183 protein-coding genes (2 of these 183 cut by a window edge) are annotated in these 230,686 nt (G+C 37.1%); 107 read left to right on the forward strand and 76 right to left on the reverse strand.

Annotated elements, in window-relative coordinates; all coding sequences use genetic code 11:
• Nucleotides 1-883 carry the end of a primosomal protein N' gene (priA, locus tag OLM61_RS16090; protein WP_264523631.1) on the forward strand. 1,568 nt of this gene lie to the left of the window's left edge, so only the last 883 of its 2,451 coding nucleotides appear in the window; the start codon falls outside the window, past its left edge; its stop codon occupies nucleotides 881-883.
• Here the strand turns inward: priA and OLM61_RS16095 are convergent, their stop codons facing one another.
• On the reverse strand, nucleotides 884-1,582 hold the full coding sequence (locus OLM61_RS16095) for a LytR/AlgR family response regulator transcription factor (RefSeq protein ID WP_173966876.1): 699 nt from the start codon (nucleotides 1,580-1,582) through the stop codon (nucleotides 884-886).
• A gap of 177 nt (nucleotides 1,583-1,759) precedes the next feature.
• Between OLM61_RS16095 and rpsF the strand changes: the two genes are divergently transcribed.
• From rpsF to OLM61_RS16145, 10 genes are all read left to right on the forward strand, one after another.
• On the forward strand, nucleotides 1,760-2,101 hold the full coding sequence (rpsF, locus tag OLM61_RS16100; RefSeq protein ID WP_041518692.1) for a 30S ribosomal protein S6: 342 nt from the start codon (nucleotides 1,760-1,762) through the stop codon (nucleotides 2,099-2,101).
• A 5-nt stretch (nucleotides 2,102-2,106) separates the two neighbouring features.
• The gene (gene rpsR / locus OLM61_RS16105) at nucleotides 2,107-2,403 is read left to right on the forward strand and encodes a 30S ribosomal protein S18 (protein WP_002987043.1); all 297 of its coding nucleotides are present in this window, start codon (nucleotides 2,107-2,109) and stop codon (nucleotides 2,401-2,403) included.
• 66 nt (nucleotides 2,404-2,469) lie between these two features.
• Nucleotides 2,470-2,910 carry a 50S ribosomal protein L9 gene (gene rplI / locus OLM61_RS16110; protein ID WP_173966877.1) on the forward strand — a complete coding sequence of 147 codons (441 nt, stop codon included), beginning with the start codon at nucleotides 2,470-2,472 and terminating at the stop codon, nucleotides 2,908-2,910.
• Between the two features lie 100 nt (nucleotides 2,911-3,010).
• A complete protein-coding gene (locus tag OLM61_RS16115; RefSeq protein ID WP_264523632.1) occupies nucleotides 3,011-6,181 on the forward strand; it encodes a TonB-dependent receptor in 3,171 nt (1,056 codons plus the stop codon).
• Between the two features lie 118 nt (nucleotides 6,182-6,299).
• Entirely contained in the window at nucleotides 6,300-6,773 is a 474-nt protein-coding gene (locus OLM61_RS16120) for a DUF6495 family protein (RefSeq protein WP_264523633.1), read from the forward strand.
• Nucleotides 6,774-8,011: 1,238 nt separating this feature from the next.
• Entirely contained in the window at nucleotides 8,012-20,581 is a 12,570-nt protein-coding gene (locus OLM61_RS16125; RefSeq protein WP_264523634.1) for a gliding motility-associated C-terminal domain-containing protein, read from the forward strand.
• 46 nt (nucleotides 20,582-20,627) lie between these two features.
• Nucleotides 20,628-21,560, forward strand: coding sequence for a type IX secretion system membrane protein PorP/SprF (locus OLM61_RS16130; protein WP_264523635.1), 933 nt, complete (start codon nucleotides 20,628-20,630; stop codon nucleotides 21,558-21,560).
• 12 nt (nucleotides 21,561-21,572) lie between these two features.
• Nucleotides 21,573-23,510, forward strand: coding sequence for an OmpA family protein (locus OLM61_RS16135; protein WP_264523636.1), 1,938 nt, complete (start codon nucleotides 21,573-21,575; stop codon nucleotides 23,508-23,510).
• Nucleotides 23,511-23,755: 245 nt separating this feature from the next.
• Nucleotides 23,756-25,762 carry an NAD-dependent DNA ligase LigA gene (gene ligA / locus OLM61_RS16140; RefSeq protein ID WP_264523637.1) on the forward strand — a complete coding sequence of 669 codons (2,007 nt, stop codon included), beginning with the start codon at nucleotides 23,756-23,758 and terminating at the stop codon, nucleotides 25,760-25,762.
• Nucleotides 25,749-26,441: a lysoplasmalogenase family protein gene (locus OLM61_RS16145; RefSeq protein WP_264523638.1), complete on the forward strand. Its 693-nt coding sequence runs from the start codon at nucleotides 25,749-25,751 to the stop codon at nucleotides 26,439-26,441. The genes ligA and OLM61_RS16145 overlap by 14 nt, the downstream gene beginning before the upstream one ends.
• Here OLM61_RS16145 and OLM61_RS16150 read toward each other — a convergent pair.
• Both OLM61_RS16150 and OLM61_RS16155 read right to left on the reverse strand, forming a co-directional pair.
• Nucleotides 26,431-27,342, reverse strand: coding sequence for a bifunctional metallophosphatase/5'-nucleotidase (locus OLM61_RS16150; protein ID WP_264523639.1), 912 nt, complete (start codon nucleotides 27,340-27,342; stop codon nucleotides 26,431-26,433). The genes OLM61_RS16145 and OLM61_RS16150 overlap by 11 nt on opposite strands.
• Before the next feature lie 107 nt (nucleotides 27,343-27,449).
• The gene (locus tag OLM61_RS16155; RefSeq protein ID WP_264523640.1) at nucleotides 27,450-28,229 is read right to left on the reverse strand and encodes a 5'-nucleotidase C-terminal domain-containing protein; all 780 of its coding nucleotides are present in this window, start codon (nucleotides 28,227-28,229) and stop codon (nucleotides 27,450-27,452) included.
• Between the two features lie 47 nt (nucleotides 28,230-28,276).
• On the opposite strand from OLM61_RS16155, the gene OLM61_RS16160 reads away from it, so the two are divergent.
• The 17 genes from OLM61_RS16160 to OLM61_RS16240 all read left to right on the forward strand — a co-directional run bounded on the left by OLM61_RS16160 (nucleotide 28,277) and on the right by OLM61_RS16240 (nucleotide 45,036).
• Entirely contained in the window at nucleotides 28,277-28,789 is a 513-nt protein-coding gene (locus OLM61_RS16160) for a DUF6913 domain-containing protein (RefSeq protein WP_264523641.1), read from the forward strand.
• 16 nt (nucleotides 28,790-28,805) lie between these two features.
• Nucleotides 28,806-29,687, forward strand: a complete 882-nt coding sequence (dapA, locus tag OLM61_RS16165) for a 4-hydroxy-tetrahydrodipicolinate synthase (RefSeq protein ID WP_264523642.1) — start codon at nucleotides 28,806-28,808, stop codon at nucleotides 29,685-29,687.
• Nucleotides 29,688-29,823: 136 nt separating this feature from the next.
• The gene (locus tag OLM61_RS16170) at nucleotides 29,824-30,618 is read left to right on the forward strand and encodes an outer membrane protein assembly factor BamD (RefSeq protein WP_264523643.1); all 795 of its coding nucleotides are present in this window, start codon (nucleotides 29,824-29,826) and stop codon (nucleotides 30,616-30,618) included.
• Between the two features lie 9 nt (nucleotides 30,619-30,627).
• Nucleotides 30,628-30,945 carry a DNA-directed RNA polymerase subunit omega gene (locus OLM61_RS16175; RefSeq protein WP_209562297.1) on the forward strand — a complete coding sequence of 106 codons (318 nt, stop codon included), beginning with the start codon at nucleotides 30,628-30,630 and terminating at the stop codon, nucleotides 30,943-30,945.
• Nucleotides 30,946-30,954: 9 nt separating this feature from the next.
• Nucleotides 30,955-32,169 (forward strand): bifunctional phosphopantothenoylcysteine decarboxylase/phosphopantothenate--cysteine ligase CoaBC, encoded by a 1,215-nt coding sequence (gene coaBC, locus OLM61_RS16180; protein ID WP_264523644.1) that lies wholly within the window; start codon nucleotides 30,955-30,957, stop codon nucleotides 32,167-32,169.
• Nucleotides 32,170-32,242: 73 nt separating this feature from the next.
• Complete coding sequence (locus OLM61_RS16185; protein ID WP_264523645.1) at nucleotides 32,243-33,127, forward strand: DUF4835 family protein; 885 nt, start codon at nucleotides 32,243-32,245, stop codon at nucleotides 33,125-33,127.
• Nucleotides 33,128-33,176: 49 nt separating this feature from the next.
• Nucleotides 33,177-34,829: a DNA repair protein RecN gene (gene recN, locus OLM61_RS16190; protein ID WP_264523646.1), complete on the forward strand. Its 1,653-nt coding sequence runs from the start codon at nucleotides 33,177-33,179 to the stop codon at nucleotides 34,827-34,829.
• Nucleotides 34,830-34,936: 107 nt separating this feature from the next.
• Nucleotides 34,937-36,127: an enoyl-ACP reductase FabV gene (gene fabV, locus OLM61_RS16195; RefSeq protein ID WP_264523647.1), complete on the forward strand. Its 1,191-nt coding sequence runs from the start codon at nucleotides 34,937-34,939 to the stop codon at nucleotides 36,125-36,127.
• 128 nt (nucleotides 36,128-36,255) lie between these two features.
• Nucleotides 36,256-37,254 carry a glycosyltransferase gene (locus OLM61_RS16200; protein ID WP_264523648.1) on the forward strand — a complete coding sequence of 333 codons (999 nt, stop codon included), beginning with the start codon at nucleotides 36,256-36,258 and terminating at the stop codon, nucleotides 37,252-37,254.
• Nucleotides 37,255-37,256: 2 nt separating this feature from the next.
• Nucleotides 37,257-37,853, forward strand: a complete 597-nt coding sequence (coaE, locus tag OLM61_RS16205) for a dephospho-CoA kinase (RefSeq protein ID WP_264523649.1) — start codon at nucleotides 37,257-37,259, stop codon at nucleotides 37,851-37,853.
• Nucleotides 37,854-37,912: 59 nt separating this feature from the next.
• Nucleotides 37,913-39,499 carry a sensor histidine kinase gene (locus OLM61_RS16210; RefSeq protein ID WP_264523650.1) on the forward strand — a complete coding sequence of 529 codons (1,587 nt, stop codon included), beginning with the start codon at nucleotides 37,913-37,915 and terminating at the stop codon, nucleotides 39,497-39,499.
• Nucleotides 39,500-39,502: 3 nt separating this feature from the next.
• Nucleotides 39,503-40,219, forward strand: coding sequence for a response regulator transcription factor (locus OLM61_RS16215; protein ID WP_264523651.1), 717 nt, complete (start codon nucleotides 39,503-39,505; stop codon nucleotides 40,217-40,219).
• A gap of 758 nt (nucleotides 40,220-40,977) precedes the next feature.
• Nucleotides 40,978-41,724, forward strand: coding sequence for a hypothetical protein (locus OLM61_RS16220; RefSeq protein ID WP_264523652.1), 747 nt, complete (start codon nucleotides 40,978-40,980; stop codon nucleotides 41,722-41,724).
• Between the two features lie 3 nt (nucleotides 41,725-41,727).
• On the forward strand, nucleotides 41,728-43,119 hold the full coding sequence (locus tag OLM61_RS16225; protein WP_264523653.1) for an RtcB family protein: 1,392 nt from the start codon (nucleotides 41,728-41,730) through the stop codon (nucleotides 43,117-43,119).
• A 13-nt stretch (nucleotides 43,120-43,132) separates the two neighbouring features.
• Nucleotides 43,133-43,744, forward strand: coding sequence for a hypothetical protein (locus tag OLM61_RS16230; protein ID WP_264523654.1), 612 nt, complete (start codon nucleotides 43,133-43,135; stop codon nucleotides 43,742-43,744).
• The gene (gene prfH / locus OLM61_RS16235; RefSeq protein WP_264523655.1) at nucleotides 43,732-44,421 is read left to right on the forward strand and encodes a peptide chain release factor H; all 690 of its coding nucleotides are present in this window, start codon (nucleotides 43,732-43,734) and stop codon (nucleotides 44,419-44,421) included. Before OLM61_RS16230 ends, prfH begins: the two co-directional genes overlap by 13 nt.
• A gap of 78 nt (nucleotides 44,422-44,499) precedes the next feature.
• Nucleotides 44,500-45,036, forward strand: a complete 537-nt coding sequence (locus OLM61_RS16240) for a tetratricopeptide repeat protein (RefSeq protein ID WP_264523656.1) — start codon at nucleotides 44,500-44,502, stop codon at nucleotides 45,034-45,036.
• Between the two features lie 104 nt (nucleotides 45,037-45,140).
• Here OLM61_RS16240 and OLM61_RS16245 read toward each other — a convergent pair whose 3' ends face one another.
• The 10 genes from OLM61_RS16245 to OLM61_RS16290 form a co-directional block, all read right to left on the reverse strand.
• Nucleotides 45,141-45,887: an acyl-[acyl-carrier-protein] thioesterase gene (locus OLM61_RS16245; protein ID WP_263360574.1), complete on the reverse strand. Its 747-nt coding sequence runs from the start codon at nucleotides 45,885-45,887 to the stop codon at nucleotides 45,141-45,143.
• A gap of 63 nt (nucleotides 45,888-45,950) precedes the next feature.
• A complete protein-coding gene (gene miaA / locus OLM61_RS16250; protein WP_264523657.1) occupies nucleotides 45,951-46,871 on the reverse strand; it encodes a tRNA (adenosine(37)-N6)-dimethylallyltransferase MiaA in 921 nt (306 codons plus the stop codon).
• A 75-nt stretch (nucleotides 46,872-46,946) separates the two neighbouring features.
• Nucleotides 46,947-47,786, reverse strand: a complete 840-nt coding sequence (locus OLM61_RS16255) for an ion transporter (RefSeq protein WP_264523658.1) — start codon at nucleotides 47,784-47,786, stop codon at nucleotides 46,947-46,949.
• Between the two features lie 30 nt (nucleotides 47,787-47,816).
• Nucleotides 47,817-49,178, reverse strand: a complete 1,362-nt coding sequence (locus OLM61_RS16260) for an exonuclease domain-containing protein (protein ID WP_264523659.1) — start codon at nucleotides 49,176-49,178, stop codon at nucleotides 47,817-47,819.
• Between the two features lie 73 nt (nucleotides 49,179-49,251).
• On the reverse strand, nucleotides 49,252-49,911 hold the full coding sequence (locus OLM61_RS16265) for a YggS family pyridoxal phosphate-dependent enzyme (protein WP_264523660.1): 660 nt from the start codon (nucleotides 49,909-49,911) through the stop codon (nucleotides 49,252-49,254).
• A gap of 12 nt (nucleotides 49,912-49,923) precedes the next feature.
• On the reverse strand, nucleotides 49,924-50,817 hold the full coding sequence (locus OLM61_RS16270) for a 3-hydroxyacyl-CoA dehydrogenase family protein (protein WP_017497120.1): 894 nt from the start codon (nucleotides 50,815-50,817) through the stop codon (nucleotides 49,924-49,926).
• 91 nt (nucleotides 50,818-50,908) lie between these two features.
• Complete coding sequence (locus OLM61_RS16275; RefSeq protein WP_264523661.1) at nucleotides 50,909-51,874, reverse strand: Gfo/Idh/MocA family protein; 966 nt, start codon at nucleotides 51,872-51,874, stop codon at nucleotides 50,909-50,911.
• A 94-nt stretch (nucleotides 51,875-51,968) separates the two neighbouring features.
• The gene (locus OLM61_RS16280; protein WP_264523662.1) at nucleotides 51,969-52,691 is read right to left on the reverse strand and encodes a LytR/AlgR family response regulator transcription factor; all 723 of its coding nucleotides are present in this window, start codon (nucleotides 52,689-52,691) and stop codon (nucleotides 51,969-51,971) included.
• A 2-nt stretch (nucleotides 52,692-52,693) separates the two neighbouring features.
• Nucleotides 52,694-53,767: a sensor histidine kinase gene (locus OLM61_RS16285; RefSeq protein ID WP_264523663.1), complete on the reverse strand. Its 1,074-nt coding sequence runs from the start codon at nucleotides 53,765-53,767 to the stop codon at nucleotides 52,694-52,696.
• 250 nt (nucleotides 53,768-54,017) lie between these two features.
• Nucleotides 54,018-56,201 (reverse strand): prolyl oligopeptidase family serine peptidase, encoded by a 2,184-nt coding sequence (locus OLM61_RS16290; RefSeq protein WP_264523664.1) that lies wholly within the window; start codon nucleotides 56,199-56,201, stop codon nucleotides 54,018-54,020.
• A gap of 542 nt (nucleotides 56,202-56,743) precedes the next feature.
• Between OLM61_RS16290 and OLM61_RS16295 the strand changes: the two genes are divergently transcribed.
• Nucleotides 56,744-57,385 (forward strand): protein-L-isoaspartate(D-aspartate) O-methyltransferase, encoded by a 642-nt coding sequence (locus OLM61_RS16295; RefSeq protein ID WP_017497113.1) that lies wholly within the window; start codon nucleotides 56,744-56,746, stop codon nucleotides 57,383-57,385.
• A 32-nt stretch (nucleotides 57,386-57,417) separates the two neighbouring features.
• Here OLM61_RS16295 and OLM61_RS16300 read toward each other — a convergent pair whose 3' ends face one another.
• The gene (locus tag OLM61_RS16300; protein WP_264523665.1) at nucleotides 57,418-58,467 is read right to left on the reverse strand and encodes a Fic family protein; all 1,050 of its coding nucleotides are present in this window, start codon (nucleotides 58,465-58,467) and stop codon (nucleotides 57,418-57,420) included.
• 275 nt (nucleotides 58,468-58,742) lie between these two features.
• Nucleotides 58,743-59,198: an SsrA-binding protein SmpB gene (gene smpB, locus OLM61_RS16305; RefSeq protein WP_264523666.1), complete on the reverse strand. Its 456-nt coding sequence runs from the start codon at nucleotides 59,196-59,198 to the stop codon at nucleotides 58,743-58,745.
• Nucleotides 59,199-59,339: 141 nt separating this feature from the next.
• Between smpB and OLM61_RS16310 the strand changes: the two genes are divergently transcribed.
• The gene (locus OLM61_RS16310; RefSeq protein WP_264523667.1) at nucleotides 59,340-59,978 is read left to right on the forward strand and encodes a porin family protein; all 639 of its coding nucleotides are present in this window, start codon (nucleotides 59,340-59,342) and stop codon (nucleotides 59,976-59,978) included.
• A 192-nt stretch (nucleotides 59,979-60,170) separates the two neighbouring features.
• Nucleotides 60,171-60,398, forward strand: coding sequence for a VF530 family protein (locus OLM61_RS16315; protein ID WP_264523668.1), 228 nt, complete (start codon nucleotides 60,171-60,173; stop codon nucleotides 60,396-60,398).
• Between the two features lies 1 nt (nucleotide 60,399).
• Here the strand turns inward: OLM61_RS16315 and OLM61_RS16320 are convergent, their stop codons facing one another.
• The 3 genes from OLM61_RS16320 to OLM61_RS16330 all read right to left on the reverse strand — a co-directional run bounded on the left by OLM61_RS16320 (nucleotide 60,400) and on the right by OLM61_RS16330 (nucleotide 62,502).
• On the reverse strand, nucleotides 60,400-60,954 hold the full coding sequence (locus OLM61_RS16320) for a DUF3575 domain-containing protein (RefSeq protein ID WP_264523669.1): 555 nt from the start codon (nucleotides 60,952-60,954) through the stop codon (nucleotides 60,400-60,402).
• Between the two features lie 127 nt (nucleotides 60,955-61,081).
• On the reverse strand, nucleotides 61,082-61,639 hold the full coding sequence (locus tag OLM61_RS16325; RefSeq protein ID WP_264523670.1) for a GNAT family N-acetyltransferase: 558 nt from the start codon (nucleotides 61,637-61,639) through the stop codon (nucleotides 61,082-61,084).
• Between the two features lie 11 nt (nucleotides 61,640-61,650).
• Complete coding sequence (locus OLM61_RS16330) at nucleotides 61,651-62,502, reverse strand: aldose 1-epimerase family protein (protein ID WP_264523671.1); 852 nt, start codon at nucleotides 62,500-62,502, stop codon at nucleotides 61,651-61,653.
• 175 nt (nucleotides 62,503-62,677) lie between these two features.
• Between OLM61_RS16330 and OLM61_RS16335 the strand changes: the two genes are divergently transcribed.
• The 14 genes from OLM61_RS16335 to OLM61_RS16400 all read left to right on the forward strand — a co-directional run bounded on the left by OLM61_RS16335 (nucleotide 62,678) and on the right by OLM61_RS16400 (nucleotide 79,423).
• Entirely contained in the window at nucleotides 62,678-64,948 is a 2,271-nt protein-coding gene (locus tag OLM61_RS16335; RefSeq protein WP_264523672.1) for a M1 family metallopeptidase, read from the forward strand.
• Nucleotides 64,949-65,416: 468 nt separating this feature from the next.
• On the forward strand, nucleotides 65,417-66,058 hold the full coding sequence (locus tag OLM61_RS16340) for a GNAT family N-acetyltransferase (protein ID WP_264523673.1): 642 nt from the start codon (nucleotides 65,417-65,419) through the stop codon (nucleotides 66,056-66,058).
• A gap of 66 nt (nucleotides 66,059-66,124) precedes the next feature.
• On the forward strand, nucleotides 66,125-67,318 hold the full coding sequence (locus OLM61_RS16345) for an argininosuccinate synthase (protein WP_264523674.1): 1,194 nt from the start codon (nucleotides 66,125-66,127) through the stop codon (nucleotides 67,316-67,318).
• Entirely contained in the window at nucleotides 67,311-68,288 is a 978-nt protein-coding gene (gene argC, locus OLM61_RS16350; protein WP_264523675.1) for an N-acetyl-gamma-glutamyl-phosphate reductase, read from the forward strand. The genes OLM61_RS16345 and argC overlap by 8 nt, the downstream gene beginning before the upstream one ends.
• Nucleotides 68,289-68,433: 145 nt before the next feature.
• Nucleotides 68,434-69,573: an aspartate aminotransferase family protein gene (locus OLM61_RS16355; protein ID WP_264523676.1), complete on the forward strand. Its 1,140-nt coding sequence runs from the start codon at nucleotides 68,434-68,436 to the stop codon at nucleotides 69,571-69,573.
• Nucleotides 69,574-69,701: 128 nt separating this feature from the next.
• Nucleotides 69,702-70,895, forward strand: coding sequence for a glutamate-5-semialdehyde dehydrogenase (locus tag OLM61_RS16360; protein ID WP_264523677.1), 1,194 nt, complete (start codon nucleotides 69,702-69,704; stop codon nucleotides 70,893-70,895).
• Between the two features lie 160 nt (nucleotides 70,896-71,055).
• Nucleotides 71,056-71,817 (forward strand): glutamate 5-kinase, encoded by a 762-nt coding sequence (proB, locus tag OLM61_RS16365; protein ID WP_264523678.1) that lies wholly within the window; start codon nucleotides 71,056-71,058, stop codon nucleotides 71,815-71,817.
• Between the two features lie 104 nt (nucleotides 71,818-71,921).
• Nucleotides 71,922-72,311, forward strand: coding sequence for a GxxExxY protein (locus OLM61_RS16370; RefSeq protein WP_264523679.1), 390 nt, complete (start codon nucleotides 71,922-71,924; stop codon nucleotides 72,309-72,311).
• Between the two features lie 83 nt (nucleotides 72,312-72,394).
• Nucleotides 72,395-73,342 carry an N-acetylornithine carbamoyltransferase gene (locus OLM61_RS16375; protein WP_264523680.1) on the forward strand — a complete coding sequence of 316 codons (948 nt, stop codon included), beginning with the start codon at nucleotides 72,395-72,397 and terminating at the stop codon, nucleotides 73,340-73,342.
• A 94-nt stretch (nucleotides 73,343-73,436) separates the two neighbouring features.
• Nucleotides 73,437-74,213, forward strand: coding sequence for an acetylglutamate kinase (argB, locus tag OLM61_RS16380; protein WP_264523681.1), 777 nt, complete (start codon nucleotides 73,437-73,439; stop codon nucleotides 74,211-74,213).
• Nucleotides 74,214-74,402: 189 nt separating this feature from the next.
• Nucleotides 74,403-75,473, forward strand: a complete 1,071-nt coding sequence (locus tag OLM61_RS16385; protein ID WP_264523682.1) for a M20 family metallo-hydrolase — start codon at nucleotides 74,403-74,405, stop codon at nucleotides 75,471-75,473.
• Between the two features lie 159 nt (nucleotides 75,474-75,632).
• Complete coding sequence (gene argH / locus OLM61_RS16390) at nucleotides 75,633-76,913, forward strand: argininosuccinate lyase (protein ID WP_264523683.1); 1,281 nt, start codon at nucleotides 75,633-75,635, stop codon at nucleotides 76,911-76,913.
• A gap of 345 nt (nucleotides 76,914-77,258) precedes the next feature.
• The gene (locus tag OLM61_RS16395; RefSeq protein WP_264523684.1) at nucleotides 77,259-78,260 is read left to right on the forward strand and encodes a DUF2157 domain-containing protein; all 1,002 of its coding nucleotides are present in this window, start codon (nucleotides 77,259-77,261) and stop codon (nucleotides 78,258-78,260) included.
• Nucleotides 78,257-79,423 (forward strand): hypothetical protein, encoded by a 1,167-nt coding sequence (locus OLM61_RS16400; RefSeq protein ID WP_264523685.1) that lies wholly within the window; start codon nucleotides 78,257-78,259, stop codon nucleotides 79,421-79,423. Before OLM61_RS16395 ends, OLM61_RS16400 begins: the two co-directional genes overlap by 4 nt.
• Nucleotides 79,424-79,520: 97 nt before the next feature.
• On the opposite strand, the gene ytxJ is transcribed toward OLM61_RS16400, so the two are convergent.
• Nucleotides 79,521-79,910 carry a bacillithiol system redox-active protein YtxJ gene (gene ytxJ / locus OLM61_RS16405; protein ID WP_264523686.1) on the reverse strand — a complete coding sequence of 130 codons (390 nt, stop codon included), beginning with the start codon at nucleotides 79,908-79,910 and terminating at the stop codon, nucleotides 79,521-79,523.
• A gap of 207 nt (nucleotides 79,911-80,117) precedes the next feature.
• Between ytxJ and clpB the strand changes: the two genes are divergently transcribed.
• From clpB to OLM61_RS16460, 11 genes are all read left to right on the forward strand, one after another.
• A complete protein-coding gene (gene clpB / locus OLM61_RS16410; RefSeq protein ID WP_264523687.1) occupies nucleotides 80,118-82,721 on the forward strand; it encodes an ATP-dependent chaperone ClpB in 2,604 nt (867 codons plus the stop codon).
• Nucleotides 82,722-82,871: 150 nt separating this feature from the next.
• Entirely contained in the window at nucleotides 82,872-83,366 is a 495-nt protein-coding gene (locus OLM61_RS16415; RefSeq protein WP_264523688.1) for a T9SS type A sorting domain-containing protein, read from the forward strand.
• A 22-nt stretch (nucleotides 83,367-83,388) separates the two neighbouring features.
• Nucleotides 83,389-84,426 (forward strand): hypothetical protein, encoded by a 1,038-nt coding sequence (locus tag OLM61_RS16420; protein ID WP_264523689.1) that lies wholly within the window; start codon nucleotides 83,389-83,391, stop codon nucleotides 84,424-84,426.
• Nucleotides 84,427-84,521: 95 nt separating this feature from the next.
• On the forward strand, nucleotides 84,522-85,565 hold the full coding sequence (locus tag OLM61_RS16425) for a hypothetical protein (protein WP_264523690.1): 1,044 nt from the start codon (nucleotides 84,522-84,524) through the stop codon (nucleotides 85,563-85,565).
• Between the two features lie 440 nt (nucleotides 85,566-86,005).
• Nucleotides 86,006-86,896 carry a DUF808 domain-containing protein gene (locus OLM61_RS16430; protein ID WP_264523691.1) on the forward strand — a complete coding sequence of 297 codons (891 nt, stop codon included), beginning with the start codon at nucleotides 86,006-86,008 and terminating at the stop codon, nucleotides 86,894-86,896.
• Between the two features lie 436 nt (nucleotides 86,897-87,332).
• On the forward strand, nucleotides 87,333-87,968 hold the full coding sequence (locus OLM61_RS16435) for an Ig-like domain-containing protein (protein ID WP_264523692.1): 636 nt from the start codon (nucleotides 87,333-87,335) through the stop codon (nucleotides 87,966-87,968).
• A gap of 16 nt (nucleotides 87,969-87,984) precedes the next feature.
• Nucleotides 87,985-89,322 carry a hypothetical protein gene (locus tag OLM61_RS16440; protein WP_264523693.1) on the forward strand — a complete coding sequence of 446 codons (1,338 nt, stop codon included), beginning with the start codon at nucleotides 87,985-87,987 and terminating at the stop codon, nucleotides 89,320-89,322.
• Nucleotides 89,323-89,354: 32 nt separating this feature from the next.
• A complete protein-coding gene (locus OLM61_RS16445; RefSeq protein ID WP_264523694.1) occupies nucleotides 89,355-90,455 on the forward strand; it encodes a T9SS type B sorting domain-containing protein in 1,101 nt (366 codons plus the stop codon).
• Nucleotides 90,456-90,788: 333 nt separating this feature from the next.
• On the forward strand, nucleotides 90,789-91,202 hold the full coding sequence (locus OLM61_RS16450; protein WP_264523695.1) for a hypothetical protein: 414 nt from the start codon (nucleotides 90,789-90,791) through the stop codon (nucleotides 91,200-91,202).
• Nucleotides 91,203-91,355: 153 nt separating this feature from the next.
• Entirely contained in the window at nucleotides 91,356-91,601 is a 246-nt protein-coding gene (locus OLM61_RS16455; RefSeq protein WP_264523696.1) for a hypothetical protein, read from the forward strand.
• A 163-nt stretch (nucleotides 91,602-91,764) separates the two neighbouring features.
• A complete protein-coding gene (locus tag OLM61_RS16460; protein ID WP_264523697.1) occupies nucleotides 91,765-92,652 on the forward strand; it encodes a carbon-nitrogen hydrolase in 888 nt (295 codons plus the stop codon).
• A 367-nt stretch (nucleotides 92,653-93,019) separates the two neighbouring features.
• On the opposite strand, the gene OLM61_RS16465 is transcribed toward OLM61_RS16460, so the two are convergent.
• Both OLM61_RS16465 and OLM61_RS16470 read right to left on the reverse strand, forming a co-directional pair.
• Complete coding sequence (locus OLM61_RS16465; RefSeq protein ID WP_264523698.1) at nucleotides 93,020-94,291, reverse strand: OmpA family protein; 1,272 nt, start codon at nucleotides 94,289-94,291, stop codon at nucleotides 93,020-93,022.
• A 217-nt stretch (nucleotides 94,292-94,508) separates the two neighbouring features.
• Complete coding sequence (locus tag OLM61_RS16470) at nucleotides 94,509-96,029, reverse strand: choice-of-anchor I family protein (RefSeq protein WP_264523699.1); 1,521 nt, start codon at nucleotides 96,027-96,029, stop codon at nucleotides 94,509-94,511.
• 180 nt (nucleotides 96,030-96,209) lie between these two features.
• On the opposite strand from OLM61_RS16470, the gene OLM61_RS16475 reads away from it, so the two are divergent.
• Entirely contained in the window at nucleotides 96,210-97,250 is a 1,041-nt protein-coding gene (locus OLM61_RS16475; protein ID WP_264523700.1) for an agmatine/peptidylarginine deiminase, read from the forward strand.
• Between the two features lie 148 nt (nucleotides 97,251-97,398).
• Here the strand turns inward: OLM61_RS16475 and fahA are convergent, their stop codons facing one another.
• Entirely contained in the window at nucleotides 97,399-98,682 is a 1,284-nt protein-coding gene (gene fahA, locus OLM61_RS16480; RefSeq protein WP_264523701.1) for a fumarylacetoacetase, read from the reverse strand.
• Nucleotides 98,683-98,790: 108 nt separating this feature from the next.
• Between fahA and glyA the strand changes: the two genes are divergently transcribed.
• The 4 genes from glyA to OLM61_RS16500 all read left to right on the forward strand — a co-directional run bounded on the left by glyA (nucleotide 98,791) and on the right by OLM61_RS16500 (nucleotide 102,797).
• Nucleotides 98,791-100,065: a serine hydroxymethyltransferase gene (gene glyA / locus OLM61_RS16485; RefSeq protein WP_264523702.1), complete on the forward strand. Its 1,275-nt coding sequence runs from the start codon at nucleotides 98,791-98,793 to the stop codon at nucleotides 100,063-100,065.
• A gap of 327 nt (nucleotides 100,066-100,392) precedes the next feature.
• Nucleotides 100,393-100,986, forward strand: coding sequence for a tRNA-(ms[2]io[6]A)-hydroxylase (locus OLM61_RS16490; protein WP_017497075.1), 594 nt, complete (start codon nucleotides 100,393-100,395; stop codon nucleotides 100,984-100,986).
• Nucleotides 100,987-101,236: 250 nt separating this feature from the next.
• Nucleotides 101,237-102,277 (forward strand): GMP reductase, encoded by a 1,041-nt coding sequence (locus OLM61_RS16495; RefSeq protein WP_264523703.1) that lies wholly within the window; start codon nucleotides 101,237-101,239, stop codon nucleotides 102,275-102,277.
• A 22-nt stretch (nucleotides 102,278-102,299) separates the two neighbouring features.
• Nucleotides 102,300-102,797 carry a GNAT family N-acetyltransferase gene (locus tag OLM61_RS16500; protein WP_264523704.1) on the forward strand — a complete coding sequence of 166 codons (498 nt, stop codon included), beginning with the start codon at nucleotides 102,300-102,302 and terminating at the stop codon, nucleotides 102,795-102,797.
• A 66-nt stretch (nucleotides 102,798-102,863) separates the two neighbouring features.
• Here OLM61_RS16500 and OLM61_RS16505 read toward each other — a convergent pair whose 3' ends face one another.
• Complete coding sequence (locus OLM61_RS16505; RefSeq protein WP_264523705.1) at nucleotides 102,864-103,442, reverse strand: pentapeptide repeat-containing protein; 579 nt, start codon at nucleotides 103,440-103,442, stop codon at nucleotides 102,864-102,866.
• 334 nt (nucleotides 103,443-103,776) lie between these two features.
• Between OLM61_RS16505 and aspA the strand changes: the two genes are divergently transcribed.
• The 5 genes from aspA to OLM61_RS16530 all read left to right on the forward strand — a co-directional run bounded on the left by aspA (nucleotide 103,777) and on the right by OLM61_RS16530 (nucleotide 109,355).
• The gene (aspA, locus tag OLM61_RS16510; protein ID WP_264523706.1) at nucleotides 103,777-105,186 is read left to right on the forward strand and encodes an aspartate ammonia-lyase; all 1,410 of its coding nucleotides are present in this window, start codon (nucleotides 103,777-103,779) and stop codon (nucleotides 105,184-105,186) included.
• Between the two features lie 292 nt (nucleotides 105,187-105,478).
• Nucleotides 105,479-106,153, forward strand: coding sequence for a response regulator transcription factor (locus tag OLM61_RS16515; RefSeq protein ID WP_017497070.1), 675 nt, complete (start codon nucleotides 105,479-105,481; stop codon nucleotides 106,151-106,153).
• 1 nt (nucleotide 106,154) lies between these two features.
• Entirely contained in the window at nucleotides 106,155-107,552 is a 1,398-nt protein-coding gene (locus tag OLM61_RS16520) for a sensor histidine kinase (protein ID WP_264523707.1), read from the forward strand.
• An 83-nt stretch (nucleotides 107,553-107,635) separates the two neighbouring features.
• Nucleotides 107,636-108,358 (forward strand): hypothetical protein, encoded by a 723-nt coding sequence (locus OLM61_RS16525; protein ID WP_264523708.1) that lies wholly within the window; start codon nucleotides 107,636-107,638, stop codon nucleotides 108,356-108,358.
• Between the two features lie 49 nt (nucleotides 108,359-108,407).
• The gene (locus tag OLM61_RS16530; RefSeq protein ID WP_264523709.1) at nucleotides 108,408-109,355 is read left to right on the forward strand and encodes a bestrophin family protein; all 948 of its coding nucleotides are present in this window, start codon (nucleotides 108,408-108,410) and stop codon (nucleotides 109,353-109,355) included.
• Nucleotides 109,356-109,548: 193 nt separating this feature from the next.
• Here OLM61_RS16530 and OLM61_RS20915 read toward each other — a convergent pair whose 3' ends face one another.
• Both OLM61_RS20915 and OLM61_RS16535 read right to left on the reverse strand, forming a co-directional pair.
• Complete coding sequence (locus OLM61_RS20915; protein ID WP_319800529.1) at nucleotides 109,549-109,902, reverse strand: aminotransferase class I/II-fold pyridoxal phosphate-dependent enzyme; 354 nt, start codon at nucleotides 109,900-109,902, stop codon at nucleotides 109,549-109,551.
• A complete protein-coding gene (locus OLM61_RS16535) occupies nucleotides 109,884-110,966 on the reverse strand; it encodes a PLP-dependent aminotransferase family protein (protein ID WP_319800530.1) in 1,083 nt (360 codons plus the stop codon). The genes OLM61_RS20915 and OLM61_RS16535 overlap by 19 nt, the downstream gene beginning before the upstream one ends.
• Before the next feature lie 100 nt (nucleotides 110,967-111,066).
• Between OLM61_RS16535 and OLM61_RS16540 the strand changes: the two genes are divergently transcribed.
• From OLM61_RS16540 to OLM61_RS16550, 3 genes are all read left to right on the forward strand, one after another.
• A complete protein-coding gene (locus OLM61_RS16540) occupies nucleotides 111,067-111,759 on the forward strand; it encodes an EamA family transporter (RefSeq protein ID WP_264523710.1) in 693 nt (230 codons plus the stop codon).
• Nucleotides 111,660-111,983 (forward strand): EamA family transporter, encoded by a 324-nt coding sequence (locus OLM61_RS16545; protein WP_264526394.1) that lies wholly within the window; start codon nucleotides 111,660-111,662, stop codon nucleotides 111,981-111,983. The genes OLM61_RS16540 and OLM61_RS16545 overlap by 100 nt, the downstream gene beginning before the upstream one ends.
• A gap of 356 nt (nucleotides 111,984-112,339) precedes the next feature.
• On the forward strand, nucleotides 112,340-114,598 hold the full coding sequence (locus tag OLM61_RS16550) for an acyl-CoA dehydrogenase (protein ID WP_264523711.1): 2,259 nt from the start codon (nucleotides 112,340-112,342) through the stop codon (nucleotides 114,596-114,598).
• A 247-nt stretch (nucleotides 114,599-114,845) separates the two neighbouring features.
• Here the strand turns inward: OLM61_RS16550 and OLM61_RS16555 are convergent, their stop codons facing one another.
• Nucleotides 114,846-115,190: a 5-carboxymethyl-2-hydroxymuconate Delta-isomerase gene (locus OLM61_RS16555; protein WP_264526395.1), complete on the reverse strand. Its 345-nt coding sequence runs from the start codon at nucleotides 115,188-115,190 to the stop codon at nucleotides 114,846-114,848.
• 191 nt (nucleotides 115,191-115,381) lie between these two features.
• Here OLM61_RS16555 and OLM61_RS16560 point away from each other — a divergent pair, with 191 nt between their 5' ends.
• The 4 genes from OLM61_RS16560 to OLM61_RS16575 all read left to right on the forward strand — a co-directional run bounded on the left by OLM61_RS16560 (nucleotide 115,382) and on the right by OLM61_RS16575 (nucleotide 121,614).
• Entirely contained in the window at nucleotides 115,382-117,025 is a 1,644-nt protein-coding gene (locus OLM61_RS16560) for a DUF6377 domain-containing protein (RefSeq protein ID WP_264523712.1), read from the forward strand.
• Nucleotides 117,026-117,235: 210 nt separating this feature from the next.
• Nucleotides 117,236-119,452 carry a glycoside hydrolase family 3 C-terminal domain-containing protein gene (locus OLM61_RS16565; protein ID WP_264523713.1) on the forward strand — a complete coding sequence of 739 codons (2,217 nt, stop codon included), beginning with the start codon at nucleotides 117,236-117,238 and terminating at the stop codon, nucleotides 119,450-119,452.
• Nucleotides 119,453-119,601: 149 nt separating this feature from the next.
• Nucleotides 119,602-120,252: a DUF1349 domain-containing protein gene (locus tag OLM61_RS16570; RefSeq protein WP_264523714.1), complete on the forward strand. Its 651-nt coding sequence runs from the start codon at nucleotides 119,602-119,604 to the stop codon at nucleotides 120,250-120,252.
• 225 nt (nucleotides 120,253-120,477) lie between these two features.
• Nucleotides 120,478-121,614, forward strand: a complete 1,137-nt coding sequence (locus OLM61_RS16575) for an acyltransferase family protein (protein ID WP_264523715.1) — start codon at nucleotides 120,478-120,480, stop codon at nucleotides 121,612-121,614.
• A gap of 179 nt (nucleotides 121,615-121,793) precedes the next feature.
• Here the strand turns inward: OLM61_RS16575 and OLM61_RS16580 are convergent, their stop codons facing one another.
• Together OLM61_RS16580 and OLM61_RS16585 are read right to left on the reverse strand one after the other, a co-directional pair.
• Nucleotides 121,794-122,900, reverse strand: coding sequence for an NADH:flavin oxidoreductase (locus OLM61_RS16580; RefSeq protein ID WP_264523716.1), 1,107 nt, complete (start codon nucleotides 122,898-122,900; stop codon nucleotides 121,794-121,796).
• A gap of 6 nt (nucleotides 122,901-122,906) precedes the next feature.
• Complete coding sequence (locus OLM61_RS16585; RefSeq protein WP_264523717.1) at nucleotides 122,907-123,209, reverse strand: ArsR/SmtB family transcription factor; 303 nt, start codon at nucleotides 123,207-123,209, stop codon at nucleotides 122,907-122,909.
• A 229-nt stretch (nucleotides 123,210-123,438) separates the two neighbouring features.
• Between OLM61_RS16585 and OLM61_RS16590 the strand changes: the two genes are divergently transcribed.
• Nucleotides 123,439-123,933: a TlpA family protein disulfide reductase gene (locus OLM61_RS16590; RefSeq protein ID WP_264523718.1), complete on the forward strand. Its 495-nt coding sequence runs from the start codon at nucleotides 123,439-123,441 to the stop codon at nucleotides 123,931-123,933.
• A 67-nt stretch (nucleotides 123,934-124,000) separates the two neighbouring features.
• Nucleotides 124,001-124,480, forward strand: a complete 480-nt coding sequence (locus tag OLM61_RS16595; RefSeq protein ID WP_264523719.1) for a hypothetical protein — start codon at nucleotides 124,001-124,003, stop codon at nucleotides 124,478-124,480.
• Nucleotides 124,481-124,574: 94 nt separating this feature from the next.
• On the opposite strand, the gene OLM61_RS16600 is transcribed toward OLM61_RS16595, so the two are convergent.
• From OLM61_RS16600 to OLM61_RS16610, 3 genes are all read right to left on the reverse strand, one after another.
• Nucleotides 124,575-124,958: a hypothetical protein gene (locus tag OLM61_RS16600; protein ID WP_264523720.1), complete on the reverse strand. Its 384-nt coding sequence runs from the start codon at nucleotides 124,956-124,958 to the stop codon at nucleotides 124,575-124,577.
• Between the two features lie 146 nt (nucleotides 124,959-125,104).
• Nucleotides 125,105-126,655, reverse strand: coding sequence for a DHA2 family efflux MFS transporter permease subunit (locus OLM61_RS16605; RefSeq protein WP_264523721.1), 1,551 nt, complete (start codon nucleotides 126,653-126,655; stop codon nucleotides 125,105-125,107).
• 65 nt (nucleotides 126,656-126,720) lie between these two features.
• Nucleotides 126,721-127,311, reverse strand: a complete 591-nt coding sequence (locus OLM61_RS16610) for a TetR/AcrR family transcriptional regulator (protein ID WP_264523722.1) — start codon at nucleotides 127,309-127,311, stop codon at nucleotides 126,721-126,723.
• 269 nt (nucleotides 127,312-127,580) lie between these two features.
• Here OLM61_RS16610 and OLM61_RS16615 point away from each other — a divergent pair, with 269 nt between their 5' ends.
• The 8 genes from OLM61_RS16615 (at nucleotide 127,581) to OLM61_RS16650 (ending at nucleotide 140,737) form a co-directional block, all read left to right on the forward strand.
• Nucleotides 127,581-128,453 (forward strand): helix-turn-helix domain-containing protein, encoded by an 873-nt coding sequence (locus OLM61_RS16615; protein ID WP_264523723.1) that lies wholly within the window; start codon nucleotides 127,581-127,583, stop codon nucleotides 128,451-128,453.
• Between the two features lie 363 nt (nucleotides 128,454-128,816).
• Nucleotides 128,817-129,221, forward strand: coding sequence for a cupin domain-containing protein (locus tag OLM61_RS16620; RefSeq protein ID WP_264523724.1), 405 nt, complete (start codon nucleotides 128,817-128,819; stop codon nucleotides 129,219-129,221).
• A 137-nt stretch (nucleotides 129,222-129,358) separates the two neighbouring features.
• Nucleotides 129,359-130,408 carry an NAD(P)-dependent alcohol dehydrogenase gene (locus tag OLM61_RS16625; RefSeq protein ID WP_264523725.1) on the forward strand — a complete coding sequence of 350 codons (1,050 nt, stop codon included), beginning with the start codon at nucleotides 129,359-129,361 and terminating at the stop codon, nucleotides 130,406-130,408.
• Nucleotides 130,409-132,321: 1,913 nt separating this feature from the next.
• On the forward strand, nucleotides 132,322-132,645 hold the full coding sequence (locus OLM61_RS16630; RefSeq protein ID WP_264523726.1) for a DUF6660 family protein: 324 nt from the start codon (nucleotides 132,322-132,324) through the stop codon (nucleotides 132,643-132,645).
• Between the two features lie 108 nt (nucleotides 132,646-132,753).
• On the forward strand, nucleotides 132,754-135,897 hold the full coding sequence (locus tag OLM61_RS16635; protein ID WP_264523727.1) for an efflux RND transporter permease subunit: 3,144 nt from the start codon (nucleotides 132,754-132,756) through the stop codon (nucleotides 135,895-135,897).
• 18 nt (nucleotides 135,898-135,915) lie between these two features.
• Nucleotides 135,916-137,172, forward strand: coding sequence for a TolC family protein (locus tag OLM61_RS16640; RefSeq protein WP_264523728.1), 1,257 nt, complete (start codon nucleotides 135,916-135,918; stop codon nucleotides 137,170-137,172).
• Between the two features lies 1 nt (nucleotide 137,173).
• Nucleotides 137,174-138,406: an efflux RND transporter periplasmic adaptor subunit gene (locus OLM61_RS16645; protein ID WP_264523729.1), complete on the forward strand. Its 1,233-nt coding sequence runs from the start codon at nucleotides 137,174-137,176 to the stop codon at nucleotides 138,404-138,406.
• 342 nt (nucleotides 138,407-138,748) lie between these two features.
• Complete coding sequence (locus tag OLM61_RS16650; RefSeq protein WP_264523730.1) at nucleotides 138,749-140,737, forward strand: heavy metal translocating P-type ATPase; 1,989 nt, start codon at nucleotides 138,749-138,751, stop codon at nucleotides 140,735-140,737.
• A gap of 103 nt (nucleotides 140,738-140,840) precedes the next feature.
• Here the strand turns inward: OLM61_RS16650 and OLM61_RS16655 are convergent, their stop codons facing one another.
• The 10 genes from OLM61_RS16655 to OLM61_RS16700 form a co-directional block, all read right to left on the reverse strand.
• Entirely contained in the window at nucleotides 140,841-141,239 is a 399-nt protein-coding gene (locus OLM61_RS16655) for a tautomerase family protein (protein WP_264523731.1), read from the reverse strand.
• 59 nt (nucleotides 141,240-141,298) lie between these two features.
• Nucleotides 141,299-141,952, reverse strand: a complete 654-nt coding sequence (locus OLM61_RS16660) for a VOC family protein (protein ID WP_264523732.1) — start codon at nucleotides 141,950-141,952, stop codon at nucleotides 141,299-141,301.
• 345 nt (nucleotides 141,953-142,297) lie between these two features.
• A complete protein-coding gene (locus OLM61_RS16665) occupies nucleotides 142,298-142,723 on the reverse strand; it encodes an arsenate reductase ArsC (protein WP_264523733.1) in 426 nt (141 codons plus the stop codon).
• Between the two features lie 133 nt (nucleotides 142,724-142,856).
• Complete coding sequence (locus tag OLM61_RS16670) at nucleotides 142,857-143,321, reverse strand: DUF6428 family protein (protein WP_264523734.1); 465 nt, start codon at nucleotides 143,319-143,321, stop codon at nucleotides 142,857-142,859.
• A gap of 58 nt (nucleotides 143,322-143,379) precedes the next feature.
• Nucleotides 143,380-143,706 carry an ArsR/SmtB family transcription factor gene (locus OLM61_RS16675; RefSeq protein WP_264523735.1) on the reverse strand — a complete coding sequence of 109 codons (327 nt, stop codon included), beginning with the start codon at nucleotides 143,704-143,706 and terminating at the stop codon, nucleotides 143,380-143,382.
• A gap of 461 nt (nucleotides 143,707-144,167) precedes the next feature.
• Nucleotides 144,168-145,523: a DUF3526 domain-containing protein gene (locus OLM61_RS16680; RefSeq protein ID WP_264523736.1), complete on the reverse strand. Its 1,356-nt coding sequence runs from the start codon at nucleotides 145,521-145,523 to the stop codon at nucleotides 144,168-144,170.
• A 1-nt stretch (nucleotide 145,524) separates the two neighbouring features.
• On the reverse strand, nucleotides 145,525-146,973 hold the full coding sequence (locus OLM61_RS16685; protein WP_264523737.1) for an ABC transporter permease: 1,449 nt from the start codon (nucleotides 146,971-146,973) through the stop codon (nucleotides 145,525-145,527).
• Between the two features lie 8 nt (nucleotides 146,974-146,981).
• Nucleotides 146,982-149,282, reverse strand: a complete 2,301-nt coding sequence (locus tag OLM61_RS16690) for a TonB-dependent siderophore receptor (RefSeq protein ID WP_264523738.1) — start codon at nucleotides 149,280-149,282, stop codon at nucleotides 146,982-146,984.
• Nucleotides 149,283-149,321: 39 nt separating this feature from the next.
• Complete coding sequence (locus OLM61_RS16695) at nucleotides 149,322-150,017, reverse strand: ABC transporter ATP-binding protein (protein ID WP_264523739.1); 696 nt, start codon at nucleotides 150,015-150,017, stop codon at nucleotides 149,322-149,324.
• A 299-nt stretch (nucleotides 150,018-150,316) separates the two neighbouring features.
• The gene (locus OLM61_RS16700; protein WP_264523740.1) at nucleotides 150,317-150,667 is read right to left on the reverse strand and encodes a hypothetical protein; all 351 of its coding nucleotides are present in this window, start codon (nucleotides 150,665-150,667) and stop codon (nucleotides 150,317-150,319) included.
• Between the two features lie 429 nt (nucleotides 150,668-151,096).
• On the opposite strand from OLM61_RS16700, the gene OLM61_RS16705 reads away from it, so the two are divergent.
• The gene (locus OLM61_RS16705; protein WP_264523741.1) at nucleotides 151,097-151,846 is read left to right on the forward strand and encodes a 4-hydroxy-tetrahydrodipicolinate reductase; all 750 of its coding nucleotides are present in this window, start codon (nucleotides 151,097-151,099) and stop codon (nucleotides 151,844-151,846) included.
• A 216-nt stretch (nucleotides 151,847-152,062) separates the two neighbouring features.
• On the opposite strand, the gene OLM61_RS16710 is transcribed toward OLM61_RS16705, so the two are convergent.
• From OLM61_RS16710 to OLM61_RS16725, 4 genes are all read right to left on the reverse strand, one after another.
• Nucleotides 152,063-152,809, reverse strand: coding sequence for a succinate dehydrogenase/fumarate reductase iron-sulfur subunit (locus tag OLM61_RS16710; protein ID WP_264523742.1), 747 nt, complete (start codon nucleotides 152,807-152,809; stop codon nucleotides 152,063-152,065).
• Nucleotides 152,810-152,826: 17 nt separating this feature from the next.
• Complete coding sequence (locus tag OLM61_RS16715) at nucleotides 152,827-154,737, reverse strand: fumarate reductase/succinate dehydrogenase flavoprotein subunit (RefSeq protein ID WP_264523743.1); 1,911 nt, start codon at nucleotides 154,735-154,737, stop codon at nucleotides 152,827-152,829.
• 383 nt (nucleotides 154,738-155,120) lie between these two features.
• Nucleotides 155,121-156,221 carry a hypothetical protein gene (locus tag OLM61_RS16720; protein ID WP_264523744.1) on the reverse strand — a complete coding sequence of 367 codons (1,101 nt, stop codon included), beginning with the start codon at nucleotides 156,219-156,221 and terminating at the stop codon, nucleotides 155,121-155,123.
• Between the two features lie 141 nt (nucleotides 156,222-156,362).
• Nucleotides 156,363-156,758, reverse strand: coding sequence for a winged helix-turn-helix transcriptional regulator (locus OLM61_RS16725; RefSeq protein WP_264523745.1), 396 nt, complete (start codon nucleotides 156,756-156,758; stop codon nucleotides 156,363-156,365).
• Nucleotides 156,759-156,866: 108 nt separating this feature from the next.
• Here OLM61_RS16725 and OLM61_RS16730 point away from each other — a divergent pair, with 108 nt between their 5' ends.
• Nucleotides 156,867-157,478: an FMN-dependent NADH-azoreductase gene (locus OLM61_RS16730; RefSeq protein WP_264523746.1), complete on the forward strand. Its 612-nt coding sequence runs from the start codon at nucleotides 156,867-156,869 to the stop codon at nucleotides 157,476-157,478.
• An 83-nt stretch (nucleotides 157,479-157,561) separates the two neighbouring features.
• Here OLM61_RS16730 and OLM61_RS16735 read toward each other — a convergent pair whose 3' ends face one another.
• Complete coding sequence (locus OLM61_RS16735; RefSeq protein ID WP_264523747.1) at nucleotides 157,562-158,842, reverse strand: acetyl-CoA C-acetyltransferase; 1,281 nt, start codon at nucleotides 158,840-158,842, stop codon at nucleotides 157,562-157,564.
• A 222-nt stretch (nucleotides 158,843-159,064) separates the two neighbouring features.
• Here OLM61_RS16735 and OLM61_RS16740 point away from each other — a divergent pair, with 222 nt between their 5' ends.
• On the forward strand, nucleotides 159,065-161,446 hold the full coding sequence (locus tag OLM61_RS16740) for a TonB-dependent receptor (RefSeq protein ID WP_264523748.1): 2,382 nt from the start codon (nucleotides 159,065-159,067) through the stop codon (nucleotides 161,444-161,446).
• Nucleotides 161,447-161,868: 422 nt separating this feature from the next.
• Here OLM61_RS16740 and OLM61_RS16745 read toward each other — a convergent pair whose 3' ends face one another.
• The 6 genes from OLM61_RS16745 to OLM61_RS16770 form a co-directional block, all read right to left on the reverse strand.
• Nucleotides 161,869-162,891, reverse strand: a complete 1,023-nt coding sequence (locus tag OLM61_RS16745; protein ID WP_264523749.1) for an LLM class flavin-dependent oxidoreductase — start codon at nucleotides 162,889-162,891, stop codon at nucleotides 161,869-161,871.
• A gap of 204 nt (nucleotides 162,892-163,095) precedes the next feature.
• Nucleotides 163,096-163,485: a DUF1634 domain-containing protein gene (locus OLM61_RS16750; protein ID WP_264523750.1), complete on the reverse strand. Its 390-nt coding sequence runs from the start codon at nucleotides 163,483-163,485 to the stop codon at nucleotides 163,096-163,098.
• 4 nt (nucleotides 163,486-163,489) lie between these two features.
• Nucleotides 163,490-164,326, reverse strand: a complete 837-nt coding sequence (locus OLM61_RS16755) for a sulfite exporter TauE/SafE family protein (protein ID WP_173964218.1) — start codon at nucleotides 164,324-164,326, stop codon at nucleotides 163,490-163,492.
• Between the two features lie 189 nt (nucleotides 164,327-164,515).
• Nucleotides 164,516-164,758: a hypothetical protein gene (locus OLM61_RS16760; RefSeq protein WP_173964217.1), complete on the reverse strand. Its 243-nt coding sequence runs from the start codon at nucleotides 164,756-164,758 to the stop codon at nucleotides 164,516-164,518.
• A 304-nt stretch (nucleotides 164,759-165,062) separates the two neighbouring features.
• Nucleotides 165,063-165,500: a DoxX family protein gene (locus tag OLM61_RS16765; protein WP_264523751.1), complete on the reverse strand. Its 438-nt coding sequence runs from the start codon at nucleotides 165,498-165,500 to the stop codon at nucleotides 165,063-165,065.
• Between the two features lie 71 nt (nucleotides 165,501-165,571).
• Nucleotides 165,572-165,940, reverse strand: coding sequence for a winged helix-turn-helix transcriptional regulator (locus OLM61_RS16770; protein WP_264523752.1), 369 nt, complete (start codon nucleotides 165,938-165,940; stop codon nucleotides 165,572-165,574).
• 81 nt (nucleotides 165,941-166,021) lie between these two features.
• Here OLM61_RS16770 and OLM61_RS16775 point away from each other — a divergent pair, with 81 nt between their 5' ends.
• Entirely contained in the window at nucleotides 166,022-166,900 is an 879-nt protein-coding gene (locus tag OLM61_RS16775) for an NAD(P)H-binding protein (RefSeq protein ID WP_264523753.1), read from the forward strand.
• A gap of 170 nt (nucleotides 166,901-167,070) precedes the next feature.
• Complete coding sequence (locus OLM61_RS16780; RefSeq protein ID WP_264523754.1) at nucleotides 167,071-168,084, forward strand: zinc-binding alcohol dehydrogenase family protein; 1,014 nt, start codon at nucleotides 167,071-167,073, stop codon at nucleotides 168,082-168,084.
• 21 nt (nucleotides 168,085-168,105) lie between these two features.
• Here the strand turns inward: OLM61_RS16780 and OLM61_RS16785 are convergent, their stop codons facing one another.
• Together OLM61_RS16785 and OLM61_RS16790 are read right to left on the reverse strand one after the other, a co-directional pair.
• Nucleotides 168,106-168,810 (reverse strand): LytR/AlgR family response regulator transcription factor, encoded by a 705-nt coding sequence (locus OLM61_RS16785; RefSeq protein ID WP_173964212.1) that lies wholly within the window; start codon nucleotides 168,808-168,810, stop codon nucleotides 168,106-168,108.
• Between the two features lie 10 nt (nucleotides 168,811-168,820).
• Nucleotides 168,821-169,906 (reverse strand): sensor histidine kinase, encoded by a 1,086-nt coding sequence (locus OLM61_RS16790; RefSeq protein ID WP_264523755.1) that lies wholly within the window; start codon nucleotides 169,904-169,906, stop codon nucleotides 168,821-168,823.
• Between the two features lie 210 nt (nucleotides 169,907-170,116).
• Between OLM61_RS16790 and OLM61_RS16795 the strand changes: the two genes are divergently transcribed.
• Nucleotides 170,117-172,468, forward strand: coding sequence for an outer membrane beta-barrel family protein (locus OLM61_RS16795; RefSeq protein WP_264523756.1), 2,352 nt, complete (start codon nucleotides 170,117-170,119; stop codon nucleotides 172,466-172,468).
• A 39-nt stretch (nucleotides 172,469-172,507) separates the two neighbouring features.
• Here OLM61_RS16795 and OLM61_RS16800 read toward each other — a convergent pair whose 3' ends face one another.
• Both OLM61_RS16800 and OLM61_RS16805 read right to left on the reverse strand, forming a co-directional pair.
• Nucleotides 172,508-173,266 (reverse strand): LytR/AlgR family response regulator transcription factor, encoded by a 759-nt coding sequence (locus OLM61_RS16800; protein ID WP_264523757.1) that lies wholly within the window; start codon nucleotides 173,264-173,266, stop codon nucleotides 172,508-172,510.
• A 291-nt stretch (nucleotides 173,267-173,557) separates the two neighbouring features.
• Nucleotides 173,558-174,586, reverse strand: a complete 1,029-nt coding sequence (locus OLM61_RS16805) for an alpha/beta hydrolase (RefSeq protein WP_264523758.1) — start codon at nucleotides 174,584-174,586, stop codon at nucleotides 173,558-173,560.
• A 343-nt stretch (nucleotides 174,587-174,929) separates the two neighbouring features.
• Here OLM61_RS16805 and OLM61_RS16810 point away from each other — a divergent pair, with 343 nt between their 5' ends.
• The 5 genes from OLM61_RS16810 to OLM61_RS16830 all read left to right on the forward strand — a co-directional run bounded on the left by OLM61_RS16810 (nucleotide 174,930) and on the right by OLM61_RS16830 (nucleotide 180,128).
• On the forward strand, nucleotides 174,930-175,775 hold the full coding sequence (locus OLM61_RS16810) for a LytR/AlgR family response regulator transcription factor (RefSeq protein ID WP_264523759.1): 846 nt from the start codon (nucleotides 174,930-174,932) through the stop codon (nucleotides 175,773-175,775).
• A 70-nt stretch (nucleotides 175,776-175,845) separates the two neighbouring features.
• Entirely contained in the window at nucleotides 175,846-177,045 is a 1,200-nt protein-coding gene (locus OLM61_RS16815) for an intradiol ring-cleavage dioxygenase (RefSeq protein ID WP_264523760.1), read from the forward strand.
• A 478-nt stretch (nucleotides 177,046-177,523) separates the two neighbouring features.
• Nucleotides 177,524-178,810, forward strand: a complete 1,287-nt coding sequence (locus tag OLM61_RS16820) for a sensor histidine kinase (protein WP_264523761.1) — start codon at nucleotides 177,524-177,526, stop codon at nucleotides 178,808-178,810.
• A 12-nt stretch (nucleotides 178,811-178,822) separates the two neighbouring features.
• Nucleotides 178,823-179,254 (forward strand): response regulator, encoded by a 432-nt coding sequence (locus OLM61_RS16825; protein ID WP_264523762.1) that lies wholly within the window; start codon nucleotides 178,823-178,825, stop codon nucleotides 179,252-179,254.
• 115 nt (nucleotides 179,255-179,369) lie between these two features.
• Nucleotides 179,370-180,128 carry a HEAT repeat domain-containing protein gene (locus OLM61_RS16830; RefSeq protein WP_264523763.1) on the forward strand — a complete coding sequence of 253 codons (759 nt, stop codon included), beginning with the start codon at nucleotides 179,370-179,372 and terminating at the stop codon, nucleotides 180,126-180,128.
• A gap of 136 nt (nucleotides 180,129-180,264) precedes the next feature.
• Here the strand turns inward: OLM61_RS16830 and OLM61_RS16835 are convergent, their stop codons facing one another.
• The 5 genes from OLM61_RS16835 to OLM61_RS16855 form a co-directional block, all read right to left on the reverse strand.
• Nucleotides 180,265-181,584, reverse strand: a complete 1,320-nt coding sequence (locus OLM61_RS16835; RefSeq protein ID WP_264523764.1) for a RagB/SusD family nutrient uptake outer membrane protein — start codon at nucleotides 181,582-181,584, stop codon at nucleotides 180,265-180,267.
• Nucleotides 181,585-181,595: 11 nt separating this feature from the next.
• On the reverse strand, nucleotides 181,596-184,940 hold the full coding sequence (locus OLM61_RS16840; RefSeq protein ID WP_264523765.1) for a SusC/RagA family TonB-linked outer membrane protein: 3,345 nt from the start codon (nucleotides 184,938-184,940) through the stop codon (nucleotides 181,596-181,598).
• A gap of 22 nt (nucleotides 184,941-184,962) precedes the next feature.
• The gene (locus OLM61_RS16845; protein WP_264523766.1) at nucleotides 184,963-187,563 is read right to left on the reverse strand and encodes a zinc-dependent metalloprotease; all 2,601 of its coding nucleotides are present in this window, start codon (nucleotides 187,561-187,563) and stop codon (nucleotides 184,963-184,965) included.
• A 105-nt stretch (nucleotides 187,564-187,668) separates the two neighbouring features.
• Complete coding sequence (locus OLM61_RS16850; protein ID WP_264523767.1) at nucleotides 187,669-189,231, reverse strand: histidine kinase; 1,563 nt, start codon at nucleotides 189,229-189,231, stop codon at nucleotides 187,669-187,671.
• Between the two features lie 346 nt (nucleotides 189,232-189,577).
• Nucleotides 189,578-190,132, reverse strand: coding sequence for a GNAT family N-acetyltransferase (locus OLM61_RS16855; protein ID WP_264523768.1), 555 nt, complete (start codon nucleotides 190,130-190,132; stop codon nucleotides 189,578-189,580).
• A 602-nt stretch (nucleotides 190,133-190,734) separates the two neighbouring features.
• Between OLM61_RS16855 and OLM61_RS16860 the strand changes: the two genes are divergently transcribed.
• Both OLM61_RS16860 and OLM61_RS16865 read left to right on the forward strand, forming a co-directional pair.
• Complete coding sequence (locus OLM61_RS16860) at nucleotides 190,735-191,709, forward strand: ribonucleotide-diphosphate reductase subunit beta (RefSeq protein WP_264523769.1); 975 nt, start codon at nucleotides 190,735-190,737, stop codon at nucleotides 191,707-191,709.
• A gap of 16 nt (nucleotides 191,710-191,725) precedes the next feature.
• Nucleotides 191,726-193,423: a ribonucleoside-diphosphate reductase subunit alpha gene (locus tag OLM61_RS16865; protein WP_264523770.1), complete on the forward strand. Its 1,698-nt coding sequence runs from the start codon at nucleotides 191,726-191,728 to the stop codon at nucleotides 193,421-193,423.
• A gap of 80 nt (nucleotides 193,424-193,503) precedes the next feature.
• On the opposite strand, the gene OLM61_RS16870 is transcribed toward OLM61_RS16865, so the two are convergent.
• The 11 genes from OLM61_RS16870 to ribB form a co-directional block, all read right to left on the reverse strand.
• Nucleotides 193,504-194,340: a hypothetical protein gene (locus OLM61_RS16870; RefSeq protein WP_264523771.1), complete on the reverse strand. Its 837-nt coding sequence runs from the start codon at nucleotides 194,338-194,340 to the stop codon at nucleotides 193,504-193,506.
• A gap of 4 nt (nucleotides 194,341-194,344) precedes the next feature.
• Nucleotides 194,345-194,929 carry a hypothetical protein gene (locus OLM61_RS16875; RefSeq protein ID WP_264523772.1) on the reverse strand — a complete coding sequence of 195 codons (585 nt, stop codon included), beginning with the start codon at nucleotides 194,927-194,929 and terminating at the stop codon, nucleotides 194,345-194,347.
• Nucleotides 194,930-195,916: 987 nt separating this feature from the next.
• Nucleotides 195,917-197,131, reverse strand: coding sequence for a hypothetical protein (locus tag OLM61_RS16880; protein ID WP_264523773.1), 1,215 nt, complete (start codon nucleotides 197,129-197,131; stop codon nucleotides 195,917-195,919).
• A gap of 25 nt (nucleotides 197,132-197,156) precedes the next feature.
• Nucleotides 197,157-198,059: a DUF4625 domain-containing protein gene (locus OLM61_RS16885; RefSeq protein WP_264523774.1), complete on the reverse strand. Its 903-nt coding sequence runs from the start codon at nucleotides 198,057-198,059 to the stop codon at nucleotides 197,157-197,159.
• A gap of 37 nt (nucleotides 198,060-198,096) precedes the next feature.
• A complete protein-coding gene (locus tag OLM61_RS16890; protein WP_264523775.1) occupies nucleotides 198,097-200,529 on the reverse strand; it encodes a TonB-dependent receptor in 2,433 nt (810 codons plus the stop codon).
• Between the two features lie 10 nt (nucleotides 200,530-200,539).
• Nucleotides 200,540-201,013 (reverse strand): DUF4625 domain-containing protein, encoded by a 474-nt coding sequence (locus OLM61_RS16895; protein WP_264523776.1) that lies wholly within the window; start codon nucleotides 201,011-201,013, stop codon nucleotides 200,540-200,542.
• A gap of 449 nt (nucleotides 201,014-201,462) precedes the next feature.
• A complete protein-coding gene (locus OLM61_RS16900) occupies nucleotides 201,463-201,810 on the reverse strand; it encodes a hypothetical protein (protein WP_264523777.1) in 348 nt (115 codons plus the stop codon).
• Nucleotides 201,811-202,075: 265 nt separating this feature from the next.
• Nucleotides 202,076-202,402, reverse strand: coding sequence for a DMT family transporter (locus tag OLM61_RS16905; RefSeq protein ID WP_264523778.1), 327 nt, complete (start codon nucleotides 202,400-202,402; stop codon nucleotides 202,076-202,078).
• A 74-nt stretch (nucleotides 202,403-202,476) separates the two neighbouring features.
• The gene (locus tag OLM61_RS16910; RefSeq protein ID WP_264523779.1) at nucleotides 202,477-203,040 is read right to left on the reverse strand and encodes a Crp/Fnr family transcriptional regulator; all 564 of its coding nucleotides are present in this window, start codon (nucleotides 203,038-203,040) and stop codon (nucleotides 202,477-202,479) included.
• Nucleotides 203,041-203,081: 41 nt separating this feature from the next.
• On the reverse strand, nucleotides 203,082-203,660 hold the full coding sequence (locus OLM61_RS16915) for a Crp/Fnr family transcriptional regulator (protein ID WP_264523780.1): 579 nt from the start codon (nucleotides 203,658-203,660) through the stop codon (nucleotides 203,082-203,084).
• Between the two features lie 96 nt (nucleotides 203,661-203,756).
• On the reverse strand, nucleotides 203,757-204,419 hold the full coding sequence (gene ribB / locus OLM61_RS16920) for a 3,4-dihydroxy-2-butanone-4-phosphate synthase (protein WP_264523781.1): 663 nt from the start codon (nucleotides 204,417-204,419) through the stop codon (nucleotides 203,757-203,759).
• 472 nt (nucleotides 204,420-204,891) lie between these two features.
• On the opposite strand from ribB, the gene OLM61_RS16925 reads away from it, so the two are divergent.
• A complete protein-coding gene (locus OLM61_RS16925; RefSeq protein WP_264523782.1) occupies nucleotides 204,892-205,659 on the forward strand; it encodes a methyltransferase domain-containing protein in 768 nt (255 codons plus the stop codon).
• 12 nt (nucleotides 205,660-205,671) lie between these two features.
• On the opposite strand, the gene OLM61_RS16930 is transcribed toward OLM61_RS16925, so the two are convergent.
• On the reverse strand, nucleotides 205,672-206,265 hold the full coding sequence (locus tag OLM61_RS16930; RefSeq protein WP_264523783.1) for a hypothetical protein: 594 nt from the start codon (nucleotides 206,263-206,265) through the stop codon (nucleotides 205,672-205,674).
• 464 nt (nucleotides 206,266-206,729) lie between these two features.
• Here OLM61_RS16930 and OLM61_RS16935 point away from each other — a divergent pair, with 464 nt between their 5' ends.
• Nucleotides 206,730-207,149, forward strand: coding sequence for an OsmC family peroxiredoxin (locus OLM61_RS16935; protein WP_264523784.1), 420 nt, complete (start codon nucleotides 206,730-206,732; stop codon nucleotides 207,147-207,149).
• A 236-nt stretch (nucleotides 207,150-207,385) separates the two neighbouring features.
• Nucleotides 207,386-208,183: an alpha/beta hydrolase gene (locus OLM61_RS16940; RefSeq protein WP_264523785.1), complete on the forward strand. Its 798-nt coding sequence runs from the start codon at nucleotides 207,386-207,388 to the stop codon at nucleotides 208,181-208,183.
• 82 nt (nucleotides 208,184-208,265) lie between these two features.
• On the opposite strand, the gene OLM61_RS16945 is transcribed toward OLM61_RS16940, so the two are convergent.
• The gene (locus tag OLM61_RS16945; protein ID WP_264523786.1) at nucleotides 208,266-209,231 is read right to left on the reverse strand and encodes a hydrogen peroxide-inducible genes activator; all 966 of its coding nucleotides are present in this window, start codon (nucleotides 209,229-209,231) and stop codon (nucleotides 208,266-208,268) included.
• A 207-nt stretch (nucleotides 209,232-209,438) separates the two neighbouring features.
• Between OLM61_RS16945 and OLM61_RS16950 the strand changes: the two genes are divergently transcribed.
• From OLM61_RS16950 to OLM61_RS16960, 3 genes are all read left to right on the forward strand, one after another.
• Nucleotides 209,439-209,867: a DM13 domain-containing protein gene (locus OLM61_RS16950; RefSeq protein ID WP_264523787.1), complete on the forward strand. Its 429-nt coding sequence runs from the start codon at nucleotides 209,439-209,441 to the stop codon at nucleotides 209,865-209,867.
• Complete coding sequence (locus OLM61_RS16955; RefSeq protein WP_264523788.1) at nucleotides 209,864-210,766, forward strand: hypothetical protein; 903 nt, start codon at nucleotides 209,864-209,866, stop codon at nucleotides 210,764-210,766. Before OLM61_RS16950 ends, OLM61_RS16955 begins: the two co-directional genes overlap by 4 nt.
• 257 nt (nucleotides 210,767-211,023) lie before the next feature.
• Nucleotides 211,024-213,846: a M16 family metallopeptidase gene (locus OLM61_RS16960; protein ID WP_264523789.1), complete on the forward strand. Its 2,823-nt coding sequence runs from the start codon at nucleotides 211,024-211,026 to the stop codon at nucleotides 213,844-213,846.
• 251 nt (nucleotides 213,847-214,097) lie between these two features.
• Here the strand turns inward: OLM61_RS16960 and OLM61_RS16965 are convergent, their stop codons facing one another.
• Both OLM61_RS16965 and OLM61_RS16970 read right to left on the reverse strand, forming a co-directional pair.
• A complete protein-coding gene (locus OLM61_RS16965) occupies nucleotides 214,098-214,898 on the reverse strand; it encodes a helix-turn-helix domain-containing protein (protein WP_264523790.1) in 801 nt (266 codons plus the stop codon).
• A gap of 183 nt (nucleotides 214,899-215,081) precedes the next feature.
• On the reverse strand, nucleotides 215,082-216,080 hold the full coding sequence (locus OLM61_RS16970; RefSeq protein ID WP_264523791.1) for an SDR family NAD(P)-dependent oxidoreductase: 999 nt from the start codon (nucleotides 216,078-216,080) through the stop codon (nucleotides 215,082-215,084).
• Nucleotides 216,081-216,640: 560 nt separating this feature from the next.
• On the opposite strand from OLM61_RS16970, the gene OLM61_RS16975 reads away from it, so the two are divergent.
• The 5 genes from OLM61_RS16975 to OLM61_RS16995 form a co-directional block, all read left to right on the forward strand.
• A complete protein-coding gene (locus OLM61_RS16975) occupies nucleotides 216,641-218,377 on the forward strand; it encodes a sensor histidine kinase (RefSeq protein WP_264523792.1) in 1,737 nt (578 codons plus the stop codon).
• Between the two features lie 47 nt (nucleotides 218,378-218,424).
• On the forward strand, nucleotides 218,425-219,045 hold the full coding sequence (locus OLM61_RS16980; RefSeq protein WP_264523793.1) for a response regulator: 621 nt from the start codon (nucleotides 218,425-218,427) through the stop codon (nucleotides 219,043-219,045).
• A gap of 363 nt (nucleotides 219,046-219,408) precedes the next feature.
• The gene (locus tag OLM61_RS16985) at nucleotides 219,409-229,581 is read left to right on the forward strand and encodes a gliding motility-associated C-terminal domain-containing protein (protein WP_264523794.1); all 10,173 of its coding nucleotides are present in this window, start codon (nucleotides 219,409-219,411) and stop codon (nucleotides 229,579-229,581) included.
• Between the two features lie 61 nt (nucleotides 229,582-229,642).
• Nucleotides 229,643-230,551: a type IX secretion system membrane protein PorP/SprF gene (locus tag OLM61_RS16990; protein WP_264523795.1), complete on the forward strand. Its 909-nt coding sequence runs from the start codon at nucleotides 229,643-229,645 to the stop codon at nucleotides 230,549-230,551.
• A gap of 10 nt (nucleotides 230,552-230,561) precedes the next feature.
• Nucleotides 230,562-230,686 carry the start of an OmpA family protein gene (locus OLM61_RS16995; protein WP_264523796.1) on the forward strand. Its footprint extends 1,825 nt past the window's final position, so only the first 125 of its 1,950 coding nucleotides appear in the window; it begins with the start codon at nucleotides 230,562-230,564; its stop codon lies beyond the right edge, outside the window.

Genomic DNA, 230,686 nt, shown 5'->3' on the forward strand with positions numbered 1-230,686 from the left:
TATGACTTGTGGTCATGTGCCGCATTGCCAGCAGTGCGATGTGAGTCTGACCTTTCACAAACATAAAAATCAGCTGCGTTGTCATTACTGCGGGTATTCGATTGCTAAACCAACGCATTGTCACAGCTGTTCAAGTATTGATCTGACCACTAAAGGATTCGGAACGGAGCAAATCGAGCAGGAACTGCTCACTCTTTTTCCTAAAGCCAAAACGGGTCGAATGGATCAGGATACCACCCGCGGCAAGTATGGTTTTGAAAAAATAATAGACTCGTTTAAAAATCGTGAAATCGATATTTTGGTTGGAACACAAATGCTGGCCAAAGGACTGGATTTTGATAATGTGAGCCTGGTGGGGATCATGAATGCTGATAATATGCTGCATCATCCTGATTTTAGAGCTTTTGAACGCAGTTATCAAATGATGACACAGGTTGCGGGAAGAGCCGGAAGATCAGAAAAACAGGGGAAAGTTGTCATTCAAACCTACAACCCAAATCACAATACGATTCAGCAGGTTACCAACCATAATTATATAGGTATGTATAAGGAGCAATTGTATGATCGCCAGATTTACAAATACCCGCCTTATTTCAGAATTATAAAACTGACTTTAAAGCATCGCGATTTTGATAAATTAAAGGAAGGATCGATGTGGCTGTATCAGGTTTTGAGTCAGAATTTAAATATGCCAGTATTGGGGCCTGAAGAACCCGCTATCAGCAGAATCAGGAACGAGTATATCAGAACCATTCTGATTAAGATTCCGCAGAACCTGCATTTGGTCAATACGAAAAAAACTATTCAGAAAATGCTGAATAGTTTTGAAGCTGTGGCTCAGTACAGAGCTATAAAGGTTGTTGCAAACGTTGACTTTTATTAATTAAGACGACGTTGATAATGCTTTTACTAAATCTTCTTTTTTGTTTCGGCTAAGCGGAATTTTGGTAATACCTATCTCGGCAAATTTACTGTTAAAGCGTTCTACTTTATCAATGTTAATAATATAGGACTTGTGTACGCGAATGAATTTTTCTTTTGAAAGATCATTCTCAAAAGATTTCATGGTCGAAAGTACCAAGTTGCTATCGTCTTCGGTAACCACTCTTACATAATCACCAAAAGCTTCTATCCATTTGATTTTTGCTGTAAATATTTTGAGTTTTTTAAGATTGCTTTTAATGAATATATGTTCGCCCTCTTCTTCTTTGATATCTTTTTTTAGCAAATGCATATCAATGGCTCTTTTTACAGAAGCATTAAAACGATCTACGGCAATAGGTTTCTGAAGGTAATCCGTAGCATCATAGTCAAATGCTTTTAAAGCATATTCTGCTTTAGAAGTAATGAATATAATTTGTGGCTTAGATTTTAGCCCGTCAAGAAAATCAAACCCATTAATAACGGGCATTTCTATATCAAGAAATATTAAATCGATATTATTTAGAGAGATACAGCTTTTTGCCTCTATTGCATTAGAAAAATCCCCGATTAAATGCAAACCTGGGTGATTATTAACTAATTTTGCAATAATGGTCCTTTGTATAGAACTATCATCTACAACAACACAGTTTAGTTTCATAACATTAAAATTTAGAATAAATTCAGGATAGCAATAGTAAATGTATTATTTTTTTAAGAAAAAAACTAAAATCGGCATGTATTTTTTGTTGTACAACGAATAAAAGTAAAAAAGTGTTGTATATTTAAATTTTATGGTTACTTTTGCACCCAATTTTAACAAATAAATATTGTATTTATGAATCATTATGAAACTGTTTTCATTTTAAATCCCGTTTTATCTGAGGTTCAGGTGAAGGAAACAGTAACGAAATTTGAAGAATTTCTTACTAGTAGAGGAGCTGAAATGGTATCGAAAGAGGATTGGGGTCTTAAAAAAATGGCTTACGAAATCCAAAACAAAAAAAGTGGTTTTTACCATTTATTCGAATTCAAAGTATCTGGAGAAGTTCTAATTGCTTTTGAAACTGAATTTAGACGTGACGAAAGAGTTATGCGTTTCTTAACTGTAAGTTTAGACAAACATGCTATTTCATGGGCGGAAAGAAGAAGAGCTAAATTAAAATCTACTAAAGCGTAATTATTATGTCTACAATCGAGCAATCTGCAAAAGGAAAAAAAGACGGAGATATCAGATATTTAACGCCTTTAAACATTGAAACTAACAAAACTAAAAAGTATTGTCGTTTCAAAAAATCAGGAATCAAATACATCGACTATAAAGATGCTGATTTCTTATTGAAATTCGTAAATGAGCAAGGAAAAATTCTTCCTCGTCGTTTAACTGGAACTTCATTAAAATACCAAAGAAAAGTTTCTGTAGCTGTAAAAAGAGCTCGTCACTTAGCTTTAATGCCATACGTGGCCGATTTATTAAAATAATTAAAAACTCTAGTCGCTGGTTTCTGTTCAGTCAGAACCTAACTTCTAAAATATAAGGACAACAACATGGAACTTATTTTAAAACAAGACGTACAAAACTTAGGATTTAAAGATGATGTAGTATCTGTAAAACCTGGTTACGGTCGTAACTTTTTAATTCCTCAAGGTTTTGCTACTTTAGCAACTCCTTCTGCTAAAAAAGTTTTAGCTGAAAATCTAAAACAAAGAGCACACAAAGAAGCTAAAGTGGTTGCTGATGCAAAAGCATTAGCTGAAACTTTAAAAGCTCTTGAAATTAAACTTACTGCAAAAGCTGGTGGAGAGAAACTTTTTGGTTCTATCACAAACATCGACATTGCTGAAGCTTTAGAGAAATCAGGTAACGCTATTGATAGAAAATTCATCACTAGTGGTATCGTAAAACGTACTGGAAAATATACAGCTAGCATCCGTTTACACAGAGATGTTATTGTTGAATTAGCATACGAGATTATCGCTGAAAAATAACATTTTGTTAACTTCTTGTTAATAAAATATAAAAACCACTCCTAGGAGTGGTTTTTTTTTGCCTAATTTTGAGAGGAATAACATTCTCAAAACCAGGAAAATGAAAAAAATCTTTGCATTATTACTAGGTGTGTTTGCCATAACCACTGCTATCGGGCAAACCACAACGTCGAGTATTAAGGGGATTATCAAGAGTTCTACCAACGAACTTTTGCCCGGTGCTACTATCCTAGCAATCCATACCCCTACAGGAAGTAAATATTCAGCCGTTTCCAACGAAGACGGAAGGTTTAATATTTTGAACATGAGAATTGGAGGTCCCTACAAAATTGTAGTGACTTTTGTAGGCTTTCGAAATCACGAATATACAGACTTGAATCTCGATCTGGGGAAACCTTTTAATTTGGACGTTGTTTTGGAAGATGAAAGCCAGACATTGGAAGAGGTGCAAATCGTTTCTAAGGATAAAGTTTTTAAAAGCGGAAAAACGGGAGCCGAAACTACCATTGGAAAAAGGGAGTTAACAGCTCTACCCACCATTTCCAGATCGGCAGAAGATTTCACGCGTTTGGAGCCCACTGCAAGCGGGGGATCTTTTGGAGGAAGAAACGATCAGTATAACAACTACTCTTTAAACGGCGCGGTATTTAATAATCCGTTTGGACTGGATGCTGCAACACCCGGAGGGCAGACAGGATCACAGCCTATTTCGCTTGATGCTATCGAGCAGATTCAGGTAGCGACAGCTCCTTATGATGTTACTTTATCGGGTTTTACCGGAGCTTCGGTCAATGCGGTAACCAAATCGGGAACAAACGAGTTTCATGGTACGGCCTATGGTTTTTACCGAAATCAGGATTTGACGGGAAGTAAGATAAAAGGAGAAAAAATATTCGTGCCCACGTTAGAGCAAACTCAGGCGGGTTTTAGCTTAGGCGCTCCTATTATTAAAGACAAGCTATTTATTTTTGGGAACTTTGAAATTGACAAACGAAGTGATTTAGGGTCAAATTTCGTGGCGAATAATAATGACGGCGTAACCGGAATTAATGAATCAAGGGTTATGGAGTCTGATTTAATTGCGGTTTCGAGTGCTTTGGCCAAGTTAGGGTACGATACAGGACCTTATCAGGGTTTCAAACACGAATCTAATTCGAATAAAGGGATTATAAAGGTAGACTGGAATATAAACGACAATCATAAACTGGCGGTTATTTACAATTTTCTGGATGCTTCCAAAGACAAACCGGCACACCCAACAGCTTTGGGTTTCAGAGGGCCGAATGCTTCCATTTTACAGTTTAGAAATGCGGGGTATCAAATTAACAATAACCTGAGTTCTTTCCTTGTCGAATTAAATTCAAAATTCAGTGAATCGGTTTCCAATAAACTGCAGGCCGGATATTCACATTTTAACGATTACAGAGTGCCATTTTCAGTTCCGGCCCCTGTCATTAATATTCAGGATGGAGCGGGCTCCAACTATATTATTGCCGGACATGAGCCTTTTTCTATTAACAATACTTTGGATCAGAAAGTAATTCAGATCACCAACAATCTGAGTTATAATGTGGGCAAACATGCCTTTACTTTTGGGGCTTCTTTTGAGAAGTTTAAGTTTGCGAACTCCTTTAATCTGGCAGGTTATGACAATTTTGGAAATCCAAACGGATATGCCGGAACCTTTTTCACACCTTATTTTACAACGCAGGACTTTTTAAATGATGCAGCCAAACCTTTTGCAACCAGTATTATCGCGCAGAATTTGAAGTATGCTCAGGATGTTTTTGCTACTAAAAGTAATTTTGAAGTAGGAAGTAATGGAGGATGGAAACTGGCTGAATTGAATGTGGGACAATTGGCATTTTACGCCCAGGACGACATCAGTATCGGGGATGATTTCAAGTTGTCGTTGGGGTTAAGAATCGATAAACCCTTGTATTTTAATACTGCCGATCTGATTCAGAAATACATAGATACGGATAATGGCGGGGGTAAAAGAAATAACAATACCGATTATTTTAATCCGCAAACGGGTCAGGCTGTTAAGTTAATTTCTACCGATTTACCAAGTGACCGGATTTTATGGTCGCCTAGAATTGGTTTCAACTGGGATGTTAATGGCGATGCTACTTCACAGCTTCGTGGAGGCTCGGGAGTTTTTACCGGAAGAATTCCTTTTGTGTGGTTAGGCAATCAGGTTAGTGGTGCCGATGACAGCTTTTTCCAGATTATGGACCCGGATTATAAATGGCCGCAGGTTTGGAGAACGAGCCTCGGATTTGATCACCGATTTGAGAACAATTATATCGTAACAGCAGATTTGTCTTATAATAGAGATATCAATGCGGTACACGTTCAGAATTGGGGATTAAAAGCACCAACCGGTACATTGGCGGGTGTAGACAACAGAGCTATTTACCTAGCAGCAGATAAGGGAGCAAACAATGCTTATGTAATGACAAATTCAGATAAGGGGAGCGCATTTAATGCAACGCTAAAAGTGCAGAAAAACTTCGAAAATGGTCTTTATGCCAGTGTGGCTTATAATTATCTGAAATCGAAGGATGTGAACTCTATCGAAGCTGAAATTACAGGAGATGCTTTTGCTTTTAATCCGGCCTTAGGAAATGTAAACAATGATGTACTTTCGAATTCTAAATACGGAGACAATCACCGATTTATAGCGGTAGGTTCTAAAAAATGGAAGTATGGAAAAGACAAATGGGCAACAACGGTTTCTGCTGTTTTTGAATACGCACAGGGAGGACGCTTTAATTATACGTATGGAGGAGATATTAACGGAGACGGGTCTACAGTAAACGATTTAATTTATATTCCTACAACAGCTGAAATAGCGCTAATGAATTTTAGTGCAGCGGGAGAAGGAGCTGCTTTTGACCAATTTATTGCCCAGGATAAATATATGAAAAACCGAAGAGGGCAGTATGCAGAGCGTTACGGTGCCCTGTCTCCGTGGAGAGGAAGATGTGATTTGAAGATATTGCAGGATTATAACTTCAAGATTTCGTCGGCTTCTGATAAAAAGAATACCATTCAGTTTAGTATCGATGTTTTGAATTTTGGAAATCTGCTAAATTCAGACTGGGGAGTGGTTCAGGTGCCTACAAGCGTTCAGCCTATCGGGGTGAAAGTTGTTGGAAATACACCGACCTATACTTTTAACGGAACACAGACCAAAACGTTTAATTATGATGCCAGTTTAATGTCGAGATGGCAGGCGCAATTTGGTATACGATACATTTTTTAGTAAAGCAAAAAAAGTCATAAATTTGCCCTCGCATTTGCGGGGGCTTTTTTTATGGATACAAAAAAAGTTCCGGAATTTTATACAAGCTCTTTTTAGAGTGTTTAACACAAGAAAAATAATGAAATACGCAAGATTAACAAAAGAGCAATTTGATGAATTGCACGCAGAATTTGCCAGCTTTTTGGCAACGCAGGCTATTGATAAAGCAGAGTGGGATGCTCTTAAAGTAAATAAACCGGAAGTTGCAGAGCAGGAACTGGATGTTTTTTCAGATTTAATCTGGGAAGGTGTTTTGTCGAGAGCAGAATTCTTGGAGCATTTTTCTAAAAATCATATCTTTTTATTTCAGTGTTTTGAAACCCATGTGCAGTCTATAGTGTTAAAAGCGTTGGTTGCTGAAACTGATTTTCTGACCAAAGAGGGTTTGCAATGGCTGTCGGATAATATGTTTACCGAAAATATAGAAATGAAAGTGGGCAAAAAAGTATTTACAGAAGATCGAAATGCTTCTATTTTTGAATTAATTCAGCAAGGAGCATTCTTAAGTTACGGACAATTGTTTAAGCAAATTAATTCGATTATTGAATCGTAATTGCTCTTTTTGAAGATTTAAAGGTTTGAAATAGGTAAACGTTTGATATTTAAATGTTTACCTATTTTTTAATTTTTTAACTTTTGTTTAATTTTTAATGTTTTTTTTTACCCGTATTTCTACGCATTTTTTCTGAATAATTTAAAAAAAGCAGCTCTTTCTTGTCAATTTTATGGTTTGCTTTCCATTTATGCTGTTTTTGCATAATTTCAATCGATTACCTTGTTATTTTGTAGTCTTTTTCATTCTTTTCTAAAGAGCAAAGAAAAATAAAAATATTTTTTAACATTTTATTTTAGCTTCATTTTACGTTATAAAGGCAGGTTTTTCCGATGATTTGCATATTTTTTAAATTTGATATTTGTGCTAAATTTGAAAAACAGTAAAATTATACTTGTTTCGTATGCTCCTTTTTTCTAATTTTAGTATTGAAAAAGTTAAACAAAACTTTTTGATCCTTTTTTCCAAAAACATCGATTTAATATATTTTTAATAAAGCAAGTGGTGTTTTTGTACCGTTATCTAGAGTTGAAGTTTTTTATAATAACTTAATTAGTTTGCGTATGGAATTGATCACTACTTTCTTTATCAAGTTTGCATTAGGTTTTCGTATTATTTTAGCTTTGTCTTATAAGAGTTTGAATAAAATTGAATTTATCATCAAATTGAATTTTTGTTCCACTTCAAACTTATTTCATCAATTTTCCAATTCTGTTATTTTTTCATTTTCAAATCCCAATCGGGGGTTTGTTGATGAGGCGTATTGTCGTGTTTAAAAATTTTTAAATACGGACTGCGTTTTTTAAAATGAACTGATTCAATTTTTAGAGTTCTGTTCTAAAAGAAACAAAGTTTATAAAAAGAATTAATCAGCTTTTTATAGATATTGAATCATACTATATATGCTGTAGAACTCCCCGGTTCTTCCAAACGTATATTTTCTTTTATGAAAATTGGTTACAACAAATCATTCTTTACGGAATGCTGATTTAGAATCAGTATTTCTCAAATTTATTGGTATGTCTTTTATTCGAAAAAGAATAGGAGCGGTTCTTTAGTATGCTTCTGTATACTCGGTGCAACATGATTTTTTACTGAAATGTTGTTTACATTCTTAGTATTCTGGGAGTCTAAATTTTATTTCAACAAGTTGATTATTAGTGTTTTTTTGAAATTGCCTAAGCATAGCTGCTTATCGCAAGAGGTATTTTATTGTCCATTTTCTAATCTTCCAAATTATGAAAAAAAATTTTACTTTTTATGATCTCCTTGTGAAGAGGAGATTATTGGGGTTATTGTTTTTACTGCTGTTTTGCAATCAAAACTTTGCCCAGACTTTTTGTAGACCCATCTCCCATACGAGTAGTAGAGCAGGAGTATGTTTGGGAACTACAGAGGTCCTAAACCCAACCTTAGCCTATGATGCGAGTACGACTACGTTTGCATCATTGACGAATGCATTGGGAGTACTCTGCTCTGTTCAGGAAACGGTGAAATTTGGTCAGATGGCAAAAGCCGGTGACCAGATTGTGATCGTTTACGGATCAAATGCAGATTTATTGGATGTTGGTTTGGTAGCCAACACCACTATCCAGCCCAGTAACTCTGTGGCGGGTACAAGCAGTACGGCATTGGCTTTAAACAGTCCATTGCTGAATGTAAACGCCATAAGCGGCGCTACTACAGCTACTGTAAAATACACCCTGACAGCTGATGCAGATCAGGTTAAAGTAGAAATAGGCGGACTGCTTAGTGTTCTGACTAATGTGCGAATTTACGATGTGCGATTACAGTTTGCACAACCTACCATTGCCGGAGGAGCAACACAATCTGTTTGTGTAGGACAGTCGATTGCACTTTCTGCAACACCAGCTGTGGGTACGACATTGGCTTGGTACAGTTCTCCAACCTCTACCACAGCACTTTCAAATGTAAATACTTTTACAACACCGGCTTTAACAACAAGTACTACTTATTATATAGGTGTATCACGAAGCGCCGGTTGTGAAGGAGATCAAAGATTTCCGGTTACAGTTAACGTTCTGGATCCGGTATTGCCAACCATTAGTTCGGTTGGTACCTCAATTTGTTCTTCGGGAGCAACACAAGCAACAACACTATCCGTTATAAATCCGGTACCTGGAACAACTTATTCCTGGTTTAGTGCCGCAACGGGTGGTTCGGCATTAAGTACCGGGAGTACTTATACACCAACTGTTCCAACGGGAACTACGAATTTTTATGTCGAGGCATCCATAGGTGTCTGTAAAACAGCAACACGAACTCCGGTTACGGTTACTTCAACTCCTGTTCCGGGAGTTGCCACTATTTTAACACAAAGCGTAACTATAGTTTCGGGTCAGAATGCAACACTTAGTGCTTCTACTTCAGAACCTGGTGTAACTTTAGATTGGTATGATGTAGCTACAGGAGGCGTTCGATTATTAGGAGACTCCAATACTTTTACAACTCCGGTATTAGTAGCTTCTAAAACGTATTATGTGGAGTCCCGAAACAGTGCGGGAGGCTGCGTTAGTGCAACCAGAGTACCGGTGACGGTAACGGTTATACCTGCTGCTTTAGGAGGTTGTTTAGAAGCCAATAGCCAGCAAACCACTCAGAATGGTTTGTGTTTGCTTTGTTCGTCAAGCGCTCAGAACAATTCTGTTGACGGAAACAGTGCTACTTTTTCTTCTCTAACACTACCGATAGGTTTAGTGAACGGCTGGATTCAGCAAACATTACAATTTAATAATCCGGGAAAAGCGGGAGATATTATTGATGTTGATCTTGCATTGCCAGGAGGAATTGCAGATCTTAATTTGTTAGGAGTAGTTAGTCTTGCAACTTATAATGGAGCAACTTTTAACAACGACAGAAACTTCATTAATAACGCATTGGTTTCTTTGCAGTTATTATCCGGAAATAAGTTCAGAGCCACTTTTACTGCTGCAGCCAATTTTGATCGTATCGAAATTAGATTAGGCGGCTTGGTAAGTGCGCTAACGACTTTGGATATTTATCAGGCTACACATCGTTATAAAGCGCCATCCTTTACCGGAAGCACTACAATTTGTGGCGGACAGACCACTACTTTAACAGCAGACATCGTAGTTGGTGAAAGTGTTAAATGGTATGATGCTTTAACAGGAGGAACTTTATTGGCTAGCACCGCGGCTTATACTACGCCGGCTTTAACGGTAAACACTACGTACTATGTAGAAGTGACCCGCAATGGCTGTGTCAATAGTGAAAGAAACCCGGTTGTGGTTACGGTAAATAATCCGATCGCTCCGACACCGGTATCGGCCAGTCCTGCCAATTTATGCGGGGGAGCTACAACTTCAATAAGTGTTGATTCACCGGTTGTGGGAACTGTGTACAAATGGTACGACGCGAGTACGGGTGGAAATTTAGTGTTTACGGGTACCGTTTTTGCGACACCAAATTTAACCACTACGACTACCTATTATGTCGAAGCTTCAATCGGAACTTGTATAAGTTCAGGCCGTACACCGGTTACCGTTACGGTTAATCCACGACCTTCGGCACCAGTTGCAGTATCTTCACATGTGATTGTTCAATCAGGTCAGGATGCAACATTGGCAGTCGTGAGTAGCCCGGGTATCAATCACAATTGGTATGATGCACCAACAGGGGGAACTCTCTTGGCAACTAATGTAAATAGTTATACCCCTAGTCCGGCTTTAACGCTAAGTAAAACATTTTATGTAGAGTCAGTAGATCTGGCTACCGATTGTACAAGCAGTACAAGAACCGCGATCCTTGTTACGGTAATTAGCGGAGTAAATAGCTGTTTGTTGGCTAATTCGCAAGTAACTACTAAAGGAGGAACCACAAATTGTTTGACCTGTAGCTCTAGTGGAGACGGAAATTCTGTAGATGGAAATTCTGCTACAGCAGCGACTCTTACAATCCCTCTTGGTTTAGTAACCGATCATATTCAACAAGATTTAACCTTTCCAACAACAGGTCAGACTGGTGATATTATCGATGTGGAATTGGGAATTCCTGTTGGACTTCTTGATATTAGTGCTCTTTCTAATGTTAGCCTGCAAAGTTTTAATTCAGGAGTACCTAACGGTGATTTTAGTACCATTAATAATCTTTTGAATGTTCAGATCTTATCCGGAAATCGTTTCAAAGCAAGTTTTGCAGCAGCGGGTACTTTTACCAGTGTGCGTGTTCGATTAAGCGGATTGGCAACTCTTTTATCAAGTCTGGAGATTTACGAAGCTTCTTATAGATTTGCAAATGCTGTAGTAACAGGAGCAGCCGCACCAATTTGTGCCGGACAAACTGCTTCCTTATCAGCAACTGCAGCTGGTGGAGATACATTTGAATGGTACGATGCTCCAACCGGAGGAAATATAGTAGCGGTTAATCCAACTGCTGCATTGACCACTACAACAACCTTTTATCTGGAAGCAACGCGTGGAGGAACTTGTATTAATACCGTTCGTCAGCCCGTTACGGTGACTGTATTGCCTTTACCGACAGCTACAGATATTAACATCACAACTCCTTTGACCGCTTCTTGTTCAGGAGGTATTGTTTTGACTCCGACATCAGCTTTAGCGGGAGCAACTTTTAAATATTATTTAGATGGAAATAAAACACAGGAGGCAACCGGAACGATATCCGGAGTTACCTATGTTAAAGATTCCGGAACTGGTGCTCTAACGATTACCGGACTTACTGCGTTAAATTCTCCTCATACCTATTATGTATCTGTGTTTAATAATGGTATCTGTGAGAATGCAAACGGAAACTTAAAAGCAGTGGTCGTAAACTTCCCAACAGGTTCGGCTTTGACAGTAACACCAACTTTGGCAGGTTGTGCTAAAGTGAATTTAAAAGATGCTATTGTTGGTTTTGATGCAACCACGACTTATACTTTTTATGATTCGTTAAACAATCCAATAACAGATCAGGCCGCTTCAAATATTACAGCAAACGGTAATTATTTTATTCAGGCTCAGGCGAATGGTAGTGATTGTCCATCTGCTAAAGAACCGGTAGCAGTTACCATTAATCCGTTGCCAACCTTAACAGGAGTAACGAGTTCAGTAGTGGTTCCTAAAGGTACTTCTGTAGCTTTAGCAGCAACTTCAAACGGAACAATTACCTGGTACGATCAGCAAGGAAATGTAGTACCTTCAAATAATACAGGACCTTTAAACACAGTAGGTGTTTTTAGTTATACAGTAGTTGCCAGTAACGGAACCTGTACCACAAGTCAGACGATTACGATTAGTGTAATTGATCCTGCTACCTGCGATCCTTTATTAGAAAGAGTTTATGCTACTACACAATCGTCAGATTCCATTATTACAGGAAACGTGAGCAATGGACCATTAGCTGTTGACGGTGATCCAAGTACACACTCTACCATTACAACCGGTTTAGGACTTTTGGGTATTGGAACAACCTGGCAAAATCTGCAATGGCCAACAACCATTGTCAAAGGAACACCAGTAACGGTAAAAATTGGTTTAGAAAACAGTTTAATTGCTGTGGCCCAAAACATCTCAGTAGTGGGTACTAAACGTGACGGATCTAATAATCCGATCGATATTGGAACTTTACAACCCATAACTGGATCTTTATTAAACTTATTACCTGGAGAAAATTCATTCGAATTTACTTTTGTTCCGTCTAATACTGCCGGACTTCAGGATTATGATGGTATCCGTGTACAATTGGGATCCATTTTAAGCGTAGCACAAAACATTAGTGTATATGACGCTTATTACAAAAAACAAGTAACTCAGATCACTTGCGGACAGGGAGATATCGAAGATGTTTTCTCTGGTGTAAGAGATTTGGGAATAGGAGCATTAACCGCTACAGTGGGAGTTTCAAACCCATGGAATATAGCCGACAAAGATATTGCCACCTATGCCACTATGTTTAATGCAGTAGGATTATTGGCTGCTGCCGAACTTACTACAACGTTTAGAACTCCTTCTATGGTTGGGGATAGTTTAAGAATTGTAATCTCAAAACCCGGAGTAGTTTTAAATCTTAATTTACTTACCGGATTTTCAATTCAGCTTTATTCCGGAAACATTCCGGTTGGTGCTCCAATTGAAAATACAAGCAGTTTGTTGACTTTAAAACTGCTTTCAGGAGATACAATGGCGATGACTATTGTGGCACCTCAAACACAACCTTATGATAAAGTGGTGATCACACTTGGCGGTGTTGCCAGTGTTTTAGATCAGCTTAGAGTACATTCTATTGATCGTGTAACCAATACAAAAGTGATAGGAAGTGACCCTGATAATAAAGTCACGGTCTGCCCCGGCACCGCTATTACACTCGTCGTCCCGCCCAAACCTTGTGCGGATTATGAATGGTACGATTCGCCTACAGGAGGAAATCTTGTAGCCAGTGGTCAGACTTATACGCTTCCGGCTACATTGGCAGCAGGAACCTATAAATATTACATTCAGCCTATTCGTTACGGTTGTCCTGCTTTAGAAAGAGGAGAAGTAACTGTGGTTGTAAGAGCTACTGTTCCTGCAGCAACGATAACAAACGTAACTATAAACGGAGGATCAGCTACTATTATTTGTTCAGAAACTGGTACGGTAACCTTAGATGCGGTTTTAAGTGCTACACCAGTACTTACAAATCCGGTATACCACTGGTATAGCTTTGATGGTACAACAAGCCAGTTAATCCCTGGACAAGTAACCTCAAAATTGATCGTGACCGGTTTAGTTCCGGGAACCTATACCTATTATGTTGGGGTAAGTTCAGATGAATTGTGTGAAACTGCTCCTGCAGACAGAAAACAAGTAACCTTTACGATTTTACCAAGTTCTCTGGTAAGCGATATTTCAATAAATAATGCCTCTATTTGTCATGATACGCCAGTTACTTTAACACCATCAAGTATGCTGACGAACCCTGTTTTTGCCTGGTATTTAGATGCTAATAAAACGCAACCTATTTTTACCGGAACAATTGGAGGAGTGGATTATACGCTTAGTAGTACGGGAGCTTTAACAGCTACAGGTTTGACACCGGCGATGAGCCCAATGTCTTATTATGTTGCCGTTTCAAGTGATTTTACCTGTCAGAATAAAAATGGAGAGTTGAGATTGGTGACGGTTCTTATTAATGATCCGGCGACACCAACGTCTACACCGGCTAATCAAAGTTTCTGTTTGGTTGATGCACCTACAGTTGCCAATCTTCAGGCCGATCAGGCCAACGTGGTTTGGTACCTTGCAGCAACAGGAGGAACTGCATTAGATCCAACAACAGCTCTGACTACTAGGTCTTATTATGGTGCCATCAGAGACCTGAATGGCTGTGAAAGCTCAGTGCGATCAGTAACAGCCGTAACCGTTAGCGATCCGGGTACACCAACCTTGGTAACAGCCGGAACACAAAACTTCTGTTTGGTAAACGCGCCAACTTTTGCAAGTGTTCAGTTTAACGAAGCTAATATCGTTTGGTATAACGCTTTAACTGGTGGAACAGTTATTCCATCAACCACAGCTTTAACCAATGGAACTTATTATGCAGTAATCAAAGATCCAACTACGACTTGTGAGAGCGCAGTGAGATTGGCGGTAACCATCAGCGTAACCGATCCGGGTACACCAACCTTGGTAACAGCGGGCACACAAAATTTCTGTTTGGTCGATGCGCCAACTTTTGCAAGTGTTCAGTTTAACGAAGCCAATATTGTTTGGTATACTGCTTTAACTGGTGGAACCGTTATTCCATCTACTACAGCTTTAACCAGCGGTACATACTACGCAGTAATCAAAGATCCAACTACGACTTGTGAAAGCGCAGTAAGATTGGCTGTAACCATCAGCGTAACCGATCCGGGTACACCAACCTTGGTAACAGCGGGCACGCAAAACTTCTGTTTGGTTAATGCACCAACTTTTGCTAGTGTTCAGTTCAACGAAGCTAATATCGTTTGGTATACCGCTTTAACTGGTGGAACCGTTATTCCATCTACTACAGCTTTAACCAGCGGAACCTATTATGCGGTAATCAAAGATCCAACTACAACTTGTGAAAGCGCGGTAAGATTGGCGGTAACCATCAGCGTAACCGACCCTGGTACACCAACCTTGGTAACAGCCGGAACACAAAACTTCTGTTTGGTAAATGCACCAACATTTGCAAGTGTTCAGTTCAACGAAGCCAATATTGTTTGGTACACTGCTTTAACTGGTGGAACCGTTATTCCATCTACTACAGCTTTAACCAGCGGTACATACTACGCAGTAATCAAAGATCCAACTACGACTTGTGAGAGCGCAGTAAGATTGGCTGTAACCATCAGCGTAACCGATCCGGGTACACCAACCTTGGTAACAGCGGGCACGCAAAACTTCTGTTTGGTTAATGCACCAACTTTTGCTAGTGTTCAGTTCAACGAAGCTAATATCGTTTGGTACACTGCTTTAACTGGAGGAACCGTTATTCCATCTACTACAGCTTTAACCAGCGGTACATACTATGCGGTAATCAAAGATCCAACTACGACTTGTGAGAGCGCAGTGAGATTGGCGGTAACCATCAGCGTAACCGATCCGGGTACACCAACCTTGGTAACAGCGGGTACACAAAACTTCTGTTTGGTAAATGCACCAACTTTTGCAAGTGTTCAGTTTAATGAAGCTAATATTGTTTGGTACACCGCTTTAACTGGAGGAACAGTTATTCCATCTACTACAGCTTTAACCAGCGGTACATACTACGCGGTGATCAAAGATCCAACTACGACTTGCGAGAGCGCAGTTAGATTGGCGGTAACCATCAGCGTAACCGACCCAGGTACACCAACCTTGGTAACAGCAGGAACGCAAAACTTCTGTTTGGTCAATGCACCAACCTTTGCAAGTGTTCAATTTAATGAAGCCAATATCGTTTGGTACACAGCTTTAACTGGTGGAACAGTGATTCCATCTACTACAGCTTTAACCAGCGGTACTTATTATGCTGTAATCAAAGATCCAACTACGACTTGTGAGAGCGCAGTAAGATTGGCGGTAACCATCAGCGTAACCGATCCGGGTACACCAACTTTGGTAACAGCGGGAACACAAAACTTCTGTTTGGTCAATGCACCAACATTTGCAAGTGTTCAGTTTAATGAAGCCAATATCGTTTGGTACACTGCTTTAACTGGAGGAACAGTTATTCCATCAACTACGGCTTTAACCAGTGGTACATACTATGCTGTAATCAAAGATCCAACTACGACTTGTGAAAGTGCAGTTAGATTGGCGGTAACCATCAGCGTAACCGACCCAGGTACACCAACCTTGGTAACAGCAGGAACGCAAAACTTCTGTTTGGTCAATGCACCAACCTTTGCAAGTGTTCAATTTAATGAAGCCAATATCGTTTGGTACACAGCTTTAACTGGTGGAACAGTGATTCCATCTACTACAGCTTTAACCAGCGGTACTTATTATGCTGTAATCAAAGATCCAACTACGACTTGTGAGAGCGCAGTAAGATTGGCGGTAACCATCAGCGTAACCGATCCGGGTACACCAACTTTGGTAACAGCGGGAACACAAAACTTCTGTTTGGTCAATGCACCAACATTTGCAAGTGTTCAGTTTAATGAAGCCAATATCGTTTGGTACACTGCTTTAACTGGTGGAACTGTGATTCCATCTACTACAGCTTTAACCAGCGGTACATATTACGCGGTAATCAAAGATCCGACTACAACTTGTGAGAGCGCAGTAAGATTGGCGGTAACCATTAGCGTAACCGATCCGGGTACACCAACTTTGGTAACAGCCGGAACACAAAACTTCTGTTTGGTAAACGCGCCAACTTTTGCAAGTGTTCAGTTCAACGAAGCCAATATCGTCTGGTACACCGCTTTAACTGGTGGAACCGTTATTCCATCTACTACAGCTTTAACCAGCGGAACTTATTATGCTGTAATCAAAGATCCAACTACGACTTGTGAAAGCGCAGTAAGATTGGCGGTGACTATCAGCGTAACCGATCCGGGTACACCAACCTTGGTAACAGCCGGAACACAAAACTTCTGTTTGGTCAATGCACCAACTTTTGCAAGTGTTCAGTTTAACGAAGCCAATATTGTTTGGTACACTGCTTTAACTGGTGGAACCGTTATTCCATCTACTACAGCTTTAACCAGCGGAACTTATTATGCAGTAATCAAAGATCCAACTACGACTTGTGAAAGTGCAGTAAGATTGGCGGTAACTATCAGTGTAACCGATCCGGGTACACCTGTAATTACGAATACGACTCAGAGCTTCTGTCTGATCAATGCACCAACTTTTGCGTCGATCGATGTTAGTCCTGCTGTGGCTGCGAATATTGTTTGGTACACTGCTTTGACAGGAGGAATTTTAATTCCATCTACAACAGCTTTGTCCACCGGAACATATTATGCTGCAATTAAAGATCCAATTACGAATTGTGAGAGTGCGGTAAGACTAGCAGTGAACATCACTGTGACCGATCCGGAAGCACCAATAATTACGAATACGACTCAGAACTTCTGTTTGGTAAACGCACCAACTTTTGCGTCGATCGACGTTAGTCCGTCCGTTGCCGCTAACATTGTTTGGTACACTGCTTTGACAGGAGGAACAGTGATTCCTTCTACAACAGCTTTAACAACCGGAACCTACTATGCTGCAGAAAAAGATCCTGTGTCAGGATGTGAAAGTACAGCGAGATTGGCGATCAATATCAGTGTAACCGATCCGGGTACACCAACTTTAGTAACAGCGGGTACACAAAACTTCTGTTTGGTAAATGCGCCAACTTTTGCAAGTGTTCAGTTCAACCAGGCTAATATTGTTTGGTACACTGCATTGACAGGAGGAACCGTGATTCCATCTACTACGGCTTTAACCAGCGGTACATATTATGCAGTAATCAAAGATCCAACTACGACTTGTGAGAGCGCAGTAAGATTAGCAGTAACCATCAATGTTGCTGATCCGGGTACACCAACCCTAGTAACAGCAGGTACACAAAATTTCTGTTTGGTCAATGCGCCAACTTTTGCAAGTGTTCAGTTCAACGAAGCTAATATCGTTTGGTACACTGCTTTAACAGGAGGAACCGTGATTCCATCAACTACAGCTTTAACTAGTGGTACTTATTATGCTGTGATAAAAGATCCTGTATCAGGATGTGAGAGTGCAGTAAGATTAGCGGTAACCATCAGTGTAACCGATCCGGGTACACCAACTTTGGTAACAGAAGATACACAAAACTTCTGTGCGGTAGATGCACCAACTTTTGCAAGTGTTCAGTTCAATCAAGCGAATATCGTTTGGTACACTGCTTTAACAGGAGGAACCGTGATTCCTTCGACTACAGCTTTAACCAGTGGTACTTACTATGCAGTCATCAAAGATCCTGTAACAGGATGTGAAAGTGCTACCAGATTAGCGGTAACCATTAATGTTATTGATCCGGGTACACCAACTTTGGTAACAACAGGAACACAAAATTTCTGCGCGGTAAATGCACCAACTTTTGCAAGCATTCAAACGAATCAAAGCAATATTGTTTGGTACACTGCATTGACAGGAGGAACGCTTATTCCATCCACTACAGTTTTAACCAGTGGCACTTATTATGCAGCTATAAAAGATCCTGTATCAGGATGCGAAAGCAAAGTGAGATTGGCAGTAACCATCAATGTTAGTGATCCGGGTACACCGACCTTAGTAACAGCAGGAACACAAAACTTCTGTGCGGTAAATGCACCAACTTTTGCAAGCATTCAAACGAATCAAAGCAATATTGTTTGGTACACTGCTTTAACTGGAGGAACCGTTATTCCATCAACTACAGCTTTAACCAGCGGTACGTATTATGCAGTAATAAAAGATCCTGTAGCAGGATGTGAAAGTGCAACCAGATTAGCGGTAACCATCAATGTTACTGATCCGGCTACACCAACAACAACAGCTGCTACTCAGGTATTCTGTTCAGGAAATAACCCAACAGTGGCCGATATTCAGGTAAACGGAAGCAACATCGTGTGGTATACATCCGCAACAGGAGGTACTGCCGTTGCAGCAACTACAGCATTGGTAAATGGAGATTATTATGCAGTGATAAAAGATCCGGCATCCGGTTGTGAAAGCAGTATCCGACTAAAAGTTACGGTGACTGTAGGAACTTCAAATAATCCTACCACAACGGCTTCTTCTCAGAACTTTTGTTCAACGAGTGCTCCAACCTTTGCGAGTATTCAGGTAAACGAAAGCAATGTAGCATGGTTTAGCAGTGCAACTGGCGGAACAGCAATTCCGTTAACTACAGCTTTAACCAGCGGTACTTATTATGGAGAAATTACAGATCCGGCAACCGGTTGTAAAAGTGCTACTCGTTTGCAGGTTTCGGTTACTATTGTGAATCCGATGCCTACGCCAACTACCACTTCAGCAGTTCAGAATTTCTGTTCTGTAAGTGCAGCAAAAGTTTCAGACATTCAGGTAAACGAACCAAATGTAATCTGGTACAGTACTGCAACAGGAGGAACACCAATTCCATCTACAACAGCTTTAGTGAGCGGTAATTATTATGGAGTTATTGCAAGCGGTTCAGGTTGTGAGAATCCGGTAAGATTACTGGTTACTGTGAATGTAAATACACCGGGAACTGTTACTACGCCAAGAACGACGCAAGTATTCTGTTTGTCATCAAATCCAACCATTCAGAATATCGTAGTTAATGAGCCAAATGTAGTATGGTATGCTTCAGCAACAGGAGGAACACCTCTGCCAGCAAATACACCTTTAACAGCTACAACCTATTATGCAGGAACACTTAATAATGTTACAAATGGTTGCGATAAAGCGGCCAGATTAGGTGTAACCGTTGCTTTTGATAATGATGCTCTGGTGCCTATTACCAGTACAGATGATACACCATGTGTATTCCAGGGAGTAACCTATTCAATTGCCAATGGAAAATCAAACTATGTATGGTCGGTTACTAACGGAACAATTACTTCCGGAGGAGGAGTTAATGATGGCTCAGTAACGATTTCATGGTCTGATATCGGACCTGGAAGAGTGGTGGTCGAGTACATTAATACTTGTGACGAGAGAACTACGAAATCATTAAATGTAGTTGTAGCAACTTGTTCTGACTTAACGATAACCAATACAGTAAGTAATTCGACACCTAATTTTGGTGACCAGATTACCTTTACAGTAACCGTTAATAATGTGGGTCAGGGTAATTTTATAAATACAATCGTAAGTGATTTATTGCCTAGTGGATACGATTTAGTAAGCGCATCTACAACTGCAGGAACCTTCAATTTGACGACACAACTTTGGACAATTCCAACATTGAATGCAGGTCAAAGTGTAGTACTTACCATTGTAGCAGAAGTGTTACCGAGTGGTAAATACTTAAGTGTTGCAACTGTTGAGACATCGACTCCGTTAGATGTAGATGCATCGAACAATTCGGCTTCAGTTTCTGTCGATCCAATTTGTTTGACCGTTTACAATGAGTTTACGCCAAATAATGATGGAGCTAATGATCTTTTCAGAATAGATTGTATCGAAACTTATCCAAACAATGAGTTGAAAGTGTATAACAGATACGGTTCATTAGTATATAGTAAACAACATTATGAAAATGATTGGGACGGAACCGCCAATGTTTCCGGAGTTATTAATAGAGGAGATATGTTGCCAACAGGTACTTATTTCTACGTAATAGCGATTGGAGACGGAACGGTTAAAAAAGGTTGGTTGTCTATAATGAGATAAGCAGCTGTATTAATCATCTAATAAATTAAACTTAATAAGTATCGTTATGAAACTATATATAAAATCATTAGAAACGTATTTTATTTTAATATGTTCTTTTATCACAGTTTGCGTCAGTGCCCAACAGGACCCGGAGTACACGCAATACATGTACAATACGATGTCAGTAAACCCGGCTTATGCCGGGTCTACAGGAACCTTAGAAGCAACACTTTTGCACCGTTCGCAATGGGTTGGAATAGATGGAGCACCAGAAACACAATCGTTTTCTGCCCATTCACCGCTTCTAAACGAAATGATTGGTTTAGGATTAAGTGTCGTTAACGACAAAATTGGTCCCTCAAACGAATTGTATATTGACGGAAACTTCTCTTATTCAATTCCTTTAGGATATGAAAAAAGACTGGCTTTTGGTTTAAAAGCAGGGATGAGAATGTTAGACGTAGATTGGTCTAAAGGAAGATTCTACAACAGCAATGATGTATTGCTGAATCAGAATATTAACAATCAGATGAAACTGGCTGTAGGAGCAGGGGTTTACTATTATACCGACAAATGGTATGTGGGTCTTTCCGTTCCAAGTTTTATTCAAAGTGATTATTACGATGATATTCAGGAATCAATATCTTACGATCGTCTGCATTATTACTTAATGGGAGGTTATGTTTTTGATCTGAATCCAAACTTAAAATTTAAACCGGCATTTTTAGTAAAGGCAGTGAGTGGAGCACCACTTACTGCCGATATTTCGGCGAACTTTATGATTGCAGAAAAATTTGTAATCGGTGCATCTTATCGAACAGATGATTCGTTAAGCGCCTTGGCAGGTTTTCAGATCTCCAGAAGTTTTTACATCGGATATGCTTTTGATTATACCGTAAGTGACCTGAACAAATACAACGATGGATCTCATGAGATCATTCTGCGTTATCAGTTTACTAAAAAACAAAGTAAAATCAAATCACCTCGATTCTTCTAAAACAGAAACCCTATGAAAAAACTATATATCCTCAGTTTGCTCTTGAGCATTACGTTTAGTTTTGCACAAAAGACCAATTTAAAAAAGGCCGATGCATTGTTTAGGAATTATTCCTATTTGGATGCATCAAAGGCCTATGAAGAATGTTTGCAGAATATTGAGAATCCATCAGCGCAGACCATTAAAAATGCTGCCGATTCGTATTACTTTATTTCCGATGCAAGAAATGCCCTCAGATGGTATAGAAGATTGTATCAGGTACAGGGTAATAACTTAACCGACATTTATTACCTGCGCTACATTCAGTCTATGAAAGCCGTTATGGATTATGAGGAAGCCGATAAAATCACCAAAGAATATCTCAATAAAAAAGGAGATCAAAAAGAGATCAATCGGTATGTTGCTCAGAAAAAATACATAGACAGCCTTGCCAAAACAAAGTCACTTTATGAAGTTAGAAATTTAGACATCAACACCAGTAAGTCTGATTTTGGCGCTACTTTTTTTCAGGACCGAATTGTATTTTCATCGGCAAGAGACACCACAAAATTTGCGGATAAACTCTACAATTGGAACAATCAGCCTTTTTTGAATTTGTATGTCGCCGAGAGAAACCCTGCCGACGGGAGCCTGTTCAATGACAAATTGTTTATGCCAAACGTCATGACTAAATATCATGAAGCCACGGCCTCTTTTGATGCCAGCGGAAAAACAATTTACTATTCTACCAATATTGTTAAGAAAAACAGATTGGTAGTAGACCAGGACAGAATCAATAACTTTCAGATTCTAAAAGGATCTATAATCAATGAAAAAGTTGAAAACCCGCAGAAAATTTTCTTTGACAGTGACGATTATTCCGTTGGGCATCCTAGTTTAAGCGATGACGGCAGCATGCTTTTCTTTGCTTCAGATATGCCGGGAGGTTATGGTGAAACCGATTTGTATGTGGTACAAATCGCTAAAGACGGAACCATGAATTCTCCAAAGAATTTAGGACCAAAAATCAATACCATAGGAAATGATCTTTTTCCATTTTTTCGAAACGGAGTATTGTATTTCTCTTCTGACGGACATTATGGTTTAGGCGATTTGGATGTATACGAAAGCAAACTTTTGTCGGATGGAAGTTTTTCAACCCCACAAAATTTGGGAACTCCGGTAAACAGTAACAAAGACGATTTTACTTTTATAATTGATAAGGCCGGAAGTTATGGGTATGTGTCTTCAAACAGAGCCGGAGGAAAAGGCGACGATGACATTTATTCGTTTACAAAAGGACAACCGGTTTGCAATCAGAACATTTCGGGTAAAGCAATCGATCATAAAACAAAAGCATTGCTGTCAGATGTTACTATAGTGGCTTACGACCCTTACAATGCGGTTCTGGCGGAAACAAAAACTAATTTCGATGGAAAGTATGCAATCACAGTTCCTTGCAACAAAACAGTACGTTTGCAGGCTTCAAAATTTAATTACAGTGACGACGAAAAAACAGTCGCAACCACCAAAGTAAACGAAGCCGAAATTACCAATGTTGACTTTGAATTGAGTAATTACGATGATCTCGTAGTAAAGAAAGCAGGAGTTGAAAAGGTAGATGTCAATCCGATCTATTTTGACTATGACAAATACGACATTACACCTCTGGCAGCCGCCGAACTGGAGAAAGTAGTTTTCATCATGCGAAAATTTCCTAAAATCCGAATCAAAATTGAGTCACACACAGACTCCAGAGGTAAAGATGCGTATAATTTGAAACTCTCTGACAACAGAGCCAAATCAACTCGGGATTACATTCTTTCTCAGGGAATTGATGCTTCAAGAATTGAAAGTGCTATCGGTTACGGAGAGACCCGTTTAGTCAACAAATGTAAAAATGGTGTAAAATGTACCGAAGCAGAACATTTGTTAAACAGACGCTCAGACTTTATTATAATCCAGAAATAACGCTCCATTTCTATTTTGATACCATGCTTATTAAGATACAAATGGAACAGAAAGAGACCATTTGGAAGTTGGTTTTTATTAATTCTTTTTACGAAGAATGGGCAGGAAGAAAATCAAGTTGCATTCTTTTGCAACTTGATTTTTGATTTTGTAAAACTTTTGTTTTTTACTGTTTTTGAACAAAAATAATCCTAATTTTGAGACACAGTTATTCAAAATCACAACCTCCAGTATATTAAAATTTTATGAGTATTCAAGAAACAATTCAGACTTTACGAAACGAACTTAATCAGCACAATTATAATTATTATGTGTTAGACAACGCCACAATTTCTGATTATGATTTTGATATTAAGCTAAAAGAACTTCAGGATTTAGAAAATAAACATCCTGAGTTTTTTGATGAAAATTCTCCAACGCAGCGAGTGGGAGGTACCGTGACCAAAAATTTTAAAACAATTGCACATCAGTACCGCATGTATTCCTTAGACAACTCGTATTCGAAAGAGGATTTGCTGGATTGGGAGACCCGAATTCAGAAAGTTTTAGGAAATGTTGCCTTGCAATATACCTGCGAATTAAAATACGACGGTGCCTCTATCAGCATTACTTACGAAAACGGAAAACTGGTACAAGCCTTAACCCGAGGTGACGGTTTTCAGGGTGATGAGGTAACAAACAACATCAAAACGATCAAATCAATTCCTTTACAGTTAAAAGGAAACTACCCGGAAAAATTTGACATCAGGGGAGAAATTATTTTACCTTTTGCCGGGTTCGAAAAAATGAATCAGGATTTAATTGAAATTGGCGAAACCCCTTATTCAAATCCAAGAAATACAGCCTCAGGAAGTTTGAAATTACAGGACAGTGCTGAGGTGGCCAAACGCCCTCTCGAATGTTTACTGTACTTTGTTACCGGAAACAATTTACCCTTTACGTCTCAGTACGAAGGACTGGAATCTGCCCGAAAATGGGGATTCAAAGTGCCTAACGAAGCAAAACTGGTACAAAACATGCAGGAAGTTTTTGACTTCATTGATTATTGGGATGTACACCGTCATGATTTACCTTATGAAACCGATGGTGTAGTGGTCAAGGTAAACAGCATTCAGCATCAGGAAGAATTAGGATATACGGCAAAGTCACCACGTTGGGCAATCGCCTATAAATTCAAATCAGAACAGGTTTCAACCAAACTCCAATCCATTTCTTACCAGGTAGGCCGTACGGGTGCGATAACCCCGGTCGCCAATTTAGAACCGGTACAACTGGCCGGAACCATAGTAAAAAGAGCCTCTTTGCACAATGCCGATCAGATTGAAAAACTGGACATCCGAATAAACGATACCGTTTTTGTAGAAAAAGGAGGAGAAATCATTCCAAAAATAATCGCAGTAGATTTATCAAAACGTCCTGAAAATTCAGAAGCTACCCAATACATCACACACTGTCCCGAATGTCAGACCGAATTGGTACGAAATGAAGGAGAAGCCAATCATTATTGTCCTAACTTTTATGGATGCCCTCCGCAGATTATTGGAAGGATTCAACACTATATTTCGAGAAAAGCAATGGACATTGAAGGCCTTGGTGGTGAAACTGTTGCGTTACTGTTTAACAACGGATTGGTGCACAATTATGCCGATTTATATGAATTAAAAGTAGAAAATATCTTACCTTTAGAGAGGATGGCACAAAAATCTGCCGAGAATCTGGTTAAAGGAGTTGAAAAATCGAAAGAAATTCCATTTGAGAGCGTATTGTTTGCTTTGGGAATTCGTTTTGTAGGGGAAACTGTTGCTAAAAAACTGGCAAAACACTATAAAAACATCGATGCATTGAGTCAGGCTACCCTGATGGATCTGATTCTGGTAGATGAAATTGGAGAAAGAATTGCCAAAAGCGTCATTGAATTCTTCGAAAATGAAGAAAATCAAAGGATTATTGAGCGCCTTAAGAGTTACGGAATTCAGTTTGAAATTGTTGAAAAGATAAATCCAAACGCCACCGAAAAATTCGTTGGAAAAACATTTGTAGTTTCGGGAGTTTTTGCTCAATTCTCAAGAGATGAATTGAAGAAAACTATTGAAGACAATGGTGGGAAAGTGGGAAGTTCTATTTCGGCAAAAACAGATTTTGTTGTTGCAGGCGATAATATGGGACCGGCTAAATTAGAAAAAGCCAGTAAATTAAACATCCCTATTTTATCAGAAGAAGATTTTATAAATAAATTAAATGAAAGCGAATAAGCCGTCGTTAATTTTATTCTTTTTAGCATTACTGTGCACAATCATTTTTGAATGGGCACAGTTAGATTTATTTGCAATCTATTCTAAAGCCATTGTAGTTCCGGCTATTTTTATTTACTTTTTAATCAGCAATGAATTCAGCATAGGAAAAACAGAAGGCGTCATTTTTTTGTTTTGCTTTGTCGGACAGGTGTTTAATCTGATGGATGTCGAAAGTTCAGAACTTGGCGGAGTCTTATGTTTTTTAGTAGTATACCTTTTAATTGTCCGGCTTTATTTTAGAGAACATGAAAAAATAAAGCTGGCCAAAAAAGATATACTGCCCGTATCTATAGTAGTCATTTTTATCGTCTACCTGTTGATATCGGTTTTGGGGATGAAGTTTGACAATATGAAGCAGTTCAGCATAATTTATACTATCTACGGAATTGTTTTAAGTGTGCTGAGTTATTTTTCCTTTGTAAGTTACATCACAAAAGGCACTCATTTAGCTTTACTCATGTCATTAATGGCGATTAGTTACATCTTTTCAGATATCTTCTACATCTTCAATGAGTATTTTTCTTATTCCGTCGTTCTCGTATTGATTCGTGATACTACTCAAATTTTGGCCTACTTTTTTATGGTCGAATATTTTCTCCAGAAAGCCAAAAGCAAAAAAAAGAAAATTACACTATAATCGATCTTCCTTGATTCGTGTGTGCCTTGTCTTTATCGAAGTAAAAATCGATTCTTCCTAAATTAATTCCGTAACAACCTACCTGATTTACCAAAACCTCTTGTCCTGCTTTGTTTTTAACAACAGTTGGTTTGTCTAAGAAAGTATGCGTGTGACCTCCAATAATCAAATCAATGTCCTGCGTTTGTGCTGCTAATTTCAGGTCACAAATTTTAGATTCATCGTCTTTGTACTTGTATCCAAGGTGCGAAAGGCAAACCACTAAATCACATTTTTCTTCTTTCTTTAATAACTGCGTCATATCCTGCGCAATTTCTACCGGATTGTTGTAAATCGTTTCTTTGTACATCTGTTTGTCAACTAAACCGGCAAGCTCAATTCCCAAACCAAAAACACCTACTTTAATTCCGTTTTTATGAAAGATCTTATACGGTTTAACAAGACCGTTCATCACGGTGTTTTTAAAATCGTAGTTCGAACAGATAAAATCAAAACTGGCGTGAGGCATTTGCGCATGTAATCCGTCAAGACCATTGTCGAAATCGTGATTTCCAATAGTCGATGCATCATACTTCATCATACTCATCAGTTTAAATTCCAATTCCCCTCCGTAATAATTAAAATAAGGAGTTCCCTGAAAAATATCACCTGCATCCAGTAAAAGTACATTTGGATTTTCTTTACGGATCGTTTCTATAAGCGCTGCTCTGCGTGACACACCGCCTTTATTTGGATTACGCGGATCATCAGCCGGAAATGGATCAATGTGGCTGTGAACGTCGTTAGTATGTAGAATGGTTAAGTGTTTAATATCGTTGGTTTCAAAACTGCTTAACGACAAACCTAAGCTTAATAAGGCAGTACTTGCAGCTGTTTTTTCGATAAATTCTCTTCTTTTCATTTTGTATTTTTTTTACGAAAACTGTAATGTAATTGTTTGACTTTTTTGTCACGAATGGAGACGAATTGGAATTCGTACAGATTCATGAAATTCGCGGCTATCTTTATTTACTCTTCTGTAATTCGGATGTCTTTTGCCACCGGAATCGTATCTACTTGCTTGAAATAATCGATTAGCACGTCTCTAAGTTTGTAATTCAGATCGTATTTCTGAACGCTTTTTGCGAAAAAAGCCATGCTGTCTCCGCCGTTCGCTAAATAGTCATTTGTAGCTACGTAATAAATTTTATTAAGATCAAGAGGTTTTCCCTGAATCATAATGTTTTTTGCGGTTTTGTCTTTTGCAATTGTAAAAGTCATACCCGATAAAGGCTGCGCTTTTTGTGCTTTGATAATATAAGCAGTCATGTCTAAAATCTGTTCTCCTTTTAAAGCCATCACCACCATACTGTTTTCAAAAGGCATAATTTCAAATGCTGTTCTGTTGGTTACATTTCCTTTAGGCAATATGGCTCTGATACCACCATGATTTAACAAACACAAATCGATGTTTTTGTTCTCGCGGGCTTTAAAAACCAGGTTTCCTCTTTCCACACAAACATCAGCCATTAAGTTTCCAATGCTGGTTTGCCATTTTCCGGTGCTTTTGTCAAGAGTTTCCGGGCAATACGCCAAAACATTGTCCAAATCCTTGTTAATGTGATCGCGGTAAGGCTTAATAAAGTTTTCAATTGCAGGGGTTTCAGTTCCTTTTTCGGTGATCGGAAGCTGCTTTCCTTCGATTTTTGTTAGATTATAATTTTTCTGACTGCAGGAAAATATAAAAAAAAGTGTTAAGAATATAACAAAAAGTTTCAAAACTCCGTTATACTTTTTTAGTTTTACCATCTTAAATGCGACTTAAATAATTAATTTTGTAATCTGGTAAAAGTACTATGTTTTTAAATTATATAAAGGAATTTTTTGTAAAAAAATCATTAAAAAATAACTTGAATAATGTCAAAAACGAAGTGTTTACAAGTAATGTGCAAACAATTGGTTTACTGATTGATGAAAGTGAATTTCAGCATTCAGAAGACCTGGTAAAGGAGTTGATTTCGAAAGGAATCAAGGCCGAGAACATAAAAATTGTAGCGTACAACAGTAAATTTAGCGAGAAAAAAACGTATTCAAGACCTACTTTTGGTAGAAAACACATCAATTGGAACGGGGAGATTACAGCAGCTTTCTTAAATGAATTTACAACAACAGAATTTGATCTTCTGATCAGTTATTATGATATCGAAACAGCCATTTTGATGATGATAACGGCCAGATCAAAAGCAAAATTTAAAGTAGGATTCGCATCAGTAGATAAAAATTTAAATCGATGGATGATTGATACTGCTATAGAGAATCACAAACTTTTCGTGCACGAATTGTTTCGATATTTAAAGAGTATAAAATAAAATTATAAAGTAGAATATGCAATCATTAATAGGAACTGGTGTTGCGCTTGTAACCCCATTTAAAAAAGACTTATCAGTAGACATCGAAGCTTTACAGCGTATTGTTAATTTTTCGATTGACGGCGGGGTTGAATATCTTGTGGTCATGGGAACAACAGCTGAAAACGCTACTCTGACAGAGGACGAGAAAGAACTGGTAATACAAACCGTAATCGATACTAATAAAGGTAGATTGCCTTTGGTACTTGGAGTGGGCGGAAACAATACCATGCAGATCGTAGCTGAATTGAAGACAAGAGACTTCTCGGCTTTTGAAGCGATACTTTCTGTTTCTCCTTATTATAACAAACCTACGCAGGAAGGAATTTACCAGCACTTTAAAGCGATTGCAGAAGCATCTCCGATTCCAGTAATCTTATATAACGTTCCGGGAAGAACTTCCAGCAACATGTTGCCGGCAACGGTAATTCGTCTGGCGAATGATTTTGACAATGTAGTAGCGATTAAAGAAGCTGCCGGAGATTTGGTACAGGCGATGCAGATCATAAAAAATGCACCAAAAGATTTCCTTGTGATTTCCGGTGATGATATGATTGCTTTGCCAATTGTTTTGGCAGGTGGAGCAGGAGTAATTTCGGTTATTGGACAAGGTTTTCCAAAAGAATTTACAGAAATGATTCGTTTAGGACTCAATAAAAAGGTAACTGAAGCGTTTAAAACACAATACCTTTTATCAGATTGTATCGATATGCTTTTTGAACAAGGGAATCCTGCGGGAATCAAACAAGTCTTTCAAGCCCTTGGTATTGCTGAAAATATCGTACGTTTGCCTTTAGTGGCCGTTGATGATTCGTTAGCAGGCAGATTGAATGAATTTGTAAAAAATAGCATAAAATAAGCATGAGATTGTCGGTATTTTATTATACCAAAAAATATTTTGTAATAGCTAAATTAATAACTAAATTTGCCACCGGAACTTCGGTGTGATTTTGCTTTGGCATAATTGTCTAAGAAATCATAATAAAAGTAAGAAAATGAAAAAAATAGTATCTCTATTAATTGTTGTTGTCCTTTTTTGTTCTTGTAGTGATTACCAAAAAGCATTAAAAAACGAGGATGTTGCTGCAAAATTCGAAGTTGCAACAAAAATGTATGATGCCGGTAAATATTCAAAAGCCATACGTCTTTTTGAACAATTAGCTTCTTCGTACAGAGGGAAACCTCAGGCAGAGAAATTATTTTACATGTTTTCGCAATCTTATTATAAAACGAAACAGTATTACTTAGCGGGTTATCAGTTTGAAAGCTTCGTTTCGGGATACCCTCGAAGTGAAAAAGTTCAGGAAGCTGCTTTTTTAGGCGCTTACAGCTATTCAAAACTAGCACCTGTGTATAGCTTAGATCAAACAGATACTGTAAAAGCTTTAGAAAAATTACAGACTTTTATCGAGAACTATCCAAATTCTGAATACATCGTACAGGCAAACGAAGCGGTGAAAATTTTAAATGGTAAGTTAGAGAAAAAAGCATATGAAAATGCTAAGGGATACAATACGATTTCAGATTACAAATCGGCATTAGTCGCTTTTGATAACTTTATCGCTGATTTTCCAGGAACACCATTAAAAGAAGATGCGCTGTTTTACAAATACGATTCAGCATATAAATTGGCAATAAACAGTATTCCGTCAAAAATGGAAGAGCGTTTAAATGTAGCGAAAGTAGCTTACGGTAACTTAATTAAGTTTAATGGTGCTACCAAGTATAAAAAAGAGGCAGATGAAATGAATGCCAGAGTGGAAACAGATTTACAAAAATTTACTAAATAAAATAAAGTCATGGATTTAAAAAAGACGAATGCTCCTGTAAATACAGTAACTTACAATAAAACAGTTATTGAAGAGCCAACAGGAAATGTGTATGAGGCAATTACCATTATGGCTAAAAGAGCAAATCAAATTAATTCTGAAATTAAAAAAGAATTAACTGAGAAATTAGAAGAGTTTGCTACTTATAATGACAGTCTTGAAGAAGTTTTTGAAAATAAAGAACAAATTGAAGTTTCTAAATTTTACGAAAAATTACCAAAACCACATGCTTTAGCAGTTCAGGAGTGGTTAGACGGTAAAACATACCACAGAGGTTCAAACAAATAATATAGTATAATGTCAGTTTTAAACGGGAAGAAAATTTTACTGGGAGTTTCTGGTGGAATTGCAGCCTATAAAACAGCTTCATTAGTACGACTCTTTATAAAAGCAGGTGCACATGTCCAAGTGATAATGACACCTGCTTCTAAGGATTTTGTAACTCCACTTACCTTATCTACACTATCTAAAAATCCGGTACATTCCAGTTTCTTCAATCAGGACGATGAAGATGCGGTTTGGAACAATCACGTTGATTTGGCCTTATGGGCCGATTTGATGCTGATTGCGCCTGCAACATCAAATACCCTGTCTAAAATGACAACCGGAAACAGTGATAACCTTTTAATTGCAACCTATTTATCGGCCAAATGTCCGGTTTATTTTGCTCCGGCAATGGATTTGGACATGTACAAACACCCTTCGGTTTTGTCTAGTTTTAATGCTTTAAAAAGCTTTGGAAACATTATGATTCCGGCTGAAAGTGGCGAACTGGCCAGTGGACTGTCCGGAGAGGGCAGAATGGCTGAACCGGAAAATATTATTGCTTTTTTGGAAGCCGATTTAGAAAGTAAATTGCCCTTAAAAGGAAAAAAAATACTAATTACTGCCGGACCCACATACGAAGCAATAGACCCTGTACGTTTTATAGGGAATCATTCTTCGGGAAAAATGGGCTTTGATCTGGCAAATGAAGCAGCAAACTTAGGAGCTCAGGTTATCTTAGTAGCTGGCCCTACACATTACAAAGCTAAAAATAGTTTAGTAGAAGTAATTAGCGTAGTTTCGGCACAGGACATGTATGATGCCTGTCATCAATATTTTAATGATGTTGATGTAGCAATCGCTGCTGCGGCAGTAGCAGATTACCGACCTAAAGTAGTGGCGACGCAAAAGATTAAAAAAGCTGCAGATGAATTTTCAATAGAGCTTGAAAAAACAAAAGATATTCTGGCCTCCCTGGGAGCGATCAAGAAAAATCAGTTTTTAATTGGATTTGCATTGGAAACTGAAAATGAAATTGAAAATGCAAAGCTGAAAATTCAGAAAAAAAACTTAGATTTGATTGTTTTAAATTCCTTACAGGATGAAGGAGCAGGTTTTAAAAAAGAAACCAATAAAGTGACCTTTATTGATCAGGATTTTAAAATTGAACCAATGGAATTAAAATCAAAAGAATCTGTTGCAGTTGATATTTTAAACAAAGTGGTTTCGCATTTTACGAAATCATAGTGATTTAAAGTAAAAGGCAAAGACAGGAATAGTAAAAACTATTACGTGCTTTAACCAAAATAATATCTTTCGTATGAATAAACTAGTTACTTTTTTAGCATTTTTATTTTTTGGCTTTACACAAGCACAGCAGCTAAATTGTACTGTAACTATTAATACAGAACGATTACCCAATCCCAATCAGCAGGTATTTAAAACACTTCAGACCTCATTGTCTGAATTTGTAAACAAAACAGACTGGACCGGTACAGTTTTAAAACAAAACGAACGAATCAATTGCTCGATGTATATCACCTTGTCATCGAATAGTTCCGATCAGTTTTCAGGGACCATTCAGGTACAATCTTCGCGATTGATCTATAATTCGACCTATTCTTCCCCAATATTAAATTACAACGATAAAGACTTTAGTTTCAGGTATATCGAGTATGAGCCTTTATTGTTTAATCCGACCACTTTTGAATCAAATTTAGTTTCTGTAGTTTCTTTTTACAGCTATTTGATTTTGGCAATGGATGCGGATAGTTTTCAAATGGGAGCAGGAAGTCAATATCTTGAAACAGCTCAAAACATAGCAAATGTGGCGCAACAAGGCGGATCTAAAGGTTGGACTCAGTCTGATGGGGTTCAGAATCGCTATTATCTGATCACCGATTTGATTTCGCCAATGTATAGCGATTTGCGTCAAACCATGTTCTTGTACCATACAGGTTTAGATGGTATGAGTCAGGATTTGAAAGCATCAAAAGAAAAAATCAAATCAGCCTTGATGCTTACCGGAAAATTGAATTCGGTAAAACCCAATGCTTTTCTGACCAGAGTATTTTTTGATGCCAAATCAGATGAAATTGTTTCGATATTTTCAGGAGGGCCAAACATCCCGGTCACCGATCTGACGGATGTTTTGAATAAAGTTTCTCCTTTGAATTCTGTCAAATGGTCACAGATTAAATTTTAATCTTTTTAAATTACTTTCTTTATTAACTTTTATATTTCCCAAATTCCTTATGATAACGTCCTTGTCGATTAAAAACTATGCTCTTATTGAAAAATTAACGATAGATTTTTCAAGAGGTTTCTCTATAATTACAGGTGAAACAGGTGCAGGTAAATCTATTATATTAGGAGCGATAGGATTGGTTTTAGGAAAAAGAGCCGATTTAACTTCATTAAAAAATAAAGAAGAAAAATGTGTGATTGAAGCACAGTTTGAAATTTCTAAATACAACTTAAAAGATTTTTTTACAGCAAATGATCTCGACTATGAGGATGAAACCATCATCAGGAGAGAAATTTTGCCGTCAGGAAAATCACGTGCCTTTATTAATGATAGTCCCGTAAACTTGCAGGAATTGCAGGATCTGAGCTTGTTTTTGATTGATATTCATTCACAGCAGCAAACTCAGGAATTATCAGACGAAGGAGTTCAGTTTAAAATTATTGATGCCATTGCCAATAACGGCGATACCATTCAATCCTATCAGAATGTTTTAAAAGAATACAAATCTGATAAATCCAAACTAAATGCTTTGTTGAAAAAACAAAGCGATTCCGGAAAAGAGCAGGAGTACAATACCTACTTGTTAAATGAGTTGGTTACGGCGAAACTAAAATCGGGTGAGCAGGAAGAACTTGAGGCTGATTTTGAAAAGCTGAACAATGTCGAGATTATAAAAGAATCAATCGATAAATCATTGGCGATTGCTAACGAAGAGCAGTTTGGTGTTTTTCATAATCTAAATGAAATTAAAACGGCATTGCATAAAATAGCGCCTTTTTCAGCTGATTATCAAAGCATTTTTGAAAGAATCACCAGTTTAACGATTGAATTTGATGATGTCTCAAAAGAACTTCAAAATGTTTCCGAGAAACTTTTGAACGATCCTGCACAATTAGAACTAATAAGTCAGAAACTACAGTTGATTTACAATTTGCAAAAAAAGCACCAGGTAACTACTGTTGATGAATTGCTTGCAATCCAGGCTACATTGGAGAATACGTTGCTTGAATTGGATAATATAGAAGAAGAAATCGCGGTTGTATCCAAATCGATCGAAGAAAAAGTTACAACATTAGATGCTTTTGCGGCAGCCATTCATCAAAACAGAACCGATGCAATTCCGGTTTTATCGCAAAAGTTAGTGACGATCTTAGAAACGCTGGGAATGCCAAATGTTCGTTTCAATATGGAGTTATTGCCTTCTGAAACCTATTTTCAAAACGGAAAAGACGAATTACAATTTTTATTCTCTGCCAATAAAGGAACTGATTTTGGATTGCTTAAAAAAGTGGCATCGGGAGGAGAAATGTCCCGTATTATGTTGGCGGTAAAAGCAATTTTGGCCCAATATTCAAAACTGCCTACTTTAATTTTTGATGAGATTGATACCGGAGTTTCCGGAGAAATTGCCATTAGAATGGGGGAGATCATGAAAGAAATGAGCACTACCATGCAAATTTTTGCCATAACCCACTTGCCTCAAATTGCAGCCAAAGGAGATTCGCACTTTAAAGTTTCTAAAGCTACTGTAGATGAGGACACACAATCAGAACTTAAGCTATTGTCTCAGGAAGAAAGAGTTATAGAAATTGCCCAAATGTTATCCGGTGCAGTGGTTTCTGATTCGGCTTTAAATCATGCTAAAGCCTTGTTGAACTAAAGAAATAATTTATATTTGTCATCTTAAAAGCGAATTAAACAAACGTAGATAAAATACAATCTTTATATTTTTAAAAGATTGATCAAAATACGAAAAAAACAAAAAGTATGATTATAGAACCTAGAATGAGAGGATTTATTTGCTTGACTGCCCACCCAAAAGGAAGCGAGCAAAATGTTAAAAATCAAATAGAATATATCAAATCAAAAGGACCAATTGCAGGTGCAAAAAAAGTATTAGTTATTGGTGCTTCAACAGGTTTTGGATTGGCTTCAAGAATTACAAGTGCTTTTGGATCTGATGCTGCAACAATTGGAGTGTTTTTTGAAAAACCACCGGTTGAAGGTAAAACAGCTTCGCCAGGATGGTATAATTCTGCTGCATTTGAAACAGAAGCCCACAAAGCAGGTTTATATGCAAAAAGTATCAATGGAGATGCTTTTTCAAACGAAATAAAAAGACAAACTTTAGATTTAATCAAAGCCGATTTAGGTCAGGTTGATCTTGTGATTTACAGTTTAGCTTCTCCGGTTCGTCAACATCCGGTTACAGGAGTTTTACACCGTTCGGTTTTAAAGCCTATCGGACAAACTTTTACCAATAAAACAGTTGATTTTCACACTGGAAACGTTTCGGAAGTTTCTATCGCTCCGGCAAATGAAGAAGACATTGCCAATACAGTTGCTGTAATGGGTGGTGAAGACTGGACGATGTGGATAGACGCTTTAAAAGCGGAGAATTTATTAGCGGATGGCGCTACTACAGTAGCTTATTCTTATATCGGACCATCATTGACAGAGGCAGTTTACCGTAAAGGTACAATTGGTCGTGCAAAAGATGATTTAGAAGCTACAGCATTTTCGATTACAGATAGTTTAAAATCTATTGGAGGAAAAGCATATGTTTCTGTAAATAAAGCTTTGGTAACACAGGCAAGTTCTGCAATTCCGGTTATTCCGTTGTATATTTCTCTTTTATATAAAATTATGAAAGAAGAAGGAATACACGAAGGTTGTATCGAGCAGATCCAGCGTTTGTTTCAGGACAGATTGTACAACGGATCTGAAGTTCCTGTAGATGAAAAAGGAAGAATCAGAATCGACGATTGGGAAATGCGTGAAGATGTACAGGCTAAAGTGGCTAAACTTTGGTTGGAAGCTACAACTGAAACATTGCCAGCAATTGGAGATTTGGCCGGATATAGAAATGATTTCTTAAACCTGTTTGGGTTTGAATTTGCCGGAGTAGACTATGCTGCTGAAGCAAATGAAGTTGTTGAAATTGAAAGTATCAAATAAACAGAAAAAAAATAGTACTATATATCAAAACCATTCGTCGCTACGAATGGTTTTTTTATGAATATAACATATCTTTGTTAAAATTTTGAAATTTAAAATATTGCCACTTTAATACCGCATAATCTGCTATGATTTTTTCTTTAATTATACCCGTGTATAATCGTCCGGATGAAGTAGATGAACTTTTAGAAAGTTTGTCAAAATCCGATTATAATGAAGCTTTTGAAATTGTTCTTGTCGAAGACGGATCGTCGATACCTTGTAAGGATGTTGTGATGAACTATCAGGGGAAACTGAATATATCTTATTATTTTAAGGAAAATTCAGGTCCGGGAGACTCAAGGAACTTTGGAATGCAGAAAGCCAGAGGGGATTATTTTATCATTTTTGATTCAGATTGTATCATTCCTTCTAATTATTTGACAGAAGTTCGAAAAGCACTTAACGAAAATTATGTGGATTGTTTTGGAGGACCGGATAAAGCATTGGATAGTTTTTCGGATATTCAAAAGGCAATTAACTTTGCAATGACATCCTTTTTAACTACAGGAGGAATTCGCGGAGGCTCTGAAAAAATCAATAAATTTCAGCCGAGAAGTTTTAACATGGGAATTTCAAAGAAAGCTTTTATTGCCTCAAATGGTTTTGGAAACATTCACCCGGGAGAAGATCCGGATCTTTCCATTCGTTTGTGGAATTTAGGATTTGAAACCAGATTGTTCACTGAAGCCTATGTGTATCACAAACGCAGAATTGACTGGGAGAAATTCTCGATTCAAGTGAATAAATTCGGAATAGCCCGACCGATCTTAAACAGTTGGTATCCGGAACATAACAAGCTAACCTTCTTTTTTCCTACGGTTTTTATCCTGGGACTATTATTAGCTTTTTTATTGTTAATTTTCAACATTGATATCTTGTTACAATTATATTTTGTATATTTCGTTGTAATTTTTCTTACAGCCAGTGTTCAGAATAAGAGCATTAAAATTGGATACTTAGCTGTGATTGCAGTTTGGAAACAGTTTTATGGTTATGGAACGGGATTTTTGAAATCGTTCGTAAAAGTTATTATTTTAAAACAAAAACCCCAAGAGGCTTTTCCTCGTATGTTTTTTAAAATATAGATATGGCTAAAGTTATTGGCCTGACCGGCGGAATAGGGAGCGGAAAAACCACCATAGCAAACTACTTTGCCGAAATGGGAGTTCCGTTATACATTGCCGACGATGAAGCCAGAAAAGTAATGCAGTCTGAAAACATTGTGCAACAAATTAGAACCACCTTTGGAGATTCACTTTTTGAAAATAATGTTTTAAACAGAGCTAAATTGGCAGAAATCGTTTTTAATGATGCTGAAAAACTGGCCGCATTAAATGCAATTGTACACCCTGCAGTCAAAGCGGATTTTGAGCTTTGGTTACTAAAAAACAAAAAATATCAATATGTAATTTATGAGGCCGCAATTTTGTTTGAAAGTGGTCGTTATAAAGATTGTGATGTTATTGTAACCGTTACCGCACCGGAGGAGCTCAGAATAGAAAGAGTCATCAAGCGCGATAAAACCACACGGGAACAAGTTTTAAGCCGAATGCAAATGCAATGGAATGATGAAAAACGAATTTCTTTAAGCAATTTTGTTATTAATAACAGTAATCTTAAAATTGCTAAAGAAGAAGTTGTTAAAATTCTTAAAATTTTAAATATAAAACAAAATCAGTCTTAAATGTTAATATTTGGTTAATGTATTATTTAGTATATTGTTAAAATATTAATTTTGTTTCGATGAATAAATTATTTTTTAGATTACTTGTTTTATTGATGAGTTTGTCCTTAATAGGGATAATTCTGGTTCAGGTATATTGGTTTAATTCTTCGTTCAAGAATAACGATGAGCAGTTTAAATACCATGTTACTCAGGTAATTGGCAATGTGGCAGACAAGCTCGAACAGCAGGAAGAGTATAGTTTTTACGATAAATACAACCGCATCAAAGACAGTACCGGTAAAACACCTAAAAAAGAAGATTTACTTCAGGTTTTTTACATTCAGAGAAACGCAAAAACAAACAAGACAATAGTTTATTCCAATACGCTTACATCTGAAGATTATGATATCAGCGGCTCGATTTTTAATAAAAAATTCAGCAGCGAAAGATTTAAAAACTTCAGTTCAAAAAGAGTTACAGAAGTATACAATAACAACAACAATATCGATAATAATACTTTAGGACAAAGTATTATCCCTGATTTAAAAATCGAAAAATCAGGAAGTCTGGATATCTTAAACAAAGTGCAGCAGCAAATTCAATACAAAGATATTGCTTCACTGACACCGATAGAAGGGCGAATAACAAAGGATAAACTTCAAAAACTCTTAAAAAAGGAACTGGAAGAATATGGTGTAAAAACCAAATTTGAATATGGTGTTCTTAACAATGGTCTTGCGACAAAAGTAAGATCTGATGGATTTCATTACGATAAAGATGCAAGTTACCACGTGCCAATTTATACGGATAATGAGGGAAATAGTAAATACGAATTGTTTCTTACGTTCCCACATAAAAAGAAATTCTTACTGTCTGAATTATTAAGTATTACAATACTGTCAATAATTTTCACATTAATCATTATAGTTGCGTACACCAGTGCATTAAACCAATTGTTGCGTCAGAAGCATATTTCTGAAATCAAAACCGATTTTATAAATAATATGACGCATGAGTTTAAAACTCCCATAGCGACAATTAATCTGGCACTTGATGCCATTAAGAATCCTAAGATAATCGAAGACAAAGAGAAAGTATATCGCTATCTTCAGATGATTCGGGATGAAAATAAAAGAATGCATGCTCAGGTAGAAAACGTTCTTCGTATCTCTAAATTAGAAAAAAGAGAATTAGATATTACAAAAGAACCTACTGCGATTCATGATATCATTGATGATGCAATCGAACATGTAAATTTAATTTTGGAGGACAGACAAGGAACTGTAGTGAAGCATTTTAATGCGGCAAGAACAACGAGTCTGATCAACGAGGTGCATTTTACAAATGTATTAGTGAATATTTTAGAAAATGCCATAAAATATTCTCCGGGTAACCCTGAAATAGAAATTTTTACAGAAAATGTCAAAGACATGATTCTGATAAAAGTAAAAGATAATGGTCTTGGTATGAGTAAAGTAGCTCAAAAGAGAGTTTTTGAGAAGTTTTACAGAGAACATACAGGAGATTTACATAATGTGAAAGGACACGGTTTAGGTCTGGCTTATGTAAAAAGAATAGTAGAAGATCATAATGGTCAAGTATATGTTGAAAGCGAGAAAGGAAAAGGTAGCACCTTTATAATAAAAATACCATTAATAAATTAAAATATGGAAAATAATAACAAAAGAATACTTTTAGTAGAAGATGACCTTAATTTTGGGGCAGTTCTTAAAGATTATCTAATGTTAAATGACTTTGAAGTTACTTTAGCTAAAAACGGTATGGAAGGTTTCGAAAAATTCAAGAAAGATGTATACGATTTGTGTATTCTTGATGTAATGATGCCTTATAAAGATGGTTATACTTTAGCCAAAGAAATTAGAGAGAAGAACAGCGAAGTGCCAATTATCTTCTTAACGGCTAAGTCTATGAAAGAGGATGTATTGAAAGGGTACAAAGCCGGTGCTGATGATTATTTGAATAAACCTTTTGATTCAGAAGTTTTATTGATGAAAATTAAAGCGATCATTCAGAGAAAATCTGCTGATACAAAAGCAGAACAAGTACAGTTTGAATTTAACATTGGTAAATTCCATTTAAACTCAAAACTAAGATTCTTGACTTTCCAGGATGAAGAGCCAATTAAATTGTCTCCAAAAGAGAATGAATTGCTTAAAATGTTGATTCTTCATGAAAATGACTTAATGCCAAGAGAATTAGCTTTAACTAAAATCTGGAGAGACGATAACTATTTTACATCAAGAAGTATGGACGTTTACATCGCCAAACTTAGAAAATACCTAAAAGCTGATGAAGATGTTGAAATCTTAAACATTCACGGAGAAGGTTTCAGACTAGTTGTTAAAAGTAAAGTTGCAGAATAACAAAAAATATAACCAAACAAAAAAATATTAGAGCCCTGAGAAATCAGGGCTTTTTTTATGGAGTAATTTGTCTTGCAACGCTACAGAAAGATTTGATATGGTTCGGATGCGAATTATGAATTAAATTAGGATTCGAAAATGAAACGCTGATGATACGGATTCGCCAAACGAAAACGCGGATTAACGCAGATTTTTAAGTTTTATGTGATGCAGAGTAATTTATTGTCATAACTTTTTACCCATTAAAAATCCGTTTTAATCAGCGTTTTCGCGAAGCGAATCTGTATCATCCGCGTATTATTTCTTTGCGATTGACTAAATATTCAAAAAAAATAATAGTAAAGTGTTGTTTTTTATCTTTTTGATTTTGAGCTTTCTATCTTCTTTTTTGGTTCTTGAAAGAATAAGAATAAAATTTTTGTAATGATTTTTCTTAAAATAAATTTGGAAAATCAAAAAAGTATTCTGAATATTTGCAGACGAAAAAAATAATAACCCTTTAAAAACGAAGAAAAAATGTTTGTATTTACATCTACATCACAGAGCTTCACATCAAATGAATTTGATGCAGCACTTCTTCGTGGCTTATTTCGATCCTAGAAATATACTTTTAGATATATAAAGCCCGAAGACATTTTGTTTCGGGCTTTTTTTTATTCTAGACACTTCAAATTTTCCCGAAAATCGATTTTACTTATCCTTCATGGATAAAATGTTAAGCCTGTTTTGGCTGTTAATTTAATGCACTATAATTTTTAATGCAAAATTATACGGTAGAGGAGTATGCTTTGTGCGCTCGTCTTAAAAGTAAAAGAAAGAAAAAAAGATTAGTAAAGGAAGATTTTGAAAAACACCTGATTCAGTTAAGAAAACTTGAAAAAAAGCTTTGGGAAAAACGGAGAGATTTACCTCTTGTTCCACTAGAGATCCCTTACCAAAAGGGATGGCAGCGTAATTTTATACTGAGAGAGGATGTGGCAAGATCGAGTGAAGCTTCATTTTACAAAAACTTATTGGAAAAAATAAATACCTGGCAGTTCTCTTCTGAAAAATCTTTTAAAAGAAAGAAAAAGAGAAAAAGAAGAAATGTTTATACCGAGAAGTTACAAACTGTAAAAGAATTTTCAGAGTGGGAGTGGAGAAGTCCAAAATTAGAATTAACCGAGAAAGAAAAAGCACATTTTTATAAACGCGAACGCTGGTGCAGCAATTTTAAGCGATATAAAATTCATTACGTTTTTAATGAGCCGTGGCGCTATGTACTTCGTGTTAGCCCGTATATGATAACACATACGAAGCTGGTTGATTCAGATTTGGAAAGCGAAATTCAGCTACTCGACAATCGCATTACTAATCTTAATTTGAGACATAAGATAAACAAATTAGTAGATGGTTTTTCGCATCGTTGGAGTTACTATGAAAGTGAAAATCCAAAAGAGAAAAACCCAATTAAAAATAAAAGTCTGGAAGTATTGTATAAGCAATATCTGGACGAAATGATATAAATCATGGGAAATAAATTATCTGGAAAAGACCTGATTAAATTAGGGTTTCCAAAAAACAATTCAATAAATATCGCCTTAGGGCAGATCAACAGATATAGAAAAAGGGAGAAAAAAGAATCTATCCTGACAGAAGCTAAAGATGTATTGTTACATCCGGAAAAGTATGAAGGCAACGGAACCTGGGGTAAAGTAGCTGAAGGTTTGATCAAACCGGTTCAGGTAAGAATGCATCAGTTGAAGACAACAAGAGTTCCTTTTAAAATTTTTGGAGAAAATGAGATTGACCAACAGGCAAAATTTCAATTGTATGATTCGTTAAAACTGCCTATTTCGGTAGCCGGAGCATTGATGCCGGATGCACATTCGGGTTACGGATTGCCAATTGGAGGGGTTTTAGCGACCGATAATGCTGTAATTCCGTACGGAGTTGGAGTGGATATCGGATGCAGAATGAGCCTTTCTATTTTTGATTTGCCGGCTTCGTATTTTAAAGGCAAGGAACACCAGTTGGAAGCAATTTTGAAAGACAATACCAAGTTTGGAATGTATGAAACTCATGCTTCAAGAGTCGATCATGATGTTTTTTATAAAAGCGAATTTCAGGATATTCCATTGTTAAAGAATCTTTTGCCGAAGGCCTACAAGCAATTGGGAAGTTCTGGCGGAGGAAACCATTTTGTAGAATTCGGAATTGCTAAAATTGAAAATCCGGAGAACGAATGGAAGCTCGAAAAAGGAGAATATTTCGCCGTTCTTTCGCACAGCGGTTCCAGAGGATTAGGCGCAAACATTGCAAAACATTATACCTATCTGGCCACAAAACAATGTCCGTTACCAAAAAATGTTCAGCATTTGGCCTGGTTGGATTTAAATACGCATGACGGTCAGGAATACTGGCTGGCTATGAATTTAGCAGGAGAGTATGCAAAAGCCTGTCATGATGATATTCATCGACGAATTGCCAAAGCAATTGGAAAAAGAGTAGTGGTAACCATCGAAAATCATCACAATTTTGCCTGGAAAGAAATGGTAAACGGTCAGGAATGTATTGTACATAGAAAAGGTGCAACGCCTGCCGCAGCAGGCCAATTGGGAATTATTCCCGGTTCGATGACGGCGCCCGGCTACATTGTAAAAGGCAAGGGAAATACGGAAAGCTTAAACTCTGCTTCGCATGGCGCAGGGCGTTTGTTTTCAAGAGCGAAGTGTAAAAGTACCTTCACTCAAAGTGAGATTAAAAAGGTGTTAAAAGCCAATGATGTGACCTTAATTGGAGGAAATATTGACGAAGCGCCTATGGCGTATAAAGACATTACAAAAGTGATGGCAAATCAAAGTGATCTGGTGGAAGTGCTTGGAACTTTCACGCCAAAGATCGTTAGAATGGACCGATAAAAAGATAAAGAGTATGAAAAGATTTCAGGATGAGAATAAGTTTTTAGAAAGTTTTTTACATGAGGTTTTAGTGCAGTGTCCGAAATGTGATGCTCAAGCTAAAGTTAAAAATAAACTTTCAGAAGAATGCAAATGCGGGCATTGTTATACTAAAGTTTTGGAGTGTAAACATTGCTTTTATAAGCTTGACAAGCCCATTTACCAATACATTGCTTATGGTAAGGCCTATTGCAATCAGTGTTATGAAAAATATGAATTTAAATCGCAGTTATTAAAAGAAAAGCCGGAAAAGTATAAAGCGAAATGTCCGCATTGTAATTTTCAGGAAGAGTGGAAACCAAAAGTTGAAGAGGTTTTGCAAAATTCAAATCGTAACGACGGTTTAGTGAAAGAACAATGGTATAATTTGCCGCTTTGGTTTCAAATAGAAGTAGATAAACATATCTTCTGGGCCTATAATAAGCAGCATATGGAGTATTTAGAACGGTATATCGGAGCAACGCTAAGGGAACGAAATCCAGGAATGAATTTCGGATCGAGTTTGGTGGCCCGTTTACCAAAATTTGTAAAAGAAGCGAAGAACAGAGAAAAGCTTCTTAAAATATTAGAGAAATGGAAAAAATAATTCAGATAACAGCGGGTCGCGGACCGGCAGAATGCACCTGGGTAGTGGCTCAGGTGCTTAAAAAAGTTTTGGACGAAGCAGAGGAACAACAATTAGAAACAACTTTGCTGCAGCGAGAAGTTGGGCAGGAAAACGGAACAGTAGAAACCGCTACCATCGCTGTAAAAGGGAAAGATGCTGCCCGATTTGCTGATTCCTGGATAGGAACGATTCAATGGATTGGTCAAAGCCAGTTTAGGAAAATGCACAAGCGAAAAAACTGGTTTATTGGTGTTTTTGAGATTGAACCACAAAAAAATGTATCAATTTCTGAAAGCGATATTCAGTATCAGGCCATGCGCAGTTCCGGAGCAGGCGGGCAACACGTAAACAAAGTGAGTTCGGCAATCCGCGCGACACATTTGCCAACAGGAATTACGGTTGTTGCTATGGACAGCCGTTCGCAGCACCAAAACAAAAAACTGGCAACAGAACGATTATTAAAAAAGCTAGAAGACGAAACCTTACAGCAACTTAAAAACCATGTTGGAAAACAATGGGAAAATCAGCTCAACATTCAGCGGGGCAATCCGATTAGAGTTTTTTCAGGAACTGACTTTAAAAAGAACAAGGCAGAGAAAAGTTACAAAGGAACACGTCAGAAACTTAAAACCGATTTACGAAATGAGCATAATTAAAAAGTTGGTCGCAAAAAAAAAATGATTATATGCGAATTATAGGTGACCAAAAAAAAACAATAAATATCGACACATAACATGAAAGCAATAGATAAATACCTTTTTCAGGCGTTGGACAGTTATCCGTATTCATTAGAAGAAACTATTGAATCTTTGGATTATGCCTTTTCCTATGATGCTAAAAACACAATGGTTTTGTGCTTGTACGGAAGAATTCAGTCAGAACAATTATGGAATTACGAAGAGGCAAAAATCTATTTTCAGGAAGCCCTGACGATTAACATTCATGCACTCGAAGTATATCCGCACTATATTCAGACTTTAATTTTAAATGAAGATTTTGAAGAAGCGCAAAAATTAATCGATTTTGCTTTAACTATAAAAGGAATAAACAAATCTGAAATTTTTGTGAAGAAAGGAATTCTTTATGAAGCGCAGCAAGAATTTCAATTGGCACTAAAAGAAATTAAAAAGGCGAAACTTTGTACGTTACAATTTGTTTTTGAATCCGATATTGTTGAAGTGGAGAAAAGAATTAAAGGCAAGATTGAGTTGACGCAAAAGAAAAAGAAAGCTGAAAAAACGAAAAAAGATTCGAAGAAGAAAGCAAAGTAATCTTCCTATAAAGAAAAACGAGGCGATTATGCCTCGTTTCTTTTATCAGGAATTCACAGAATTACCACGAATTTTAAACTTTTATTTTTTTTTTTTGGAGTATCTTATTTCCAGTGTAACTCTAAAGCAAAACAAGTTTTCTCCTGTTTTGTAATGCTGAACGTTGCCTTAGTGTGATTGTCATCTTCGCTCTCATGGATGATGACTTTATCTTTTAGCGACAGTTCCTTCATAAAATTCATTTCAAAGCTTTTAACCTCTTGTTTAAGAATTCTTTTCTCTTCTACATGATCAAGGCACCATTCTAAATATTTGACATTATTAACGTGATTTACAATGTCCAGATCCGAGAGGTAAACTGTTTTTTCAAAAACCGCTTCTTTTTCGTGGTTGATGTTTATTTTTGAAAAACCTTCAGTAGTGGCACGTTTTTCGGGGTACAATTCAAAATGTTGGTAAGGTAAAGCCAAAGCTTCGGGACGTCGTAATTGTGTATTAAAAACAGCCCAGTACGTTTCGCAGCCTACTATTTTTTTTCCGTTTACATGCATTTCTAAAGCACGAACAGAACGAGAGTTTTCTAAACTGTTGATCCAGGTTTTTACCGTTACAACATCTTGCCATTTCGGTAAAGCAGTAATTTCAACACGCATGCGGCTTAATACCCAGGCCTGATGAAACTCCTGCATATCAAAAAAGCTAATGCCTCCGGCTTCAGAATGCGCAGCAGCCGTCAATTGCAGAATATTACATAAGTCAGTATACTTTAGAAAACCATTTGGTGTACATTGTGTAAAATTGATTTCCCAGTCTTTGCTTAAGACAGAAGTAAAATTTGGAGATATTGGCATTGCTGAATTTTAAATTTTAGATTGTTGATTTTAGATTTTTCTATCAGAGAAAAGAAACCGATTTTACTTTAGAAGATTTTCTATGTAACTTATGATTTCGTTTCGATCTGTCGCATAATCAAACCATTTTGTGTCTTCATTTCGTTTGAACCAGGTCAGTTGTCTTTTAGAGAAACGTCTGGTGTTTTTTTTGATTTCTTCGATGGCAAAAGGCAGCGAAAATTCTCCGTCAAAATAACTAAATAATTCTCTATAACCGACCGTTTGTAACGCATTTAACGCTTTGTTGGGATATAGCGCTTTGGCTTCTTCCAATAATCCCTCCTTCAGCATCAGATCTACACGTTGATTGATGCGGTTATAGATTACGGGTCTGTCGGCTTCTAAACCAATTAGAACAGGAGTAAAATTTCGGTTGTTTTTCTTCTGATTTAAAAAAGAAGAGTAGGGCTTTTGAGTTCCGATACACACTTCTGTAAAACGCATCATTCTTTGCGGATTTTGAAGCGTTTGCGGGTTTTCTATGGTCAACCTCTGATAATAATCGGGATCAAGATTTTTTAACTGATCCTGCAAATAAGTAATACCAAGCTTTTCGTAGTTAGCGTTTATTTCAGAACGTACTTCAGGATCAATTTCCGGAAATTCATCGAATCCTTTTAGAATGGCATCAACATATAGTCCTGAACCGCCAATGAGAATAGCGAAGTCATTCTTTGCAAACAATTCTTCTAATTTTAAAAGTGCTTCTTTTTCGTAATCCCCAACGGTGTAATTTTCGAAAATAGATTTGTTCTGTATAAAATGATGTGTGGCAGATTGCAGTTCTTCGGGAGTAGGGACTGCCGTACCAATTGTCATTTCTTTAAAAAACTGACGACTGTCGCAAGAGATTATCTCACAATTAAAATGTTGTGCCAAAGCAATGCTCAAAGCTGTTTTGCCTATTGCTGTTGGTCCGACGATGGTAATTAGATATTTCATATTTGGGAGTCTTTACGGTTGCAAAAACCTTAGACTTGTATGGATTAAAGTAAGGATTATGAAGCCCTTTCTGAATTAATTGTTAGGTAATTTTGTTCCGCATTCAAAACAATATTGAGCATGATCAAAATGCACCTGAGAGCGGCACTTTGTGCACGTTTTTTTGCTGCTTACGACACTGTTTTTCAGGCTGCTTTTTGCAAACTCGGCAGTTACGATTCCGGTTGGAACAGCTATGATTCCGTAACCCAAAATCATAACAAAAGCGGCAATAAATTGTCCGAGAGGGGTCTGAGGAGAAATATCGCCATAACCCACCGTGGTCAAAGTAACAATTGTCCAGTAAATACTCATCGGAATACTTGTAAAGCCGGATTCTTTACCTTCGACCAAATACATGACCGAACCAATTATTATGGTGCTGATCAGTACAAAATAAATAAAAACGAGAATTTTCTCTTTACTGGCTTCAATGGCTTCCCGTAGCTGAACAGACTGATGGGAGATTTGCGGAATATGCAGGATTTTGAATAATCTGAAAAAACGCAGAGCTCTTATGATCGACAGCACACTTGCCCCCGGGAAAAAAATGGATAAGTACATCGGTAATACCGCCATCAGATCGATAATTCCGTAAAAACTAAAAATATATCTGACTGGTTTTTGAATCGAAATGATTCGCAGTACATACTCAATGGTAAAAAATACGGTGATAACCCATTCGCAAGCAATAAGCTGAGAGTGGTATTTTTGATTGATTCCCTGAACGGTTTCCATCATAATCAAAACAACACTAAGCAGAATCAATCCAAGGAGTACCAGATCAAACATTCTTCCCAAAAACGTATCCGTTCCATAAAGGATGATTTTGATTCTTTCCCGGAAGATTTCGTATTTGGATTTTGTTTTTTTCATCTCCACGAAGATAATGAAAGTTTAGCAGTGTTAAAAATGTAGTATCTTCAGCGATTTGCTTTTTCGGATGTAGTTTTGAATGATATTCTTGACATCGCGATTGTGCTGCATTGGAATCAGAATGTTTTTCAGAATCTCGATATTGGTAATCTGGTAGTTCAAATCGTAGAAGGCATACCCTTTGTAAAGACCATTTTCGATTAAAATAGCGCTTCTTTCATTGACATTTCGGCCTCTGTCGAGTAAAATCATGCTTTTATTTTCGAAACTATTTTCAGAAATAAACTGCTGTACGCGGGCATTGTAAATCTCAGGAGTTACTTCTTCAATACAGGCACCGTCACACTCTTTGATTTTGTATTGAAAACATTCTTTTTTGGTTTGATACAGTCCTGTTAGTTTTTGGCACAAATGGTATTTTGCGGTAAACCTGAAAAGAGCGTTTTTACCTTCCTGCAAAGTAGCAAAGGAGGTGATCTCTTTTTTACGGCCATCGGCTTTTTCGAGCTTTAAATTCAGGTAGCCATTGGCATCTTTCTCTGCATACAAAGCATATTGAAAGATGGTTTTTCGTTGTGAACGATTGTATCTCGGGCGGTTTATTTTTATTTCTTCGCTTTCTTTTAAAAGAGCAATTAATTCGCTTCCGGTTTCATCATAAGTTATGGTGAAAACTTCGGCCTGTATTTTTTTACTTTTGGTGGTAATTCCGGTAAAGTGCTGATTGACTCTTTTCTTTATATTTTGGCTTTTTCCAATGTAAATAAGAGTCCCACCTTCATTGTAAATATAATAAACACCCGTTTTTGCAGGCATTTGAGCTAATATGTCCAGAAATTTTGGAGCAATTCCTTTTTCTACCTCCAGTTTTATAAAATCTTTTACAATGGTTTTTTCCAGATCTTTTTCTAAAAGCATCTTGAAGAGCTTGGTTGTCGCCATTGCATCACCGCTGGCGCGATGTCTGTCTGCCATTGGAATCCCAAGTGCTCTTACCAGTTTTCCTAAACTATAGGAAGGCTGATCCGGAATTAATTTCTTGGCAAGTTCAACTGTACATAGTGTTTTGGCTTCAAAATTGTAACCTAAACGTCTGAATTCCGTGCGTAAAATTCGGTAATCAAAAGAGGCGTTATGCGCTACAATAATGCAATCAGTGGTGATTTCGATAATTCGTTTCGCAACTTCAAAAAACTTAGGAGCAGAGCGCAACATAGCATTATTGATTCCGGTTAACTTCACCACAAAGGGCTGAATCGGAATTTCAGGATTCACCAGACTAATGAATTGGTCAATTACTTCATGGCCATCAAATTTATAAATGGCGATTTCGGTAATTCCTTCCTCATTAAACTGGCCTCCGGTGGTTTCTATGTCTAGTATTGCGTACAAATTTAGTATTCAGTCTCAGTTTTTAGTAATCGGTTTATAATCTACAATCGTTAATCTACAATCTAAAATCAAGTTATCTTCCTCCGAAGATACTGCTTCCAATGCGAACCATTGTGCTTCCGCATGTTATGGCAAGCTGATAATCGCCCGACATTCCCATGGAAATAGTATTCAGATTACCGTTTTCAATTTTTAGCTTTTCTATCGAATCAAAAATAGATTTTAAATGTGTAAATTCCTTCTTAATCTGGTTCTGATCTTCTGTAAAAGTTGCCATCCCCATTAAGCCCAAGATACGTATGTTTTTCATTTCTTTGAACTCTGATGAAGATAATAATTCATTTAATTCGTTTTCATCCAGTCCAAACTTGGTTTCTTCTTCAGCGATATGTATTTGAAGCAGGCAATCAATAACCCGATTGTTTTTTACGGCTTGTTTATTGATTTCCTGCAAGAGTTTCAAACTATCAACACCATGAATCAGGCTTACAAAAGGCGCCATAAATTTGACTTTATTCGACTGTACATGACCAATCATGTGCCATTGAATGTCTTTCGGCATTTGCTCGTATTTGTCAACCATTTCCTGGATTTTATTTTCTCCAAAAATACGCTGACCGGCATCATAAGCCTGTATTAAATCAGAGACAGGTTTGGTTTTAGAAACGGCAACTAACGTTACATTTTCAGGCAAACTCGCTTTGATTGTATTTAAATTCGATGCTATCGACATGGTGTTTTTTTTTTAGGAAAGAATAAATTGCTTAGAGATTTTCTCTGCTTTTTTACTTTCGCTGTAGTCGTAAAAACCTTCACCAGATTTCACGCCTAATTTTCCTGCTCTCACCATATTGACTAATAAAGGGCAAGGTGCATATTTTGGGTTTTTGAAGCCGTCGTACATTACATTTAAAATGGCAAGACAAACATCAAGACCAATAAAATCAGCCAATTGAAGAGGTCCCATAGGGTGTCCCATTCCTAACTTCATTACCGTATCAATTTCGTAAACTCCCGCAACTTTGTTGTACAAGGTTTCGATCGCTTCGTTAAGCATAGGCATTAAAATTCGGTTTGCCACAAAACCAGGATAGTCGTTTACTTCAACAGGAACTTTACCTAGTTTTACTGATAAATCCATGATAGTTTTGGTTACTTCATCGCTGGTATTGTATCCACGAATGATTTCGACCAATTTCATGATAGGCACCGGATTCATAAAGTGCATCCCAATAACTCTTTCAGGATGTGCTACAACAGCTCCAATTTGGGTAATAGAAATGGAAGAAGTATTGGTTGCCAGAATCGTATTGTGAGAGCAAGCCTCGTTTAGTTGCTTGAAAATATTAAGTTTTAGCTCTACATTTTCAGTAGCAGCTTCAACTACTAAATCTACCCCAACAACACCATCTTTAATATCGGTATATGTGATAATATTTGTGATTGTTTTGGTAACTTCTTCCTGAGTAATAGTTCCTTTAGAAAGCATTCGGTCCAGATTGGCAGCAATAGTTGCCATTCCTTTGTCTAATGATTTTTCTGAAACGTCAATTAGTTTTACAACAAAACCACTTTGTGCAAATGTATGAGCAATTCCGTTACCCATTGTTCCTGCACCAATTACAGCTATAGTCTTCATTTAAATTTGATATTATATTTATGATTTTAGCCACGAGTTCACAAATTAATTCATGAACTCGTGGCTAATTTATTTTTTAAAAGCGTTCAATTTATTTATCGAAACAATCAATAATCTGATAGGCTACTCTCAAAGCATCTGTTGCCTGTTCCAGGGTTACAACTGGTGTTGTATCTGTGTTTATAGCATTGGCAAATGATTCCAGCTCATCCAGGATTGCATTATTTTGCTCGACATCAGGATTTGTAAAATAGATTTGTTTTTTTACACCTTCTGCATTTTGTAAAATCATATCAAAGTCACCCGGAATTTCCGGAGCGTCTTTCATACGAACGACTTCGCATTTTTTCTCCAGAAAATCTACAGAAATGTAGGCGTCTTTTTGAAAAAATCTCGTTTTACGCATGTTTTTCATCGAAATTCTGCTGGCCGTTAAATTGGCTACACATCCATTTTCGAATTCAATTCTGGCATTGGCAATGTCCGGAGTTTCACTAATTACAGAAACACCACTTGCATTGATATTTTTTACTTTTGAATTGACAACGCTTAGAATGGCATCAATATCGTGAATCATTAAATCGAGAACTACAGGAACATCTGTACCACGCGGATTAAATTCAGCCAAACGATGTGTTTCTATAAACATTGGATTTTCGATCATGTTTTTTGTAGCAATAAACGCAGGGTTAAAGCGCTCAACATGACCTACCTGACCTTTTACGTTGTGTTCTGCGGCCAAAGCAATAATTTCTTCGGCTTCTTCAACAGTATTCGCAATTGGTTTTTCTATAAAGATATGTTTTCCGGATTTGATGGCTACCTTAGCACATTTATAGTGTGAAAGAGTTGGGGTTACAATATCGATAACATCCACGGCGTGGATTAATTTTGCAATTGTGTTGAAGTTTTTGTAGCCAAACTCTTTTGAGATTCTTTCGGCATTTTCCTGATTTTCGTCGTAAAATCCAACTAATTCGTATTGGTCAGATTGTTGTAATAAGCGTAAATGTATTTTACCAAGATGACCAGCACCTAAAACTCCTACTTTTAACATGAGAATGTATTTTAAACAAAAATATAATTTATTTGTTGAAAGTAAAAGTTTAGCTGGGACAAAGTCGAAATTATTTAAACAAATTTAAATGTATTTACAGACTTAACTTTTCTTTGAAGTTATTGGTTTGTCTTCTTGATATTTCTACTTTCACCTCTTTCGGGAGCTGTACAAGCAGATTACCACTAAACCAAGGGTCTATTTTAAGTATATATTCTATATTAATAATTTGGTTTCGATTGGCCCGGAAGAAAAAATCATCGGGAAGTTTTTCTTCAATGTTGTTTAATGATTTATTAAGTATGGCCTTTTCATCCTGAAAAAAGATTCGGGTGTAATTGCCTTCAACTTCAAATAGAAAGATATCGGCAATTTTTACGAGCCAGCATTTTTCGCCATCGCGAATAAAAATCTGGTTGTTTAGCGTCAGTTTCTTATTGTTTTTTTCTTCTTTTTCAATTAGATTTTGACTTACTTTTTCGATGGAATGCGCAAATCTTTTTGGGTTTATAGGTTTTAGTAAATAGTCTAATGCGTTGTATTCAAAAGATTTAATCGCATATTCATCAAATGCGGTTGTAAAAATTGTAATAGGAACTTTGTCAAGCATTTCTAACAGTTCGAAACCATCTTTTTCCGGCATATTGATGTCTAAAAAAAGCAAATCGGGTTGGGTTTCCTGTATTAATTTAAAGCCCGAATCTACATTTTCTGCTTCTCCTATAATTTCAATTTCACGATGATTTTTAATTAATTCTTTAAGCTCATTTCTGGCCAGTCGAGAATCTTCAACAATGACAGCTTTTATTTTTTTCATACCTAAAGTATTGGAATAATTATTTTTGCAACTACTTTATTTTTTATTTCCTCCAATTTAAAATTGGCTTTTTCGCCATAGATTAAATGAAGTCTTTTCTCAATATTTTTGATACCCAGTTGTGTAGAATCTTTTTCAATGGTAAGTACTCCCGTATTCGAAACCAGAATGGTTAAATTGTTGTTTTCCAGATTGGTTTCTAATGCAATTTGACCTCCGTCTTTTAATTTTGCAATTCCATGTTTAACCGCATTTTCGATCAGCATTTGGATGATCATAGGGGGAATTTGCAGCTGTAAAGTATTTGGGTCTATTTGAGAAGTAAAATTCAAACGTTCTTCCATTTGAATTTTTGAAATTTCAATGAAGTTTTCTACCATTTCAATTTCTTCTTCCAAAGCAATTGTTGTAATCTCGTTTTTGGTCAGGGAATATCGAAGCATTTCGGACAATCGGGTGATCATTTCTCTCGATTTTTCAGGATTTTCCAGAATTAATCCACGAATATTATTTAAGCTGTTAAACATAAAATGCGGATTGATTTGCCCCTTTAAAGCATTCAGTTGAGAATCTTTTAAGTTGTTTTCAATTTCCATTCGATCCATTTTATTGTTCTTGATTTGCGAGGTTGTTTTGTAAATGGTGTACACAACTATCCAAAGAAAGAAAAGAAATCCCATCACAAAAATAAATAAAACCTGTTTTTTTGCAGATTGAGAAGGATGATCAAAAACTTCAGGGTTTTCATAAAGATAGGTGATCATTAGATAATTGTATGCCGTTAACGCTCCATAATAAAAAAGGGCAGATGCGAAAATTAAAAAAAGCATTTTAATAATTTCCCAAAGCTTAAAATCGTCCAGCTTTATATGGCGGTCATAAAAATATTTTAAAACTATCGAAAGGAAAGTAAGCAGGCAAACACTAAAAAAGTAGTCTAACAGAAGCTGCCAATTTTTATATCCCAATAAATTTAATTCAGGAATGATAATTTGGGGAATAAAAAGTATTCCTGAATAGATAGTCCATATAATGATCTGAACTAAAATGAAAACTTGATTCTTTTTTTGAAACATTTTTATAAGTTATTTTGTCTTCAGTGGTGTGTGATACCCATAATACATTCCTGCGATAAAAGCGCCTATAAAGAGCAGACAGAATATAACGACTAAAGTCACTAGAATTTTTGCGGTTAATTTCATTAAGATAAAATTTTAAATAACAAATTGCTTATTTCTATTGTCAAAGCTATAATTATTTTGATCATAATTTTAAGTTTTAAAAACTTTGGCAATGCCAGCATTGCCAAAGTTACATTTTAAATTACTAATTTTTTGGTTGAAAGTCCGGGTGACCCACTTGCCATAGTGCAAAGCTTAAAACATCAGCAACTTCTTCATACGATTTTGCTTTTGAAGCTCCTCCAAAATGACCAGCTTCATAATCTACTTTTAACAAAGTTGGTTTTTTAGACGCATTTACCTCAAGCAATCGAGCTGCAAATTTAGCAGGAGACCAAACAATGATTCTAGGGTCATTGAATCCTGCTGTTGTTAAGGTTGCAGGATATTTAACACCTTCTTTTAGTTGTAAGTAAGAGTCCATTTCTATAAGAGCTTTGGCTTCATCTTCGATTTTCATGGTTCCAAATTCAGGTGTATTTGCAGGTCCGTTTGGTGCATTTTCGCCTCTAACGGTATTCATGCTTCCTACTCCCGGAATAGCTACGGCATATAAATCAGGTCTTTCAGTAATCGCTCTTCCTACCAGAATTCCACCCGCGCTTCTGCTGTAGATGGCAGTTTTTGTCGGATTTGTATATCCTTCCTTAATCATATATTCGGTGCAGGCAATTACATCTTTCCAGGTATTTTGTTTTTTAATTTTTTGACCTTCCAAATGCCATTTTTCACCTAATTCTCCACCACCTCTTACGTGAGCAACAGCAAGTATTCCGCCTCTTTCTACCCATAAAAGTAAACTAGGGTTAAAACCAGGAGACATAGACATTCCGTAGGCACCGTAACCATAGAATAAAACAGGATTGTTTGAATCTTTTTTAATTCCTTTTTTATAAATAATGGATAGTGGAACTTCGACACCATCATACGATTTTACCATTAATTCTTCAATTTCAAAATTTTCAAATTCTGGATATTCAGTAATAGTAGAGAGCTCTTCTCTGATAAAGCTGTTTCTTTTTACATCGTATTTATAACGTTCTCCTTTGGTTGTCCAGCCTGTTGTTCTAACCCATAAGTCTGAAAACTTACTTCCTCTTGAACTTAAAACAATAGTAGCAGATTTTTTAGGTGTTTTGATTTCGTTGTGTTTTTTTCCTTCAAAATCAGTGAAGAATAGGGTGCTTTCGATTCCGTTTTTTGTTTTGGTGTAAAAAATCCCATCTTTGGTAATCGTAATAGGGTTCAAATTAGCTTCTTTGTCTTCAGGGATTACAAGTGTTGCAGTTGCTAAATTTGGGTTGGCAATACTGGTTTTTGTTACTTTAAATTTTGGAGCATTCAGACTTGTGAAAAAATAAATGTCTTTATCACTGAAAGCAAAATTTTTAATTTCATCTTTTCTGTCTGTCAATAATTTCCAGTTAATTTTGCCACTATTCAACTCAGAACCTTTGGCAATAAACATTTTTAAGTTCGGATTTACAGAATAAGGCATCAGAAAAAGCATCTTACTGTCTACGTCATAACCCATAATAGGGATTTCTTCCTCAGCAATTTTTAATTCAGGATACATTGCCTTCGAAAAAATTACTTTATCCTTTGTAATATCATTTCCTATAACGTGCAATTTTGTTATAATATTCAATTGCGCTTTTGCATCATGAATATCGGCTGTTGGTGATTGTGAGTACAAAAAAGATTTGTCATCGTCTAACCAGTTGGCATTTCCAAATCTTAGCTTGTCGATTTTATCCGCTAAAATTTTATTGTCGGCTGTATTTATTAAAAACATTTCGCTCATTTCACCACCATTTTTCGAAATATTTACAGCAATTAGTTTTCCACTCTTATTGGGAGAGAAAGAACTAATAGTAAAGATGTCTTTTGCTTCACCTTTTAGCGTTTGTGGGTCAAAGATTAATGTCTCTTTTCCTTTTAAACCAGCTCTTTTATACAGTTTTGCAACCTGATCTTTTGGAGTTGTTTTTTGATAAAAATAAGTGCCATCTTCCATGATTTGAGTTCCGCTGATCGCTTCAGTAACTCTGTCGTTTATAGAAGTCAGCTCATTAATAAGAGTTTGTTTCCCCGGAATTGAGTTTAAAATATTGTTTGTGTAATCAGCCTGAGCCTTTAACCAGCTTAGTGTCTGTTCATTTTTTAAATCCTCAAGGTTTCTGTATTTGTCCTCCACTATAATTCCAAAATAAGTATCTTTAACGGGAACAGAGGGTGCTTTTTCGGGTTTGTTTTGTGCAAATAAATTTCCTGTCGAAATAACTCCCAGAGATAGAAAAGCGATCTTTTTAAGTGTATTGGTTTTCATGATTGATATCTTTTGATTGAGGATTAGATTAATTGAGTACAACTACAGTGATAAATTTATAAAGCGCAACTCCGATTATAAATCCTACGATTAATGATTTAACAATTTTGTAAACATTTACTTCTTTTTGGGTTTCCATAATTTTTAGTTTTAATGATTGGTTAATTTTACTGATTGATTGATTGATTGATTGATTGATTGATTGATTTTTTACAAGTGAATTAAAAAACTGATGGTATTGGTAATAAGTCCGATAGCGAAACCAACAGCTAATGGTTTTAGAGCTTCAGTCGGAGTTTTAAAATTTAATGTGCTCATAATTTTGGTTTTTAAATGATTATTTCCTGATTGATGTTTCAAAAGTAGCAACACATCAGCTGAAAATTTTTAAAAAAATGACGAACGGTTGATACAAGCATTTGAATGGTAAATGGTTCGGATTATATTAAATTGAAAGAAGTTTCTGAGTTGAAAACATTCTCTATGAAAGCATTTAAAATTGATTTACTTTCTTATTTTTGCCAAAATAAAACCTACCCATTTTGAAAGATACTGCCAAACATCAAGGACTTCGTAATCAATTAGTAAGCACTTTAGAACAAAAAGGAATTACTGATAAAGCGGTTTTGGATGCGATAAAAAAAATCCCGAGACACCTTTTTTTAAATTCAAGTTTTGAAGATTATGCGTATCAGGATAAGGCATTTCCTATAGGAGCGGGGCAAACGATTTCTCAGCCTTACACAGTTGCATTTCAATCACAATTATTAGAGGTTAAAAAAGATCATAAGATTTTAGAAATTGGTACAGGATCAGGTTACCAAACTGCGGTTTTGTTTATGTTAGGAGCAAAAGTGTATAGTGTGGAAAGGCAAAGTGAATTGTTTAGAACCACTTCTAATTTGTTTCCAAAATTAAACATTCGCCCAAAACACCTGTCTTTTGGAGACGGTTATAAAGGGTTACCAAGTTATGCACCCTTTGATAGTATTATTGTTACGGCAGGAGCTCCGTTTATTCCGCAGCCTTTAATGGCGCAGCTTAAAATAGGAGGAAGGCTGGTTATTCCTTTAGGAGAAGATGTTCAGATTATGACGCTGTTGATTCGAAAGAACGAAACACAATTCGAAAAACATGAGTTTGGAGAATTTCGATTTGTTCCTTTGTTAGAAGATAAAAACTAAATAAAAACCCACTAGCGATAGTGGGTTTTGTTTTATTGGCCGATAATACTAATATAACGTTCCAGGCTTTCTTTTTCGATTTTGGCGATAAAGAATAAGAAATCTTCTTTGTCTTTTTTGGTCTGGGCAGTTTCTAAGGATTGGTAATATTGCATCCTATTCTCGTAATCTCCTTTTATATTGGCGATCAGATATCCTTTTTGCATTAGAATTAAATTCATTACTAATCTGGCTGTTCTGCCGTTTCCATCAATAAATGGATGTACGGTGACCAATCTTTCATGCATTTCGGCTGCAAGAATAACAGGGTGTAACTTATTTTTATTGATTTCGTACCAAATAAAATAGTCTTCCATTTCCTTGGCAACAATAAACGGCTGTGGCGGCATATGGCTGCTTCCTTTAATCATAACCTGTACTTTTCGATAACGGCCTGCATCTTCAGGAATGATACCGCGCAGGATTAAATTATGAATAGACAAAAGATCACGTTCATTTAGACTGTTATTTTTTTGCATCAAATCTTTGATAAAGCCAATTGCTTCCTGATGATTTATAGTTTCAAGATGCTCTCGCATGCTTTTTCCGGAGATAGTCAAGCCTTCGTTGATGACCATGTCGGTCTCTCGGAGAGTCATTGTATTTCCTTCAATTCTATTACTTTCAAAAGTATACTCAAGCTCAAGGGCCTGACTAATTTTATAGCTATCAAATTGTCTGTAACTGTCTAACTTTTCTTTTAGAATATCAATTTCACTTAAGATTTTTTCTAAAGTGGTAGATAGCTTTAATTTTGAAACAGTTTTGTTGTATCGAATCTCTTGTTCGGCAACTTCAAGAGCTTTTAATGCAAAATCATCATCACCAATTTCATATAGAATTTTCTCTTTAAGCCAGGCAATCATTAGAGTTTCGTAGTCGATCTCTAAGAGTTTTGCTAACTTCACAATTTGATCTTTGGTTGGTTTTCTTGCCCCACTTTCAAATTTGCTTATTAGAGCCTGATCGATACCAAGCAGTTGTGCTACTTCTCGGGTCTTTAAACCTTTTTGTTCTCTTGCATTTTTAAGAAGTGATTTCATTTTAAAAAGTTTTTATTTGTCTTGACAAAAATAGTCATATTTTTCGATAAAAATAACAAAATCAAATATTCTTTTTTAAAACATTGATTTAGAGTAAGTAAGCCGTCTTTTTTTTTATTTCTTTTACGGCAGTTCTCCTTGAAGCTTCATCTTTTATAAAACTTTTTTAAATGCTCCTGGGGTGCAGTTATCTGAGGATCTCTCCAGCTGCTTACAATAGAAGTATTACTACCATAACTTGAAAGCGGTATAATAGTGATTTGAAAAGATGTTTTTTAGTTGTATGCTTTTTTAATTCGATCTAAATCGCGTTTGGTATCCTGTTCTTTTAAGGATTCGCGTTTGTCGTAGTTTTTCTTTCCTTTACAAAGACCTATTTGCAGTTTTGCAAGCCCTTTTTCGTTGGTAAATAATTTCAACGGGACAATAGTAAGTCCTTTGGCCTGAACATTTTTGTGCAACGTTTTAAGCTCCTTTTTGTTCAAAAGTAATTTTCTTTCACTTCTGGATTTATGATTGAATTGATTCCCAAAAGAATACTCCTCGATATAGGTATTAATGGCAAAGAGTTCCAGATTGTTAAATTCACAAAAGCTTTCGGTAATATTTGCTTTACCTAGTCGTATAGATTTAATCTCAGTTCCCGACAAAACAATTCCGGCAGTATAAGTATCGATGATCTCATAATCAAACCGGGCTCTTTTATTAAGTATATTGACTGTTTTTAACATAGCGTACAAATGTAAAACAAAAATGAAAAACTTTAATAAAATATGAAAGAATTAAAGTTTTTTTTTAACCTATGATTTTGATCATGCCTAAAGAAAATGCTTACGTATAAGTTTGTTGAATAATTTAAAATAAACTAAAACATGAGAAAAATTTTAACACTAGTAAGTATTGCATTTATTGGTTTAACTGCAAAAGCTCAGGATACAAATCAGGGTTTAAAAGGTACTTGGTTTGCAACATCGCAATTTGGTTATCAACAAACCAAAACAGGAGATGTTAAGAGTACAAACCTATCGGTATTACCAATTGTAGGAACATTTGTAACGCCTTCTGTTGCAGTAGGTGCAGGATTTGGTATTATTAATATAAAGGCGGATGCAAAAACCGGAACCGTAGCAAAAACAGATCTGCTTGTTATTCAGCCATTGGCCAGAAAATATTGGAATGTAGCAGGTTCGCTATACTTTTTCGGACAATTAGCGGCCCCTATTATTACAGGAAAAGAGAAGGAAAGTGATTTGAAAATTAGCCAATATGGTTTGTCGGTTTCAGGAGGATTTGACTATTTTATTAGTAAAAACTTCTCAGTTGAGTTTTCTTATGATTTGGCAAACTTTACGTCTACAACATTAGATCCAAAAAATGGTGAGAAAACTACAGTAACCAACTTTGGATTGGCACATGTTGCAAATGTTGACCCTTTTTACAATACAGCTTTAGCGGGCAGCAGGCCAAATTTGACTTCACCACTTTCTTTCGGATTTAAATTTTTCTTTTAAAAATTATTGAGAAGACTTTTGATGGTGCAAAGTTGGTCGAATTAAACAATTAATAACTTTATGAACTTTGTGCTTTTTTAATTGTGTTCTCTGTGGTTAGAATAGTTGTGGTTTAATTTACTAATTTTGTAAAAAAGAAAGACCGTGCTTCAAAAGCACGGTCTTTTAGTATCATTATTTTAAAAATATAAAATGCAAAATCAATCGAAAGATCCTTTACATGGTATAACACTTCAGAAAATAGTAGAAGCATTAGTAGAATACTATGGTTTTGATACTTTGGCAGAATTAATTCCGGTAAAGTGTTTTATTTCAAATCCAAGTATAAAATCAAGCTTGACTTTTTTAAGAAAGACCGATTGGGCCCGTAAAAAAGTGGAAGATTTGTATGTAAAATCACTGCCTAAATTGGCGAAGTAATCTATAATTTATAAGAAATCATAACACCTCCACGGTATGGAAGCCATTCACCGCTTTTGTTCCAGTTTTTTGCTTTCTCGTATCTTCCGGGAGTTCCGTCATTGTAATAACCGTGGTAAAAACCTTGGTGCCAGCCACCTCCTGCAAAAATATCCAATAAAAATTTATCGTTTAATTTAATATTGTATCCAACCGTAACCCCTAAACGATAGCCAAAACCGTGTTCGTACATGTTAGTGTCCCAATAATTCCATTTTTGAATTTTGTAAATATCCGGTCCTGCATGGCCACCTACGTAAAAACCTTTGTAATTTTCTTTAAAATGGTAACGAAGTTCAGGAGTTAGTGTATATAATTTCATCGGACTCTTTCCATTGAAAGACTCCCAAAATGACGCCATTACATCAACACTAAAAGTTAAATTTTTTCCAATACTGGTTTCAATTCCAACATTTGGCACTGCTAATAAAGCGGTTGCAGCATTAAACTTAATAAAAGTCTGACTTTGAGACTGAACGGAAAAGAAAAGAACGAGGGCAATAAAAATTTTTTTCATAAAATAGGCTTTTGTGATGTCGAAATAAGCTCTTTTTTCTTATTTCGACTGCAAATATAACGTAAACCAATAGTCACTATTATCTGAGACCATTAATTTAACAGGAATATTTTTTTGCCAAAATGTGCTAGGCTTTCTTATTGTTTAATAATGAGTAGATTACGCTATCGATAAACTTGCCATCATAAAATTCACATTCTTTAAAGTGTCCTTCTTTTACAAAGCCGCACTTCTGTAATACTTTTTCAGAAGCATAATTTTCAGGATCAATAACTGCTTCGATCGAATGCAATTTTAATTCGTCAAAACCATAAGTGATTAGTCGGTTTACCGATTCTGGGACAATTCCTTTTCCGTGGAATTCTGGCAGTAAGATATAGCCAATTTCGGCACGGTGATGTTCGGGCTGCATTCTGTAATATCCAATGATGCCTAGCAGTTTAGGATTGCCTTTTAAGGTAATTCCCCAATTGATTCCTTCATTTGCCACAATTTTGTTTTCAATCATCGCAATATGCTCTAAAGCATCTTCAGAATTTTTGACTAAAGGACGCGGGATGAACTTCATCGTTTCAGGATTCGAACGCAATTCGAAAACTTCATTTACATCGTCATTTGTTATTCTTCGTAAAAGCAAACGTTCTGTTTCAATTACAGGGAATGGAGTAAAATTAAATTCCAGCATTTTTTTGTAGATTATAATATTGATATACTAAACTTTGAATTAAAGGTTTGATTGGCTTCTAAAACTAAAATTCCTTCTTTTTTAAATAAATCTCCTGAATTTTCAGCCGTATCCGAGTATCCCAGCCAGGGTTCGATACAAATAAAAGGGGCTTGCACTTTTGTCCAGATACCTAAACTTGGGAAATCTTCAAAATCAACCTTAACATATGGTTTAGAGTTTTGAAGAAGGGTTAATGAGTTTGATTCTAGTGTTTTAAAAATCAATGCGTCGTTTTCGAACAATTCATATTGCAACGGAATCAGATTGCTTTCACTTTCCAGTACTTTTGTTTGATTGGAAATTAGATCATTTTCCAGAAGGTAATAGTTGAGAACTTCCTGTTTTTCAAATTGAAACGCATAATTTTCAAAATGCTCTGGTAATGCAATTGCCGGGTGAGCTCCTATAGAAAAAGGCATTTTATTCAACCCTTTGTTGATTACTTTGTACTCAATATTTAAAGTGGTGTTTTCAACACTGTAAATAAGTTGCAGTTCAAAATCAAAAGGATATTTTTGGAGTGTTTCGGTATTTGATTCTAGAGCAAAGATTGCACTGTTTTCAGTCTTGTCGATCAATTGAAAGTCCATGTCACGGGCAAAACCGTGCCTCGGCAATTGGTGTTCTTTTCCATCAATCGTGTAAGTGTTGTTTTTCAGGGTGCCCACAATCGGGAAAAGTACAGGAGAATGTTTGCCCCAGAAGTCCGGATTACCTTCCCATATGTATTCTTTATTTTGATTGTCTTTTAATGAAAATAATTCTGCTCCGAGATGTTTTATTGAGACGCTTAGTGCTGAATTGGAAATGGTTGTATTCAAAGTGCTAAAAATTGAAAAGGATTAGTTTTATGTTGATGTAAATATATTTTATAAATTTTAGTTTTTTAGGAAAATAGCTTAAAATATTTTTTGATTAAAATTTGATTTTCGTTTCAGAATTTTTATTTAAATAGCTTTTTTTTTCATTAATTTGCTATATAAACAGCTAAAAAATATGAAAATAGAATCCTCGAAAGCCTTATTAACCATGGCTTTGTTTGTTGGAATTTCTTCTGTTTGGGCACAGCAAACGCCTGCAACAACAGCAGTAAATCCCGTTAATAACTACAATTATCACGATGCGTTTGGACCGAATTTTTACACCAAAAATGGTACACCAACACGCGCTGCAAATGGTCAGCCAGGAGTTGAATATTGGCAAAACAGAGCCGATTATCAGATTACGGCAAAATTAAACGGAACTACAAATGAGATTACCGGTACAGATGAAATCACCTATACCAATAATAGTCCCGAAAAAATGTCATTTGTATGGTTGAATTTAGATCAGAATTTATTCAAAGGTGATTCAAGAGGGAACGCAGTGGTGCCGCTTTCAGGAAGCCGTAACGGTGCTCAGGGACAGGTTTTTGATGGAGGAAACAAAATTAAATCGGTTAAAGTAATTTCAGGAGGAAAGAAAAAGACTGAAATTGAAGCTAAATATATAGTTACAGACACCAGAATGCAAATATTTCTTCCGGAAACATTGGCATCAAAAGGAGGGGCTGTAAAAATTAAAATTGAATTTTCATTCATTGCACCTTTTGAAGGGTCAGACAGAATGGGGGTTTTAGAAACTAAAAACGGTAAAATTTTTACGATTGCACAGTGGTATCCGCGTATGTGTGTGTACGATGATGTAAAAGGATGGAATACTGCACCCTATTTAGGAGCGTCGGAATTTTATTTAGAGTATGGAAATTTTGATGTAAAACTAACAGTGCCTGCAAACCATTATGTTGTGGGATCGGGAGAATTGGTAAACGGAGCAGAAGTATTGCCTGCAGAACAGCTTAAACGTTATAAAGAAGCGGGGCAAAGCGATAAAACCGTTACGATTCGTTCTGCCGAAGAAGTTGCTGTAACAGCAAATTCTAAAGCAACAGGAGAGAAAACCTGGCATTATCAAATAAAAAATGCTCGTGATTTTTCATGGGCTTCTTCGGCAGCTTTTGTTTTAGACGGTGCCAAAATTAATTTGCCTAGCGGTAAAAAGGCATTGGCTTTATCGGCTTATCCGGTCGAAAGTGGAGGAGAAGCTGCTTACGGGCGTTCCACTGAATATGTAAAAGCATCGATTGAAAACTATTCTAAAAGATGGTTTGAATATCCTTATCCGGTAGCTACAAACGTTGCAGGAAATGAAGGCGGAATGGAATATCCGGGAATTGTTTTTTGTAGCTGGGAGTCAAAAGGACAAGATTTATGGGGAGTAACCGATCATGAATTTGGACATATCTGGTTTCCTATGATTGTAGGTTCAAACGAAAGATTATTCGCTTGGATGGATGAAGGTTTTAATACTTTTATTAACTCTTTAAGTACTGAGGAATTTAATAAAGGCGAATATAAAGAAGCACCATCCAATTTGCACAAATTGGCAGAGCCATTCACAAGACCAGATCTGGAAACCATAATGAGTTCTCCTGATAATATGAAAGAGGCTAATATTGGGATGCTGTGTTATTTTAAACCAAGCTCTGGTTTGGTAATTTTAAGAGAGCAGATTTTAGGAAAAGAGCGTTTTGATCTTGCTTTCCGTACTTATATCGAGCGTTGGGCTTTTAAACACCCACAGCCGGATGACTTTTTCAGATCAATGGAAAACGTTGCGGGCGAAGATTTAAGCTGGTTCTGGAGAAGCTGGTTCGTGAACAACTGGCGCTTTAATCAAGGGATTAATTCAATTAAGTACATCAAAAATGATCCGTCAAAAGGAGTTGCAATCACGGTTGAAAATTTCGATAAAATGCCTATGCCGGTTATTTTAGATGTGAAAACAAAAAGCGGGAAAGTAACAAGAGTTAAATTGCCTGTAGAAGTTTGGCAACGTAACAATGTTTGGACATTTAAGCACAATTCTACCGAAGAAATAGAAAGCATCACGCTTGACCCTGACCATGTTTTTCCGGACAATAATGAAGCAAATAATGTTTGGACAGCCAGTAACGGTAAAATAGAAAAAGATGTAGTTTTAGATGGTTATTTAGGAACCTACTCAACTGCAAAAGCACCTTTGAAAATTGATTTTACAGAAAAGAATAATACATTGAATGTTCTGATAACAAACTATCCGAAGTTTACTGTAAAGGCTGTAGAAAATGAAAAAGATGTCTTTCAATCAGCTGAAGCCGGATTAAAATTCAAATTTAACGAGGCAAAAACAGGTTTTGATATGATTATTTTAAGTAGCGGTGACGCAATACCGTTTACTAAAAATTAGTAGATAAAAAAATAAATATTTAAAAACCCGATAGTTAGGAATAGTTATCGGGTTTTTTGTTGCCTGATAATAACATTTAATTAAAAAAATGTTAGAATTTTATTTTTTTGTTTCATAAATAAAAAAATAGTGTACTTTTGCAGTCGATGAATAAAATAAGTTTACATATAACTTCTTTGTCACGGACAAACTCAACTGTAACTTCTCCCGAAGTACGGACACTATCTCTATAGTATCCACAGAGTTTTTCGCCGCGTATTTATTTATATTCATTTTTCATTTTGAAATCACATCATTTGTCCATTGGACAAACATATCCTAAAAGTATATCTTATTTTTTAAATTTTCTTAGTCAAGTTTTTGATTTTGAGAATGTTACTTCTATTTTGTTTATTTTTATTGGATTGAATTCAGGATTTCAAACTAAACAATACGTTTTAATTTTTAACTCTAACTTCAACTATTGAAATGAAAATCTCTATTGTTGTTACTCAGGAAGAACACTTCAAATTCGCACAGGAAATTTGCGATACAATAGAATCATCTGCCCTATTAAGAGGTACCGGGATTGCTAAAAGAACGCCCGAATACATTCAGAAAAAAATGTCAAACGGTGATGCAATGATTGCCTTGGCAGATGGAAAATTTGCAGGTTTTTGTTATATCGAAAGTTGGCAGCATGGAAAATTTGTTGCCCATTCCGGTCTAATTGTGCATCCGGATTACAGAAGTTTAGGTTTAGCCAAAAAAATCAAGTCAAAAGTTTTCGATTATTCTCTAGAAAGATATCCGGATGCCAAGATATTTGGTATTACAACTGGTTTGGCTGTAATGAAAATAAACTCTGATTTGGGTTACAAACCAGTTCCTTTTTCTGAACTCACTACCGATCCAAGTTTTTGGGCGGGTTGTAAAACCTGTACGAATTATGAAATTCTAAAAAGCAAGGAAAACAAAATGTGTCTTTGTACGGGGATGTTATACGACCCAAAAGACAAACAAAAAGAACCGCCGAGACACCCTTTTAACGTGGCTGTTTTAAGCAGGTTAAAAAAAATCAAACAAGCTTTGTTCCTGAATAAAACGTTGTTTTTCGGGTTCTTGTCTTAAAAATTAAACTAAAAGAGAAATCTCAAACTTGCTACATACGAAAGTATTAGCCTAAATTATAAAAAAATGAAAAAAGTTGTATTAGCTTATAGTGGAGGATTAGATACCTCGTATTGTTTGAAATATTTAAAAAATGAAAAAGGATACGAAGTTCACACTGTTCTTGTAGATACAGGAGGATTTGATGAAGAAGAATTATCAGCTATCGAAAAAAGAGCTTATGAGTTAGGGAGCGCGCAACACGCCAACCTGACAATCGTTGATAAATATTATGATAAAGCTATAAAATATTTGATTTTCGGAAACGTATTAAAAAATAATACCTATCCGTTATCAGTAAGTGCTGAGCGTGTTTTTCAGGCAATTGAAGCCATAAAATATGCTAAAAAAGTTGGGGCAAGCGCCATCGCACACGGAAGCACAGGTGCCGGGAATGATCAGATTCGTTTTGATTTGATTTTTCAAACGATTGCTCCTGAAATTGAAATCATTACACCAATTAGAGATTTAAAACTGTCCAGACAGGAAGAAGTAGATTATTTGTCAAAAAATGGTGTTCATTATTCTTGGGAAAAAGCACAATATTCAATCAATAAAGGGCTTTGGGGTACCAGTGTTGGAGGTAAAGAAACCTTAACATCAAGCGAGCCGTTGCCGGGTGAAGCTTATCCTTCTCAATTGCAAAAAGAAGGAGAAGAAAAAGTGACCTTGCATTTTGAACAGGGAGAATTGGTGGCATTAAACGGAAAGAAAGATGTTCCTGAGAAAAATATTGTCAAACTTGAAAAACTGGCAAATGCTTACGCTATTGGAAGAGACATTCACGTAGGAGACACTATTATCGGAATCAAAGGAAGAGTTGGTTTTGAAGCTGCTGCGCCTTTAATTATCATCAAAGCACATCATTTATTAGAGAAACATACACTTGGTAAATGGCAGCAATACTGGAAAGAACAACTAGGAAATTGGTACGGAATGTTGTTTCACGAAGGTCAGTTTTTAGATCCGGTAATGCGTAACATTGAAACCTTTTTGCAGGATACTCAGAAAACAGTTAACGGAACAGTAACGGTTTCATTAAAACCGTATCATTTTTCACTTGACGGAATCGAATCTAAAAACGATTTGATGAATACGGGCTTTGGTCAATATGGAGAAATGAACAATGCCTGGACGTCTGACGATGCAAAAGGATTTATTAAGATTTTAGGAAATGCTCAAAACATATTTTCATCTGTAAACCATTTAGATCATGATTAATGTCGGAATAATTGGTGGTTCAGGCTATACAGCCGGAGAACTCATTAGAATTTTAATGTATCACCCCAAAGTAAACATCGATTTTGTTTACAGTACAACCAATTCGGGAAAACCACTTTCTGTGGCGCATCACGACTTGATGGGTGATATTGAAATGAATTTTACGGATGTTGTAAATCCAAATGTAAATGTGGTGTTTTTATGTCTAGGACACGGAAAATCGATTTCTTTTTTAAAAGAAAATCAGTTTGCGAGCCATACAAAAATCATCGATTTAGGAAATGATTTCAGATTAAACAAAGATGCTCATTTTGAAGGGAAAGATTTTATTTACGGTTTACCGGAATTGAATAAGGCAGACATCAAAAAAGCAAATTATATCGCAAATCCAGGCTGTTTTGCTACAGCAATTCAGTTGGCTTTACTGCCTTTAGCGAAAAGCAATCTGTTGATTAATGACGTTCATATTAATGCAACAACCGGAAGTACCGGAGCCGGAGTGGGACTTTCGGAAACCTCGCATTTTAGTTGGAGAAACAATAACATGTCGCATTACAAGGCTTTTGAACACCAGCATTTAGGTGAAATAGGAGAAAGTTTGGTTCAGTTGCAGGATGATTTTGAAAGTGAATTGCTTTTTATTCCAAACAGAGGAGATTTTCCAAGAGGAATTTTCGCCACCTTATATACAATTTCTGACGAGAGTCTGGAACAAACAGTGGCCAGATACGAAGAATTCTATAAAAATGAACCCTTTGTTACCGTAACAACGACAAATATCAATATGAAACAAGTCGTTCAAACCAACAAATGTATCATCAGTTTATTGAAAAAAGGAAACCGGATTTTGATCACTTCAATTATTGATAATTTAACCAAAGGTGCTTCAGGACAAGCCATTCAAAACATGAATTTAATGTTTGGATTAGAAGAAACCACCGGTTTACATTTGAAACCAAGCGGATTTTAGGAAAAATTTGTTTCAAGTTTCAGGTTTCACGTTCTATACGTAACTTGGGATTTGAAACTCAAATCAAGTTCAGGTTTAAGTTCCAGGTTTAACGTTTAGCGAGCAACTTGAAACATGAAACTTGAAACAAAATAAACAAAAAAAGATGAACTTATTCAACGTATACCCACTTTACGATATAACCCCTGTAAAAGCGCTAGATTGCACTATTACAGACAATAACGGAGTAGAATATTTAGATTTATATAGCGGCCATGGTGTAATCTCGATTGGACATACACAACCGGATTATGTAGCCAAATTAAAAGATCAGTTAGATCATTTAGGATTTTATTCCAATGCCATTCAGAACCCGTTACAGGTAGAATTGGCGCAGAAATTAGGAAAGCTTTCCGGATTAGAAGATTATGAATTGTTTTTATGCAGTTCTGGTGCTGAAGCCAATGAAAATGCTTTGAAATTAGCTTCTTTCCATAACGGAAAATCAAGAGTTGTAGCTTTTGACAATTCTTTTCACGGAAGAACCTCTGCTGCTGTTGCAGTTACCGATAATAAGAAGATCGTAGCACCAATTAATGCACAGCAGGAAGTTACTTTTTTACCATTAAACCAAATTGAATTAGTTGAAGCAGAACTGGCTAAAGGTGATGTTACAGCTGTAATTATTGAAGGAATTCAGGGAGTTGGAGGTTTAGACGAAGGAACAACCGAATTTTTTCAGGCTTTAGAAAAAGCATGTAAAAAACATGATGTAGTCTTGATTTTAGACGAAGTACAATCAGGATACGGAAGAAGCGGAAAATTCTTCGCGTTCCAGCATCACGGAATCAACGTTGATATTGTTTCTGTTGCCAAAGGAATGGGGAACGGATTTCCGGTAGGAGCTATTTTAATTTCGCCAAAATTTGAAGCAAGTTTTGGATTATTAGGAACTACTTTCGGAGGAAGCCATTTGTCTTGTGCAGCAGGTATTGCGGTTTTGGATGTAATTGAAAAACTGGATTTACAGAAAAATGTAAACGAAGTTTATGAATATTTTTTAGAGAAAATAAAAGAAGTTGAAGGAATCAAACAAGTAAAAGGAAAAGGATTAATGCTGGGGGTTGAGTTTGATTTTGATGTTGCGGCTTTAAGAAAAAAACTAATTATCGAAAAACGCATTTTTACAGGAAGCGCCAACAACAAAAATTTACTTAGAATTTTGCCGCCGCTTACCGTAAAAAAAGTAGATATAGATACGTTTGTAAAAGCTTTGAAAGAGAGTTTGGAAGAACTAAAAAATTAACTCTCATCAAATTAAACCCGACAGGTTTTTAAAACCTGTCGGGTTTAAATAAGGGAAACAACCAAAAAACAACCAACTTTCGTTTAATCGTTTAACTGATTAATAGATTAACCAATTAACCAAAAAAAATGAATCCATTATCAATTGAAAAACGCAATCTGGTTTTGCGGTCTATGGCAAAGCTGGTCGAGCAGGAGCGGAGTCAGATTATCTTAACCAATCAGGAAGATCTTGCCGATTACGATGGCTCAGATTTAGCGATGGAAGAGCGCCTGAAAGTAGATGATAAAAAAGTCGACGAGATGATTTTGTCTCTCAATCAGCTGGCTTCGCAAGAAGATCCTGTCGGAGTAGAGCGTTTTCATTTTGTTCATGATAATGGAATAAAAGTGATTAATAAAACTGCCGCTTTTGGAACGATCTTAATCATTTACGAATCCCGCCCGGATGTTACAATTGAAGCGGGAGGAATTGCTTTTAAATCCGGAAATAAGATTTTATTAAAAGGAGGAAAAGAAGCCTTAAAATCGAATTTGAAAATTGTGGATTTGTGGCATCAGGCTTTAGAAGAAAATGGAGTTTCGAAGGACTGGGTGGAGTATTTGAATTATAATCGTACAGAAACTCAGGCTTTTTTAGAAAAACCAACTCAAAAAGTAGATTTAATCGTTCCCAGAGGAGGAGAAAAACTAATAGCCTTTGTAAAAGCTCATGCCACTTGCCCTGTTATTGTAAGCGGACGAGGAAATAACTTTGTTTTCGTTCATGAAAAAGCAGATACAGATTTGGCTTTGAAAATAATTTTAAATGCTAAAACCTCTAAAATTTCAGCCTGTAACGCAGTCGATAAGGTTTTAATAGATTCTAAATTACCCAATTTTGAAGGATTTACAGCTATACTGATAGAAGAATTAAAGCAGTTTAATGTGGAAGTAATTGTAGATGAATCTCTAAAAAGTTTTGAGGATACAACAACACTTCAAAATGAAGACATTTGGTACGAAGAATTCCTGGATTATAAAATAGTAATCGGAAGTATTGATTCTGAAGAAAATGCAATTGATAAAATAAATAAATATTGTGGAGGACATTCGGCAGTAATTATTACGAAGGATGACAAAGCAGCGCAGGAATTTATGGATGCTGTTGATACCGCCGCCGTTTATCAAAATGCTTCAACCCGTTTTACGGACGGAGGACAATTTGGTTTAGGTGGAGAATTAGCCATAAGTACAGATAAATTACACCAGCGTGGCCCAATAGGACTTCAGCACCTCGTAACAAATAAGTGGTACGTGTATGGAGAAGGACAAATTAGGTAATTGAGATAATTAGTCAATTAGATAATTGGACTCTCTTAGATTGATGATTTTTATTTTAAATAATTGGAATTTGGAATTTAAAAATTGGAATTTATCAAAAACATTTGCAATATAAAAACTTAGAATCTTAGCAACTTAGAACCTTAGCAGCTTAAAAAAAATGGCAAAAAAAAGGATTTTATTAAAAATAGGAAGTAATACTTTAACCAAAGAAACCAATCATATTTCGCGGGGAAAGATCGAAGACCTTGGGATGCAGATTGCTGCTTTAAACAAAGATTATGAATTTGTAATTGTGAGTTCCGGAGCAATCGCAGCAGCAAAGCAGTTTGTAAAACTCGAAAGTAAAGGAAAAGAAATAGTAGTTAAACAAGCATTGGCTTCAATTGGTCAGCCCCATTTAATGCGGATTTTCCATGAAAATTTCAGCGATTTAGGTTTATTGACTTCGCAGTGTTTATTGTCTTATTCTGATTTTGAAAAAGAACAGTCGAAAGTCAATATAGTCAATACCATAAACGTACTGGTTGAGAATAATTACATTCCGATTATTAATGAAAATGATACGGTTGCCACAGATGAGATTCAGTTTGGAGACAACGATAAACTGGCGGCATTAACAGCAGTTCTTTTAGATGTTGATATTCTGATTATTGCCACTAATACAAACGGAATCTATACGAAAGATTCTATTCATGATGAAAATCCGGAGACGATTAAATTGGTACATGATTTAAAAGTATTAGAAAAAGAAATTGGCGAATCAAAATCATCTCATGGGACAGGAGGGATGCAGTCTAAAATAGAGGCAGCCGCAATTGCAAAAGCTGCTAATATCGAGACCTGGATCGTTAATGGCTTGAATGATAATTTTATTTTGAAAGCCTTAAGCGATGAAATTCCTTTTACAAAGATTGTGTAAATTAGAACGCGGATGAGGCAGATTCGCTAAAGCGAAGACGCGGATAAAAACGGGTTTTTATATTTTATTTTTATGTAGTATATTTCGTTCAAAATATTAAAATTATGAAATTGCTACATCAAGAGTTAACGGATGTCATTATTAAAACTTTTTACGAAGTATATAATGAATTAGGATATGGATTTTTAGAAAGAGTTTATCAAAATTCTCTGTATCTGGAATTAAAAAGTAAAGGCTTAAATGTTGAAGTTCAAAGAAAAATAGAAGTTTATTATAAAGGAGTAGAAGTTGGGGAATATTATGCCGATTTAATTGTTGAAAATTTAGTTATTCTTGAATTAAAAGCTGCTGACAGTATCGCTCCAGCCTTTGAAAATCAAATATTAAATTATTTAAGAGGTACAAATTGCGAAGTAGGTTTGTTGTTGAATTTTGGAAAGAAACCAGAATTTAGACGGAAAGTTTTCGAAAATAGTAGAAAAATAAGAAAGTAAAAAAGAAAAATCAGTTTTTATCCGCGTCTTCGCGATAGCGAATCAGTTTAATCCGCGTTTAAATACACAATACAATAAAAACAATGAATTATATTTCAATACAAGATATCGACTCCTTATCAAAATGGGTGAAAGGTGCGTTAAAAATTAAAAAGAACCCACTTAAAAATCAGGCCTTAGGGAAGAATAAAACCTTAGGAATGTTATTTTTTAATCCGAGTTTAAGAACGCGTTTGAGTACTCAAAAAGCAGCGCTAAACTTAGGAATGAACGTTATGGTGATGAATTTTACTAACGAGGGATGGACATTAGAGTTCGAAGACGGAGCTGTTATGAATTCCGGTGCTTCAGAACACATTAAAGAAGCTGCCGAAGTAGTTTCTCAATATTGTGATATTATCGCCATTCGTGCTTTTGCCGGTTTAGAAGACAAAGAGAAAGATTATGCCGAAACCGTAATCTCAGGCTTTTTAAAACATGCAACAGTGCCAATTGTAAACATGGAAAGCGCTGTTCGTCACCCGATGCAATCTTTGGCGGATGCCATTACGATGGAAGAATACAAAACAAAGCATAAACCAAAAGTAGTTTTGTCATGGGCGCCACATCCGAAAGCGTTGCCTCAGGCGGTTGCCAATTCCTTCGTTGAAATGATGCAAATGCAAAAAGATATGGATTTTGTAATCACGCATCCGGAAGGTTATGAATTAAGCCCTGAAATCACAAAAGACTGCAAAATCGAATACGATCAAAACAAAGCGTTTGAAAATGCCGATTTCGTTTATGTAAAAAACTGGAGTAATTTTAACGACTACGGAAAAGTAACCAATACAGATCCAAACTGGACGGTTACAGCCGAAAAAATGGCGTTGACTAATAACGGAAAATTCATGCACTGTCTTCCGGTTCGTCGTAACGTAATTGTAAGTGATGAAGTTCTGGACAGCAAAAACTCGATCGTGATTCAGCAAGCCAATAACAGAACCTATTCGGCACAATTGGTTTTACAGAAGATATTGAAGAAATTATAATTTTTGGAGGTACTAAGGTTCTAAGTTTCTAAGATGCTGAGAAACTGTTGAATAAAAACCTTAGTCCCTTACAACCTTAGCAACTTAGAACCTCATGAAAAAAGTATCAGTAATAAAAATTGGTGGAAACATCATCGATAATCCAACAGAATTAGAGCAATTCTTAGCTGATTTTTCTAAGATTGAAGGACATAAAGTTTTAGTTCACGGTGGCGGAAAATCGGCTACAAAAATGGCGCAGAGTATTGGTTTGGTGCCACAAATGATTGATGGACGCCGAATTACAGATGCTGCGATGCTTGATGTCGTGGTAATGATTTACGCAGGACAAATCAACAAACATATAGTAGCACAATTACAGGCAAAAGACAATAATGCAATTGGTTTTTCAGGTGCCGATGGGAATCTGATACAATCGGTGAAACGAAATCACCCCACAATCGATTATGGTTTTGTAGGCGATGTAAAACAAGTGAACACCAAATTATTGGCTACTTTGTTAGAAACCGGAATTGTTCCTGTTTTTTGCGCGATAACACACGACAAAAACGGACAATTGTTAAACACTAATGCCGATACCATTGCAAGTGAATTATCCATTGCCTTGTCTGAAGTTTTTGATGTTACACTGACTTATTGTTTTGAAAAGCAGGGAGTTTTACAGGATTCAGAAGACGATTCCTCTGTAATAACCGAAATCAACGAAACATTATATAATAAACTAAAAGAAGAAAAAGTAATCCATTCCGGAATGATTCCAAAACTGGATAACTGCTTCAACAGTTTAGCAAGAGGCGTACAGAAAATCAAAATTGGGCATCATAAAATGCTTCAGAATCCTGATGTTCTGCACACCACCATTACGCTGTAAAAGTTATAGCCACAGATTAACGAATTAAAAGGATTAAAATCTGTGAAAATTCTGTTAATCTGTGGCAAAAAAAGCACGTCACGCAAAGCATTTTAAATATTAATTTAAGAAATTTGCGCAAACTAAAAATGTCACAGATTTAATAAAAACGATGTGACTTCGAGCCTTCACGGCAATGAAACCATAACTATGAAAAATATTGCAACGCTTACCCAGGAAGCAATTAATTTATTAAAAAGCCTTATCGAAACTCCTTCCTTTTCAAGTGAAGAAGACCAAACAGCCCTTTTAATCGAAAATTGGTTCAATCAAAATGAGATTCCATTTCAAAGAGAAAACAACAATGTGTGGGCTTTCAACAAGTATTTTGACGAAAAGAAACCTACGCTTTTATTAAACTCGCACCACGATACTGTAAAACCCAATCAGGCTTATACAAATGATCCGTTTAAAGCCATCGAAAAAGACGGGAAATTATTTGGTTTAGGAAGTAATGATGCCGGAGGATGTTTGGTTTCATTACTGGCCACATTTGTGCATTTTTACGAAAATCAGAACTTATCACATAATATTGTAATTGTGGCCTCTGCCGAAGAAGAAAGCAGCGGAAAAAATGGTTTAAACAGCGTTTTAAAGCATTTACCGGAACTAGATTGCGCTATAGTTGGTGAGCCTACTTTAATGCAACTGGCTGTTGCCGAAAAAGGGTTGTTGGTTTTAGACGTAAAAGTCAAAGGAACCGCAAGTCATGCTGCGCATCAAAACGACGATAATTCTATTTATAAATCAATTCCCGTAATGGAATGGTTTAAAAACTATAAATTCGATAAAATCTCAGAAGTGTTAGGTCCCGTAAAAATGACCGTAACACAAATCAGCGCAGGAAAACAGCACAATGTTGTACCATCAGAATGCGATTTAGTGGTGGATATTCGTGTAACCGACTGTTATTCGAATACGGAGATTCTGGAAGTGGTGAAAGCCAACGTAAATGCTGAAGTAACACCAAGATCCATGCATCTTAATGCTTCATCAATTCCGGTTGCACATGGTTTGGTACAGGCCGGAATCGCTTTGGGAAGAACAACTTACGGTTCGCCAACACTTTCAGATCAATCTGTTTTAAGCTGTCAGTCCTTAAAACTAGGGCCAGGAGAAACATTACGTTCCCATTCGGCAGACGAATTTATTTTTATAAATGAAATCGAAGAAGGAGTCGATTTGTATATCAAAATACTAACCGATTTCTTTAAATTATAATTGAAACGAAATTAAACCCGACAGGTTTCAAAAACCTGTCGGGTTTGTAATATAAACAGGCATATTAGTGTGATTAGAAAATAAAGACAAAGCATAGAAATCTAAGAAGTCTAAGCAGTCTAACAATCTAAAAATCTAAGCAGTCTAAAAATCTAAGTTATGAAACTTTGGGAAAAAGGAATACCAACAGACAAACAAATCGAACATTTTACGGTTGGAAATGACCGTGAACTGGATTTAGTTTTAGCAAAATATGATGCTTTAGGTTCAATCGCCCATGCCAAAATGCTAGGTCAAATTGGCTTGTTAACTCAGGAAGAAACTACTTCTTTGGTTGAGGCATTAAACGAAATTATCGCTGATATTGCAAAGGGAAATTTCGAGATAGAAGATAGTTTTGAAGACGTACATTCCAAAATAGAGTATTTACTCACCATAAAACTGGGCGATGCCGGAAAAAAAATTCATACCGCACGTTCGCGAAACGATCAGGTTTTAGTGGATGTACATTTGTATTTAAAAGACGAAGTAAAAGCAATAAAAGAACAGGTAAAAACGCTTTTTGATTTGTTGATGCAATCGGCAGAAAAACATCAAAATGTTTTATTACCGGGATATACTCATTTGCAGATCGCAATGCCATCGTCATTCGGAATGTGGTTTTCGGCCTATGCTGAAAGTTTAATTGACGATATTACCCTGTTAAATGCGGCCTCAAAAGTGGTAGATCAAAATCCGTTGGGATCAGCTGCAGGGTATGGAAGTTCGTTTCCTATCAACAGAACCTTTACTACTCAGGAATTAGGATTTGAGACTCTAAAATACAATGCTGTAGCAGCGCAAATGAGTCGCGGAAAAGCAGAAAAAACAGTAGCATTTGCCATGAGCAGTGTTGCGGCCACTCTGTCGAAATTGGCCATGGATGTTTGTTTGTACATGAGTCAGAACTTTGATTTTATAAGTCTGCCATCCCATCTTACAACGGGGTCCAGCATCATGCCTCACAAGAAAAACCCGGATGTTTTTGAATTAATCAGAGGAAAATGCAACAAGATTCAGGCACTTCCGTATGAGATCACTTTGATTACCAATAACCTGCCAAGTGGCTACCACAGAGATTTGCAGCTTTTAAAAGAAGGCCTGTTTCCTGCGATTCAGAACTTAAAAGCATGTTTGGATATTGCCATATTCTCTGTAAAAGACATTACCGTAAAAGACAATATACTTAAAGACAAAAAATACGATTATTTGTTCACAGTAGACACTTTAAACGAAATGGTAGTGGCGGGGATGCCATTCAGAGACGCTTACAAAGCTGTTGCCGAACAACTGGAAGCAGGAACCTACCAATCTCCTAAAGAAACAAAACATACGCATGAAGGCAGTATCAATAATTTGTGCCTGGATGCGATAAAAGATAAAATGAAAGCAGCTTATTAATTATTAATTGTTAATTGTGAGAATGTAAAATGTTTATTGTGAAATGTGAAAAGTAAAATATTTCAATTACTATAATCAAAAACGAAATCCCGAATTTTTTAAATTCGGGATTTCGTTTTTTAGCTCACAGCTCACAGCTCACAGCTCACAGCTCACAGCTCACAGCTCACAGCTCACAGCTCACAGCTCACAGCTCACAGCTCACAGCTCACAGCTCACAGCTCACAGCTCACAGCTCACAGCTCACAGCTCACAGCTCACAGCTCACAGCTCACATTTTACAATAATCATCTTACAAATAAAAGAAAAACACTATTTTTGATTTACAGTTTTATAAAAGTAACTATGAATAAGTTTGACGATCAGGCCACTAAAGCACTTTTGGACAGAAACCTACTAACAGAAAACCAGTATCAGGAAATAACTTCCTATCGCAGTTTGGGTATTTTTTCGCTAAATGCGGAACTAAAGCTATTTCTATACTTGTCTGTACTATCGTTTACTTCAGGAATCGGAATTTTAATTTACAACAATATAGATACAATAGGACATATTGCGATTCTGTCCTTACTATTAATTGTTATAGGGGTTTGTTTCTATTTTTGCTTTAAAAACGCAAAAGGATTCCAAAAAACAGAAACCGTTTTTGAGCATCCGGTTTTAGAATATCTGGTACTGGCAGCCAATATATTGACCTGTATTTTTATCGGTTATCTACAATTTCAATACAAGCCATTCGGAACACATTACGGACTGGCCACCTTGATTCCAACCCTGGTCAGTTTCTTTTGTGCCTATTACTTCGATAATAAAAGTGTTTTAACAATTGGAATTACCGGTTTGGCGGCTTACGTGGGGCTTTCGGTTACGCCACAGGATCTACTCAACAATAGTAATTTTTATGCCGATCAAAATTTGAGTTATTCGGCAATTCTACTGGGTATACTGCTTGTTTTGTGGACGGTTTATAGTTCGAGAATTCAGTTAAAAACACACTTCAGCATCATCTATCTTACCTTTGCTTTGCATATCACCAGTATCGCACTAATTCATAATCTGACAGGTTATTTTGAGGATGGCATCTGGTTGCTTTTTGCAGTATTATTGGCTGGTTCTTGCTACTATTTTTACAAGGTCAGTTACCAGTTTAAAGCAATTTCACTGTATGTTTTTGCAATCGTCTACGCCTATATTGGACTTAATATAATTTTGTTTCGAATTTTTGATCATATTGATTTTTCAGACGTTTGGGAATTACTTATTTTACTTCTCCCATTGTATTTTATAGGTTCAATCATAATGTTTATTAAACTGATTAAGAAATTCAATAAAGAAATTACAGCATGATAGTATACGATAAAAGCGCATTAGATAATTTAGCTTTAATTGAGGAAGCTGCTTCTCTGCATTCAGCCGGTTTTATAAGCAAGGAACAAAAGGACCAGATTAAAAAAGAGCTGACTGTTTTTAAAAGACAAAAAAACATATTGGTCCGATTGGGATTTTTCTTGCTGGGCTCATTTTTATACCTCTCCATTTGTGGTGCGATCTCGTTATTGGGACTTAGTGGAGAGGACACCTTTTTTAAAATCTGTTGCTATATTTTTGCTTTGGTAGGTTTGGGTGGCGCAGAATTTTTAGCCAATCAAAAATACTATGGACATGGACTGGACGATGCTTTTATTTTGGGAGCTATTTTAAATATAGGATTCGCTATTGCCATTACAACAGAAGGTTACGAGCTGATGATTGCTATTTTTGTTGCCGTTATGTCGTTTCTGCTTTATAGCAGATATTTGAATTTGCTGTCGTTGTTAGTGTTTTGTTTAGCATCAACTGCCGTTTTGTTTTTTGGCCTGTTTGAATTTGGAGAAACCGGAAAAACAATTTTACCATTTGTGACCATGGGGTTTGCTTTGGGACTTTACTTTGTTACCAAAAAAGCACTTCAAAATCTAACCAAAACTTATCACTATAAAGGCCTTTTGTTAGCGAATAGTTTTTGTTTAATTTTATTTTACCTTTCGTGTAATTATCTGGTGGTAAGAGAGCTTTCTGCGGAACTTTTAGGCGTAGCTGTGCTTCCGGGACAGGATATTCCGTTTGCGTACTTCTTTTATGCTTTTACCTTTATAGTGCCGGCTGTCTATTTGGTTCAGGCCGTAAAAAACAAAGATAGAATCCTGTTATGGATCAGTTTTTTAGCTATTGGTTTTACGATTTACACCATTAGGTTTTATTACTCCGTTTTGCCAATAGAAGTTGCACTGACGCTGGGTGGAGTAGTTTTATTTGCCATAGCTTATTTCTCCATCAGAAAACTGAAAGACAAAGAAAGCGGTTTGACATTTAAACCGGACAGAATTAATACCTCAAATGCCGTTTTAAATGCAGAAACCTTACTTGTGGCCTCAGCATTTGGACTAAAACCGGAGGCTAAACCTGAAAATTCTCCTATGGATTTCGGAGGTGGTGGTTTTAGCGGAGGCGGATCTGAAGGAAATTTCTAAATTGAGTGTGAGATGTAAACTGTAAAATGTGAGATGTGAATAAGATAGTTTCATATCCAACATCCAACATTTCACATCTAACATTTCACAAAAAAAACTAAACTTTACTTTTTAACGCTTCTGCATCAATATCGCTGTGCGAAACATCATAAACGGCTTTTCCGTTTCGGATTAAAATTAACTGTGGAGATTCATGATACACATTGAATCTGCTCGCGATTTCATTTGAAATGTCACGATGTGCAATTAAATCCAGGAAATAAGCGTCTACTGTATCTTCTAAATCGAATTCACGCTCAAATTGCTTCAAAGCCATACGGCTGATACTGCATCTGGTGCTGTGTTTAAAAATAACAACCGGCTTTGCATTGGATAGTGTTTCGATCTCCATTAATTGGGCAATATCGGTTAATTCTGTCCAATTTACATTGTTTTTTGGAGTGTCTGCTGACTCCGAATTTCCGAAGATTGAATTAAAAAAACTCATATTTGACTTGTTTTGTGACTTTTTGGCGTTAAAAATGGACTAAAAATCAATTTTAAGCGACATTTTGTCGGTATTTTTAGTGTGGAATATAATTTGAATGTTCTGAAGCAAAGTTAGAGTATTTAAAGTTAAAAAATTAATTCAATAAATTGTAATTTTAAAGACATAGGACTATCAAACGAGTAATCAATCCTAAATCGTATACATATGAACATAAATAAATTTACAATTAAAGCGCAGGAAGCCATTCAGCTGTCACAGCAATTGGCCCAACGCAACGGACAGCAGCAGATAGAAAACGAACACATTTTTAAAGCTATTTTTGAAGTAGATGAAAACGTCGCTCCGTTTATTTTGAAGAAACTAAATGTAAATGTTCCGTTGTTTTTACAAATATTAGACAGTACAATTCAAAGCTTTCCAAAAGTTTCAGGAGGCGATATATTGCTTTCCAGAGACGCAAACAAAACACTAAATGAAGCGGAAATCATTGCTCAAAAAATGAACGATGAATATGTTTCTATCGAACATTTAATTTTAGCAATTTTCGATTCAAAAAGCAAAGTTTCTCAGATTTTAAAAGATCAGGGTGTTACAGGAAAAGGCCTTAAAGCGGCCATTGAAGAACTTCGTAAAGGCGAAAGAGTAACATCGGCTTCAGCTGAGGAAACGTATAATTCATTAAACAAATACGCTAAAAATCTAAACGAACTGGCCCGTACCGGAAAATTAGATCCTGTTATTGGCCGTGATGAAGAAATTCGTCGTGTATTGCAGATTTTAACGCGAAGAACAAAAAACAACCCTATGTTAATCGGTGAACCCGGAGTTGGTAAAACGGCTATTGCAGAGGGATTGGCACACAGAATTGTGGATGGTGATGTACCGGAAAACTTAAAAGATAAGATCGTTTTTTCATTGGATATGGGAGCATTGATTGCCGGTGCTAAATTTAAAGGAGAATTCGAAGAGCGTTTAAAAGCGGTGGTAAAAGAAGTTACCGCTGCAGAAGGTGATATCGTTTTATTTATTGACGAAATTCACACACTTGTAGGTGCAGGTGGAGGAGAAGGTGCAATGGATGCAGCCAATATTTTAAAACCGGCTTTAGCCCGTGGAGAGCTTAGAGCAATTGGTGCAACGACTTTGGATGAATATCAAAAGTATTTTGAAAAAGACAAAGCGCTGGAACGCCGTTTCCAAAAGATCTTAATTGATGAACCTGATACCGAAAGTGCTATTTCGATCTTACGTGGTATTAAAGAAAAGTACGAAACGCATCATAAAGTTCAAATTAAAGACGAGGCAATTATTGCTGCGGTTGAACTGTCGCAACGCTACATAACCAATCGTTTTTTACCGGACAAAGCCATTGATTTGATGGATGAAGCAGCTTCGAAATTGCGTATGGAAATCAATTCAAAACCGGAAGAGTTGGACGTTTTAGATCGTAAGATCATGCAGTTGGAAATTGAGATTGAAGCGATTAAACGTGAAAAAGAAGAAAGCAAACTGAAAATCCTGCGCATGGATTTGGCGAACTTAAAAGAAGAACGCAACGAAATTTATGCAAAATGGAAATCAGAAAAAGATGTTGTGGACGGAATCCAGGCTGTAAAATTGGAATTAGAAGACTTTAAGTACGAAGCAGAACGTGCAGAACGTGATGGTGACTACGGAAAAGTAGCTGAAATTCGTTACGGAAAAGTAAAAGAAGCGCAAGGACGTCTGGAGGTTTTACAAAAACAATTGCAGGAATATCAGTCTGGTAATTCTTTGATTAAAGAAGAGGTAACCCGTGAAGATATTGCCGAAGTAGTAGCCAAATGGACTGGAATTCCAGTCATGAAAATGCTTCAGACAGAAAGAGAAAAGTTATTGCATCTGGAAGACGAATTACACAGACGTGTAGTGGGGCAGGAAGAAGCGATTGAAGCGGTAAGTGATGCCGTACGCAGAAGCCGTGCCGGTTTACAGGACATGAAGAAACCCGTTGGAACGTTCTTATTTTTAGGAACTACAGGTGTTGGTAAAACAGAGTTGGCAAAGGCTTTGGCGGAGTATCTTTTTGACGATGAAAATGCCATGACACGTATTGATATGAGTGAGTACCAGGAACGTCACAGTGTGAGCCGTTTAGTGGGTGCGCCTCCGGGATATGTGGGTTATGACGAAGGTGGTCAGTTGACCGAAGCGGTTCGTAGAAAACCTTATTCTGTAATCTTGTTAGACGAGATTGAAAAAGCACATCCCGATACGTTTAACATCCTGCTTCAGGTTTTAGACGAAGGTCGTTTAACAGATAACAAAGGCCGTTTGGCCGATTTTAAAAACACCATTATCATCATGACTTCTAATATGGGAAGTCAGATTATACAAGATAAGTTCGAAAATTTAAAAGGAAGTATCGAATCAGCGACGGAGGCTGCAAAAGTGGAAGTGTTAGGCTTGCTGAAACAAACCGTTCGTCCTGAATTTATCAACCGTATTGATGAGATTGTGATGTTTACGCCTCTAACAGTAGATAATATTTCTAAAATTGTAAGTCTACAGTTGAAGAGCGTTACAAAGATGTTGGCCCTGCAAGGCATTACAATGGATGCAACGCCGGAAGCTATCGCTTATTTATCAGACAAAGGTTATGACCCTCAGTTTGGCGCAAGGCCGGTAAAACGTGTGGTTCAAAGAGAAGTATTGAATCAGCTGTCAAAAGAGATTTTGGCCGGAAACATAACCACCGACAGTATCATTTTATTAGATGCTTTTGACGGGCAATTGGTTTTCAGGAACCAAACCCATAAGGAAGAATAATGAATAACAGCGAGATGTCGTACATCTTTACTATTTCAAAAAGACACCAGCCGAAACGCTGGTGTTTTTTTTTATGCAATCTCTTCTTAGTACTAATATTCTGTATAAGAATTGTTATATATTTGGATAACTAATCAGAAAATCAATGATATGAAAGAAAATCTACGCACTTTTTTAATTTTATTTATTACAGGCATTTCATTTGTAACCAATGGCTATTCGCAACAGAGTGTAGTCGTTTCGGGTGGAAATGCGACCGGGAGCGGAGGCAGCTCGAGTTACTCCGTAGGACAGATCGCCTACACAAGTTTACCCGGAGGAGCTAACGGCTTTGTTTTGCAAGGTGTTCAGCAGGCTTATGAAATAATCAGCCTGGGGAATGACGAATTTAAAGATATTACTCTTGCAATGACCGCTTATCCCAACCCAACTGTTGATGTACTTAGTTTGGCTGTTGCTACAAACGAATGGAATGATTTATCGTGCCAATTGTTTGACAGCACCGGAAAAATGGTATCCAAGAACTTAGAAGTTACCAACCCTGAGACGAGCGTATCCTTGCAAGGGTTAAATAGCGGCATTTATTTTCTGACTGTAAGCAATAGCGGTAAAACGATAAAAACGTTTAAAATCATAAAAAAATAACTCTCTAACAGCAGAAAAATATATGAAAAAAATTACTCTGGTATTACTTTTATTGAGCTCTTTTACCATTTTATTTGCGCAGGCTCCGCAAAAAATGAGCTACCAATCCGTTATTCGCAAAGCTGACGGTACATTGGTTGCCGGTACTTTAGTGAGTATCAAAACAAGTATTTTGGCAGGCTCCGCAAGTGGTACAGCTTCTTATGTCGAGACACAAACTACAACGACAAACAGTAATGGATTAGCAACTATAGAAATAGGAGGCGGAGCAGCTGTTACCGGAACTTTTGCAGGAATAAATTGGGGTGCGGGATTCCATTTTATCAAGACCGAAATCGATCCAACAGGAGGAAGTAATTACACCATTAGCGGTACAAGTCAGCTGTTAAGCGTGCCTTATGCCTTGTATGCGGGAAGCAGTCAAAGCAAAGGAAAGACAAGTTTAATAATAGCAGGTGACATTACAGATGCACAGGCGGCAGCGCAAATAGCGGCGGAGTTCGGACCTGAAACAGAAAATATTTACGTTATGAATACCACAAATTTGACAACTTTGGACTTAAGTGCTGTAAAAAGGCTGGTAGACTTAAGTATAAAAAGTAACTCAAGTTTAGTTAATGTAACTTTGGGCAACCTTGCGGAAGTTTATAATGAATTATATGTAGAAGGCAATGCAAAATTAGCCTCTATTTCGTTTCCCGTTTTAAAAACAGTACTTGCTTCTGAAATTTATTTTTCCGGAAATACCTCATTACAATCTGTTTCTTTTCCTTTATTGACTAAAACTAAAACGATTTACATCAGTGGCAATCCGTTTCTTTCTTACGTTGATTTACCGGTTTTTTCTTCATTTTATAGTAATCAGTACAGTTTTCAAGTGAGTAGAAATGCACTTCCAAGTTATCATATTAATTCGCTTTTAAGTAAACTGCTAAATGTTACCCCTGCAAGTGGAAAGTTTATTGATTTGTCAGGTCAGACCCCACCAGCTCCACCTACCGGACAAGGGATTATCGATAAAGCAACTATAAAATTGAACAATAGCATTTCAACCGATTAAATTTAGCATTAATCCTTTTTTGCCAGCAATTACATGGCAAGACAATAAAAAAGGTTTGAAATCATAAAGAAAACCCTCTAACAACAGAAAAACAGATGAAAAAAATTACTCTGGCCTTACTATTATTGAGCTCGTTTACCATTTTATTTGCGCAGGCTCCGCAAAAAATGAGCTACCAATCGGTTATTCGTAAAACTGATGGTACATTGGTTGCCGGTACTTTAGTGAGTATCAAAACCAGTATTTTGGCAGGTTCAGCAAGCGGTACGGCTTCTTATGTAGAAACACAAAGTACAGCGACAAACAGTAATGGATTGGCAACTATAGAAATAGGAGCAGGGACAGCTGTTACCGGAACTTTTGCGGGAATAAATTGGGGTACAGGATCACACTTTATCAAGACCGAGATCGATCCAACAGGAGGAAGCAACTACACCATTAGCGGTACAAGTCAGCTGTTGAGTGTACCTTATGCCTTGTATGCGGGGAGCAGTCAGAACAAAGGGAAACCAAGTATTGTTATAACCGGCGATGTCACAGATGCGCAGGCAGCAGCACAAATAACCGCTGAGTTAGGAGCTTACACAGAAAATATTTATGTAACCAGTACAACGAACTTAACGACTTTGGATCTAAGTGTAATAAAGAATTTAATAAATTTGAAAATCCAGAATAATTTAAAGCTAGTGAATGTGAATTTAAGTAACCTTGCTGAAGTATATAATGATTTGGATGTGGCGAATAACGAAAAGCTTACTTCAATTGCGTTTCCTCTTTTGAAAACATTACAAGCCTACGACACCGGTATTTTGAATAATCCTTCTTTAACCTCAATTTCATTTCCTTTGTTGACTTCATGTAAAGGACTGTATTTTAGCAACAATGCGATTCTTACTTCGATTCAGTTGCCTGTATTGTCTTCGATTATGGACAAAGGCGGATTGTCTCTTGATTTTTCTAAAAATGCACTTCCCAGTTCTGAAGTTAATTTGTTGTTAAGCAGATTTTTAAATATTTCTCCTCTTTCGAAAAACTCCTTCCTATTGCACGACCAAAATCCGCCGGCTCCACCTACCGGACAAGGAATCATAGATAAAGCAACTTTAATAAGCAGAGGCAACAATGTTGCGACCGATTAATGAACTTATTCTTAAAAAAATAGTTAAAAGACACCAGCAGAAATGTTGGTGTTTTTTGTTTAGACACAGACTTGTAATGCCATAAATGATATAAATTTTTCTGAAAGTAATATAAAATAGTTTGAAATAAAGTTATGACCTTTAGAGTAGTGATTTGAAAATCAATTCAAAAGACAAACAACTTTAAATAAAATACCATGAACAATATTTTTAGAGGATTAATAGCAGGTTACGGTGCGAAAAAATTAGGAGGAGGCTGTTTTGGAACTATTTTCGTTTTTATCATTATTTGGGTGCTTTTAGGGCAATGCAGTTAATTTTTAGATAGAAAAATTAGCAAAAAAGTCTTAGATTCGCGGCAGTAAACAACCAGAACCGCCAATTGAACCGGATCTTTAAAACCAGTTAATTAAGCGATTCTTAAAAACAAAATAAGTATAATGGCATCAGGTTTTTTCGTACTATTAGATGATATCGCAGCAATTATGGATGATGTTGCAGTAATGAGTAAAGTTGCAGCAAAAAAAACAGCAGGTATTTTAGGTGATGATTTGGCTGTAAATGCTGAGAAAGCTTCGGGATTTGCATCCTCAAGAGAGCTTCCGGTATTATGGGCAATCAGCAAAGGTTCTTTATTGAATAAAGTAATTATTTTACCCATTGCTTTTTTATTGAGTGCTTTTCTTCCAGTCGCGATCATTGTAATTCTGGTACTTGGAGGACTCTTTTTAGCTTATGAAGGAGCAGAGAAAATCTACGAATTTATATTCCCGCATCAACACGAAGAATCGGCAGGAATTACGGAAGAAACGTTTACAGAAGAAGAAATTTTAGAAGCTGAAAAAGGAAAAATAAAATCGGCGATTGTTACTGATTTTATTTTATCTGTAGAAATTGTGATTATTGCTTTGGGTACTGTAATCGGTCAGCCGCTTGGTCAGCAAATCATTGTAACTTCAATAATTGCTTTGATTGCAACCGTTGGTGTTTATGGTATTGTTGCGCTGATTGTCAGAATGGATGAAGCGGGTTACAAGCTAATTAAATTTAGTAAAAAAGAAAAAAGTATATCAAAATTTATTGGAAACATATTGGTGAAAGCATTACCTATGGTCATCAAAAGTCTGACGGTAATAGGTACAATCGCTTTAATTTTAGTAGCGGGTGGTATCTTTGTACATTATATTCCGTTTTTTCACCATTTAACGCCTAAGATTAATTTACCTTCAATCGTAAAGGAATTTGTTATTGGTCTTGCTTTAGGATTTGTGGTTTTAGCAATTGTAAATCTGATCAAAAAGATACTTCCGAAAAAGTCTGCTCAAGCATAAATTCATAATAATAGAATCAAAGAGAACACCGGCCTTAGTGCCGGTGTTTTTTTTTGGATCATTTTCAGGTGGTTGTTCGGTGTTTTATTACTTCATATTTACAGGTTGATAGCACGAAATAAGACTCGGTTTTGGTAGTAAAATAAGGACTATGAAGTAGAATCGTTTTGTATGTTAAATTAAATTTGAAAGAAAATAAATGTTAATTTTAACATTTGCAAGATAAGAGTTAAGGTTTTTTTTATATTTTAGCAAAATTGAAGAAAGTAGGAATCGTTTTTTCGGAATAAACGGAATGTTATAAAGTGAAGTAAAAAAATGGTAGTTGGAAGATTTTTTAATGGAGGATATGAACTTTAGTCGCTTTTTTGTTTGTTTTTCTTTTTTTCGTGAAAAGAGAAGTATTTTATTTTTTTTTACTGTTTTTTTTGAAATTATGCATGCACAATGTGTGCCTACATTTACAGATCCCAATTTGTACAATCCGGTTTGTTCTTTTCAATGGCTTACCTACCCATCAGGAGGACAGGTTAGAATTAATTTATCTCCTTTAACTTTCAATAATACCTATACATTTACAACTGTTGGGGAATCGTCAGAAGATACTTTTCTGGCTTTGTATGATAGTTCCGGTGCATTGTTAGCCTCTAATGATGATGCATCTGATTGCATAAATTGTAAGCAATCAACAATTCAGTTTAATTCACAGTCTTTTTATTCAGGAACTTATATAATCTTATCAAAAAGTGGATGTCGCGATTTAAATAATCCAAATATCAGATTTAATGTAATAAACAATTATGATCCTCCACCTAGAATAATAGAGCCTGTAGTTCCATTCTATCCCTGTATAGGTCAAAGCGTTCAGCTAAAAGCATCTGCTATTGTTTTACCACCAAAACCCTGGTCCAGCTCTGATCCGGATATTGCAACAGTTGATCCCGAAACCGGAGAGGTGAAATTTTTAAAAGAAGGTATAGTGAAGATTAAATTGCTGGGAAATTTAACCTGTGAAACCATAAGAACTTATAACATAATAAATACGCAGACTTCTGCAATTACTCATGATTAAAATTTTGACGCATAAAATGGTACAAAAAATAGGGGTGGTAGCGGCGATATTTTTTTGCTCGTCCATACAAGCTCAATTGACAACGCCTACTCAAAAGGTCTGTTTTGGAGCAAGTAAAAACTATTCAGTTGATTTAGCTGATGGTTTATCGGGAACTCCTGGTTCTACTTATAACTGGCGTGTTATTGAAGTAGAATTCTCTGGAGTTATCAGCAATCAGGGCACTAATTCAATTACTGTAGATTGGGGAACTACTCCGGTAGGTGAGTATCATTTAGGGGTAACCGAAACGAATACTTCGTGTCCGGGAACGGAAATTATTTTGACTGTAACCATAATGAGTCTGCCAACAGTTGTGGTTAACGATGCTGTGATTTGTGAAGGTTCGACGGCGTCTTTAAAAGCGACGGTAACCCCTGCAGATACAGGGAATGATTATGTGTATGAATGGACTACACCCTCTGGAGTAAATCCCGGTAATGTTTCAAGTATTAGTACTGCTGCAGCGGGCGATTATAGTGTAAAAGTGAAAAATTCTCTTGGATGTGTTAGTGCTGCTGCCAAAGGAACTGTTGTTGTAAACCCACTGCCATTGGCAGTAATTACTCCCGCAGGACCTACTACTTTCTGTTTTGGTGAAAATGTGGTATTAAATGCAAATGTTGGATCTGATCTAAAATATCAATGGAAAAAGAAAGGCGTAGCTATTATTGGTGCAATAAACAGCTCTTATATCGCAACAGAAAGCTCCGATTATAGTGTACAAATTACAAATGGAAATAATTGTGTAAAAACGTCAGCAGCAGTTACTGTTAAGGTTAATCCTCTTCCTATAGCCGAGATAACAACTTTATTGGGAGAATTTTTAGAGTTTTGTGAAGGAGGCAGCGTGACCTTACATTCAAAGATAAAAGGAAACTTATCCTATGAATGGAAAAACAGTAATAATGTTATCGTTGGGACTTCCTCTTCTTATAAAGCAACCGAGAGTTCCGATTATACACTTAAGGTTACAGATCTAAATAGTTGTTCAAACACTTCAAAACCTATCTCAGTTTTGGTACACCCATTGCCCGATGCCTCCATAACAGTTGTTGGGGCGACCACATTTTGTGATGGTGACACTGTAATTTTAAAAACAATTAGAAAACCCGGACTGTCCTATCAATGGCGACAAAATAATATTGATATAGCTGGTGCAAACGGTAGTTCTTATACGGCAACTGAAAGTGCTGATTATACGGTAACGGTTACCGATAATAATTTTAGGACAAATTGTTCAAAAACATCACCATCTCCGGTTAAGGTTGTTAAAAAGTTATTACCCGTTACCGGTACTATTTCTCACGATTAGCTATTATTTAAAAAAGCTGCAAAAAAATATAAATGATGCGAAGAGTATTCAAATCGAGACCAAACGATTCCTTTTGTCCTAAGATCGTATTTGTCTTGTTCCTGGTTTTTGTTTCTTTTTCTTCTTGGGGGCAACAGATAATTTGTTTTGGCAGTGTTAACCATTATGGAGTCGACAGATCTGAGAATTTAGGTTTAGGAACGGTAGGTTCTGTGTATAATTGGATCGTTAAGGATTCACGTTTTGTTGGAAAAATACTAAAGCCTTATAAGGACAGAACGAATGAGATTACGATAGAATGGGGAGATACCCCACCCGGAGATTACCTTTTAGAGGTAAGTGAGGAGAATAATTATTGTACGAGTTTGAGCCAGATACTTTTAATCAAAGTTCTTCCTTTGCCATTTACCAATTTGGGAGATCAATATCTTTGCGTTGATCCTATTACAAATCAGGTACTGAAGCCGACTTTGATTGATACAAAATTATCAAAGGCATTGTATCAATTTAAATGGAAATGTGATGGAGTAACATTACCGGATATTGGTTCCAGAATTATGGCTGGTAAAACCGGAACGTATACGGTTGAAGTAACAGATCAGTTAACCGGTTGTGTGGCCAATGATAAGTCAGTTGTTGGTAAATCTTCCTCAGCTATTGCATCGGTAAAAGTGAAGAATATTTTTTTTGACATTCAGGAGATTATTATTTCAGTTACAAATGGTATCGGAAATTATGAATTTTCTATAGATGGAACTACTTTTCAGGATAACCCTTCTTTTTCGGTGTCTAAATCCGGGGTTTATCAGGTTACTATTCGCGATAAAAATGGTTGCAATCAGGTCTATTTAACGGCGCATGTCATTAAATATCCTAAATTTTTTACGCCTAACAATGATGGTTTTAATGATGTATGGATGATAGAAGATCTATTACCTTCAATGAAACCTAAAATTAGTATTTTCGATCGATATGGAAAATTATTAAGAAGTATAGATACCATTGGAGAAGGTTGGGATGGAGAATATAATGGCATTGCAGTACCAGCTGATGATTACTGGTTTTTGATAGAGTATACCAATAGCGATGGAAATTCAGATTTATTTCGAGCACATTTTGCTTTAAAAAGATAATCGTTTTAGAAGTATTTGTACGGAACATCGGCCTTAGTGCGGGTGTTTTTTTTGAGGGAAATAAGAGTCATTTTCGGGTAGATAGTGAGCGTTTTTGCCGCTGTATTTTTTTGTTTCCTTCAGTAGAAAATTGAATGTTGTTTCTGGCCGATATTACGAAATAAGATTGCGTTTTGATATAAAATAAGGGGAGTTGCTCTGTTTTTTTTGATGTGATAAGTTTGTGGTTTATAGTTGTTTAATGTTTTTGAGTAAACATTTAACATTTTAATAAAGCAACCAAAGCAAGTCTTCGACATCTTCATAGTAATTAACAATTAATTATTATTTTATATGAAAAGTTTTAAATTTAAATCAGTTTTTGTAGTATTATTTTTAGCAATAGCATTAATCTCTTGCAGCAATGATGATGATGCACCAAGTATACCAGAATCAATTACGAAGGTTGCTTTGGTAACAGAAGTAAAAGGTCCTGCGACGGGAAAGGTGAACGAAGAATTAAGTTATGATGTAACTTTTGTTGTAGATAACGCTTGTGGGGAATTTAGTAAAATTAGCGACGTAACGATTGGCGGAGTAAAAGGATTACAAGTCGAAGCCAAATATCCAACAGGACCATGCACGACACAGGTTCCGGATCCTAAAAAGACGGTTTTCAAGTATAAAGCGACAACCAAAGGAACTTTCGAAATCAAATTCAAAAAATCGGAAACGGAATTCATAACGACAAAAGTGGTTATTGAGTAAATGGACTTTTGATAAACAAGAGTTAGCTTATTAAACCATTTTGCAGATATGTTAAACCATTTGCAAAATGGTTTTTTACGAAAGTTGAAAATAAGTAACTAATTAAAAAACGGCTCAAAATAACTATCTTTAGGTCAGTAAAAGATTGTAAGTATGGAAGCTTTAGAGTTAAGAAATAGTGTTTTAGAATATATAAATGTTGCAGATGAACGTCTTCTAAAAGTTATTAAAGCAGTTATTGAAAGTTATCAGGAGGAAGAAATAGTTGCTTTCTCAATTGAAGGAAAACCAATTACAAGAAGTACTTATAAGGCTGAATTAGCTAATGCAAAATTAGAAATTCAAAAAGGAGAATTTATTTCTCAGGATGATTTAGAAAGAGAATCTGAGAATTGGTAGATAAAGAAGTTGTTTACATTGCCGACTATTTTCAACAAAACGGAATGCTGTAAAACAGATATAAAAGAGCGGAATAGGCTCTTTTTTTTATAGTATTAAGTAAACAACACACACTTTGCCATTCCTCTAAAAATTACTATTTTTGCACTCTAAATTTTATGTCATGCCGAAAAGAAAGTATAAAATCGCCGTAATTCAGTTAAATCTGAATGATGTTGCCGAGAATAATCTTAAAAAATGTATCAGCTGGGTAAAAGATGCTGCCAATAAGGGAGCTGAAGTAATCCTGCTGCCTGAATTGTATAGCAGTCATTATTTTTGCCAAAGCGAAGATGTAGATAATTTTGCTTTAGCCGAACCACTTTACAGTACTTCGTTTATTGCTTTTAGTGCTCTGGCAAAAGAATTAGGAGTGGTAATTATTGTTCCTTTCTTCGAAAAAAGAATGGCAGGAATTTACCATAACAGTGCTTATATCATTGATACTGATGGAACAGAAGCTGGTTTATACCGTAAAATGCACATTCCGGACGATCCGCATTTCTATGAAAAATTCTATTTCACTCCGGGTGATTTAGGTTTTCAGGCGATCGAAACTAAAAAAGGAAAAGTTGGTACTTTAATCTGCTGGGATCAATGGTATCCGGAAGCAGCACGTATTACTGCCTTAAAAGGAGCTGAGGTTTTATTTTACCCAACAGCAATTGGATGGCATCCAAAAGAAAAAGAAGAATACGGAGACAATCAATATGGAGCATGGATGAACGTAATGAAAGGTCATGCCGTTGCTAACGGAGTTTTTGTTGCCGCTGCCAACCGTATCGGATTAGAAAAATATATTGAAGGAACTGAAGGAATTCAGTTTTGGGGAGCCTCGTTTATTGCAGGACCTCAGGGTGAGATTTTAGCTCAGGCTTCTCACGATCAGGAAGAAATTTTAATTGCAGAAGTTGATTTGGATCTACAGGAAAATGTACGTCAGAACTGGCCATTTTTCAGAGACAGAAGAATTGATGCTTTTGGAGATATTAACAAAAGAGCGATTGATTAATAAGTAAAAAATACCTTTATATAAAGGCAAAGAAGTAGAGGCTGTTTAATTTTAAACAGCCTCTTTTGTTTTTTTAGCAGAGACAAGATTGGTTTAAATTTTAGCTTCAATTCGACGCAGATAAAACGGATTTACTTCGTAAAAACACGGATAGACACAGATTTTTTTCTCTTTTAATGAGTTTACAATTTTTAAGATCTGTTTTTATCCGCGTTTTCGTGATAGCGAATCCGTTTTATCTGCGTTGAAGTAAGATGTAGAATGTTAAAACCGCTTTCTGGACTTTAATTCAAATCTTAGGTATTTATATGCAAAAGAGACTGTTTAAATTTTTAAACAGTCTCTTTTTATACTAGCTTAGAATTGTTTATTTCACCTGGAAAGTAACTCTTCTTACGATTTGACGTGCTTCTTTAGATTTTTTGTTCACAGAAGTATCTTCACCGTTAGCAACTACATTTAATCTTGAAGCATCAATTCCTGCATTAGTTGCGATTTTTTTCACAGCTTCAGCTCTTTTTCTTGATAATTCAGTATTGTAACTAGAGTTTCCAATTTCATCTGCATATCCAATAATATCTGCTGATTTACCAGGATTGTTTTTCAGGTATTTCACTAAGAAATCAACACCAGATAGAGAAGTATTGGTTGGTTTTGAAGAGTTGAAATCAAAGTATACGTTTACATATCCTCCGTTAATTAATTCTTCAACCGTTTTGTTTGTTGGAGCTGCTGCCTCGCTACCTTTTTTAGCATACGTTTTGTCTAAATAGCTTTCTAATTCATCCGGAACACCATTTTGATTGGTATCTATAGATTGACCTTTTGTATTTACGGCAACTCCAGAGATTGTATTAGGTTCTAAATCATACAAATCGGCAACACCATCTTTATCAGTATCAATAAGATTAGTCTCAATAGTAGTAACTCGGTCTTCTAACTTGTTTAATCTTTCATTGTCTTCAGAATACCAGTCAGCATGTTTTTGGTTTTTACCTAAGTAAAAAGTCAAACCAACAGAAGCGTTTAACATTACACCATCTAATGAACCGGTAGCTGGGACTCCTTTTCCATCAAAATTGTGATTTTGTCTTCCGTTAACAATACCTGTAAGGTCTCCCGTTAAAGCAATTCTGTTGCTTAATTTAACTTGACCTGTTAAACCCATAATTCCATGAGCCATGTAATCTTTACCGTCAAAACCTTTATCGCTGCTTAATTGCGAAACACCAAAACCTCCATGTGCCAATAAGCCGAAAGTGTTAGTCCAGGTTTCAAAGTTTAAAGCTCTTCCAAGGTTAATAACCCCTTGTAAACTTGCTCTGTAATATTTGCTGTCAAATTCTGGGGTGTCTTTGCGTTCCTTAAATTGATCGTATCCAACATCCAGTTTCAAACCAAACTTAGGATTAAACATGTATCTTACCCCTAAATCTGCGTGAAACGGACTAACTGATTCTGTTGAATAACCCGGTGTCATTGCTCTCATAGGCTTATTTAAACCACCATTCAATTCTATAGACCATTTATTGTAAGCAGGTTTGTCAATTGAAGACTGTGTCGATGTCGTTGCTGCGTTTTGTGCGCTGGCAGCGATTGATAGTAGTAAAAGTGATACTGAAGCTAATTTCTTTTTCATGATATCCAAATTTTAATTTAATATAATTAGTGAGTCTTAATCTTTAAACTCATGACAAAATTATACTACCAGATTTAGATAGTGTTCTATTTGCTCTTACATAATTCCCATCTTTTGGGTTTTAATTATGTAAATACGTTAACAGAATCAAAATATTTGGGCAAAAAAGAGGGCAAAATTTAAATTTTGCCCTCTTTTGAATTTGTATATGTGAAAGTTATTTTAAATCTGGCTGGTATATTTTTACCGTTCCATCTCCCTCACTACTAACGACTAACAAACTTCTTTTTGTCGGACTTTTAGAAGCCGGAATAAAAAGTACCCCCTCAGGAGCATCGCCCGTTTTTACGGTTTGCAAATATTGCGGAGAAGTTGGGTTTGTTACATCATAAGTCATAAAAGCATCTGATCTTTCTAAACCTACAAACAGAATATTTTGAGAACCCATTTTGGCAACCACCACAGCTTCTGGCTCAGAACCCTTGTCGTCACTGCGTTTGTCATCGTAAGTTCCAAGTTCGTTTGTTTTTTTATCTACATCATTTTTACTGTCATAAACAATTTTTCCTGTGTTTCCGTTCCAGATCGAGAAAGAACGGGCTCCAAATGCTACCATTTCGTCAAGGTCACCGTCACCATCTGCATCGCCCATATCTGCGATAAGGTTTAGTCTTCCTAAATTAGTTTCCAGTTTTAAGGCAGCAGCATCGGGAAAGGCAGTTGCGTCCAGCTTCATGTCTTTCATTCTTTTTATATCGGTGTAAGCAGTATATTCACGGGCATCACCTTCGTTGGCAGTCACAAAATAAGGGACATTATTGGCTGAAAAGTGACTAATCGCATCTGGCATAAACATTCCTTTTACCTTCCATGGATTAAAAGCAATTTTATCGTCTTTATCACTTACATCGATAGCATTCTCAGCGGTATTGAAGTTTTTAAAACCTAAAGGATAGATCGCTGTGATGGTTTTTGAAGTTATATCTACTTTGGCAACACCATTATTTTCCTGCAAAGTAACCCAGGCCGTTTTAGAATCATCGGATATCGTGATGTATTCAGGTTCAATATCTTGAGCAAAACTCTTCGCAAATTTTGAAATTCTAAAGCCATCCTTTTTTAAAGTTTCAGCCTGACCGCTAAAAGAACTGAAATCTAAAGTCGTAACAGCATAAGTAGCGGTTTCAATAATAGAAATTGTTCCGTTTGGATCCTGCGAATAATCGGTATTAGGTTCTCCTTCATTGGCTGTCATAATGTATTTTCCGTCTGGCGAGAAAGTAATCATATCCGGTAATGCACCAACAGTAACTTGTTTGATAAGGCTGTAATCGCTGGTATTAAAAACCACAACCTTTCCATTTCCTTGCTTGTTTACTGTCGATTCTAAAGCAACGGCCAGTTTACCATCATAAACCGCAACACTATTAGAAGCGCCTTCGTATGGTGTTAAATCAATTTTACCAATTTTGGTTGGTTTTGTAGGATCGGAAATATCAATTACGTCAATTTGATTGGTTCCACTATTGTTTACTGTAAAAAGTCTTTTTGTTTTTTCGTCGTAGGCCGAAATTTCTGCAGCAGCTTCCCCGCCAATGGTTATAGAACCAATTTCTTTGAATGATCCCGGATTTTCATTTACTACGACTTCAGGTTCCTGATTGTTTGAAGTTTCATCATTATTACAGCTCGCCATTATAAATAAAGCAGCTAATAATGAAAGGCTTAAATTTTTCATTGTTGTGTTTTTTAGTTTTGCCAAATGTAATTAGCAGATGCTGGTCGTATATTAAGGCTCTATTATTTTATCTTTAACTTAAGCTGTCAATTGGATAATTATCTAATTATCCAATTATCACATTGTATAATTTTCACATTATCTCATTATCTTTGTGCACTTTCAAATTAGAACCTTTTTATGTCAACAAATAATAGAAGATTTCCAGCGGAATGGGAGAAACAACAAGGAATTGTATTGTGTTTTCCGCATAACGGAAACGACTGGCCGGGAAAATACGAAGCTGTTCAATGGGCTTTTGTAGAATTTATTAAAAAAGTAGCCACTTTTGAAACCGTTTTTTTGGTGGTAGCCGATGAAAAACTAAAAGAAAAAGTAGGCGAAATGCTGGAAAGAGCGCGCGTAAACGTAGCGAATGTTTCTTTCATTATTCATAAAACCAATAGAAGTTGGATGCGCGATTCCGGACCAATCATCGTTCAAAATGGTTCGAAAAGAGAAGCGTTGAATTTTAATTTTAACGGTTGGGCTAAATATAAAAATTACCAACTGGACAAATTTGTTCCTTCTAAAATAGCTGATTTTATTGATGTTCCGCTTACACAGGTAATGTACAAAGGAAAACCTGTAATTGTAGAAGGTGGTGCAATTGATGTAAACGGAAAAGGAACCTTACTGACTTCTGAAGAATGTTTGATGCATCCTACGATTCAGGTTCGAAATGAAAACTTCACCAAAGAAGATTACGAAGCTGTATTTAAGGAGTACCTGGGAGTTACCAATGTAATATGGTTAGGGGATGGAATAGAAGGAGATGATACACACGGACATATTGATGATTTATGCCGATTTGTGAACGAAGATACTATTGTAACCATTGTAGAAACAGATAAAAACGATTCCAATTATAAACCTTTACAGGACAATTTGAAACGTTTGCAAAATGCGAAATTGGAGGATGGGAAATCACCAACGATTGTAGCTTTGCCAATGCCGAAGCGTGTAGACTTCGAAACCTTAAGATTGCCGGCCAGTTATGCTAATTTCTTAATTCTGAATAACTGTGTTTTAGTTCCTACTTTTAACGACAGCAATGACCGTGTGGCTTTAAATATACTTTCAGAATGTTTTCCTGACAGAGAAGTGATCGGAATAAGTTGTATTGATTTTATCTGGGGATTCGGAACATTACACTGTTTGAGCCAGCAGATCCCGGCTTAATAGGGAGCACAGATGGAATGGATTTTCACAGAGTGTAAAAAATCATTTTTAATACTTTTCATCTGTGGCGGAAATAAACATAAAAAAACCTTGTTAGTTTTCTAACAAGGTTTTTTATTTATATATCTTTCGATATGACAGTATCTCTTCATTGTCTCACAAAAGGAGGTAACAATTGGCTTGAAACTTCTCCAAAACCAATACGTACTTCGTTGCTTTCGCAGAAACCTTTGATGATTACCGTATCTCCGTCTTCAATAAATTTACGTTCGCTTCCGTCCTTTAATGTTATTGGGTTTTTACCTCCCCAGGTTAGTTCTAACATCGAACCAAAACTGTCCGGAGTTGGACCAGAAATAGTTCCGGAACCCATCATGTCACCAGAATTTACACGACATCCGTTTGAAGTATGATGTGTTAGCTGCTGGGCCATAGACCAATACATATATTTGAAGTTAGATTTTGAAATTACAGTTTCTTCCTGGTTTTCAGGCTTTAAAGAAACTTCTAAGTGAATGTCAAAAGCTTTTTTTCCTTTAGTTTGTAAATAAGGAAGCGGGGTAGGATCTTGTTTAGGTCCTTTAGTTCTAAAAGGCTCTAAAGCATCCATAGTAATAATCCATGGAGAGATTGAAGAAGCAAAGTTTTTAGCTAAAAATGGCCCTAGTGGCACATACTCCCATTTTTGAATATCACGTGCACTCCAGTCGTTTAATAAAACCATTCCGAAAATATAGTCCTCGGCTTCAAAAGTAGAAATGTTTTCGCCCATTACATTTACATCTGTAGTGATGAAAGCGGTTTCTAATTCAAAGTCTACTAAACGCGAAGCACCAAATACCGGGGTATCATGTCCTGCAGGCAAAGTTTGTCCCATTGGACGGTGTACCGGAATTCCTGACGGAACAATGGTAGAACTTCTTCCGTGGTATCCTACCGGAATGTGTAACCAGTTTGGTAATAAAGCGTTTTCAGGATCACGGAACATTTTTCCAACGTTCGTGGCGTGCTCTTTACTCGAATAAAAGTCGGTATAATCACCAATTAGTACAGGCAATTGCATTTCGACATCATCGATTTTGAAAATAACGATATCGCGGTCTTTTGCTGAATCTCTAAGTTGTGGATTGGTTTCGTCGAAAATATCAGCGATACGATTTCGAACAAGTCGCCATGTTTTTTTTCCATCAGAAATAAAATCATTTAGCGTGTCCTGCATGAACATATCATCTGTAAGATCTATTCCTGCAAAATAATTTAATTGTTGTAAAGCCCCTAAGTCTATAGCGTAATCGCCAATTCTTGTTCCTACAGTAACGACATTTTCTTTGGTAAGAAATACACCGAAAGGGATGTTTTGAATGGGGAAGTCACTATTTTGTGGTACTTCTAACCATGATTTTCTTTTAGTATCGTTGGCGGTTATCGGCATGTGGATGTTAATTATTTGTTGAAAAATTCTATGTCAAATATATCATAATCTAACAGTTTGACAAACGTTTTTTTGTATTTTTGCAGGAAATTAACGAAAATCAAAAAAATGCAACGCGACGAACAAATTTTTGACCTTATACTAGAGGAACAAGACAGACAAATTCACGGATTAGAACTTATCGCTTCAGAGAATTTTGTAAGTGATGAGGTAATGGAAGCAGCTGGTTCTGTTTTAACTAACAAATATGCTGAGGGATATCCTGGCAAAAGATACTACGGAGGATGCGAAGTAGTAGACGTAATTGAGCAAATCGCAATTGACAGAGCCAAAGAATTATTTGGAGCTGAATATGCAAACGTTCAGCCACACTCAGGATCTCAGGCTAATACATCAGTTTACCATGCATGTTTAAATCCTGGAGATACTATTTTAGGTTTCGACTTATCACACGGAGGTCACTTAACTCACGGTTCGCCGGTAAACTTCTCAGGTCGTTTGTACCGTCCTGTTTTTTATGGTGTAGATGCTGAAACAGGTCGTTTAAACTATGACAAAATTCAGGAAATCGCAACTAAAGAACAACCAAAATTAATCATCGCTGGAGCTTCGGCTTATTCACGTGATATGGACTTTGCACGTTTCAGAGAAATCGCTGACAGCGTAGGAGCTATCTTGTTTGCTGATATTTCTCACCCTGCAGGTCTTATTGCTAAAGGATTAATGAATGACCCGATTCCACATTGTCATATTGTTTCGACAACTACTCATAAAACATTACGCGGACCACGTGGAGGTTTGATCTTAATGGGGAAAGATTTCGAAAACCCACAAGGATTAAAAACTCCAAAAGGAGAAATCAGAATGATGTCTTCTTTATTAGATCTTGCTGTTTTCCCTGGAAACCAAGGTGGACCTTTAATGCACATCATTGCAGCTAAAGCAGTAGCTTTTGGTGAAGCATTAAAAGATGAATTCTTTACTTACGCTATGCAATTGCAGAAAAATGCAAATGCTATGGCTGATGCTTTCGTAAAAAGAGGATACAACATTATTTCAGGAGGAACAGATAACCACATGATGCTTATTGACTTAAGAAATAAAGGAATCTCTGGTAAAGAAGCTGAAAACGCATTAGTAAAAGCTGAAATTACAGTAAATAAAAATATGGTTCCATTTGATGATAAATCACCATTTGTAACCTCAGGTATCCGTGTTGGAACAGCTGCAATCACTACTCGTGGTTTAGTTGAAGAAGATATGGAAACGATTGTTGCTTTAATCGACAGAGTACTTGCAGATCATACCAATGAAGCTGTTATTGAAGAAGTAGCAAACGAAGTAAACGAAATGATGAGCGAAAGACCGATTTTCTCATACTAATAAAGTTTCAAGCTTAAAAAATTCAAGTTTAAAGTTTTGTACTGTAAAAAGTATAGAACTTTAAACTTTTTTTAATTCTGGGGAGTAAGTTGAAATGGGAAAAAAAGTTTCAAGTTTCAAGTTTCAAGTTTCAGGTTTCAGGTTTCAGGTTTCAGGTTTCAGGTTTTGTACCGTAAAAGACATAGAACGTTAAACTTTTCGGTTCTGAAAAGCAACCTGAAACCTGAAACAAAAAAAAACTTGAAACAAAGAAAACTTGAAACAAAGAAAACTTGAAACAAAGAAAACCTGAAAAAAAAGCAACCTGAAACAAATAAAACAAAAAAAATGGGCGTACTAAGATTACAACTGCCAACCGACCCGCGATGGGTAAATATCGTAGAGAAAAATATTGAAGAAATCCTGACGGATCATGCCTGGTGCGAGCAAAAAGCAGCAACAAATGCCATTACGATTATCACGAATAATTCTGAACACCAGGATTTGGTGCAGGACTTATTGGCTTTAGCCAAAGAAGAAATCGATCATTTTGAGCAGGTGCACAACATTATCATTAAAAGAGGATTGAAGTTAGGGCGTGAGCGTAAAGACGACTATGTAAACGAACTGTACCAGTACATGAAGAAAAGCGGAGACGGAAGTCGTGTGTCAGGACTGGTGGAAAGACTATTGTTTTCGGCGATGATTGAGGCCAGAAGCTGTGAGCGTTTTAAAGTTCTGTCTGAAAACATTCAGGACGAAGAGTTGGCTGTTTTTTACAGAGAGTTAATGGAAAGCGAAGCGGGGCACTACACCACTTTTATTACCTATGCCCGAAAGTACGGCGTTGGAATTGACGTTGAAAAGCGTTGGAGAGAATGGCTTGCCTTCGAAGAATCTATTATTACCAACTACGGAAAAGGGGAGACTATTCACGGGTAAAGTTTGTAGTTTATAGTCGCAGTCTCAGTTACAGTTTTCAGTCACGGTTTGCAGTTTACAGTTTACATTTCACATTTTACAGCTTTAGTATTTCAGTTTGACTTTTAGACGATTGTCACGTTGAGCGAAGTCGAAACGTGCTCTAAGTTCACGTAACCCGTGTTCAAATATTAGCAAAGTTTTATGAACTATAACTTAAAATCAGCAATCTAAAATTCCTTACATTTGAGAGTAACGAAAATTGAAAGCTATGAGAATAGAAAGTGATTTGAAATTAGGATTTAAAGATGTAATGATTCGTCCAAAAAGATCGACGCTAAAAAGCAGATCTGAAGTCTCTTTAGAGCAGAATTTTAAGTTTTTGCACAGTTCCGCATCCTGGTTTGGGATTCCGATTATGGCGGCCAATATGGATACTGTCGGAACTTTTGAAATGGCTAAAGTTTTAGCAAAAGAAAAACTCTTTACCGCAATTCACAAACACTATTCTCCGCAGGAATGGAAAGAATTTTTAAAAGACACCACTCAGGATTTCTACGATTATATCGCCATTAGTACCGGAACAGGAAAGGAAGATTTTGAAAAAATACGCCAAATTATTACCGAAAACCCTTTACTGAAATTCATTTGTATTGATGTTGCTAATGGCTATTCAGAACATTTTGTGCAGTTTTTAAAACAAACCCGCAAACAATATCCCGACAAAGTGATTATTGCCGGAAATGTAGTCACCGGAGAAATGGTTGAAGAACTATTGTTAGCCGGGGCCGACATTGTAAAGGTTGGTATTGGACCGGGTTCTGTTTGTACTACTCGTGTGAAAACGGGAGTAGGTTATCCGCAGCTTTCTGCCATTATTGAATGTGCCGATGCTGCTCACGGTTTAGGTGGACACATCATTAGTGATGGCGGTTGCAGTACACCGGGAGATGTGGCAAAAGCGTTTGGTGCCGGATCTGATTTTGTAATGTTGGGCGGAATGCTCGCCGGACACACAGAAAGCGGAGGAGAGATGATTGAAATAAACGGGAATAAATTCAAACAATTTTACGGAATGAGCTCTACAACCGCCATGGACAAGCATGTTGGAGGTGTGGCAGAATATAGAGCAAGCGAAGGTAAAACCGTGCAGGTACCTTTCAAAGGGCAGGTTATAAATACCATATTGGATATTTTGGGTGGTTTGCGAAGTACATGTACCTATGTAGGCGCTTCACGTCTAAAGGAACTTACCAAACGAACGACCTTTATAAGAGTAAGTGAACAGGAAAATCAGGTTTTTACAAATTAATAAAAGCATTTTAAAATAGAATATGATTACAATTTCAGAAGCTACAGTAAGCGATATTAAACTAATTCAGAAAATAGTACATATAACATGGCCGATTACATACGGTGAAATCTTAACAAAAGAACAATTGGTTTATATGTTAGATCTTTTTTACTCTGACGAAGCCTTAACCGATCAGTTAATTAAAAAAGAGCAATTGTTTTATAGAATTGATGAGAATCAAACCAATATCGGATTTATCGGAATCGAACACAATTATAAAGGAAAAGCAGTAACTAAAATTCATAAAATCTACCTTTTGCCGGAAACTCAGGGGAAAGGGATAGGTAAAAAAGTTATTGAAGAAATTGAAAAACTAGGGGCAGAGAACAATTCGCAGGCATTATCCCTAAATGTTAACCGATTTAATACCGCTCTGGGTTTTTATAAAAAGATAGGTTTTGAGATCATCGGAGAGTCAGATCTTGATATTGGAAATGGCTATTTGATGGAAGATTATGTAATGGAGAAAAAATTCTAAAACAAAACCAGACATGCATTTTAGAAGGTGAACTGCGACTGTAAACTGCGACTGCAAACTACAACATCAACTCACAATCACATCATGTTTAAACAACAAGCCTTTCACTTCTTTCAAAGCAAAAACAGCTTTTTTCAGTTTGGTTTTTGAGGGATCGATGGTATAATTGTAGCTGGTTTTAAAGTCGGCCTTATTGGCAATGGCTTTGTCGAATTCAGAGCGATACAGGTCGCAATTGTCAAACAGCACGCTTGTGAGGTCGGTAGCCATAAAATCGACGGCAATTAAACTGCAATTGGTAAAGGTTGTTCCTTTAATCTTTAAGGTGTAAAATTTTGAAAAATCTAAAACGCAATCGTAAAAATGAATTTCAAAGATCAGTTTGTCGCACATGGCAAAATTAACTTCTTTGATTTCACAACGGTTAAAAGTAGCGGTACGAAAGGCTACATAATTGATTTTTGCTTCGCTAAAAGTACAGTCGTTAAAAATACAATCAATAAAAGTAACGGCTAAAAAAGTACAGGCTGAAAAATTACAATTATTGAAAACACAACATTCGAAATCCTTAAAATTGACATCATCTCTACCGTAAATGATGGTATTGTATTCTTTATCAAGGAAATATTGAGATTCTTTTTTCAAGGTAATTTTCTGGGATAGTTTTCAGGGTGAAAAGATACTAATTATACAAGTATTAGCAGACGATAAATAAAGATAATTTTTGATCCCGAAGGGGACTTTCGGATTGAATAGAAAAGAAGGTTAAGACCTTTTGCCTGATGCAGTTAAGGAGCTCTATTTAGAGGTGTTTTTTGTGAATTTGATATTTTTTGATTCTTAAAATGATAAGTGTTTAATTTTAGGGTTAAATTTTAAGAAAATCTTAGCAGTATTTGATTTGAAATATTTTCTTATGAGGGTAATTTGATGTAGTTTTACACTGTTTTTTAAAGTTAAACGTAACAATTAATATTATATGGGATCAACGAGAAAAGAGCATGATTTTTTAGGGGAATTAGACATTCCAAATCATCTATATTATGGTATCCAGACCTTCAGAGCAGTAGAGAATTTTAATATCACAGGAATTCCTATTTCAAAAGAACCTTTATTCATTAAAGCATTAGGTTATGTAAAAAAAGCAGCAGCTTTGGCAAACAAAGACTGTGGCGCATTAGACGCAAAGATTGCAGAAGCTATTTGTTATGGAAGTGACCAGGTAATTGCAGGTAAATTTGATCAGGAATTTGTGAGCGATTTAATTCAGGGTGGAGCCGGTACTTCGGTAAACATGAATGCTAACGAAGTAATTGCTAATATTGGTTTAGAATATTTAGGACATAAAAAAGGAGATTATAACTTTTTACACCCAAACAATCACGTAAACTGTTCTCAATCTACAAATGATGCATATCCGTCAGCTTTTAGAATTGCACTTTACCTTAAAATAGAGAGTTTTATTAAAACTTTAGAAGGCCTTGAAGTAGCTTTTGCTACAAAAGGAGAAGAATTTAAAAGTGTTCTGAAAATGGGAAGAACACAATTGCAGGATGCTGTTCCAATGACTTTAGGACAGGAGTTTAACTCTTATGCTACTACTATTGGAGAAGATGTTAGAAGATTAAGAGATGCTCAGAGTTTGGTTTTAGAAATCAATATGGGAGCGACTGCTATTGGAACAAGAGTAAACGCACCGGAAGGATACCCTGAAATTTGCGTGAATTACTTAGCGAAAGAAGTAGGTATTCCATTAACACTTTCTCCGGATTTAATTGAAGCTACAGTAGATACAGGTGCTTATGTTCAGATTATGGGAACATTGAAAAGAACCGCAGTTAAAATTTCAAAAATTTGTAACGATTTACGTTTGTTGAGCTCGGGACCAAGAACAGGTTTCAACGAAATCAACTTACCGGCACGTCAGCCAGGATCGTCTATCATGCCTGGAAAAGTAAATCCGGTAATCCCGGAAGTAGTAAACCAGACTTGTTTTTATGTAATCGGGCAGGATTTAACCGTAACTATGGCTGCTGAGGCTGGACAATTACAGTTAAATGTGATGGAGCCGGTAATTGCGTTTGCTATGTTTACTTCACTGGATTATCTTTCAAATGCAATTCAGACTTTAATCGATAAATGTATTACTGGAATTACTGCAAATGAGGCCCACTGCTACAATATGGTAATGAATAGTATTGGTATTGTAACACAGCTGAACCCAATTTTAGGGTATGAAGAAAGTGCAAGTATCGCAGGTGAAGCTTTGAAACTGAATAAAAGTGTACATCAGATCGCGGTGATTGAAAGAAAATTAATCACACAGGAAAAATGGGACGAAATTTATTCATTGGATAATTTAATCAACCCAAAATTCATTACGAAATAAGAGATTCTCTATATTGATACAAGGCCGGCATTGTTTTAATGCCGGCTTTTTTTATGAAGTAAAAATGGATTTTCTTTTGCTCTGTAAAGGAGACTGGCAGCAACATTACACTTTAATTTTAAGAAGCAACACCGCAACGCTCAGGAAACATTTAGATCGAAAAGCAATTCTTTGGAGTTGTTTTTTTGTGGAAAATATAACCTATTGTTCATAATTAAATCATAATTTATAACTATTGTGATTTATATTTTTAAAGTCAATCCTTATTTTTGCTGTTCATACCTGAACTAAGATGAAATTACTGATAGTAGAAGACGAACCAAATCTTTTGTCCATTTTAAGGAAAGGATTTGCCGAAAACAATAATGAAGTAAGTGTGGCTCTGGATGGCAGAACTGCTCTGGAAATGATTCACAATTATAATTTTGATGTTGTTGTTTTAGATGTAATGCTTCCCGATATTAACGGAATAGAGATTTGCAGAAGACTTCGCGCCAGTAAGAATTTTGTTCCGGTATTGCTATTAACCGCTCTTGGAACTTCAGAAAATATTGTGACCGGACTTAATGCAGGTGCCGACGATTATTTGGTAAAACCCTTTAAATTTGGAGAACTTGATGCCAGAGTAAACGCACTACACCGCAGAGCTCATCAGGACACCGAAAAGGTAGATACCATAACCATTGGCGATTTAGAAATAAACGGTCGTGCAAAAACGGTCAAAAGGGAAGGAGAATCAATCATTCTGACAGCCAAAGAGTTTAAATTGTTATACTACCTGGCTAAAAATAGCGGACGTATCGTTTCCCGGGACCAAATCTTAGACAATGTCTGGGATATTAATTTTGATATGAACACCAATGTTGTTGATGTTTACATCACCTATTTAAGAAAAAAAATCGATAAACCTTTTGAAACCAAACTCATCCACACCATGAAAGGTCTGGGCTACGTGATACAACCATAATATGGATATAAGAAAAAAAATAACATACACTTATGTAGCCTTGTCGAGCTTTAGTACATTACTTCTATGTATTGTTGTTTTTGTTCTGTTCAGAGAAAATAATCGCTACCATTTCTTAAAAAGACTGGAAGACAGAGCTAAAATTGTAGCCTCTATTCATTTTCAGAACGATCCCGAAAAAATAAAATACTACAGTAATCTTAAAAAAAATGGACTGGAGGAGTTGATTGAAGAAGAAGAATTTGTTCTAAAAATAAACAGTGCCAATAGTTTTGATTACAACACCAAGCTGAATTTACCAAACGAGTTTTACACCAATATTTTAAATACCGGGAGAGACTATTTTGAGAAAGAGAACAAGTATTATTTGGGACAGGTTTTTACAGAGAACAACCAAAAATACATCGTAATTGTAGGTGCTCGTGACCGAAAAGGTCCGACAACGACAATTTATATCGTAAAAATCATGTTGTTCGGAGGGATTGGATTCATATTTCTTGCCTTCTTTTTGGGACGTTTTTTAGCCAAAAGAGTGATCAATCCGGTGGCGCGAATTACCAAAGAAGTAAATAGAATCAGTGCGTCTAATCTTCACAACCGCTTGCCGGAAGTCAAAAACTCCGATGAGATCTCAGACCTTACGGAAACCTTCAACGACATGCTGGACCGTTTGGAAACGTCATTTGAGATACAGGCCAATTTTATCAACAATGCGTCACACGAATTAAAAACGCCAATTACAACAATTATAGCGGAGTCGGAAATTATGCTTTTTAAAGAAAGAGAAATTCCGGAATACATTCAGTCTTTAGAAAACATTTACAGTCAGGCCTCGCGATTAGGAAATCTGACCGAAAGTTTGTTAAAGCTTACTCAGACAGGCTACGACGGTAAAAAGCAGGTTTTGGATATTGCCAGAATCGACGAAGTTCTGATGGATGTAAAATCTGATCTGGATAAAATTTATCCGGACAACCGCGTCAGCATCAAGTTGAACTTTGCTCCTAAAGACTCTAATTTGCTTTTAATTCCGTGCAACAAACCGCTTTTAGAACTTGCCATTAACAACATTATTACCAATGGTGTAAAGTATTCGGATAACAATGAGGTTTTTGTAACGCTTTCTGCCAATCAGGACTGGATTAAAGTAGCTATCAATGATATAGGGATTGGTATCCCGCCGGAAGACATTCCGCATTTGTACGAGCCTTTCTTTAGAGGTAAAATTGCAACCAAATATATCGGTTATGGTTTGGGGCTTCCATTGGCTTCAAAAATCATTCGCATGCACGATGGTGAGATTCAGGTACAGTCTGAACAAAACAAGGGGACTATTGTAACCATCGTCTTCAATAAAACAAACACGAAGAAAACCAACATTAAAAATTCTAATCTTTAATCTTAGAAAATTCTAATTAAGGGTTAAGACCCTTCTAATTTGCCGGGAGTTATTTTGTATGTATAAACTAAACGATTATACTTATGAAAAATTTCCTTATACCTACGACTTTAAAAGACGATACAATTTGTGCTGTAAAATCAGCCATTGGTCAGGCAAAAGATTCAGATTGTGAAATTATTCTGATGTTGGTTTCAGACACTCCTGATGCCTTTTCGTCCTCTAACTTTTTACGTGAAATGCGTACCGGACTTACAGTAAGTCAGGAAGAAGTATTAGAAACGTGCCGATACATTATTGAGCACACACCCAATTGTAAAATAAAAGTACACAATCAATACGGACTTTCTTCTCCAATTTTTAAACGCATTATCGATGTTTTTGCGATAAAGCTGGTCGTGCTTACCAATTCTTACAAGCAAGAAACAAAACGTATCCATCAATACCTTGTACAGTTAGCCGGAAACCAAAAATGTCCTATTTTACATTTAGGTTCAGAGCAATACAAAGAGGACTTCAATAAAGCACTTTATATTGAAAACGGCCGTGCCAATATGCATGTTAAAGATGTTCAGCAATTTTTGAACAACAATTTTTCGTTCGAGATTGTAAGCCAGACCTCCAAATTTGAGGACGACTACGAAAATTTTGCTCCTTATTTATCAGAAGCGATTTCCAAATACGATATCGATTTGCTGGTAGAAACCCGCAAAGGAGAGAAAATTCAATTCAAAAAAAATAAAAAAGAAACTATAAACGATAAACTGGGACTTCCGGTACTGTCGCTCTATGAAGAACTGGTATAAAACCAGGTTTCTTCCCATAAAAATAGAAGTTTAATTTAAACTGAAAAATATGTTATTAAAGAAAAGAATTCCAATGAGGTACGTTCTCGGGAAAATTAAAGTGGAATTGTGCCTTGTAATGACTTACACCATTTTATTCGAGATATTTCACCATTATTTCATCAATGTTGCGATCGAAATACCTATCGCGATTCCAACAATGGTAGGTACCATTATATCCTTATTATTAGCTTTTAAATCTAATCAGGCCTACGACAGATGGTGGGAAGCACGTATCATCTGGGGGTCGATTGTAAACGAGTCCAGAACGCTGGTACGACAGATGCTGACTTTTTATAAAGATCCGGGTTTTTCGGTAGAGGCAAACGAGTTCAAAGAAAACTTTACCAAAAGACAAATAGCGTGGTGTTACAGCTTAGGACAGGCCTTGCGTAACAAAGATGCCATAAAGCCTATTAAAGATTTAATTAGTGAAGAAGAACTGAATTTTGTCAAAAATCATCAGAACATTCCAAATGCGATCTTGTTACTTCATGGTAGAGATCTTAGAATTGCGAAGAAAGAAAAACGTCTAAACGCTTACCAGCAGGTAGAAATTGACAATACCTTATCAAGGTTATGTGATGCGATGGGGAAATGTGAGCGTATCAAGAATACGATTTTTCCAACCACTTACAGCATGTACATCAGAATGACTTTGTGTTTGTTCATACTGTTATTACCATTTGGATTAATCAGTTTGTTGAGCTGGTTTGCTGTTCCGTTAATTACCATTATTGGAGGAACGTTCTTTTTGATTGAAAAAATGGCGATCCATTTACAGGATCCGTTCGAAAACAGACCAACAGATACACCTGTTACAGCGATTTCGAATACAATTGAAAAGAATCTGATGCAAATGTTAAACGAGTATCAAAGTGAATTTGATATTATCAAAGAGTTTGATCTTAAACCCGATTTAAAGAAAGCGGAAAACAACGCTTATTTTGTTTTATAATTATGTGAATTGATTTTGGTTTCTCAATTTGTGAACTGGACAACGCTTTGTTAATGCGGCTGTCCAGTTTTTTTATGTATTTAACCCGTTGGGTGTGAGATGTGAATTGTGAAATGTGAGTTGTGAAATGTGAGTTGTGAAATGCGACTGCACCCTGCGACAGCAAACCGCGACTGCAAACTGTGACTATAAACTACTGATCAATCAACTTGCCTAAGGTTTGTATAGAAGTTCTCAATTCATTACTCCACGGCAGACCAAAGCTCAATCGCATGCAATTTGAAAATTGATTCTGAAAAGTAAAAATCCGTCCGGGTGCAAAACTAATCTTGTGCTGCATGGCCAAATGATAAAATGCAGCCGTATCGACATTTTTATCGAGCTCAATCCAAAGAAAAAAACCTCCTTGTGGCTGACTTACCTTTGTTCCCTTAGGAAAGGACTCTAAAACCGTATTGATATAATTGTTGCAATTGTGATTCAGTATCTGGCGTATTTTTCGAAGATGATTCTCGTATCTGCCATTTTTTAAAAAGTCACCAACCACCTGATGTGTAATGGTAGGAGTGGAGAGCGTATGATAAATTTTATTGCGCAGAATTTCTTTTTTGAATTTACCGGTGAAACCCAGCCCACGCGATAGCCCGGTGCCAGTGTTTTTGAAACCGAACTGCAGCACAGTACAATTCCGCTCTCGTCATAGGTTTTACAGTTTGTTGGACGGCTCGAGCCAAAGTACAAATCGCCATGAATATCGTCCTCAATCAGCGGAATGTTGTAAAACTCCATTAATCGAACCACTTCCTTCTTATGTTCAGTGGGCATCATGCTTCCCGAAGGATTGCTGAAGTTACTCATCAGCAAACAGAGTTTTACCTTTTTAGAAGAAAGCGCTTTTTTTAAAGCTTCCAGTTCTATTCCCGTGGTCATATTAGTGGGTAGTTCCATAATGTACAATCCCAGAGATTTTGCGAGCTGCAGGATACCAAAATAAGCAGGACTCTCTGTAATAATGGTATCTCCCGGTTTGGTAAGTGTCATCAAACAATGCGAGATCGCACTCGTGCAGCCTGGCATCGTAATAATATCCCTTTCGGTCAAAGAACCGCCCCAGGTAAAAGACCAGCGTGCAATTTCTTTTCTCAAATTCAGATTGCCCTGTACCTGTTCGTAGCTGGTGCCACTATTGGGAAGCTGTCGCATAGCCTGCAGCATTCCTTTATTTAATTTAGCGATGGGAAGCAGTTCGTTTGAAGGAAACCCCAAAGAAAGCATCGTTATGTTGGGATCGGTCATGTTACCATACACCTGATCGATTAAATCTTCCCGGTCTATGTTGGCACATTTTAAAATAGGACTGCTCGGCGTGGGTTCAGGAATGGTTCGGGCCGAAATATTACTTACATAATAACCGGATTGAGGCCTCGATTCGATAAGAGACCGACTTTCAATTTCATAATAAGCTTTGCTTACCGTGCTCATGCTGTAGCCCGTTTCGGCACAGACTTCGCGTATAGAAGGCAGTTTATCACCAACGCTTAAAACGCCCGATTTTATTTGCTTTTCAATTCGGTCTGCAAACTGCAGATACAAGTAATTTGAATTTTTCATAAAAATAACTGTTATGGTGCAATTTACAAAAACTGTATCTGTATTGCTGTTTTATTTTTTAGAAATTTGCTTTAATAGAAAACTAATCCAAAAATAATTCGTGAAAACAACAAAATATTATATAGCGGCCATTACCTGTTTTGTAATCTGGGGATTTTTTAGTTTGGCATTAAAGCCAATTCACGACTATGCTTCTTTGGATATTTTATTCTACCGCGTTTTTAGCTGTAGCATTCTGATGTTGCTGATTGCCTTTACTTTTAAAAGAAAAAGAATCAAAGAAACAATCAGTACTTTCAAATCATTACCGGCTTTGGAGAGACGCAGATCACTTTTGCTGAATATTGGAGGAAGTGTTTTTTTAATGGCAAATTGGTTTACATTCATTTATGTAATGAACCATGTTAGCGTAAAAGCGACCTCGTTAGCCTATTTGGTTTGCCCGATTTTAACCACCTTACTGGCGTACTTTATTTTGAATGAAAAATTGAGTAAAACACAATGGATGGCTGTAGGTTTAAGTGTTTCCGGCTGTTTGCTTTTATCTTATGCCAATATTATGGACATGGTTTTTAGTATCATCATTGGTTCTACTTATGCTTCTTATTTAGTAAGTCAGCGTATCAACAAAGGATTTGATAAATTCATTGTTCTTACCTTTCATATTACGTTGGCAGCCTTGTTTTTATTGCCATTTTACCCTGTTTACAGCGGGCGGTTCCAACAGAATTTAAGTTTTATTTCTGTATCGAAACCATTGCCATTTTGTTTACCATATTTCCGTTGTTCTTAAATTTATATGCACTTTCGGGAATCAATTCATCAACCGTGGGAATGCTTTTAAACATCAACCCTATGATTGCATTTTTGTTGGCTATTTTCGTGTATCACGAGCCAATCGGATCCGTGCAAATTGTAGCGTATAGTATTGTTTTTCTTGCTGTATTGGTTTTTAATTCACATCATCTTTTTGCGATCAGGCAAAAAATACTGCAATATCCAAAGGTTCTGAAATAACAACAGCTACTTTATGTTTTTTATTGGTTTAAAATCTGAAGTATGCGAATCTTTATAGGATGTGTAAACAGGAATGAATATTTTTCATTCCTGTTTTTTTTATATAATACTTCGGTTGATTCCTGACAGGCAATTTTTCATTTTTTGGGAGCTAAGTTAAAATTACCACAATCTTAACAACATATGTAAACAGGAATGAGTATTTTCATTTCTGCTTTTTTATACAAAATACGGTATGAAAAAGAGAGGACACATTTTGCACCGATTGTTGAAGTCGAAATCGCTAAAAAGAGATTTGAAGCGACGCAATTTGTGCTGAAAAAATCTGCTTAACAGCACCTAAATCCCATATTCTTATGAAAAATACCAAACTGCAAGCCTTTATCCCGTTGTTTTATTTAGTATGGTCTGATGATTTACTGACTCAAAATGAGTTTGTTACCATTCAGAAATTTATCAATAACCTCATATGGCTTTCGCCGGAAGAGAAACAGCAATTACTTTCAAGAGTTGACATTTCAAATCCACCCGGACGGAACGAACTCGCACAATGGAAATTGGATATCGAGAAAGGTATTCAGAACAAAGAAGATATCAGATCTATTTTTGATATTGCCGTAGCCCTTTCCGAAAAGGATTTAGACATTTCCAGCTTAAAAACAAGTTTTGTTCAGTTAGAAAATGACCTCGGAATTTTAGGCGAAGAAGCGCTGCAGAACTTTAAAATAAAAGCAAATTCCTTTACCGCAAACTCGCAGACCAACAGTGATTTTGATATTCAGAAGATCACAACGCTTTTAAATGGTAAAGAAGCGGCTATCATCAATCGGGTAAAATTGGTCATTTCAAGACCTGAATTTGCTTACGAAACTTCGACCGATATTCAGGTGTACCGCCAGACGGTGTACAACTGGTGCAAGATACTGGCAGGAGAGAACCTGGGCAATATGGCCTACCCAAAGCAATATGGCGGCGGAGAAAACATAGCCGATTATTTTGCGATTATGGAAACCTTAAGTTACCATGATTTGAGTTTAGTCATCAAATTTGGGGTTCAGTTTGGACTTTGGGGCATGAGTGTTCAGTCATTAGGTACCGAAAAACATTATGCCAAATATTTAAAAGACATTGGAACCTTAAAAATTCCGGGTTGTTTTGCCATGACCGAAACACATCACGGTTCTAACGTAAAAGGATTAGAAACAACTGCAACTTATACCCACAGCGATCAGACTTTTACCATTCATACCCCAAACAAAAATGCGCAGAAGGAGTATATTGGGAATGTGGCTGTTCACGGTCAGATGGCAACTGTTTTCGCAAAATTGATCATCGACGGTCACGATTATGGCGTAAATGCCTTTATCGTTCCATTGAGAGATACCAACGGTACCACTTTAAAAGGAGTTACGATAGGGGATTGCGGACATAAAATGGGACTAAATGGAGTGGATAACGGAACGATTAGTTTTGATCAGGTAGTGATTCCAAAAGAAAATATGCTGGATCGATTTGCTTCTGTAAATGATAAAGGGGAATTTGAAAGCCCTATTCCAAGTGACAACAGACGATTTTTTACCATGCTGGGGACTTTGGTGGGTGGCCGAATTGGAATCCCTCGTTCTGCTTTGGCTGCGGCCAAATCCGGGCTGACAATTGCCATTCGCTACAGCGATCAACGTCGACAGTTTGGTCCCGAAGGCGGATCGGAAGTTCCGATTCTAAATTACAGAATGCACCAGCGTCGATTGATTCCACCCTTGGCAAAAACATATGCGGTACATTTTGCCTTGCAATATCTTACCAATCGTTTTTTAAACAGAACCGAGGCTGAAATGCAGGAAATCGAAGCGTTGGCAGCGGGAATGAAATCGTACTCTACCTGGAGCACAAGAGACATACTGCAGGAATGTCGTGAAGCCTGTGGTGGAAAAGGATATCTATCAGAGAATCGAATTGATGCTTTGAAAAATGATACCGAAATTTATACCACTTTTGAAGGGGATAACACCGTTCTAATGCAGCTGGTTGCCAAAAACCGACTCTCTGAATTCAGAAAAGCATTTGGAGAAATGGGTTCGCTGGGCATAATCAATTATGTGTACGAGAATGCCAAAACGGCTCTTACTGAGAAAAATCCAATTGCTACCAGAAAAACGGATGAGGAACATTTGCTGGACGCAGAGTTTCATTTGCAGGCCTTTATCCACAGAGAAAAAACAATTCTAGCCTCAGCTGCACGTCGTATCAAAAAATTGGTTGACGGTGGTTTAGAACCTTATGACGCTTTTAATGTAGTACAGCACCAAATGATCGATGTCGCTCAGGCTTATCTGGAGCGAGTAGTGCTGGAACAATTTCAATTGGCAATTCAATCCATAGAAGACACTAAGACCAAAGGAATCCTGACAAAACTCAACCAATTGTACGCACTGGCACAATTAGAAAAAAACAGAGCCTGGTATCTTGAAGACGGGTACATGGAAGCTGTCAAAACCAAAGCAATCCGTAAACTGGTCAATCAGCTTTGTTGGGACATCCGACCAGATGCGGTGGCGCTGGTTAATGCCTTTGATATTCCGGAGAGTTGTTTGGGGGCACCAATTGCGGTTTAATAGAGTTTTTAGAGTGAGATGTGGAATGTGAGATGTAAAAAGTATATAATAAATAGCCACGAATTCACGAATTTTTTTAAGGAAACTGATTAGAAAAATTCGTGAATTCGTGGCTACTTTTTTTTAAAGTTATAGTTTTTAAAAGTGTTAAAAGATTGGTTTATTGAGTGTTAGGTATTTGTTTTTACAATAGCAAGAAGTGTTTGTTATTACTTCGGTTATATCACAAAGTACCTGAAAGTGTTTTTTAAACCATAGCTTTATTGACATAACTGGCTTTCTCAAAATCCATAATATTGATGGAGATGATAGGAACTTCAGGAAGTATTTCGTTTAGTTTAGTGACAATTGCTTTTGATAAGGCTGCTTTTTGATCGGTATTTCGGCCTTCCAGTATGTAGGCGAAGACGTGGATAAAATCGTCTGAAGAATTTCCATTGTTGTAATAGGTGAAAGGATTGATACGAACCTTAATATCAGTAGGAACAAAAAGATTAGTGGCTAAGGCTGTATGGTAAACCTCCTGCATAATATCGTCTGCAGATTTTAGTCGGATTACGTTTTGAGAACAATCAATAACAAAGTGTGGCATGAGTATAATGTTTAAATTAGAAAAATGAAGTACAAACAAATTTACGAAAATCCAATCGGGAATTGGTACCGTTATTTTTTTCATAAGGTTCTTTTTTTAACACAAAAGCTAAAATTTCGGAGGTACTAAATAATTCCTTTTTCTATCTGCACTTTCTTATATTTGCAAGTCTCATTATATTCCAAACTGGTTTGAAAAATTATCTGTTGCTTTTTCTGTTTGCTCTTTTAGCAAGTCCCGTTTATGCATTGGACAGCACAGATGGTATTATCGAAAAGCTGAATGAAGCTTTAAAAAACAAAGGGCATTATGTTCGTCTCAGAGAAGAACGCATTCTAAATTTCAAAAAAATCAAATCCGATGATTTAACGAAAGAGCAGGAATACAATTACAACAAAAGTTTGTACACTCAATACTTAAAATTCAATTCCGATTCGGCTATTTTATATGTCAAAAAGAACCTGAAAATTGCCAAAGAACTTCAAAATACCGATTTACTAAACCTAGCCAATCTACAATTGGTTACCTTGTATTCTTCATCGGGAAAATACCGCGAATCTGAAGCCATTTTGAAAAGCATTCCTAAAAAGGAACTGCCTAAAAAACTGCTTCCTAATTATTATACCGCCTATCGCGAGTTTTTGGAACATTATGCTGCCAATAGCTATGATATAAAATACATTGAGCAAATTATAAAATACCGTGATTCGCTGCTTACCGTTTTGGATCCTTCGACATTCAACTATCAGATCACCAGAATTCAGCAGAACATGTCGGAGAAAAAGTATGTTGTAGCTGAAAAACAGTTGTTGGATTTACTCAAAAATGCAAAGGAAGATCATCCGCAATATGCTATGATGACGTATCTTTTGGCAACGATCTATAAAAAAACGCAGCGGCTGGAGCTCCGAAAAAAATACTATGCCCTTTCGGCCACTTCTGATTTAAAAACGGCAAACAAGGACAATGCTTCACTTCAGGAGCTGGCTTTAATTTTTTATGAAGCCGACGATGTCGATATGGCCTACAAACTAACCCAATCGGCTATTGAAGACACTTTGTATTGCAACGTTCAGTTTCGCACACTGCTGATGTCCGAACTCTATTCGATTATCAACACCGTTTACCTGGAGAAAGAGGCCAAAAGAAAAACAGAACTTCAACTGTATCTTTTATGCATCAGCCTGTTGTCGGTATTTTTGATTGTGGCGGTGATTTACGTTTACAAACAAATGAAAAAAGTATCTCGAATCAGGGGAGAACTGTACATTACAAGTCAAAAATTGGCCGAATTAAATAAAGACATTACAGAAACGAACAATCAGTTGCAGGAACGTAATGCACAATTATCGGAGTCCAACCATGTCAAAGAAGAATACATCGCACATTTTTTCAGTCTTTGTTCGACTTACATCAATAAATTAGAAAATTACCGCATTACGTTAAATAAAAAAGCGACAGCCAAGCAGTTCGATGAAATCTATAAAATATTAAAATCAACCACTCTGGTCGACAACGAACTGGAAGAACTGTACAAGAACTTCGATATCATCTTTCTGAATTTGTATCCTACTTTCGTAAAAGATTTCAACGCGCTCTTAATTCAGGAAGAACAAATCGTTTTAAAGCAGGGCGAACTCATGAATACAGAGCTTCGAATTTTTGCTTTGATTCGTTTGGGAATTACCGACAGTGTGAAAATTGCAGCATTTTTGCGTTACTCTTTGAGCACGATTTACAATTACCGAACCAGAGCACGAAATAAAGCCGCAGTTTCCCGAAATGATTTTGAAGAAATGGTCATGAAAATTGGCCTAATATCAGTGAAACTTTAGAAAATACATTTAAAACTACTACTTTTTTTTGCTTTTTATTTTTGTTAAGTAATTGTTTTTGAATTACTTAGTTTTTTATTTTGCTACTTTTTTTCATTTAAAAATCCAACACGAACTATAACGTTTTAGCTTTACAGTATTCTTAAAAAGAGAGAGACTACTTCTACTTTCTTTAGATGGTCAATTAAATGCTTTAATAAATTTATAGTTATGTTTAAAAACGTTAAAACAATTGTTGTTTTACTATTGTTGGGTGCTGTCGGTGCACATGCACAGCATAAAATTCCGGTTTATTTAGATGATAAAAAATCGATTAATGAGCGTGTGGAGGATGCGCTTGCGAGAATGACAACCGATGAGAAAATTGCCATGATCCATGCACAGTCAAAATTCAGCTCACCGGGTGTGCCTCGTTTGGGAATTCCGGAAAACTGGATGACTGACGGACCACACGGAATTCGTACCGAAGTGTTATGGGACGAGTGGGATCAGGCAGGATGGACCAATGATTCCTGTATTGCTTTCCCGGCTTTAACTGCGCTTTCTGCCACCTGGAACAAAGAGTTGTCTTCACTGTATGGAAAATCGATAGGAGAAGAAGCACGTTACCGTAACAAAAATGTACTATTAGGGCCAGGCGTTAACATCTACAGATCACCATTAAACGGCCGAAATTTCGAATACATGGGAGAAGATCCTTTTCTGACCTCAAAAATGGTGGTTCCTTATATTAAAGGAGTACAAGCAAACGGAGTGGCTGCCTGCGTAAAACATTTTGCCTTAAACAATCAGGAAACAGGGCGTAATTCGGTTAATGTAATTGTTGACGATCGCGCTTTGTACGAGATTTACCTACCGGCTTTTAAAGCTGCGGTTCAGGAAGGAGATGCTTGGGCAATTATGGGTTCCTACAATAAATATAAAGGACAACACTGCTGCCATAACGAATTTTTATTAAACGATATTCTTCGAAAAGAATGGGGTTTCAAAGGAGTTGTAGTGTCTGATTGGGGTGGAGTGCATGATACCAAACAAGCGATTTATAATGGTTTGGATATGGAATTTGGTTCCTGGACAAACGGACTTTCATGGGGAACCAGCAATGCCTACGATAATTACTTTTTGGCAAAACCCTATTCAAATATGATTGCAAAAGGCGAAGTGGGAACAAAAGAATTAGACGAAAAGGTACGTCGTATTTTGCGTTTGTCATTTTTAACTACAATGAATAAAAACAGACCTTTTGGTTCTTTTGGAACAGAAGAACACGCCAAAGCAGGTTTGAAAATTGCCGAGGAAGGTATTGTATTGCTTCAAAACAACAATAACATCCTGCCAATCAATCTCTCTAAAACAAAGAAAATTGCGGTGATTGGAGAGAATGCTATCAAAATGATGACCGTTGGAGGAGGAAGTTCTTCATTGAAAGCCAGATACGAAATTACGCCGTTGGAAGGATTAAAGAAAAGAATCGGGAATCAGGCCGAAATTGTTTATGCCCGTGGATATGTTGGTGATCCAACAAGTAACTACAATGGCGTAGTGGCAAAAGTAAGTCTTGAAGACAAACGCTCTGCTGCCGAGTTAACCGCTGAGGCTTTAAAAGTAGCGAAGGATGCCGATGTAGTTCTTTTTATAGGAGGTACCAATAAAAGTGACAAACAGGATGCTGAAGGTTACGATCGTCTGGATTTAGGCCTTTCTTATGGTCAGGATCAGCTGATAACAGAGTTGGTTAAAGTAAATAAAAACATCGTTTTTGTAAATATTTCAGGAAATGCAGTGGCAATGCCATGGGTAAAAGAAGTTCCGGGAATTGTACAGGGCTGGTTTTTAGGTACAGAAGCCGGAAATGCTTTAGCCGCTGTTTTGGTAGGAGATGTAAATCCTTCAGGGAAATTATCGTTTACTTTTCCTGTAAAATTATCCGATAACGGAGCTCATGCATTAGGTGAATTTCCGGGTGGTGAGGATGTAACCTACAAAGAAAGCATTTTTGTTGGCTACCGTTGGGCCGACAAACAAAAAGCAAAACCATTATTCTCTTTTGGTCATGGTTTGAGTTATACTACTTTTCAGTACGGAAAAGTAACCGCCGATAAAAAACAAATGGGAGCCGGAGATCAGATCACTTTTTCGGTAAAAGTTAAAAATACCGGAACAAGAGAAGGTTCAGAAGTAGTTCAACTATACATCAGCGATTTAAAATCTTCATTACCGCGTCCGATTAAGGAATTAAAAGGCTTCGAGAAAATTTCGCTTCAGGCGGGAGAAGAAAAAACAGTGACTTTTACCATCGATAAAACAGCACTTAGCTTTTTTGACGATAAAAAACACGACTGGGTGGCTGAACCGGGAGCTTTTGAAGCAATCATTGGAGCATCTTCTACGGCTATAAAATCTAAAGTGAATTTCTCACTTCAATAATTTCATGTTTCTAAAAATGGTTGGTTGTAAAGCTGCAAGTGTAAAAATTTGCAGCTTTACTTTTAGGAATACTGCCAATGTTTTTTTATGTCTTAATATGAATTTTACCCAATAAGTCAAATAAAAAGTCTATTACTTAAAATACTACTATGAAAAAAATTATACTAGGTGCCATCACTTTGTTTTTAGCGCAAAATCTTTCGGCACAAAGCCTGAACAAAATGCAATGGTTTAACGAACCTGAAAAATGGGAAATTAAAAACAATGCTTTGATCATGAATGTCACAGCAAATAGTGATTATTGGCGCATTTCGCATTATGGTTTTACCGTTGACGATGCACCGTTTTATTATGCGACCTACGGAGGAGAATTTGAAGCCAAAGTAAAGTTAACCGGCAATTACATTGCCCGTTTTGACCAAATGGGACTCATGCTTCGTATAGATGAAAAAAATTACATCAAAACCGGAGTTGAATTTGTAGATGGGAAGTTTAATATCAGCACCGTTGTCACACACGATAAAAGTGATTGGAGCGTGACCACTTTAGAGAAAGCACCACCATTTGTATGGATAAAAGTGGTGAGAAGACTGGACGCCGTTGAAGTCTTCTTTTCGTATGATGATAAAAACTATATTTTGACCAGAAATGCACCTTTGCAGGACAATACTCCGGTTATGGTAGGTCTGATGGCAGCATCACCTGACGGAAAAGGTTTTGAAGCCAAATTCGAAAATTTTAAAGTAACCCATTTACCGGACCAACGCAGACTGGAATGGCTTAAAAACCACCAGGAATAGTAGCGTTAAAAACCAATTTTCTAAGAGTTCAAATTCCAAATTTCAGCTGGAAATGAAGGAATAAAGGATTTTTCTTACCCTCTTAAGATTTACTGTAATTATTGTAACAAATAACCAGTCTTTCTTTAGGATTACAAGGTCCAATCCGCCAGCCTGTTAGGGAAATATCGTTATTTTAGCTTCCACCAAAAAATTATCTAACCTTTTAACAACCAAAACTATTTTATGAATTCAAGTTCAATGGAAATTAAACCCAAAAAACATTATGAAATTTTAGACGGCTTACGTGGGGTAGCCGCAATTTTAGTCGTTATTTTTCACGCCTTCGAAGCTTTTAATGAAGGAAGCCGATTCAAACAGCTTATGAATCATGGTTATCTGGCTGTCGATTTCTTTTTTCTTTTATCAGGATTCGTGGTGGCCTATGCCTACGACGATCGCTGGGAGAAAATGTCACAATGGGAATTTTACAAACGACGTTTAATCCGCTTGCAGCCCATGGTTATTATGGGAATGGTCATTGGAGCACTGCTTTATTACCTTCAGGCTTCGAATGTCGCTTTTCCTCAAATTGCCACAATGCCAGTCTGGAAACTAATTTTGGTGATGCTGGCCGGTTTTGTACTGATACCGCTTCCGCCATCAATGGAAATTAGAGGCTGGGGTGAAACGTTTCCGCTTAACGGGCCGGCATGGTCCCTTTTCTTCGAATATATTGCCAATATCCTGTATGCGTTATTCTTCCGCAAATTTTCAAATAAAGTACTGGGCTTTCTAGTGTTGGTTTTTGCCGGAATGCTCGTTCAATATACCGTATTTGGCCCCAAAGGAGATGTTATTGGCGGTTGGTCATTGACGATGCAGGAATTGTATGTTGGATTTACCCGCTTGTTGTATCCTTTCTTTGCAGGAGTTTTACTTTCCCGTTTGGGAAAACTGATTCATATCAAAGGTGCCTTTTGGGTTTGCAGCGTTTTGATTATCCTTATTTTTAGCATTCCAAGACTTGGTGATGAAAACAGTTTGTGGATGAATGGTTTGTATGAGTCGGTTTGTATCATACTTTTGTTCCCGTTAATCGTGGCTATAGGAGCGGGAGGAGAGATCAAAAATCCGTTATCGCTTAAAATTTGCAAGGCTTTGGGAGACATTTCGTATCCAATTTATATTATACATTATCCCTTAATTTATTGCTACATGGCTTGGGTATTCGAAAACAAAATTCCGTTAAAGGATGGTTATGTGGTCGGAATTGGTGTTTTAATTTCGAGTATTGCAATAGCTTACCTGTGTCTTAAATTTTATGACGAACCTGTTCGCAACTGGCTTCAGAACAAATTTCAAAAAAGAAAAGTTTCTTAAAAAGAGGTTCAAAGTTACAAAGGTTCAAAGGGACAGAGGCCGAACCTTTGAACCTAAATAAAAAAGGGATGAAAACAATATTGTTTTCATCCCTTTTTTGATTTGTAAGAGTTCTTGGAAAAATGCTCAAAGAGGAAAAATCTTTGCAACTTTGTCCCTTTGAATCTTTGTCCCTAATATTATTCTAAAACCAATTGCCCTAAAGCTTCTTTGCTAAAACCTTTTAATTGATCCGTATGTCCTGCTTTGATTTTTGCCACCCAGTTTGGGTCAGATAAAAGAGGTCTTCCTACGGCAACCAAATCAAAATCGCCTCTGTCGAAACGTCTGTTTAATTCTTCTAGAGAAGTTGGTTCTGAACTTTCTCCTGCAAAAGCGCCAAAGAAATCGCTTGAAAGTCCAACAGAACCTACTGTAATAGTTGGTGCTCCGGTAACTTTTTTAGCCCAGCCTGCAAAATTCAAATCAGACTCTTCAAATTCAGGTTCCCAAAAACGACGTTGAGAACAGTGTAAAATATCTACTCCGGCATCCACGATAGGGTTAAGCCAGGCCTCTAATTCCTGTGGGTTTTTAGCCAGTTTATAATTGTAATCAGAAGGTTTAAACTGAGAAAATCTCATAATCACAGCAAAATCGTTACCAACTTGTCTTCTGATTTCTTTTACCACTTCAATAGCAAATCGGCTGCGTTCCGGTAGTGTTTTTCCACCATAAAGATCAGTACGTAAATTGGTTTCGGCTCTGAAAAACTGGTCAATTAAATAACCGTGTGCCCCATGAATTTCGATGGTATCAAAACCAAGTCTTTTAGCGTCGGCAGCTGCTTTTCCGAAAGCAATAATAGTATCTTCAATGTCTTTTTCTGACATGGTGTTTCCGTTGCTAAAATCTGGTCGGTTTAAACCTGACGGACCTTCAAAAGGTGTAGGAGGAATCCAGCCTGAATGATGATTGTCCATAATTCCCATATGCCAGATTTGCGGTCCCATCTGACCACCGGCTGTATGTACTTCTTCGATTACTTTTTTCCATCCGTTTAAGGCTTTATCGCCATAAAAATGAGGAACATTTGCGTCGTTTGAAGACGAAGGTCTGTCAATAACAGTTCCTTCGGATAATATTAATCCAACTTCACCTTCAGCTCTTTTTTGGTAGTAAGAAGCTACTTCGTCAGTTGGAACTCCGTTTGGAGAAAAGGAGCGCGTCATAGGCGCCATTACGATTCGGTTTTTAAGATTTAACGTTTTTAAGTTAAATGGCGAAAACAGGTTGTTTGTACTCATAGTAATTTACAAATTAGATTGAATTAATTTACTGAGTGCTTCAAAGGCACCTTCGTTGCGTTTATAATAAGTCCATTGCCCAACACGTTTGGCCTCGATAAAACCAGCGCGCTGTAAAATAGACAGGTATTCGGATACTGTGGATTGGGTTAGTCCGGCTTTGGCCTGTATTTGGCCCACACAAACTCCATGTTCAAATCCGGAGTGCTGGAGCTGATCCGGAAAGTTAATTTCGGGCTCTTTTAGCCATTCCAGCATTTGTAATCTGGACTTGTTTGACAATGCTTTAAAAATTTCTATCGCTTCCATGCAGCAAATATATCGACTTTTCCCGATATACCAATTTAAAGAAAGTTATTTAGCATAATTTTAAGAACAGGGGAGGTAATTTGCAGCAGAAGTATTTATATTTGTTTTGACTTATGATCGTATTTTCTTAGCCCGGGATTACAGAATTTATAATAGAAGATGTTCAGTGATTCTTGGGTTTTGGAGAGACTTTTTAAAGAGAATAACCCCAAATTTATCCATAATGATTATGAAAAAAACACTACTTATTCTAGGTTTCCTATGCTGTGTTGCCACGAGTTCTAAAGCTCAGGTTGTAGGAACTGATGTTGGAGACATTGCTCCGGAAATTGACCTACCGGATGCAAAAGGAAATAATGTTGCACTTTCTTCTTTAAGAGGAGAATTTGTTTTAGTTGACTTTTGGGCATCGTGGTGTGGCCCTTGTATCAAAGAGCAGCCTGAATTGCTAAAATTGTACAACACCTATTCCGGCAAGTTTTCGATTTACAGCGTTTCTATGGACACGAAAAAAGCACTTTGGCTGGGAGCCATTGCCAAACAAAAATTGACATGGACACAGGTGAGTGACTTAAAATACTGGAGTTCTCCTGCCGCGAGCGATTATATGCTTCAAGCGGTGCCTTTAAACTTTCTGATTGATAAAAACGGAATCATACTGGCAAAAAACATTCATGGAAATGCGTTGAATGAAATGTTGAAAAGCTTACTTACTGCTCAGTAAAAATAGAAGCTTTGAGAATAGTATTGTTTGGAGAAAGAATATGCGGAAAGAATATAAAATGGATTGAATGGAATCAAAGTTAAGTATAGCTGAATTTAGAGCAAGATTAAAAAACAATACTGAAATTGGTTCTTTGAAAGTAAAATTCAGTCCCTTGAGAATATTTCCGAGATTTGGCGAATTAAAGCCTTTTTATGGTCTTTTTGATGATAAAAGTTTTCGTTTGACCATAAATTCGGCAACATCTCCTACCTGTTTTGTTGTAAAAGGAAGCTACAAAAATGTTGATAACAGACTTAAAGTAGCTTATACGATTGAGCCAAATAGTAAAATTCAATTGTTCTGGGTGAAATATTCACCTCTAGTTGCTATAATTGCAATTAACTTGTTTTTTGTTCTATTTGCAAAAGGGCTTAGGAGAGCTTCTACTATTGTGAATTTGTTTTTACTTTTTACCATTTTCTATTCCAGATGGAAAGAAGAAAGAAAGCGGAAGAAATTAGAGAAAAAGTTTCTCAGGATTTTTGAAATTAAAAGAGACTGGTAGTACAGTTCTGAAAACAAAACCTTTGTCAAAACATAGCATTGACAAAGGTTTTATAACTTAGATGCTAACTTGAAGCTGAAATGAATTTATGTACTTAATTCAATCTGTCCTCGTGATTACGGACTCCGCCAAAATTATTCTTTAACAATTCTCTGACTTGAAATTGTGTTTTGTTTTGGGTGATTTTTTTCCATTCAGTGAAATCAAAAATATGAATTTCAGTAGCATTTGGATTGGTCACAAAGGAAAGCCTCGCGATAGAGTATTTGTAATACTTTAATTCGTGAGAAATATGGCGGTCCGGGACAACGATAAGAATTGTTTCCCATTCCAGGAAATTTTTAGGCACATCTGCTCTTTCAGTCAGCCCAAGAGCTTCAAAAAAGGCAATAATCTTTTGGTCATTAAGTTTGTCGATTTTCTGATCAACGCGTTTAATGGTGCTAATAAGCTTATTTTCATCTTTAATAACACTCATATTATTAGCTGTGTTTTACTTTAAGGTTAATTTCAATATAAAATTACACCAAAACAAAATGATTTGATAAAAGAGAGGCAATAGAATGATTCTAAATTTTAGGAAAAGGCCGTACAAGCTTGTTTGTCAGAAAGAAAGCGCTCTTTTTAGTGATCGGAGAGCATGAGATCGGTTTTTCTTTTTTTCGATTTATTCATTACAAATAAAAGAAGAGGTAAGGTTACTACAAAGAACAATCCAACAAGGAAAAAAGCATCGCGATAACTCAATAAAGAAGATTGTCTTAAAACAACATTCTCCATAAGTCGGAGCGCTTTAAATTTAGCCTCATTATAAGCAAAACCTCTGCTTTGAAAATACCTGATGTAAGCATTTATACGGTCCATTGCTATGGTGTTGTCGGGGGTAACTGTCGAAATTAGTTCGTTTCGGTGTGCTGCAAATCGATGTGCAACATATGTATTGATGATCGAAACACCAAAAGAACCGCCCAGCTGTCGCATCATATTATTCAAAGCGGCACCCTGACCAACATCTTTGTCGTCTAAAGAGGAGACGGCTAACATGGTAAGCGGAACAGTAAGTAAAGCCATGCCCAACGCACGAAAAATCAAGGAAGTTGCCACTTCGGCGGCACTAGTGTTTAAAGTCATTCCGGACATTCTCCAGTTGAAATAAATAAACAAAAGAAATCCGGTTGCGATAATAAGTACCGGCGAAACGCCTTTTTGCAGCAAGGTTCCGCACATTTTTAAGGCCAGTAAGGCAAATAGCGCCCCCGGCAATAGAAGTAATCCGGTTTGGTAAGGGGAGAAACTCAATAAACGTTGCGCGACAACCGGACTGATATAGATAGAAATAAACATACCAAATCCGGTTACAAAAGTCAGGATCGCGGCAATACTTAAAGATTTACTTTTAAGGACCCGAAGGTTTACGACGGGTTTTTCGACCGTAAGTTCCCAGTAAATAAAAAATAGGAGGCTTGTGACGGCAATAACAGTGAGAACGACGATATAGCGGGTTTCAAACCAGTCTTCAACTTCGCCTCGTTCGAGAACTGTTTGTAAAGCCCCAACTCCTATGGCAAGTAAAGCAATGCCAGTCCAGTCGACCTTAGTGATTTCCGGTTTTACAGGCGGTTCCTGCAGCAAAAAGTAACAGGAGATCATTACGAGAATTCCAATCGGAACATTGATGAGAAAGATCCAGGGCCAATCGTAATTTTCGGTTATGTAACCGCCCAGTGTAGGGCCAATAGTGGGACCGATGAAAATTCCGGCTCCAAATAAAGCTCCGGCTGTCGATTGTTTGTCTTTGGGGAAAAGTTCGAAAACCACAACTTGTGAGATGGATAACAAAGCACCACCACCAATTCCCTGAAAGAACCTGAAAAAAACGAGCATCCAGATGTTAGAGGAATGTCCGCACATAAAAGAACAGAACGTAAACAAAACAACAGAACCGATATAATAGTTGCGTCGCCCGAGATTGGCGCTTAGAAAGCTTGTAATGGGTATGATAATCACATTGGCAATGGCATAAGCAGTTATCACCCATGAGGTGTCTTCGAGCGTAGCGCCCAGATTTCCGCTCATGTGCGAAAGCGCAACATTTACAATCGATATGTCAATTAATTCCATAATGGCAGCTAGTATGACGGTCAGAATGAGCAGTTTTCGGTTTAAAGGTGTCATAGAACAATATTTTATACCGATCGGTATATTTTTGGTTAAAAAAAAGGACTGTTGTTTTATTGACTTTATTCTAAGTCATCGATTATCTTTTTGAGTGAAAGCATAATAGTAGATAAATTCGACAGGTCGCCTGTTATTTTAGAAATCATGACGGCACCCTCGATAATAGCAATGATGGTTAGGGCGGTTTTTTCCGGATCTATGGATTCCCCTTTAAATTCTCCCGCAGCGATGCCTTGCTCAATAAAATAGACCAGCTTATCTTTCCATGCCAGAATTATACTTTCGACCTTTTTTCGAAGCACTGGATGCGTATCGTCAGCTTCGGTGGCAGTATTGATGATAGGGCATCCACCCTGAGTGATTCTTAACTTATAATAATCGGAGTAGAGCCTTGGATAAACGAGTAATTTGTCTTTAAAAGTCGTTTGCTTTTCGATTTCCTGTGTAAAAGCATCCTGAAGTTTTTTTACATTGAATTTAAAAGCGGCCAGAGCTACTTCGTCTTTGTTCTCAAAGTTACCGTAAATGCTTCCTTTTGTAAGTCCCGTAGCTTCGGTAATATCGCTCATAGAAGTGCCGCTGTACCCTTTCATATTGAAAATAGGAGCAGTTTTTTCTATAATAAATTGTTTGGTTTTTTCGGCTTTACTCATGAGAATTCAAAATAAGAACACAAATATATACCGATTGGTATAAAATAACAAACTTTTTTCATGAAAAATAAATGCCTGATGGTTGAGATTTGATTGTGAAATAAGAAACAGCCGTTTTTTTAAACAGCGGGCTAACAAAATTGAACTTTAGCAATTTCACCACAAAACTGGTTTCAACCTGAAACCTGAAACCTGAAACCTGAAACTTGAAACTTGAAACAAAAAAAACAACTTCAACATTGTTTGTTTGATTTTCATAACTTTGCAGCATGAAAGAACAACTAGAGGAACAGGGTTCAGAACTTGGGATTAGTGATTTAAAGCTAAAAGGTTTTAAAGTATATGAAGTAAACGGCGATGTGAGCAAGATTCCGACTTACAATCGCAGGGATTTTTACAAGATTTGCATTAATACCAGCAAGAGTTTTATTCACTATGCAGACAGGGGAATTGAGACGGACGGAACGATTTTGTTTTTCGGAAATCCGCATATTCCGTACTCCTGGGAAATCATTTCGCCTTCTTATGAAGGGTATGCCTGTGTTTTTACCGAAGATTTTCTGAAGGTAAAAGACCGTTCGGAAAGCCTTCATGAATCGCCTCTGTTTAAAATTGGTGGTACGCCTATTTTTTCATTATCGGCTGATCAAAAGGTGTTTATAGATTCTTTGTTTCAGAAAATGATTGAAGAACAGGAGACAGATTATATATTCAAAGACGATTTGATTCGCAATTATATCAATTTGATTTTGCATGAATCGATGAAAATGCAGCCTTCTGAGAATTTCTTTAAACCCAGAAATGCTTCTTCCAGAATTACTTCGTTATTTTTAGAGTTGTTGGAAAGACAGTTTCCAATAGAAACCAAAAATGAGCCATTGGCATTAAAGACACCACAGGACTACGCACAAAGCCTCGCTGTTCATGTGAATCATTTGAATCGTTCGGTGAAAGAAGTTACCGGAAAGCCTACCACAGCTCATATTTCAGAGCGAATTGTGGGTGAAGCCAAAGCTTTGCTGCAACATACCGACTGGAGTATTTCGGATATCGGATATTCGCTGGGATTTGAATATCCAAGTTATTTTAATAATTACTTTAAAAGAATCACAGGAACAATTCCAAAATCACTCAGAGTGTAAATTGTTTCATATTCTTAATTTTTTGTTTGATTATTGTTATCGCACTGCCTCTTTACCGCTGTAGATTTGCATTGAAATAAGTAGTATTAATCATTAATCAGTTTTCAATAAGCTAAATAATACTTCACAAAGCACATTCCCGCTTTCATGATTTAGTTTAAACTGGTGGTAAAAAAGCAAATAATTATGAATACTTCAGAGAATCAATTTGTTACAACCGTTTTGCCTAAAGAAGATTTAGCTTCTGCGGATTGCTTTAGTCTTAAATGGCTTAAGGCAGGTATTGTGGTATCCGACACTTAAAGGCAGTAGCTTTTGCCGGATCATTTTAAATAAGAAATCAATCTCAAAAAAATCAATTTTATGTCAACACTTTATACTTCTGTTATTGAAGAGGGGAAAATCCCTAATACTTATATGACTGGCGATGTTTCGTATAAAAAACAAACCAGCAACATTCATCCTGATAATACGGTTATTAAAGAGGTTTCTTTTGAACCCGGATCGAGATGTAATTGGCATGTTAATCCAACGTTACAGTTGTTTATTGCTACAAACGGAATTGGTTATTTTCAGGAAAAAGGCAAGGCAGTTCAATTGCTTCATAAAGACGAAGTGGTTACCATTCTGCCGGGAATCGAGCACTGGTACGGGGCGACACCCTTTAGTTCGTTTTCGCACATTGCTATTATTACTGAAATCGATAAAGGAACCGGAATCTGGCTCGATAGCGTAACCGATGAGGAATATTACAGTTATGGGAAGTGATTTAATTAGATAATTGGGTAATTAGATAATTAGAAAATTCTGAATGGGAAGAGCTGTGTTTTGATTATGTGAAACCTGAAACTTGAAACCTGAAACTTGAAACCTAAAACAAATAAAACTAAAAAAAACAATAAAAAATGGAAGTAAAAAACATAAAAGCCTTTGGTACAGAGGCGGCAGACGCGCTGTTGCAAACCTTAGACATTCAACGCAGAGCGGTATTGGCTCATGATGTTGAAATAGAAATTTTATACTGCGGAATTTGTCATTCCGATCTGCATTCGGCCAGAAACGAATGGCATGGTACAGTATACCCGATCGTTCCGGGGCATGAGATTGTGGGAAGGGTTACAAAAGTAGGAGATCATGTAAAAAACTTCAAGGTTGGTGACCTGGCTGGAGTAGGCTGTATGGTTGACTCTTGCAGAGAATGTGAGCATTGCAAAGGCGATTTAGAGCAATTTTGTGATGCCGGAAGTACTTTAACGTTTAACTCTCCGGATACTCATTTAGGCGGGCAAACGTTTGGCGGGTACTCTCAAAGTATAGTGGTAGATGAAAATTATGTACTTCATATTTCGGATAAATTGGATCTTGCGGGAGTGGCTCCTTTGCTTTGTGCGGGTATCACAACCTATTCGCCATTAAAGCACTGGAATGTTGGTCCCGGACAGAAAATAGGGATTGTTGGTATTGGTGGTTTGGGGCATATGGGAATCAAATTAGCGAAAGCTATGGGGGCTCATGTGGTGGTTTTTACTACTTCATTGTCTAAAACCGAAGATGCAAAACGCCTGGGAGCCGATGAGGTGGTGTTGTCTACAGATCCGGAACAAATGGCGCAACATGCTAAAAGCCTGAATTTTATTCTGGATTGCGTATCGGCAGAACATAATATCGATGCATATCTGAATTTGCTAAAAGTTGACGGAACTTTGACTCTGGTTGGTGCGCCAATGGAGCCTCTTCCGGTGACTTCGTTCAGTCTTATTTTAGGGAGAAGAAGTTTTGCGGGTTCTGCTATTGGCGGAATCAAAGAAACTCAGGAAATGCTTGATTTTTGCGCTGAACATAACATTACTGCTGATGTTGAACTGATCGGTGTGAACGAAGTAAATGATGCCTATGAAAGACTGCTAAAAGGGGATATTAAGTACCGTTTTGTAATTGATATGGCTTCTTTATAGAGGGGCAAAGGGGCAAAGTTACAGAGTTGCAAAGGTTTTTGTTTTTGTGGTTTGTATCTCTGGATCTTTATGGTAAAAAAACTCTTAAGGGAATTAATTTCCTTAAGAGTTTTTTTTGTTACCGATATCTTACTCCTGGCGGAGTATCCCGCTAAAGTTTCGTCTCTGAGTGCGTTGGTATTTTATTCACAATAAAAATATTCGGAGGGATCCCGTCTTGTAGGCATTGCTTATGTTGGGTTTGTTGGTTTTAGGTATAGTTGTTTAGCCCCTACAGGGCAAAGGAAGTGGATGGGCGTGAGTGTTACCGATATTTTACTCCTGGCGGAGTATCCTGCTAAAATTTCATCTCTGTGCGTCGGCATTTTATTCACTGCAAAGGAAGTGGATAGCGAGAGTGTTGCTGATATTTTACTCCTAGCGGAGTATTCCGCTAAAATTTCGTCTCTAAATGCGTCAGCATTTTACTCACAGCAAAAATATCTCGGAGAGATTATATATTTATAGATGTTGATTAATGCAAGATAAAATATCCCGTAGGGATTACATATCGGTGGCATTGTAAAAAGATGTCAATGAAGAATAAAATATCTCAGGGTGAATTATATCTCAGAGAAAAAAAATGTTGAAAAATATTGCGCAAAAAGGCTAATTTAAAGCCTGACACATTGTCTTGTTGTTTGTTGTTTTGTTTTTATTTCCAGTGGTTTAGCTGTTGTTATCTAAAACAAAACTTCTGTAGGTTTTAGAAGACGATATTATTTTGAAAAGATATAGGAAATCGGGGTTGAATTTTAAATTTCAGAGAAAAGTGTCCCTCAAAAAGTGTGTTTGTCAAAAAAAGCATGTCAAAGGCTAATTTTTGATTTTATCGTTGCGTTTAGGTTAAAAATGTACTTTCGAATTATTTGGTTTTTCAGAGGGAAATTGTGGTGGTTTTAACGTTAGAAGTTGACTTCAAATTACCAGTTGATTTATTTGAAAAGCAGCTTTTTTTGTTTGAATTATATTTTAAATTATTACTTTATATAAAGCTTATAATTAATTTAAAATAAGATAATTGTGTTTTATTTTTTAGTGTTATTCAAATTGGAAATATTGAGCAAAATTAGATTCGGATTTTCTACAATTATACTTTATCCTAGTTCATGTTACAGGTTCAAATTTAGAGCAATTGGGTTCATTGTGAGATTTCTGTTTTGTGGGTAAAGCAAGAGTTAAAATGAGTGAACTAATGCTCTAAAAATTAGTAGAGTAAAGGTTGGTGGTATTCGTTTTTCGTGGAGTACGCTTTAAAAACCGTAAAAAGGCTTAAATTATGAAGTGAGAGGATTATTTTTTGAGTTTTGGTTCTTCATCTTCGGGAAGAATAATTTTATTCAATTCTGCTTCTTTTGGGGCTCTCTTTTGTGCTGCTTTTCCTTTTTCAATAGATAGTTTGGCTGTTGGGTATAGCGATCTGTTGGATATATTGGGACTGTTTTTTAACGGTTGATTTTTTACTCCTGCAGCTTTATTAGTCTAAACATGTCTGAAAAATCCTTCTTTAAGGAATAAAAAAAAGACCGACAGTAGTAATTTATTCCTGCTTGATTTTTGTATTTATTATTGTTAATGAATAAAACAGCATCAAATAAATTAAGAACTAGCGTGTTTTTACGGAAATTAAGTGTTTTATGTCTTTGTTTTACAGGTTGATCGGTGTTTTTTGCTTTGAAATAGCGAACCTGAAAAAAATGTTAATTATTGTTAAGGTTAATTAAAATTTCTATTCACTGACACTATTTTTTTAAGAAAGTATGTTTTGAAGGAAGAGGGATTTTTACCGTTTTTTCTGACTCATTTGTCTTTTTTAGAAACATCAAATTCAATTATTTAGATTTTGGAATCGAAATAAATACTATTTTTGCAATGTGAAATGGATAACAATCATATTATCGATTTATTTACTGGCACTTTCCAATATGCCCTGTGCGGATATGGAAATAAACAGTGCTGCTCACAAAACTGCTCAGTTTTCTTCTGAAGCAAATCACTCTCACGATAAAGACAATGATTTGTGCTCGCCCTTTTGTGCGTGCAATTGTTGTGGTGCACAGGTTTTAAGTTATCAGACTTTTACAAGTTATGATTTTCCTGTCACGCATTCTATTATCACAAGTCCGTTACCCAATTACATTTCTGTTTTTGCTTCCAATTTCTACGGAAGTATCTGGCAGCCCCCTCAAATAGTATAATGATGCCCGCCCCGACAAATCGGGATTCGGGTAAGAGCGTTGCGGCTAATCCGCAGCAGTAAAATAGGCAATACTTTGCCTCATTTCTCACGTCATTATACCATTAAAATGTTAGATAAAATCATACAGTTTAGTATAAAGAACAAATTCGTTATACTACTATTTACCCTTGTATTAATAGCCTGGGGAAGCTATTCACTCAAACAATTGCCTCTCGATGCCCTGCCGGATGTGACCAATAACCAGGTGCAAATTATTACTACAGCACCTACTTTGGCAAGTCAGGAAGTCGAACAATTAATTACATATCCTTTGGAGCAGGCCGTAAAGACCGTTCCGGATATCATAGAACTCCGCAGTATTTCGCGTTTCGGATTATCGGTGGTTACCGTAGTTTTTGAGGACGATGTTGATATCTACTGGGCCAGAGAACAAATATTTCAACGACTCAAACAAGCCGAGGAAAATATTCCTGCCTATGCGGGTTCGCCCGAGCTGGCGCCGATCAGCACCGGTTTAGGAGAAATTTACCAATATGACGTTTATGCCAAAAAAGGCTATGAAGATAAATACGACGCTATAAAGCTGCGTACCATTCAGGATTGGATCATCATTCCGCAATTGCAGGGTATCAAAGGCGTAGCCGATGTAAGTACCTGGGGTGGAAAACTGAAACAATATGAAATTGCTGTAAATCCAAATACGCTAAATAGCCTTGGCGTTACGATTACAGAAATTTTTGATGCACTCGAAAAAAACAATCAAAATACGGGTGGGGCTTATATTGAAAAAGACCAGTTTGCGTACTTCATTCGTGGTGTTGGTATGGCAAAGGGAACGAAAGACTTAGGAAACGTAGTGGTTAAAAACCGAAATGGTTCGCCCGTTTTGGTTCGTGATGTGGCCGAAGTTCGGGAAGGTGTTGCCTTGCGTTACGGAGCTTCAACCAAAGACGGAAAAGGGGAGATTGTTTCCGGAATGGTTTTGATGCTAAAAGGAGAAAATTCCAGTGCAGTGGTCAACAGAATACACGAGAGAATGATTCAGATCAATAAAAGTCTGCCGGAAGGTGTAGTTGCCGAAGCTTTTATCGACAGAGGAAAATTAGTCGATAACGCTATTGGAACCGTTACAAAAAACTTACTGGAAGGGGCCTTGATCGTTATTTTTGTACTGATCTTGTTTTTGGGGAATCTCCGTGCGGGCTTAATTGTAGCTTCTGTGATCCCACTGGCCATGCTTTTTGCCATTATTTTAATGAATGCCTTTGGCGTAAGCGGGAATTTAATGAGCCTTGGTGCGATCGATTTTGGAATCATCGTGGACGGAGCTGTAATTATTGTTGAAGCCACGATGCATCACCTGCAGAAACTCAAACGCAAAAAGGAACTATCGCAAAACGAAATGGATGCTGAAGTTTACAATTCGGCTTCCAAAATCAGGAACAGTGCGGCTTTTGGAGAAATTATCATCCTGATCGTATACCTGCCTATTTTGGCTTTAGTAGGAACAGAGGGTAAGATGTTCAAACCTATGGCAATGACAGTAGGGTTTGCCGTTGCCGGAGCCTTTATACTTTCTTTGACGTATGTGCCGATGATGAGTGCTTTATTTTTATCTAAAAGTACAGAGCACAAAGAAAATTTCAGCGACAGAATGATGGCGTGGCTGGAATCGATTTACACACCATTTTTAAAGAAAGCATTACAGTTTAAAAAGATAGTTTTAGGAGTATCACTGGGTTTATTTGCATTAGGATTGGTCATTTTTAATTCAATGGGAGGAGAGTTTATCCCTACCATCGAAGAAGGTGATTTGGCTATAAATGCGACCATCATGACCGGAAGTTCGCTTACGCAGATGGTGGAAACAACCACTAAATACGAGCAGATCTTAAAAGCCAAGTTCCCGGAGATCAAAACCATCGTAACCAAAATTGGAAGCGGGGAAATTCCAACCGATCCGATGCCTATCGAAAGTGGTGATTTGATTATTGTTTTGAAGGATAAGAAAGAATGGAAAGGAAAGTATGATAACTGGGAAGATTTAGCGAATGCCATGAAGGCAGAAATGGAAGTTATCCCGGGAGCCAACATCGAGATCTCTCAGCCTATTCAGATGCGATTTAACGAACTAATGACAGGAAGCCGTAGTGATATCGCCATTAAAATTTTTGGAGACGATTTGGAGATCCTGGATGCTAAAGCAACAGAGTTAATCTCAAAAATTAAGAGTATTGAAGGAATTGGCGACTTAAAAGCCGATAAAGTAACGGGTTTACCGCAAATTACGGTGAAATACGACTACAATAAAATCGCTTTATACGGATTGAATATTTCAGACATCAATCAGATTATACGTTCGTCTTTTGCCGGTGAAAGTGCCGGAAAGATTTACGACGAAAGCAAAAGGTTTGATGTAGTTGTGCGAATGAACGAAGACAATCGCGCAGATATTACAGACGTGAGCAATTTGTTTATACCACTTCCTAACGGACAGCAGGTACCGCTTTCGCAAGTTGCCACAGTGGAGTACGAACAAGGCCCGGTGCAGGTAATTCGTGAAAACGGAAAACGTAGAATTACCGTTGGATTAAACGTTCGCGGTCGAGACATAAAAAGTGTGGTGGAGGAAATTCAGCAAAAATTGGATAAGAATTATAAACTTCCGGCAGGATACTACGTAACCTATGGCGGTCAGTTTGAAAATTTAATTGAAGCCACTAAACGACTTTCAGTAGCGCTTCCAATCGCATTGGGATTAATACTGGTGCTGCTTTATTTTACTTTTAAAAGTTTCAAACAGGCCGGATTGATTTTTACAGCCATTCCGTTATCGGCAATTGGTGGAGTCTTTGCACTGTGGATGCGCGGAATGCCATTTAGTATTTCAGCAGGTATTGGTTTTATTGCTTTGTTTGGAATTGCAGTTTTAAACGGAATTGTATTGATTTCGTATTTCAATCAGCTCAAAACAGAAGGAGTTCTTGATCCGTTGCAAAGAGTTTTAATTGGTACCAAAACCCGATTACGTCCGGTTTTAATGACCGCAGCTGTTGCTTCACTAGGATTTTTACCAATGGCATTGTCAACAAGTGGTGGAGCAGAGGTACAAAAGCCTTTGGCAACCGTTGTAATTGGAGGATTAGTTTCAGCAACATTACTGACGTTAATCGTTTTACCAATTCTGTATTTGTTGTTGGAGAAGAAATTTGACCGCAAAGAGCAGGAAGATTTACAGGGAGAACAGTAAGAATTAAAAAAGAAAAAAATGAATACCACATATAATAACAAAACCCCCTTTGTGCAGCTTGCGAAAGAAGCATTGCGTGCTTTGAAGGCAAACAAGCTGGTGCTTGCACTCTTGTTCGCAACCACATTCGCAACGGCGCAGGAAAAAATAAGTCTCGTGAAAGCAATCGAACTGGCAAAATCAAACAATATTGATTTAAAGATTGCCGATAAGGAAATTGAGAAACAAACGATTTTAAAAAAGACGGCATTTCAGCCAGATCCGCTTCAGGTGCAATACCAGGGCGGACAGTTCAATAGTGCCGATTACGATCATAATGTTTCGATTCAGCAGTTTTTTCCGTTGGGAAATATCACAAAAGCCAATCGACAGCTACAGGAAGAACTGGCGAAGCTGGCAGAAAAACGAAAAGCCTTATCTTCTTATGAAGTAGAAAAGGCAGTAACACTGGCCTATTATCAATATCTGTATGGTGTTTCGATTCAGAAACTGAACTCGGAACTTAATGAGATTTATACCAAGTTTTTGAAGAATGCAGAACTGCGTTTTAAAACCGGAGAAAGCGGAAACATTGAAGTCATTAGCGCCAAAGCCAAAGTGAAAGAGATCGAAACTCAAAAGGCACAATTGGAATATGATTTGGCGATTTACCAAAAGCAGCTGCAATTTTTTATTCAGACGGATGAGAGTATCATTCCCGACGATCAAACCACATTGCAATATGTTATGGTGAAAGAAGAAGGAAACTCTAAAGCAGAGGCTTTAATGACGGACTTTTACCAGCAGCAAATTTCGGTGTACCAGAAAGAGGCCAATACGCACAAAGCGATGCGAACGCCAAAAGTAGGATTCGGGTATTTTGCACAAACCATCAATACCGAATCCTTGTTTCAGGGCTTTACGGCGGGCTTGCAAATTCCGTTGTTTGGAGGGGTGAATACTGCAAAAGCAAAAGCTTCGGCAGTTAGCATTTCTCAGTCGCAACTGGCTTTGGATAAGAACAGGCTAACGTTGAATCTGCAAAAAGCGGAGTTACAAAACAACTTTGAGAAACAACAGAAAGCAATGGACTATTATCAGAAAGAAGGATTGCAATATGCCGATCAGATCATCAGTACCGCCCAGAAAAGTTATGCCAATGGTGATATGAGTTACTGGTCGTACATCAGTTTCTTAAATCAGGCGATTGATATTAAAAAACAATACACAGAGGCTACACATAACTTTAATCAAAGTGCAATCGAATTGCAATTTCCAACCATCAAAAACAATTAAAATGAAACAGACATATAAGCATTTAACAGTAAAATTTGCAAAGGTTTTATCGCCAAGGAAGACCGCTAGTTGGGTAGTACTCCTGGCTTCTATCGCCGTTTTTACTTCTTGTGGACAAAAGAAAGCTGAAGAAACAAAAGAAGAAGAAAAATCGCAAACTGAAGTTGCTTTAAACGAATCTCAGTATAAAACAGTGGGAATCGAAACAGGTTTAGTAGAAGACAGAAACCTCAACAAAGTGATAAAAGCCAACGGTTATACGACAGTTCCGCCTCAAAATTCAGCAGAAGTTTCGACTTTAATAGGAGGAACGGTTAAGGATATTTTTGTATTGGAAGGAACCTATGTCAACAAAGGCAAAGTACTGGCGACCATTCAAAATCTGGAAGTAATTGAAATGCAGGAAGAATTCCATTCGGCTACAGCCAATATTGAATACCTGCAATTGGAATACAACCGCCAGAAAACCCTGAGTGATGAAAATGTAAATCCAAGGAAAACATTTCAGGAAGTAAAATCCAAATTGGCCGCAGAAAGAGCCCGTGCACAGGCTGCCAGAAACAAACTGGAAGCGTTGCATGTAAGCACCAAGGGTAGTACTTCACTGGTTCCGGTGGTAGCGCCAATAAACGGTTATGTAGGGAAAATAAGTATTGCAAAAGGAGCTTATGCCCAAACGGGTGTAGTTTTGTTTGAAGTGGTCGATAACAGTCAGATGCACCTGGATTTGAATGTGTATGAAAAAGACCTGGGCTCTATTTCGATTGGTCAGGTCATTGATTTTGTTTTAACCAATCAGTCGAACAAATCAATTAAAGGGAAGATTTTCGGAATCAATAAGTCTTTTTCTAACGAAAGTAAAACCGTTGCAGTACACGCTAAAATCGAATCGGCCGATGCCAAAGGGCTGATTCCGGGGATGTACGTTTCGGCAAACATCAACATCACAAACACCACTGTTCCTGCATTACCAAAGGATGCTGTGGTTCGAAATGCCGATAAATACTTTGTATATGTGGAAGAAGAAGCACATGAAGAAAAGAAAACATTAGCAGAAGGAAATCATGAAAAAGAGATTCATTTTAGAGCAGTTGAGGTCATTCCGGGTACTACAGATCTGGGCTTTACAGAAGTGAAATTTGTAGAGAAAGTGGCTCCGAATGCAAAAATTGTAACCAAAGGAGCTTTTTATTTGCTTTCGGCGATGAAAGGTGGAGGAGAGCATGATCACTAGGTTTTTGTAAAGGTTCATAGGCTCAGAGGGGCAAAGGGACAGAGGTTTTTGTAGGGACGCATAGTCTTGTGCTTTGACCCAATGTCATTAAGCTAAGAGGTTTTGGATTTTAGATTGAAGATTTCAGATGTTGAAACCGTATAAAGTCGACAGTTACGCTTTTGGGTAACAGCAAATCAGAAATCAAAAAGCGTTAATCAAAAATCTTAAATCTCTTTTCTCGGCCTTTGTGAGATTAATTTGTGGTACCTAAAAACTATTAAGACAAAATCCGTAAATTTAGAACATTATTGAAACAAAGTTTAAACTTGAAACTTTGAAACCTAAAACTTTAAATTTCTCATGGAACATCTACATAAAGAAGAAAAGATTAAAAAGAAAAAAACAAACCAACCGTCCTGCAGCTGTGCACATGACGAACCGGTTCATTCTGATGATGACGGACACGATCACGGTAATAGTGGTGACAGCAGTTTGTTTAAAATGTTTTTGCCGGCCCTTATTTCCTTTGGTTTACTGCTGATTGGAATTGGATTTGATAATTATTTTGAACAAAATTGGTTCTCAGGTTATGTTAGAATTGCCTGGTACATTATCGCCTACTTGCCGGTTGGGTTTCCTGTTTTAAAAGAAGCCTTTGAAAGCATTAGAAAAGGGGATGTTTTTTCGGAGTTTTTCCTGATGAGTATTGCAACTCTGGGAGCGTTTGCCATCGGAGAATATCCTGAAGGCGTTGCTGTAATGCTGTTTTATACCATTGGAGAGAACTTTCAGGGATTGGCAGTCAGTCGTGCCAAATCAAATATTAAGAGCCTGCTCGACCAGCGTCCGGATGAGGTGAATGTGTTGGAAAACAACATTTCTACCAAAGTCAAAGCTGCTGATGTTGCCATTGGAGCGATAATTCAACTGAAAGCGGGGGAAAAACTGGGTCTGGATGGCGAATTGCTTTCAGATTCGGCTTCCTTTAACACCGCAGCGCTTACGGGCGAAAGCAAACCCGATACAAAAGTAAAAGGAGAAGCTGTTTTGGCCGGAATGATTAACGGAAGCACTATTGCACTGGTAAAAGTTACAGCAGCGTACAACGACAGTAAATTGTCTAAGATTTTAGAAATGGTACAAAATGCCGTTACTAAAAAAGCTCCGGCTGAGTTGTTTATTCGCAAATTTGCCAAAATATACACGCCAATTGTAGTCTATCTGGCGATTGCCATTTGTTTGCTACCCATGCTTTTTGTCTCCAACTATGTGTTTAGCGAATGGTTGTACAGAGCCTTGGTTTTTCTGGTAATTTCATGTCCTTGTGCCTTAGTGATCAGTATTCCGTTGGGGTATTTTGGCGGAATCGGAGCTGCGAGTAAAAACGGAATCCTGTTTAAAGGAAGTAACTTTTTAGACAGTATTTCAACCATTCAGAATGTGGTGATGGACAAAACGGGGACCATGACCGAGGGTGTCTTTAAAGTTCAGGAAGTGATTATTCAGGAAGGTTTTGATAAAGACGAGATTTTAAAACTCGTAAATGTACTGGAAAGTCAGAGTACGCACCCTGTTGCTACTGCGATCCACAATCATGTGGGGCAAATTGACGCTTCAATAGTATTGAAAAATGTGGAAGAGATTTCCGGACACGGTTTAAAAGCAGAGATAAACGGAAAGGAACTGCACGTAGGGAATTTCAAATTGATGGATAAATTCAGCATCAACTACAATGTCGATCCCAATGCGGTTGTTTACACGACGATTGCCATTGCTTACGATAAAAAGTTTGCCGGTTATTTAACGATTGCCGATGAAATCAAAGCAGATGCACAAGAGGCTGTAACGAAGCTAAAAGACTTAGGCGTTAAAGTAACCATGCTGAGTGGTGACAAAACCAATGTAGTGCAGTTTGTTGCGAATACGCTGGGAATTACAAATGCTTTTGGCGATTTGCTACCCGAAGACAAAGTGAATAAACTAAATGAAATTAAAGCTAAAAATGAAACTGTGGCTTTTGTGGGCGATGGTGTAAATGATGCTCCGGTAATTGCTTTAAGCACCGTTGGGATTGCGATGGGAGGTTTAGGAAGTGATGCCACGATCGAAACCGCCGATGTTGTCATTCAGGACGATAAACCGAGTAAGATTCCTATGGCGATAAACATTGGGAAACAAACCAAGAAAATTGTCTGGCAGAATATTACTTTGGCCTTTGTTGTAAAAGCTTTTGTGCTCATTTTAGGCGCTGGCGGACTGGCAACGATGTGGGAAGCCGTTTTTGCGGATGTTGGCGTAGCTTTGCTGGCCATATTGAATGCCGTGAGGATTCAGAAGATGAAATTTTAAGATAAAGAAACCGTTTCAGTACCAAGCTGAAACGGTTTTGTTTTTTTATGCTTTATTCACATCCGGAATGACCAGAGTGGCATAAAGACTGTGTTATAAAAGCTTATTTTTTTAAATGTGTTGGCTCCTGAATTTCTCCGTTACCAAAGGACCAGTTTTCCAGACCGTTATTTTCTACTAAAACAATAATCACATTATTAATTAGAATCTCTGTTGTTGCAGCAATTCTCGTAGCAATTTGGTGGTACAATTTCCTTTTTTGTTCTACTGTCCGACCTTGTCCTGCGGTGATCTGAACATATACAATTTCTTCAGAATGTGAAACACCAAGATAACTTTCGGGATATTTTATCTGATGCTGTTCTAATTCTTCAATTACATGAAAATAATCAGCAGTTGGAATATGAAATTCTGCTATTAAAGATTGGTGAATCGCTTCTGAAATATTGTTTTTGGTTGCTAATGAAAGCTTCTTAGGCAAACTGATTCGTACAAATGGCATTTTTTAGATTTTGAGTTTTGTATAAAAATAAAAAAAATAGAGGAGGAGCCGGCAAATCTTTAGGAAAACTTCAAGTCAACCAGAGCTTCATTATTTTCTATGCTAACTTCGGTTGGATTGCTTTCAGAAGGTGTTTGAGTGGGATACCAGTTTCGGCCCGGGCGTACGATAATGAGCAGTCCTTCATCGTTTCCAACGGCAGCAAAATGCTCGCTATTGTCATTTTTACTGAAGAGTTCCAAATTGTGTTCGGTTGCTAACTGGTTTACTAAATCTAAAGGATGTTCGTTGACGATTCCAATTTCACTGATGTTTAGTATCGATTTAGAACTAAAGGATTCCGTTTGGGCATTGTCGAGATCGTATCGGGCAATGAATTCCAGTATATTGCCATTGTTGTCATAAAAATAAACAGCGTTGGCATTCCAGCTCTCAAAATTGGCAATTACATTCGCGTTTTCGATAACAATTAAATCCAGTTGGTTTGTGGCCCATTGAATGGCCTCTTGCAGTTTGTTTTTGGGAATATTAAAAGCAAAATGATAGATAGAATCAAATTGCGGATTTTCGATAAACTTTAAGACCGATTCACCTGCCTGAATGCTAATCGAGTTAGAATCTTTTTTCAGGATGGGGAGATGGAGAATATTTTGGTAGAATGCTGCTGTTTGGTGAATATCGTTTGTTTGAATTTGAAGGTGTTGTAATTTCATGATGATAGTCTTTTATAAAGAGGCAGGAGCTTCTTTTCGTTTCAAACAAATTTAAAAAAGGGTAACTGTATTCTCATCGTCGCATCATTTTATACTTCGATGAAGGAATAACAAATTATGATGAGAAGTAGTGTAGTGGTAATTTTTTTTAAACACATAGAAACATAGATTTGGATTACTAAAAGAGGGTACAAAAGAGAAACACATTTCTTTCACATAGCGGTATGTGCTTTATTTGAAGTGAAGCGTCTTTTTCAGCATTTAGAACTATGTTCCTATGTGTTAGAATAGAGGTTAGTATGTTGGAACGCTAAAATTTAAACACATAGAGACATAGGTTTGTCTTTAATAATCGGTGTTGATCGTTTTTGCAAATGCACTGCAATACTCTTTGATCATTTGTCTCACGGTGCGAAACTCCTGCATAATTTCTTCTTCTGTTCCTGTTGCTTTGGCGGGGTCCGGAAAATTGTGATGCAATTTTAATGCGTTGGAAGGAAAGAAAGGACATTGCTCTTTGGCATTATCACAAACCGTAAGTACGATATCAAAAGCAATGTTTTGATACTCATCAATATGATTAGAGGTATGTTTTGCAATATCGATACCGTCCTCTTTCATAGTAGTGATGGCTCTGGGATTTACACCGTGAGTTTCGATACCTGCACTGTAAACATGCGCTTTGTTGCCCAGAAAATAACGCAAATAGCCTTCAGCAATCTGGCTTCGGCAGCTATTTCCTGTGCAAAGCACGAGAATATTTTTTGTCATAATTTTAAACGAGTAACCAAATGATATTGATAATGCAAAATTTAGGCTCAAAGCCATAAAACAGTTGCAGTACAATAACAGCTGTAGTGATTATAATTGGTTTTTTGTATTTAAGAAAGAAAGTGCTCATAGCTTAACAGCAACCTGAATTTGGAGAACAGGAATTTGCTTTGTCTCTGTTTAATTCGATAAAGCCGGACGGTGATGGAATCCCGCATGCATCCTGTGCCAGACAAGCGGTAACCTTATTTTTCAATACAAAATGACTGCCATTAAACTCTAAATCGTATCGGCCTATAGTTTCATTTTGATATTCCACTTCGACATTCAGGTCTTCGATATTTAGTTGCTCTTCTGAAAGCTTAATGATGTGTAATAACTTGCCGGGTTTCAAGCGATGTTCAAAATCATCTGCATTCCAAAGTTGGAAGTTTACACTTTTTTCCTGACGAATTACACCGCCGCAATCAATAAAATTCTTGGTAATCATTCCTACTTCGGTAACGTGAAAGTGCTCCGGAACAAAAGTTCCGTTTTCCAGTTGAAATGCTACATTTTCAAGAGTAGGCAAAACGTTTTTAATGTCTGATAGTTTCATCTTTTCTTGTTTTATAGTTATAATGCAATATTACGATATAGATAGCTAAAAAAAGCCTTTAACAGCATTTTTGATTTTTTGTAACCGCAATAATAGCGGAAAAATAGGTATTTAGAAGATCAAAAGTTTCTTCGTTGATACAGTAACAGATTGCATTTCCTTCAATGTTTCCCTTGATAAGTCCAGCGTTTTTTAGTTCTTTCAGGTGTTGTGAAACGGTGGGCTGTGCGAGTGGCAATTCGTTTACAATATCTCCGCAAATACATTCATTCACTTTAAGCAAATATTCAATAATAGCAATTCGCGCTGGGTGTCCCAGTGCTTTGGCTATAGTAGCGATCTGATTTTGTTTGTCGGTAAAATGTTCCGTTTTAGAAGCTCCCATGTGATTTAAAATATAATATTGCAATATTACGATATTAATTCTAAAATCAAAGCATCTTTTTAGAATTTTTAAATAGGGTAAATTAAAATATTGATTCCCAAGTTGGAACGCTAAAATTATGAAACACATAGAAACATAGATTTATATGCTTAAAAGAGCATACAAAAGAGAAATACATTTCTTTCGCATAGTTATGCGTTTTATTTAAAGTGAAACTTCTTGTTCTGCTTCATAAAACTATGTTCCTATGTGTTAAAATAGAGGTCCCGATGTTGGAACGCTAAAATTATGAAACACATAGAAACATAGATTTATATGCTTAAAAGAGCATACAAAAGAGAAATACATTTCTTTCGTCCCGATGCATCGGGACATTTTATTTGAAGTGAAACGCCTTTTTCCGTATTTAGAACTATGTTTCTATGTGTTAAAATAATACTTTTAAGTTGAGAAAATCCCCTTTAAAAGGTTTCTTTTCTGTTGTTTTTGAAATTCATCCAGCCCAAACCGACTAATAACAGATTGAAAAGCAGTAAAGGCAAAAAAGCTCTCGTATAATGAATCGGAGAAGGGTCTGTAAAAGTTTCTACTTTAAACTTCGACCAGTTTTCCTTAACCACCGGGGCATTATCAAATATTTTTGGATAAAAATACAACCTCATTTTTTCATGGAAATGGTTGGTTTCCTTCAAAAATAAAAGCTGGTTTCCTAAATCAGATTTTGCAATTTCATTCAGTTGAAGTTGTGCATGCAAAGTAGGAAGGAACTGTGCGATAAACTGACTCGCTTTGTTGCGCTGTTCTAATTTGGATTGCAGTTCCTGAGATTGCTGTACCGAATCGTCGTCACCCGCCTGTTGCATGGCGTAATACCAAAGCCAGTTAAACTCCGTATTTGGCAACGGATAACGTTTGAATTGCGGATAATGCTGGTAGAATTTATCCATTGTAATTTTCTTATCCATATCCCATTTTTCATGATAGGCATTGCGTTGTTTTACCGTTAACTCCAAAGCTTCGGGAATCGGATATTTATTTACGATATATGTATTGATTACTGCCGGCAGAACGATAATGAGAAACAGCCAGATCGTGAGTAAAATAACGGCATTGAAATTTGAATTCTTTTGAAGAGAAACAATAAAAAAGCAGGCTGCAAACCAAAACAAGAGGTATAAAACACCCAGTACGTAAAAGGTGAGGAGCGCCGCATCAAATGGAATCCCTAAGATCAAAACTGCTAAAAGAAGTAAAAAAGTCAGTAATGCGATCAGACTTAAAATTCGGATGTAAAACAGCTTCAGAATGTATAAAAAGGTATTTTCACTTTGCGTAGACACAATTTTCCAGGTTCCGCTTTCCTTTTCTTCCGAAACCAGATTGTAAGAGAATGCGATAATCAAAAGAGGAAAAAGGTAAATCAGCACAAAACTAAAATCGATGTTCCCGGATAACAGGTTGTTCGGATTATGAAGCTCTGCGTCGTATTTTTGAGCTTCCAAACCCCGAATCGTGACGCTTTGAATCGACGGATTTACATCACGCTGACCAATCGCGAGGCTGTTAACGGGTAATGTTTTATTAATCAGTGAAAATTTGATGTAATAGAGCAGCAGTCCCATTTCGTCTTTGTGAAAAGCAGCATTTCGCGCAATGTGCTCTTTTTGGTACAGTGCAGCTTCGGCAATATTATTTTGCTGTTTTTGTTGGAATTGCTGTCCAATTAAAAGACTTATGAATCCGATGAGCAACAGGAAAACCAATCCAATTTTGGTACCTTTTGAGCGTATGAAATTTTTAAAAAGTAATGCTAACATATTAGAGGGCTTTAAGGTTTTTAGCAGCCATTCGCAGGAGAGCAAAAAGCAGGATAATCCAGAGAAAAATAGAGACTACAGAGAGGATTTCAGACTTTAAAATGGCCGGGACTTCTTTTGGCTCATAATGAAATTCTTCCAGATCAGCCCAGTGTTCTTTGCTGATGGATAAAGGTTTGTCGTTTGGTCCCGGCTTTTTATTACTGATGTATTTAACCTGCAAAGCATTCATTTTTTGCGCCATGGTATAGCGATAACTCTCGGCTTGTTTCTGAAAATCGACATACGAACCATAATCGGTATTGGATAAGCCCATCGACAGGTTTCGGATCGCGATGTACGGATTCAGAAAAGAAACGGTTTTAGAGAAACTATTTTGCTGATCGTAGATTTTTAAGAGGTTTTCCAAGTGTTTGTTGTAAATGCGCGAACTGATTTTCTCTCCTTCGGTCATGATAAATCCCGAATAATTAAAAGGCAGTTTTTGTACCGAATCGACTTTGTAAACGCTCAGTAAGGAATCTTTGATGGCTTTGTAATGCAAATCGTTTGGATTATGGCTATCGCCTTGCTTGAGAATGTCCTTTTCGATCGCACTGTTGAATTCTATTTTCGAGGGTGCTTCGTAAAGGTATGCCCCAATGGCCTGAGTAGTTCGGGGTAAAATAATGGTAAGCACCAGCCAGATTCCGATTAAGGAGATTAATGCTTTCTTTGACGTTTTGCTCGAAGCAGAAATCAGCACAGCAATCACACAAAAGAAGATCAGGTAAATAAAATGAAAGAGAACAAACAACAGCATTTTGATGGCTTCATCTGTTGAAATGGTAAAATCCTGTAGCAGCAGCCATACCAATACAAGCACCAGTATGGTGGGAACAAAAAGCAGCAGGATCACATTTACAATTCCTACTATCTTTCCGGTTAAGAGCTGTTTCCAGCTGATTCCCTGACTTAAAAGCAATTTTAGAGTTCCGTTTTCTCTTTCGGCTGCGACCGCATTAAATCCTAAGAAAAAAATCAGTAAAGGCAGTAAAATTTGCAGAACCATGGCAATGCTGATTTCTCCAAAACGAAGCATACTGTTAGAGAATCCTGCTTCAGAGAAATTGGCACTATTTTGTTTGTGCGCTTCAAGAAATATAGCATTTCCGAAAAAAGGTTCCATTCCAAATTCAAAAACACTCAAAGGAGTACTTTTTCGAAAGGCAAAATTTCCGTAATGCGCCATTCGGTGCGGGTTTTTGTCCGGATTGTTGAGCCAGTCTTCGCGTGATTCATGCTGGTATTTTTCGCTGGTCTGATTTTGGTTGTTGTAATTTTCCCAACCCGAAAAAGCAGCATAAAGCAATAGGATACCAATAAAGAGTGTGATGATATAAACTGCTGTATTTTTAAAAACAGCATTTTTTAGATGTCTGGCAATTAAAATTTCGATGTGTAATGACATGATACCGTTTAAAATTTGTAAGTTACAGTAAGCGTAAAGTTTCGCGGAGCTCCGGGAAATAGTCTTAGATAATTCTGGGCACCCAGCCAGTAGGTTTTATTGAATAAATTACCTGCATTCAAGGCAATCTGCATATTGCTTTTGTTGGGTTTATAGTACAAAGCCGCATCAAAAACAGTAAAATCAGGCAGTGTAAAAGCTCTTGTAAACCAAGGCACTTTACTGCTTTGATATTGCATTCCGAAACCAACACCCAGATCTTTTAGGGCCGAATCAGAATTGAAATTGTAGCGTGTCCATAAATTGGCGCTGTTTTTTGGTGTATTTTGTTTTCGGGCCCCAATTAATAAAGGATCACGATCATTGGTGATTTCGGCATCGATATAACTGTACGAAGCGTTTATTTGCCAGTCTTCTGTAATAAAACCCGCTACATCACATTCAAAACCGCGACTTCTCTCAGCACCTCGGGTCACTAGTAAATCGGGATTTGCAGAATCGTTGGCATTCATTAGAATATTGCGTTGGTTGATTTCGTAAAGTGCCGCGTTGAAACTCACTGAATTGTTAAAAAAAGTAGCTTTTAGTCCAACTTCTTTCAGGTTGCTTTTCAACGGGTCAAACAAACTTCCTGCAGGCAGACTTCCGGTTTGAGGCATCAAAGACACTGTATTCGACTGTGGCTGGTAACCTTCAAGATAAGTCGTATAAACATTAATCTGATTGTTTACAGCATAAGTCACTCCAACACGAGGAAGCAAAGCTGATTTCTTTACAGTCAGTTCATTGTTGGATTTGTAATTGGTAATGTCTTTAAACCATTCTTGTCGCAAACCCAGTAAAACGGTAAACTTTTCCCATTGCAGCTGATCCTGAATGTAAATCGCGTTAGTAGTAGTTAATGCCGGTGGTAATGCCGTACGGACATTGAGTGTATAATCGTCAGGACTTGTTAAGGTGTAAGTAGGGTTGTTCAGATTGAAATAATTGACATTTGGTTTGGGTACAACTATCCCGTCGACTGTCATGGTTTGGTAATTGGCGGCATTGGCAGCCACAAATGAAGGGGCTACAGTTCCGTCTTTCAATACATAACCTCTGGCAGCATTTTGTCCGCCACCTTTAGTTTTGTTCCAACTGTTTAAATCGTAACCCGTCAATAGTTTATGTTTGACCTTTCCGGTATTTACATCAAAGTTCAAATAAGCACTCAGATTATCAACGTCCCAATATTGCTGACGTTGCACAAATTGCATCATGGCCAGACTGCTCACAGGTTTATTGTTCATGTCGACCGCAAAAGCATTTGTACTTCTGTGCTCCTGAAGATCTTCTGTCCAGGTTTGCTTCATATAAGAAGCATTAAAACCTATTTTAGAGTTGAATTTATGAGCGAAATTCGTCATCAAAATCATTTCTTTTGATTTGTAGTAATCACTCGGAGCGCCTAAATTTAAACTAATCGGAGTTTTGTTCAGACTGGTAACTCCCGCAACGGCACCAAAAATGGGTTGTCCGCGATCCAGAACTCCGGTCATATTGCTCAGAATCAATTCGGTATTGATCGCTGTTTTTTCATTCGGAATGTAGCTGAAGGAAGGCGAAATCAAAAAGGATTTGTTACGAACCAGATCCCGAAACGATTTGGCTTCCTGATACGCACCGTTTACGCGGTACAAAAGAGTTTTTGATTCGTTCAACGGGCCGGTAAAATCTAAAGTTCCGCGCAATGTGCTAAAACTTCCTGCACTCAGACTTATCTCTTTTCGGTCGACAGCCAAAGGTTTTTTAGTAACCAGATTGATGCTTCCACCCGGATCGACAGAAGAGAATGTAGCACTCGAAGGCCCTTTAATCACTTCAACCCGTTCAATATTGGTCGTTAAAGGCTGTAAAAAGTAATGCTGATGCGTTCGCATACCGTTTATAATTTGACCTTCTTCGTTTTGACTGATTCCGCGAATGGTATATTGATTGTAATAACTTGCCGGAATAACGCCACTGGCCATCTTGACAGCATCAGCCAGGTAAATGGCGCCTTTATCTGCAATGAGTTCTTTGGTGATCGTTGCTATAGATTGTGGAATATCTTTGTTGAGGGCAGCCGTCTTTGTTGCTGCAAAAGAATAATCACTATTGTATTTTTTGGTCGAACGACCTATGATTTCAACCGTTTGCAATTCGGTGTGCCCGGCTTTGATTCGTACGGAATCTTTAGAAATAGTATCGGATATTTTTTTATTAACAGTTTGCGATTGTGCCAACTGAGTAAAGATTACTAAAAACAGTGAGAGAATAAAATGTTTCATTTTTTGGATTGGATTGGATTGGAAAAAAGTAATTTCCTTTTATACAGTTTGTAAATACAAATCTTCCAGTTCATTTGCCGAGATTTTATCGGCTTCGATAACTGTAACGAGATTTCCCTGTCTCATAATGCCAATATGAGAGGCAACTTCTCTTGCTCTGAAAATGTCGTGTGTCGCCATCAGTATGGCTGTTCCATCTGCAGAAAGTTCTTTTAATATTTGAGAAAACTCATTAGAAGCTTTAGGGTCTAAACCACTAGTAGGTTCGTCCAGTAAAAGAACCTTGGCTTTTTTGGCGATCGCAATGGCAATTCCAACTTTCTGACGCATTCCTTTCGAATAACCGCCCAGGTGTTGATGGTGCGCCTTAAGCTGCAATCCTGCTTTTGAAAGAAAATAAGTCAGTTCGCCAGCTGAATATTTGAATCCTGCCAGAGACGAGAAGAACTTTAAGTTCTCTAAACCGGTAAGATTTGGATACAACATCACTGTTTCCGGGATGTAAGCGACATACTTTTTGGTTTCCTGCGCATTCGAGATCACCGAGATGTCGTTGATTTTAAGTTCGCCGTCAGTTGGAGCGATAAAACCTAAAAACAAATTGATGGTGGTTGTTTTTCCGGCACCGTTTTGTCCGAGTAAAGCAAAGATTTCACCTTCTTTAATGGTTAAATTCAGTTTGTTTAAAGCAATATGATCGCCATATTTCTTTGTCAGATTTTCAGCTATAAGCATAGTTTTTATGTATTTGGATGATTTTTATTAGGAATCCTTACTGTCAATCATAGCCAAAGTCCAGCCTGCTGGTTTACAGCTGAGGCATCTTTAACGATGAAGGAAGTAAGGGGAGTGGTGTTTACTACGATTGAAACCGAAAAAATAGTTGTATTGGATAAGCGGGAATGGCCGTTCGGGTTTTATCGGGCGCCATTTTATAGAAAAAGGCAGCAGATAAAACTACAAATGCGTTTTGCCTGACTTTAAAAAAGACAAGCAAGTGGTATTGTTATTTTTTCGGGTAAAAACGCAGTAAACTAACGAATTACTGGTGGAGCTCTGAGCGCAAAAAGACTGCCTTTGAAAAATACAGCAGCAGTTTTTACATAAAAGAATGCGCAGAACGTTTCAATACTTACTTTAAATAGGGAGTAAGATTGAAAGCTGTCCGGAATAAAGGTGCTAAACGCAAAGTGGCAAATTTGGCAATTGGTATCAGCAGTATGGCTGTGCGTAATTTGCTTTTGCCCGTCAACATAAGTATGGTCGCAATGTTTGTTGGTAAGCTGTTTGTAAACATGCTCGTAAGAATGCAGCGTCTGAAACAGCATTGCAAACAATACTGTTACAGACATAAAGAAATTAATTAATACAATTTTCTTTTTCATTCTTGATGGATAAAGTCCTGTTTTTAGCGGACTTTATAGCTTTTAAACTAACGCAACGTTGTTGCAAATATAGATATCTTATTTAAAAATGCATTAAAATTGTCGGTTATTTTATTGAGGAACAAATTCTGTGATTTTTTTTAAGTCTAATCATATAAAAACACGGTTAAAGTAATCTTCTTCAAATAATCGTTCAAAAAACGCATTTGCATCTTCAAAAATACAAATTTACATAGTATTATTCCTGTTAATGTGTTTATTTATTGTTACTTATGTAGGTCATGGCTAGTGATCTTGTTATATAATCTCTATTTTTACTAGAAGAGGATAATTATCAACTTAGATAATAATTGAATTTTTGATTTGACACAAACTTCAAAAAAGTGTCAATTTTATAAACGGGCGTTCTGCTCACTAAAAAAGTAAATTATGAAAATAGGGTTAATAGGATTCGGAAAAACAGGAAAATCAGTAGCCTCTGTACTACTGGAAAACAATCAATTTTGCCTGGAATGGGTTTTAAGACAAAGTACCGTTTTAGAACACAGATCAGTTTCGGAATTTTTTGGTATTCCTTCAAAAGAACCGGGGTTAATTTACTCGCGTTCTAAAACGACAATGGAAGAATTACTGGACAAACATCCGGTTGATATAATTATTGATTTTTCTTCCAGCGAAGGTATTTATACGTATGGCGAAATTGCCGCAAAGCGAAAGGTCAAGATTATCTCGGCAATTTCTCATTACAAAGAGAAGGAATTGCAGTTATTAAAGAAACTGGCTCATAAAACAACGGTATTTTGGTCGCCAAACATTACACTTGGTGTCAATTACCTGCTTTTTGCGGCTAAATTTTTAAAGAAAATTGCTCCCTGGGTGGATATTGAGGTAAACGAAGAACATTTTAAAAAGAAAGAAGGCACTTCGGGAACCGCGGTCAAAATTGCAGAAGCATTGGATGTGGATAAAGGCAATATCAATTCGGTCAGGGCAGGAGGAATAGTCGGTAAACACGAGGTCATATTTGGATTCCCTTATCAGACGGTTCGTTTAATTCATGAATCAATTTCGAGGGAGGCATTTGGAAACGGAGTTGTTTTTGTTGCCGAAAATTTAGAAAACAAACCTAAAGGGCTGTATAATTTTGAAGACATTTTAACGCCTTATTTTGCAGTTTGATACTTTATATAACAAACCCGACAGGTTTTTGAAACCTGTCGGGTTTAAATTTATAGGTCGGGTTTGTTTTTTAATAACACATAGAAACACAGACATTGTAGGGGCAAAAAGGCTTCGAAAAAGAAATACATTTCCTTAGCATAGTTTGTAAACCTGTGAAATGGTATTTCCGAGTTTGAAATTCCATGTTTCTATGTGTTTAATTCATTCCTTGTTCTATTTTTTAAAAATTAAAGCTTTGGTATATTCGGCATTCATTTTTGCGATGGAGAGAATCGAAATACCTTGCGGACATTCGATTTCACAGGCTCTGGTATCTGAGCAGTTTCCAAAACCTTCGGCATCCATTTGGTTGACCATGGTCAGTACCCTTTTTGAAGCTTCGACTTGTCCTTGTGGTAATAAAGCCAGGTGCGTGATTTTGGCTCCTGTAAACAAAGCCGCGCTGGCATTCTTGCAAGTGGCTACGCAGGCACCGCAACCAATACAAGCTGCGGCATCAAAAGAGGCTTCGGCAGTTTCGTAGGATATCGGAATCGTATTAGCTTCAGGCGCCTGACCGGTGGAGACTCCAATAAAACCACCAGATTCAATTATGGCATCAAATGCAGAACGATCGATTTTTAAATCTCTCAGTACGGGAAAAGCTTTTGCCCGAAAAGGTTCGATATAAATGGTATCTCCATCTTTAAAACTTCTCATATGGAGCTGGCAGGTTGTGGTATTTTTTAAGGGCCCGTGCGCTCTTCCATCAATCATAACACCACATTGTCCGCAAATTCCTTCGCGGCAATCGTGATCAAATTCAATCACACGTTCTTTTTTCTGAATTAAGGATTCATTTAAAAGATCAAGCATTTCCAGAAATGACATATGTTCTGAAACTTCATCGATTTCATAATCTACCATTTTCCCTTTAGCAGAAGTATCAGACTGTCGCCATATTTTAAGATATAGTTTCATATTGCTTTAACTTTTGATTATTTATAACTTCTTACGGCAAGTTCAACCGATTCAAATACAAGAGGTTCTTTGTGCAATTCCGGCGGTTTTGCTGCTCCTTTCCATTCCCAGGCCGAAACATAACAGAAATCGGTATCATTTCGAACGGCTTCACCATCGGCAGTTTGAAATTCTTCCCGAAAGTGGGCGCCGCAGGACTCTTCTCTTTGTAAAGCATCGTAACACATTAGTTCGGCCAACTCAATGTAATCGGCAATTCGGCCGGCTTTTTCGAGTTCACTGTTTAAAGTATCGTCTCCTGTAATCAATAAGTCCTTTTCAAACGAAGCTTTTAAGGCTTTGATATCCTCAAGGGCTTCTTCGAGTTTTTCTTTGCTTCTGGAAAGACCACATTTTTCATAGAGCAATCGTCCAATTTTTTTATGAAAGTAATCGGCAGATAGTGTGCCTTTGCTGTTTAAAAAACGATCCAGCTGTACCCGTACGGTTTTTTCGGCTTCGTCAAATGCCGGATGGCTGATTGTTGCTTTTGGTGCGTTTAATTCTCCTGCCAAATAATTAGGAATGGTGTAAGGAGCTATAAAGTAGCCGTCTACACAAGCCTGAAGCAAGGAATTAGCTCCCAGTCGGTTTGCACCGTGATCGGCAAAATTGGCTTCTCCCAAAGCAAATAATCCGGGGATACTGGTCATTAATTCATAATCTACCCAAAGTCCGCCCATCGTAAAGTGTGCAGCTGGGGAGATTAGCATGGGTTCTTTGTAAGCGTTGATTCCGGTAATTTTTTCATACATGGCAAAAAGATTGCTGTATTTGGCTTCAATTTTATCTTTTCCCTGTGCTTTTATAGCATCTGAGAAGTCCAGATAGATGGCATTTTTCATGGGCCCAACACCATGTCCGGCATCAATTCGCTCTTTTGCGGCCCGGGAGGAAATATCACGGGGTGCAAGATTTCCAAAAGAAGGATAACGACGTTCCAGATAATAATCGCGTTCTTCTTCGGGAATTGTATTGGGATTTCGCTCGTCTTCCGCTTTTTTAGGAACCCAGATTCGCCCGTCGTTCCGCAAAGATTCGGACATTAAGGTGAGTTTAGACTGATTGGCTCCGTGTTGTGGAAGCGAGGTAGGATGAAACTGAATCCAGCTTACTCCCGCCATATAAGCGCCTTTTTTATGGGCTCTCCAAATGGCAGAACTATTACAGCCCATCGCCAGTGTAGAAAGATAATATACTTTTCCGTAGCCTCCGGAAGCCAGCACAACAGCATCGGCAACATGACGCTCTAAAGCTCCTGTTTCGAGATTTCGGGCAATAATACCTTTGGCTTTTCCGTCAATAACTACTAATTCCAGCATCTCATGACGGGTATGTGTTGTTACTTTTCCTAAGGAAACCTGACGCAATAATCCCTGATAAGCCCCTAGTAAAAGCTGCTGTCCGGTTTGTCCGCGAGCGTAAAAGGTTCTTGAAACCTGAACGCCACCAAAAGAGCGGTTGTTTAGGTAACCTGCATATTCTCTGGCAAAAGGAACGCCTTGTGCTACAGCATGATCAATTAAATGTGCAGAGCATTCGGCCAAACGGTAGACATTGGCTTCGCGGGATCTGAAATCACCGCCTTTGATAGTGTCATAAAACATTCTGAAGGTACTGTCGCCATCATTTTTATAGTTTTTGGCGGCATTTACACCTCCCTGTGCCGCAACAGAATGGGCACGACGGGCAGAATCCTGAAAGCAAAACGACTGTATGTTGTAACCTTGTTCGGCCAGAGAGGCAGCACAGGAAGCACCTGCAAGACCGGTTCCTACCACAATAACGTTTAATTTTTTTCTGTTGGCAGGGTTTACGAGTTTTGCTTTTGCTTTGTAGTTATTCCATTTATCGGCTAGTGGTCCTTCGGGTATTTTTGAGTCAATCATTTCTATTTTAGTTTAAAATGAATTTATACACCAAGTCTATAAAGTGACTTAAATTTTAAGAAGGCCTAATTTACTATAAAAAAATGGTTTTTTGTAAAGAAAACGCTATTATTTGAGCTGTTTATTGTAATTCAAAATAAGAATTAATAGATAAATTACAGCTATTAGATTGATCCATTAGCTGTAATTATTTTTTAACACATAGAAACATAGCTCAAAATGCGTGTAAAAGGCATTTCACTCAAAATAAACCGCATAGCGCTGTATTATTTGAACACAGCGCATAATCGCTGTGAAAGAAATGTATTTCTTTTCAACACTCTTTATTACGCCTAAAATCTATGTTTCTATGTGTTAAATGTTTTTCATATCTTCTGTAAGTACTATTTGATGAGTTTTTCGACATTTGGAATTTTCTCCAAAGCCTTTGTATTTTCAACCAGAAGTTTGGCTGCGGCTTCATTTATTTTAGTTGCCGGAATTGCTTTCCATTTATTGATGTCTTTTTCGAAGTCGTTTTTGAAGAATACTCTGGATAGATCTCGTATCACACAGTAAGCCGCTATTGAATGGCCGTTATCGCTATCGTAGTTTCCGGTATTGATAAAAAACTGTATTCGTTTCATTAGGCCTTCTTCGGAGTAAAGAGACAACTCGGTTAATTTTCCCCTGTATTCCAAATCGGCAGAACCAATCCCTTTTAATTTCGGAAACAACTTATAATCGGCAAAGTGTCTGCCTTCGTGACCAATGTAGCTCACTCTGAAATTTTCCGATTTTAGGTCATAAGCCTTTTTGACACAAAACAAAGCTTCCTTAGTGGCCCAGCCTGCAGGATAGTAACGTCCCAAAGTGGCGTATTCGCTCCAGCCCAGCGTTACAAAATCATCCATAAAAAAGATCTTGATTGGGGTTTCTTTTCCGTCATAATTGACTTTATAAATGGTGTCTTTTTCTGTTTTCCAAACCAGTAAATCATATAAACCTCCGGTTTTTCCAAATCCTGTGGTATGATAGCCTAAACTGGCGATGTATTTTTTTTGGTATACATTGATGCTGTCTTCATTGAGGGGTAAGTTTTTGGCAGCAGGAAAATTCGTTTTAAGAAAATTAGAAACGTTTTTGATAATCAGTGAATCTGTTTTCTTTTCCTTGTTTAAGAAAGAGAAACGCCAGTAATCTCTGTAAATTTTGAGCAGCTCATCTATTTTTGATTTTCTGGTTTCGAGGAAATCGCTTTTGTCTTCTTCAAACTTAAAGCGGCTTTCGAAGTTGGTTTTGAATTTCAAATCTTTTTCCGCTATTTTTTTGGTCGGATTAAGCTCGAGTAGTGGCAGGGCCGATTTTGGATTCCCATCTAAAGCGAGAGAGTAGATTTTGGTATAATCCAGTTTTATACTGTCATTTTGGATGGACTGAGCGCTTGTTTTTGAAAACAAAAAGAGGTTGAAAAGGAGTAAAGTGGCAAGTTTTAGAGTTCTCATATAAAAGTGTTTGGGTTAATTTTTAACGGCTTTTATACTATAGAGACTTTTTTTGGGCTAATGTTACAGTTTTACTTTTTTATTTTTATTTCAATCCGTAAACCCGACATTTTTTAAAAACCTGTCGGGTTTGTCGAATTGTTAATTGCTTTTTGTATCCTCATCTAAATGTCCAATGATTTTGTTTCGGTGTAAGGATCCCCATTCGTGTAATGCCCCAATAACATTATATAAAGTGTGGCTGTGCTCTGTTCTGGCATATTCAACCGTTGGTGGAAAAGTGTCATAAACGGTTCGGGTTACCAGTTTGTTTATCTCGAGATCTTTAAGCTCTTTTGAAAGCATTTTATCTGTAATTCCGTTGATGTCCTTTGAAATTTCTTTGAATCGTTTAGGTCGGTTCGATAATGCAATCAAAATAGGCAATTTCCATCTGCCGCTTAAAACTTCCAGAGCATCTCTGACGGGCAATAACGCAGCCAGGCATTCCTCTGATGCAGAGCACATTTCGTTGTTTAGTTCCTTCTTTGTTTTCATATTTATGCTGTTACTATCCTCAAGGATAGCGCTATCCTTGAGGATAGTACTATAAAAGGTATAGCAAATGTAGATAAGTTTGTATTGTAAAACAAAAGTATAATAAACATGAGTAAAAAGATTCTGAATATAGTAACAAGCATCAAAGGAGATGCTTCTTTTAGCAATAAATTATCGAATGCCGTTCTGGAAAAGCTTGTAAAAGAATATCCGCAAAGTACGGTACAAACCTTTGATCTTTCTAAAACACCATTGCCTTATCTTGATGAATTACAGCTTAGCGCGTTTTATACTCCAGCAGATGCCTATTCTGATAGTCAATCCCAAGCGATTAAACTTTCTGATGATGCTGTAAGCGATTTGTTGGAAGCTGATATTATTGTGATCGGGGTTCCGATTTATAATTTTGGAATTCCCGCTTTATTAAAAGGTTGGATTGATCAGGTGGCCAGAGCCGGCAGAACCTTTAGTTATGATGAAAATGGACCAAAAGGTTTAGTAACTGGTAAAAAAGTATTTTTGTCTGTTGCGTCGGGAGCTGTATTTTCGGAAGGCCCTTATAAAAGTTACGATTTTGCAGAACCATATTTACGTGTTGTTTTAGGGTTTCTGGGAATTACCGATGTAACGACTTTTCGTGTAGAAGGAACTTCAATTCCTGATTTTGCTGAGAATGCACTACCAAAAGCTTTAACCGATGTTGAAGAGTTTGCTTTTTAAACGGAAAATAAATTGCGATAGTTGAACATTTTCGTGAGTAGTAAACCGGACAAGTTTTTAAAGGCTGTCCGGTTTGTCTTTTTTTACTTTTCGATAATCATGGTAACGCCTTGTCCTCCGGCGGCACAAATGGAAATTAGTCCGCGTCCGGATCCTTTTTCATTCAATAATTTGGCCATCACACCAATGATACGGCCTCCTGTGGCAGCAAAGGGGTGTGCAGCTGCTAGACTGCTTCCTTTCACGTTTAGTTTTTCGCGGTCAATGGCACCGAGAGTTTTAGAAAGTCCAATTTGTGTGCTTAGTTCGGGGCTTTCCCAGATTTTTAAAGTGGCTAAAACCTGCGCAGCAAAAGCTTCGTGAATTTCATAATAATCAAAATCCTGTAAAGTTAAACCAGCTTTGTCGAGCATATTGCTGACCGCAAACAGAGGAGCCAACAAAAGGTTTTGTTGATTTTTGACGTATTCGATGGCGGCAATTTCTGCAAAAGTGATGTAGGCCAAAATAGGAAGTCCTTGTTCTTTGGCCCATTCTTCACTGGCCAAAAATATGCAGGATGCACCATCAGTTAGTGGTGTTGAGTTTCCTGCGGTAAGGGTTCCGTTGGTTTTGTCGAAGGCCGGTTTTAGCTTGGCGAGCTTTTCAAGTGTACTGTCTTTTCGCAGATTATTGTCTTTATAAAGTCCGTTGAATGGTGTTATCATATCATCAAAAAAACCTTCGTCGTAGGCTTTTGCCATATTGAGATGACTTTTAAGCGCGAGATTGTCCTGGTCTTCACGGGAAATTTTATAATGTTTGGCTGTGATTTCGGTATGTCCGCCCATCGAAAGTCCGGTTTGAACCTCTTCATTTCGGGGAACAAGTGGTGCTAAATCTTTGGGGCGAATTTTTAAAAATTGCTTTATTTTTTCACCCAGTGATTTTGCATTTCTGGCGTTGAGCAGGATCTTTCTAAGCTTGTCGCTTACTGCCATCGGAATATCGCTAATAGAATCAACGCCTCCGGCAATTCCACATTCTATTTGACCTAAGGCTATTTTGTTGGCGATATAAATAGCACTTTCAATTCCGGTATCACAGGCTTGCTGCAAGTCGCAGGCGGGTGTCGCGGGATCAAGTGCCGTTTTTAAAACACATTCTCTCATCAGATTATTATCGTAGGTATGTTTGATTACAGCACCTCCGGCGACTTCGCCTAATAGTTTCCCTTTCAAATTGTATTTGTGTACAAGACCATCAAGAGCAGCAGTCATCATTTGCTGGTTTCCAACTTCGGCATAAGCCGTATTAGCTCTTGCAAACGGAATACGGTTGTATCCAACAATAGCTACTTTTTTGATTGTGTTCGTATGATTCATATCTGAGAAGGTGTTTTTAGTTTTTTTTCAGCTTAAAGGTAAGCAGAGTTATTTGTTATTGAATGATTTGGTGTACAAAATATTTCGCTTTTTGAGTTTAGTGCTGAATTATTTGTTTTTTGGATTGTATTTATTTAGAATGATTAAAAATAATTTGCAAAACAGAGTTTTAGCGATTACTTTTGCCAGCGAATTCAAAACCAAATAATAATAGTGAATATCATGAGTATAAAAAAAGTTTTATTTTCTCTGATTTTCCTGAACTCATTAATGATGATGGGGCAGGGACTGGGAAAAATAACAGGAAAGGTTTCCTTAACGGGAAATGTGCCGGCAGAAAATGTTTCTGTTGCACTGAAAGGAACAAAATATAGTGCCATTACAAACGAACACGGGCAGTACGAAATTAAAAATGTTAAGCCAGCCAGCTATACCATTAGCATTAGTGCAGTAGGAATTCGTCAGGTTGAAGACAGAATTACAGTTGCCGCTAAGCAAACGACAATTAAGAACTTTATGCTTTCCGAGAGTCAGGAAGATCTGGATGAAGTTGTGATTACGAAGAACAAATACAAGCAGGACAAGCCTTCTTTATCTTTACGTCTTCAAACTCCTGTGCTTGAAATTCCGCAGAACATTCAGATTGTGAGTGGTCAGGCGTTAAAAGATCAGCAGATTGTGAGTATGAGTGACGGTGTGATCAGAAACGTGAGTGGTGCGGTACGTTCAGAACATTGGGGAGATTTGTACACGAACATAAAAATGCGTGGTTCTCAGGTTCAGGCGTTCCGAAATGGGTTTAACGTAGTTTCTTCTTCTTGGGGACCGCTTACCGAAGACATGAGTTTTGTGGATCATATCGAGTTTGTAAAAGGACCTGCAGGTTTCATGATTTCAAGTGGTGATCCAAGTGGATTGTACAATGTAGTAACGAAAAAACCAACCGGAATTACAAAAGGAGAAGCTAGTGTAATGGCGGGAAGCTATGATTTTTACAGAGCCAGTATTGATCTTGACGGAAAACTGGATAAAAAAGGAAAGTTATTGTATCGTTTTAATGCGGCGGCACAAAAGAGAGGTTCACACCGTGCATTTGAGCACAATGACCGTTATGTAATTGCTCCGGTAATTACGTATCAGGTTGATGACAAAACAAAAATTACCGCTGAATACAATTTTCAGTATGCCAACATGACTGAAGTAGGTTCTTATTATGTTTTCGGACCTAAATCAGATGGATATGGAACTTTACCGGTTGGATTTACAATGACACAACCAGGTTTGCCTGATACCAATATTCAGGATCATAGTGGATACCTTATGTTTGAGCATAAGTTTGATGACAATTGGAAATTAACCGCACAAACGTCTTATTTCAAATACCTTCAGAAAGGATACAGTTCATGGCCGAGTATGATTGGTTCAAGTGAGAACGCTCTTGGGAAAGGGAACATTATCAGAAATGTAGGGATCTGGGATGCCGAAAGTAATATGTATTTAGGTCAGATATTTGTAAACGGAAAGTTCAATACCGGACAAGTAACTCATAAAGTATTAGGTGGTGTAGATTTAGGCAATAAAGATTATATGGCAGATTGGGGACAATCTCATGATCTTGATACGGCTGCTAATCCGTTTAATGTTTACAATCCAAATTATGGAACACCTTCTAATGGCCTTCCAGCTTTCGATCGTACTAAACCACTTTCTGTGAGAGCCGGTGGTAAGCAGACTACTGAGTACGCAGCAGGTTATATTCAGGACGAACTTGGTTTTTTTGAAAACAAATTAAGATTGACTCTTGCAGCAAGATATACCTGGATTAGCCAAAACAGTTGGGGAACAGTTGAGGAAGACAGTCATATTACCCCACGTATAGGAGTTAGTTATTCGGTAACAGATAATCTGGCCGTTTACGGATTATACGATCAGGCTTTTTTACCACAAGCCGGAATTATTAAAAATGGAGATAAGGTAAAACCGCTTACAGGAAATAATTTAGAATTTGGAGTTAAAAAAGATTGGTTTGACGGATCATGGAGTTCTACATTAGCGGCATACCGTATTGTAAAACAAAACGAACTTACTGCTGATCCAACTAACGGACCAAACGACATCTATAAAGTTGTTTTGGGAGAAAAAAGAGCACAAGGTATTGAATTTGACGTTAGAGGAAAATTATTTGACGGACTTAATCTTATTGCTAATTATGCCTTTACAGAATCGGTTGTAACGAGTTCTGTTGTTACATCTATAGGCGTTGGTTCTGTTGTACCGGGATTTGCTAAACATAGTGCAAATGCATGGTTGAATTACAGTATTCAAAGTGGTAAACTTAAAGGATTAGGGGCTTCAATTGGAGGTACTTATCTTGCAGACCGTCAAACGGACAGCTGGAGTGTAGGAAATGTAAGATTACCAAATTATTTTAAACTGGATGGAGGTTTATCTTATGAAACAGGTAAATTTAAAATTACAGCCAACGTGTTTAATATTCTGGACAAATACCTATATAGTGGATCTTATTATGAGTGGCTTTCAGCTTACTACTGGCAAACAGAAGCTCCAAGAAACTTTAGAGTTGGGGTAACGTATAAGTTCTAATCTCTTTAGGTTCTGAGGCACTGAGGTGCTAGGGTTCTGAGGGTTATTTAAAAGTAAACCCGACAGATTTTTAAAACCTGTCGGGTTTGTTTGTTATTGAAATAAGATGCCCTTTAATCTTTATAATCCGTGGTAAAAAACTACCCTTTTTGAACGAGCGGAATAACTTTTGTACCAGTAAGTATTCTATACTAAACCCGACAGGTTTTAAAAACCTGTCGGGTTTGTTTGTTATTGAGAAATAGAAAATCCTTTTAATCTTTATAATCCGTGGTAAAAAACTATCCTTTTTGAATGAGCGGAATGACCTTTGTACCAGTAAGTGTCCTATACTAAACCCGACAGGTTTTAAAAACCTGTCGGGTTTGTTTGTTATTGAGAAATAGAAAATCCTTTTAATCTTTATAATCCGTGGTAAAAAACTATCCTTTTTGAACAAGCGGAATGACCTTTGTACCAATAAGTTCTATCGCATTCATTAGTTGTGTATGGGTAAGGCCTGCATTATCCATTTGAAATGTAAATCTTGAAATTCCGCCAAGTGATTCGCTGTGGCGCAAGAGTTTATCGGCAATGCGTTCAGGATCGCCTACAACCAAAACACCCAGATCGTCAATTAAACCGTCAAATTTGGCTCTGGTAACCGGTGGCCAGCCGCGTTCTAATCCTAATTTTGTCCAAAGTTCAGCATAACCGGGATAATATTCTTCGATGGCTTTTGCGGTAGTGCTTGCTGTAAATCCTGGTGAATGTAAACCTACCTGAAGTTCTTCGGGCTGGTAACCAGCTGCTTTTCCTGCTTCACGATACAAGTCTACTAGCGGACGGAAACGATGTGTCTGACCTCCGATAACGGCTACCATTAAAGGCAAACCTAAGGATCCGGCTCTTACAAAAGACTCGGGTGTTCCGCCAACGCCTAACCAGACGGGTAGTTTTTCCTGTATAGCCCTCGGATAAACCGGAAGATTGTTCAAAGCGGGACGAAATTTCCCCGACCAGGTCACAAATTCATTGTCTCTGATTTGAAGTAAGAGTTCTAATTTTTCTTTAAAAAGCGCGTCATAGTCATTCAGATTAAATCCGAAAAGAGGGTAAGCTTCGATTGAAGAACCGCGGCCTACTACAATTTCAGCTCTTCCTTTTGAAATTAAGTCAAGAGTTGCAAAACTTTGATAGACTCTTACCGGGTCGGCAGCACTTAAAACTGAAACCGCACTTGACAATCGAATGCGTTTTGTTCGTGCTGCGGCAGCACTTAAAATTACGGCGGTAGCCGAATCTAAAAACTCTTTTTTATGGTGTTCACCAATTCCAAAAACGTCAAGTCCGGCCTGATCTGCCAGCTCGATTCTTTGGAGTAATTGTTCCATTGCATCAACACTGCTTAAGGTATTGTGGTCTCCGTACATCGCCGAAGCGAAACTGTCAATTCCTATTTCCATTTTTTTTAGCATTAGGCTTTAAGCCTTAAACAATATGCTTTTCCAGAAAGCCTACAGCTCAATGCTTATCGCGGTTACGGTTATTAGAGTATTATCGCCTAGTAAACCCGACAGTTTTTTAAAACCTGTCGGGTTTGATTGTTATTAAGTTATATGTTTTTTCAAAAAGCCTATAGCCTATAGCTTAAGGCTTACAGCTTATAATCAATGAGAAAAACCAAAGGAAACACTAATCAGAATAATCACAATAACAATTAAGGTGATCCCTACATACAGATAATCCTTTTCCAGTAAAAAAGAAAATAGTGACAGTAAAACACGTAAAACCGGGGTTAGAAAAAGCAGGATGATCCCAAAAAAGATCAACGATTCACCATTTCCCTGAATTACGCCCTGATAAATTGCTGAAACGACTTCAAAAATATTGCGGTCATTTTCATGAAAGACCGAGTAATCTTCAATGTCTGTGCTATGCGCCATCAAATAAACAATTCCGCCAATAAAAGCGACTGATAAGGAAATCCAAACGCCATAACGCAATAAGTTTCCAATAATGGTTTGAAAATCCTTTTCTCCAAATTTTTCGTGTTGCATAGTCTTAGATTTTTCCATTAATTCCGTTATAGATCATATTTACCGCAAGTACAAAGATCAGACAGGCAAAAAAGATACGTAGCTTTTTAGGATTCGTTTTAACCAAAACTTTGGCACCCGCCATCGCACCAAACAGCACACCAATTACTACGGGCATACAAATTCCGGGTTCAATGTATCCTTTTTGAATATAAATAACAGAACTCGCCATTGCCGTAACGCCCATCATAAAATTACTGGTTGTGGTAGAAACTTTAAACGGAATTCTCATAATATTGTCCATGGCAATGACTTTAAAAGCACCAGAACCTATTCCTAATAAACCCGACATCATTCCGGCAATTCCCATCATACCAAAACCACCTACGACATTTTTGGTTCCGTAACGAATTATTTCACCGTGATGCGAAGGATAAGTACCTTCTAACCTCAACTTTTTAGCCAGAGGACTGGATTCTAAAACGATATGTTCTTCTTTTTTTCGAAGAGAATTGATAGCCGAGAAAATTAAAGTAAGTCCGAATAAAACGGCAATAAAAGAAGTAGGGGCGATGGTTGAAAGTAAGGCTCCGCAAACGGCACCAATTGTGGTAGCAATTTCGAGAAAGATACCCAGTCGCATGTTGGTGATTCCCTCTCTGACATAAGCGGCGGCAGAACCTGAGGAAGTGGCAATTACCGAAACCAGTGCAGCGCCAATTGCATAATGAATGTCGACACCAAGAATGACTGTTAAAAGTGGAATTATGATAATCCCGCCACCTAAACCTGATAATGAACCAATAAAACCTGCTAAAAAAGCACCAAGAATCATAATCAGGGTAAACGTAAGTACTGTCATTCGAATCAATTTTGTTACCGCTAATTTACGAATTGATATTGGGAGGGAAAATGTTTTATTTCATAATTAAAAACTAAAATAGCTTAATTCTAAAATTTAAAGGGTGAAAAAAAACACAAAAATGGACTTAACTGGTTGATTATAGGATAAAAACCAGAGTTTAAGAATGAAACGCTAAAAAAGAGGTACTTACAGGTTGTCGTCTATTATTTTTTGGACACTGCTGATAAAAGTCTCTGTGTTTTTGACATCTTGCTTGATGTATAAATCGTATTCGTTTAATTTATACTGATCGATCATGTCTTTTTTTAAGTATTTGATGATGGATTCTAGAGTCCGGGTATCCTCCTCATTCAGTTTCTTTAACTCCCGTTGTTTGCTTTTGAGATAATCTAAACTCTTTTTTAATCTCTGAACCATTAATTTTTCCAATCTCTTCCTTCGTTTAAAATTATTAACACAAACGATAATCCGGAAGATTTTAAGCTCAATATGCCCCAAAAACCATTTCCATTTGAGCTTAATTCCTCCGGAGTATCGTATTCCCTTACATACGTTCAAATTGAGAATTTAGATTTAAGAAATGTTATAAAATTTTCAAAGTGCCTTATAAAATTTGCACGCGAAGCAGTCAGGTGTTTGAAAACCTGGCACTTAGGTGTTTTGTAGGTTGAAGAATACAAAAAAGCAGTAGATGGCCCTGCGGATTTTTTTGGGTGTAAGGATTTTAAAAATCTTATTTTGACTGATTGTCTAAAGCAAGATAAGTTCTGTCTAAGGTCGAAAGCAGTAAAGCAGCTGCAGCACTTGTTAGAACCGAGTAATCAAAAGGAGCTTTTACCGAAACCGAAACTGCCATTGAAAGGGCAAAAAGCAACATTAAAGCGGAAGTTCCTAAAGCAACTTGACGGGTTTTAAATCCTAGGATTAAAAACAAACCAAACACAATCTCGAAAAAAGTAGCCAAAGCTCCTAAAACTTCTGCTAAGGATTTACTGGCAAAGGAATTTAAAGTTTGGGTGTAAAGAATAAAATTGTCCCAGTTTCCCCATGCAACTCCGGGAGCGCCTGGTGCGCCCCAAAGACCAAAACGGTCGGCAACGGCAGAGAGCATCGTAATTCCCAAAACAATTCTTAAAACGAAACCTGCCTGTGCTGTACCTATTTTTTTCATCTCGATCTTTTTATGTAAAGATAACAAGATGTTGGGCTACTTTGGATGATTATTTTTTAGACCGGACTACTTTAAGAGTTCTTAAAGCCATCTTCCTTATCTTTAAAGGCCCATGTTGCCATAGCTTCGATAACCGGCATTAATCCCTTTCCCGAAGCACTTAAGCTATAAGTCACAAAAGGAGGTACAACCGGTTTGGCTTCTCTAATGACAAGTTGGTCGGCTTCGAGCTGTTTTAAATGTTGTATCAGCATCTTTTCAGTAACTGCTGGGATGGCCCTTTTTAGTTCGCTGTAACGCTTGCTTCCGCCTGAAAGATGGTAAATGATAATGGGTTTCCAATAGCCTCCAATTTTTTCCATTACATAAGTTACAGGGCATTTGTCTAAAGCATATTGCTTGTTTTCCTGAATAGTTGATGATTCTTTGATTGCGGTCATAGTGCATACTTTAGGGTAAGTACTTGTATAAAAGTAAGTACAAATATACCTTTGTTACAGAACATAAAAAAATAAACAGAGATGAAAATTACAATTTCAGGATCATTAGGAAACATAGGTAAACCATTGACCGAAAAACTTATTGCCTCAGGACATGAGGTAACAGTAATCAGCAGCAGTTCAGACCGGATAAAAGCGATTGAAGCAATAGGTGCCAAAGCAGCAATAGGCTCTGTTAGTGATGCCGTTTTTTTACAAAGTACATTCGAAGGAGCTGATGCTGTATTTGCAATGACTCCGCCTAATATGGGAGGCGTTAATATCATTGCCAATACTACTGATGCGGGTAAAGCACTTGCAAAAGCCATAACTGCTGCCGGAGTAAAACGTGTTGTAATGCTGAGCAGTATTGGTGCAGATTTACCTGGGGGGAATGGTCCAATTGCAGGGCTTCATAACATCGAGAAATTGTATGAGGCATTAGATAAGGTATCGGTTACGTATCTTCGTGCCGGTTTTTTCTATACCAATTTGTACCATGATGTTCCAATGATTAAGGGAGCGGGTATTATCGGATCAAATTACCCTTCTAACCGTACAATTCCTTTTGTACATCCTGAAGATATTGCCGCAGCGGTGTCAGAAGAATTACTAAAAACGATAGCGGGAAAGAACATCCGTTATATTGTTAGTGATGTACGAACTCCAAATGAGGTAGCCAAAACTTTAGGATCAGCCATTGGAAAACCGGATTTGCCATGGGTAGAATTTACCGATGCGCAATCTCTTGACGGAATGAAACAAGCGGGACTACCGGAAGAAATTGCCGAATTGTATACCGAAATGGGATCAGGTTTTAGAAACGGTAAAATCGCAGCACATTTCTTAAGCGATTATAGTGCTGTTGAGGGACGAATTAAACTGGAAGATTTTGCAAAAGAATTTGCAGCTAAATTTTAAAGAGTAAAAGTAAGAAGCTGGTTTTAGGATCAGCTTTTTTTGTATTTGAGAATTAGAAAGTGATGTTGAATTTTGACAAAAATATACCAGTTTATCATAAAAATATACCGTTTGTAAAATTGGAACTGCGTTTATCTTTGTAGTATTCATACAACTTAAAAAGTATAAAGATGAAAGCCATAGGATTTAAAACATCGTTGCCAATTGCTGAAGAAGAGAGTTTTATAACATTTGAAACTCCAAAACCAGTTCCGGGAGCGCGTGATTTAGTAGTTAAAATTAGTGCAGTATCCGTTAATCCGGTTGATTTTAAAATTCGTCAGAATAGTGCAAAAGATACCGTTTTAGAAAACCCGAAAATTATAGGCTGGGATGCTGTGGGTATTGTAGAGGCAGTAGGTGAGAAGGTGACTTTGTTTAAGGTAGGTGATGAAGTTTTTTATGCCGGAGACATTACCAAACCAGGCAGCAATGCCGAATACCAAAGTATTGACGAACGAATTGTGGGCAGAAAACCAAAATCCTTAAGCATTGAAGAATCGGCTGTGATGCCGCTGACTGGTTTAACGGCCTGGGAAATTCTTTTTGACCGTATTCGAATCAATCCGGAGAAAGACAAAGGCAAATCAATTTTAATCATTGGAGGTGCAGGAGGAGTAGGTTCGATCGCCATTCAACTGGCCAAGAAAATTGCGGGTTTGACCGTTATTGCAACAGCATCGCGTCCCGAAACTATCGCCTGGTGTAAAGAGCAGGGTGCCGACTTCGTGGTCGATCACAAAAACCTCATTGCTTCGGTTCAGGAAGCCGGATTTCAACAGGTCGATTTTATTTTAGATTTTGTAGACACTAATTCCTATTGGGATATCATGGTGGAATTAATTAAACCCCAAGGTCATATTGCTTCTATTACCGGAAGCAGTGATCCGGTTGCGTTGAACAAACTCAAAAATAAAAGTGCTTCTTTCTCCTGGGAACTGATGTACACACGATCTATGTTTGAAACCGATGATATGCAGGAACAACACATTATTCTGAATAAATTGGCTGATCTCTTAGATAAAGGAATTCTAAAATCGACACTCAATCTAACGCTTAATGGTTTAACCGTAGGGAACTTCAAAAAAGCACATGAGCTTTTAGAATCGGGGAAAACGATTGGTAAGATTGCCATCAAATTTTAAAGCTAATTAGATGGTGAGCCACTAGGAGTTTTTCAATATTTTAAAAACATATTCTTTATAGCTTGCTCCAATTGGGATTTCGATAGTTCCAATTTCAACATCATAGGCGGTAAAGGCAGTAATGTTTTTTAAATTAATAATATAAGAGCGGTGTACCCGAAGAAAATCTTTTCCCTGAAGTTCCATTTCGATATCACCAATCTTGTATTTTGCGGTCAGTTTTACCCCTTCTTTTTGATGAACCACAATGTAATCTTTCACGCTTTCTATAAATAAAACACTATCCGTATTTATTTTATGAAACTTAGATCCGTTTCTGATGTAAATAAAATTCTCCAGAGGCGGAGTTATAATCTTATTGTTAGTAGGGCCACTGATGCGTAAATAACGATCGGTGGCTTTAAAAAAACGATCAAAAGTGATGGGTTTGAGTAAATAATCTATAATATCAAGTTCATAACTCTCCAGCGCATATTCGCGATAGGCTGTTGTGAAAATAATGGAAGGGGGATTTTTTAGTGTTTTCAAAAAATCAATCCCGGTTATCTGTGGCATTTTAATGTCTAAAAACATAAGATCAACAGTCGTTGTTCTTAATACTTCGGCGGCTTTTAAAGCGTTTGGGCAAGTGCCTACAATCTCAAAATAATCCAACTTACTGATGTGGTTTTGCAGCAGGTTTATGGCCAAAGGCTCATCATCGACTAATAAACATCGTATCTTCATCTTTCTTCGCTTAGTTGTGATCGTTTTGCAGGTTAACTTCTAAATGAGCCGTAAAATGCGTATCACTCTTTGTAACCTTAAAAGTATAATTTTCCGGGTAAATTTTGTCCAGTTGCTGAACGATATTGTTCAGGCCGATCTTACCGTTTTCAGATTCAGTTTCACTTTTTCCAATCGTGTTTTTCACGGTAAAGCTAAAACGATTGTTTTCAACTTTTAAATCAATTGCAATGATCGGAGAGTTCCCGGTGTCTTCGCCGGCGCCATGTTTAAAGGCATTTTCGACTAACGAAAGTAAAATTAAGGGCGCAATAACACCATTATGATCGATATCGGTGGTAAAAATCACGCTAAGCCTTTCATCGTATCTCAACTTTTCAAGTGCAATATAATTGTTAAGCAAGGTGACCTCTTGGGAAATGGGCACATACGTTCCGCTACAGCGATACAAAATGCAATCTAATATCTCAGACAAAACGGCAATGGATTGTGAGGTAATAGGAGAATTAATCAGCGAAAGCGAATAAATATTGTTTAGCGTATTAAATAAAAAATGAGGATTTAATTGAGCTTTCAGAATCTTTAACTCCGTTTCGGCTTTTTGTTTTTCCAGCAGTAATGCTTTTTTCTGAACGACATACTGATCTTTTATCAGTTTTATAAAGACAAAAAATAGCGAAAGAGAGAACGTATGCAAGAAATAAGACTGAAACAACTTTGGCAGATCGGTCATGATTTCAAAAAGAGATTCCTGCTCAAAAGGAGGTGTTCTAATAATAGGTTCGAGCATGTAGATCACCATAGTTCGGGAGAAAGCCGAGATAAGATAACTGCCCACAATAAACTCGATCCATACCATAGTATGCTTTTTTCCCTTCATCAAACGCGGCAAAATCCGATAGGAAATAAAATAAGCTGCAAGCATTGAAAAGGACAGGTAGAATGCCGTTTCCAGCATTTCGTAGTGGATATAATTAATGGGGTCACGAAAAGTATTCTTGCTGATAAACATGATATAAACACAAGTCCAGAAAAGGACATGAGCTGTGACCCGATGGGCTGAAGTATAGTTGATGAGTTTCTCGAATGGTGACATAGTGGATCAAAGTTAGTATTTATTTGGAAAGAGAAACCGGCTGTCGACAAATAGGCCCAAAAAAGACATTAACGGGTAAAAAATGACGATAAACACAGTCTGTAATGTCAATTAGATTGTTTGTCGGTCTCAAAGAACTGTATGTCATGCGGGTCATTTTTGCAAGTAATTAAAGAGGAGTTTTGGTGAAAATTATAAACGCAACCAAAAATGAAACAGCTCTTCTTACTCATCATCCTTTTTCTAGGCTTTGAAGGAATGACACAGACCAATGAATTCACACTTAAAGGAAAGGTAGTGGATTCAAAAACCAAACAATCCCTGCCTTACGTTACTGTAACACTGCAATCTTCCAATCAGGATAAGAGAACAGTCTCTTCTGACGAAAATGGAGTTTATGTTTTTAAAAGCCCTGCAGGAAGTTACCAGTTACGAATTGAACTGATGTCGTATAAACCGTTGGTTGTACCTGCTTTTTCACTTCAGAAAGACCTTGTTTTAAATGACGTTTTGCTGGAAGAAGAATTCAATCAGCTTAATGAAGTAAATGTGGTAGCCGAAAAATCAGCTGTCGAATTAAAACTGGATAAAAAGGTATTCAATGTGGGAAAAGACATTCTTTCAAAAGGCGGATCGGCCAACGATATCCTGAATAATGTTCCTTCGGTAAATGTTGATATTGCAGGTGTTGTAAGCCTTAGAGGCAATAATGGCGTTACGGTTTTAATTAATGGAAAACCATCCATGCTAACGGCAAATAATGGATTGTCTCAAATTTCGGCCGCAAATATTGAAAAGATCGAAGTCATCACAAATCCGTCAGCGGCTTATGAAGCACAGGGGAGTGCGGGGATCATCAACATTGTACTGAAGAAAAACAGTATGCAGGGTTTTAATGGCTCTTTGCAGGTTGGGGTAGGGAATCCGGCGAATCATAATCTGAATGCCAATGTGAGCTACAAAACCGAAAAGGTCAATCTGTTTTCGAATATAGGATACCGTTATTTTGATGTTTTTGCGTCGAACAGACAGTTTCAGCAGAATACAAACAACAATGTAGTGACCACGCTGAATCAATACGACGATAACAAGCGCAACAACAGCATTTACAATATTTATGTAGGCGGTGATTATTATATTAATGCTAAAAATACGCTGACGGGAAGTTATTACCACGATAGAAACAACAATAATTACAAAACGGCTTATACCTATCGTTATGCCAATGCAGCGCAGACAACTGACAGTATTATCAACAGATTTGAAAATTATAAGGAACCTAAAAATTACAATGCTCTGGAATTAAATTATGTAAAAACATTCGACAAAAAGGATAAAAAATGGACAACCAGTTTACAGTATGATTTTTGGAATGATGATGAAAACCAATACATCGATCAGCAGAAAACATTGCCTTACGAACCGAAGGTTTCTAATTTGTACACAAGAGATATTGAAAGCAGTAATGATATTTTTATAAAATCGGATTTTGTAAACCCGATAGGTGAAAATTCTAAAATTGAGATGGGAATCAGAAGCGATTTACGGGCATTAAGAAGCGATTATTATACCCTTCTTGATGAGGTGCCGCAGGATCAGTTTACCAATAAACTTAAGTATGATGAAAACCTGTACAGTGCTTATGTTCAGTTTGGAAGCAAAATTAAAAAGTTCAATTATCTGGTAGGCTTACGAACAGAACTATCGGATATAAAAATTGCCGATACTAAAAATACATTCAGCAACACCAAAAACTACATTAACTTATTTCCAACCCTACATTTGGTGTACAATCTAACCGAAAAAACAGATTTACAGCTTAGCTACAGTAAGCGTATTAACCGTCCGAGATTCTGGCAGTTGAATCCATTTTCTGGACTTTCAGATTTGCGTAACCTTACCGTTGGAAACCCTGATTTAAATCCAATGTTCACCAATTCTTTTGAATTGACACTATTGGCGAAGCTCGGAAAATTCAGCATCAATCCGTCAGTATATTATCAGCATACTACCAATTTCTTTGAATACATCCTGCAACGTACGGCTGAGAACTATTTTGTGACAACACCGGTAAATCTTGACACCGAAGATCGTTACGGAGTTGAGGTTTCGTCTACCTACAGCCCGGCAAACTGGCTGCGACTGTCTTTGGATTTTAACTATTACAAATTTAAGCAGCAAGGCACTTACGAGACGGTAGTGTATGATGTGGAAGATCAAACCTGGCTGTCTAATTTTCGTTCGGTTGTTAAGTTTCCTAAAATTATTTCGGGTGAGTTTAGTTTTAAATACCGGGGAAAAAATCAGGGAGTGCAGTCGCTAACAGAGGCACAGTACACCGCCAATATTGGTTTGAATAAGGACTTTCTTAACGATAAAATGTCGGTCACATTAAACGTAAACAACCTTTTTAATTCGCAAATAACAAAACAGGTAGTCAGTGCACCGCTGTATTACTTAGAATCGGAATTTAGAGCGCAGGGAAGATATATCAGACTGACCTTGATTTATCGTTTCAACCGCAAAAAAAATGAGGCCGACAGATTGCCGGACTCTATGTAATCCTACTATTTTACTGGCTCGGTTCATAGAATTAAGTTTCTATGAATCGAGCCAGTTTTTGAAGTTATTGATTTCTTTTTTGCTCAAAATGATAGGCTCTGTATCAGGAACAGCAACCTTCAGCAGAATTTCAATTTTCTGACTCGAATGTTTAACTATTTCCTGAATATAGTTTCGGTTGACACTATACTTTCGATTGATTTTAAAGAAAAGAGTCGGATCAAGCTTATCGATGAGGTCTTTTAAATTGTTGTTGTACAAATAGCTGCTGCCAGAATTGGTGTAGATAAACAAGTGTTTTCCGGTGGCGAAAAAATAGGTAATCGAAGTATCATTCACAGAGATCAGTTTGTCTCTGTGATTCACCAAAAAATGATGCTGAATAGGACTTTGGTTTTCAATTTCAACCAGAGATTCAACAATTGAATTGCTGTTAAACGTTTCTTTTATGTTTTTGTATTTGTGTAAAGCCTCCAGTAATTCCTCTTCTTCATAAGGTTTGAGAAGGTAATCGATCGTAAAATGTTTGAAAACTTTGACCGCATAAGAGTCATAAGCAGTAATAAAAATAACGGGACAGGAAACAAGAGTCTGCTCAAAAATATCCAGACTTTTACCATCACCTAAATGGATGTCCATAAAGGCCAGATCAACCGTATTTGCCGTAAAAAAAGCAACAGCATCCTTTACAGATTTTAGTACTGTAATTTCTCTGATCGGAATTATACTTTGTTGCTCTAATATAGATTTCAGATAGCTTGAAGCGAGATGTTCATCTTCAATAACGACTATTTTCATTTCAGTTATTTTTTTGTAAAGTTAAAAAAAAACAGCATGCTGTGTAGCGTTAATGTTGTGTAATGCGCAATGATCAAAGATCGTTGCGCATTTTTTTTTGATTTCTACAGAGGAATTTTACTTCCTCATCCTGATTCAAAATTTCAGATTTATTGGGAGGGAGTTTTTTGGGAATAGCAACATCTTTAAAGCATAAATTCGAAAAAAACTCCCGGATAATATTGTTTTACCACAACAGATTATCCGGGAGTTTTTAAGTTCTGCAACAGCTACGATTGTCAGCAGAAGATGTTATTGCGTTAAAAAGTCTTCGATTGTTTTGGTATATAATTCCGGTTGTTCTGCAAAAATCTGATGTCCTGCATTTGGAATTATTTTGAACTTGCTATTACTAAACAAGTCAAGATATTCTTTCGTGTAGCCCCAATCAATATTATCGCATTGTCCTTTCATTACCAAAACAGGAATTTTGTTGTTTTTCAGTTTTATTCGGGGATCTTTTAAACTACCATAACTAACGCTGGTATTTAAATTACAATAACTACCGGCACCACCTTCTTCTTTCAATACATTTGTTGAGTCGCAAACAAGGCCTTTCGTAAAAACGGTAGCCATATTAGTTAAAAAACCGTCAGCTTCTTTATCAGTAGCCAGCTTTTTTCCAAAAAATCTTGCCCAAATTCCTATAGAAACGTACCTCGGATTAAGCACGATTGGAAGTATTTTTGCATTTGGATTGTATGGTTCTTTTAAATTCAGACTGTCGGGTGCTTTAATTTTTTCTAAGGCTTCATTTGCAGGTTTAATTGCTCCTGGACAAGTAAAAACAATTTTGTCTATTTTGTCTAAATGGTCAGCAGAATATAGTACAGCCAATGCTCCGCCCCAAGATTGCCCAACAAGAATTACTTTTTCGACACCTAATAATTTGATAATTGCTTCAAGGTCGTTTATATGACGTACCGCAGTGTATTCTTTAACTTTTTCTAGTCTTTCTGAAAGTCCACAACCTACTTGGTCATATAAATAGACATCATAACCCGATTCAGAAAGTTTTCCTAATGTTTCAATATTTTTGGTATATACGTATCCTCCGGGACCACCGTGCAAGTAAATAATCGGATAGGGTTTTTTCTCCCCTTTGGCTGCAATGTGTGTGTATGCAATTTTTGAACCAGTAGATAAATTCCAGTATTTGGTAGTGGCACGAGGTGTAATATAAGGCACATCCAATGTGGTCGGAATACATCCTTTAACGATGAATATTGCGAGACAAACTAGAATTGTCCATTTTGTAAATTTGAGTATAATTTTTTTCATCAGAATGCTTTTTTACATTTGCCGCTAACGTTCCCTGGCTTTGTGCAGTTGTTTTTTTGTTCTTTTATGGTGAAGCCAAAAATATACAAAAAGACCATTCCACTATACACGCGGCTCAAAAATTTCTTAGACTCAGCTGGAGCAGACATTGAACGGATAATGTTTTAGATGAGGTGTTTTTATAAAACAACTATGTAACTACTTGAAAAAGAATGTTAAATTGTAAAATTTAATTATTTAGAGACCACCAATAGGTTGTTCGTAATGTATCAGTTGTGTTGTTAATTTACTAAATTTGTGTTTTCATCAGTGGTATAAATAGGTCCTTAAATACTATATTTTGATGTTTCAGTCTGTAACATATCAAATTTTTCAAAGCAAGCAGAAGTCAAATCTTATTATTACTGCTTGTATACTGCTGTTTATTTTTACGAACGTATTATTGGATTATTCGTTTACACAGTTTCAGAATAGTGCATTCTACATTTCGGAATCTTTATTATTCAGTTCGTACTGGGTATTGTTTCTTCCTTTGCTAACGGCTGTTTTAAAGCTGACAAAGAAATCAGAAAATCTGATGATAAGATTACTGGTAATTAGCGCAGCAATTGTACTTCATTTGTTCTCTTATCCTATCTTGGTTTGGATTATTTCAAAAGTGTTCTACTATCACACTTTCTCTTATTGGCAGACTTTCAATTTTGGCCTATCGGCTTATTTTATAAAAACAGTAATCATTTATGGGGTTTCACTATTGGTCGTGGTTTTATGGAATAGAAAAAGTCAGTCCTTACCATTAAAAGAAAAAGTTGATGGACAAACTAACGAGCAAAATTTTATCCGCTCTATTTTAATTTCTGATCGTAATAACAAAAAGCAACTTCTCGAAGTAAAGGATATTCTTTATTTTGCAGCAAACTCACCTTACGTCACTATTTACCATTCTTCAAAAAAGTACTTGCATGCTGAAACGCTGAGGTCTTTAGAAACCCAATTAGACGGGAAACAGTTTGTCCGTATTCATAAATCACATATTGTGAATATAGATAAGATTTCAGCTATCCAGTCCCGACAAAATGGCGATTATGATATTACACTTTTAGAACATACTACTTTAAGGGTAAGTCGTAGTTACGCTAAAAATTTCAAGTCAAAATTTTCAGAGCACAATCAGCTTGCCTTAAAATAAACTCGTCTTACGATATTTCATTTGACAGTCAACTATTTTCAGGCTGATATTTGCAGAAAAAAGCTTTACCATGAAAAAAGTCACCATTTGCAAAACGGTTTTTATAGCCCTGTTATTGAGTAGTTGTAACGGTCAGAATAACCCAAAACCTCAAGTTAAAAATAGTGGAATTGTGGGTGGAGGTTGTGATGGCTGCGAACTGATGTACATAGGAATGACAAAAGAAATTCCTTCCGTTAGTACAAGTCCCGGATGGAGTGAGAAAGGACAAAAGCTTATCGTAACCGGTACCGTTTTTCAATTGGATGGAAAAACAGCTGCGCCAAATGTAATTATTTATTATTGGCAGACGGATAACGACGGCTACTATTCTCCCAAACCGGGGATGAATGAAAGCATTAAACGACACGGACATATTCGGGGCTGGGTTAAAACGGATGCTAACGGAAAATACATGATAAAAACCATTCGTCCGGCACCGTATCCCAACGATGTTTTGCCGGCACATATTCATTTGTCGATCAAAGAACCTGATGTTAAAAAGGAGTATTATACGGATGAGATTAATTTTGATGATGATAAATTACTGATCGCTTATAAAAAGAAGCACCTTCCCGAAAACCGTGGCGGAAGCGGTATTGTAAGGGTTTTGTTAAAAGACAATTTGCAGATCGCAGAACACGATATCGTTTTGGGATTAAACATTCCCAATTATCCAAAGAAAACAACGGCTTTAATTCATTCGGGATTGAATATTGGAGAAGATCAGCCCTCATTTATGCCCTTTCACGCGTTTGGTCCAGACAAAGGAACACAAACCTGTCCCGTTTGCAAATACGGACGTTATCATGGAATTATTTACTTTGTAGGTAACAATCCTGATTGGGAAGCCATAAAAAAATGGCTGTCGTTTTTGGAAAAGGAAAGTGAAAAACGCAGACAGTATCTCAAAGTTTATTTTGTTTATGGAAATAGTAAAAATTATATTAAAAGTAAGCGACAGTTTGAGTTAGAGAACTTGGGGAAGCTGCTTAGGATTAAAAATACAGCTTTAACCTTTGTCCCGTCTTTTTCAGATAAAGTAACAAACGCCCATTTAAATAAAATAAATACAAAAGCAAAAAACACCTTTATCATTTATAAACACAGAAGCATTGTAGATAAATACATCAACCTGGAGCCAACTGATGTAAATTTCAAAATGATTTCGAATGTCTTAGACAAAACACAAGGAGAATATTTTGATTTGAAGGAACCTGAACACGACTAGACCGACCTGTATCTAAATGCGTGGACTCTGAAACATTGAGCTGAACTTGTATTGGATATGAACCATTTTACGAACTGATGATTTTTAACTAACTCATTATTAAATATATTTTACTATGTAGATTGAATTTTTTACCCGATTTTTAGATATATTGTAATAGATAAAATCCTACTTTATCGTTTTTTTTATTAAATTAGCTAAAGCTTTAATGGTATAGTTCGTCAGCTTTTTGTTAAAAATTGCTGTACGATGAGATTACTATTTTACTCATGTACAGTTTTTTTCGCTTTTGAGATATAATAATGGAGTGCAACTATAGCACACCAAAGTCTTTTATCTGAAAGCCATTATTCATTTACTGAAGCGAAGAATTAATGAACATACTAAATAAGCATACAACTGCTTTTCTTGTCCTTTTTTATTCCAGATTGCCTTTACTTTAAAGAGTATCGCAATTCATTACCAAATTGAAAAAAGTATGAAAGAAAAAATCGAAAATCTGGAACAATCTAAGAACATTCAGGAATTTCTTTTGGCAATAAAAAGGAAATCGGATAATTTAATTAATTACTTTCTGGCCGTTTTTTTTATTATAGGTTTATTACTAGCCTTTTGTTATGATACCTGGGAGATTGGCATTGGAGTGGGAGGAATATTACTGATTGCGTATTATTCTTCAAAATTAGCGTTGCCCGAATCCGACTTCTATCAGTATGTTCTTAGTACTGTATTGGGGATTTTCATGTGCCAGTTTATTTATCAGATGCATGGCATGTTTGAGATGCATTTTACGGCATTTGTTGCGAGTGCTATACTGATTACATATCAAAACTGGAAACTGCAAATACCGCTAACATTAGTGGTAATCATTCATCATGCACTATTTGGTTATTTGCAATATATTGGTGTCAGTGGTATTTATTTTACTCAGTTGGATTATATGACACTGCGCACTTTTGTGATTCACATATTGCTGGCTACAACTATTTTTGGTCTTTGCGGATTGTGGGCTTATCAATTTAAAAAGTATAGTGAAGCTCATATTATTCAGACCTTTAAAAAGAGGGAAATTGAAAATCAGGAATTAAAAACGGCAAATTACGAACTGGACCGTTTTGTGTATAGTACCTCACATGATTTACGCGCTCCATTGAATTCTATGCTCGGGCTTATCGAAATAGCCAAGGACGATACTACTGAAGATTTAATGATTGAGCATCTGGAGATGTTAAAAGAAAATGCCGAAAAATTGGATAACTTCATTTGTGATATTCTCGATTATTCCAGAAACTCACGAATGGAAATTGACAAGCAGAATATCAATTTTAAAGAACTTCTGAGCGAGGTAACCCAAAATTTAAAATTCATGGGGGATACCAACAGAAGAGTTGATTTTGGAGTGGATATTAGCGGTGAGGCTACTGTTTATTCCGATAAAAACCGTCTTACTACAATTTTGAACAATCTGATTTCAAATTCGATCCGTTATCAAAATTTTCAGGTTCCAAACCCATTTGTCAATATCAAAATTGATATTTCCAACTTTGAAACAAGTATTATTGTTAAGGACAATGGAATTGGAATTCATGAAGATTTGCATCCGAAAATATTTGACATGTTTTACCGTGTTTCCCGAGAATCGGTTGGTTCAGGACTGGGGCTTTATATTGTAAAAGAAGCAATTTATAAGCTCAATGGAGATATAAAAGTTCAATCTAAAATTGGTCATGGAACCACTTTTACTATTAAAATTCCAAACAAATAAATCCCTTAACCCATGGAACAGACAGAAACACAACCCTCTTTTAAAAAAATCCTTGTAATAGATGACAGTGCTACAGATCGTTATATTGCAAAGCGAATGGCCGAGAAGTATTACTTTGCAGAGGAAATTGTTTTAGAAGAGTTGGCCACAACAGCACTAGAATATTTACGCTCGTTAGAAAACACCCCTGATTTGCTTCCACAATTCATCTTTCTCGATATCAATATGCCTGAAATGAATGGTTTTGAGTTTCTTGAGGAGTATGCGAAATTTTCGGAATCAATCAAATTAAATTGTATCATAATGATGATTACTTCTTCAACCCATCCGGAAGATCTTAAGCGGGCAGAAAGTAATCCCTTAGTGATAGGCTTTCTGAACAAACCCCTTAGTAAAGAGAAGTTTGAATGCATAAAACAGGAGTTTCAATTAAAAAATCATTAAAGATCGAGGAGTGAAAATTAAATTTTATTGGGGTAAGGAATGAAGTATCGGAATGAATTTAATGTATTTTAGTGAAGAAAATGAAAAACAGGAACTAAAATAAACAAATGAAACAATGGGGTTTTATGACTTACCAAAGCAGGAAAGAGAGGAGCTAGTCAGTAGAATAAAAGAGGATATTCATAAGGATTTAAGCAATTCTAAAACTCAAAAAATAAACCAGTACTTTTCAGACGAAGATACTTATATCCGAAAGGCAGCGTACTTATCGATTGGCAGATTGTATTTTGAAAATAAAGAACTGCAGGCTGTTGTTATCGAATGTTTAGAAAATCTATTTGACAGCGAAAATTTCAAGATTCGTCAGACGGTGATCAATTCAGCTGGTGAGATTGGTAAACAGGATTTTGAAATGGTGCAGCGATTTTTTGATAAGGGACTATTTGACCATCATCATTCTCCCAGGAATGCGGTAATTGGCTCGATAAAGAAAATGGGGGAGGTTAACCCAAAACCGGTTTTAGAATGGGCAAGGAAGTTTTTACATCATGAGGACAAAGAAATCCGACGTGAAATTTGTCACGGAATAGAATTGCGGGGCAGAACCCATCCTGAGGATATTTTGCCTTTGTTACAGGAATTGCAGCACGATAAAACAACCAGAGTACGAAAAACTTTAGTTCATGTTTTGGGTCAGATTGCTTACAAAAAAGGCTGTATAGAGACTGTTGTTGCCAATCTGAAAACCTGGGAAAACAAAGAACTGGTAGCCGATGCATTAGAAGAAATTATAGATGTGCATCATCGTTATCGGAATTTTTCGGTTTTAACACAAGAAGAAGCAAGGTCTTATATTGAAGAAAATTACGAATGATTCAGATCATAAAGAACCTAACTATAGCCCAAAAATCAATGAGCCCGATAGTACATCGGGCTCATTAGTATCAAATTGTAAGTATAAAATTTTCTAAAGTTTTGGGGCAACTTTACCTTGAAGTTATTTTAGGGACTTACAATTCTGGATTGTTTAAACGCGCATCCAGAGGGAATGGCAATGTATAACGCGGATCATTTTCAATAAGTGTATAATTTTCTCCGTTTATGGTATGTATGATTTGTTTTTGCGTTGTTCTTCTTAAATCAAACCAGCGATGACCTTCTACAGCAAATTCACGTTGTCTTTCCTGAGCGATAAAATCAAGAAGCTGAGTTTGTGTCATGGCAGCAATCGATAGGCTTAACTGATCAAAAGCCGTAGTTTTATATCTGTTTTTGATGAAAGTGATTACCGTTGTTCTTGCTGTTATCAGATCGTTTAATTGTGCCGATGCTTCTGCTTTTGTCAAATACAATTCAGATGTTCTAAAGGTACATTTTTGAGTAATATCACCACCTTTTCTAAATCTGTATCTGCTTCCGCTTGCCTGATAATACAGCGCAAAACGTAAATCGTTTGTTTTATCATAAACGCCTGTTAAAGTTGGCGCTGCATATGATGTTCCTTTCAAAAGATTAATAAAAGGATCCTCAAGTGCTAATATAGATTCCGGTCCGTTGTAAAGATTAGGTAAGGCAGCAGTAGTGTTTAAGTTGATTAAAGCACTTTTGTATGTCATTGCTTTATCTGCAGCAGCAATAGCTTTTGCCCATTCTTTTCTGTAAAGGAAAATACGGGATTCCATTGCATATAAGGCAGCTTTAGAAAAACGGTAGTTGATACCCGTTGTTTGCGTGTCTAAATTCAATAATCTTTTTGCTTCTTCATTATCAGATAAAATCTGATCGTAAATAACAGCAACACTTTGAGGAACATAAGCTTGCTCTAAATCTATTTTTAAAGCCAACGGAACACCTCTGTCAGTTGCAGCTGTTGCAGCATTGTAAGGTTTACTGAAGATATTTAATAGATCAAAGTAAGCAAATGCTCTTAGAGCGTAAGCTTCTCCTATTAGTTGATCTTTCTCTGCAGAAGGCGCTAATTTTACGGTTGCTTCATTGATGATCACATTGGTATAGAAAATTCTGTTGTACAAAGTAGCATAAGGAAAACTGTTTGTAGTTTTATCAGGATTGGCATCGTTCCAGATATAATGATCTCTGTAGAAAGTAGCATTATCATTAGATTCATCTAAAACCAATTCGTCTGCTCTAATAGTAGATAATGCTTTATGAATAGCAGTTGTAGAGTAGCCACTTGTCATTACTGCTCTATAATCAGTTAAAGTTTCCGGAATTACTTTACCTACTGGCTCAACATCAAGATAATGATCACAGCTTACAGTAGTAATGGCTACGCCGGCAAAGAATATGTATTTTAATATATTTTTCATTTTAAATCAGATTAAAAAGTTAGGTTACATCCTAAAGATATTGATCTTGGGATTGGTTGTGCATAGATATTTCCGAACGTTTCCGGGTCAAAGTAACCTTTATAATCAGAGCTGATTACAAATAAGTTTCTTCCTTCGATACTAAATCTTACACTATCCATAAACAACGTTTTTGTCGCTGTTTTAGGCAATGAATATCCTAAACGAACGCTGCTTAAACGCATATAGCTCATTTCATGAACCCAAGTATCTAAATAGTTGTAAACATTAAGTGGTGCTCCTGCTGGTGAAAACCATTGGTAAGCCATCCATGAATCTCCTGTTCCTGAAGTTGGACTAGTAATTCCAGGTATGTTTGAACCTGTATTAGTAGGTGACCAGGCATTAAGTACATCTGTAGTGTAGTTCTGACCACGATCTAATTGTGTACCATTAAAATTTGGTTTTTCAACAACAGTTTGTTTAAGATTGAAAGTGGTAGCAATAGTAAGATCAAAATTATGAACTTTAAAAGTGTTGATAAAACCACCGGTAAATTTAGGATCTGCATCTCCGACATAAGTAAACAAATCTCTTGTTTCTTCATTCGTAAGTTTTGATTGCGAGAAAACTCCCGGGAAAAAATCTGCATAAGGATCAAAAAGACCAAAAAGAGTTTGCGTGTTTACAGTTTCTCCTTTTTTGTTTACAAATAAAGGGAAACCACTTTCATCAATTCCGTTAGTTTTTAATGCAAATACGGCATTAACAGGTAATCCTTGTCTTGAAGGTAAATAGGTGTTAGATCTTGTCTGGATGCGATCAACAGTACTCTTATTATGAGCAAAATTAATAGTCGTGTTCCATTTAAAGTTCGGACGGTCAATGTTTCTTGTAGACAAAGAAATCTCGTATCCTTTATTCGTTACCTGAGCCCAGTTAGCGTTTGTATATTCAAAACCGTTTTCAACAGGAAGTGATTGTAAGCCAATTAAATCAGTACTTTTTCTTCCGTAAATATCGGTTATAATGTTAATACGGTTGTTGAATAACCCCAGATCCATTCCAAAGTTGGTATTGGTCGTCTTTTCCCATCTTAATTTATCATTTGGAGGAGAAGCTACACTAATAATAGGTTCTGATTGTCCCGGTAAAATAATAGTTGTTTGATTTGTTCCAACGACATACGGAGAAGTATTTTTATCGATATTTCCTTGTAAACCGTAAGACGCACGTAATCTTAAATTAGAAACTATTTCGCTATCTTTTAAGAAATTTTCTTCAGATACTGCCCATGAACCGGAAACTGCCCATAATGGTAAGTATTTGTATTTAGGATCTGCACCAAATAAATCTGAACCGTCGTAACGAACACTTCCAAAGAACGTATATTTTCTGTCATACGTATAAGATGCTGTTGCGAAGAATGATGCAAATGCATTTTCGTTTTCATTCTTTAAATACGTTCTATAGGTTGGATTAGATGCATAATTTTGAGTTGGAAAAACAATTTGAGTTGTAGTCAATGTTTTCGGGTCGAAACCAAAACCTTTTGTATTAATAGCTGTGCTTTTGTTTTTTCTTAACTCATTACCCACCATAAATTCTAACTCATGTTTCCCTCCAAGAGTAGTGTTATAGTTTAACATCGTTTTCCAGTTGTATTGAAAAAAGTCAGTGTTTGAATTTTGAATAATTCCGCCAACAGGAAGGAAATAAGTATAAGCTCCATTTGCAAATACACTTGTTTTTTCTCTTTCTTTTCTTGTAAAGTAAGTGTCTTTACCGGCATATTTTTCAGAAGCATTGTTGTCAAACTGTAAACCAATTTGTGTACTTGCTTTTAATCCTTTTGTAATAGTATAATCAACGTCAAGTAATGCTTTTATAGATCTTGTTGTCAATTCGTAATTAGTATTTTCTCTTTCTTCTAAGTAATTAAAAGGAATATATACACTTCCATTTCCATACCCGGTCATGTCTTTATCATAATTATAACTTCCATCAGCGTTTAATGGAGCTAGATATGGATTTGCGTTTCTGGAGTAATTAGCAGGATTTGTAAAAGTGTCCGTATCTGAAATATAAGATGATTTTCTACTTTGTGTACCAAAAATTCCAACGCCAACACGCAATTTATCAGTTACATCAAAGTTATTTTTTAAGGTAAGGTTGTATCTGTCAAAACCAGTTCCGATAGTAGCTCCTTCTTCGTTGTAAGCTCCTAAAGAGAAATAGTAATCTGATTTTTCTCCACCACCAGATAAACTTAAGGTATATTGTTTGTTGATAGCGCTTCGGTACAATAAATCACCCCAATTGGTATTGATGTTTCTTAAAGCGTTGATTGAGTTTTGTGTTGTTGGACTTAGAGACGAAAAACCTCCCGATCTGTAGGCTCCTAATTCATTAGCCTGTTTAAGAATACGGGAAATTTCTCCGTTACCGTCTCTGTAAGTCAAATCTTCTCTTGAAGCCAGTGAAAGTTCAAGATCTACTTTTTGAGAAGAATTTAAAAGGTTTAATTTAGAAAAATCAGGTTTTTGAGTCACAAAAGTATTGACATTCAAATCTACCTTCATGCTTCCTTTTTTTCCTTTTTTAGTCGTTACCACAATAACACCGTTTGCAGCTCTTGCTCCATAAATGGCAGTTGCAGCAGCATCTTTTAGTATGGTAATATCTTTAATATCTTCAGGATTTAAACCTGCGATAGAAAAATTGTTTAATACGTCGATATTGTCTTTGTCATAGTTTTGAGGAATATCATTTCCTTCTAATGGCAAACCATCCAAAACCCATAACGGATCCTGTGCACCATTAAGAGATGCTGTACCACGAACTCTGATTTTTGCAATGGTTCCCGGAGCTCCCGTTTGTGGTGTTACCGCAACACCCGCAACCTGACCGATTAACATTTGATCTAAACTCGCCACACCGGCTTGTTTGATATTTGCCATTTCAACTTTGGCAACAGCCGAAGTCAATTTTCTTTTTTCGATCTTTTGGTAGCCCGTTACAACAATTTCTTTCAATTCACTAACATCTGATTTTAAAGAAACCGTATATTGGTTTTTATCTGTAATATCAATAGTATAAGGCAGGTAACCCATATAAGTTACTCTTAAAGTCTTGATACTACTGTTTATTTTAAATTCAAAGGCACCGTCAAAATCGGTTACAGTTCCCAGACTGGCACTTTGAATAACTCCTTTTTGTTCTGTATTGTTGGATATGGAAGTGTTTTCGACAAAAACAGTAACTCCCGGTATTGGCAGTCCGTCTTTGGCGTCGAGCACCTTTCCTTTAATAGTCCTTTCCTGCGCGTAACCCGAGAGGGCCAGGAGGAAGCTCAGCATGTAAAATAAATTCTTCATTGGTTGTTTTGGATTATGTTAATTATAGTGTGTTGTTTAGCGCTCTTTCGATACGTTGGATCAGGTCAAAATAATGATTCCTTGTTTCCTGATTTCCAATGTTTCTTTTCGTTTTCAATAGTTGCAGAATCTGATTCAATTCTCCTTTTTTATCAGAAGTCACTTCTGAAACTCTCTTCAGCGAAGACTGATTAATGTTACGTGCCATTTTTGATTCATTCAGATAATCACACAAATGCGGCATGTTTAAGGTTTCGCTCAACTGTATTCCTTTTTTGGAATCTGTTTTCTCAAAAAGTTTATTTGTTGAAACGATCAGGATGTCTACATAATTTTTTTGTGTCATGCGTTCCATAATCGTAAGCGATTTGTTTTGGATCGTAGGTGCAAAAATGTTTTGGTGAATTGTTTTGAACAATTGTGTTACCGTGAATACATTTTCTTTGGCTTCATTACGCTGAAACAATTCGTTTTCGGTCATGCGCAACAAACGATCGTCACTTAACAAGTTGTACAGTATACCGTATTGTAATTCTCTTGCCAAAGTGTACGGAGTGTACTCGTAAGGCCCAAGAGGAGAGTCTTTCAACGGATTTGTTTTGTCGAGGATCGGATTGAAAAACAACCATTCCGGAAGCGAAATACTATTTTTTAGCAAATACGAAACGGCTCTTTTTTGAATTGCTGCCGGAACCGGAATATAACTTGCTTTGTTGTCGCCATGAACCGTTGTATTCAGATAGATTCCTCCAACATTGGTTAATACATGGTAATTGTACAAATTCCACTGACCAATAGCGCCGATGTAAAGTTTCCCTGTTTGGTAGTACGATTCGTCTTTGTCATACGTCCACTCCAGGATTTTACCTACCACTTTTTTAAGGTTTTTAAGCCCGTATTCGCTGGCTTTCATCGCGTCATCCCCTAAGTCTTCAGACTGCGAACGTGGATCGATCGTACTGTCACCGTCTTGTTGCTCTCCGTAGAAATAAATTGGGTCGTCCTGGTGTTTTGTAATCAGATTGTTAAGCGCAGTGTGCTCTTCGTTTTGGTCCGTATACCATTTGTAACCCCATTCGATAGCATATTTATCGTATTCACCAATTTTAGGTGTGATCGCTTCTACATGATCTTCGGGTTGGGCAATATAGTTGTATCGGGCATAATCCATGATTGATGGTGCTGTTCCGCCCATTTTTGCCGTGAATTCTTTTGATCTTAACGATTCTACCGGATAGGCAAATGAAGCCCCCATATTGTGTTTTAAACCAAAAGTGTGTCCTACTTCATGAGAGGAAACAAAACGAATTGCTTCTCCCATATGTTCGTCACTAAACTTGTTTCCTCTGGCTTTCGGATCAATAGCACCCGTTTGAATGCGCATCCAGCTTTGCAGGGAAGTCATGACATTGTGCCACCAGATAATATCCGATTCTATAATTTCACCGCTTCTTGGGTCCACAACTGCAGGTCCCATAGCATTAGATTTTTGCGAAGCCACATAGGTAATCACCGAGTAGCGTACATCGTCGATATCAAAATCGGTATCCTCTGCGGTAGGTTCTTTGGCGATTACGGCATTTTTAAATCCGGCTCTTTCAAAAGCCACCTGCCAGTCGCGAACCCCGTCAATGATATACGAGCGCCATTGTTTTGGTGTCGAAGGATCGATATAATATACAATTGGCTTTTTAGGTTCTACCAGTTCGCCTTTGCGGTATTTTTCGATGTCTTCCTTTTTAGGCTCCAGTCTCCAGCGTGTAATTAATTCTTTTTCCTGCATGGCATGCTGGCTATCGCTGAAGTACCAGTGTTTTTCAGAGAAATACCCCACACGTTTGTCTGCAAAACGCGGCTGCATAGCAACTTTATCCAACAAAATAATATTGGATGTTACCCCAAATGTTACCGAAAGGGCAGGGCCGCCCTCGCTTACCGATGTCGTAAGCTGTGATTTTACTACGATATTTTTTGGAAACGTTTTCACATTTTCGATATACGACAGTTCTGATTTTACAGATCCGCCAAAGCCGATGTTGCTTAATATGTCGTTGAAACTCTTTTGTTTACCGTCAAAAACCTTGTTGGCTTTGATGACAACTGAAGTAGAGTCGTTATTTTTGGTTTCGATATCAAAAACTTCAATAATAGATTCTGAGAAATTACTGTTTACCGAAGCCGTAATAGCATCTCCAACAGGGGAGGATACCTTTGGAACAGAAGATTTTACCCAAACTTTTTTGGCAGTTAAATCTTTATGAAACGTTATAATTTTATTCTCGTAATTCATCCCTTTATTCAATCCGGCATCATTAACAGGTAAGGGAACATTGGAGATTTTATTGACTACTAAAAACTCTCTTTGGAAAAGAGAATCGTTAATTTCTAAGTACAAATCTGTTTTGACCTGAATGGTATTGAAGAGCCCTTTCTTGAAAGTTCCCTTTTTTACAAGATCATCATACTTTTTTCCTTTAGAATCTTTTAATGAATCTTTAACTTGTTCTGTTTTGTCTTCTTTATTCTTTTTATTCTTTTTTTGAGAAACCATAGTGCTGGTACTCAGTACCAGTACTAATAAAACGATATTTTTTAGGTTTATCAACAATGCCTTTTCTCTCATTGAAAGTTAAGTTTAGGTTAATTTTTGGCTAAAAATATTGCAGGGCTAACGTTAAAAAAAACAAAATGGAGTGAGTGGCTTTTTTTCGGGAGTGAATGTTTTGTTTTATCCGATTAAAGGCAAAATGCAAGTAAAATCGCCGTCTTTTTTGAAGACCTTGAAATCGTCTTTAGAATAATATTTGTAAATAATTTCTAAGTATTTGTGACCAAACTTGGATTCTTTTCCGAAGTTTTGCTTTTCGTTTAAATTATTGGTAATAATTACAACGTTTTCTTTAATGTCAATTGTTATTTTTAAAGGGGTTTCTTCAGAAGCTATATTGTGTTTTATGGCGTTTTCCACCGCGATCTGAAAAGCCAGATACGGTACTTTTTTAGCCAGATTATTTTCGTCTTCAATGTGAATTGAAAAAACAAATTCTTCAGTAAATCGGGTTTGCTGCAGAAAAATGTACTTTTCAATAAAAAGCAGTTCTTCTTGTACCGTAACAATATTGTTTGCGGGCGGGCTAATCAGATACCGGTATATCTTAGACAGATTAAGGGTAAATTTTCGTGCGACAGCCGTATTGCTTTCGATAAGCATATAAAGCGAGTTCAGGGAGTTAAACAAAAAGTGTGGATTAATCTGCTCTTTTAATTGTTGTAACTGAATAAGTGCTTTTTCTTTGTTGATCGTTTCATTTTCGATCAGCAGGTTGTTTTTTTCCTGTGCAAGTACTTCTTTTTCCTGAAAGGTTTTGCGTGTAAATAGGGTAAACAGATAAAAGAATACAATTAAAATTGCCGTGGTTACGATGTAAATTAACGAAGCATACTTTTTTACTGTATTAACATCTTCATTTGATATTTTCTCCGCAAAATTAACGCAGACGTACCAGTTGGTTCCTTTAACATTGAGTCGTTTGGTATAACGAACGATGTCCAGCCCTAAATATTCTGAAAGCGCAATGGTTCGGCTAAAGCCATTTTTATCCGTAAAAGTAGTATCACGCGGACGAAGGTTTGTGATTTTGAAAATGTTCTTTTTCAGTAGTTTTACTTCCGGATGGTACAAAATCGTTCCTTTTTTATCGAATACAAAAGCATAATTGAGCGCTTTCTGATCGATAGTAGAGAAATAAGATTGAAGGGCTTGTAAGTCAATATCATACCCGTATCGAATTACCGTGCCATTTGTAGCCGTGTATTTGTAGTAGATGCGCCAGAAAAAGTTTTTATCGTCTTCAACGATGCAGTTGTATTCGCTGAGATTCCCGTTTTGGGCAGCAAAATTCTTTATAGAAGCTTCGAGATTAGGGCTATTCTTGGCGGTTACAAATGTAATGTGCTGGCTGTTAATTTGAAACCAGTTGTTTTTTATCAGGCTGTCATTGGCATGAATGGTACTCAACACTTTTAAATTATCGGATAAGTTGTGCGTATTACTCATCTCGACAACACGTTTTAACTCCTTTTGAGTTTCTAAAAAACGTGACAATTCCTGTGCGAGTACTTCGTGTTTTTTTTGAAAGCCGCGTTCTTCTGTTGCTGTATTTGATTTTTCGGTAATTTCAGTTATAAAGCTGCTTAAAATATAAATCGAAAGCAGTGTAAGAACAATGAAAATGATTCCTAAAATGAAGAAGTTCCTGCCGGAAAAGGTATTTTTAAAAGTAAATTTCAACGATGTAGATTAAAATATAAGGCCCTATTTCAGTCCTTATAACAATAAGTTTTAAATTTTTCAGGGTGCAAATATAAAACTTTTTGATTGATACTGTTCAAGTTAGCAAAAGTTAACAGTATTTTGAAGGGTTCGTTTAGTAAAAATCCTGTTAAGACAAAAAAGTTTCAGGTTTAAGTTTCAAAATAAACGCAAGACCTATAAAAAACAAAGTTCGCAAAGCTAAATTTAAACTTTGCGAACCTTGCGTAAACCTTTGCGAACCTTGCGGTAAAATTAAGTAGTAATTCTATTCTCATTTCAAACCTGAAACCTAAAACCTAAAACTTGAAACCTGAAACAAAACCTACGAAATCTGCAGATGCTCCATCGTTTTTCCCACCAAAGTCTTAGTGCCCACTATTTTAAAGCCTAATTTTAAATACAATTTTTTCGCGCTTGGATTTGCTTCTTCCACCAATAAACCTAAAGTCTGGTGGTTTTGCGTTACATACTCCTCAATTAAAAATTGCAGAAGTTTTGAGCCAATCCCTTTTCCCTGGTGATTTGGACTTACCCCAACCGAATCAATATAAAATTCACCGCTTTGTGTTTCGTCTTCCGGACTAAAATCAGAATTGAAATTCAAACGGACATAATCAACAATCGGTTTTCGTAACGGATGCAACTGAGCCCCATCATAAACAGAGACCGCTCCCACAATTTCGTTTCCATCTTCCGCTACAAAACAGTTTTGATAGGAGTATTGATTATTTTCGGTTTCAACAAAATGAAGCAGGAAATAGTACGCTGTTTTAGGGTTCTTTTCACCGATAAATTTATAGATAATGTCCTCCATTGCCAGCAATAAAAGTGCTGCAATATTTTCTGAATCTTCAATTGTTGCTTTTCTGATAATCATGATAAATGCGTTTAGTCTGCAAAATTACGCCAACTTTTACAGATCAATCATTTTTGCACAAAATTTATACTGAAAAATTGCAGTTTCTTTAATATTTACTAAAATGGTCGGTCGCGCACTGCATATTTGTATTTGTGTTAAGTAGTTTGTTATTAAATGATTAGGTGTGTTTTAAAGTGTGCTTTTTTAATGGGTTAGGCAAAACATAGAAGTTTAGAAACTAAAGCAGTCAGCGTTTTTCTTTTGGGTGTAAATAATCTATATTGTAGTAAAAAGACTAAAATTCAAAGAAGGGTTGTTGATAACTGTTGACCAACTAAAGCCGTTTTTTGCCTCCTTTGCTGTTGATAACTCTATTTAGATTTAGTATAAATAACTGAGATTTCGCCTCTTACCGTTTATTTTCCAACTGTTGATAAAACGCAAAAATGAGGGAAGATTTTGGGGAGCCAAACTGTTGATAATTGCGTCGTTTTTTAACATCAAAAAAGGGATAAAAGAAGATCTCCGGGGTAAATTTGTATTTATAGAAATGTCGTCAAAACCTCCCCAAGTACGAAGCATTTTTATTCAAATTCAGTCAACATTTAATACTTATACATATGTCTATATTTGATAAAAGAATCAATTATAAACCTTTCGAATACCCGGAGGTTTTGCAGTTTACAGAAGCCATAAATAAAGCGTATTGGGTTCATACTGAGGTTGATTTTACTGCTGATACACAGGATTTTCATTCGCATTTGAATGCGGCAGAAAAAACAGCCATTAAAAATAGTTTACTGGCAATTGCACAGATAGAAGTAGCGGTAAAAAGCTTTTGGGGTAATATCTACGAACATTTTCCAAAGCCGGAATTCAATGGACTGGGGACTACCTTTGCCGAATGTGAGTTCAGACATTCTGAGGCTTATTCCCGTTTACTCGAAGTGTTAGGATACAATGATGAATTCGAAAAACTTTTAGACATTCCTGTAATCCGCAAGCGTGTCGATTATCTGTCAGACGTACTTAAGGATACCAAATCGCAGGACAATAAAAAGTATGTCATTTCCCTGATCTTATTTAGTATTCTAATTGAGAATGTGTCGCTTTTTAGTCAGTTTGCAATCTTGTTGTCTTTTACCCGATTCAAAGGATATATGAAAAATGTGAGTAACATTATCGCATGGACTTCTATTGACGAGCAAATTCATGCCAATGGCGGAATTTTTATCGTAAACAAAATCCGTGAAGAATTTCCGGATTATTTCGACGAAGAAACACTAAATCTCGTTCGCGAAACCGTTAAAAATTCGATTGATGTAGAAGCCGATATCTTAGACTGGATTTTTGAAGAGGGAGAGATTGAAACAATCAATAAAACTGATTTGGTTAATTTCATGAAGTTCAGAATAGACGAAAGCCTGGTTCAAATTAATATTCCAACTATTTTTAATGTTGCAGCAGACGATTATAAGGCGATGGCCTGGTTTGAAGAAGAAGTTTTTGCCAACAGTCTGGATGATTTCTTTGCAAAAAGACCAGTAGAATATACCAAACACGACAAAAGCATTACGGCAAACGACCTGTTTTAAAAAGCAAATTACAATTATGAATACAATAGATACAACTTCAGCAAACAGCCTTCCGTTAGGTGAGGCCGATAATAAAATGTGGTGGAAAAACTCTGAAAGTGAGCAAATTTTAAATCGTGGTTATCTTTTAAAAGGAGAAACTGTAGAAGGTGCAATTGACAGAATTTGCACGGCTGCAGCCAGAAGATTATACAAACCCGAATTGAAAGAATCTTTTGTAGAAATGATCGAACGCGGCTGGATGAGTATCAGCTCTCCTGTTTGGGCCAATATGGGAACTGAACGTGGTTTGCCAATTTCGTGTTTTAATGTGCATGTTCCGGATGAGATTGAAGGAATTACACATAAACTGGGAGAAGTGATTATGCAAACCAAAATTGGTGGAGGAACATCGGGATATTTTGGGGAGTTACGTGAAAGAGGAAGCGCTGTTACAGATAACGGTAAGAGTAGTGGGGCGGTAAGTTTTATGAAACTTTTTGATACTACGATGGATACCATTTCTCAGGGCGGGGTACGCCGTGGAGCATTTGCGGCTTATTTAGACGTAGATCACCCGGATATTGAGGAGTTTTTGAAGATTAAGAGTATTGGAAATCCAATTCAGAATTTGTTTACCGGGATCTGTGTACCGGATTACTGGATGCAGGAAATGATTGATGGTGATAACGACAAAAGACAAATCTGGGCTAAGGTATTAGAAAGCCGTCAGCAAAAAGGATTGCCGTATATCTTTTTCAGTGACAACGTAAATAAAAACAAACCACAAGTTTATAAAGACAAAAATTTGCGCATTAATGCCAGTAATTTGTGCAGTGAAATCATGCTGCCTTCAAGCCTTGACGAATCATTTATTTGCTGTCTTTCCTCAATGAATTTGGAGCTTTACGATGAATGGAAAGACACAGAGGCTGTAAAATTAGCGATCTTTTTCCTCGACGCTGTATTGCAGGAATTTATAGAAAAAACAGAAGGCAACTATTACCTTTCGGCAGCCAATCGATTTGCCAAAAGACATCGTGCGCTTGGACTTGGGGTTTTGGGATGGCATTCGTATCTGCAAAAAAACAGAATTCCGTTTGAAGGAATGGAAGCCAAGATGAAAACCACAGAAATTTTTAAACATATTAGTGATAAGGCCGACAAAGCGACTCAGGATCTGGCCCGAATTTATGGCGAACCTGAATTGCTAAAAGGATATGGAAGACGTAATACGACCACTATGGCTATTGCGCCAACAACTTCATCATCGGCTATTTTAGGACAAACTTCGCCTGGTATTGAACCTTTTAGCAGTAATTATTACAAAGCGGGTCTGAGCAAAGGAAATTTTATGCGTAAAAACAAATACCTTAAAATTTTACTCGAAGAAAAAGGACTTGACAATGAAGAGGTTTGGAGAGAGATTATGCTAAATGGCGGAAGCGTACAGCACATGACTCAGTTGACAAAGGAAGAGAAAGATGTTTTTAAAACCTTTAAAGAAATCAGTCAGTTGGAGATTGTACAGCAGGCCGCAATACGTCAGAAATTTGTAGATCAGGGGCAAAGTATCAATTTGAATATCCCTGCCGATTTACCGATTAAAGAAGTAAACCGACTGCTTATTGAAGCCTGGCAGCTTGGAATCAAGAGTTTGTATTACCAACGCAGTCAAAGTGTGTCTAAAGAACTAGTGACAAGTTTGGTAAGCTGCAGCAGCTGCGAATCATAAACAAAAGGCCGGATGTATTTTCCGGCCTTTTCTGTTTGATGTATTTGTTTGATTTTGATTATTTGTGAGGGGATCTTCTTTTAGTTTACCAAGTTTTTAAGGGTAATAAAATAATGGCCGTATTCATTTTTATGATCGGTTACGGTGCATTTGTACGTTTTTAGATTTTTTTGAAGGTGAAAGATGCTTACATTGACTTTAAAAGCGGTATGTACCGGCATTGCTCTGTTTAAAAAAGCCTCTACGTTTTCTATTTCTACCCGAGCTGCTTCAGGATTACCGTAAGGAGTTGCTTTAAAGACATTTTTTAGAATGCATTTGGCAATATATACTGCAGGTACAATTTGATAGTTTTCAAAATGTCCTTTGCATTGATTTCGGGTAAATCCATTTACAGTGACGTTAAATTCATTTTCATTTAAATACTCAAATGAAGTTTCGGGCAGGTTACAGGAGAAAGTATGATCAGTTTCGTCATTGTAATGCGGTTCAAATATTTTCCTGAAGGAAGGTTCGTTGAAAATATAATAATCAACTTCCATTTGAAACAAGGTATTCATGTCGTCTCTAATTTCAATTAAGGACTTTCCTTTTTGATTGTTTTCTAATTGAGGGTTTATTTTGGCCACTAACAATCCGGAAGGTGGTTTATGCGAAATTCTTCTTATTCGGAGCTTTTCTGCCAGAAAATAATTTTTCTCTTCCGTTTTCATTTCTTTTGCCAGGTTCAGACTTCCCATGGTGGTCAGTATTTTAATAAAATCACTAAAATTCTCCCGATCAAAAGACTCAAAGGATTTATGAAGCGGAAACTCAGTAGGATTGTCTTTAATCGTAATTTTGTCGGCATTTTCAAATAAATAGGGCGAAGTCTCCCCAATTAATTCTACTATATTTTTTGTGGGTTGTGATATCATAGTATTAAAGTTGTTTAATGTTATACACCGATTTGATTGTAAAGTCCTCGTTGGTTTGTTCAAACGTATAATCGATCTGACAAGGAATATTTACGATTTCTTTAACCCCTTCTACAAAAGGTAAAAATGTAGGTATGGTAATGTGCTTCTCAATTCCCAACTCCGTTAAAATTTTCAAATAGCGATCGACTCCGGTAAGCTCTACGATTGTATTTTCCGGGCTGTACTTTAGTATTCTGAAGTGGTATTCCGGACTTGAGTTATATATCGTATAAATAACAACCGCGGCAAATGTCCTAGTGTCTTTTTCCAGTGCAGGATGTACCTGAAAAGCCTGCATGGTTTTTAGTTTTCCTAATTCATAGAATAATTTCTTAGAATGCTCGTCCATTTTATCATTTCCAAAAGCGGCGCCAATATTCTTTAATAAAAGGCCATAAAAAGCCGCAGTCACACTCGATAAATTTTGAGTGAGTGTCAATGTGTCTTCCGGAAAAAATGCGTTGACTAAACTTTCTTTTATTTCTTGCGACGGAAAAATATCCCTATTTCTGCTCTCGCCTAAATTTTTAAATAACACTTGTTTCATAGTACTCAATTTTAAGGGGTTAACTTATATTTAATTTGTTAAGAGTGTACTTGTTTGTCGTGATAAATAATAATAAATATGCAGTGGTTTTGTTTTGTAATTATTTGTGTATCATTGTTTTATGTGTGTAAAAATAATATTTTTTCTGTTAAAATTTAAACTATTCAATTTTTTTGCTAATAAAAATATAGGAGGTTTCATTCAAAAACAGCAGACGTTTGCGATGTTGTGTTTTATTTTCAACGGATTAAAATCCGTTGCTATAAAATAAATTGTTCCTTCGGAACTGCTTTTGAGAGTGTTTTTTGTGAGAAGGAAAGGATATAAACCTTTGCGACTTCGCGAGATTTATTCCTCTCACAGATCTGGCAGATTGCTTCGCCTGTTCGCTATTGCTCGGGTAAGCGGATTAATAATCTACATAATCCTTTTAATCTGTGGCAAGAAATGCTGTTTGCCTGTAATTTAGATGTATCGTTCCTACGGAACTTTCGGGTGTTTTGTTTTGTTTTCAACGGATTAAAATCCGTTGTTACAAAATAGACCGTTCCTTCGGAACTGTTTTTGAGGGTGTTTTTGATTAGGGAGATGAGATATTAAAATAATAGGTTTTGATCTTTGACTCTAATAGTGATGCTTGTGTTAAGACCAAAGAATATAAAACCTTTGCGGCTTCGTGACTTCGCGAGATCTATTTATCCCGCAGATCTGGCAGATCAAGCAGATTTATAATCTATGTAATCTTTTTAATCTGTGGCAAAAAACTCCGTGCGTTCGTAATTTACATTTGTCGTTCCTACGGAACTTTCGGCTGTTGTGATTTATTTTCAACGGATTAAAATCCGTTGCTATAAAATATACCCGTTCCTTCGGAACTGTTTTGATGGAACTATTTTTGAAGTTGTCTCTGGATTGGGATATATTTAAAAAGGCTGAAACACTATTGTGATCCAGCCTTTTAATTGAATAAATATTAGAATTTAATGTTTAATGACCTTTGCTGTTTTCAAAGCCCAAAATTGTAATCATATAAGGCGTACTCGAAACCTTTATTTTTTTAGCAATTGCCATAGTAGACAAATTCAGTTGCAGTAATTCTCCCGTAGAAGGAGAGGTAAGGTAAGCAAAGTTCTCTGTTAGCTGAATTTGTGGTTTTAAAGCCGCATCAGAAGCGGTTTCAACAATAACTTTTCCTTCTTTTTCCAGTTGCAGACTGGTAAGATTGTAGAGTTTGAATTCACCCGAATGTAGCAGAATTCCCAGTTTAGTGGCATTGAAACTTACTTTGCATTGCATAATAGTCGTATTTTGCAAGATAGGTTTAATGGTTTCGCTCGCCACATCAATAAGATAAGCTCCTTTTGCAGCGGTATAACCCACAAATTTTCCTTTGGCTTTGGTTTCTAAAATAGTTCCAAACCAGGCAGTTCCAAAGTCAGCAGGAAGCGCAATAAGTTTTTGTTTTCCGGTACTTTCCACTACAAGCACACCGCTTGCCGATCCAAAAACGGCATAAGTTCCGTCTGAAGCATTTCCGTGAATTCCTTTGGTCGTAACAGTTGCATTAAAAAGGGTTTTACCCGAATTATCGATGATTTTTACTTTCTCAGGAAGCGTCCCTGCTACCGAATTGTCTTTTTCGGTAATGGCGTAAGTTCCGTTTGAAAAAGTTGCCATAGCACCATGATGGGCCAATAAACCTGCATTTATAATTTTAAATTTAGCTCCTGCAGTATTGACTTCAGATTCTTTAGCGACAGCCAGTGTTCCGTCTCCGTCATTAAAAGTCATCAGTTCTCCGCTTTTGCTCTTGAAATGGGTTGGCATAGGCGCCTGACCAATTAAGGCACCAAATTTCGGGATTCCGTCTACATCCACATGATCGCCATGACCTTCAAAACCGCTGTCGAAAGTTTCAACCGTATTACTGGCTCTGTGAATGATTCCTGCATATCGTTTAGATTCTGTGGTGTATAGCGTAGATTTTGCAAATTTAGCATTAAAAGAGCTTGTTTTAGCCTCGACCGGATCGACCAGTGTGATCTCGGTTGTTTTTTCATCAGAAAGTAAAATTCTTAAGAATTTATACTCGGTTAAAGCCTCTTTAGGAGCTTCAGGAGTATTGTCGTCGTCGTTGCTACAAGAGAGTATAGTGGTAGATAAGGCGAATAGGAAAATGAGTTTGTAATACTTGTTTTTCATGGTAAAGGTATATTAAAGTTGATATTTAAAAGTTAATTGTAATGGGCATCGATTTGTAGACGCTCATATTGTAAGTGGTGTTTTTATAAAGCACGACCCAGTTGTATGTTCCGGATTGCCATGCTTTGTCTGCGGTTATTGGAGTTCCTTCGAAATCTTTATCTGCACCAATAGTGATGCTTTGACCGCCCAAAACACCATTTATTTTTTGAAGTGTAGTAATTTTTGAGGCAGCCGCCAGACCTTTGTGTTCGACTTTTGAAATCACAATTACCTTCTTGAAATCAAGTTTGTCGATACTTTCAGGATGATAATTGGCACTTTTTTTAATCAAAACAGAATATAAAATTCCATCCCCCATAATTTGACTTACTTGCGCATGCGCAGTCAGAAGATCATTTTTTTTGAAAATAAGTTCCGGTTCAACCCAGGTATTTATATAGTAAATCAGATCATCGTTTCGCGATAGATTATCGCGGCCAATTATAGGATCGACAGGCATATTCGCAGGATCGGTAATGGTTACTACTTCTTTAATTTCGAGCTTCGAGCCGTTTTCATCCAGAACAATAAAAAGGAAATCAAATTTGCCTTCCGGAGCATCGGCCGGAATGTTGAAGTGCTTGTGCACGTTAGTATTTTTGGTGCCTTTGTATTCTGCCCAGGACAATTCAAACTTCCAGTCTTTGGTATAGGTTTCGCCTTTTATAGGAAGGATTTTTAACTGTACATCGGCAATTTTATCTCCGGCAAGTACATCGGCGTTAAAATGAAAATCGCGGCCAATAAGGGCTTTTTTGTTATTGGCAGTACCAATTTCAATATTTTCAGCTTTGGGTTTTGAAACTTCTTTGTCGTCGTCGTTATTACAGGCCGTAAAAGCCACACTCACGGCTACAAAGAGCAGTATTAACTTTAGTTTTTTCATTAGGGTCTTGGGTTGATTAATTGCATTCATATTGTGTTTATTTGTGTATTAAAAATGGAATTTTTAGCGATAAAATAATGTTTCTGCCAGCCTCAGGAAGTTCTATTAACCTGTAAAAGCTGGTGTGATTAAGGTATTTTGTATTGAACAGGTTTTGTACCTGCAGACTTATAATAAAAGTTTGCTGTCCGGTTTTTAACTGGGTTCCCATAGCAAGATTGAAGACGCTGCTGCTTGCCGTTTTCTTTTCAGGAGGAACGATCTGGTCCTGTTCGGCCGTAAAACGATAATCAAGGGAGAAGTACGTTTCTTTTAAGTTTTTTATTTCCGGATTGTACGTGATCCCAAACAAAACAGAAGGAGGTGGAGAGAAGGGCAGTGTATATCCTTTTTTATCTCCTGACATTTGTTCGCTGTAAAGGTATTCCGCCAGCATTTCACCACTTAAATTTTTAAAAAACTGGTAGCGTACTTGTAATTCGCCGCCATAACGTAAGACTTTACTTTGCTCGTATTCAAATACCTGATTGCCTGCTCCGTAATAAATATCATGTTGCGAAGTGGGGTTGAGATAAATGTAATTCGGAAAATAATTGAAAAAAGGGCTCAACTGTACCGACCATTTATTTTCTTGCCATTCCATACCAAGATCTAACTGGTACGAGCGTTCAGGTGCTAAACCTGGATTGCCCTTTTCAAATCTGAAATAATGATAATTAACACCATTTGAAGCCAGTTCTTTTGCGATTGGCATTCTGAAACTCGTCCCCAGATTGGCTTTTAAAGACCATTGTCCGGGAGTATAGTTAACACCCGCAGACCAGTTAAAACTCTGAAAGGTTCGGGTCAGGTCTTGCGAACGTTTTAAATATTGGGGTGTCGTTTGTCCATTTTCAGTGACTTCACTTGGAAACCAGTCGGTGTATTGCTTCATTTGGATTTTGCCGTAATCCAGTCGTACGGCAGCATGAAGCAGCCATAATTCGCTGATCTCAATTTTATCATATACAAATGCTCCTGCATTGAATTGTTTAAAGGCAGGGATTAAAAAACTCCAGCCGTTAATACTGTTTTGTTGCTGTTCGGTATTTATTCCTGTTGTAAACTGATGCTTTTGAATCGTAAATTCATCTTTAACAGCAGCAGAAAACACTTCTTTATCGTATTGTCTTTCCAGATGATTCGGAGCATATATATCAACAGGATATAGTGGTGGCATATATCCATGATTGACATAATGGCTCCATTCGCGACGGAAGTTCTTCTGAAACCCCAGTTGTGTTTCCACCCGATGTGAACCCACCGGAAAAGAAGTTGTATTACTGATTTTTGTATGAGTCACTTCCTGAAAAGGCATCAAAATATCCCTGCTAGATCGATCATGAAGTTCGGTATCCACATTTCGGGGTTCGAGTCCGTGAGCGTTGGCAAAAAAGCCGCTTTTGGTATAAATGTTACTGAAATATAAAACCGACCTGAATTTATCAGAGACATAACCGGTGCTGGCATGCAAATCGAGTTCACGTCCTGCTGTGTTGCGCAAATGATTTTTGTATAACGGAACGGCATAATTGTAAACCTGTACCGTATCGGTAGGAACGCGATAATCTCCGTAGTCCATGGCGGTAACCCGGGTATCAAAGAACCAGTTTTCATTCCGTCCATACAGGTTCATCGATCCTCCAAACTGTGCATTGTTGCTTTTGCCTGTAAAATCAACACTTCCGCCTAAAACATGCTGGGCAGGAAAGGGTAGCGGCTGTATGTTTATAGCACCTCCAATCGCATCAGAACCGTACATAAACGACGAAGGACCTTTGATAATTGCCACGCGATTCACCGCATACTGATCGATTTCTAAACCGTGATCGGCTCCCCATTGCTGGCCTTCATGCTTGATGCCGTTTTCGACTACAATAACCTGATTGAAACTCAGTCCGCGAATCAAGGGTTTTGAGCTTCCGGATCCAATAGAAATGGTTTTCACTCCCGGTAGTCTTTGTAAAGACTGCATCAGACTTCCGCCAAGATTTCGCTGGATAAAACTGCTGTTTACAATTTCAAGGTTAAGCGATTCCTGTTTTTTACGACGCGTTTCATAACCTTCACTAATCACGACTTCAAGTAATTCATTTACTTCCGGTTTTAAGAAGATATCAGGAAGTACCATCGTATTTTGATCTATAAAAAGAGGCATTTCATATAAAGAATATCCGGAATAAGTAACTGTTAACCGTTTTGTGTTTTTAGGAACCTGATTCAGAAAGAATTGTCCTTTTTTGTTGGTAACAGTACTTATATGAGCCGGATAAAGGGTAACGACAGCTCCTTCTAAAGGCTTTTGATCTTTAGAAAATACAGTGCCGGAAACACGAACAGATTGCGCTGCAGCTTTTGTAACCACAACCAAAGCAAAACAAAAGAGCAGCACAAAATACGTTCGCAAGGGACTAGAATTATTATTGTTCATTAAAATCAACTTATAAAATTTTAATGCTTAAACCTTTAATCGTTTGCCAGCCTTCCTTATCCGTTAAACGAATCATGAAATGATAATCTCCCGAATCAATATCTGCCGGAATACTGATTTCCTGAACAGCTTCGAACGTTTTTTGTCCGGAAGGAATCGTAACCGAATTGATGTAAAGCATTGGTTTTACAGGTTTTTTGACAGGATCGGCAGTACAGTCCATTACCTCAGTGCTGTGAGTATGATGGTCAAAATTGTGGTGAATGTCCAGACTGTACGAACCTAATTGCGAGTTGTCTGTAAACTTTGCTCTGAAAGTAATTTTTTGTCCGCGGCTAAGTGTACTGCATTGTATCGGAAATGCATTTGCAGCCGAAATATCAATTACGGGATATTCCGTATCAATTTCGTTTTTGTCACTGTCACAGGCTGTGAAAACAAAGCCCGTCACCAAAAGAGCCAGAAAAATTTTGGGAGTTTTCATTCGGTTTAATTTGAGTTTAGCGGTATTCATATGTAAAAAATGTGGATTACGGAAGGCTTATTTCGCATAGGAAATAGTGAATGAAGAACCATTTTACGGCATAACAGGATGTCGTAAAAGCATGGCTTTCATCGGTGCGGAATTCGATAAACTAAAAAGTAAAAGGTGTGTGACCAGCGCTAAACAATACCCGATTACAGATATTGAATTGCATAGTAGTAGACAATTGGTTGACGGCAACAATCGTTTTGAATCGATAGGATCTCACGAAAGTTTTATCCCAAAAAGAATAAACTCGTCAGACAGTAGGAATCAAAATGTTTCTTGTACAGTACCAATAAGATAGAAAACAATTAACGCCCCTGAAAAAGGATGTTTTTTGAATGGAAAGTATCTAAAACGTATAGCGGCACACCATTCCAAATGGAAATGATTTACTTTTTATTGTTTTAGAAAATAGGAGGTGCTCTAAGAGCGAATAAAGACCCCTTGAAAAAAGGAGCATACGATTTAGAATAAAAATGTACATAAGGAATTAGCGTACTATTTTTATAAAACTGAAAAGTTACAAAGCTAAAAGTACCAACAGGACTGAATTTAAAATGACAAATGGCACACTCTTCATTGGAGTGATCCTGTACTTTAAATTCGCTTTTGTCGGTATGGTAATGTACTGCTGATTTAGGAGCAGAATTGTGATTTTGTATGTGTTCATACGAATGTATCGCCGGAAATAGTATCGAAAATACTACCACCAACGGCATCAAAAGATTTAGTAATTTAAATTTCTTTTTCATTCTAATGAATCGATAACTTATCTGCAATGAAATACAAATATAGAATTCTTATTTGTAAATGCAACATTGTTTCATTAAAAAAAATAAAGAAAAAATTAGAAGGATAAATCTTAGGTGGTAAAGGATAAAACTGGTTTTTGTATCAGTTCAAGGAACGAGTAAGCACATTAAGTATTATCACCCCTATATGCTGAGTGTTTGTGCTATTTCGTCCCTTGAAGTGACAATTGAATTTGAAGTAACTATCGTAAATGTTGTAGTTCGATTAGTGTGATACCGCTTTAAGTCCGATAATAGAACTTACCAGGGTAAAAAGAAAGAACAATCTCCAGAAGGCAGCAGGTTCTTTAAAAACAAAAATTCCCATCAGTACCGTTCCAACAGCTCCAATTCCGGTCCAAACCGCATAGGCTGTTCCAATAGGAAGGGTTTCAGTAGCTTTAATCAAAAGCAGCATGCTGACGGTTAGTGATATAAAAAAGCCCGTATACCATAAGTAAACATCGGTACCAGTTGCCTCTTTGGCTTTTCCGAGACAGGTTGCAAAAGCGACTTCAAACAGTCCCGCAATAATTAGAATAATCCAGTTCATAATCGTTATAATTTTATGAGGCAAAGTTCCTTTAACTCCCGCAATAAAAATTTAACATATGATAAAAAATGAATTTATTTCAAATCGGCTCTTATTCTGCTTAGGCTTACTTGTGTAATGCCAAGATAGGAAGCAATATGCCCCAGTTGAATTCTTTGGATCAGTTCGGGATGGTGTTTCATAAGTTCCAGATAACGATCGGTTGCGTTTCGGAATTGCCTTGAAATTAAACGTTCTTCTGTTTTAATCAGTTCCTGTTCGGCAAATTTCCTGCCCCAGTTGGCAATATTAATATCGGTTTCAAACAACTGCTGCAAATGCGCTTTTTTTAATTCATAAAGTTCACAGTCTTCGAGGAGTTCTATCGTTTCATAACCTTTTTGCTCTTCGACATAACTTTTCATGGAAAGAATAGTCTGTCCTTCTTTTCCAAACCAAAAAGTAATTTCACTATCATTCTCATCCACATACGCCCGCACAATTCCTTTTTTTATAAAATAGAGCGCAGATTCAACCTTTCCGGCATTTAACAGTATATGTCCTTTAGGATAATTTATCTCACTAATACCTAGTTTTAATGCATTTTTGGACTCCTCGGGGAGTTGAAATATATCGTCAAGAATTGTATCGATGTCCATTGTTGTGAGATGTGAAATGTAAAATGTGTGTGGTTTGAAAACTAAATGGAAACTTTTGATTTTAGTCTGCTCAGCGTTTCCTGCGAAATATTGATATACGAAGCTACAATTTTATTGGGCAGCCGTTTTACAATTGCCGGATTAATTTTAAGCAACTGACTGTATCTTTCTAAAGCATCCATCGTAGTAAACGACATCAGTCTGTTGGTGTTATTTACATAGGCTTTTTCCAAATACGAACAATAAAATTCCCGCCATTGCGGAATAATCTCCATCAAATGATTGAAATCTTCGTGACTGATGTACAACAACTCCGACTTTTCAATAACCTGTATGTATTCTGTCGAAGGCATTTTGGTGATAAAACTGACCAAAGCCGTCGCAATTTGGTTTTCGAAGGCAATATAACGGGTAACATCTTTTCCCTCTTCATTAATAAAGTAAATTCTCAAGCAGCCTTTAGTTACAAAATAGGTATGCTGACTCGTTTGCCCTGCCGAAAGCAGCAATTCATTCTTGCTTTGTTGTAAAGGTTTAAAGTAAGATAAAATGGTATTGAGATTTTCATCAGAAACGGCAATACGTTTTTTTATATAAGCAGCAAGTTGTTCGTAAGGCATTTAGAAAATTAGGTAATTAGAAAATTTGATAATTAGTTATTTGGTAATTAATCATTAATCATTAATAATCAATTATTAACCATTAACCATTAACAATTAAAGATAGTCTTTTACAAATTTACGGTAGTAAATGATATCTTCTATCGACAGTACTACCAGATCGTGTTGTATTGCAAAGCTAATGATTTTGTCCAGTTTGGCCATGGTTCCGTCTGCGTTCATTAACTCGCACAAAACGGCTTCGGGCTGTAAACCTGCCAGTTTCATTAAATCTACGCTGCCTTCCGTATGTCCGTTTCGTTCGAGAACACCATTGTTTTTGGCTCGTAAGGGGAAAATATGTCCAGGTCTTGCCAGATCCGAAGCTTTGGCATTTAGCGCAGATGCCGTTTTAATGGTCGTGATTCGATCTGCTGCCGAAACTCCGGTGGTAACCCCTTCTTTTGCTTCGATCGTAATGGTAAATGGGGTCTGGAAACTACTGGTGTTTTCTTTTACCATATAGGGCAATTCAAGCTGATCTGCTTTTTCATTGGGCAGGCACAGGCAAACAATTCCGCTGCATTCACGTATCATGAGTGCCATGTCTTGTACGCTGATATGTTGTGCCGAAAAAATTAAATCGCCTTCGTTTTCGCGGTTTTCGTCGTCGGTTAGTAAAATTCCTTTTCCGTTTCGCAGCTGTTGTAATGCATTTTCGACACGTTCGATGCTGGTTAAACCAAATTTTTCTAAAGGATAAGGTAATGTGCTGATCATTTTTAGTTGAGTTTTTTGAATTAAAGAGCAGCAAAGCTAGACTTGTTTCCAACACAAAAGTTTGATATAGGTCAATAAAATCAGTAACTTTCCAATCAACAAACCCGACAGGTTTCAAAAACCTGTCGGGTTTAGATTATAGAAAAAGAATTGAACTCATTTGTAAAGTAGGGCGTAGTAATACCATTTAAAATTAGTTTAGAATTGAAAAGCGGTACTTAATTACCCATATCTTCCAATAAAGGGGACAGGTTTTTGAAACCTGTCGGGTTTGGAAAACATTTTAATTTAAAGTCAAACCACTACAGAACGGTATACTTCTACTAAAAGGCGTATAAATACGCATTGCAGAGTCTTTTTTTATTGTTATATCTTTCCTCTGAAAATTTTGTATCTTAGTCTTTAGTAACCTGATTTTATTTTGATTACCGCTTCTTTTCGGGATCAAAATTGATTGTAAAATAAGAGAATAATGCCTTGGAATCCGGAAATCTACAATAAGTTCAAAAACATTCGATACCAGCCTTTTTATGATTTGGCGAGTTTTATTCAGCCGGTAAAAGGGATGAAGGCTATTGATTTAGGCTGTGGTACGGGAGAGCAAACGGCAATTTTGGCCAATAAATTTACAGAAGCTGATTTTCTGGGAGTTGATTCTTCGGCAGAAATGCTGGAACAATCAAAAAGCTTAGAAACAGACCGGCTGCATTTCAGAAAAGCCACTACTGAAGAAACCTTAGAATCGGGTGAAAAGTGGGATTTGATTTTTAGTAATGCGGCTTTGCAATGGTCGGATGATCATGAGACATTATTTGCCAAATTAATCGAGCAGCTGAATCCAAAAGGACAGTTTGCAGTGCAGATGCCGGTTCAGCCGGAAAACAAACTCAATAAAATTCTTTTAGAGCTGGTTCAGGAAGAGCCATTTGTATCCTATCTCAAAGGTTTTAAAAGAGAATCTCCGGTTTTGGACATCGATGCCTATGCGCAAATTCTTTTTGATGGCGGATTAGAAGATCTTGAAATCCAGCAAAAAGTATATCCAATTATTGCGAAAGACCACGAAACGCTTTTCAGCTTTATTTCGGGATCGGCTTTGATTCCGTATACAGAACGTCTGGAAGGAGAGGAGAAAGCCCTTTTTATTGAAACGTATAAAAAAAGAATAGCGGAAGGCTTTCTCAAGCTTCCCGCTATCTATTCTTTTAAAAGACTGTTGCTTTATGGTCGTAAAATCTAATACGATAAAGTTCTATTCTTTGTATAGGATGATTGTAGCCTTGTAGCCTTTCCCGACATTCCACTGGCTTGCTTCTATCACTTTTCCTTTATCGTCGTAAACCTGAAATTCGGCTGTATTGGGTGAAGCTGAACCTTCGTTTAAAGCTTCAAAGTCAATTTTATTCATTCCTTTTACCAAAGTAATTTTAAAGCCCTGATAATCTCCATTTAAACTTACTTCAGGTTCGATTACTTTGTCATTTAAATACACTCGTATTTTATCGCCGTCTACAAAAGCAGCATCACGGTAGCGAATAGTGGATACCGCAGTATTGGTGACAAAACCTCCCAGATATTCGTTTCTTCTGTAAAAGATGCCTTCAACATTGGCCTCCGGTTTATAGAGGCTGTTGTTTTTGTACAGATCCTCGGGATTTATTTTTAAAACGGTTGGCTCTTTTGGCAATGGTAAATCCGGATTTTGCGGAGTTTCTGTTGGAGGCGGTAAGTCTTTTAATTCAACATTTTTTGAATCAATGGGCTTGTATTTGCCATTCACTTCTTTCTGCGCATATCCATATAAGGAAGCACCAATTAGTATAAATGTCAATAGTATCTTTTTCATATTGTTTTAAAGTGTTAATTCAGACATCAGATGCATGTATTGCTGTCCGGATAGATAACATTTAATGATAGCTATTTATTGCATTTACCGAAAGTTAATTATTCTTTAATATTTCTTAAATTGCAGAATATCAGATATAAAGTTACGATTTTTTTAGCTATTCCTGTGCATTTTACCAGGAGAGAATCCTCTTTTTGGTCTTTCAATTACGATCTTTTTAAGAGCTAAAAAATAATTGTCTAAAAAAAGCAAGCCAAAATCTTCCGTTTGGTGAGCAGTGAAAGTTTTGATTGAGCCCTTATAATCAGTACAGAGTTTGATAATTTTAGGAGTTTATTATAATTTAAATTTATAATGATACAAAATTATCAATTTGATTTATGAAGATACCTGCCATAAATTTGTCTCATCAAATCAGAACAACGGTTTGAAAATTAAAATTGATAACATTAAAAACTTTAGTCATGAAATTTACAAGAAACGCAAATGCAAACTGGAAAGGTACAGGAATGGAAGGAAAAGGAACCATTACTACACAAAGTACTACTTTAAACAATGCTCAACTCTCTTTTAAAACCCGTTTTGCTGAGGGAGTAGGAACTAACCCTGAAGAATTGATCGCTGCTGCACATGCAGGATGTTTTACAATGCAATTAAGCTTTTTATTATCGGAGGCAGGTTTTGTTACCGAAGATCTTAATACGACTGCCAAAGTAACTTTTGAAGACGGTACAATCACCTTAATTACTCTTGAACTTACAGGAGCCGTTCCGGGAATTACAACAGAAAATTTTGAAGCAACAGCTCAAAAAGCAAAAGAGATTTGTCCAATTTCAAAATTACTGAACACAGAAATTGCTTTAAACGTGTCTTTACTGTCTTAAAAATAACTATTAGTGTAGTTTCTAACATTATATTAAACACATAGAAACATAGAATTTAGGAGTAACAGAGCATGTTAAAAAGAAATAAATTTCTCCCACAAAGAATACTCTGTGTCTTAAAAATAAGTGAAACGTCTTTTTTGAAAGTACAAAATCTATGTTCCTATGTGTTAGAATTAATTACACCTAAATTGATTATTTAAATCTAACAAACAACATCTTAAAAAATAAAAAAAATGAAAACAATTAATTTAAAAAGACAATTGAATCGTGTATTCATGTCTGCGGCTTTAATTTTAACTTTTTTAGTGTCAACAATTTCAGTTGCGCAAACAGCGCCAACAAAAATTAAAAATGTAGTGTTGGTTCACGGAGCATTTGCCGATGGTTCCGGATGGAGAAATTTATACGACGTACTTTCAAAAAAGGGTTATAAAGTAACGATTGTTCAAAATCCGTTAAGTTCGCTTGAAGATGATGTAGCAGCAACCAATGTGGTATTAGACAATCAGGACGGCCCAACGATTCTGGTAGGACATTCCTGGGGAGGTGCTGTAATTACACAGGCTGGTAACCATCCGAATGTGGTTGGATTGGTATATGTGGCAGCTTTTCAGCCGGACAACGGAGAATCGGCTTTACAATGGTTGCAAACAGCTCCTCCTGCTCCCGAAAATGGTGTGCTGCCTCCAAATGATAAAGGAATAGTGTATTATGATGAGGCTAAGTTTCATGCCGGATTCTGTGCAGACATCAGTAAAGAAGAAGCGGCTTTTATGTATGCCTCACAAGGAGCTTTTTACGCAAAAGGTTTTATAACACCAATCACTAAAGCAGCATGGAAAGATAAACCGGCCTATGCAGTAATTGCGACACAGGACAAAAGTATCGACCCATCTATTCAGCGTGCGATGTACAAACGCTCCAAAACTAAAGCGACTGAAGTAAAAGGAAGCCACTGTGTTTTCATGTCACAGCCAGTAGCCGTTGCCAATGTAATAATTGGTGCTGCTAAAGATCTAAGCGGAAAATAATTACAACATTCTTTATGAATACAAAAAAGCCAAAGTACTGCAAGGTATTTTGGCTTTTTTTGTATGGATTACTGTTAGCTATTTAGCGAGTAGTAGCTTTAATAAAATACGGAGAGTCGTTCCATCTTATTTTGCGGTAAGCAAAGTTTTGCTGTAACGATTCCGGCAGGCAATTCCAGATCGCCTCATTCATTTTTTCCAGTAATAACTTTTTAGAAAAGGTGTCCGACACCACTAGACTTATCTCGCGTACCGGTTTGGGGTCTTTAAAATGTTTGAAAAGCCCGGTTTCGGCATCATTAATCATTGAAAGTTCAGGAATTATGGCAAAACCTAATTCGGCTCGTACCAGATTCTTTAGAGTTTCAATCGAGCTGATGTCATAACTGAACTGCTCTTTTATTTTGCCCGTACTTTTAATATCGCAAATATCCAGAAGCTGGGCATTGTAACAATATTCGTTTTGCAGCAAAAGCAATTCGGCACGGTCTGAGGGCTGTAATTCGTAGTGAGTTGCTGTAGCCATTGGATGTACTGTATTCAAATAGGCTACAAACGGTTCCTTAAAAACAGGATGTTCAATCAAATGCGGATTTCCGGTAGGGGTAGCCATTATGGCCACGTCAAGAACTCCCGTCATAACATCATTCATCAATTGGCCTGTATTCGCTTCTTTTATAATGAATTGCATTTTGGGAGTGGCTTTTTTCATCGCCTGAATAAACAGTGGAATCAGGTAAGGAGACAAAGTTGAGATGATACCAATTTTGACTTCGCCCTCCAGTTTATTTTTCTCATTCACCACAAAATCCCTGATTTCGTCAGCTTCGCGAAGTATTTTTCTGGCACGGTTTATAATTTCAGTTCCCAAAACGGTGGGAGTTAAAGGCACTTTGTTCCGATCGAAAATTTTAATTCCAATTTCTTCTTCCAGATTTTTTAACTGAATCGTCAGTCCGGGTTGTGATACCATACAAACTTCTGCAGCTCTGGCAAAATGGCGCTCGTCGTCTAGTGCTACAATATATTTTAACTGTTGAATTGTCATTTGGATTTGTATAATGGATATAAAGGTAAAAAAATATCACAGTATAACATCAAATTACACGATGCAGGCACTTTTACTTTTCAGTTGATAAAAGGAGTGGGGAATGAGCAACGACGGACAAAAGACCGAAAATTTGCAGGATATGTAAACTAGCCGACATTAACAAAAGGAGAGAGTGAGTAAATTCGATTTCTTAAACGATACAAAATGAGAAAGATACTTACTGTGATTACTATTTTTATGTTTTTTGGTTGTGAATCAGAAGGGGAATTAACGCGTGAGAAAATTGGTTCAGGACAGGTTTCTTCAGAAGCGACCTTACGGTTTATGGGAATTTTTGAACCCGAGGCAGGCAACAAAGTTACGGGTACCGCTAATATCTATAAAGAGGGAGATCATTACAAATTGTCTTTGAAGGATTTTAGTATTTCGAGTGGCCCCGATCTTAAAGTTTATCTTTCTAAAACCAACAGACCGGACAGTTTTATAAACCTTGGGAGCCTGGGATCCGGAACTTCACAAACCTACACCGTTCCTGAAGGAGTCAGTTTTGCAACTTATCCCTATGTATTAATTCATTGTCAGCAATTCAATCACCTTTTTGCCACTGCTGCTTTAAAATCCAACTCATTATGAAAATTAAATTTTTAATTGTTTTAGCCTCGTTCTTTGTGTTTAATCCTGCCAGAGCACAAGGCTGTAGTGATGCCGGTATTTGCAGTATCGGTAGCGCGGTTAACGAAACTGACAAGAAGAAAAACAACAGTATTGAATTTGCTACTATCGTGGGTAAAGGAGATGCCGATGTGAAGTATGTGTCGGGCTATATTGGCTACAGCCGAATTTTTAATGAAAAATGGTCTGCCAATGCAAAAGTAACATCCTCCTATGCAAATGGAAGTTTTGGAAGCAGAGGCTCGGTTGGAGATGCCTTTTTAACCGCAAACTATCGGCCGGTTATGTGGGGGGCGTACCAATGGAGTTTTACTTCGGGGGTTAAAATTCCCTTTAATCAAAGTAATCTTAAAATAAACGATCACCCGCTTCCAATGGATTATCAGAGCAGTCTTGGAACTTTTGATTTTTTGGGAAGTGTTAACCTAAACTACAAAAACTGGGATTTTAATTATGCCGTGCAACTACCTGTAATTAACATAAATGCAAATTCGTATTTCAGCGAATACTCAGGTATAGCTGATTTTGTGACCACCAATTTATTTGAAAGAAAACCGGATATGCTTTTACGCGGAACCTACACGATCACTACATCCAATCATAAGTTTTCGTTCAAGCCCAATTTGCTTTTGATTTACCATTTAGGAGAAGACACCTACGAAGATATTTATGGACAAAGAAAAAATATTGCAGGTTCTGAAGGACTTACGGTTAACGGGAATCTTATTGCGGGATATCATTTTGCGTCTGGAAGTAGTATTGAAATTTCGGTCGCGACGCCTTTTGTGGTGCGGGAAGTCAGACCAGACGGACTGACCAGAGCATGGACAGCAGGGTTGAGTTATAAAATGTGGTTTTAGAAGAATTTTGGACGGTGACTGAAGTATAAATAGGCTTAGAATATCAAGTACAGTAAAGAAATTTATTGTGTTAAATAAGTAACGCAAATTTTTTCTTACATCAATTTTAATTATTTTGCGCAGACCATGATCAGATGGACTGAAAAAGAACTATTCCTGTTCTTTGGCAAATATGCTTCTAAGCAGGAGGAATACTTATACTTTCAACTGATGTGGAATAAAATATATACCCATTACTTTAAATGCCGAAATCAAAAATGATGAAATCTGTACACGCTCAACTTTTACACTTACTGTTATTATTTATTGGAGTTGCTTCCATAAATGCTCAAAACTACAAACCTACTGATGTCTTAATTGGAAATAAAACTCTTAAAAAAGGAGTATTATCCAATGGCATGACGTATTATATTTATCCAACAGCGGTAAATAAAAACACAGCAAGTTATTATATTATTCAAAACGTAGGCTCTGTTTTAGAGAATGACAATCAGAAAGGATTGGCACATTTTCTGGAGCACATGGCTTTCAACGGAACTAAAAATTTTCCCGGAAAAGGAATCTTGACGACTCTGGAAAAACAGGGAGCTGTTTTTGGAAATAATATAAATGCGTACACCAGTTTTGATGAGACGGTTTATAATTTTGACAATATTCCATCAACAGATCCTAAAGTCATTGATACTGCCTTGCTGATTTTGCACGATTGGTCGCATTCATTACTGTTAACCAATGAGGAAATTGATGCCGAACGCGGTATTATTGTTGAAGAATGGAGAACCAGGCAAAACGCATCAACTCGCATTTCTAATTTATTCAATCCTTATTTGTACAACCATTCGCTGTATGCAAAGCGTACTCCTATTGGGGATATGGATATTGTAAAACATTTTGATTACGCTTTGTTACGAGATTTTTACAAAGAATGGTACCGTCCCGATTTGCAGGCAATTGCAGTTGTTGGGGATGTGAATGCGGAAGAAATTGAGCAAAAAATAAAAACGTTATTTGCGGATATTCCGAAAGCTAAAAACCCGAAAAAGCGTTTTGACGTTGCGATTCCGGATCATGAGGAACCTTTTTTTAAGTTAGCCATCGATAAAGAAATAACGAGTTCGGGTATATCTTTTAAAATCATTCAAAATGGCGCTTTTAAGAGTCAGACTTTTGCCGATCTACAGCAGTTGATCACAAGAGTAATGGCATTTTCAATGCTCAATGACAGATTGAATGAATTAGCACAGAAAGAAAATTGCCCGTTTAAAAATGCGGAAGTTTACTATTCCGATTTTACAAGAGTGAACGATGTCATGGGAATGGAAATTGCTCCAAAACCGAATAAACAGGCAGAAGCTTTAACTGCTGTCATGGATGAGTTTATACGTGCCGGAAAATTTGGTTTTTCGGAAGGTGAAATTCAAAGAACCATAACCGCCATTATTTCTTATTTTGAAAACTATATCATATCAGAGAAAGAAATTTCACATAACAGTATTATCAATAGTATAAAATCAGAATTTCTCTCACACCAACTGGCTACAGATTCTAAGAGTAAGTTTGAGATGATAAAAGTTATTCTGAAAAATATCGATTCAAAAGCTTTTCAGGCCGAATTAACTCGTGGATATACGACAAAGAACAGAGTAGTGACCGTTGAAGGCATGGAAAATGAAACCAATCTAACCAAGGAGAGCGCGTTTGCCATTATTGCCAAATCAGAAAACAATCCTGATTTAAAGCCTTATGAAGACAGCTTTAATGGTAAATCACTGCTGACTGATGTAACGATTGTTCCGGGAAAAATTACGACTGAAAAGGAAAGTAAAGAAATCGGTGCTACCGCCTATACTTTGAGCAATGGTGTAAAAGTACATTACAAATTTGCAAATAAGAATGTAAATGATGTGCAGCTGCTTGCGGAAAGTTTCGGGGGATCATCTTTATATGGTCCAAAAGATTTACCATCGATATTTGCACTGAATGGTTTGGCAGATGCTTCAGGTGCGGGAGCATTCTCTAGTATCGATCTGGAAAAAATCCTGGCGGGAAAGGTTGTCGGTACTGGAGTAAGTGTGGGAGATTTAAGCGAAACGGTTTCAGGAAGCGCTAAAGTAAAGGACCTCGAAGTAATGCTGCAATTGGTACACTTGCGTTTTGTAAAACCTCGTTTTGACAAGGAAATTTTTGATATTAAGAAGTTAAATCTTCAAAATTATCTCGAAAACAAAGACAAGGACATCAATGGAAAAATGACCGATAGTATTAATGCAATTGTTTATGGGAAAAATAATCCCAGAATAAGAGTTTTGGACCAGCAGTTTATTGATGATTTGTCTTTTGAAAGAATAAAAGCAATCTATAAAGAACGGTTTTGTGATGTTTCTAACTTTGAGTTTTTTATCGTAGGCGACGTAACACCCGAAGTTTTGAAACCGTTATTAGAAAAGTACATCGCCAGTATTCCCGGTATAAAAAGAGAAGAAACATTCAAAGACAAAACACCGGTATGGAATTCCAATAAAATTAACAGAGAGGTTTTAATTAAAATGGAAAACGTCAAAAGTACGGTTAACATTCAGTTTGAAAGCGATTTTAAATACACTTCCAAAAATGCTGTTTTGACCGATATGCTTAGCGATATTCTGACTTTACGCTATACCGAGAGCCTTAGAGAAAAAGAAGGAGGAACTTATGGTGTGCAGGTCAGTGCAGCCGCTTCGAGATTTCCAAAAAACACGGTTGCTCTATCGATAAATTTTGATTCAGATCCGGTCAAAGTGAACAGTTTGCTTCCTATAGTTTACGACGAAATTAACAAAATTAAAAAAGGTATTTTGGTAAAAGAAGACCTTGCGAAAACCAAAAGCAATTACCTGAAATCGCGGGAAGACAGCAAAAACTTCAACAGCTATAGTTTAAGTTTAGTATACAATTTTTTTGAGTACAATATCAACATGGAGGATCCTGCAACTTATGTAGATATTGTAAATAGCATCACTGAAAAAGACATTCAGGAGTTTGCTAATGCATTTTTAAACAAAGCCAAATCCTACGAAATTGTTTTTAAACCATTGCAATAATCGGTGAAGTCCTGCGCATAACAATTAACAAGATCATATAAAATCTGCTCAATCTGCAAGATCTGCGAGAAAAAAGATATGCCGAAGTGCTGGCACAAAGGTTTTTGGCACCAGTAGGTTTAAAAGAGCTCTAAGCAGCGTAATCAATGAAATTGTATAGAATCTGCCCAATCTGCAAGATCTGCGAGAAAAAAGACATGTTGAAGAGCTAAGCACAGTGTAGTTTATAAATTCTGCGTACGAAAAAAGGATTAGGTTAATGAGGTGGGCGAGTAACCAAATTGCTTTTTAAAGGCATGCGAAAAGTGGGAAAGATTTTCAAAACCCACTTCATAGCAAACATCAATTGTTTTTTTCTGGTTGTTGGTTAATTGATAGTGCGCCAGCTCCAGTCGTTTTCTCGTGAGCCATTTTTGGGGAGTCGTATTAAAATATTTCCTGAAATCGCGATTAAAAGTAGAAAGACTTCGTCCGGTTAGATAGCCTATTTTGTCCAGAGACATGTTGAACATAAAGTTACGCTCCATAAAACTGACTAAATCAATTTTACCGGGTTCTTCAAAGTTGGCCAGAACATCGTCAATGTTTTTGTCGATGGTTCGAAGAATACTAATGGCTTCTGTAATCTTTAATGCGGCAATATTTTCGGGCAGCTCTTTCATATCAAAGTACGGAATTAAAGAGGAAAGACAGCTTTCTAATAAGGGATGATTGTTGTAGTGTTTTATTTCAGAATGTGTGATTGTTTTTGGTTTGACATCTAGTCCGGCATAAAATTCCCTCAGTTTGGCTGTCGACAAATGCATCACTACGGTTTTGTGTGGCTGACCGTCTTTGGGATAGTTTATAATAGTGGCCAATTGATTTCGAGGGATCAGAAAAATATCTCCTTTCTTAAAAACATGAACACCATCTGCCTGTACAATCTTGGTTTCTCCTGAAATAAACCATACCAGCATGTGCTGATCGAACATGATATCCGATTTAAAAAAGCCATCCGAATAACAAGACAGTTTAATATCCGGGCTTATGTATTTTGCTTCAAATTCCATAGAGGGGTACGATTATGTTTTCCGGTCGATTGTAATTCCTTGCTGTGAGGAAACAGACTTTCAAATTTAGTAAAATTATATGGGTAATGCTTCTTTACTTTCTTGCCCATTCCTTTTATAAAGAAGTTACCGCTGGTGGATTGCGGTAACTTTTGTTGTTTTTATAAAATGAAGTTTTGTTTTTTATACTCCGACGTTAAAAGAAATTTGAGTCATTTTTTCGCTGAGATCCCACAAACGTCTGGCGTTATCTTCGTCTAGCGAGTATAATTTTACTCCGGGAGTTACAGAAGATTCATAGGCTATTGCGGCTATTTCTACATCCTCACAATACACCCCTCCAATGGAATCCAACAGCGCACTTGTAGCACACCAAACAGTAGTAGCAGCTCCCTGCGGAATGGTTTTTAAATGGGCAGCGATTTCAGGCAAAATAGTTCCTTCATCATCACAAAAGCCCATTTTTTGAAACAGCTCTAAAGAGGCTTCGCGGGCCAATTCTGTTCCGTTTATAGATCCTGGATGTAATGAATAAGAGCGCACACCAAACTCTTTTCCACGATTATCTAATTCCAGAGCAAATAAATTACTGGCGGTTTTAGATTGCCCGTATGCCTGTAAAGTTTCGTATTCGCTGGAAAGAAAATTAGGATCGTCAAAATTAAAAGGAGCAAACTGATGGCCCTGAGACGATACCTGAATAACTCTTGCCGATTTGGCTTTTTTCAGTGTAGGCCACAACTGTGCTGTTAATTGAAAATGTGCCAGATAATTGGTTGCCAGCTGTGATTCGATCCCCCGATGGTCCCGACGAAACGGAACCCACATGATACCGGCATTATTGATTAGCAAGTGCAACGGTCTGTTGGACAACAGAAATTTTTCGGCAAAAGCAGTAATAGATTCAGGTTTCATCAGATCCATTACTTCCAATTCTACATTGGGTACACCTGCCAGATTTATTTTTGCTTTTTCAAGATCGCGGGCCGGTACAATAACGGTTGCTCCTGCCAGGGCAAGAGTTTTGACTGTTTCTAACCCAATTCCGGTATTTCCGCCTGTTACTATGGCAATTTTGCCTGTAAGATCAATGCCTTTGATGACATCGTTTGTCGTTGATTTTGCATTAAATCCTGAACCAATTGGTTTTTGCAAAGCTCCCTGATAATTGTTCTGTTTCATTTTTAGTGATTTTTAGTTGAATGTTACAAGGCAAAATTATGACGAAGTGGAATAGTGAACTTTGTTCAGAATGTCATTTTACTTTGTTCAGAATGTCATTCAACCAGAACGATCTTAAAAGTGAAAGGGGATATAAATTTGAAAAGCAGGATTATACTGACTTATAAGCCAGAACAGGGTTAAATACCTTGTTAATTTATCAACTTCATAGTTTCATATAGGATGATGACCATTTTCTTTTGATTAAAATCATTTATTTTAAGAAATAATAGCAATTCATTAGGTTGTTATTGATAATTTTGCCGCTGTAAACTTTAAATGGATGTGGGCTGAGTTGTGAAAAGATTTACTTTTAAAAAAATGTAAGTTAGTTTTATAACTGCAGGGAATTTGCCGAAACACATCGGGGAGTAGTTTTTCTTCTTAAAGGCGTTTTTTGAATTTCTTTGTTTAACTCTCCGTGGCCAGTTCTGGAGCAGGGTTGTAAAATTGACTGTTGCCTTGTAATAATAAGGAGCAAATATTACATCTGAATAACGACTTTAATTCATTAATTTTTTATGTTTTCACGCTGCATTTCCAATAATTGTATAAAGTACTTCATTCTTGCATTTTTATTAGTTTCATTCCATTCCCAAGCTCAGGAAGTTACACCTCAGATTAAACAATTAGATGAAAAATTAAGAAGTTTAGACAACCGAAATCAAACAGACAGTATCAGTTATTTAATTGATAAACATTTGGCGAGACCCAATTTAAATCAATTTGAGCTTCAGTTGTTGTATTTTTTTAAGGCGAATTATTACAAAATAATAGGAAGATCTTCGGATGCGATTGTTTATTTGAATAAATCTATCGTACTGAAAGGCGAGGGAAAGGAATCACAGAAAATCTATAATAAAAGTTTATACATCTTATCGGATTTGTTTTTTACTCAAAAAGAGTATAAAAAAGCATTTTATTATGCCAATTTATGCCAAAGTAAAATTTCGCCAACCGATAGTCCCAGCAATTATATTGTACTACACTTAATTATCGGATACTATTATTACATCAATTACGATCATAAAAAAAGCATGGAAGAGTTTTTGCTCACAGAACGGGTGGCAAAAAAATACAATCCGTGTAAACTGGCAGAAGTATATGTAAAAACAGCCCGCATTTACAGCAGGCAGAATCGAATTGAGAAAGCAAAAAAAGTAATTACCGAAAGTATCAGAGTGGCAGACAGTTGCAATGATCTGGAGAACAAAATCAATGCTTTACGAACGTTAAGAGAAATTATGGTAGAGCAGGGCGAGTTTGAGGCTGCTCACAAAACATTTGAAAGATTGGATCGATTGGTAGGCATCGAGGACATGAAAATTAGGAACAGTAGAATTGATTCGTTTGAAATCGCGAATAAAATCAAGTTGAAAGAACAGCAGAATATCAATCTGAAAAAAATCAACGAAAGCAAAGAGGAACGTTTGCAGAAACAAAAAATTGCCCTTATTGCTTCGCTAATTGGAATTACACTGTTGATCATCTTATTGTATTCGATTGTAGTATTGACCAAAAAGCAACGAAGCACCAATGAAACGCTGAGGCTACAAAAAGAGCAAATCGAAATAAAGAACAATGATTTAAAACGTCTTAATTTATTGCACCAAAAGATTTTTACGGTGATCTCACACGATTTTAAGGAGCCTATTACAACGTTAAAAATCTTATTAGACAAAGAGGACGTTCTTAAAAATGAAAATAAGATTGTTTCGACCTATGTGAAAGCAATAGGACAGCAGTTAGAGCAATCGGATGCCATGCTTACAAGTTTACTGGATTGGGCAAAGATGGAGCTAATCACCACACAGTCGGGTTATAGCGAGATTATGTTGTACAATAGCATCAGTGCGGCCTGCAAGGAATTATCACATCAGTTAAAAGCGAAGAATATTACAATCGATCTTAAGGTTTCTAAAGGAACAACCGTTGTATTTAATTCTGCTGTTTTAAGTATTGTATTGCGAAATATTATCAATAACGCGATTAAATTTAGTTATCAGGATAGCATTATCACCATTGAAAATAACAATCATGAAATCATAGTAACAGATTTCGGTAAGGGAGTTGAACAAAAAAAGATCGACAAATTATTCAAACAGAAAATAAATCCCGGACTAGGAACTAATCTGGAATCGGGGTTTGGAATCGGGCTGTATTTGTGTCAGGAATTAATGTTGAAAAACGGAGGCACGCTTGCTGTTTTTAACAATGAATCAGCAGGTTGTACATTCAGAATTATCTTGCCTAAATAGGGAAAACCGCTATTTTCTTAACAAAAATTTTGTCGCTAATTTGTAGCATGATACATATTGCATTTTTTGAAGATCAGCCTATAGTATGTGGAGGTCTTACTAGTTTTTTTTCAAATCAGAAAGGGCTCGAAGTTCTTTTTTACGCTACTAACAAACAAGACTTATATCTTAAAGTTCAGCAGCATTCGGGATTAGATCTAATTATTGTAGATCTGATCGCAAATGATGTACAAGGACTTGAAGTCTATGAATACCTTCATAAAAATCACCCCGATTTAAGAGTGATTGCTTTCACGTCACTTTCGAGCCCCATATTAGTCGAAAACTTACTGGCTATGGGCGTAAAAGGTTACGTAAACAAAAATCAGGACAGCGAAGAGCTTTTAGAAGCTATAAAATTAGTTTGGGAAGGTGGAATTTACCTGCCGGATGATTACGCATTTTTGTCCAAACAAAACAGGGTAGGTACAGCCATTACACTAACGGCAAAAGAGCTTACCATCATGCAATACATCATTAGAGAATTTACTACAGCTGATATTGCCAGCGAATTGAAACTTTCGGTTAATACAGTCGAAAATCACAGAAAAAACATTTTTAACAAACTCGATGTAAGTAATGTTGCAGGTATGGTGCGTGAGGCATCAAAACTGGGGCATATTAACTAGAGTGCAGTGATGGTTTAGGTCGGTTTGGCCTGAATACAATCGCTACAATTTTTGGATATCAGTGGATATTCGAACTAGCTTCTTATGGAATTTTAATTATTTATTATATGGTGAACTTTACTTTTTTTAAAATACGGTTTTTTGTTAGAAGAAGCGCTCTGGAGGAGGGTTTCTTAATCTCTTTTACTTCGCTTGATTTTGATGCTTTTATCCGAAAAAGTAATCGTTTTTCATCCGATAGATTTGTTAAAAATCTTTTTTTTAAACTGATGCATGCTCTACAGCAACAGGAATTAAAACTGCACTCAAGTTATTATCGGTCGATAAATACTATACCAGTTACTAATAATCAAAACTATTAAAATGTTGAATAAAATTACATTAAAATTAAGGCAATTGCAGCTGACCTTTATACTGTGTTTCCTTTCTCTTTTCAGCGGATTGAATGTCTTTGCTGAAGGCTCGAAGGACTTGTTTCCCAGTGGGGCAACAGGGAATAGAATGATGTTGTCTAGTTCTAGTAGATCACCTACTAGTACTGCAATTGTAAACAAAGGGAGAATGTTTGTTTATGCCAAAGCCAACGAAACGCTTTATTTAGGGTCTTCCGCTCAAGGTATTCGTGGAGGAACAATTATTTTGACAAGTCCAACCGGTAATACAAGCTATAGCAGTGGGAACTCTACGACAGTTGGTTTAATTGCCAATAGAGCGCAAGAAATTAATGGTCCTTTAGATTTGACTACGGGAGGTTATAGACCATATACTTTTAAAGTACCAGCAGGAGAAACGGGAGTTTGGGTAGTAGAGTTTGTATCACCTGATGCTTCTTTAGATCCTTCTAGTACTAGTTATGCTGCTCATACTTTTACAGCTAACGGAAACTGGACGCAACCTAATAACAGCCCTTATGTTGTTGCTTGGGATATTACGGTAGCCAATGAAGGAGGGACTGGGCAAATAGGACGCGTGTATACTAATGTGTTAACAGGATCTTTAGGTTCTGCTTCAAATAGTTTCAGGTCTACTTGTAATATTATTACAAATGATGGTTTTAAGTATACTGTTAAACCTAATGGTATGACACCTTATTACTTTGCTTTTTTTTGTAATAATAAAGGGGTTAGAAAAGGTTCAGTGGCAACAGGAGCTCCAAGTTATAAAAGCACGTCTATGGCGAGTTTGTATAACTTAGATAATACTAAAACAAATTTTTCTTTTCAGGACCCTACAATTGTTGATGATTTAACCAATACTACATCCAAAATATTTTTTAATGAACCAGACGCAAGCTTACCGGCTTCTGCGCCTATTTTTTTACCGGGAAGCACAGCTTCCACAACCTGGTTGAATGTGCCCATTGTTGCACAGGCTATTTCAGATATTTCGGTAAATGGAGTAGAAGGCACCAGTGGGATGGGAATTTATCCTTTAGGAGCTTTTATCAATTTTACGGCTAATGTTAACGCTAATTATCTTATCGAAATTGATGTTAATGGAAATGGATTGATGACAGATGCCATAGATGTAACTTTGACAGGTACTGCTATTGCGGGTGCAAATAAAGTAAGATGGGATGGTAGAGATGGTTCAAGTAATCCAATAACCAACAGTACTAGTTTGAAATTGAGTATTGTCCTTTTCAATGGGGAGGTACACTTTCCATATTTAGATGCCGAGCAAAATACGAACGGTATTATTATTACCAGATTGAATGGACCGGATCCTAATAGTAATGTATATTGGAACGATTCGCCGATTGGAACAGATACGGGTAGTTCCGATAAATTCCCACCAAATCTGTTGGATGCTTCTTCGCGTACCCTAAACAATAATAGTGTAGCTGGTACACACAAATGGACTACCAGTACGTCTCGTACGTCAGGATATGGGGACTTACAATTACTGGATACATGGGCTTATGTGTATACTACACCTGGACCACCAATATCTGTCCCAATTGAACAAAATGAGGCCGATTTAGCGGTAACAAGTATTAGTGATGTGGTCAGTGGTAATATGGGATCAAATGTTACCTATACAGTAGTTGTAAAAAATATTGGAGGACCGAATAATGTAACTGGGGCAAAATTTAAATTTTCAGATTTAGCTTCAGGGGCAAATTTAGCGGTACAATCTTTTACCTCGTCTTCTACTTTGGGAGGGGCTGTTACGGCACAAAATATTACCGGAGGTGTTCTTGATGCCACAGTAGATTTACCAAAAGATGCCACGATTACTTTTACAATTGTGGTAAAGGTATTAGCAGCCGAAGGAACTAATCCTACCGTCAAAGCGACGATCATGCGTCCTGCAGATTTAACAGATCCGGACGCCACAGCAGATACACATATTGGTACACCTCCGATAGATCCTGATGTAGAATGTGACGGAACGCCTAGTGGTACTGGTTGTAATAATGTAAAGACAGATGCTTTAACGGTTATTTTAACAGCATCACCAAAAGTGGAAGTAGCTAAAAAAGCCACTTATGTAGATGTAAATGCAGACGGAATTGTAAATGTTGGAGATAGAATTGATTACACCTTTGTAGTTAAAAATACAGGAAATGTAACCCTTGCTCCGGTAACGATTACCGATGCTAACGCAGTAGTAAGTGGAAGCTTAGCAAGTTTAGCTCCTGGAGCTACAGACTCCTCTAGTTTTACTGCAGTTCACACTATTACTTTGGCTGATGTCAATAACGGTCAGGTAGACAACGTAGCTACTGTAACAGGAACGCCTCCAACAGGAGCACCAGTTACGGCTAAATCAACCGATCCAAGTCCTATTTGTGCGACTTGTGCGCCAAAAGATCCAGCGTGTACCACTTGTACAACAGTTCCTTTAACCGCATCACCAAAAATTGAAGTAGCTAAAAAAGCCACTTATGTAGATGCCAATGGAGATGGAATTGTAAATGTTGGTGATAGAATTGATTACACCTTTGTAGTTAAAAACACAGGAAACGTAACCCTTGCTCCGGTAACGATTACAGATGCTAACGCAGTAGTAAGCGGAAGCTTAGCAAGTTTAGCTCCTGGAGCTACTGACTCCTCTAGTTTTACCGCAGTTCACACCATCACTTTGGCTGATGTCAATAACGGTCAGGTAGACAACGTAGCTACTGTAACAGGAACGCCTCCAACAGGAGCACCGGTTACAGCTAAATCAACCGATCCAAGTCCAATTTGTGCGACTTGTGCTCCAAAAGACCCAGCGTGTACCACGTGTACAACAGTTCCTTTAACCGCATCACCAAAAGTTGAAGTAGCTAAAAAAGCCACTTATGTTGATGCCAATGGAGATGGAATTGTAAATGTTGGAGATAGAATTGATTACACCTTTGTAGTTAAAAATACAGGAAATGTAACCCTTGCTCCGGTAACGATTACCGATGCCAACGCAGTAGTAAGCGGAAGCTTAGCAAGTTTAGCTCCTGGAGCTACGGATTCATCTAGCTTTACCGCAGTTCACACCATCACTTTAGCGGATGTCAATAACGGTCAGGTAGACAACGTAGCTACTGTAACAGGAACTCCTCCAACGGGAGCACCAGTTACGGCTAAATCAACCGATCCAAGTCCAATTTGTGCGACTTGTGCTCCAAAAGACCCAGCGTGTACCACTTGTACAACAGTTCCTTTAACCGCATCACCAAAAATTGAAGTAGCTAAAAAAGCCACTTATGTTGATGCCAATGGAGATGGAATTGTAAATGTTGGAGATAGAATTGATTACACCTTTGTAGTTAAAAATACAGGAAATGTAACCCTTGCTCCGGTAACGATTACCGATGCTAACGCAGTAGTAAGTGGAAGCTTAGCAAGTTTAGCTCCTGGAGCTACAGACTCCTCTAGTTTTACTGCAGTTCACACTATTACTTTGGCTGATGTCAATAATGGTCAGGTAGACAACGTAGCCACTGTAACAGGAACGCCTCCAACAGGAGCGCCAGTTACGGCTAAATCAACCGATCCAAGTCCAATTTGTGCGACTTGTACGCCAAAAGATCCAGCGTGTACCACTTGTACAATAGTTCCTTTAACAGCATCACCAAAAGTGGAAGTAGCTAAAAAAGCCACTTATGTAGATGTTAACGGTGACGGAATTGTAAATGTTGGAGATAGAATCGATTACACCTTTGTAGTTAAAAATACAGGAAACGTAACCCTTGCACCGGTAACGATTACCGATGCTAACGCAGTAGTAAGCGGAAGCTTAGCAAGTTTAGCTCCTGGAGCTACGGATTCTTCTAGTTTTACCGCAGTTCACACCATCACTTTAGCTGATGTCAATAACGGTCAGGTAGACAACGTAGCTACTGTAAGCGGAACTCCTCCAACAGGCGCTCCAGTTACAGCCAAATCAACCGATCCAAGTCCTATTTGTGCGACTTGTGCACCAAAAGACCCAGCGTGTACCACTTGTACAACAGTTCCTTTAACAGCATCACCAAAAGTAGAAGTAGCTAAAAAAGCCACTTATGTAGATGTAAATGGAGATGGAATTGTAAATGTTGGAGATAGAATTGATTACACCTTTGTAGTTAAAAATACAGGAAACGTAACCCTTGCTCCGGTAACGATTACCGATGCTAACGCAGTAGTAAGCGGAAGTTTGGCAAGTTTAGCTCCGGGAGCTACCGACGCTGCTAGTTTTACCGCAGTTCACACCATCACTTTAGCGGATGTCAATAACGGTCAGGTAGACAACGTAGCTACTGTAAGCGGAACTCCTCCAACAGGAGCACCGGTTACGGCTAAATCAACCGATCCAAGTCCAATTTGTGCGACTTGTGCGCCAAAAGATCCAGCGTGTACCACGTGTACAACAGTTCCTTTAACCGCATCACCAAAAATTGAAGTAGCTAAAAAAGCTACTTATGTAGATGTAAATGGAGATGGAATTGTAAATGTTGGAGATAGAATTGATTACACCTTTGTAGTTAAAAATACAGGAAACGTAACCCTTGCTCCGGTAACGATTACCGATGCTAACGCAGTAGTAAGCGGAAGTTTGGCAAGTTTAGCTCCGGGAGCTACCGACGCTGCTAGTTTTACCGCAGTTCACACCATCACTTTAGCGGATGTCAATAACGGTCAGGTAGACAACGTAGCTACTGTAAGCGGAACTCCTCCAACAGGCGCTCCAGTTACAGCCAAATCAACCGATCCAAGTCCAATTTGTGCGACTTGTGCGCCAAAAGATCCAGCGTGTACCACGTGTACAACAGTTCCTTTAACCGCATCACCAAAAGTAGAAGTAGCTAAAAAAGCTACTTATGTAGATGCCAATGGAGACGGAATTGTAAATGTTGGAGATAGAATTGATTACACCTTTGTAGTTAAAAATACTGGAAACGTAACCCTTGCTCCAGTAACGATTACCGATGCTAACGCAGTAGTAAGCGGAAGCTTAGCAAGTTTAGCTCCTGGAGCTACTGACTCCTCTAGTTTTACCGCAGTTCACACCATCACTTTGGCGGATGTCAATAACGGTCAGGTAGACAACGTAGCTACTGTAAGCGGAACGCCTCCAACAGGCGCTCCAGTTACAGCCAAATCAACCGATCCAAGTCCAATTTGTGCGACTTGTGCACCAAAAGACCCAGCGTGTACCACTTGTACAACAGTTCCTTTAACAGCATCACCAAAAGTAGAAGTAGCTAAAAAAGCCACTTATGTAGATGTAAATGGAGATGGAATTGTAAATGTTGGTGACAGAATTGATTACACCTTTGTAGTTAAAAATACAGGAAACGTAACCCTTGCTCCGGTAACGATTACAGATGCTAACGCAGTAGTAAGCGGAAGTTTGGCAAGTTTAGCTCCTGGAGCTACAGACTCCTCTAGCTTTACCGCAGTGCACACCATCACTTTGGCGGATGTCAATAACGGACAGGTAGACAACGTAGCCACTGTAACAGGAACCCCTCCAACAGGAGCACCAGTTACGGCTAAATCAACCGATCCAAGTCCAATTTGTGCGACTTGTGCGCCAAAAGATCCAGCGTGTACCACTTGTACAACAGTTCCTTTAACAGCATCACCAAAAGTAGAAGTAGCTAAAAAAGCCACTTATGTAGATGTCAACGCAGATGGAATTGTAAATGTTGGAGATAGAATTGATTACACCTTTGTAGTTAAAAATACAGGAAACGTAACCCTTGCTCCGGTAACGATTACCGATGCTAACGCAGTAGTAAGCGGAAGCTTAGCAAGTTTAGCTCCTGGAGCTACTGACTCCTCTAGTTTTACCGCAGTTCACACCATCACTTTGGCGGATGTCAATAACGGTCAGGTAGACAACGTAGCTACTGTAAGCGGAACTCCTCCAACAGGCGCTCCAGTTACAGCCAAATCAACCGATCCAAGTCCAATTTGTGCGACTTGTGCACCAAAAGACCCAGCGTGTACCACTTGTACAACAGTTCCTTTAACAGCATCACCAAAAGTAGAAGTAGCTAAAAAAGCCACTTATGTAGATGTAAATGGAGATGGAATTGTAAATGTTGGTGACAGAATTGATTACACCTTTGTAGTTAAAAATACAGGAAACGTAACCCTTGCTCCGGTAACGATTACAGATGCTAACGCAGTAGTAAGCGGAAGTTTGGCAAGTTTAGCTCCTGGAGCTACAGACTCCTCTAGCTTTACCGCAGTGCACACCATCACTTTAGCGGATGTCAATAACGGACAGGTAGACAACGTAGCCACTGTAACAGGAACCCCTCCAACAGGAGCACCAGTTACGGCTAAATCAACCGATCCAAGTCCAATTTGTGCGACTTGTGCGCCAAAAGACCCAGCGTGTACCACTTGTACAACAGTTCCTTTAACAGCATCACCAAAAGTAGAAGTAGCTAAAAAAGCCACTTATGTAGATGTAAATGGAGATGGAATTGTAAATGTTGGAGATAGAATTGATTACACCTTTGTAGTTAAAAATACAGGAAACGTAACCCTTGCTCCGGTAACGATTACCGATGCTAACGCAGTAGTAAGCGGAAGTTTGGCAAGTTTAGCTCCGGGAGCTACCGACGCTGCTAGTTTTACCGCAGTTCACACCATCACTTTAGCGGATGTCAATAACGGTCAGGTAGACAACGTAGCTACTGTAAGCGGAACTCCTCCAACAGGAGCACCGGTTACGGCTAAATCAACCGATCCAAGTCCAATTTGTGCGACTTGTGCGCCAAAAGACCCAGCGTGTACCACGTGTACAACAGTTCCTTTAACAGCATCACCAAAAGTAGAAGTAGCTAAAAAAGCCACTTATGTAGATGTAAATGGAGATGGAATTGTAAATGTTGGTGACAGAATTGATTACACCTTTGTAGTTAAAAATACAGGAAACGTAACCCTTGCTCCGGTAACGATTACAGATGCTAACGCAGTAGTAAGCGGAAGTTTGGCAAGTTTAGCTCCTGGAGCTACAGACTCCTCTAGCTTTACCGCAGTGCACACCATCACTTTAGCGGATGTCAATAACGGACAGGTAGACAACGTAGCCACTGTAACAGGAACCCCTCCAACAGGAGCACCAGTTACGGCTAAATCAACCGATCCAAGTCCAATTTGTGCGACTTGTGCGCCAAAAGATCCAGCGTGTACCACTTGTACAACAGTTCCTTTAACAGCATCACCAAAAGTAGAAGTAGCTAAAAAAGCCACTTATGTAGATGTCAACGCAGATGGAATTGTAAATGTTGGAGATAGAATTGATTACACCTTTGTAGTTAAAAATACAGGAAACGTAACCCTTGCTCCGGTAACGATTACCGATGCTAACGCAGTAGTAAGCGGAAGCTTAGCAAGTTTAGCTCCTGGAGCTACGGATTCGTCTAGTTTTACCGCAGTTCATACCATCACTTTGGCGGATGTCAATAACGGTCAGGTAGACAACGTAGCCACTGTAACAGGAACTCCTCCAACAGGAGCACCAGTTACGGCTAAATCAACCGATCCAAGTCCAATTTGTGCGACTTGTAAACCAATAGATCTTACTTGTTCAACCTGTACTGTAGTAAGTTTTATTGATGCAATAGATGAAGTACCAGCTGTAGTTAATGGAGTAAGCGGTGGTACCACAGCTTCTGTATTGTTAAATGACAAATTACACGGTACAGCTATAGTCGCTTCGGAAGTGAATTTGAGTGCGGTTTATGTACCAACAGGGTTGACATTAAATACAGATGGAACTATTAAGGTTAACGCCGGTACTGCGCCGGGAGTTTATACTGTGATTTATAGTATATGTTCAAAAGCAATGGCAGCTTTGGGTACACCAATGTGTGATCAGGCTGAAGCCAAAATTACGGTAACGGCAACAGTTGAGCCAATATTAGAAAACGGAAGCATTCCATCAACAGGTGGTGTAGTTTTCGCAAACATTGCAAGCAACGATAAAGTAAATGGAGTTCCGGCAGTATTAGGAACAACAGGAAATGCTACCGTTGCGGTATCAGGAACATGGCCAACTGGAATTACTTTAGATCCGTTAACTGGGAAAGTAACTGTTGCGGCTGGAACCACACCGGGAACTTATAATGTAGTTTACGAGTTATGCGACAAATTAACCCCGACAACCTGTGCTACGGTTTCAGATGAAATCAAAGTAACACCAATTGTTGAGCCAATATTAGAAAACGGAAGCATTCCGTCAACAGGTGGTGTAGTTTTCATAAACATTGCCAGCAACGATAAAGTAAATGGAGTTCCGGCAATATTGGGAACAACAGGAAACGCTACCATTGCGGTATCAGGAACATGGCCAACAGGAATTACTTTAGATCCGTTAACTGGGAAAGTAACTGTTGCGGCAGGAACCACACCGGGAACTTATAATGTAGTTTACGAGTTATGCGACAAATTAACTCCGACAACTTGCGCTACAGTTTCAGACGAAATCAAAGTAACGGCAATAGTTGAGCCAATATTTGAAAACGGAAGCATTCCATCAACAGGAGGTGTAGTTTTTGCAAACATTGCCAACAACGATAAAGTAAATGGAGTTCCGGCAGTATTAGGAACAACAGGAAACGCTACCATTGCGGTATCAGGAACATGGCCAACAGGAATTACTTTAGATCCGTTAACCGGAAAAGTAACTGTTGCGGCCGGAACCACACCAGGAACTTATAATGTAGTTTATGAGTTATGCGACAAATTAACTCCAACAACCTGTGCTACGGTTTCAGATGAAATCAAAGTAACACCAATTGTTGAGCCAATATTAGAAAACGGAAGCATTCCGTCAACAGGAGGTTTAGTTTTCGCAAATATTACAAGTAACGATAGAGTAAATGGAGCTCAGGCAGTATTAGGAACAACAGGAAACGCTACCATTGCGGTATCAGGAACATGGCCAACTGGAATTACTTTAGATCCGTTAACCGGAAAAGTAACTGTTGCGGCTGGAACCACACCGGGAACTTATAATGTAGTTTACGAGTTATGCGACAAATTAACTCCAACAACTTGTGCTACGGTTTCAGATGAAATCAAAGTAACGGCAATTGCAGGGACACCAATAATTGCAAATGATGATAACATTTCGAACGCAAATGGAACAACAGGAACACCAAACGCAGGGAATGTATTAGTGGGTAACCCAACAAATCCTGATACTTTAAATGGAGTGCCAGTTGTTATTAGCCTGGTTGATTTAAAAGTGACCACACCGGCAGTTCCAAAAACACCTGGAGCAGCAGTTCCGGTAATTGATACTGCCACAGGAACAATAAGTGTTCCGGCTAACACACCAGGAGGTACTTATACAATAACGTACAGTATTTGCGAGAAATCAAATCCTTCAAATTGTGATGCTGCAACGGTAACCATATTGGTATCAAGACCAAGTATTGCCTTGGTAAAAACAGTCCGTTTCAATGATGAAAACGGTGATGGTAATGCAAAAGTAGGAGAGACTGTTACGTATAATTTTGCAGTAACCAATACAGGAAATGTAGCCTTGACTAATGTTTATATAGTAGATCCGTTAACAGGAATTACGATGAGCGGAGGTCCAATAAATTTAGCTGCAGGAGAAGAGGATAGCACTTCTTTTACGGGAACTTATTCGATAGTACAAGCTGATATTAATTCAGGAAGTATATCCAACCAAGCTGAAGTTTTCGGAACAAGTCCTGATAATATTGTCGTAAAAGACAAATCAGATGATAGTAGTGTATTGGGGGATAAACCAACAGTATTATCAATTACGGGATGTGTTTTAAAAATATTCAACGCCGTTTCCATAAATGGAGATAACAAGAACGATAGATTCTACATCCAAGGTTTAGAATGTTATCCTGACAATACGGTTCAAATTTTTAACCGTTGGGGAGTTTTGGTTTTTGATCGTGATCATTACAACAATAATGACATTGCTTTTAGAGGTATTTCTGAAGGACGTGTTACGGTCAAAGATTCAGATGGATTACCGGAAGGAACGTATTATTATATCATTAAATATAAAGACAGCCAATCTAATCCACATCAGGAGGCTGGGTATTTGTACCTGACCAAATAATATTCTGTACTAATAAAATGGCTTAGTCAATAGGCTAAGCCATTATTTAAAAATAAAATAAATGAGAAAATTAGTTTTAGTTTTATTGTTTTGTTCTACTGCAGGTTTTGCTCAGCAAGATGCGCAGTTTACACAATACATGTATAATACCATTAATATAAATCCAGCGTATGCCGGTTCCCGTGGGGTGATGAGCATTTTCGGATTGTATCGTACCCAGTGGGTTGGGCTTGATGGAGCACCCGAAACCAGTAGTTTTTCATTAAATACACCCCTAAACAATAATGTAGGTTTGGGAGTATCAGTAGTCAATGATAAAATCGGACCAACAAATGAGAACAACATATCAGCTGATTTCTCTTACTCAATACCAACATCAGCAACCGCCAAACTTTCTTTTGGTATTAAAGGTTCGGCCAATATATTCAAACTGGATCCTACAAAGTTAAGCCCTGAACATCAGGGAGATACTCAATTTCAGGATTTTCAGAACAAATTCGCTCCCAATATCGGAGCAGGGGTTTACTGGCATACTGATAAAGCTTATGTGGGATTATCCGTTCCTAATTTTATTCAAACCAACCGCTATGACGATAACGATTATTCCATCTACAAAGACCGTATCAACTATTATTTCATAGCAGGTTATGTATTTAATCTGAATCGTTATGAAACCATAAAATTCAAGCCGGCCTTAATGACTAAAATGGTAGAAGGCTCACCATTACAGGTAGATGCTTCGGCCAACTTTATGTTCAATGATAAATTTGTTATTGGGGTTGCTTACAGATGGAGTGCGTCAATTAGTGCCTTGGCAGGATTTCAGATAAGCGACAGTATGTATTTAGGTTATGCTTACGATCGTGAAACTACGCGATTGGTAAACTACAACTCCGGATCGCACGAGATATTTTTGCGTTTTGAGTTCCTAAACAACTACAGCCGAATTACTTCACCAAGATTCTTCTAATACTTCAACTATGAAAATTAAAAATTTAGTTTATAACGTTTTTTTAGTGCTGTTTGTTTGCAAGGGGATTGCACAGACAGGCAGTATCGCCAGTGCTGATAAAAAATACGATAAATATGCTTATATCGATGCAAT

The sequence above is a fragment of the Flavobacterium sp. N502536 genome, assembly GCF_025947345.1.
Classification (GTDB): Bacteria; Bacteroidota; Bacteroidia; order Flavobacteriales; family Flavobacteriaceae; genus Flavobacterium.

Bases quoted from the DNA above. Each gene is read 5' to 3' on its own strand.
- OLM61_RS16095 (WP_173966876.1), bottom strand. From the start codon at position 1,582: ATGAAACTAAACTGTGTTGTTGTAGATGATAGTTCTATACAAAGGACC.
- rpsF (WP_041518692.1), top strand. From the start codon at position 1,760: ATGAATCATTATGAAACTGTTTTCATTTTAAATCCCGTTTTATCTGAG.
- rpsR (WP_002987043.1), top strand. From the start codon at position 2,107: ATGTCTACAATCGAGCAATCTGCAAAAGGAAAAAAAGACGGAGATATC.
- rplI (WP_173966877.1), top strand. From the start codon at position 2,470: ATGGAACTTATTTTAAAACAAGACGTACAAAACTTAGGATTTAAAGAT.
- OLM61_RS16115 (WP_264523632.1), top strand. From the start codon at position 3,011: ATGAAAAAAATCTTTGCATTATTACTAGGTGTGTTTGCCATAACCACT.
- OLM61_RS16120 (WP_264523633.1), top strand. From the start codon at position 6,300: ATGAAATACGCAAGATTAACAAAAGAGCAATTTGATGAATTGCACGCA.
- OLM61_RS16125 (WP_264523634.1), top strand. From the start codon at position 8,012: ATGAAAAAAAATTTTACTTTTTATGATCTCCTTGTGAAGAGGAGATTA.
- OLM61_RS16130 (WP_264523635.1), top strand. From the start codon at position 20,628: ATGAAACTATATATAAAATCATTAGAAACGTATTTTATTTTAATATGT.
- OLM61_RS16135 (WP_264523636.1), top strand. From the start codon at position 21,573: ATGAAAAAACTATATATCCTCAGTTTGCTCTTGAGCATTACGTTTAGT.
- ligA (WP_264523637.1), top strand. From the start codon at position 23,756: ATGAGTATTCAAGAAACAATTCAGACTTTACGAAACGAACTTAATCAG.
- OLM61_RS16145 (WP_264523638.1), top strand. From the start codon at position 25,749: ATGAAAGCGAATAAGCCGTCGTTAATTTTATTCTTTTTAGCATTACTG.
- OLM61_RS16150 (WP_264523639.1), bottom strand. From the start codon at position 27,342: ATGAAAAGAAGAGAATTTATCGAAAAAACAGCTGCAAGTACTGCCTTA.
- OLM61_RS16155 (WP_264523640.1), bottom strand. From the start codon at position 28,229: ATGGTAAAACTAAAAAAGTATAACGGAGTTTTGAAACTTTTTGTTATA.
- OLM61_RS16160 (WP_264523641.1), top strand. From the start codon at position 28,277: ATGTTTTTAAATTATATAAAGGAATTTTTTGTAAAAAAATCATTAAAA.
- dapA (WP_264523642.1), top strand. From the start codon at position 28,806: ATGCAATCATTAATAGGAACTGGTGTTGCGCTTGTAACCCCATTTAAA.
- OLM61_RS16170 (WP_264523643.1), top strand. From the start codon at position 29,824: ATGAAAAAAATAGTATCTCTATTAATTGTTGTTGTCCTTTTTTGTTCT.
- OLM61_RS16175 (WP_209562297.1), top strand. From the start codon at position 30,628: ATGGATTTAAAAAAGACGAATGCTCCTGTAAATACAGTAACTTACAAT.
- coaBC (WP_264523644.1), top strand. From the start codon at position 30,955: ATGTCAGTTTTAAACGGGAAGAAAATTTTACTGGGAGTTTCTGGTGGA.
- OLM61_RS16185 (WP_264523645.1), top strand. From the start codon at position 32,243: ATGAATAAACTAGTTACTTTTTTAGCATTTTTATTTTTTGGCTTTACA.
- recN (WP_264523646.1), top strand. From the start codon at position 33,177: ATGATAACGTCCTTGTCGATTAAAAACTATGCTCTTATTGAAAAATTA.
- fabV (WP_264523647.1), top strand. From the start codon at position 34,937: ATGATTATAGAACCTAGAATGAGAGGATTTATTTGCTTGACTGCCCAC.
- OLM61_RS16200 (WP_264523648.1), top strand. From the start codon at position 36,256: ATGATTTTTTCTTTAATTATACCCGTGTATAATCGTCCGGATGAAGTA.
- coaE (WP_264523649.1), top strand. From the start codon at position 37,257: ATGGCTAAAGTTATTGGCCTGACCGGCGGAATAGGGAGCGGAAAAACC.
- OLM61_RS16210 (WP_264523650.1), top strand. From the start codon at position 37,913: ATGAATAAATTATTTTTTAGATTACTTGTTTTATTGATGAGTTTGTCC.
- OLM61_RS16215 (WP_264523651.1), top strand. From the start codon at position 39,503: ATGGAAAATAATAACAAAAGAATACTTTTAGTAGAAGATGACCTTAAT.
- OLM61_RS16220 (WP_264523652.1), top strand. From the start codon at position 40,978: ATGCAAAATTATACGGTAGAGGAGTATGCTTTGTGCGCTCGTCTTAAA.
- OLM61_RS16225 (WP_264523653.1), top strand. From the start codon at position 41,728: ATGGGAAATAAATTATCTGGAAAAGACCTGATTAAATTAGGGTTTCCA.
- OLM61_RS16230 (WP_264523654.1), top strand. From the start codon at position 43,133: ATGAAAAGATTTCAGGATGAGAATAAGTTTTTAGAAAGTTTTTTACAT.
- prfH (WP_264523655.1), top strand. From the start codon at position 43,732: ATGGAAAAAATAATTCAGATAACAGCGGGTCGCGGACCGGCAGAATGC.
- OLM61_RS16240 (WP_264523656.1), top strand. From the start codon at position 44,500: ATGAAAGCAATAGATAAATACCTTTTTCAGGCGTTGGACAGTTATCCG.
- OLM61_RS16245 (WP_263360574.1), bottom strand. From the start codon at position 45,887: ATGCCAATATCTCCAAATTTTACTTCTGTCTTAAGCAAAGACTGGGAA.
- miaA (WP_264523657.1), bottom strand. From the start codon at position 46,871: ATGAAATATCTAATTACCATCGTCGGACCAACAGCAATAGGCAAAACA.
- OLM61_RS16255 (WP_264523658.1), bottom strand. From the start codon at position 47,786: ATGAAAAAAACAAAATCCAAATACGAAATCTTCCGGGAAAGAATCAAA.
- OLM61_RS16265 (WP_264523660.1), bottom strand. From the start codon at position 49,911: ATGTCGATAGCATCGAATTTAAATACAATCAAAGCGAGTTTGCCTGAA.
- OLM61_RS16270 (WP_017497120.1), bottom strand. From the start codon at position 50,817: ATGAAGACTATAGCTGTAATTGGTGCAGGAACAATGGGTAACGGAATT.
- OLM61_RS16275 (WP_264523661.1), bottom strand. From the start codon at position 51,874: ATGTTAAAAGTAGGAGTTTTAGGTGCTGGTCATCTTGGTAAAATACAT.
- OLM61_RS16280 (WP_264523662.1), bottom strand. From the start codon at position 52,691: ATGAAAAAAATAAAAGCTGTCATTGTTGAAGATTCTCGACTGGCCAGA.
- OLM61_RS16285 (WP_264523663.1), bottom strand. From the start codon at position 53,767: ATGTTTCAAAAAAAGAATCAAGTTTTCATTTTAGTTCAGATCATTATA.
- OLM61_RS16290 (WP_264523664.1), bottom strand. From the start codon at position 56,201: ATGAAAACCAATACACTTAAAAAGATCGCTTTTCTATCTCTGGGAGTT.
- OLM61_RS16300 (WP_264523665.1), bottom strand. From the start codon at position 58,467: ATGAAATCACTTCTTAAAAATGCAAGAGAACAAAAAGGTTTAAAGACC.
- smpB (WP_264523666.1), bottom strand. From the start codon at position 59,198: ATGTTAAAAACAGTCAATATACTTAATAAAAGAGCCCGGTTTGATTAT.
- OLM61_RS16310 (WP_264523667.1), top strand. From the start codon at position 59,340: ATGAGAAAAATTTTAACACTAGTAAGTATTGCATTTATTGGTTTAACT.
- OLM61_RS16315 (WP_264523668.1), top strand. From the start codon at position 60,171: ATGCAAAATCAATCGAAAGATCCTTTACATGGTATAACACTTCAGAAA.
- OLM61_RS16320 (WP_264523669.1), bottom strand. From the start codon at position 60,954: ATGAAAAAAATTTTTATTGCCCTCGTTCTTTTCTTTTCCGTTCAGTCT.
- OLM61_RS16325 (WP_264523670.1), bottom strand. From the start codon at position 61,639: ATGCTGGAATTTAATTTTACTCCATTCCCTGTAATTGAAACAGAACGT.
- OLM61_RS16335 (WP_264523672.1), top strand. From the start codon at position 62,678: ATGAAAATAGAATCCTCGAAAGCCTTATTAACCATGGCTTTGTTTGTT.
- OLM61_RS16340 (WP_264523673.1), top strand. From the start codon at position 65,417: ATGAAAATCTCTATTGTTGTTACTCAGGAAGAACACTTCAAATTCGCA.
- OLM61_RS16345 (WP_264523674.1), top strand. From the start codon at position 66,125: ATGAAAAAAGTTGTATTAGCTTATAGTGGAGGATTAGATACCTCGTAT.
- argC (WP_264523675.1), top strand. From the start codon at position 67,311: ATGATTAATGTCGGAATAATTGGTGGTTCAGGCTATACAGCCGGAGAA.
- OLM61_RS16355 (WP_264523676.1), top strand. From the start codon at position 68,434: ATGAACTTATTCAACGTATACCCACTTTACGATATAACCCCTGTAAAA.
- OLM61_RS16360 (WP_264523677.1), top strand. From the start codon at position 69,702: ATGAATCCATTATCAATTGAAAAACGCAATCTGGTTTTGCGGTCTATG.
- proB (WP_264523678.1), top strand. From the start codon at position 71,056: ATGGCAAAAAAAAGGATTTTATTAAAAATAGGAAGTAATACTTTAACC.
- OLM61_RS16370 (WP_264523679.1), top strand. From the start codon at position 71,922: ATGAAATTGCTACATCAAGAGTTAACGGATGTCATTATTAAAACTTTT.
- OLM61_RS16375 (WP_264523680.1), top strand. From the start codon at position 72,395: ATGAATTATATTTCAATACAAGATATCGACTCCTTATCAAAATGGGTG.
- argB (WP_264523681.1), top strand. From the start codon at position 73,437: ATGAAAAAAGTATCAGTAATAAAAATTGGTGGAAACATCATCGATAAT.
- OLM61_RS16385 (WP_264523682.1), top strand. From the start codon at position 74,403: ATGAAAAATATTGCAACGCTTACCCAGGAAGCAATTAATTTATTAAAA.
- argH (WP_264523683.1), top strand. From the start codon at position 75,633: ATGAAACTTTGGGAAAAAGGAATACCAACAGACAAACAAATCGAACAT.
- OLM61_RS16395 (WP_264523684.1), top strand. From the start codon at position 77,259: ATGAATAAGTTTGACGATCAGGCCACTAAAGCACTTTTGGACAGAAAC.
- OLM61_RS16400 (WP_264523685.1), top strand. From the start codon at position 78,257: ATGATAGTATACGATAAAAGCGCATTAGATAATTTAGCTTTAATTGAG.
- ytxJ (WP_264523686.1), bottom strand. From the start codon at position 79,910: ATGAGTTTTTTTAATTCAATCTTCGGAAATTCGGAGTCAGCAGACACT.
- clpB (WP_264523687.1), top strand. From the start codon at position 80,118: ATGAACATAAATAAATTTACAATTAAAGCGCAGGAAGCCATTCAGCTG.
- OLM61_RS16415 (WP_264523688.1), top strand. From the start codon at position 82,872: ATGAAAGAAAATCTACGCACTTTTTTAATTTTATTTATTACAGGCATT.
- OLM61_RS16420 (WP_264523689.1), top strand. From the start codon at position 83,389: ATGAAAAAAATTACTCTGGTATTACTTTTATTGAGCTCTTTTACCATT.
- OLM61_RS16425 (WP_264523690.1), top strand. From the start codon at position 84,522: ATGAAAAAAATTACTCTGGCCTTACTATTATTGAGCTCGTTTACCATT.
- OLM61_RS16430 (WP_264523691.1), top strand. From the start codon at position 86,006: ATGGCATCAGGTTTTTTCGTACTATTAGATGATATCGCAGCAATTATG.
- OLM61_RS16435 (WP_264523692.1), top strand. From the start codon at position 87,333: ATGCATGCACAATGTGTGCCTACATTTACAGATCCCAATTTGTACAAT.
- OLM61_RS16440 (WP_264523693.1), top strand. From the start codon at position 87,985: ATGGTACAAAAAATAGGGGTGGTAGCGGCGATATTTTTTTGCTCGTCC.
- OLM61_RS16445 (WP_264523694.1), top strand. From the start codon at position 89,355: ATGATGCGAAGAGTATTCAAATCGAGACCAAACGATTCCTTTTGTCCT.
- OLM61_RS16450 (WP_264523695.1), top strand. From the start codon at position 90,789: ATGAAAAGTTTTAAATTTAAATCAGTTTTTGTAGTATTATTTTTAGCA.
- OLM61_RS16455 (WP_264523696.1), top strand. From the start codon at position 91,356: ATGGAAGCTTTAGAGTTAAGAAATAGTGTTTTAGAATATATAAATGTT.
- OLM61_RS16460 (WP_264523697.1), top strand. From the start codon at position 91,765: ATGCCGAAAAGAAAGTATAAAATCGCCGTAATTCAGTTAAATCTGAAT.
- OLM61_RS16465 (WP_264523698.1), bottom strand. From the start codon at position 94,291: ATGAAAAAGAAATTAGCTTCAGTATCACTTTTACTACTATCAATCGCT.
- OLM61_RS16470 (WP_264523699.1), bottom strand. From the start codon at position 96,029: ATGAAAAATTTAAGCCTTTCATTATTAGCTGCTTTATTTATAATGGCG.
- OLM61_RS16475 (WP_264523700.1), top strand. From the start codon at position 96,210: ATGTCAACAAATAATAGAAGATTTCCAGCGGAATGGGAGAAACAACAA.
- fahA (WP_264523701.1), bottom strand. From the start codon at position 98,682: ATGCCGATAACCGCCAACGATACTAAAAGAAAATCATGGTTAGAAGTA.
- glyA (WP_264523702.1), top strand. From the start codon at position 98,791: ATGCAACGCGACGAACAAATTTTTGACCTTATACTAGAGGAACAAGAC.
- OLM61_RS16490 (WP_017497075.1), top strand. From the start codon at position 100,393: ATGGGCGTACTAAGATTACAACTGCCAACCGACCCGCGATGGGTAAAT.
- OLM61_RS16495 (WP_264523703.1), top strand. From the start codon at position 101,237: ATGAGAATAGAAAGTGATTTGAAATTAGGATTTAAAGATGTAATGATT.
- OLM61_RS16500 (WP_264523704.1), top strand. From the start codon at position 102,300: ATGATTACAATTTCAGAAGCTACAGTAAGCGATATTAAACTAATTCAG.
- aspA (WP_264523706.1), top strand. From the start codon at position 103,777: ATGGGATCAACGAGAAAAGAGCATGATTTTTTAGGGGAATTAGACATT.
- OLM61_RS16515 (WP_017497070.1), top strand. From the start codon at position 105,479: ATGAAATTACTGATAGTAGAAGACGAACCAAATCTTTTGTCCATTTTA.
- OLM61_RS16520 (WP_264523707.1), top strand. From the start codon at position 106,155: ATGGATATAAGAAAAAAAATAACATACACTTATGTAGCCTTGTCGAGC.
- OLM61_RS16525 (WP_264523708.1), top strand. From the start codon at position 107,636: ATGAAAAATTTCCTTATACCTACGACTTTAAAAGACGATACAATTTGT.
- OLM61_RS16530 (WP_264523709.1), top strand. From the start codon at position 108,408: ATGTTATTAAAGAAAAGAATTCCAATGAGGTACGTTCTCGGGAAAATT.
- OLM61_RS16535 (WP_319800530.1), bottom strand. From the start codon at position 110,966: ATGAAAAATTCAAATTACTTGTATCTGCAGTTTGCAGACCGAATTGAA.
- OLM61_RS16550 (WP_264523711.1), top strand. From the start codon at position 112,340: ATGAAAAATACCAAACTGCAAGCCTTTATCCCGTTGTTTTATTTAGTA.
- OLM61_RS16555 (WP_264526395.1), bottom strand. From the start codon at position 115,190: ATGCCACACTTTGTTATTGATTGTTCTCAAAACGTAATCCGACTAAAA.
- OLM61_RS16565 (WP_264523713.1), top strand. From the start codon at position 117,236: ATGTTTAAAAACGTTAAAACAATTGTTGTTTTACTATTGTTGGGTGCT.
- OLM61_RS16570 (WP_264523714.1), top strand. From the start codon at position 119,602: ATGAAAAAAATTATACTAGGTGCCATCACTTTGTTTTTAGCGCAAAAT.
- OLM61_RS16575 (WP_264523715.1), top strand. From the start codon at position 120,478: ATGAATTCAAGTTCAATGGAAATTAAACCCAAAAAACATTATGAAATT.
- OLM61_RS16580 (WP_264523716.1), bottom strand. From the start codon at position 122,900: ATGAGTACAAACAACCTGTTTTCGCCATTTAACTTAAAAACGTTAAAT.
- OLM61_RS16585 (WP_264523717.1), bottom strand. From the start codon at position 123,209: ATGGAAGCGATAGAAATTTTTAAAGCATTGTCAAACAAGTCCAGATTA.
- OLM61_RS16590 (WP_264523718.1), top strand. From the start codon at position 123,439: ATGAAAAAAACACTACTTATTCTAGGTTTCCTATGCTGTGTTGCCACG.
- OLM61_RS16595 (WP_264523719.1), top strand. From the start codon at position 124,001: ATGGAATCAAAGTTAAGTATAGCTGAATTTAGAGCAAGATTAAAAAAC.
- OLM61_RS16600 (WP_264523720.1), bottom strand. From the start codon at position 124,958: ATGAGTGTTATTAAAGATGAAAATAAGCTTATTAGCACCATTAAACGC.
- OLM61_RS16605 (WP_264523721.1), bottom strand. From the start codon at position 126,655: ATGACACCTTTAAACCGAAAACTGCTCATTCTGACCGTCATACTAGCT.
- OLM61_RS16610 (WP_264523722.1), bottom strand. From the start codon at position 127,311: ATGAGTAAAGCCGAAAAAACCAAACAATTTATTATAGAAAAAACTGCT.
- OLM61_RS16615 (WP_264523723.1), top strand. From the start codon at position 127,581: ATGAAAGAACAACTAGAGGAACAGGGTTCAGAACTTGGGATTAGTGAT.
- OLM61_RS16620 (WP_264523724.1), top strand. From the start codon at position 128,817: ATGTCAACACTTTATACTTCTGTTATTGAAGAGGGGAAAATCCCTAAT.
- OLM61_RS16625 (WP_264523725.1), top strand. From the start codon at position 129,359: ATGGAAGTAAAAAACATAAAAGCCTTTGGTACAGAGGCGGCAGACGCG.
- OLM61_RS16635 (WP_264523727.1), top strand. From the start codon at position 132,754: ATGTTAGATAAAATCATACAGTTTAGTATAAAGAACAAATTCGTTATA.
- OLM61_RS16640 (WP_264523728.1), top strand. From the start codon at position 135,916: ATGAATACCACATATAATAACAAAACCCCCTTTGTGCAGCTTGCGAAA.
- OLM61_RS16645 (WP_264523729.1), top strand. From the start codon at position 137,174: ATGAAACAGACATATAAGCATTTAACAGTAAAATTTGCAAAGGTTTTA.
- OLM61_RS16650 (WP_264523730.1), top strand. From the start codon at position 138,749: ATGGAACATCTACATAAAGAAGAAAAGATTAAAAAGAAAAAAACAAAC.
- OLM61_RS16655 (WP_264523731.1), bottom strand. From the start codon at position 141,239: ATGCCATTTGTACGAATCAGTTTGCCTAAGAAGCTTTCATTAGCAACC.
- OLM61_RS16660 (WP_264523732.1), bottom strand. From the start codon at position 141,952: ATGAAATTACAACACCTTCAAATTCAAACAAACGATATTCACCAAACA.
- OLM61_RS16665 (WP_264523733.1), bottom strand. From the start codon at position 142,723: ATGACAAAAAATATTCTCGTGCTTTGCACAGGAAATAGCTGCCGAAGC.
- OLM61_RS16670 (WP_264523734.1), bottom strand. From the start codon at position 143,321: ATGAAACTATCAGACATTAAAAACGTTTTGCCTACTCTTGAAAATGTA.
- OLM61_RS16675 (WP_264523735.1), bottom strand. From the start codon at position 143,706: ATGGGAGCTTCTAAAACGGAACATTTTACCGACAAACAAAATCAGATC.
- OLM61_RS16680 (WP_264523736.1), bottom strand. From the start codon at position 145,523: ATGTTAGCATTACTTTTTAAAAATTTCATACGCTCAAAAGGTACCAAA.
- OLM61_RS16685 (WP_264523737.1), bottom strand. From the start codon at position 146,973: ATGTCATTACACATCGAAATTTTAATTGCCAGACATCTAAAAAATGCT.
- OLM61_RS16690 (WP_264523738.1), bottom strand. From the start codon at position 149,282: ATGAAACATTTTATTCTCTCACTGTTTTTAGTAATCTTTACTCAGTTG.
- OLM61_RS16695 (WP_264523739.1), bottom strand. From the start codon at position 150,017: ATGCTTATAGCTGAAAATCTGACAAAGAAATATGGCGATCATATTGCT.
- OLM61_RS16700 (WP_264523740.1), bottom strand. From the start codon at position 150,667: ATGAAAAAGAAAATTGTATTAATTAATTTCTTTATGTCTGTAACAGTA.
- OLM61_RS16705 (WP_264523741.1), top strand. From the start codon at position 151,097: ATGAAAATAGGGTTAATAGGATTCGGAAAAACAGGAAAATCAGTAGCC.
- OLM61_RS16710 (WP_264523742.1), bottom strand. From the start codon at position 152,809: ATGAAACTATATCTTAAAATATGGCGACAGTCTGATACTTCTGCTAAA.
- OLM61_RS16715 (WP_264523743.1), bottom strand. From the start codon at position 154,737: ATGATTGACTCAAAAATACCCGAAGGACCACTAGCCGATAAATGGAAT.
- OLM61_RS16720 (WP_264523744.1), bottom strand. From the start codon at position 156,221: ATGAGAACTCTAAAACTTGCCACTTTACTCCTTTTCAACCTCTTTTTG.
- OLM61_RS16725 (WP_264523745.1), bottom strand. From the start codon at position 156,758: ATGAAAACAAAGAAGGAACTAAACAACGAAATGTGCTCTGCATCAGAG.
- OLM61_RS16730 (WP_264523746.1), top strand. From the start codon at position 156,867: ATGAGTAAAAAGATTCTGAATATAGTAACAAGCATCAAAGGAGATGCT.
- OLM61_RS16735 (WP_264523747.1), bottom strand. From the start codon at position 158,842: ATGAATCATACGAACACAATCAAAAAAGTAGCTATTGTTGGATACAAC.
- OLM61_RS16740 (WP_264523748.1), top strand. From the start codon at position 159,065: ATGAGTATAAAAAAAGTTTTATTTTCTCTGATTTTCCTGAACTCATTA.
- OLM61_RS16745 (WP_264523749.1), bottom strand. From the start codon at position 162,891: ATGGAAATAGGAATTGACAGTTTCGCTTCGGCGATGTACGGAGACCAC.
- OLM61_RS16750 (WP_264523750.1), bottom strand. From the start codon at position 163,485: ATGCAACACGAAAAATTTGGAGAAAAGGATTTTCAAACCATTATTGGA.
- OLM61_RS16755 (WP_173964218.1), bottom strand. From the start codon at position 164,326: ATGACAGTACTTACGTTTACCCTGATTATGATTCTTGGTGCTTTTTTA.
- OLM61_RS16765 (WP_264523751.1), bottom strand. From the start codon at position 165,500: ATGAAAAAAATAGGTACAGCACAGGCAGGTTTCGTTTTAAGAATTGTT.
- OLM61_RS16770 (WP_264523752.1), bottom strand. From the start codon at position 165,940: ATGACCGCAATCAAAGAATCATCAACTATTCAGGAAAACAAGCAATAT.
- OLM61_RS16775 (WP_264523753.1), top strand. From the start codon at position 166,022: ATGAAAATTACAATTTCAGGATCATTAGGAAACATAGGTAAACCATTG.
- OLM61_RS16780 (WP_264523754.1), top strand. From the start codon at position 167,071: ATGAAAGCCATAGGATTTAAAACATCGTTGCCAATTGCTGAAGAAGAG.
- OLM61_RS16785 (WP_173964212.1), bottom strand. From the start codon at position 168,810: ATGAAGATACGATGTTTATTAGTCGATGATGAGCCTTTGGCCATAAAC.
- OLM61_RS16790 (WP_264523755.1), bottom strand. From the start codon at position 169,906: ATGTCACCATTCGAGAAACTCATCAACTATACTTCAGCCCATCGGGTC.
- OLM61_RS16795 (WP_264523756.1), top strand. From the start codon at position 170,117: ATGAAACAGCTCTTCTTACTCATCATCCTTTTTCTAGGCTTTGAAGGA.
- OLM61_RS16800 (WP_264523757.1), bottom strand. From the start codon at position 173,266: ATGAAAATAGTCGTTATTGAAGATGAACATCTCGCTTCAAGCTATCTG.
- OLM61_RS16805 (WP_264523758.1), bottom strand. From the start codon at position 174,586: ATGAAAAAAATTATACTCAAATTTACAAAATGGACAATTCTAGTTTGT.
- OLM61_RS16810 (WP_264523759.1), top strand. From the start codon at position 174,930: ATGTTTCAGTCTGTAACATATCAAATTTTTCAAAGCAAGCAGAAGTCA.
- OLM61_RS16815 (WP_264523760.1), top strand. From the start codon at position 175,846: ATGAAAAAAGTCACCATTTGCAAAACGGTTTTTATAGCCCTGTTATTG.
- OLM61_RS16820 (WP_264523761.1), top strand. From the start codon at position 177,524: ATGAAAGAAAAAATCGAAAATCTGGAACAATCTAAGAACATTCAGGAA.
- OLM61_RS16825 (WP_264523762.1), top strand. From the start codon at position 178,823: ATGGAACAGACAGAAACACAACCCTCTTTTAAAAAAATCCTTGTAATA.
- OLM61_RS16830 (WP_264523763.1), top strand. From the start codon at position 179,370: ATGGGGTTTTATGACTTACCAAAGCAGGAAAGAGAGGAGCTAGTCAGT.
- OLM61_RS16835 (WP_264523764.1), bottom strand. From the start codon at position 181,584: ATGAAAAATATATTAAAATACATATTCTTTGCCGGCGTAGCCATTACT.
- OLM61_RS16840 (WP_264523765.1), bottom strand. From the start codon at position 184,940: ATGAAGAATTTATTTTACATGCTGAGCTTCCTCCTGGCCCTCTCGGGT.
- OLM61_RS16845 (WP_264523766.1), bottom strand. From the start codon at position 187,563: ATGAGAGAAAAGGCATTGTTGATAAACCTAAAAAATATCGTTTTATTA.
- OLM61_RS16855 (WP_264523768.1), bottom strand. From the start codon at position 190,132: ATGATTATCAGAAAAGCAACAATTGAAGATTCAGAAAATATTGCAGCA.
- OLM61_RS16860 (WP_264523769.1), top strand. From the start codon at position 190,735: ATGTCTATATTTGATAAAAGAATCAATTATAAACCTTTCGAATACCCG.
- OLM61_RS16865 (WP_264523770.1), top strand. From the start codon at position 191,726: ATGAATACAATAGATACAACTTCAGCAAACAGCCTTCCGTTAGGTGAG.
- OLM61_RS16870 (WP_264523771.1), bottom strand. From the start codon at position 194,340: ATGATATCACAACCCACAAAAAATATAGTAGAATTAATTGGGGAGACT.
- OLM61_RS16875 (WP_264523772.1), bottom strand. From the start codon at position 194,929: ATGAAACAAGTGTTATTTAAAAATTTAGGCGAGAGCAGAAATAGGGAT.
- OLM61_RS16880 (WP_264523773.1), bottom strand. From the start codon at position 197,131: ATGAAAAACAAGTATTACAAACTCATTTTCCTATTCGCCTTATCTACC.
- OLM61_RS16885 (WP_264523774.1), bottom strand. From the start codon at position 198,059: ATGAAAAAACTAAAGTTAATACTGCTCTTTGTAGCCGTGAGTGTGGCT.
- OLM61_RS16890 (WP_264523775.1), bottom strand. From the start codon at position 200,529: ATGAACAATAATAATTCTAGTCCCTTGCGAACGTATTTTGTGCTGCTC.
- OLM61_RS16895 (WP_264523776.1), bottom strand. From the start codon at position 201,013: ATGAAAACTCCCAAAATTTTTCTGGCTCTTTTGGTGACGGGCTTTGTT.
- OLM61_RS16900 (WP_264523777.1), bottom strand. From the start codon at position 201,810: ATGAAAAAGAAATTTAAATTACTAAATCTTTTGATGCCGTTGGTGGTA.
- OLM61_RS16905 (WP_264523778.1), bottom strand. From the start codon at position 202,402: ATGAACTGGATTATTCTAATTATTGCGGGACTGTTTGAAGTCGCTTTT.
- OLM61_RS16910 (WP_264523779.1), bottom strand. From the start codon at position 203,040: ATGGACATCGATACAATTCTTGACGATATATTTCAACTCCCCGAGGAG.
- OLM61_RS16915 (WP_264523780.1), bottom strand. From the start codon at position 203,660: ATGCCTTACGAACAACTTGCTGCTTATATAAAAAAACGTATTGCCGTT.
- ribB (WP_264523781.1), bottom strand. From the start codon at position 204,419: ATGATCAGCACATTACCTTATCCTTTAGAAAAATTTGGTTTAACCAGC.
- OLM61_RS16925 (WP_264523782.1), top strand. From the start codon at position 204,892: ATGCCTTGGAATCCGGAAATCTACAATAAGTTCAAAAACATTCGATAC.
- OLM61_RS16930 (WP_264523783.1), bottom strand. From the start codon at position 206,265: ATGAAAAAGATACTATTGACATTTATACTAATTGGTGCTTCCTTATAT.
- OLM61_RS16935 (WP_264523784.1), top strand. From the start codon at position 206,730: ATGAAATTTACAAGAAACGCAAATGCAAACTGGAAAGGTACAGGAATG.
- OLM61_RS16940 (WP_264523785.1), top strand. From the start codon at position 207,386: ATGAAAACAATTAATTTAAAAAGACAATTGAATCGTGTATTCATGTCT.
- OLM61_RS16945 (WP_264523786.1), bottom strand. From the start codon at position 209,231: ATGACAATTCAACAGTTAAAATATATTGTAGCACTAGACGACGAGCGC.
- OLM61_RS16950 (WP_264523787.1), top strand. From the start codon at position 209,439: ATGAGAAAGATACTTACTGTGATTACTATTTTTATGTTTTTTGGTTGT.
- OLM61_RS16955 (WP_264523788.1), top strand. From the start codon at position 209,864: ATGAAAATTAAATTTTTAATTGTTTTAGCCTCGTTCTTTGTGTTTAAT.
- OLM61_RS16960 (WP_264523789.1), top strand. From the start codon at position 211,024: ATGATGAAATCTGTACACGCTCAACTTTTACACTTACTGTTATTATTT.
- OLM61_RS16965 (WP_264523790.1), bottom strand. From the start codon at position 214,898: ATGGAATTTGAAGCAAAATACATAAGCCCGGATATTAAACTGTCTTGT.
- OLM61_RS16970 (WP_264523791.1), bottom strand. From the start codon at position 216,080: ATGAAACAGAACAATTATCAGGGAGCTTTGCAAAAACCAATTGGTTCA.
- OLM61_RS16975 (WP_264523792.1), top strand. From the start codon at position 216,641: ATGTTTTCACGCTGCATTTCCAATAATTGTATAAAGTACTTCATTCTT.
- OLM61_RS16980 (WP_264523793.1), top strand. From the start codon at position 218,425: ATGATACATATTGCATTTTTTGAAGATCAGCCTATAGTATGTGGAGGT.
- OLM61_RS16985 (WP_264523794.1), top strand. From the start codon at position 219,409: ATGTTGAATAAAATTACATTAAAATTAAGGCAATTGCAGCTGACCTTT.
- OLM61_RS16990 (WP_264523795.1), top strand. From the start codon at position 229,643: ATGAGAAAATTAGTTTTAGTTTTATTGTTTTGTTCTACTGCAGGTTTT.